This is a genomic window from Pseudomonas sp. 01L34 (genome assembly GCF_056400265.1).
Map to the genome: position 1 here is coordinate 1 of NZ_JBFTSX010000008.1, position 228,589 is coordinate 228,589.

212 protein-coding genes, 4 tRNA genes and 1 pseudogene (1 of these 217 cut by a window edge) are annotated in these 228,589 nt (G+C 59.9%); 103 read left to right on the forward strand and 114 right to left on the reverse strand.

What is annotated here, in order from left to right:
- Positions 1–457 precede the first annotated feature (457 nt).
- From msrQ to AC1DQM_RS23680, 6 genes are all read right to left on the reverse strand, one after another.
- A complete protein-coding gene (gene msrQ / locus AC1DQM_RS23655; RefSeq protein ID WP_477746939.1) occupies positions 458–1,078 on the reverse strand; it encodes a protein-methionine-sulfoxide reductase heme-binding subunit MsrQ in 621 nt (206 codons plus the stop codon).
- Positions 1,078–2,091: a protein-methionine-sulfoxide reductase catalytic subunit MsrP gene (gene msrP / locus AC1DQM_RS23660; protein WP_477746940.1), complete on the reverse strand. Its 1,014-nt coding sequence runs from the start codon at positions 2,089–2,091 to the stop codon at positions 1,078–1,080. The genes msrQ and msrP overlap by 1 nt, the downstream gene beginning before the upstream one ends.
- A 63-nt stretch (positions 2,092–2,154) precedes the next feature.
- Positions 2,155–3,012 (reverse strand): CDP-diacylglycerol--serine O-phosphatidyltransferase, encoded by an 858-nt coding sequence (gene pssA / locus AC1DQM_RS23665; protein WP_008006914.1) that lies wholly within the window; start codon positions 3,010–3,012, stop codon positions 2,155–2,157.
- A 145-nt stretch (positions 3,013–3,157) separates the two neighbouring features.
- Complete coding sequence (gene ilvC, locus AC1DQM_RS23670; RefSeq protein ID WP_003228216.1) at positions 3,158–4,174, reverse strand: ketol-acid reductoisomerase; 1,017 nt, start codon at positions 4,172–4,174, stop codon at positions 3,158–3,160.
- Positions 4,175–4,220: 46 nt separating this feature from the next.
- Positions 4,221–4,712 (reverse strand): acetolactate synthase small subunit, encoded by a 492-nt coding sequence (ilvN, locus tag AC1DQM_RS23675; protein ID WP_003205610.1) that lies wholly within the window; start codon positions 4,710–4,712, stop codon positions 4,221–4,223.
- 2 nt (positions 4,713–4,714) lie between these two features.
- A complete protein-coding gene (locus AC1DQM_RS23680) occupies positions 4,715–6,439 on the reverse strand; it encodes an acetolactate synthase 3 large subunit (RefSeq protein ID WP_026286735.1) in 1,725 nt (574 codons plus the stop codon).
- A gap of 399 nt (positions 6,440–6,838) precedes the next feature.
- Here AC1DQM_RS23680 and AC1DQM_RS23685 point away from each other — a divergent pair, with 399 nt between their 5' ends.
- Positions 6,839–7,261 carry a DUF4124 domain-containing protein gene (locus AC1DQM_RS23685; protein WP_477746941.1) on the forward strand — a complete coding sequence of 141 codons (423 nt, stop codon included), beginning with the start codon at positions 6,839–6,841 and terminating at the stop codon, positions 7,259–7,261.
- Between the two features lie 18 nt (positions 7,262–7,279).
- On the opposite strand, the gene AC1DQM_RS23690 is transcribed toward AC1DQM_RS23685, so the two are convergent.
- Genes AC1DQM_RS23690 through mrcB form a run of 3 tightly spaced genes read right to left on the reverse strand, consistent with a single transcriptional unit; the run spans position 7,280 to position 10,684 of the window.
- Positions 7,280–7,615, reverse strand: a complete 336-nt coding sequence (locus AC1DQM_RS23690) for a YqcC family protein (RefSeq protein ID WP_018930215.1) — start codon at positions 7,613–7,615, stop codon at positions 7,280–7,282.
- A complete protein-coding gene (locus AC1DQM_RS23695; protein WP_018930214.1) occupies positions 7,615–8,349 on the reverse strand; it encodes a tetratricopeptide repeat protein in 735 nt (244 codons plus the stop codon). The genes AC1DQM_RS23690 and AC1DQM_RS23695 overlap by 1 nt, the downstream gene beginning before the upstream one ends.
- Positions 8,350–8,365: 16 nt before the next feature.
- On the reverse strand, positions 8,366–10,684 hold the full coding sequence (mrcB, locus tag AC1DQM_RS23700) for a penicillin-binding protein 1B (RefSeq protein ID WP_064620347.1): 2,319 nt from the start codon (positions 10,682–10,684) through the stop codon (positions 8,366–8,368).
- Between the two features lie 119 nt (positions 10,685–10,803).
- Here mrcB and AC1DQM_RS23705 point away from each other — a divergent pair, with 119 nt between their 5' ends.
- The 3 genes from AC1DQM_RS23705 to AC1DQM_RS23715 all read left to right on the forward strand — a co-directional run bounded on the left by AC1DQM_RS23705 (position 10,804) and on the right by AC1DQM_RS23715 (position 13,309).
- Positions 10,804–12,360 (forward strand): bifunctional aminoglycoside phosphotransferase/ATP-binding protein, encoded by a 1,557-nt coding sequence (locus AC1DQM_RS23705; RefSeq protein ID WP_064620349.1) that lies wholly within the window; start codon positions 10,804–10,806, stop codon positions 12,358–12,360.
- Positions 12,361–12,451: 91 nt separating this feature from the next.
- Positions 12,452–12,796 (forward strand): pentapeptide repeat-containing protein, encoded by a 345-nt coding sequence (locus tag AC1DQM_RS23710; protein WP_018930211.1) that lies wholly within the window; start codon positions 12,452–12,454, stop codon positions 12,794–12,796.
- A gap of 240 nt (positions 12,797–13,036) precedes the next feature.
- The gene (locus tag AC1DQM_RS23715) at positions 13,037–13,309 is read left to right on the forward strand and encodes a TfoX/Sxy family protein (RefSeq protein ID WP_009050884.1); all 273 of its coding nucleotides are present in this window, start codon (positions 13,037–13,039) and stop codon (positions 13,307–13,309) included.
- A 268-nt stretch (positions 13,310–13,577) separates the two neighbouring features.
- On the opposite strand, the gene AC1DQM_RS23720 is transcribed toward AC1DQM_RS23715, so the two are convergent.
- The 3 genes from AC1DQM_RS23720 to AC1DQM_RS23730 are packed head-to-tail and all read right to left on the reverse strand — an operon-like array spanning position 13,578 to position 16,207.
- On the reverse strand, positions 13,578–14,444 hold the full coding sequence (locus AC1DQM_RS23720) for a ChaN family lipoprotein (RefSeq protein WP_111454258.1): 867 nt from the start codon (positions 14,442–14,444) through the stop codon (positions 13,578–13,580).
- A gap of 12 nt (positions 14,445–14,456) precedes the next feature.
- A complete protein-coding gene (locus AC1DQM_RS23725) occupies positions 14,457–15,224 on the reverse strand; it encodes a heme ABC transporter ATP-binding protein (RefSeq protein ID WP_477743887.1) in 768 nt (255 codons plus the stop codon).
- Entirely contained in the window at positions 15,224–16,207 is a 984-nt protein-coding gene (locus AC1DQM_RS23730; RefSeq protein ID WP_477747011.1) for a FecCD family ABC transporter permease, read from the reverse strand. Before AC1DQM_RS23730 ends, AC1DQM_RS23725 begins: the two co-directional genes overlap by 1 nt.
- A 248-nt stretch (positions 16,208–16,455) precedes the next feature.
- Between AC1DQM_RS23730 and AC1DQM_RS23735 the strand changes: the two genes are divergently transcribed.
- A complete protein-coding gene (locus tag AC1DQM_RS23735) occupies positions 16,456–16,773 on the forward strand; it encodes a Rieske (2Fe-2S) protein (protein ID WP_477746942.1) in 318 nt (105 codons plus the stop codon).
- Here AC1DQM_RS23735 and sfsA read toward each other — a convergent pair.
- Together sfsA and AC1DQM_RS23745 are read right to left on the reverse strand one after the other, a co-directional pair.
- Entirely contained in the window at positions 16,770–17,483 is a 714-nt protein-coding gene (gene sfsA, locus AC1DQM_RS23740; protein ID WP_477746943.1) for a DNA/RNA nuclease SfsA, read from the reverse strand. The two genes, AC1DQM_RS23735 and sfsA, sit on opposite strands and share 4 nt — an antisense overlap.
- A complete protein-coding gene (locus tag AC1DQM_RS23745; protein ID WP_064620364.1) occupies positions 17,483–18,655 on the reverse strand; it encodes a pyridoxal phosphate-dependent aminotransferase in 1,173 nt (390 codons plus the stop codon). The genes sfsA and AC1DQM_RS23745 overlap by 1 nt, the downstream gene beginning before the upstream one ends.
- A 333-nt stretch (positions 18,656–18,988) precedes the next feature.
- Here AC1DQM_RS23745 and dksA point away from each other — a divergent pair, with 333 nt between their 5' ends.
- From dksA to AC1DQM_RS23820, 15 genes are all read left to right on the forward strand, one after another.
- Positions 18,989–19,429, forward strand: a complete 441-nt coding sequence (dksA, locus tag AC1DQM_RS23750; protein ID WP_007902025.1) for an RNA polymerase-binding protein DksA — start codon at positions 18,989–18,991, stop codon at positions 19,427–19,429.
- A 219-nt stretch (positions 19,430–19,648) separates the two neighbouring features.
- A complete protein-coding gene (gene gluQRS / locus AC1DQM_RS23755; RefSeq protein WP_018930204.1) occupies positions 19,649–20,545 on the forward strand; it encodes a tRNA glutamyl-Q(34) synthetase GluQRS in 897 nt (298 codons plus the stop codon).
- A 77-nt stretch (positions 20,546–20,622) separates the two neighbouring features.
- The gene (locus AC1DQM_RS23760; RefSeq protein ID WP_003176118.1) at positions 20,623–20,799 is read left to right on the forward strand and encodes a hypothetical protein; all 177 of its coding nucleotides are present in this window, start codon (positions 20,623–20,625) and stop codon (positions 20,797–20,799) included.
- A complete protein-coding gene (locus tag AC1DQM_RS23765; protein ID WP_026286733.1) occupies positions 20,783–23,737 on the forward strand; it encodes a sensor histidine kinase in 2,955 nt (984 codons plus the stop codon). Before AC1DQM_RS23760 ends, AC1DQM_RS23765 begins: the two co-directional genes overlap by 17 nt.
- Before the next feature lie 22 nt (positions 23,738–23,759).
- Positions 23,760–25,199 (forward strand): sigma-54-dependent transcriptional regulator, encoded by a 1,440-nt coding sequence (locus AC1DQM_RS23770; protein WP_018930202.1) that lies wholly within the window; start codon positions 23,760–23,762, stop codon positions 25,197–25,199.
- 866 nt (positions 25,200–26,065) lie between these two features.
- Positions 26,066–27,466 carry a polynucleotide adenylyltransferase PcnB gene (locus AC1DQM_RS23775; RefSeq protein ID WP_477746944.1) on the forward strand — a complete coding sequence of 467 codons (1,401 nt, stop codon included), beginning with the start codon at positions 26,066–26,068 and terminating at the stop codon, positions 27,464–27,466.
- Positions 27,467–27,469: 3 nt separating this feature from the next.
- A complete protein-coding gene (gene folK, locus AC1DQM_RS23780; protein WP_019650997.1) occupies positions 27,470–27,955 on the forward strand; it encodes a 2-amino-4-hydroxy-6-hydroxymethyldihydropteridine diphosphokinase in 486 nt (161 codons plus the stop codon).
- Between the two features lie 272 nt (positions 27,956–28,227).
- Positions 28,228–29,028: a 3-methyl-2-oxobutanoate hydroxymethyltransferase gene (gene panB, locus AC1DQM_RS23785; protein WP_018930198.1), complete on the forward strand. Its 801-nt coding sequence runs from the start codon at positions 28,228–28,230 to the stop codon at positions 29,026–29,028.
- Positions 29,025–29,885: a pantoate--beta-alanine ligase gene (gene panC / locus AC1DQM_RS23790; protein ID WP_258612686.1), complete on the forward strand. Its 861-nt coding sequence runs from the start codon at positions 29,025–29,027 to the stop codon at positions 29,883–29,885. The genes panB and panC overlap by 4 nt, the downstream gene beginning before the upstream one ends.
- Before the next feature lie 259 nt (positions 29,886–30,144).
- Positions 30,145–30,525 (forward strand): aspartate 1-decarboxylase, encoded by a 381-nt coding sequence (gene panD, locus AC1DQM_RS23795; protein WP_008153310.1) that lies wholly within the window; start codon positions 30,145–30,147, stop codon positions 30,523–30,525.
- Positions 30,526–30,752: 227 nt separating this feature from the next.
- On the forward strand, positions 30,753–32,417 hold the full coding sequence (pgi, locus tag AC1DQM_RS23800; protein WP_064620373.1) for a glucose-6-phosphate isomerase: 1,665 nt from the start codon (positions 30,753–30,755) through the stop codon (positions 32,415–32,417).
- A gap of 230 nt (positions 32,418–32,647) precedes the next feature.
- Positions 32,648–34,585, forward strand: coding sequence for an acetate--CoA ligase (acs, locus tag AC1DQM_RS23805; RefSeq protein ID WP_477746945.1), 1,938 nt, complete (start codon positions 32,648–32,650; stop codon positions 34,583–34,585).
- Between the two features lie 196 nt (positions 34,586–34,781).
- The gene (locus AC1DQM_RS23810) at positions 34,782–35,798 is read left to right on the forward strand and encodes a class I SAM-dependent rRNA methyltransferase (RefSeq protein ID WP_064620380.1); all 1,017 of its coding nucleotides are present in this window, start codon (positions 34,782–34,784) and stop codon (positions 35,796–35,798) included.
- A gap of 61 nt (positions 35,799–35,859) precedes the next feature.
- Positions 35,860–38,865, forward strand: a complete 3,006-nt coding sequence (locus tag AC1DQM_RS23815) for a DUF748 domain-containing protein (RefSeq protein ID WP_477746946.1) — start codon at positions 35,860–35,862, stop codon at positions 38,863–38,865.
- A complete protein-coding gene (locus AC1DQM_RS23820) occupies positions 38,865–39,161 on the forward strand; it encodes a DUF2845 domain-containing protein (RefSeq protein ID WP_477743885.1) in 297 nt (98 codons plus the stop codon). The genes AC1DQM_RS23815 and AC1DQM_RS23820 overlap by 1 nt, the downstream gene beginning before the upstream one ends.
- Positions 39,162–39,334: 173 nt before the next feature.
- On the opposite strand, the gene AC1DQM_RS23825 is transcribed toward AC1DQM_RS23820, so the two are convergent.
- Together AC1DQM_RS23825 and AC1DQM_RS23830 are read right to left on the reverse strand one after the other, a co-directional pair.
- Positions 39,335–39,691, reverse strand: a complete 357-nt coding sequence (locus AC1DQM_RS23825) for a BON domain-containing protein (protein ID WP_064620389.1) — start codon at positions 39,689–39,691, stop codon at positions 39,335–39,337.
- 326 nt (positions 39,692–40,017) lie between these two features.
- Positions 40,018–40,428, reverse strand: coding sequence for a pilin (locus AC1DQM_RS23830; RefSeq protein WP_019650990.1), 411 nt, complete (start codon positions 40,426–40,428; stop codon positions 40,018–40,020).
- Between the two features lie 226 nt (positions 40,429–40,654).
- On the opposite strand from AC1DQM_RS23830, the gene pilB reads away from it, so the two are divergent.
- The 5 genes from pilB to yacG are packed head-to-tail and all read left to right on the forward strand — an operon-like array spanning position 40,655 to position 45,266.
- Complete coding sequence (gene pilB / locus AC1DQM_RS23835) at positions 40,655–42,355, forward strand: type IV-A pilus assembly ATPase PilB (protein ID WP_064620392.1); 1,701 nt, start codon at positions 40,655–40,657, stop codon at positions 42,353–42,355.
- A 2-nt stretch (positions 42,356–42,357) separates the two neighbouring features.
- Positions 42,358–43,575, forward strand: a complete 1,218-nt coding sequence (locus tag AC1DQM_RS23840; RefSeq protein ID WP_018930188.1) for a type II secretion system F family protein — start codon at positions 42,358–42,360, stop codon at positions 43,573–43,575.
- Position 43,576: 1 nt separating this feature from the next.
- On the forward strand, positions 43,577–44,449 hold the full coding sequence (locus AC1DQM_RS23845; RefSeq protein WP_477746947.1) for a prepilin peptidase: 873 nt from the start codon (positions 43,577–43,579) through the stop codon (positions 44,447–44,449).
- Positions 44,446–45,069 (forward strand): dephospho-CoA kinase, encoded by a 624-nt coding sequence (gene coaE / locus AC1DQM_RS23850; protein ID WP_026286732.1) that lies wholly within the window; start codon positions 44,446–44,448, stop codon positions 45,067–45,069. Before AC1DQM_RS23845 ends, coaE begins: the two co-directional genes overlap by 4 nt.
- On the forward strand, positions 45,066–45,266 hold the full coding sequence (gene yacG, locus AC1DQM_RS23855) for a DNA gyrase inhibitor YacG (RefSeq protein WP_018930185.1): 201 nt from the start codon (positions 45,066–45,068) through the stop codon (positions 45,264–45,266). Before coaE ends, yacG begins: the two co-directional genes overlap by 4 nt.
- Positions 45,267–45,275: 9 nt before the next feature.
- On the opposite strand, the gene AC1DQM_RS23860 is transcribed toward yacG, so the two are convergent.
- Positions 45,276–45,491: a hypothetical protein gene (locus tag AC1DQM_RS23860; RefSeq protein WP_007938959.1), complete on the reverse strand. Its 216-nt coding sequence runs from the start codon at positions 45,489–45,491 to the stop codon at positions 45,276–45,278.
- Between the two features lie 63 nt (positions 45,492–45,554).
- A complete protein-coding gene (locus AC1DQM_RS23865) occupies positions 45,555–46,244 on the reverse strand; it encodes an energy-coupling factor ABC transporter permease (RefSeq protein WP_138866321.1) in 690 nt (229 codons plus the stop codon).
- An 878-nt stretch (positions 46,245–47,122) separates the two neighbouring features.
- On the opposite strand from AC1DQM_RS23865, the gene AC1DQM_RS23870 reads away from it, so the two are divergent.
- Positions 47,123–47,365: a DUF2790 domain-containing protein gene (locus AC1DQM_RS23870; protein ID WP_477746948.1), complete on the forward strand. Its 243-nt coding sequence runs from the start codon at positions 47,123–47,125 to the stop codon at positions 47,363–47,365.
- Between the two features lie 9 nt (positions 47,366–47,374).
- Here AC1DQM_RS23870 and AC1DQM_RS23875 read toward each other — a convergent pair whose 3' ends face one another.
- From AC1DQM_RS23875 to AC1DQM_RS23885, 3 genes are read right to left on the reverse strand one after another with little or no spacing between them, the layout of a single operon-like run.
- Positions 47,375–48,643, reverse strand: a complete 1,269-nt coding sequence (locus tag AC1DQM_RS23875; RefSeq protein WP_477746949.1) for an OprD family porin — start codon at positions 48,641–48,643, stop codon at positions 47,375–47,377.
- A 17-nt stretch (positions 48,644–48,660) separates the two neighbouring features.
- Complete coding sequence (locus AC1DQM_RS23880; protein WP_477746950.1) at positions 48,661–49,881, reverse strand: benzoate/H(+) symporter BenE family transporter; 1,221 nt, start codon at positions 49,879–49,881, stop codon at positions 48,661–48,663.
- Positions 49,878–51,245 (reverse strand): aromatic acid/H+ symport family MFS transporter, encoded by a 1,368-nt coding sequence (locus tag AC1DQM_RS23885; protein ID WP_477746951.1) that lies wholly within the window; start codon positions 51,243–51,245, stop codon positions 49,878–49,880. Before AC1DQM_RS23885 ends, AC1DQM_RS23880 begins: the two co-directional genes overlap by 4 nt.
- A gap of 248 nt (positions 51,246–51,493) precedes the next feature.
- On the opposite strand from AC1DQM_RS23885, the gene AC1DQM_RS23890 reads away from it, so the two are divergent.
- The 6 genes from AC1DQM_RS23890 to AC1DQM_RS23915 all read left to right on the forward strand — a co-directional run bounded on the left by AC1DQM_RS23890 (position 51,494) and on the right by AC1DQM_RS23915 (position 56,242).
- Positions 51,494–52,597 carry an AI-2E family transporter gene (locus tag AC1DQM_RS23890; protein ID WP_138866323.1) on the forward strand — a complete coding sequence of 368 codons (1,104 nt, stop codon included), beginning with the start codon at positions 51,494–51,496 and terminating at the stop codon, positions 52,595–52,597.
- A gap of 22 nt (positions 52,598–52,619) precedes the next feature.
- The gene (locus AC1DQM_RS23895) at positions 52,620–53,069 is read left to right on the forward strand and encodes a potassium channel family protein (RefSeq protein ID WP_018930176.1); all 450 of its coding nucleotides are present in this window, start codon (positions 52,620–52,622) and stop codon (positions 53,067–53,069) included.
- Positions 53,070–53,179: 110 nt separating this feature from the next.
- On the forward strand, positions 53,180–53,806 hold the full coding sequence (locus AC1DQM_RS23900; RefSeq protein ID WP_007938395.1) for a DUF1780 domain-containing protein: 627 nt from the start codon (positions 53,180–53,182) through the stop codon (positions 53,804–53,806).
- Between the two features lie 162 nt (positions 53,807–53,968).
- Positions 53,969–54,142 (forward strand): DUF3094 domain-containing protein, encoded by a 174-nt coding sequence (locus AC1DQM_RS23905; protein ID WP_032830895.1) that lies wholly within the window; start codon positions 53,969–53,971, stop codon positions 54,140–54,142.
- Between the two features lie 60 nt (positions 54,143–54,202).
- Positions 54,203–55,501, forward strand: a complete 1,299-nt coding sequence (locus AC1DQM_RS23910; RefSeq protein WP_477746952.1) for an NAD(P)/FAD-dependent oxidoreductase — start codon at positions 54,203–54,205, stop codon at positions 55,499–55,501.
- 339 nt (positions 55,502–55,840) lie between these two features.
- Positions 55,841–56,242 carry an HvfA family oxazolone/thioamide-modified RiPP metallophore gene (locus AC1DQM_RS23915; RefSeq protein WP_138866324.1) on the forward strand — a complete coding sequence of 134 codons (402 nt, stop codon included), beginning with the start codon at positions 55,841–55,843 and terminating at the stop codon, positions 56,240–56,242.
- Between the two features lie 62 nt (positions 56,243–56,304).
- Here AC1DQM_RS23915 and AC1DQM_RS23920 read toward each other — a convergent pair whose 3' ends face one another.
- From AC1DQM_RS23920 to rluD, 9 genes and pseudogenes are all read right to left on the reverse strand, one after another.
- A complete protein-coding gene (locus AC1DQM_RS23920; RefSeq protein ID WP_477747012.1) occupies positions 56,305–57,168 on the reverse strand; it encodes a methyl-accepting chemotaxis protein in 864 nt (287 codons plus the stop codon).
- Positions 57,160–57,930, reverse strand: a pseudogene (locus AC1DQM_RS23925) (MCP four helix bundle domain-containing protein); the annotation flags it as partial. The pseudogene AC1DQM_RS23925 and the gene AC1DQM_RS23920, both read right to left, overlap by 9 nt.
- A gap of 150 nt (positions 57,931–58,080) precedes the next feature.
- Positions 58,081–58,157 (reverse strand) — tRNA-Pro (locus AC1DQM_RS23930).
- A 95-nt stretch (positions 58,158–58,252) separates the two neighbouring features.
- Positions 58,253–58,328: transfer RNA gene (locus tag AC1DQM_RS23935), tRNA-Lys, on the reverse strand.
- Positions 58,329–58,333: 5 nt separating this feature from the next.
- Positions 58,334–58,410, reverse strand: a tRNA-Pro gene (locus AC1DQM_RS23940).
- Positions 58,411–58,419: 9 nt separating this feature from the next.
- Positions 58,420–58,495 (reverse strand) — tRNA-Asn (locus AC1DQM_RS23945).
- A 299-nt stretch (positions 58,496–58,794) separates the two neighbouring features.
- Entirely contained in the window at positions 58,795–61,359 is a 2,565-nt protein-coding gene (gene clpB, locus AC1DQM_RS23950) for an ATP-dependent chaperone ClpB (RefSeq protein ID WP_018925901.1), read from the reverse strand.
- 130 nt (positions 61,360–61,489) lie between these two features.
- Positions 61,490–62,212 carry a peptidoglycan editing factor PgeF gene (gene pgeF, locus AC1DQM_RS23955; RefSeq protein WP_477746953.1) on the reverse strand — a complete coding sequence of 241 codons (723 nt, stop codon included), beginning with the start codon at positions 62,210–62,212 and terminating at the stop codon, positions 61,490–61,492.
- The gene (gene rluD, locus AC1DQM_RS23960; protein WP_007901932.1) at positions 62,209–63,171 is read right to left on the reverse strand and encodes a 23S rRNA pseudouridine(1911/1915/1917) synthase RluD; all 963 of its coding nucleotides are present in this window, start codon (positions 63,169–63,171) and stop codon (positions 62,209–62,211) included. The genes pgeF and rluD overlap by 4 nt, the downstream gene beginning before the upstream one ends.
- Before the next feature lie 151 nt (positions 63,172–63,322).
- Between rluD and AC1DQM_RS23965 the strand changes: the two genes are divergently transcribed.
- The 4 genes from AC1DQM_RS23965 (at position 63,323) to AC1DQM_RS23980 (ending at position 67,631) form a co-directional block, all read left to right on the forward strand.
- Entirely contained in the window at positions 63,323–64,339 is a 1,017-nt protein-coding gene (locus tag AC1DQM_RS23965; protein ID WP_064620430.1) for an outer membrane protein assembly factor BamD, read from the forward strand.
- Between the two features lie 136 nt (positions 64,340–64,475).
- The gene (locus AC1DQM_RS23970) at positions 64,476–64,709 is read left to right on the forward strand and encodes a PP0621 family protein (protein WP_007938406.1); all 234 of its coding nucleotides are present in this window, start codon (positions 64,476–64,478) and stop codon (positions 64,707–64,709) included.
- Complete coding sequence (locus tag AC1DQM_RS23975; protein WP_477746954.1) at positions 64,699–66,288, forward strand: sensor histidine kinase; 1,590 nt, start codon at positions 64,699–64,701, stop codon at positions 66,286–66,288. Before AC1DQM_RS23970 ends, AC1DQM_RS23975 begins: the two co-directional genes overlap by 11 nt.
- Entirely contained in the window at positions 66,285–67,631 is a 1,347-nt protein-coding gene (locus AC1DQM_RS23980; RefSeq protein ID WP_477746955.1) for a sigma-54-dependent transcriptional regulator, read from the forward strand. Before AC1DQM_RS23975 ends, AC1DQM_RS23980 begins: the two co-directional genes overlap by 4 nt.
- A 19-nt stretch (positions 67,632–67,650) precedes the next feature.
- On the opposite strand, the gene thiO is transcribed toward AC1DQM_RS23980, so the two are convergent.
- Genes thiO through AC1DQM_RS24015 form a run of 7 tightly spaced genes read right to left on the reverse strand, consistent with a single transcriptional unit; the run spans position 67,651 to position 74,452 of the window.
- Positions 67,651–68,751 carry a glycine oxidase ThiO gene (gene thiO / locus AC1DQM_RS23985; protein ID WP_477746956.1) on the reverse strand — a complete coding sequence of 367 codons (1,101 nt, stop codon included), beginning with the start codon at positions 68,749–68,751 and terminating at the stop codon, positions 67,651–67,653.
- A gap of 56 nt (positions 68,752–68,807) precedes the next feature.
- Positions 68,808–69,209, reverse strand: a complete 402-nt coding sequence (locus tag AC1DQM_RS23990; RefSeq protein WP_018925895.1) for a type IV pilin protein — start codon at positions 69,207–69,209, stop codon at positions 68,808–68,810.
- A 13-nt stretch (positions 69,210–69,222) separates the two neighbouring features.
- Complete coding sequence (locus tag AC1DQM_RS23995; protein ID WP_477746957.1) at positions 69,223–72,345, reverse strand: pilus assembly protein; 3,123 nt, start codon at positions 72,343–72,345, stop codon at positions 69,223–69,225.
- The gene (locus tag AC1DQM_RS24000) at positions 72,332–72,811 is read right to left on the reverse strand and encodes a pilus assembly PilX family protein (RefSeq protein WP_138866327.1); all 480 of its coding nucleotides are present in this window, start codon (positions 72,809–72,811) and stop codon (positions 72,332–72,334) included. The genes AC1DQM_RS23995 and AC1DQM_RS24000 overlap by 14 nt, the downstream gene beginning before the upstream one ends.
- A gap of 11 nt (positions 72,812–72,822) precedes the next feature.
- Positions 72,823–73,536 carry a PilW family protein gene (locus tag AC1DQM_RS24005; RefSeq protein WP_019650968.1) on the reverse strand — a complete coding sequence of 238 codons (714 nt, stop codon included), beginning with the start codon at positions 73,534–73,536 and terminating at the stop codon, positions 72,823–72,825.
- A complete protein-coding gene (gene pilV, locus AC1DQM_RS24010; protein WP_086945906.1) occupies positions 73,533–73,982 on the reverse strand; it encodes a type IV pilus modification protein PilV in 450 nt (149 codons plus the stop codon). Before pilV ends, AC1DQM_RS24005 begins: the two co-directional genes overlap by 4 nt.
- Positions 73,979–74,452, reverse strand: a complete 474-nt coding sequence (locus AC1DQM_RS24015) for a GspH/FimT family pseudopilin (RefSeq protein WP_064620450.1) — start codon at positions 74,450–74,452, stop codon at positions 73,979–73,981. Before AC1DQM_RS24015 ends, pilV begins: the two co-directional genes overlap by 4 nt.
- A gap of 131 nt (positions 74,453–74,583) precedes the next feature.
- Between AC1DQM_RS24015 and AC1DQM_RS24020 the strand changes: the two genes are divergently transcribed.
- Positions 74,584–75,141 carry a GspH/FimT family pseudopilin gene (locus tag AC1DQM_RS24020; protein ID WP_064620453.1) on the forward strand — a complete coding sequence of 186 codons (558 nt, stop codon included), beginning with the start codon at positions 74,584–74,586 and terminating at the stop codon, positions 75,139–75,141.
- Here the strand turns inward: AC1DQM_RS24020 and ispH are convergent.
- The 6 genes from ispH to murJ form a co-directional block, all read right to left on the reverse strand.
- On the reverse strand, positions 75,110–76,057 hold the full coding sequence (gene ispH, locus AC1DQM_RS24025; RefSeq protein WP_018925888.1) for a 4-hydroxy-3-methylbut-2-enyl diphosphate reductase: 948 nt from the start codon (positions 76,055–76,057) through the stop codon (positions 75,110–75,112). The two genes, AC1DQM_RS24020 and ispH, sit on opposite strands and share 32 nt — an antisense overlap.
- A 235-nt stretch (positions 76,058–76,292) precedes the next feature.
- On the reverse strand, positions 76,293–76,730 hold the full coding sequence (gene fkpB, locus AC1DQM_RS24030; RefSeq protein WP_477747013.1) for an FKBP-type peptidyl-prolyl cis-trans isomerase: 438 nt from the start codon (positions 76,728–76,730) through the stop codon (positions 76,293–76,295).
- A gap of 7 nt (positions 76,731–76,737) precedes the next feature.
- On the reverse strand, positions 76,738–77,250 hold the full coding sequence (gene lspA, locus AC1DQM_RS24035) for a signal peptidase II (protein ID WP_019581266.1): 513 nt from the start codon (positions 77,248–77,250) through the stop codon (positions 76,738–76,740).
- Positions 77,243–80,074, reverse strand: a complete 2,832-nt coding sequence (gene ileS, locus AC1DQM_RS24040; protein WP_064620459.1) for an isoleucine--tRNA ligase — start codon at positions 80,072–80,074, stop codon at positions 77,243–77,245. The genes lspA and ileS overlap by 8 nt, the downstream gene beginning before the upstream one ends.
- The gene (gene ribF, locus AC1DQM_RS24045; RefSeq protein ID WP_018925885.1) at positions 80,075–81,025 is read right to left on the reverse strand and encodes a bifunctional riboflavin kinase/FAD synthetase; all 951 of its coding nucleotides are present in this window, start codon (positions 81,023–81,025) and stop codon (positions 80,075–80,077) included.
- A gap of 129 nt (positions 81,026–81,154) precedes the next feature.
- Positions 81,155–82,693: a murein biosynthesis integral membrane protein MurJ gene (gene murJ / locus AC1DQM_RS24050; RefSeq protein WP_026286392.1), complete on the reverse strand. Its 1,539-nt coding sequence runs from the start codon at positions 82,691–82,693 to the stop codon at positions 81,155–81,157.
- A gap of 387 nt (positions 82,694–83,080) precedes the next feature.
- On the opposite strand from murJ, the gene rpsT reads away from it, so the two are divergent.
- Positions 83,081–83,359 (forward strand): 30S ribosomal protein S20, encoded by a 279-nt coding sequence (rpsT, locus tag AC1DQM_RS24055; RefSeq protein ID WP_007901883.1) that lies wholly within the window; start codon positions 83,081–83,083, stop codon positions 83,357–83,359.
- 123 nt (positions 83,360–83,482) lie between these two features.
- Here rpsT and AC1DQM_RS24060 read toward each other — a convergent pair whose 3' ends face one another.
- From AC1DQM_RS24060 to rplU, 5 genes are all read right to left on the reverse strand, one after another.
- On the reverse strand, positions 83,483–83,947 hold the full coding sequence (locus AC1DQM_RS24060; protein ID WP_018925883.1) for a CreA family protein: 465 nt from the start codon (positions 83,945–83,947) through the stop codon (positions 83,483–83,485).
- Between the two features lie 12 nt (positions 83,948–83,959).
- A complete protein-coding gene (gene proB / locus AC1DQM_RS24065) occupies positions 83,960–85,078 on the reverse strand; it encodes a glutamate 5-kinase (protein WP_007938428.1) in 1,119 nt (372 codons plus the stop codon).
- A 137-nt stretch (positions 85,079–85,215) separates the two neighbouring features.
- Positions 85,216–86,439 carry an Obg family GTPase CgtA gene (cgtA, locus tag AC1DQM_RS24070; RefSeq protein ID WP_018925882.1) on the reverse strand — a complete coding sequence of 408 codons (1,224 nt, stop codon included), beginning with the start codon at positions 86,437–86,439 and terminating at the stop codon, positions 85,216–85,218.
- A 195-nt stretch (positions 86,440–86,634) separates the two neighbouring features.
- Positions 86,635–86,892 carry a 50S ribosomal protein L27 gene (gene rpmA / locus AC1DQM_RS24075; RefSeq protein WP_003228360.1) on the reverse strand — a complete coding sequence of 86 codons (258 nt, stop codon included), beginning with the start codon at positions 86,890–86,892 and terminating at the stop codon, positions 86,635–86,637.
- Positions 86,893–86,925: 33 nt separating this feature from the next.
- A complete protein-coding gene (rplU, locus tag AC1DQM_RS24080; RefSeq protein WP_007901869.1) occupies positions 86,926–87,240 on the reverse strand; it encodes a 50S ribosomal protein L21 in 315 nt (104 codons plus the stop codon).
- A gap of 240 nt (positions 87,241–87,480) precedes the next feature.
- Between rplU and AC1DQM_RS24085 the strand changes: the two genes are divergently transcribed.
- From AC1DQM_RS24085 to AC1DQM_RS24095, 3 genes are all read left to right on the forward strand, one after another.
- Entirely contained in the window at positions 87,481–88,449 is a 969-nt protein-coding gene (locus tag AC1DQM_RS24085; RefSeq protein WP_018925881.1) for a polyprenyl synthetase family protein, read from the forward strand.
- Between the two features lie 157 nt (positions 88,450–88,606).
- A complete protein-coding gene (locus tag AC1DQM_RS24090) occupies positions 88,607–88,948 on the forward strand; it encodes a zinc ribbon domain-containing protein YjdM (RefSeq protein WP_018925880.1) in 342 nt (113 codons plus the stop codon).
- Positions 88,949–89,152: 204 nt separating this feature from the next.
- Entirely contained in the window at positions 89,153–89,410 is a 258-nt protein-coding gene (locus tag AC1DQM_RS24095; RefSeq protein ID WP_018925879.1) for a PA4570 family protein, read from the forward strand.
- Positions 89,411–89,471: 61 nt separating this feature from the next.
- Here AC1DQM_RS24095 and AC1DQM_RS24100 read toward each other — a convergent pair whose 3' ends face one another.
- The 3 genes from AC1DQM_RS24100 to AC1DQM_RS24110 form a co-directional block, all read right to left on the reverse strand.
- The gene (locus AC1DQM_RS24100) at positions 89,472–90,089 is read right to left on the reverse strand and encodes an FKBP-type peptidyl-prolyl cis-trans isomerase (protein WP_007938433.1); all 618 of its coding nucleotides are present in this window, start codon (positions 90,087–90,089) and stop codon (positions 89,472–89,474) included.
- Positions 90,090–90,219: 130 nt separating this feature from the next.
- On the reverse strand, positions 90,220–90,513 hold the full coding sequence (locus tag AC1DQM_RS24105) for a DUF6482 family protein (RefSeq protein ID WP_096479525.1): 294 nt from the start codon (positions 90,511–90,513) through the stop codon (positions 90,220–90,222).
- A 134-nt stretch (positions 90,514–90,647) separates the two neighbouring features.
- Positions 90,648–91,136, reverse strand: a complete 489-nt coding sequence (locus AC1DQM_RS24110) for a TIGR00645 family protein (RefSeq protein WP_007938436.1) — start codon at positions 91,134–91,136, stop codon at positions 90,648–90,650.
- Positions 91,137–91,296: 160 nt separating this feature from the next.
- Here AC1DQM_RS24110 and AC1DQM_RS24115 point away from each other — a divergent pair, with 160 nt between their 5' ends.
- Positions 91,297–93,126 (forward strand): hypothetical protein, encoded by a 1,830-nt coding sequence (locus AC1DQM_RS24115; protein ID WP_477746958.1) that lies wholly within the window; start codon positions 91,297–91,299, stop codon positions 93,124–93,126.
- A 6-nt stretch (positions 93,127–93,132) separates the two neighbouring features.
- On the opposite strand, the gene AC1DQM_RS24120 is transcribed toward AC1DQM_RS24115, so the two are convergent.
- Together AC1DQM_RS24120 and AC1DQM_RS24125 are read right to left on the reverse strand one after the other, a co-directional pair.
- On the reverse strand, positions 93,133–93,474 hold the full coding sequence (locus AC1DQM_RS24120; RefSeq protein WP_019581273.1) for a PA4575 family protein: 342 nt from the start codon (positions 93,472–93,474) through the stop codon (positions 93,133–93,135).
- Positions 93,475–93,802: 328 nt separating this feature from the next.
- Positions 93,803–96,241, reverse strand: a complete 2,439-nt coding sequence (locus AC1DQM_RS24125) for a Lon protease family protein (protein WP_018925874.1) — start codon at positions 96,239–96,241, stop codon at positions 93,803–93,805.
- Between the two features lie 275 nt (positions 96,242–96,516).
- Here AC1DQM_RS24125 and AC1DQM_RS24130 point away from each other — a divergent pair, with 275 nt between their 5' ends.
- From AC1DQM_RS24130 to AC1DQM_RS24145, 4 genes are all read left to right on the forward strand, one after another.
- Positions 96,517–97,005: a DUF3015 domain-containing protein gene (locus AC1DQM_RS24130; RefSeq protein ID WP_018925873.1), complete on the forward strand. Its 489-nt coding sequence runs from the start codon at positions 96,517–96,519 to the stop codon at positions 97,003–97,005.
- A 107-nt stretch (positions 97,006–97,112) separates the two neighbouring features.
- The gene (locus tag AC1DQM_RS24135; protein WP_258612700.1) at positions 97,113–98,966 is read left to right on the forward strand and encodes an Lnb N-terminal periplasmic domain-containing protein; all 1,854 of its coding nucleotides are present in this window, start codon (positions 97,113–97,115) and stop codon (positions 98,964–98,966) included.
- Positions 98,967–99,050: 84 nt separating this feature from the next.
- The gene (locus tag AC1DQM_RS24140; RefSeq protein WP_064620471.1) at positions 99,051–99,407 is read left to right on the forward strand and encodes a hypothetical protein; all 357 of its coding nucleotides are present in this window, start codon (positions 99,051–99,053) and stop codon (positions 99,405–99,407) included.
- A gap of 70 nt (positions 99,408–99,477) precedes the next feature.
- The gene (locus tag AC1DQM_RS24145; RefSeq protein ID WP_258671202.1) at positions 99,478–99,972 is read left to right on the forward strand and encodes a GreA/GreB family elongation factor; all 495 of its coding nucleotides are present in this window, start codon (positions 99,478–99,480) and stop codon (positions 99,970–99,972) included.
- A 96-nt stretch (positions 99,973–100,068) separates the two neighbouring features.
- Here AC1DQM_RS24145 and ettA read toward each other — a convergent pair whose 3' ends face one another.
- The gene (ettA, locus tag AC1DQM_RS24150) at positions 100,069–101,733 is read right to left on the reverse strand and encodes an energy-dependent translational throttle protein EttA (protein ID WP_018925869.1); all 1,665 of its coding nucleotides are present in this window, start codon (positions 101,731–101,733) and stop codon (positions 100,069–100,071) included.
- A gap of 286 nt (positions 101,734–102,019) precedes the next feature.
- Between ettA and AC1DQM_RS24155 the strand changes: the two genes are divergently transcribed.
- The 5 genes from AC1DQM_RS24155 to AC1DQM_RS24175 all read left to right on the forward strand — a co-directional run bounded on the left by AC1DQM_RS24155 (position 102,020) and on the right by AC1DQM_RS24175 (position 110,431).
- Positions 102,020–105,868, forward strand: a complete 3,849-nt coding sequence (locus tag AC1DQM_RS24155) for a sensor domain-containing protein (protein ID WP_477746959.1) — start codon at positions 102,020–102,022, stop codon at positions 105,866–105,868.
- A 266-nt stretch (positions 105,869–106,134) separates the two neighbouring features.
- A complete protein-coding gene (gene glyA, locus AC1DQM_RS24160; protein WP_018925867.1) occupies positions 106,135–107,388 on the forward strand; it encodes a serine hydroxymethyltransferase in 1,254 nt (417 codons plus the stop codon).
- A gap of 255 nt (positions 107,389–107,643) precedes the next feature.
- The gene (locus AC1DQM_RS24165) at positions 107,644–108,957 is read left to right on the forward strand and encodes a C4-dicarboxylate transporter DctA (protein WP_018925865.1); all 1,314 of its coding nucleotides are present in this window, start codon (positions 107,644–107,646) and stop codon (positions 108,955–108,957) included.
- Between the two features lie 53 nt (positions 108,958–109,010).
- Entirely contained in the window at positions 109,011–109,715 is a 705-nt protein-coding gene (locus AC1DQM_RS24170) for a FadR/GntR family transcriptional regulator (protein ID WP_018925864.1), read from the forward strand.
- Between the two features lie 26 nt (positions 109,716–109,741).
- Entirely contained in the window at positions 109,742–110,431 is a 690-nt protein-coding gene (locus AC1DQM_RS24175) for a GntR family transcriptional regulator (RefSeq protein ID WP_018925863.1), read from the forward strand.
- A 118-nt stretch (positions 110,432–110,549) separates the two neighbouring features.
- Here the strand turns inward: AC1DQM_RS24175 and yjiA are convergent, their stop codons facing one another.
- The 3 genes from yjiA to AC1DQM_RS24190 form a co-directional block, all read right to left on the reverse strand.
- On the reverse strand, positions 110,550–111,521 hold the full coding sequence (gene yjiA / locus AC1DQM_RS24180) for a GTPase (RefSeq protein ID WP_026286390.1): 972 nt from the start codon (positions 111,519–111,521) through the stop codon (positions 110,550–110,552).
- Between the two features lie 121 nt (positions 111,522–111,642).
- The gene (locus tag AC1DQM_RS24185) at positions 111,643–111,840 is read right to left on the reverse strand and encodes a YbdD/YjiX family protein (protein ID WP_007937254.1); all 198 of its coding nucleotides are present in this window, start codon (positions 111,838–111,840) and stop codon (positions 111,643–111,645) included.
- Between the two features lie 15 nt (positions 111,841–111,855).
- Positions 111,856–113,922, reverse strand: coding sequence for a carbon starvation CstA family protein (locus AC1DQM_RS24190; protein WP_064620488.1), 2,067 nt, complete (start codon positions 113,920–113,922; stop codon positions 111,856–111,858).
- Positions 113,923–114,082: 160 nt separating this feature from the next.
- Between AC1DQM_RS24190 and AC1DQM_RS24195 the strand changes: the two genes are divergently transcribed.
- Entirely contained in the window at positions 114,083–114,451 is a 369-nt protein-coding gene (locus tag AC1DQM_RS24195) for a PilZ domain-containing protein (RefSeq protein ID WP_018925823.1), read from the forward strand.
- Between the two features lie 67 nt (positions 114,452–114,518).
- Here AC1DQM_RS24195 and radA read toward each other — a convergent pair whose 3' ends face one another.
- Genes radA through katB form a run of 3 tightly spaced genes read right to left on the reverse strand, consistent with a single transcriptional unit; the run spans position 114,519 to position 118,085 of the window.
- Complete coding sequence (radA, locus tag AC1DQM_RS24200; protein WP_019581287.1) at positions 114,519–115,886, reverse strand: DNA repair protein RadA; 1,368 nt, start codon at positions 115,884–115,886, stop codon at positions 114,519–114,521.
- A 45-nt stretch (positions 115,887–115,931) separates the two neighbouring features.
- On the reverse strand, positions 115,932–116,486 hold the full coding sequence (locus AC1DQM_RS24205) for an ankyrin repeat domain-containing protein (RefSeq protein WP_018925821.1): 555 nt from the start codon (positions 116,484–116,486) through the stop codon (positions 115,932–115,934).
- A gap of 57 nt (positions 116,487–116,543) precedes the next feature.
- Entirely contained in the window at positions 116,544–118,085 is a 1,542-nt protein-coding gene (katB, locus tag AC1DQM_RS24210; RefSeq protein WP_064620499.1) for a catalase KatB, read from the reverse strand.
- A gap of 285 nt (positions 118,086–118,370) precedes the next feature.
- On the opposite strand from katB, the gene mscL reads away from it, so the two are divergent.
- Positions 118,371–118,784 (forward strand): large-conductance mechanosensitive channel protein MscL, encoded by a 414-nt coding sequence (gene mscL / locus AC1DQM_RS24215; protein WP_111454232.1) that lies wholly within the window; start codon positions 118,371–118,373, stop codon positions 118,782–118,784.
- Positions 118,785–118,828: 44 nt separating this feature from the next.
- Here mscL and AC1DQM_RS24220 read toward each other — a convergent pair whose 3' ends face one another.
- Positions 118,829–119,605, reverse strand: coding sequence for a ferredoxin--NADP reductase (locus tag AC1DQM_RS24220; protein ID WP_064620502.1), 777 nt, complete (start codon positions 119,603–119,605; stop codon positions 118,829–118,831).
- A gap of 291 nt (positions 119,606–119,896) precedes the next feature.
- On the opposite strand from AC1DQM_RS24220, the gene AC1DQM_RS24225 reads away from it, so the two are divergent.
- Together AC1DQM_RS24225 and AC1DQM_RS24230 are read left to right on the forward strand one after the other, a co-directional pair.
- Positions 119,897–120,607 carry an autoinducer binding domain-containing protein gene (locus AC1DQM_RS24225; protein ID WP_018925817.1) on the forward strand — a complete coding sequence of 237 codons (711 nt, stop codon included), beginning with the start codon at positions 119,897–119,899 and terminating at the stop codon, positions 120,605–120,607.
- Between the two features lie 184 nt (positions 120,608–120,791).
- Positions 120,792–121,916, forward strand: coding sequence for a methyltransferase (locus AC1DQM_RS24230; RefSeq protein ID WP_018925816.1), 1,125 nt, complete (start codon positions 120,792–120,794; stop codon positions 121,914–121,916).
- A gap of 71 nt (positions 121,917–121,987) precedes the next feature.
- On the opposite strand, the gene AC1DQM_RS24235 is transcribed toward AC1DQM_RS24230, so the two are convergent.
- From AC1DQM_RS24235 to AC1DQM_RS24245, 3 genes are read right to left on the reverse strand one after another with little or no spacing between them, the layout of a single operon-like run.
- Positions 121,988–122,155: a DUF2474 domain-containing protein gene (locus AC1DQM_RS24235; protein WP_081625770.1), complete on the reverse strand. Its 168-nt coding sequence runs from the start codon at positions 122,153–122,155 to the stop codon at positions 121,988–121,990.
- Positions 122,156–122,212: 57 nt separating this feature from the next.
- The gene (gene cydB / locus AC1DQM_RS24240) at positions 122,213–123,220 is read right to left on the reverse strand and encodes a cytochrome d ubiquinol oxidase subunit II (RefSeq protein ID WP_018925814.1); all 1,008 of its coding nucleotides are present in this window, start codon (positions 123,218–123,220) and stop codon (positions 122,213–122,215) included.
- A 3-nt stretch (positions 123,221–123,223) separates the two neighbouring features.
- Positions 123,224–124,663, reverse strand: a complete 1,440-nt coding sequence (locus AC1DQM_RS24245) for a cytochrome ubiquinol oxidase subunit I (protein WP_477746960.1) — start codon at positions 124,661–124,663, stop codon at positions 123,224–123,226.
- 526 nt (positions 124,664–125,189) lie between these two features.
- Between AC1DQM_RS24245 and AC1DQM_RS24250 the strand changes: the two genes are divergently transcribed.
- Positions 125,190–126,428 carry an MFS transporter gene (locus tag AC1DQM_RS24250; protein WP_019650936.1) on the forward strand — a complete coding sequence of 413 codons (1,239 nt, stop codon included), beginning with the start codon at positions 125,190–125,192 and terminating at the stop codon, positions 126,426–126,428.
- A 9-nt stretch (positions 126,429–126,437) separates the two neighbouring features.
- Here the strand turns inward: AC1DQM_RS24250 and AC1DQM_RS24255 are convergent, their stop codons facing one another.
- Together AC1DQM_RS24255 and AC1DQM_RS24260 are read right to left on the reverse strand one after the other, a co-directional pair.
- Entirely contained in the window at positions 126,438–126,989 is a 552-nt protein-coding gene (locus AC1DQM_RS24255; protein ID WP_477746961.1) for a DJ-1 family glyoxalase III, read from the reverse strand.
- A 67-nt stretch (positions 126,990–127,056) separates the two neighbouring features.
- Positions 127,057–127,503 (reverse strand): DUF4879 domain-containing protein, encoded by a 447-nt coding sequence (locus tag AC1DQM_RS24260; protein ID WP_167331177.1) that lies wholly within the window; start codon positions 127,501–127,503, stop codon positions 127,057–127,059.
- Positions 127,504–127,738: 235 nt separating this feature from the next.
- On the opposite strand from AC1DQM_RS24260, the gene AC1DQM_RS24265 reads away from it, so the two are divergent.
- Entirely contained in the window at positions 127,739–129,034 is a 1,296-nt protein-coding gene (locus AC1DQM_RS24265; RefSeq protein ID WP_018925809.1) for an NCS2 family permease, read from the forward strand.
- Complete coding sequence (gene trmA, locus AC1DQM_RS24270; protein ID WP_064620515.1) at positions 129,031–130,110, forward strand: tRNA (uridine(54)-C5)-methyltransferase TrmA; 1,080 nt, start codon at positions 129,031–129,033, stop codon at positions 130,108–130,110. Before AC1DQM_RS24265 ends, trmA begins: the two co-directional genes overlap by 4 nt.
- 52 nt (positions 130,111–130,162) lie before the next feature.
- On the opposite strand, the gene AC1DQM_RS24275 is transcribed toward trmA, so the two are convergent.
- The gene (locus AC1DQM_RS24275; protein WP_018925807.1) at positions 130,163–130,609 is read right to left on the reverse strand and encodes a DUF2442 domain-containing protein; all 447 of its coding nucleotides are present in this window, start codon (positions 130,607–130,609) and stop codon (positions 130,163–130,165) included.
- A complete protein-coding gene (locus AC1DQM_RS24280; RefSeq protein ID WP_026346000.1) occupies positions 130,606–131,034 on the reverse strand; it encodes a hypothetical protein in 429 nt (142 codons plus the stop codon). Before AC1DQM_RS24280 ends, AC1DQM_RS24275 begins: the two co-directional genes overlap by 4 nt.
- A 285-nt stretch (positions 131,035–131,319) precedes the next feature.
- Between AC1DQM_RS24280 and AC1DQM_RS24285 the strand changes: the two genes are divergently transcribed.
- The 3 genes from AC1DQM_RS24285 (at position 131,320) to AC1DQM_RS24295 (ending at position 133,662) form a co-directional block, all read left to right on the forward strand.
- Positions 131,320–132,231, forward strand: coding sequence for a LysR family transcriptional regulator (locus AC1DQM_RS24285; RefSeq protein WP_477746962.1), 912 nt, complete (start codon positions 131,320–131,322; stop codon positions 132,229–132,231).
- 130 nt (positions 132,232–132,361) lie between these two features.
- Positions 132,362–132,802 carry a type II 3-dehydroquinate dehydratase gene (gene aroQ, locus AC1DQM_RS24290; RefSeq protein WP_007937291.1) on the forward strand — a complete coding sequence of 147 codons (441 nt, stop codon included), beginning with the start codon at positions 132,362–132,364 and terminating at the stop codon, positions 132,800–132,802.
- A gap of 5 nt (positions 132,803–132,807) precedes the next feature.
- Complete coding sequence (locus AC1DQM_RS24295) at positions 132,808–133,662, forward strand: shikimate dehydrogenase (RefSeq protein WP_019581304.1); 855 nt, start codon at positions 132,808–132,810, stop codon at positions 133,660–133,662.
- A gap of 109 nt (positions 133,663–133,771) precedes the next feature.
- Here the strand turns inward: AC1DQM_RS24295 and AC1DQM_RS24300 are convergent, their stop codons facing one another.
- Positions 133,772–134,449 (reverse strand): TetR/AcrR family transcriptional regulator, encoded by a 678-nt coding sequence (locus AC1DQM_RS24300; RefSeq protein ID WP_018925803.1) that lies wholly within the window; start codon positions 134,447–134,449, stop codon positions 133,772–133,774.
- Between the two features lie 103 nt (positions 134,450–134,552).
- Positions 134,553–136,454 carry a 3-dehydroshikimate dehydratase QuiC gene (quiC, locus tag AC1DQM_RS24305; RefSeq protein ID WP_477746963.1) on the reverse strand — a complete coding sequence of 634 codons (1,902 nt, stop codon included), beginning with the start codon at positions 136,452–136,454 and terminating at the stop codon, positions 134,553–134,555.
- 490 nt (positions 136,455–136,944) lie between these two features.
- Here quiC and AC1DQM_RS24310 point away from each other — a divergent pair, with 490 nt between their 5' ends.
- Positions 136,945–138,282 (forward strand): MFS transporter, encoded by a 1,338-nt coding sequence (locus AC1DQM_RS24310; RefSeq protein WP_477746964.1) that lies wholly within the window; start codon positions 136,945–136,947, stop codon positions 138,280–138,282.
- A 95-nt stretch (positions 138,283–138,377) separates the two neighbouring features.
- Positions 138,378–140,000, forward strand: coding sequence for a methyl-accepting chemotaxis protein (locus AC1DQM_RS24315; RefSeq protein ID WP_477746965.1), 1,623 nt, complete (start codon positions 138,378–138,380; stop codon positions 139,998–140,000).
- A 6-nt stretch (positions 140,001–140,006) separates the two neighbouring features.
- Here AC1DQM_RS24315 and AC1DQM_RS24320 read toward each other — a convergent pair whose 3' ends face one another.
- The 4 genes from AC1DQM_RS24320 to AC1DQM_RS24335 all read right to left on the reverse strand — a co-directional run bounded on the left by AC1DQM_RS24320 (position 140,007) and on the right by AC1DQM_RS24335 (position 143,799).
- Complete coding sequence (locus AC1DQM_RS24320; RefSeq protein WP_018925799.1) at positions 140,007–140,885, reverse strand: DMT family transporter; 879 nt, start codon at positions 140,883–140,885, stop codon at positions 140,007–140,009.
- Positions 140,886–141,003: 118 nt separating this feature from the next.
- Positions 141,004–141,819 (reverse strand): sugar phosphate isomerase/epimerase family protein, encoded by an 816-nt coding sequence (locus AC1DQM_RS24325; protein WP_477746966.1) that lies wholly within the window; start codon positions 141,817–141,819, stop codon positions 141,004–141,006.
- Positions 141,820–141,821: 2 nt separating this feature from the next.
- Complete coding sequence (locus tag AC1DQM_RS24330) at positions 141,822–142,877, reverse strand: Gfo/Idh/MocA family protein (protein ID WP_064620539.1); 1,056 nt, start codon at positions 142,875–142,877, stop codon at positions 141,822–141,824.
- 145 nt (positions 142,878–143,022) lie between these two features.
- The gene (locus AC1DQM_RS24335; protein WP_018925796.1) at positions 143,023–143,799 is read right to left on the reverse strand and encodes an IclR family transcriptional regulator; all 777 of its coding nucleotides are present in this window, start codon (positions 143,797–143,799) and stop codon (positions 143,023–143,025) included.
- A gap of 172 nt (positions 143,800–143,971) precedes the next feature.
- Here AC1DQM_RS24335 and AC1DQM_RS24340 point away from each other — a divergent pair, with 172 nt between their 5' ends.
- The 3 genes from AC1DQM_RS24340 (at position 143,972) to AC1DQM_RS24350 (ending at position 147,735) form a co-directional block, all read left to right on the forward strand.
- On the forward strand, positions 143,972–145,684 hold the full coding sequence (locus AC1DQM_RS24340) for an FAD-dependent oxidoreductase (protein WP_477746967.1): 1,713 nt from the start codon (positions 143,972–143,974) through the stop codon (positions 145,682–145,684).
- A 195-nt stretch (positions 145,685–145,879) separates the two neighbouring features.
- Entirely contained in the window at positions 145,880–146,773 is an 894-nt protein-coding gene (gene ypfJ, locus AC1DQM_RS24345; protein WP_477746968.1) for a KPN_02809 family neutral zinc metallopeptidase, read from the forward strand.
- Positions 146,773–147,735 (forward strand): alpha/beta fold hydrolase, encoded by a 963-nt coding sequence (locus AC1DQM_RS24350; protein WP_018925793.1) that lies wholly within the window; start codon positions 146,773–146,775, stop codon positions 147,733–147,735. The genes ypfJ and AC1DQM_RS24350 overlap by 1 nt, the downstream gene beginning before the upstream one ends.
- A 32-nt stretch (positions 147,736–147,767) precedes the next feature.
- Here the strand turns inward: AC1DQM_RS24350 and AC1DQM_RS24355 are convergent, their stop codons facing one another.
- From AC1DQM_RS24355 to AC1DQM_RS24365, 3 genes are all read right to left on the reverse strand, one after another.
- Entirely contained in the window at positions 147,768–148,361 is a 594-nt protein-coding gene (locus tag AC1DQM_RS24355) for an HAD family hydrolase (RefSeq protein WP_019650914.1), read from the reverse strand.
- Complete coding sequence (tesB, locus tag AC1DQM_RS24360; protein WP_019581316.1) at positions 148,358–149,227, reverse strand: acyl-CoA thioesterase II; 870 nt, start codon at positions 149,225–149,227, stop codon at positions 148,358–148,360. Before tesB ends, AC1DQM_RS24355 begins: the two co-directional genes overlap by 4 nt.
- A gap of 106 nt (positions 149,228–149,333) precedes the next feature.
- On the reverse strand, positions 149,334–149,903 hold the full coding sequence (locus AC1DQM_RS24365) for a GNAT family N-acetyltransferase (protein WP_477746969.1): 570 nt from the start codon (positions 149,901–149,903) through the stop codon (positions 149,334–149,336).
- A gap of 90 nt (positions 149,904–149,993) precedes the next feature.
- Here AC1DQM_RS24365 and AC1DQM_RS24370 point away from each other — a divergent pair, with 90 nt between their 5' ends.
- Together AC1DQM_RS24370 and AC1DQM_RS24375 are read left to right on the forward strand one after the other, a co-directional pair.
- A complete protein-coding gene (locus tag AC1DQM_RS24370) occupies positions 149,994–150,914 on the forward strand; it encodes a histone deacetylase family protein (protein ID WP_305410228.1) in 921 nt (306 codons plus the stop codon).
- A gap of 185 nt (positions 150,915–151,099) precedes the next feature.
- Positions 151,100–152,341 carry a TIGR03862 family flavoprotein gene (locus AC1DQM_RS24375; protein WP_477747014.1) on the forward strand — a complete coding sequence of 414 codons (1,242 nt, stop codon included), beginning with the start codon at positions 151,100–151,102 and terminating at the stop codon, positions 152,339–152,341.
- Between the two features lie 36 nt (positions 152,342–152,377).
- On the opposite strand, the gene AC1DQM_RS24380 is transcribed toward AC1DQM_RS24375, so the two are convergent.
- Both AC1DQM_RS24380 and yedA read right to left on the reverse strand, forming a co-directional pair.
- Entirely contained in the window at positions 152,378–153,712 is a 1,335-nt protein-coding gene (locus AC1DQM_RS24380; protein WP_086945927.1) for an RNA helicase RhlE1, read from the reverse strand.
- A 65-nt stretch (positions 153,713–153,777) separates the two neighbouring features.
- Positions 153,778–154,710, reverse strand: coding sequence for a drug/metabolite exporter YedA (gene yedA, locus AC1DQM_RS24385; RefSeq protein ID WP_018925786.1), 933 nt, complete (start codon positions 154,708–154,710; stop codon positions 153,778–153,780).
- Between the two features lie 164 nt (positions 154,711–154,874).
- Here yedA and AC1DQM_RS24390 point away from each other — a divergent pair, with 164 nt between their 5' ends.
- The gene (locus tag AC1DQM_RS24390) at positions 154,875–155,327 is read left to right on the forward strand and encodes an Lrp/AsnC family transcriptional regulator (protein WP_096479505.1); all 453 of its coding nucleotides are present in this window, start codon (positions 154,875–154,877) and stop codon (positions 155,325–155,327) included.
- A gap of 19 nt (positions 155,328–155,346) precedes the next feature.
- Here the strand turns inward: AC1DQM_RS24390 and AC1DQM_RS24395 are convergent, their stop codons facing one another.
- From AC1DQM_RS24395 to AC1DQM_RS24405, 3 genes are all read right to left on the reverse strand, one after another.
- Positions 155,347–155,958: a 3'-5' exonuclease gene (locus AC1DQM_RS24395; RefSeq protein ID WP_018925784.1), complete on the reverse strand. Its 612-nt coding sequence runs from the start codon at positions 155,956–155,958 to the stop codon at positions 155,347–155,349.
- A gap of 22 nt (positions 155,959–155,980) precedes the next feature.
- Positions 155,981–156,460 (reverse strand): LabA-like NYN domain-containing protein, encoded by a 480-nt coding sequence (locus tag AC1DQM_RS24400; RefSeq protein WP_018925783.1) that lies wholly within the window; start codon positions 156,458–156,460, stop codon positions 155,981–155,983.
- A gap of 159 nt (positions 156,461–156,619) precedes the next feature.
- Positions 156,620–157,396, reverse strand: coding sequence for a DUF2076 domain-containing protein (locus AC1DQM_RS24405; protein WP_477746970.1), 777 nt, complete (start codon positions 157,394–157,396; stop codon positions 156,620–156,622).
- A gap of 177 nt (positions 157,397–157,573) precedes the next feature.
- On the opposite strand from AC1DQM_RS24405, the gene AC1DQM_RS24410 reads away from it, so the two are divergent.
- A complete protein-coding gene (locus AC1DQM_RS24410; RefSeq protein WP_428635865.1) occupies positions 157,574–158,248 on the forward strand; it encodes a YciC family protein in 675 nt (224 codons plus the stop codon).
- 74 nt (positions 158,249–158,322) lie between these two features.
- Positions 158,323–159,402: an endonuclease/exonuclease/phosphatase family protein gene (locus tag AC1DQM_RS24415; protein ID WP_477746971.1), complete on the forward strand. Its 1,080-nt coding sequence runs from the start codon at positions 158,323–158,325 to the stop codon at positions 159,400–159,402.
- Positions 159,403–159,551: 149 nt separating this feature from the next.
- Here AC1DQM_RS24415 and hrpB read toward each other — a convergent pair whose 3' ends face one another.
- On the reverse strand, positions 159,552–162,068 hold the full coding sequence (gene hrpB, locus AC1DQM_RS24420; protein WP_477746972.1) for an ATP-dependent helicase HrpB: 2,517 nt from the start codon (positions 162,066–162,068) through the stop codon (positions 159,552–159,554).
- Between the two features lie 97 nt (positions 162,069–162,165).
- Here hrpB and AC1DQM_RS24425 point away from each other — a divergent pair, with 97 nt between their 5' ends.
- Entirely contained in the window at positions 162,166–162,585 is a 420-nt protein-coding gene (locus AC1DQM_RS24425; protein ID WP_018925778.1) for a hypothetical protein, read from the forward strand.
- 29 nt (positions 162,586–162,614) lie between these two features.
- Positions 162,615–163,511 carry a cation diffusion facilitator family transporter gene (locus tag AC1DQM_RS24430; protein ID WP_477746973.1) on the forward strand — a complete coding sequence of 299 codons (897 nt, stop codon included), beginning with the start codon at positions 162,615–162,617 and terminating at the stop codon, positions 163,509–163,511.
- Here the strand turns inward: AC1DQM_RS24430 and AC1DQM_RS24435 are convergent.
- Positions 163,505–164,602 carry a DUF6515 family protein gene (locus AC1DQM_RS24435; protein WP_138866352.1) on the reverse strand — a complete coding sequence of 366 codons (1,098 nt, stop codon included), beginning with the start codon at positions 164,600–164,602 and terminating at the stop codon, positions 163,505–163,507. The two genes, AC1DQM_RS24430 and AC1DQM_RS24435, sit on opposite strands and share 7 nt — an antisense overlap.
- Positions 164,603–165,050: 448 nt before the next feature.
- Between AC1DQM_RS24435 and AC1DQM_RS24440 the strand changes: the two genes are divergently transcribed.
- Positions 165,051–165,530 (forward strand): Lrp/AsnC family transcriptional regulator, encoded by a 480-nt coding sequence (locus AC1DQM_RS24440; protein ID WP_007937367.1) that lies wholly within the window; start codon positions 165,051–165,053, stop codon positions 165,528–165,530.
- A 234-nt stretch (positions 165,531–165,764) separates the two neighbouring features.
- Complete coding sequence (locus tag AC1DQM_RS24445; protein WP_007937369.1) at positions 165,765–165,974, forward strand: DUF2788 domain-containing protein; 210 nt, start codon at positions 165,765–165,767, stop codon at positions 165,972–165,974.
- Here AC1DQM_RS24445 and AC1DQM_RS24450 read toward each other — a convergent pair.
- The 4 genes from AC1DQM_RS24450 to AC1DQM_RS24465 all read right to left on the reverse strand — a co-directional run bounded on the left by AC1DQM_RS24450 (position 165,969) and on the right by AC1DQM_RS24465 (position 172,404).
- On the reverse strand, positions 165,969–166,535 hold the full coding sequence (locus AC1DQM_RS24450) for a pseudouridine synthase (protein WP_167331180.1): 567 nt from the start codon (positions 166,533–166,535) through the stop codon (positions 165,969–165,971). The genes AC1DQM_RS24445 and AC1DQM_RS24450 overlap by 6 nt on opposite strands.
- 146 nt (positions 166,536–166,681) lie before the next feature.
- Positions 166,682–168,181: an AMP nucleosidase gene (gene amn, locus AC1DQM_RS24455; RefSeq protein WP_477746974.1), complete on the reverse strand. Its 1,500-nt coding sequence runs from the start codon at positions 168,179–168,181 to the stop codon at positions 166,682–166,684.
- A 118-nt stretch (positions 168,182–168,299) separates the two neighbouring features.
- Complete coding sequence (locus tag AC1DQM_RS24460; protein WP_477746975.1) at positions 168,300–169,949, reverse strand: acyl-CoA dehydrogenase family protein; 1,650 nt, start codon at positions 169,947–169,949, stop codon at positions 168,300–168,302.
- A 73-nt stretch (positions 169,950–170,022) separates the two neighbouring features.
- Entirely contained in the window at positions 170,023–172,404 is a 2,382-nt protein-coding gene (locus tag AC1DQM_RS24465; protein WP_477746976.1) for a hybrid sensor histidine kinase/response regulator, read from the reverse strand.
- Between the two features lie 427 nt (positions 172,405–172,831).
- Here AC1DQM_RS24465 and AC1DQM_RS24470 point away from each other — a divergent pair, with 427 nt between their 5' ends.
- From AC1DQM_RS24470 to AC1DQM_RS24485, 4 genes are all read left to right on the forward strand, one after another.
- Positions 172,832–173,629, forward strand: a complete 798-nt coding sequence (locus tag AC1DQM_RS24470; RefSeq protein WP_019581334.1) for a hydroxymethylpyrimidine/phosphomethylpyrimidine kinase — start codon at positions 172,832–172,834, stop codon at positions 173,627–173,629.
- 32 nt (positions 173,630–173,661) lie between these two features.
- Entirely contained in the window at positions 173,662–174,285 is a 624-nt protein-coding gene (gene thiE, locus AC1DQM_RS24475) for a thiamine phosphate synthase (RefSeq protein ID WP_018925770.1), read from the forward strand.
- Positions 174,286–174,301: 16 nt separating this feature from the next.
- The gene (gene hemL / locus AC1DQM_RS24480; RefSeq protein WP_018925769.1) at positions 174,302–175,585 is read left to right on the forward strand and encodes a glutamate-1-semialdehyde 2,1-aminomutase; all 1,284 of its coding nucleotides are present in this window, start codon (positions 174,302–174,304) and stop codon (positions 175,583–175,585) included.
- A gap of 224 nt (positions 175,586–175,809) precedes the next feature.
- Positions 175,810–176,364: a tetratricopeptide repeat protein gene (locus AC1DQM_RS24485; RefSeq protein WP_018925768.1), complete on the forward strand. Its 555-nt coding sequence runs from the start codon at positions 175,810–175,812 to the stop codon at positions 176,362–176,364.
- Positions 176,365–176,543: 179 nt separating this feature from the next.
- Here AC1DQM_RS24485 and AC1DQM_RS24490 read toward each other — a convergent pair whose 3' ends face one another.
- On the reverse strand, positions 176,544–176,873 hold the full coding sequence (locus AC1DQM_RS24490) for a DUF1820 family protein (RefSeq protein ID WP_003185742.1): 330 nt from the start codon (positions 176,871–176,873) through the stop codon (positions 176,544–176,546).
- Positions 176,874–177,007: 134 nt separating this feature from the next.
- On the opposite strand from AC1DQM_RS24490, the gene miaB reads away from it, so the two are divergent.
- The 5 genes from miaB to lnt all read left to right on the forward strand — a co-directional run bounded on the left by miaB (position 177,008) and on the right by lnt (position 182,439).
- On the forward strand, positions 177,008–178,336 hold the full coding sequence (gene miaB / locus AC1DQM_RS24495; RefSeq protein WP_477746977.1) for a tRNA (N6-isopentenyl adenosine(37)-C2)-methylthiotransferase MiaB: 1,329 nt from the start codon (positions 177,008–177,010) through the stop codon (positions 178,334–178,336).
- Between the two features lie 228 nt (positions 178,337–178,564).
- Positions 178,565–179,569, forward strand: a complete 1,005-nt coding sequence (locus AC1DQM_RS24500) for a PhoH family protein (RefSeq protein ID WP_019020889.1) — start codon at positions 178,565–178,567, stop codon at positions 179,567–179,569.
- Complete coding sequence (gene ybeY / locus AC1DQM_RS24505) at positions 179,562–180,056, forward strand: rRNA maturation RNase YbeY (RefSeq protein WP_018925765.1); 495 nt, start codon at positions 179,562–179,564, stop codon at positions 180,054–180,056. The genes AC1DQM_RS24500 and ybeY overlap by 8 nt, the downstream gene beginning before the upstream one ends.
- Positions 180,057–180,061: 5 nt before the next feature.
- Positions 180,062–180,901, forward strand: a complete 840-nt coding sequence (locus AC1DQM_RS24510) for an HlyC/CorC family transporter (protein ID WP_007909641.1) — start codon at positions 180,062–180,064, stop codon at positions 180,899–180,901.
- A gap of 14 nt (positions 180,902–180,915) precedes the next feature.
- Positions 180,916–182,439 (forward strand): apolipoprotein N-acyltransferase, encoded by a 1,524-nt coding sequence (gene lnt / locus AC1DQM_RS24515; RefSeq protein WP_477746978.1) that lies wholly within the window; start codon positions 180,916–180,918, stop codon positions 182,437–182,439.
- Positions 182,440–182,477: 38 nt separating this feature from the next.
- On the opposite strand, the gene AC1DQM_RS24520 is transcribed toward lnt, so the two are convergent.
- Together AC1DQM_RS24520 and AC1DQM_RS24525 are read right to left on the reverse strand one after the other, a co-directional pair.
- On the reverse strand, positions 182,478–183,257 hold the full coding sequence (locus AC1DQM_RS24520; protein ID WP_019581338.1) for a YdcF family protein: 780 nt from the start codon (positions 183,255–183,257) through the stop codon (positions 182,478–182,480).
- A 106-nt stretch (positions 183,258–183,363) separates the two neighbouring features.
- A complete protein-coding gene (locus tag AC1DQM_RS24525; RefSeq protein ID WP_019650894.1) occupies positions 183,364–183,684 on the reverse strand; it encodes a hypothetical protein in 321 nt (106 codons plus the stop codon).
- Between the two features lie 280 nt (positions 183,685–183,964).
- On the opposite strand from AC1DQM_RS24525, the gene leuS reads away from it, so the two are divergent.
- The 5 genes from leuS (at position 183,965) to AC1DQM_RS24550 (ending at position 190,112) form a co-directional block, all read left to right on the forward strand.
- Positions 183,965–186,571, forward strand: a complete 2,607-nt coding sequence (gene leuS / locus AC1DQM_RS24530) for a leucine--tRNA ligase (RefSeq protein WP_019581340.1) — start codon at positions 183,965–183,967, stop codon at positions 186,569–186,571.
- A 90-nt stretch (positions 186,572–186,661) separates the two neighbouring features.
- On the forward strand, positions 186,662–187,267 hold the full coding sequence (locus tag AC1DQM_RS24535) for an LPS-assembly lipoprotein LptE (protein WP_477746979.1): 606 nt from the start codon (positions 186,662–186,664) through the stop codon (positions 187,265–187,267).
- Between the two features lie 39 nt (positions 187,268–187,306).
- A complete protein-coding gene (holA, locus tag AC1DQM_RS24540; RefSeq protein ID WP_477746980.1) occupies positions 187,307–188,344 on the forward strand; it encodes a DNA polymerase III subunit delta in 1,038 nt (345 codons plus the stop codon).
- A gap of 218 nt (positions 188,345–188,562) precedes the next feature.
- Positions 188,563–188,727 (forward strand): alternative ribosome rescue factor ArfA, encoded by a 165-nt coding sequence (gene arfA / locus AC1DQM_RS24545; RefSeq protein WP_477746981.1) that lies wholly within the window; start codon positions 188,563–188,565, stop codon positions 188,725–188,727.
- A 62-nt stretch (positions 188,728–188,789) separates the two neighbouring features.
- Complete coding sequence (locus tag AC1DQM_RS24550; protein ID WP_258612714.1) at positions 188,790–190,112, forward strand: lytic murein transglycosylase; 1,323 nt, start codon at positions 188,790–188,792, stop codon at positions 190,110–190,112.
- Positions 190,113–190,205: 93 nt separating this feature from the next.
- Here the strand turns inward: AC1DQM_RS24550 and AC1DQM_RS24555 are convergent, their stop codons facing one another.
- The 13 genes from AC1DQM_RS24555 to AC1DQM_RS24615 all read right to left on the reverse strand — a co-directional run bounded on the left by AC1DQM_RS24555 (position 190,206) and on the right by AC1DQM_RS24615 (position 202,783).
- Positions 190,206–191,153, reverse strand: coding sequence for a S66 peptidase family protein (locus tag AC1DQM_RS24555; protein WP_477746982.1), 948 nt, complete (start codon positions 191,151–191,153; stop codon positions 190,206–190,208).
- A 174-nt stretch (positions 191,154–191,327) separates the two neighbouring features.
- The gene (lipA, locus tag AC1DQM_RS24560; protein ID WP_007946663.1) at positions 191,328–192,350 is read right to left on the reverse strand and encodes a lipoyl synthase; all 1,023 of its coding nucleotides are present in this window, start codon (positions 192,348–192,350) and stop codon (positions 191,328–191,330) included.
- A 1-nt stretch (position 192,351) separates the two neighbouring features.
- Entirely contained in the window at positions 192,352–192,999 is a 648-nt protein-coding gene (lipB, locus tag AC1DQM_RS24565) for a lipoyl(octanoyl) transferase LipB (RefSeq protein ID WP_007937425.1), read from the reverse strand.
- Positions 192,999–193,274 carry a DUF493 domain-containing protein gene (locus tag AC1DQM_RS24570; protein WP_003215438.1) on the reverse strand — a complete coding sequence of 92 codons (276 nt, stop codon included), beginning with the start codon at positions 193,272–193,274 and terminating at the stop codon, positions 192,999–193,001. The genes lipB and AC1DQM_RS24570 overlap by 1 nt, the downstream gene beginning before the upstream one ends.
- Positions 193,275–193,357: 83 nt before the next feature.
- A complete protein-coding gene (locus AC1DQM_RS24575) occupies positions 193,358–194,515 on the reverse strand; it encodes a D-alanyl-D-alanine carboxypeptidase family protein (protein WP_018925757.1) in 1,158 nt (385 codons plus the stop codon).
- A gap of 182 nt (positions 194,516–194,697) precedes the next feature.
- Positions 194,698–195,708, reverse strand: a complete 1,011-nt coding sequence (locus tag AC1DQM_RS24580; protein WP_064620605.1) for a septal ring lytic transglycosylase RlpA family protein — start codon at positions 195,706–195,708, stop codon at positions 194,698–194,700.
- Positions 195,708–196,718, reverse strand: a complete 1,011-nt coding sequence (gene mltB / locus AC1DQM_RS24585; protein ID WP_086945938.1) for a lytic murein transglycosylase B — start codon at positions 196,716–196,718, stop codon at positions 195,708–195,710. Before mltB ends, AC1DQM_RS24580 begins: the two co-directional genes overlap by 1 nt.
- Positions 196,719–196,735: 17 nt before the next feature.
- Complete coding sequence (rodA, locus tag AC1DQM_RS24590) at positions 196,736–197,839, reverse strand: rod shape-determining protein RodA (protein WP_019650887.1); 1,104 nt, start codon at positions 197,837–197,839, stop codon at positions 196,736–196,738.
- A gap of 31 nt (positions 197,840–197,870) precedes the next feature.
- Complete coding sequence (mrdA, locus tag AC1DQM_RS24595; RefSeq protein WP_111454207.1) at positions 197,871–199,766, reverse strand: penicillin-binding protein 2; 1,896 nt, start codon at positions 199,764–199,766, stop codon at positions 197,871–197,873.
- Positions 199,767–199,776: 10 nt separating this feature from the next.
- On the reverse strand, positions 199,777–200,244 hold the full coding sequence (gene rlmH / locus AC1DQM_RS24600; RefSeq protein ID WP_007937439.1) for a 23S rRNA (pseudouridine(1915)-N(3))-methyltransferase RlmH: 468 nt from the start codon (positions 200,242–200,244) through the stop codon (positions 199,777–199,779).
- A 9-nt stretch (positions 200,245–200,253) separates the two neighbouring features.
- On the reverse strand, positions 200,254–200,748 hold the full coding sequence (rsfS, locus tag AC1DQM_RS24605; protein WP_019581345.1) for a ribosome silencing factor: 495 nt from the start codon (positions 200,746–200,748) through the stop codon (positions 200,254–200,256).
- Between the two features lie 72 nt (positions 200,749–200,820).
- Entirely contained in the window at positions 200,821–201,510 is a 690-nt protein-coding gene (gene nadD / locus AC1DQM_RS24610) for a nicotinate-nucleotide adenylyltransferase (RefSeq protein ID WP_018925751.1), read from the reverse strand.
- Between the two features lies 1 nt (position 201,511).
- Positions 201,512–202,783: a glutamate-5-semialdehyde dehydrogenase gene (locus tag AC1DQM_RS24615; protein WP_477746983.1), complete on the reverse strand. Its 1,272-nt coding sequence runs from the start codon at positions 202,781–202,783 to the stop codon at positions 201,512–201,514.
- A 177-nt stretch (positions 202,784–202,960) separates the two neighbouring features.
- On the opposite strand from AC1DQM_RS24615, the gene AC1DQM_RS24620 reads away from it, so the two are divergent.
- Positions 202,961–203,659 (forward strand): DNA-3-methyladenine glycosylase, encoded by a 699-nt coding sequence (locus tag AC1DQM_RS24620; protein ID WP_064620614.1) that lies wholly within the window; start codon positions 202,961–202,963, stop codon positions 203,657–203,659.
- A 100-nt stretch (positions 203,660–203,759) separates the two neighbouring features.
- Positions 203,760–205,076, forward strand: coding sequence for a bifunctional DedA family/phosphatase PAP2 family protein (locus AC1DQM_RS24625; RefSeq protein WP_477746984.1), 1,317 nt, complete (start codon positions 203,760–203,762; stop codon positions 205,074–205,076).
- A gap of 46 nt (positions 205,077–205,122) precedes the next feature.
- Here AC1DQM_RS24625 and AC1DQM_RS24630 read toward each other — a convergent pair whose 3' ends face one another.
- From AC1DQM_RS24630 to AC1DQM_RS24640, 3 genes are read right to left on the reverse strand one after another with little or no spacing between them, the layout of a single operon-like run.
- Positions 205,123–205,713, reverse strand: a complete 591-nt coding sequence (locus AC1DQM_RS24630; RefSeq protein WP_477746985.1) for an LON peptidase substrate-binding domain-containing protein — start codon at positions 205,711–205,713, stop codon at positions 205,123–205,125.
- Positions 205,714–205,723: 10 nt separating this feature from the next.
- Positions 205,724–206,440, reverse strand: coding sequence for an LrgB family protein (locus tag AC1DQM_RS24635; RefSeq protein ID WP_018925746.1), 717 nt, complete (start codon positions 206,438–206,440; stop codon positions 205,724–205,726).
- Positions 206,437–206,799, reverse strand: coding sequence for a CidA/LrgA family protein (locus AC1DQM_RS24640; RefSeq protein WP_477746986.1), 363 nt, complete (start codon positions 206,797–206,799; stop codon positions 206,437–206,439). Before AC1DQM_RS24640 ends, AC1DQM_RS24635 begins: the two co-directional genes overlap by 4 nt.
- Positions 206,800–206,987: 188 nt before the next feature.
- Between AC1DQM_RS24640 and AC1DQM_RS24645 the strand changes: the two genes are divergently transcribed.
- The 3 genes from AC1DQM_RS24645 (at position 206,988) to AC1DQM_RS24655 (ending at position 209,943) form a co-directional block, all read left to right on the forward strand.
- Positions 206,988–207,443, forward strand: coding sequence for a MaoC family dehydratase (locus tag AC1DQM_RS24645; RefSeq protein ID WP_018925744.1), 456 nt, complete (start codon positions 206,988–206,990; stop codon positions 207,441–207,443).
- A gap of 115 nt (positions 207,444–207,558) precedes the next feature.
- Entirely contained in the window at positions 207,559–209,274 is a 1,716-nt protein-coding gene (locus tag AC1DQM_RS24650; protein WP_477746987.1) for a C13 family peptidase, read from the forward strand.
- Positions 209,275–209,301: 27 nt separating this feature from the next.
- Entirely contained in the window at positions 209,302–209,943 is a 642-nt protein-coding gene (locus tag AC1DQM_RS24655; protein ID WP_019650883.1) for an oxidoreductase, read from the forward strand.
- 156 nt (positions 209,944–210,099) lie between these two features.
- Here the strand turns inward: AC1DQM_RS24655 and AC1DQM_RS24660 are convergent, their stop codons facing one another.
- The 4 genes from AC1DQM_RS24660 to AC1DQM_RS24675 all read right to left on the reverse strand — a co-directional run bounded on the left by AC1DQM_RS24660 (position 210,100) and on the right by AC1DQM_RS24675 (position 214,441).
- Entirely contained in the window at positions 210,100–210,384 is a 285-nt protein-coding gene (locus AC1DQM_RS24660; protein ID WP_007937468.1) for a YceK/YidQ family lipoprotein, read from the reverse strand.
- On the reverse strand, positions 210,377–211,009 hold the full coding sequence (gene ubiX / locus AC1DQM_RS24665; protein ID WP_477746988.1) for a flavin prenyltransferase UbiX: 633 nt from the start codon (positions 211,007–211,009) through the stop codon (positions 210,377–210,379). The genes AC1DQM_RS24660 and ubiX overlap by 8 nt, the downstream gene beginning before the upstream one ends.
- A complete protein-coding gene (gene mpl, locus AC1DQM_RS24670) occupies positions 211,006–212,355 on the reverse strand; it encodes a UDP-N-acetylmuramate:L-alanyl-gamma-D-glutamyl-meso-diaminopimelate ligase (RefSeq protein WP_086945943.1) in 1,350 nt (449 codons plus the stop codon). Before mpl ends, ubiX begins: the two co-directional genes overlap by 4 nt.
- A 172-nt stretch (positions 212,356–212,527) precedes the next feature.
- On the reverse strand, positions 212,528–214,441 hold the full coding sequence (locus AC1DQM_RS24675; protein ID WP_477746989.1) for a sigma-54-dependent Fis family transcriptional regulator: 1,914 nt from the start codon (positions 214,439–214,441) through the stop codon (positions 212,528–212,530).
- 480 nt (positions 214,442–214,921) lie between these two features.
- On the opposite strand from AC1DQM_RS24675, the gene exaC reads away from it, so the two are divergent.
- From exaC to AC1DQM_RS24720, 9 genes are all read left to right on the forward strand, one after another.
- Positions 214,922–216,442 (forward strand): acetaldehyde dehydrogenase ExaC, encoded by a 1,521-nt coding sequence (gene exaC, locus AC1DQM_RS24680; RefSeq protein ID WP_018925737.1) that lies wholly within the window; start codon positions 214,922–214,924, stop codon positions 216,440–216,442.
- Between the two features lie 191 nt (positions 216,443–216,633).
- On the forward strand, positions 216,634–218,004 hold the full coding sequence (gene eat / locus AC1DQM_RS24685; RefSeq protein WP_019650879.1) for an ethanolamine permease: 1,371 nt from the start codon (positions 216,634–216,636) through the stop codon (positions 218,002–218,004).
- A gap of 119 nt (positions 218,005–218,123) precedes the next feature.
- Positions 218,124–219,518: an ethanolamine ammonia-lyase subunit EutB gene (locus tag AC1DQM_RS24690; protein ID WP_018925735.1), complete on the forward strand. Its 1,395-nt coding sequence runs from the start codon at positions 218,124–218,126 to the stop codon at positions 219,516–219,518.
- 8 nt (positions 219,519–219,526) lie between these two features.
- On the forward strand, positions 219,527–220,351 hold the full coding sequence (gene eutC / locus AC1DQM_RS24695) for an ethanolamine ammonia-lyase subunit EutC (protein ID WP_477746990.1): 825 nt from the start codon (positions 219,527–219,529) through the stop codon (positions 220,349–220,351).
- Positions 220,352–220,464: 113 nt separating this feature from the next.
- Entirely contained in the window at positions 220,465–220,926 is a 462-nt protein-coding gene (locus AC1DQM_RS24700; protein ID WP_018925733.1) for a GNAT family N-acetyltransferase, read from the forward strand.
- A gap of 268 nt (positions 220,927–221,194) precedes the next feature.
- Positions 221,195–221,851, forward strand: a complete 657-nt coding sequence (locus AC1DQM_RS24705) for a DedA family protein (protein WP_019650877.1) — start codon at positions 221,195–221,197, stop codon at positions 221,849–221,851.
- A 6-nt stretch (positions 221,852–221,857) separates the two neighbouring features.
- Positions 221,858–222,670, forward strand: coding sequence for a M90 family metallopeptidase (locus tag AC1DQM_RS24710; protein ID WP_477746991.1), 813 nt, complete (start codon positions 221,858–221,860; stop codon positions 222,668–222,670).
- 113 nt (positions 222,671–222,783) lie between these two features.
- The gene (gene ppa, locus AC1DQM_RS24715) at positions 222,784–223,311 is read left to right on the forward strand and encodes an inorganic diphosphatase (RefSeq protein ID WP_007933577.1); all 528 of its coding nucleotides are present in this window, start codon (positions 222,784–222,786) and stop codon (positions 223,309–223,311) included.
- A gap of 228 nt (positions 223,312–223,539) precedes the next feature.
- Complete coding sequence (locus AC1DQM_RS24720; RefSeq protein ID WP_019581363.1) at positions 223,540–224,286, forward strand: S24 family peptidase; 747 nt, start codon at positions 223,540–223,542, stop codon at positions 224,284–224,286.
- A 690-nt stretch (positions 224,287–224,976) separates the two neighbouring features.
- Here AC1DQM_RS24720 and AC1DQM_RS24725 read toward each other — a convergent pair.
- The 3 genes in view from AC1DQM_RS24725 to AC1DQM_RS24735 are tightly spaced (at most 3 nt apart) and all read right to left on the reverse strand, a layout consistent with a single transcriptional unit that may run on beyond the window.
- Entirely contained in the window at positions 224,977–225,783 is an 807-nt protein-coding gene (locus AC1DQM_RS24725; RefSeq protein ID WP_477746992.1) for a YfaP family protein, read from the reverse strand.
- A 3-nt stretch (positions 225,784–225,786) separates the two neighbouring features.
- On the reverse strand, positions 225,787–227,406 hold the full coding sequence (locus tag AC1DQM_RS24730) for a DUF2300 domain-containing protein (protein ID WP_477746993.1): 1,620 nt from the start codon (positions 227,404–227,406) through the stop codon (positions 225,787–225,789).
- A gap of 1 nt (position 227,407) precedes the next feature.
- On the reverse strand, positions 227,408–228,589 hold the final stretch of the coding sequence (locus AC1DQM_RS24735; protein WP_477746994.1) for an alpha-2-macroglobulin family protein. 3,378 nt of this gene lie beyond the right edge of the window; 1,182 of the gene's 4,560 nt are visible here — the last part of the coding sequence; the start codon falls outside the window, past its right edge; its stop codon occupies positions 227,408–227,410.

A 228,589-nucleotide genomic window follows, 5' to 3' on the forward strand; every position in this document is an offset into this window, starting at 1 on the left:
GCTGATAATCTTGTTGACTATCAGTCTGACTCCACAAGCACCCACACGAATTGCTTGATTCAGTTGTTAAAGAGCGGTTGGTTAAGATCTTTCGTCTCAACCGAGGCGCGCATTCTACAGCAGCCTCTGTTGCTGTCAAGCGGTTATTTCAGAAGTTTTCAAAGTTTCCTTTGCAACTTCAACCACTTGCGCTTCCGATCTCTCGTTAGCGGGAGGCGAATTCTACAGCGTTAGCCGCTGCTGTCAACACCTCTTTTTCTCCGCTTTCGACCGAGAAGATCGAACCGTCAATAAGGCGATAATACCCTGCCTTACCAACTCCTTCTGGCTTCGATGAACTGAAGCGCAACCACTCTCGAAAACTGCGTAACTCGTTGTTTGTCAAGGAGTTTTCAGTTTCGACTGCGCCGAAAGTGGGGCGAATTATAGACGTCCAGAATCTGCCGTCAACCTCTAATTACGCCTTTCTTGCAGAAGGTGCCTTTTTAACGATTAAACGTGGAATTCGGCGGGTTACAGGCGGCAATCTCAATACTAATAACAACGCACCTATAGAAGCGTAGATCGCCCACTCCCTCAGATCGGCGCGAACGATCCACAACATATGCAGTAACCCAAGCCCGAGAATCACATAGACCAACCGATGCAATCTTTTCCAGCGAACGCCCAAACGCCGCTGACTGTAACGATTGGAGGTAACCGCCAGCGCCAACAAACCGAGAAACCCCAGCACCCCGACGATAATGTACGGCCGCTTGCGCAACTCGATACCCAGTTGTGACCAATCAAAGCCGAGGATGAACGCCGTATAACCGCTCAAATGCAAAACCACATAGGCGAAACACCACAACCCCAACTGCCGTCGGACAGCTATCCACCCCGACCAACCGGTGAGCCTCTGCAATGGCGTCATGCTTAACGTAATGAGCAGCAGGACAAGCGTCCCCAACCCTAGACGATCAACCAGCACCTTTCCTGGATCAGGTCCCAGCACATCCGCCCAGGCTTGATACAACCAAAGCAGCGGCCAAATCGCCGCGGCGATAAAGACACCAATACGCCAGAACAGATATCGCATCAGTAATTCTTCCGCAGATCGAGCCCTGCATATAAAGAAGCGACTTCATCCGAGTAGCCGTTGAACATTTGCGTGTCCCGCACATTGGGCTTGAACAGACCGCTCGGCAAACGCCTTTCCCGTGCCTGCGTCCAACGCGGGTGGTCGACTGTCGGGTTCACGTTCGCATAAAAGCCATACTCATTCGAGGCAATGCTCTGCCAGGTGGTTTTCGGCTGCTCACTGACCAGGCTGATTCGCACGATGGACTTGATGCTCTTGAAGCCGTATTTCCACGGCACCACCAGACGTAGCGGCGCACCGTTCTGATTGGGCAACTCACGTCCATACATGCCTACAGCGAGAATCGCCAACGGATTCATCGCCTCATCCAGGCGCAGCCCTTCTACATATGGCCAGTCGATCAAGGCGAAGCCAGAACGCTGTCCAGGCATATTCTTGGGATCTTGCAGGGTTTCAAAACGAATGAATTTGGCCTTGGACGTCGGCTCTACTTCCTTCAGCAAAGCCGAAATTGGAAAACCAATCCACGGAATGACCATCGACCAGGCCTCCACACAGCGAAGACGATAAATACGCTCTTCCAGCTGATAAGGCTTCATGAAGTCTTCCAGCGCATACCGCCCCGGCTTACCCACCTCCCCGTCTACCACCACGCTCCACGGTTCGGTTTTTAGCGCACCGGCGTTGGCCGCAGGATCGCCTTTGTCGGTACCGAACTCATAGAAGTTGTTGTAGTGGGTCGCATCCTTGAAAGGCGTGATTGCTTCATCCTTGACGTTGACCGCCCCCCATTTAGTGGAAGGCAGTTTTTCGGCAAACCAGGACGGCGCCTTGCCAGGCTCGACATCGGCATAACGCGCAGCATCGTCGGCACTCGCCCAGCGCGGCAGAGTACTCACAGCCAAACCGGCAACGGCCGCGCCTAATACATTGCGACGAGAAAGGTAGAGAGATTCAGGCGTGACGTCCGACTCATGACAGTCAGACGCTTTGGGGACTTTGATCAGCATGACAACTCCGCAGCATTGGAGGACAGATGCACCCATAGACTGCGGAGTATGAGGGAAATTACATCACTCGGCTTTTTTGTGCCGACGAAGACGCAGCAGGTACTGCACCGGCCCGGAAGCCGCATAGGCAAGGAACACCAGCAACAGGATGCGCGGCGGATCACTGAATACAACGGCAAATACCAGCACCACTGCCAGGATCGCGACAAAGGGAACGCGCCCCTTCAAGTCCAGCTCCTTGAAGCTGTTGTACTTGATGTTACTGACCATCAGCATGCCCGCGGCGGCAACCATCAGTGCAACCAGGAACGACATTTTGGAACCCTGAATGCCGTAATCGCTGAACGCCCAGACAATTCCTGCGACCACACCGGCCGCGGCCGGGCTGGCCAGACCGATGAAGTAGCGCTTGTCGGCGGTGCCGACCTGAGTGTTGAAGCGTGCCAGGCGCAACGCCGCACCCGCCACATAGATGAAGGCGACCATCCAGCCGACTTTGCCCATATCGCCCAAGGCCCAGCCGAATGCCAGCAAAGCCGGCGCGACGCCAAAGGCAACCATGTCCGACAGCGAGTCGTACTCCGCACCGAAGGCGCTTTGGGTGTTAGTCATGCGAGCGACGCGACCGTCGAGGCCGTCGAGCACCATGGCGACGAAAATCGCGATCGCGGCAAACGCAAAATACTTGCTCGCGCCGATTGCATCACCGGCACTCAAGGCGCTCTGGGCGCTCATCGAGTTGATGATGGAATAGAACCCTGCGAAGAGGTTCGCAGTGGTGAACAGATTCGGCAGAAGATAGATACCACGATGCCGGACTTTACGGCCTTCAGCGTCATGCCCTTCTTCGATGTGCTCATCGATGGGCAGAAGGCTTTCGGCGTCAGAAGCCTGCTTTGGCTCTTCGGGACGTTCGCTCATGGACATTACCTTGCAACGGGGTGGAAAGTTTCGACAGGTGTCTGGGACGACGGTTCGACCGCAAACGATGCAGCTTTATACCAGAACCGGCGGATCCAAACGAAAAAACGCGGCCTAGGCCGCGTTTTCCGTACAAGCTCGTGACTTAGTTCTTGGCTTTGTCGACGATCTTGTTGGCACCGATCCACGGCATCATGGAGCGCAGTTGCTCACCGATGATTTCGATACCGTGAGCGGCGTTGTTACGACGCTTGGCGGTCATCGAAGGATAGCCGGTGGCGCCTTCGCTGATGAACATCTTGGCGTATTCGCCGTCCTGAATACGTTTCAGGGCGTTGCGCATGGCCTGACGGGATTCGGCGTTGATTACTTCCGGACCTGTCACGTACTCGCCGTACTCAGCGTTGTTGGAGATCGAGTAGTTCATGTTGGCGATACCGCCTTCGTACATGAGGTCAACGATCAGCTTCAGTTCGTGCAGGCATTCGAAGTAGGCCATTTCCGGCGCGTAGCCAGCTTCAACCAGGGTTTCGAAACCGGCTTTTACCAGCTCAACGGTACCGCCGCACAGAACGGCTTGTTCGCCGAACAGGTCGGTTTCGGTCTCGTCCTTGAAGGTGGTTTCGATGATGCCGGTACGACCGCCACCAACGCCGGCAGCGTAGGACAGTGCAACGTTTTTGGCGTTGCCCGAAGCATCCTGGTAGATAGCGATCAGGTCAGGGATACCGCCGCCTTTGACGAACTCGGAACGCACGGTGTGGCCCGGAGCTTTCGGCGCGATCATGATCACGTCGAGGTCAGCGCGCGGAACAACCTGGTTGTAGTGGATCGCGAAACCGTGGGAGAAGGCCAGGGTGGCGCCTTTCTTGATGTTCGGCTCGATTTCATTCTTGTACAGCGAGGACTGGAACTCGTCCGGGGTCAGGATCATGACCAGGTCGGCAGCTGCTACGGCGGAAGCAACGTCAGTCACTTTCAGGCCGTGGGCTTCAGCTTTGGCAACGGTGGCCGAACCTTTACGCAGGCCAACGGTAACGTCAACGCCGGAGTCTTTCAGGTTGCACGCTTGAGCGTGGCCTTGGGAGCCGTAACCAATGATGGCAACTTTCTTGCCCTGGATGATCGACAGGTCGCAGTCTTTATCGTAGAAAACTTTCATGAATTTCCCCTTTATATCTGGCCCTCAGGCCATTCGCTAATTTGGTTTAGATGCTCAGTACTTTGTCGCCGCGGGCAATCCCGGTGACGCCACTGCGTACGGTTTCCAGAATCGAGGCAGTGCCGATCGATTGAATGAAGCTGTCGAGCTTGTCGCTGGTACCGGTCAATTGAACGGTATACACGCTGGCGCTGACATCAACGATCTGCCCACGATAAATATCGGTGGTGCGCTTGATCTCGGCGCGCTGTGCGCCGGTGGCCTTGACCTTGACCAGCATCAGTTCGCGCTCGATGTGAGCACTCTCCGACAAGTCGACCAGTTTGACCACTTCGATCAGCTTGTTCAGGTTCTTGGTGATCTGCTCGATGATTTCATCATGGCCGACAGTGGTCAGCGTCAGACGCGACAAAGTCGGGTCTTCGGTTGGCGCCACGGTCAGGCTTTCGATGTTGTAGTTGCGCTGCGAAAACAGGCCGACTACACGAGACAGAGCGCCCGGTTCGTTTTCCAGAAGCAGGGAAATAATGTGCCGCATGATTAAGTACGCTCCGTCTTGCTCAACCACATATCACGCATGGAGCCGTCTTTGATCTGCATCGGGTAGACGTGCTCGCTGGTGTCAACCGAGATATCGATAACCACCAGGCGATCTTTCATGGCGAACGCCTCCTCCATCTTCGACTTCAAATCTTTCGAGTCGGTGATGCGCACGCCGACGTGACCATAGGCCTCTGCCAGTTTGACGAAGTCAGGCAGCGATTCCATGTAGGAGTGCGAGTGACGGCTGCCATAACTCATGTCCTGCCACTGGCGAACCATACCCAGCACGCCATTGTTCAGGATGACGATTTTTACCGGCAAACCGTATTGCAGGCAGGTCGACAGTTCCTGAATGTTCATCTGGATGCTGCCCTCGCCTGTTACGCAGGCGACATCGTCATCCGGGAAGCTCAGCTTGATGCCCATGGCCGCCGGAAAACCGAAGCCCATGGTGCCCAGGCCACCGGAGTTGATCCAACGGTTCGGCTTGTTGAACTTGTAGTACTGCGCCGCGAACATCTGATGCTGACCCACGTCGGAGGTCACAAAGGCGTCGCCCTTGGTCACTTCGCACAGGGTTTCGATCACGGTCTGCGGCTTGATCACGCTGCCGTCGCCCTTGTCGTAAGGGAACAGACCGCGGTCACCGCGCCACTCATCAACTTGCTTCCACCAGCTGGCAACGGACTCCTTGTTCGGGGTCTCGCCGATTTCCTTGAGGATCGCGACCATTTCGGTCAGGACGCTCTCGACCGGGCCAACAATAGGCACGTCTGCCTTGATGGTCTTGGAAATCGAAGCCGGGTCGATGTCGATGTGAATGATCTTGGCATTCGGGCAGAACTTGGCCGGGCCGTTGATCACGCGGTCATCGAAACGCGCGCCGACTGCAAGGATCACATCGGCATGGTGCATCGCCAGGTTGGCGGTGTAGCTGCCGTGCATGCCGAGCATGCCGATGAACTGACGGTCGGTGCCAGGGTAGGCACCCAGGCCCATCAGGGTATTGGTCACTGGCAGGTTGAGCATCTTCGCCAGCTCGGTCAGCGGCGCAGAGCCACCACCGAGGATCACGCCGCCGCCCGAATACAACACAGGGCGCTTGGCCGCCAGAAGCATTTCGGCTGCCTTGCGGATTTGCCCGGAGTGACCGCGAACGGCCGGGCTGTAGGAACGCAGTTTGGCTTTTTTCGGGAAGATGTATTCGAACTTTTCGGCCGGGTTGGTCATGTCTTTCGGGATATCGACAACGACCGGACCAGGACGACCGGATTGCGCCAGGTAGAACGCCTTCTTCATGACTTCAGGGATTTCCGAGGCGTGCTTGATCATGAAGCTGTGCTTCACGATCGGCCGGGAGATACCGATCATGTCGGTTTCCTGGAACGCATCGGTGCCTACCATGGTGCTAGGCACCTGGCCGGAAATGACCACCATCGGAATGGAGTCCATGTAGGCCGTGGCAATACCGGTGATGGCGTTGGTTGCGCCCGGGCCGGAGGTCACCAGTACCACGCCGGCTTTACCGGTGGCACGGGCATAGCCGTCAGCCATATGGGTCGCAGCCTGCTCGTGACGAACCAGGATGTGGGTCACTTCCGGTTCTTTGAACAGGGCATCATAGACATGAAGAAGAGCACCACCCGGGTACCCGTAGATATATTTGACGCCTTCGTCACGCAAGAAGCGGACGAGCATCTCACCGCCAGATAAAAGCTCCACGTTGTTCACCTCTAAAACGCCAGAATACCGCCCACATACAAGAGGACGGGTCTTAATAGGTTTACTTCTCGGCAGAGCATGAGCGACGGTGGTCGCCGACTACGTCAGCACTGACTGAGCAAGTATTGGGATCGTCCCAAGTGTTGCGGGCCTTTCCCACCCAGCGCGAGGTAACGCGTTGCGGGTGTAACAGGTCGGCGCGGATGTGCGCCTCATGATCTGCCGAGTGGGTCTGCTTCTGGCAGTCCCTCTACAGCGGACTTTGGATTCTTCTGTTTCGCCCATCGCAAGTCAAGCCGTCAATGTGCTTTATTGAACTAAGCGCATGAGAACGCAAGAAAAAACCTTTAAACCGCAACTGTGTTAGCTTCAATTGCGCACCCCTGACAAGGAAATGGCATGAGAACACTCATCTTCACCGCCAGCTTGCTGATCAGCCTGAGCCCTTTGTGCATGGCGGGTCAGATCTATAAATGGGTCGATGCCCAGGGCGTCACCCATTTCGATGCGCAGCCGCCCCAAGGCCGGGAGGCCACCGTCATGGTCACGCCCTCCCCGCCCGTCGGCAAGCCGGGCGCGCTAACGCGCGGCAACGTCATCGGCGATCAAAAGGCCATCGATCACAAAGTGAAAAAGCAGGTCGCCGAGCAGCAGGCCCAGCTAAGAGTGTTCTGTGAACAGGCTCGGACGAACCTGGCTCAACTGCAGAACAATCCGCGATTGCGGGAGGAAGTCGACGGCGAGACGCGCCGCCTGACCGACCAACAACGTCAGGAGCGCCTCACCGAAGCACAGAAACAGATTGCGAAAAACTGCCAGTAAGCACTGGCAGTTTCCGATTCAGCGGGAGACGGTGATCAACGCGTCGAACTCTTTGAGCAAGACCTGAAGCTGCCGATCCTTGCCCTGGACATTGCGGGAGGCGAAGACCATTTCGGCCATCTCCTGAATCCCTGATGCATTGGGCAATGGCAGATCCTGCTCGAGGATCGACTTCATCCTTGGCAAGAAGACCCATTGCAGCCATTGCTCGAAATCCAGCGTATCCACCGAAAACGGCTCAACGCTGGAGAGCGCCTCAGCGGACGGCGGTACTTCATCCCACCAGCCCTGAACGCGCAGCTCGCGCTCGATCAACAGCAACTGTTCGGCAATCTTCGGAAAGCGCATATCCATCACAGCGAAACCTTGGCCTTCTGACGAGCCAACGCAGCACCGGCCGGGTCACCCTGCTTCTCTCGGGCCTGGGCGATCAATTCCCACAGGCTGGCCTGAAGATCCGGACGCCCATTGGCGAACGTCAGGCCACGGCGGGCAAACTGCTCGGCCTGAGCCGCATCACCTTGAGCCATACGCACCTGGGCCAAGCGATAAAGTACTTGCGGCTCGCGCGGTGCAACACGCTGGGCACGCTCGAGACTGGAAGATGCACCATTAAGGTCGCCACTGGCCTGTTGCTGCTGGGCGGTGGTCAGCAGTGCCAGGACCGGACCGTCCAGTTGCTCATCGGCGGACAGACCGCCGGAGTTCGCCGAAGGAATCCCGCTGGGCGTCGACGGCATGCTGTAGCTACCCTGATTGATCGGCGCCGACTGAACCGGCGAGGTATCAATCGGCCCCGGAGTAATCGGGCCTGGGGTAATCGGCGAAGTGCTGATCGGTGCCGAGGAGACGGCGCCACCACCCGGGACCATCACCACGACCCCGGTGTCACCTTGCGGGATCGCCTGAGTCTGAGCTTGTACAGGACGTTTCACCGTCGACTGACGGAAACCGCCATTCGCCGAAATCCGCTCGCTGTTGGAGACGGCAGTGCCGGCATCCTCAACCGGGATCGAACCACGCTGCACAGTGGAGCAGCCGCTGAGCAAAGCCACGGCAGTCACCGCTGGAATCAACCACTTGTTCACTTCAAATCCTCTTTGCTTAATTCATCCAGCCCTTGACCCAATCCATCACCGATTCTGCAGGGCTTTCACCACCGCAAGCAGCACCGGGAGGCGGTTCACTGCCGCGAATATACGGCATCTGCACCGCACCTGGGCAGTTGGCTTCGGAACCTTGACCGGTGCGCGAATCGACCCAGGCCTGAACAATGTTGTCCGGTTGCGGCATATCCAGCGGCAGCGGATCGGCCTTGCGCATGAAACTGGTCCAGACCTGCAACGCGCCGGTGGCACCGGTGAACGGTGTCTTGCCATTATCATCGCGCCCCAGCCAGACAACGGCCAGCAGATCCTGACTGAAACCGGCGAACCAGCTGTCCCGCGAATCGTTACTGGTACCGGTCTTACCGGCCAGGGTCAGGGTTTTCGGCAACACGTTATAAACCGAACTACCGGTACCTTCGCGCATGACGCGCTGCATGGCGTTCTGGATCAGGTAAATGGACGCCGGATCAAATTGCTGCTGAATCTGGAACGGATAACGCTTGAGCGGCTCGCCCTCGGCAGTCAGTACGCTGCGAATCCCGCGCATCGGCGTATTGAACCCGCCATTGGCCAGCGTCTGGTACATGGTCGCCACTTCGATCGGGGTCATACCGCCGGCACCGAGCAACATCGACGGGAACGCCGGGAATTCGCGGCTTACGCCCAGGCGTGCCAGGGTCTTCAAGACATTCGGCACGCCCACCGCCAACCCGAGACGCGCGGTCGACAGGTTGTAGGAATGCGCCAACCCTTGGTACAGGAACACCGTGCCGTGGGAACGGCGATCATAGTTCTGTGGTTTCCAGATCTGACCGTCCGCGCCTTTGACCGAGAAGTAGTCGTCCGATAGCCAACTGGTCAGCGTGTACTGGCTCGGCTTTTCAAGAGCGGTCAGATAAACCGCCGGCTTGATCAAAGAGCCGATCGGTCGCACCGCGTCCAACGCACGGTTAAAACCGGCAAAACTCGCCTGACGGCTGCCGATCATGGCCTGGACCTCACCGGTTTCCGGGTTGGTCACGACCATCGCGGCTTCCACGTCATCGGAACCCTTGCGCCCGGCCAGGCGCTTGAACGTGTCGTTGACCGAGGCTTCGGCTTTCATCTGCAGGATCGGGTCGAAACTGGTGAAGATTCGCAGCCCTTCTTCGGTCAAGTCTTCGTCGCGGTAGTCTTCGCGCAACTGACGTTTAACCAGATCAAGGAAGCCCGGGAACGAGCTGTCGGCCAACTTGCCGCGAGTGGTCACACCCAGTGGCATTTTCTTCGCCGCCTCAACCTGTTCGGCGCTGGCAACGCCTTGCTCCTTCAGAACATCGAGCACCAGATTGCGCCGCTCCAGAGCCCGCTCAGGGTTGCGGCGCGGGTTGTAATAGGACGGCCCCTTGACCATGCCCACCAACAAAGCGACTTGATGCAGTTTCAGCTCGGACAATGGCTGCCCGAAGAAAAACTGGCTGGCCAGGCCGAAGCCGTGCACCGCGCGCTGACCATCCTGGCCGACGAATACTTCATTGAGGTAAGCCTCAAGAATTTCGCTCTTGTCGTAATGCAGCTCAAGCAACATCGCCATCATGGCTTCGGTGAGCTTACGGGTCAGGCTGCGTTCACTGGTGAGGTAGAAGTTCTTGACCAACTGTTGCGTCAGCGTACTACCGCCCTGGGTCATCTTGCCGCCCGAGGTGTTGACGTAGATAGCTCGGGCAATCGACTTCGGCGACACGCCCCAGTGGCTGTAGAAATCCCGGTCTTCTACGGCAACCAGGGTTTCGAGCAGATACGGCGGAACCTGATCGATCTTGATCAGGATGCGGTCTTCAAGGTTTTTCGGGTAAATCCCGCCGATCAGCAGCGGCTCCAGTCGCACCACGGAAAGCTTCGAACCGTTGGTCGCCGAGAGCTCGGCCACGTAATCGCCGGAGAACCGCACGCGCACGGGCTGCGCCTGCTCCATGCCTTCATAGAACTGGAAGCCTCGGGTATTCAAGTCGACGGTATTGCCATTGACCGCTGCCGCGCCGGGGCCGTTGCTGACCGCTTCGCGTCGGTAGCCCAAGGCATCGAGTTCGGTGAGGAAGTCGTCCTTGCTGAGCTTTTGTCCGACGAACAGCTCGAGCGGGCGCGCGTACACCTTGGCCGGGATGGTCCAGCGCTTGCCGGAGAACTTCTCCTGAACCACGGCGTCGAGGTAAACCGCGAACCCGGCGAGCACCACAAGGCCGACCAGGCTGAGTTTAAGGGCCCAGCCCAGCCAGGGGCGCATGCCCTTGGAAGGTGGTTTTTTAGGGGTGCGGGGGGATCGAGATCGAGTCATGGCGGCGGATTATACGCACTTTATTCATACTCAACAGGAGCCCTCTGAGGTTTGCGTCGGACGGACTTGCAGCCATAATGACGGCCTTGAATTTCCCCCCAGACTCTGAAGGATCACCTGTGAGCCAGTCCCTGATCGCTGCCCTGCAAAACCCGGCCCTCTACCCGCATCCCGTAGAAGGGTTCCAGGTCATCGAGACCCATATTTCCTGGGTGATACTCACCGGTCCCTATGCTTATAAAGTGAAGAAGCCGGTGAATTTCGGCTTCCTCGATTTCACCAGTCTCGAAGCTCGCAAGCATTTCTGCGGCGAAGAGCTGCGCCTGAACCAGCGCCTGACCCATGACTTGTATCTTGAAGTGCTACCGATCACCGGCAGCGCCGAGGCGCCACAACTGGGCGGCGATGGTCCGGTTGTCGATTACGCCCTGAAAATGCGTCAGTTCCCACAAAGCCAACTGCTCAGCACCCTGCAAGCCAACGGCGAATTGACCACCACGCACATCGACGCGATGGCCGCGCAGATCGCTCAATTCCACCTCAGTGCGCCGAAAGTGCCTGCCGAACACGAAGCCGGCACGCCGGACAGCGTCATGGCGCCGGTACGGCAGAACTTCGAACAGATCCTTCCGTTCCTCAGCGACAAGGCCGATCTGTTGCAACTCGAGGCACTGCAAGCCTGGGCCGAAAGCAGCTTCGAGCGCCTCAAGCCACTGTTCGCCCAGCGCAAGGCCGACGGCTTCATTCGTGAATGCCATGGTGACATTCACCTGGGCAACGCTACCGTGATCGACGGCAAAGTGGTGATCTTCGACTGCATCGAGTTCAACGAACCGTTCCGCTTCACCGACGTTTACGCCGACACCGGCTTCCTGGCAATGGACCTGGAAGACCGCGGCCTGAAGAGCCTGGCGCGCCGTTTCATCAGCCAATACCTGGAACTGACCGGCGACTACCAGGGTCTTGAGCTGCTGAACTTCTATAAAGCCTACCGCGCCCTGGTTCGCGCCAAGGTCAGCCTGTTCAGCATGCCGGCCGAGGCCGACCCGGTGCAGCGCGCTACCACTCTGCGTCAGTACCGCAACTACGCCAACCTGGCGGAAAGCTACAGCACCATTCCTTCGCGTTTCCTGGCGATCACCCACGGTGTTTCCGCCGTCGGCAAAAGCCATGTGGCCATGCGCCTGGTGGAAGCATTGGGTGCCATTCGCCTGCGTTCGGATGTCGAGCGCAAGCGCATGTTCGGCGAACAGACCGTACCGAACGACCCGCAGGCCGGCATCTATAGCGCCGACGCCAGCGTCGCCACCTATGCCCGCCTGCATGAGGTTGCCAATGTAATTCTGCGTGCCGGCTTCCCGGTGGTGATCGATGCCACTTATCTCAAGCGCGACCAACGCGACAGCGCGGCAAAAATCGCCGAGGCCACCGGCGCGCCGTTCCTGATCCTCGATTGCGACGCTCCACAAGCGGTGATCGAGAGCTGGTTGAAGCAACGCCAGGCGGACAACAACGATCCGTCCGACGCCAACCTGGCTGTTATCGCCGCCCAGCAAGCCAGCCGCGAGGCACTGACGCCAGCAGAAATCCTCTGCAGCAAGCGCGTCCAGACCAATGAAAGTGGCACCCTCGATACGGTCGTTGCGCAGATTCGCCAGCGCCTGCCTGGTCTGTAAGAAACTATTTCAACCGTGAAGCCCTCACCGGCTTCACGGCTGCCAAATAGTGGCACTATACTGGCGTCATAAAACCATCAGGTGATGTGACATGAGCCAGCCAAAACTTCTCGACACCCCGCTTTATGCCTTGCTGCACAAAGACGACATCACAAGCTTCAACAATGAACGCCCGAAAGATGGACCTATCGACATGGTCGGTGGTGACTTCCGCGGGCTCGATCTGCGTGAACTGAACGCCGACGGCATCGACTTCACCGATGCCTACTTTCGCTCTGCCGACTTGCGCGGCGTCGACTTTCGCAACTCATCCCTGGAAGGCGCGAGCCTGGCCCACGCGCAGATCTCCGGCGCCTACTTCCCGCCGGAGCTGAGTGCCGATGAGATCCTGATGTCGATGAATTTCGGTACACGCCTGCGTTATCGCACCCGCTAAAAGCGACGTCTCACCCAGTCCAGCGCCCCCGCCTTGCGCTGGACGTTGTACTTTTTTTGCTCGAAAACTCAATTTCCCACACGCCCTCGGACTACATGCTCCGCCTTTTCACGCCGCTTCTTGAGTTTCCTCTTAGAAGCTTTTGCGTCGAAACCGACCAAACAATCACGCTTTTCCTACTGATGGCTACACTGCTGAGAGGCTCGCCCACGCACCATTCGGCTGTCGCAAGGAGGCTTGATGAATGATGAACTGCAACACCTGAAGAATCTTGGCAAGACGTCGGCGCAATGGCTGCATGCCGTGGGCATCCACAGTGCCTCGGACTTGCGTCGGCTGGGAGCTGTGGACGCTTATCGGGCCGTGCGCACTCGCGGTTTTCGGGCGTCCAAGGTGTTGTTGTATGCGATTGAAGGCGCGTTGATGGATGTCCACTGGAACGACATTCCCGCCGAGCGCAAGGAAGCCTTGAACAAACAGCTGGATGCTATTTCGTCTCGCCACAAGAATTGAACGGATAATTTCACTCGAACGCACAGCCTGAAACCCAATGATTACGAGGCTTTCCAGCGAAGGAATGACGTGTTTCACGAATACGAGAAATCAGCGGTTGACTTGGTAATGAGAATCGCTATTATTATCACAACTGGTCGCGAGACTGGTCGATATTCTGAAAAGCCCTTGGTTCGGACTCTCAGATTATCTCCTCATCAGGCTAATCACGGTTATTTGACCCGGCTCTTGCCGGGTCTTTTTTTGCCTGTGGAAAACTCGCCTGATTTTATTGGCCTGACGGCTTGCCGAACTGCTTGCGCATTTGCGCGCAGTAATCCTGCGGCGGCGTGGTGGGCGTATACCAGACGTAATCGGCCATGGCCGACGTGATCTCAGCGCCCTGCTCCGCCAGCATCAATACCGTTGGTGCCTTGGGCTCCCCCAGGTCCAGCACATGGATCGGCACCCCGACATCCTTGCGGGCGTGGAACGCGCCGGTAAACAACAGTGAAGGCATCGGTGCCGCCCGTAATCGCTCGGCTATCCGCCGGTCACGCTGCTGCTGCACGGCCAGCATCGCGGGCATCTGTGATTCAGGCAGCAAGCCGCAGTGGGAATCGCTGATCTGTGCCAGCAACTCGTTCCTGACCGTCGGAGCGTTGGAACGCGCACCGCTCAATGTTGGCGGTTTGGCATAGACAGTACGGACTTCAGGCGTGTCCAGATTGGCCGCCAGTAACGGGTACGGCTGAGTCAGGGCAAAACGAACGATCGGCCCGTAAAGATTCCAGTCCCATCCCGGCTGCCAGGCCAATGCCCCGGACAAATCGGTCGGCAGCGGTGAGGTATGCCGAACGTCATCGACGCGCTGTTGCTGAGCCGGCGTCAACATTTCCAGCAGCAGACTGCCTTGAGGCCGTCGCTCACCCAGTGCCTGCAATAACCACAATTGCAGTTGATGGTGATCACGATTGTCATGCTGCTCGCCGACGATCAACCGCGAAGGTTCCGCCAACCGTGCAAGCAGTTCTTGCGCGGTCAGGGTCTGACCGCTGCGCAAATCCCGGATTTCGCCGCTGACCGGCGGCACCGCTACATGCTGGCAAGCACTCAGTAACAGCGCGGCCAGAAAAACCATCACGCGTGTTTTCATCCCTAAAACACCTCAGCGGGCGATGATCAGCGGATGCCCACGCTCCGGGTGCGGTTGCACCAATACTTCCAGCCCGAACACTGCCTTGAGCGGTTCCGGGCGCAATACCTGTTCCGGCGTGTCCAGCATCACAGGACACCCACCTTCAAGCAGTAACAGGCGATCACAATAACGCGCCGCCAGATTCAAATCATGCAGGATCACCAGCACCGCCGCACCGCGATCGGCGAATTCACGCACCGCTTGCAGAGTAGTGTGCTGATGCAGCGGGTCGAGCATCGACGTCGGCTCATCGAGCAACAACGTCTGCCCCGCCTCGCCCGGCCAAAGCTGCGCCAACACCCGCGCCAAATGCACCCGCTGACGTTCGCCACCGGACAACGCCAGGTAACTGCGACCGCTCAAGTGCCCCGCATCGGCCGCCTGCAACGCGGCGGCGACAATCTCCTCATCCCGGACCCGACCGCTTTGATAAGGCAGACGGCCCATGCCGACCACTTCTTCGACGCGAAAGGCAAAGTCCAGGGTCGACACTTGCGGCAATACTGCCAAACGCCGGGCTCGCTGCGCTCCGCTCCAATGACTCAACTCACGCTCATCGAGCCAGACGCTGCCATGGTCCGCCGGCAATTCTCCGCACAGGGCGCCGAGCAACGTGCTTTTGCCGGCGCCATTAGGCCCCAACACGCCGAGCACTTCGCCCGGTTTAAGCTCAAGGGTGATGTCCGTCAGGACAACTTTTCGACCGCGGCGGATTTGCAGGTTCTGCGCTCGCAACATCAGGCACGCCCTCTGAGCAATAAATACAGAAAGAACGGCGCGCCAATGAGGGCCGTGACAATCCCGATCGGCAACTCAGCCGGCGCCAGCGCCAGCCGCGCCACCAGATCAGCAAACAACAGGAGACTGGCCCCCGCCAACACCGACGCCGGCAACAACACCCGATGATCGGGGCCGACCAGCAGCCGCACCAGATGCGGCACCACCAGGCCGACAAACCCGATCATCCCCGCCGCAGCTACCGCCGCGCCCACACCCAACGCCGTGCAGAACACCAATTCGCGCTTGAGCCCTTCGACGTCGATACCCAGGTGGCCGGCCTCCGACTCCCCCAGCAACAATGCGTTCAAGGCCTTGGCCCGACGCGGCAACCACAGTGCCACGCCGGTGCTCACCAGCAATAACGGCCAGAGTCGTGCATAACTGGCGCCGTTAAGGCTGCCCAGGTTCCAGAACGTCAGGGTGCGCAGGGTCGCATCATCCGCCAGATAGGTGAAGAGCCCGACCGCCGAACCAGCCAGGGCAGTCAATGCAATACCGGCCAGCAGCATGGTCGCGACGTTGGTCTGGCCATTGCGTCGCCCCAGTCGATAGACCAGCGCCGTCACCCCCAACCCGCCGAGAAACGCGCACACCGACAACAGATATGGCCCGAAGGATTCAGGCAGTCCACCGAATACCGAGCCGCCGACAATCGCGATAGCCGCGCCCAATGCCGCGCCGCTCGACACCCCTATCAGGCCCGGATCGGCCAGAGGATTGCGAAACAACCCCTGCATTGCCACACCAGACAGCGCCAGAACCCCGCCCACCGTCAAACCGAGCAAGGTTCGCGGCAGGCGGATTTGCCCGAGGATCAGTTCGGCCTGCTCCAACCCGTCGGCGGCAATCGGCAGGCCGACCAAGCGCAGCGCCGCGCGCAAGGTGTCGAACAACGGCAAACTCACCGGCCCCAACGCCAGCGACAGCCAGATCGCCAGCAAACACAACAGGCTCAAGCCAATGAACAACGCACGAGGTTTAATCAGAAGGGTCATTGGCCAGTCGTACCGGGATCGAACAGGTGCATAAACAGCCTCCTTCAAAGGTTTCCCGGGCATAGTCATGACAGGCCAAGTATTCTCGGCATCCGGTAATCGCCCTGCGGGCGAGCCGTCATTTGATAATTGCTTGCATTTGAACGTCAAGCTCGGACGTACCAGGTCGCGAGCCGCAGGACTTGAGGATAGACATGAAGCTTCTTTGCACAGGCGCCGAATTGGCTGACGCCAGCAGTCGCGGTTTCGACGTCAACGGCCAGAAGCTCCTGGCCGTACGCCGGGGCGGTCGGGTGTATGTGTATGAAAATCGCTGCCCGCACCGGGGCGTCGGGCTGGAATGGCAGCCCGACCAGTTTCTCGACCCCAGCAACAGCTTGATCCAGTGCGCGACCCACGGCGCACTGTTTCTGATCGAGGACGGTGAATGCGTCGCCGGCCCCTGCGCCGGACAATCCCTGACCAGCATCCCCTGCCGCGAAGATGAACAAGGAATCTGGGTCACGCTCTAGCCGTTCAACAGCACATCCAGTCGCCGATCGACCACCATCTCTTCGTGAGTCAAGCGCACGCCATACGCCAGCACTTCGACTCCACACGCCACCGCCTCACGCAACGCAGCTGCGTAGGCCGAATCGATTTCTTCGGCAGGACGCACCGCGTCGATCCCTGTCAGGTTCACGCAATACAACTGCACTGCCCGAATCCCGTCCCTGGCCAAATGCGCCAGTTCGCGCAAATGCTTGGCCCCACGCTGGGTCACCGCGTCAGGAAATGCCGCCACCGCCGAGTCATCAAAGCCCAGGGTGACGCTTTTGACTTCCACATAAGCCGGCCCGCCCGGGTAATCGAGACGAAAATCGATACGGCTGCTTTCCTGACCATAGGCCACTTCGCGCTTCAGTTCGGTAAAGCCGTTCAACTCGGTGATGACGCCGGCCTGCAACGCCTCCTCGATCAAGCCGTTGGCGCGCCCGGTGTTCACACAGAACAGCCGTCCCTGTGGGGTTTCGCCAACTTCCCAAGTGCCGGGCAACTTGCGCTTGGGGTCGGTGGAGCGGCTGAACCAGACTTGCCCGCCCTCGACCTGGCAATTAAGCATCGAGCCAGTGTTCGGGCAGTGAATGGTCAGCAACTCGCCGCCAACGGTTTCGATATCGGCAAGAAAACGCTTGTAACGACGAATCAAGCGCCCCTCTTCAAGGGGAGGATAAAAACGCATCAGCCTTGCCAGCTCTTCAAACCGCGGGCGATCCGCTCGACTGCTTCTTGCAAGCGCGGAAGGCTTTGGGTGTACGCAAACCGCACATGATGCCCGGCCTGATGACGACCGAAGTCCAGGCCCGGAGTAATTGCAACATGCTCGGTTTCGAGGAAGTGCCGGCAGAACGCGAAGGCATCGCCGCCGAACTTGCTGATATCGGCGTACAAATAGAACGCGCCTTCCGGCTCTACGGCGATACCGAAACCCAATTCCCGCAGGGCTGGCAGGAGGAAGTCGCGACGTCGACCGAACTCGGCGCGGCGCTCTTCGAAAATGCTGATGGTGGCGGGCTCGAAGCAGGCCAATGCCGCGTGCTGGGCCATGCTCGGTGCGCTGATGTAGAGGTTCTGGGCGAGCTTCTCCAGTTCACCGACCGCTGCTTCAGGTGCGACCAGCCAACCAAGGCGCCAGCCGGTCATGCCGAAATACTTGGAAAAGCTATTGAGGACGAAAGCGCCGTCATCGACTTCCAGCACGCTGGCCGCGTCCGTGCCGTAAGTCAGGCCGTGGTAAATCTCGTCGACCACCAAATGACCGTGGCGGGCCTTGATCGCCGCGGATAGCCCGGCCAGTTCATCACGGGTCAGGATGGTCCCGGTGGGGTTGGCCGGCGATGCGACCAGGGCACCGACGCTGTCGTGATCCCAGTGACGCGCGACCAGGTCCGGGGTCAGTTGATAACGCACGTCCGGGCCGACCGGCACCAGTTGCGCCGCACCTTCCACCAGGCGCAGGAAGTGCCGGTTGCACGGATAACCCGGGTCGGCCAGCAGCCAGTGCTTGCCTGGGTCCACCAGCAAGGCACTGGCCAACAGCAATGCGCCTGAACCGCCAGGCGTGATCAGGATGCGTTGCGGATCGATGTTCAGCCCGTAACGCTGCTGATAAAAACCCGAAATGGCCTCACGCAGCTCAGGAATGCCGCGAGCGGCGGTGTAACGGGTCTTCCCCGCCGTCAGCGCGGCCTGGCCGGCCTGGATGATCGGTTCGGCGGTGGTGAAGTCCGGCTCGCCGATTTCCAGGTGAATCACGTCGTGGCCAGCCGCTTGCAGCTCGTTGGCCCGCGCCAGCAGGGCCATAACGTGGAACGGTTCGATAGCGCGACTACGCGCACTGTAGGACAGAGCCATTAGCCTTCCTTACAACGGGGAAAAGAATTGATTCTACCCAAGCGCAGGAACGAGCGAGAGCCTAAAGCGGTCAGAGCCATATAATGCTGGTCTCAATCGATTCAAGCGTATGTCTCAGGTTTGGCTAAAATCAATAATTGATCAGGTCTCCCTAGCCACCAGACGAAGCTTTGCAATCTTTTGCAAGCACCACGGGCCGCGGGCTCGACATCCGGGAGTAGCGCGGTCCGATTTGATCTGGTAAGTTCGCCCGCTTGCAGCCGCAGGGCCGGCAGGTGTCGGTGATGGAGCAATCCTGCGCAATGGATTACAAGAGTAGAGGCGGTCCATTTCATGCCCACCCAAGCAAAGCAGCAAAATCAGTCGATCAGCGGCTTCGAACCCTACAAAGAAGTGAAGGGCGAAGAGTACATGGGTAAACCCATGCGTGCTCACTTCACCAAGATCCTGAACAAGTGGAAACAGGACTTGATGCAGGAAGTCGACCGTACCGTTGATCACATGAAAGACGAAGCGGCCAACTTCCCTGACCCGGCAGACCGTGCCAGCCAGGAAGAGGAATTCAGCCTCGAATTGCGCGCCCGCGACCGTGAGCGCAAGCTGATCAAGAAAATCGACAAGACCCTGCAACTGATCGAAGACGAAGAATACGGTTGGTGCGAGTCCTGCGGCGTCGAAATCGGCGTCAAGCGACTGGAAGCCCGTCCTACCGCCGACATGTGCGTTGACTGCAAGACCCTGGCGGAAATCAAGGAAAAGCAAGTCGGCAAGTAATCTCGACTTGAACGAAAGACGGAGCGTGCGAACGCTCCGTTTTTGTTTCTGATATTTGCTGATATTTGTTGCGACTTCGAAATCGCCTTCGTCGGATCGCCGCCCGGAACAATCTTCGCTCCTACAAAAGCTGGCGCAATCTCCTGTAGGAGCTGAGCTTGCTCGTGAAGGCGGCTTCAAGCCGTGCTCAATACGATTGGACAGCCTGACATCGCCCTTATGACCGCCATCGCCTCTTCCGCCTACATCGGGCGCTTCGCCCCCACGCCCAGCGGGCATCTGCACTTCGGTTCGCTGGTTGCAGCGCTGGCCTCGTACCTCGACGCCCGTTCGGTCGGCGGGCGCTGGCTGGTGCGAATGGAGGATCTCGATCCGCCACGCGAGGAGCCCGGTGCTCAGGCGGCGATTCTCAAGGCGCTGGAAAGCTATGGTTTCGAATGGGATGGCGAGATGGTCCGACAGAGTGACCGGCACGCGGCCTACGCCGAAGTCCTCAATCGCCTGTTCAGCCAGGGCCTGGCCTACGCATGCACCTGCTCGCGCAAGCAACTGGAGCCGTATCACGGCATCTATCCCGGGTTCTGCCGCAACGCTGGGCACGGCACTGAGAATGCGGCGATCCGCGTGCGTGTACCGGAGCTGGAATACCACTTCATCGACCGGGTGCAGGGCGAATTCCGTCAACACCTGGGCCGCGAGGTGGGTGACTTCGTGATTCGTCGCCGTGACGGGCTCTACGCCTATCAATTGGCGGTGGTGCTAGACGATGCCTGGCAAGGCATCACTGATATCGTGCGCGGCGCCGACCTGCTGGACTCCACGCCACGCCAGCTCTATCTGCAAGAACTGCTCGGCCTGCCGCAACCGCGCTACTTGCACATCCCGCTGATTACCCAGCCGGACGGCCACAAACTCGGCAAATCCTATCGCTCGCCGCCGTTGACTGAAGATCAGGCCACGCCGCTGTTGCTGCGCGCATTACGGGCGCTGGGGCACACTCCCGTTATCGAACTCAATGACGCCACGCCACGGGAAGTGCTGAATTGGGGCATTGCCCACTGGGATGCGTCGCTGATCCCGCGCACACTGACGTTGCCTGAAGCGCAACTGCAGTGATGCCACTTGCAGTGGCGCACCCATCCGTTACCATCGCCGCACGTTTTCGGGCACGCGCATAAAAGAGAGAGGCCGGGATGTACATCTATCGCTTGGTCCTGCTCCTGGTAGTGGGGATTTATCTGTTCTCCCCGGCCATCATGGATTGGTGGATCGACGCCACTGGCGCCTGGTATCGCCCTTATTTGCTCTGGCTGATTCTGATCGTCGTGACCTTCATCCTGCAGAGCCAAAAAGATGCCGATGAGCTTTAGCCTGACCCAGATGATCCTGATCAGCGCCGCGTACCTGGCGGTGCTGTTCGGTGTGGCCTGGATCAGTGAACGGGGCATGATCCCCCGGGCGATCATTCGCCATCCGCTGACCTACACCCTGTCGCTGGGCGTTTATGCCAGTGCCTGGGCGTTTTACGGCACGGTGGGCCTGGCTTATCAGTACGGCTACGGTTTTCTGTCCAGCTACCTCGGGGTTTCCGGGGCGTTTCTGCTGGCGCCGGTGCTTTTGTACCCGATCCTGAAAATCACCCGCACTTACCAACTCTCATCGCTGGCCGACCTGTTCGCGTTCCGTTTCCGCAGCACCTGGGCCGGTGCGCTGACGACGATTTTCATGCTGGTCGGCGTGCTGCCGTTGCTGGCGTTGCAGATTCAGGCAGTGGCCGACTCCATCGGCATCCTCACCCGCGAGCCGGTGCAGCATCGCGTGGCCCTGAGTTTCTGCGCGCTGATTACGCTGTTCACGATTTTCTTCGGCTCGCGCCACATCGCCACCCGTGAGAAACATGAAGGCCTGGTGTTCGCAATCGCCTTCGAGTCAGTGATCAAGCTGATCGCGATTGGTGGCGTCGGCCTGTATGCGCTGTATGGCGTGTTCGACGGCCCGCAACAGCTGGAACTGTGGCTACTGCAAAACCAGACCGCCCTCGCCGCCCTGCACACGCCTCTGCAGGAAGGCCCATGGCGCACGCTGCTGCTGGTGTTCTTCGCCTCGGCGATCGTCATGCCGCACATGTACCACATGACCTTTACCGAAAACCTCAACCCGCGTTCGCTGGTCAGCGCGAGCTGGGGCTTGCCGCTGTTCCTGCTACTGATGAGCCTGGCAGTGCCGTTGATTCTCTGGGCCGGGTTGAAACTCGGTGCCACCACCAATCCGGAATATTTCACCCTGGGCATCGGCATCGCCGCCAATAGCAAAGCCCTGGCACTGTTGGCGTATGTCGGTGGATTGTCGGCAGCCAGCGGGCTGATCATCGTTACTACGCTGGCGCTGTCCGGGATGGCACTGAACCACTTGGTGCTGCCGCTCTATCAGCCGCCGGCCGAGGGCAATATCTACCGCTGGCTGAAATGGACCCGCCGGGCACTGATCGTCGCGATCATCATGGCCGGCTACGGTTTCTACCTGATGCTGGGCGCGGAACAGGACCTGGCCAACCTCGGCATCGTCGCCTTCGTCGCCACGTTGCAGTTCCTGCCGGGCGTGTTGTCGGTGCTGTACTGGCCGACCGCCAACCGTCGAGGCTTCATCGCCGGCCTCCTGGCGGGGATTCTGGTGTGGCTGGTGACCATGCTGTTGCCGCTGGTCGGCAATCTGCAAGGCTTCTACATTCCGTTGCTGAACATGATTTACGTGCTGGACGACACCAGCTGGCACATGGCGGCAATTGCCTCGCTGGCCGCCAACGTGCTGATGTTCACCCTGATCTCACTGTTCACCAACGCCAGCCCCGAAGAGGCCAGCGCCGCCGAAGCCTGCGCGGTGGACAACGTTCGCCGCCCGCAACGCCGCGAACTGCATGCCGCCTCGCCTCAGGAATTCGCCACGCAACTGGCCAAACCGCTGGGTGCCAAGGCGGCGCAGAAAGAAGTCGAACAAGCGCTGCGTGACCTTTATCTGCCGTTCGACGAACGCCGGCCTTACGCCTTGCGTCGTTTGCGTGACCGTATCGAAGCCAACCTCTCCGGTCTGATGGGCCCGAGCGTGGCGCAGGACATGGTCGAAACCTTCCTGCCCTATAAGGCCGGCGGCGAAAACTACGTCACCGAAGACATCCACTTCATCGAAAGTCGCCTCGAGGATTACCACTCGCGCCTCACCGGCCTTGCCGCCGAACTCGATGCCCTGCGTCGCTACCACCGCCAAACCCTGCAGGAATTGCCGATGGGCGTGTGCTCGCTGGCCAAGGATCAGGAAATCCTCATGTGGAACAAAGCCATGGAGGAGCTGACCGGGATTGCCGCGCAGCGTGTGGTCGGTTCGCGCCTGAGCACCATTGCCGATCCATGGAAAGAGCTGCTGCAAGGTTTCATCAATCTGCCGGACGAACACTTGCACAAGCAGCACCTGGCCCTCGATGGCCAGACCCGCTGGCTGAACCTGCACAAAGCGGCGATCGACGAACCGCTGGCACCGGGTAACAGCGGCCTGGTGCTGCTGGTGGAAGACCTGACCGAAACCCAGATGCTCGAAGACAAACTGGTGCACTCCGAGCGCCTGGCCAGCATTGGCCGACTGGCGGCCGGCGTGGCCCATGAAATCGGCAACCCGATCACCGGCATTGCCTGTCTCGCGCAGAACCTGCGCGAAGAACGTGAAGAAGACGCCGAACTCACGGAAATCAGCGGGCAGATCCTCGAGCAGACCAAACGCGTGTCACGCATCGTTCAGTCGCTGATGAGCTTCGCCCACGCGGGCGCTCATCAGCACAGCGACGAGCCCGTTTGTCTGGCGGAAGTGGCCCAGGATGCCATCGGCCTGCTGGCCTTGAACCGGCGCAATTTCGAAGTACAGTTCTACAACCTGTGCGACCCCGATCACTGGGTCGAAGGCGACCCGCAGCGGCTCGCCCAGGTATTGATCAATCTGCTCTCAAACGCCCGTGACGCCTCGCCTCCGGGCAGTGCAGTGCGCGTCAAGAGCGAAGCCGGCGAACACACGGTCGATCTGATCGTCGAAGACGAAGGCAGCGGTATTCCCTCGAGCATCATGGACCGACTGTTCGAACCCTTCTTCACCACCAAGGATCCTGGCGAAGGCACCGGTCTGGGCCTTGCACTGGTCTATTCCATCGTTGAAGAGCATTATGGACAAATCACCATCGACAGCCCGGCTGATGTTCAAAGCCAACGCGGCACCCGTATCCGGGTGACCTTACCGCGTCATGTCGAAGCGACGTCCGCTGTGAACTGAGACCGTCGAGAGTATCGAATCAATGCCGCACATTTTGATCGTCGAAGACGAAACAATTATCCGCTCCGCCTTGCGCCGTCTGCTGGAACGTAACCAGTACCAGGTCAGCGAAGCCGGATCCGTGCAGGAAGCACAAGAGCGTTTCAGCATTCCCACGTTTGACCTGATCGTCAGTGACCTGCGCCTGCCGGGCGCGCCGGGTACCGAGTTGATCAAACTCGGCCTGGGCACTCCGGTGCTGATCATGACCAGTTACGCCAGCCTGCGTTCGGCCGTCGACTCCATGAAAATGGGCGCGGTGGACTACATCGCCAAGCCTTTCGATCACGACGAGATGCTCCAGGCCGTCGCGCGAATCCTGCGTGACCGGCAATCGGCGCAAGCCAGCGGTGAGCCGGTTGTCGGCAAAGCGTCCAATGGCGCCGCAGCAAAAAGTGGTGTCGACAACAGCAACGGCGAAATCGGCATCATCGGCTCTTGCCCGCCGATGCAGGACCTGTACAGCAAAATCCGTAAAGTCGCGCCGACCGATTCCAATGTCCTGATCCAGGGCGAGTCCGGTACCGGTAAAGAACTGGTAGCACGTGCCCTGCACAACCTGTCCAAACGCGCCAAGGCGCCGATGATTTCGGTGAACTGCGCAGCCATCCCGGAAAGCCTGATCGAGTCCGAACTGTTCGGCCACGAGAAAGGCGCGTTTACCGGCGCCAGCGCCGGGCGTGCCGGGTTGGTGGAAGCGGCTGACGGCGGCACCTTGTTCCTCGATGAAATCGGTGAACTGCCACTGGAAGCCCAGGCCCGCCTGTTACGCGTATTGCAGGAAGGTGAAATCCGCCGGGTTGGCTCGGTCCAGTCGCAGAAGGTCGATGTACGCCTGATCGCCGCGACCCACCGGGATCTCAAGAGCCTGGCGAAGATCGGCCAGTTCCGTGAAGACTTGTATTACCGCCTCCACGTGATCGCCCTGAAACTGCCGGCCCTGCGCGAGCGCGGTGCGGACGTCAATGAAATTGCCAATGCCTTCCTGGCGCGGCAGAGCGCGCGGGTCAACCGCACCGATCTGAAATTCGCCCTGGATGCCGAGCAAGCAATTCGGCATTACTCCTGGCCGGGTAACGTTCGCGAACTGGAAAACGCGGTCGAGCGCGCGGTGATTCTGTGCGAGAGCCCGGAGATTTCCGCCGAGCTGCTGGGCATCGACATCGAACTCAGCGATCTGGAAGACGACGATTTCATCGGCCTCGCGCCCCAGCAGGGCAACAGCGCCGGTAACACCAGCCACGAACCGACCGAAGATCTGTCCCTGGAAGACTACTTCCAGCACTTCGTGCTCGAGCATCAGGACCACATGACCGAAACCGAACTGGCCCGCAAGCTCGGGGTCAGTCGCAAATGCTTGTGGGAACGCCGTCAGCGTCTGGGCATCCCGCGGCGCAAGACCGGGGTGGCCAGCGAGAGCTGAACCGCGCCTGTCAGATGCGCGGGTAACACGTGACATTGTGGAAAAACTGTTACCTCAGCTTTTTCACGTAACAGAAGCCGGGGCTTACGGTAACGAAGCCCCGGTTTTTTTTGGCCTCGGAAAACCCCATTAGCCCGCCTAACCCCTTGTTTTATTGGCCTTCACAAAAGTTGGCACGCACCCTGCTATATGTTCAGTACAAGAACAATAACAAGTAATGCACAAGACAATAAAAATAAGACGAATCGACTCACGCACAATAAAAACAAGACGGCGAGAGGCGTAGCTAACTGATTCTTTTGGAGAGGCGTTGCATTTGGGGCTTGCCCCGCAACCAGGCCGAGAATAATAAAAAACTGTCCCGAGACAGTGCCTGAACTGGTTGGATCACACGATCATAGCAACACAGCGACCAAAGCAATCCGTTTGCTCTTGGCTCCCGATTGGGAGGGTCATGAAGGAAAACTTCATGGCGAGGGCGCTCAACAAAAACAAGAAGCCCGAAACCAATAATAAAAATAGAGCACGCAACTACTTCTGGGGGAGCTTCGGCTCCCCTTGTGGTTTCTGGCGTTTGGCATTCTCTGCCTTGTAGCAGCTGCCGAGCAGTGCGAGGCTGCGTTCGACTGCGCAGCAGTCGCTAATACGGGCAACCGGTTCCTACTGACACACCGCAATTTCTGGTTTTACGACGGCTTCGCCGCCGAACGCAGGCTCGGCAGCTGCTACAAAACCGCCCCTCAAGACATCTCCCTTCAAGCGCTTGCGCAGCTTCCTACACCATCCCCCGACTAAATGCTAGAATCCCGGCCCATCATGCGGTCATTCTTCGTTATGGCCGAACATTCCTTCAAACAGTGCATCCCATGCTGAAGAAGCTGTTCCAGTCATTCCGTTCTCCCCTGCGTCGTACGCAACACATCCGCAGCACGCCTGAAGTGCTCAATAGCGGCCAACATTCGCTGCAAAAGGCGCAATTCAGCCGTTACGCGGTCAACATCGTCGAACGCTTGCAGAACGCCGGTTACCAGGCTTACCTGGTCGGCGGCTGTGTGCGTGACATGCTGCTCGGCATCACGCCGAAAGATTTCGACGTCGCCACCAGTGCCACCCCTGAACAGGTACGGGCCGAATTCCGCAACGCGCGGATCATCGGTCGTCGCTTCAAACTGGTGCATATCCACTTTGGCCGCGAAATCATCGAAGTCGCGACCTTCCGCGCCAATCACCCGCAAAACGACGAGGACGAAGACAGCAACCAGTCTTCCCGCAACGAAAGCGGGCGCATCCTGCGCGATAACGTCTACGGCACCCTGGAAGAAGACGCGCAACGCCGCGACTTCACCATCAACGCCTTGTATTACGATCCGGTCAGCGAGCGCATTCTCGACTACGCCAATGGCGTACACGACATCCGCAATCACCTGATCCGCCTGATCGGCGATCCGAAGCAGCGCTACCAGGAAGACCCGGTGCGGATGCTGCGGGCCGTGCGTTTCGCCGCCAAGCTGAATTTCGGTATCGAGAAGCACAGCGCCCTGCCGATCCGCGATCTGGCACCGATGCTGCGCGAGATTCCATCAGCCCGTCTGTTCGAAGAAGTGCTCAAGCTGTTCCTCTCCGGCCACGCCGTGGACACCTTCGAGATGCTGGTCGACCTGCAGTTGTTCGATCCGCTGTTCCCGGCCAGTGCCGAGGCGCTGGAATACAACCCGACGTACACCCACACGCTGATCAGTGAAGCACTGATCAACACGGACTTGCGGATCAAGCAGAACAAACCGGTCACCCCGGCGTTCCTGTTCGCCGCCCTGCTCTGGCCTGCCCTGCCGGCCCGCGTGCTGCGCTTGCAAGAACGTGGCATGCCGCCGATTCCGGCGATGCAGGAAGCGGCGCACGAGTTGATTGCCGAACAGTGCCAGCGTATTGCGATTCCGAAACGCTTCACCATGCCGATCCGCGAGATCTGGGACATGCAGGAGCGTCTGCCGCGCCGCAGCGGCAAGCGGGCCGACCTGTTGCTGGACAACCCGCGGTTCCGTGCCGGTTACGACTTCCTGCTGCTGCGCGAAAGCGCTGGCGAACAGACCGATGGCCTGGGCGAATGGTGGACCGACTATCAGGACGCCAACGACAGCGAACGTCGGGACATGATCCGCGAACTCAGCGGCAAGGACGACGGCAGCGGTGCTCCGCGCAAACGTCGCCGCAGTGGCGGCGCCAAACGCAAACGCGCTGCCGGCGCTTCGAGCACGACAGGCGAATAGGCCATGGAACGCATCTACATCGGCATGGGCAGCAATCTGGCTGACCCTGCCGAACAGTTGCGCAGCGCTGTCGAGGCCTTGGCACGCTTGCCGCAGACCGAACTGGTCGGTGTTTCCGGGTTTTATCAAAGCGACTCGCTGCTGCCCGGCCAACCGCGTTATACCAACGCGGTCGCCGCTCTCGACAGCCGCCTCGCGCCGCTGGAGCTGCTCGATGCCCTGCAAGCCATCGAGAACGGACAAGGCCGCCAGCGTCTTGAACGCTGGGGCCCACGCACGCTGGATCTGGACATCGTGTTGTTCGGCGATCGACTGATCGACGAACCGCGCCTCAAAGTCCCTCACTATCACCTGCAGGAACGAGCCTTTGTGCTCTATCCGTTGGCCGAACTGGCACCGGCGGACTTGCGCCTGGCTGACGGCCGCACCCTCGCAGAATTACTCGCCGCCTGCCCGTTCGTCGGCCTGGAACGCCTCCCGGCAGCCTGAGTTGCCGCTTTTGACGATACAAGCCCATCGCAAATCTGCTGAATCGCATCAGTAACGTCGGTAACACCCCCCACGTAACAATGCGGTAACACATGCAATTGACTTCCCGGGTTCTCCTCACGACTATAGGCGTCCCGCTGCCGCCAACGCGGCGCTAAAGGGCGCAGTCCAGGCCTTACAAGCACCACGAAAGAGGGTGCGCCTGTATAAATGACGAATCACGCGCGTTACTCGCAGTAGTTTTCATAGCGCCTGTAATGAGGATTTTTTTCATGCCAGCCATCACCCTGACCACGCTCCAGAGCCTCAAGCAGACAGGTGAAAAGATCACCATGCTGACCTGCTATGACGCGACCTTCGCCCACGCCTGCAATGAGGCCGGGGTTGAAGTGCTGCTGGTGGGCGACTCCCTCGGCATGGTCTTGCAAGGTCACGACAGCACCCTGCCGGTGACCACTGCTGAAATGGCCTACCACGTGGCAGCCGTCAAACGCGGCAACACCGATGCCCTGATCCTCGCCGACCTGCCCTTCATGGCCTACGCCACCATTGAACAAACCATGACCAACAGCGCCCTGTTGATGCAGGCCGGTGCGCACATGGTCAAGGTTGAAGGGGCATTGTGGCTCGCGGACTCGATCCGTCTGCTGGCCGAACGCGGCATCCCGGTGTGCGCGCACATGGGGCTGACACCGCAATCGGTCAACATCCTCGGCGGCTATAAAGTCCAGGGCCGCAACGAGAACCAGGCGCGGCAGATGCGTGCCGACGCAATTTCCCTGGAACAGGCCGGCGCGGCCATGCTGCTGCTCGAATGCGTGCCGAGCGAATTGGCCGAAGAAATCAGCCAGGCGGTGAAGATCCCGGTGATTGGCATCGGCGCCGGCAGTGGCACCGACGGTCAGGTACTGGTTCTGCACGACATGCTGGGCTTGTCCATGACCGGCCGCGTGCCAAAGTTCGTGAAGAACTTCATGACCGACCAAACCAGCATTCAAGCAGCCTTGAGCGCTTACGTCACTGAAGTCAAAGCGGCGACTTTCCCTGGCATCGAACACGGATTCTCTGCATGAACACCGTAAAAACCGTACGCGAACTGCGGGCCGCGGTGGCCCGCGCCCGTAGCGAAGGCAAGCGCATCGGCTTTGTGCCGACCATGGGCAACCTGCACAGCGGGCATATCGCGCTGATTACCAAAGCCACCCAACGGGTGGATTTCGTGGTCGCGAGCATTTTCGTCAACCCGCTGCAATTCGGCGCCGGCGAAGACCTCGACAAATACCCGCGGACCCTGGCCGCCGATCAGGAGAAACTGCTCCAGGCCGGTTGCCATCTGCTGTTTGCCCCAACCGTCGAAGAAATGTACCCCGACGGCATGGCCGGCCAGACCCGCGTCAGCGTTCCACAACTGTCTGAAGGCCTGTGCGGCGCCAGCCGTCCTGGGCATTTCGAAGGGGTGGCGACGGTAGTCAGCAAACTGTTCAACATGGTCCAGCCGGACCTGGCGATCTTTGGCCAGAAAGACTTCCAGCAACTGGCGGTGATTCGCGCCCTGGTGCACGACCTGAACATGCCGATCCAGATCATCGGCGAACCGACCGTACGGGCCGCCGACGGTCTGGCGTTGTCGTCACGCAATGGTTTCCTCAGCGAAGAACAGAGGGCCATCGCACCGGAGGTCTATCGCACCCTGACCCGGATCAGCGACGCGATCAAACAGGGCGAGCGCGATTACCCGACGCTGATCAACGAGCAGATCAAGCAACTGGAAGCCGCTGGCCTGCGTCCGGATTACCTGGAAATTCGCCATGCGCTGACCTTGCGTCCGGCGACAGCGCAAGATCGGGATCTGGTGATTCTGGTGGCGGCGTTCCTCGGCACGACGCGGTTGATCGACAACCTGCATCTGAACCTCGACACACCCGCATAAACACTGCAAAACCCTGTGGGAGCGAACCTGTGGCGAGGGGGCTTGCCCCCGTTTGAGTGCATAGCACTCACAAGATCTTTGGTACATCAGAGATTTTGGGGCTGCTTCGCAGCCCAACGGGGCGGTGCGGCGTTCCGACAAGCCCCCTCGCCACAGGCCCGCTCCCACATTAGATCTGCGTCGTTTCCAGACTGTATTGCCGCCCACAAAGCCTTCGGGCAAACTGCCCCCCGTTCGATTCCGACCCGGGGAAACACTCATGCACGCCATCATGCTCAAGGCCAAGCTGCATCGCGCCGAAGTCACCCATGCTGTACTCGATTACGAAGGCTCTTGCGCCATCGACGGCGAATGGCTGGACCTGTCCGGCATCCGTGAGTACGAACAGATCCAGATCTACAACATCGACAACGGCGAACGCTTCACCACCTACGCGATTCGTGGCGAAGAAGGTTCGCGCATGATCTCGGTCAACGGTGCCGCGGCCCACAAGGCCAAGGTCGGCGACCGCGTGATCATCTGCGCTTACGCCCACTACAGCGAAGCCGAACTGCTCAACTTCAAGCCGCGCATGCTCTACATGGCGCCGGGCAACGAACTGAGCCACACCAGCAATGCAATTCCGGTTCAGGTCGCCTGACCGGACCGCCCCCCTGCCAGCTTTCCGTTTGTCGGACCGCTCCTGGTTAAATGTTAAAAAAGTACCGGGAGCAGGTCAGACAAAGTCAAGACAGATTGCAGCGCGAGGTTTACTGTATTCGCCCTGCGCCAGAAATCGTGTCGACGCAGTTGACCGGACGCCCACCCACAGCGCTCCGGGATTTTTAGTGTTCAAAAGGCCGTTCAAGTAAAAGGAAAACCGCAGCGATGGCGTATTACCGCACTCCTCACGACGTTACCGCTCTGCCCGCTTGGCAAGCGCTGAATGACCACCGCCAAGCCATGCAGGATTTCAGCATGCGCGAAGCCTTTAATGCCGATCCGCAGCGTTTTAATCAATTCACCCTCAGCAGCTGCGGCCTGTTTCTCGACTACTCGAAGAACCTGATCAACGCCGAGACCCGCAATCTGCTGGTGGGCCTGGCCAACGAAGTCGACCTCAAGGGCGCGATCAAAGCGCTGTTCTCGGGCGAAATCGTCAACGCTTCCGAAGGACGCCCGGCCCTGCACACCGCACTGCGCCGTCCGGTGGGCGACAAGCTGTCGGTCAACGGCGTCAACGTGATGCCCGACGTGCACAAAGTGCTGAACCAGATCACCGATCTCGTGGGCCGTATCCACGACGGTCTGTGGCGCGGTTACACCGAGAAGCCGATCACCGACGTTGTGAACATTGGCATCGGTGGCTCGTTCCTCGGCCCCGAGCTGGTGTCCGAAGCGCTGCTGTCCTACGCCCAGAAAGGCGTGCGTTGCCATTACCTGGCGAACATCGACGGCAGTGAATTCCACGAACTGACCATGAAGCTGCGCGCCGAGACCACGCTGTTCATCGTCTCGTCGAAATCCTTCAACACCCTCGAAACCCTGAAAAACGCCCAGGCCGCCCGCGCCTGGTACCTGGCTCAGGGCGGTTCGGAAGCCGAGCTGTACCGTCACTTCATCGCCGTCTCCAGCAACAACGCGGCGGCCGTGGCGTTCGGTATTCGTGAAGAGAACATCTTCCCGATGTGGGACTGGGTCGGCGGCCGTTACTCGCTGTGGTCGGCCATCGGTTTGCCAATTGCCCTGGCCATCGGCATGTCGAACTTCAAGGAACTGCTGTCCGGTGCATACACCATGGACCAGCATTTCCAGAGCGCGCCATTCGAACAGAACATGCCGGTACTGTTGGCATTGCTCGGCATCTGGTATGGCAACTTCTGGGGCGCGCAGAGCCACGCGATCCTGCCGTACGACCACTACCTGCGCAACATCACCAAGCACTTGCAACAGCTGGACATGGAATCCAACGGCAAGAGCGTGCGCCAGGACGGCACGCCAGTGTCCACCGATACCGGCCCGGTAATCTGGGGCGGCGTTGGCTGCAACGGTCAGCATGCTTACCACCAGTTGCTGCACCAGGGCACCCAACTGATCCCGGCCGACTTCATCGTGCCGATCGTCAGTTTCAACCCGGTGTCCGACCACCACCAGTGGCTGTACGCCAACTGCCTGTCGCAAAGCCAGGCATTGATGCTCGGCAAGACCCGCACCGAGGCTGAAGCCGAGCTGCGTGACAAGGGTATGGCCGAGGATGAAGTGCAAAAACTGGCCGCACACAAGGTGATCCCGGGCAACCGTCCGAGCAACACCCTGGTGCTCGAACGCATCAGCCCGCGTCGTCTTGGCGCACTGGTAGCGCTGTACGAACACAAAGTCTTCGTGCAAAGCGTGGTCTGGGGCATCAATGCCTTCGACCAGTGGGGCGTGGAGTTGGGTAAAGAGCTGGGCAAAGGCGTCTACAACCGCCTGGTCGGCAGCGAAGAAACCCCGGCCGACGATGCTTCCACCCAAGGCCTGATCAACTACTTCCGCGGTCGTCACCGCGGGTGATAGGCTGAAGGGGCGGTTTACCCGCCCCTTCAACTTGCAGCACCGACAGTTCCACGGCACCGGGTTTACTGCAAAATCGGTGGCGTGCGCTATCACTGTAGGAGCGGCCGAAGGCTGCGATCTTTTGATCCTGGTTGTAAAAGACAAGATCAAAAGATCGCAGCCTTCGGCAGCTCCTACGAGGGTCGCGCAGCTCCCCTCTTGTCGCAAAACAAGAATAAGGAACCGTCATGTTCGATATCAGCACGTTCCCCAAAGCCGATGCCGTCCGCCGGGCTGCACAGTTGAGTCAGGACGACTACAAGCGCCTGTACCGTGAATCCATTGAACACCCCAGCACCTTCTGGGCCGAACAGGCCACACGGTTCCTCGACTGGAGCACGCCGTGGCAGACCGTTCAGCGGTACGACCTGAAAACCGGTGACGCAAGCTGGTTTGCCGGCGGAAAGTTAAACGTCAGCTACAACTGCATCGATCGTCATCTGGAAAAGCGTGGCGATCAAACCGCGATCATCTGGGAAGGCGATGACCCCGCCGAATCCATCCAGATCACCTACAAAAAACTCCATCACAACGTCAGTCGACTGGCCAACGTGCTCAAAAGCCGTGGCGTGAAGAAAGGCGACCGCGTGTGCATCTACATGCCGATGATCCCCGAAGCCGCCTACGCCATGCTCGCCTGTGCGCGGATCGGCGCGATTCATTCGGTGGTGTTCGGCGGATTCTCCCCGGACTCACTGCGTGACCGGATCCTCGACGCCGACTGCCGCACCGTAATCACCGCCGATGAAGGCGTGCGCGGCGGTAAATTCGTGCCGCTCAAACAGAACGTCGACAAGGCCCTGCAAAGTTGCCCGCACGTCAGCAGTGTGATCGTGGTCGAGCACACCCAAAACCAGGTGAATTGGGTTGAAGACCGCGACCTCTGGTATCACCAGGCCCTGCGCGATGTCGGTGACGATTGCCCGCCAGAGCCGATGGACGCCGAAGACCCGCTGTTTATCCTCTACACCTCCGGCAGCACCGGCAAACCCAAAGGCGTGCTGCACACCACCGGCGGCTACCTGCTGCAAGCGGCAATGACCTTCAAATACGTGCTCGACTATCGCGACGGTGAAGTCTTCTGGTGCACCGCCGATGTCGGCTGGGTCACCGGCCACAGCTACATTGTCTATGGGCCGCTGGCCAATGGCGCGACCACGCTGATCTTCGAAGGCGTACCGAGCTACCCCAGCACCTCGCGCTTCTGGCAGGTGATCGACAAGCACCACGTCAACATCTTCTACACCGCCCCGACCGCCCTGCGCGCGTTGATGCGTGAAGGTCCCGGGCCGTTGAAGGAAACATCCCGCGAGAGCCTGCGCTTACTCGGTACTGTCGGTGAGCCGATTAACCCGGAAGCCTGGGAGTGGTACTTCAATACAGTCGGCGAGCAACGCTGCCCGATTGTCGATACCTGGTGGCAGACCGAAACCGGCGGCATCATGCTCAGCCCGCTGGTCAGCACCCAACGGGTCAAACCCGGTTGCGCCACCCAACCGATGTTCGGTGTGCAACCGGTGTTGCTCGATGAGCACGGCAAAGAAATCAAAGGCGCCGGCAGCGGCGTGCTGGCCATCAAGTCCAGCTGGCCGGCGCAGATCCGCAGCGTATACGGCGATCCGAAACGGATGGTCGAAACCTACTTCAAGCCCTACCCCGGCTACTACTTCACCGGCGATGGCGCACGCCGCGACGAGGACGGCGATTACTGGATCACCGGGCGCATCGACGACGTGATTAACGTCTCCGGGCACCGCATCGGCACCGCCGAAGTGGAGAGCGCGCTGGTGCTGCACGACAGCATTGCCGAGGCCGCCGTGGTCGGTTACCCCCATGACATCAAAGGCCAGGGCATCTACGCCTTCGTCACACCCATGAACGGCGTCGACCCCAACGACGATCTGAAGAAAGAACTGCTGGCCCATGTCAGCCAGGAAATCGGCAGCTTCGCCAAACCGGACTTGATCCAGTGGGCCCCGGCCCTGCCGAAAACCCGTTCGGGCAAGATCATGCGACGGATCCTGCGCAAGATCGCCTGCAACGAACTGGACAGCCTCGGCGACACCTCGACCCTCGCCGACCCGAGCGTGGTGCAAGGGCTGATTGATCAACGCCTGAACCAATAATGTTGCGCGCGGCCACCGGCCGCGCTGTGAGGCTTATTGTGGCGAGGGGGCTTGCCCCCGTTGGGCAGCGAAGCGGCCCAAAAAGCTTGGCGCTCCCTCGAATTTTTGCCAGTGCTGCGCACTGGAACGGGGGCAAGCCCCCTCGCCACAGTGTTAAACTCCCGCGCCCTCAATTCCCTCCAGCAAGGCGCCCAGCATGTCTTCCTTGAATCAGGCGCTGTGCGCCGCCCTTGATCGTCGCCAGGACCTGCTCGCCGAGCTGCATCAGCAAGGCACCGATTGCTATCGCCTGTTCCACGGCAGCCAGGAAGGTGCCGGCGGCTTGACCATCGACCGCTATGGCCCGCAACTGCTGGTGCAAAGCTTTCATCAGTCACTGGAGCGTGACGCCCTGCTGCAATTGCACGAAATCGTCAATCAACAGCTGGGCCTCGATAGCCTGCTGGTCTACAACGACCGCTCCCGCGGCAACTCGCGCATCGACCGCGAAGACACCGTCTACCGCGCCGACGAGGCCGCCCTGCAAGACTTGATCGGCCACGAATGGGGGCTGAACTACCGGGTTCGCGGGCGCCATGCCGGCCAGGATCCGTTGCTGTTTCTCGACCTGCGCAACGCCCGCGGCTGGGTCAAGGCGCACAGCAAAAACAAAAGTGTGCTGAACCTGTTTGCCTACACCTGTGGCGTCGGTCTCTGCGCTGCGGCCGGTGGTGCCAGCGAGGTGTGCAACCTGGACTTTGCCGAAGGCAACCTGGCGGTCGGCCGCGAAAACGGTCTGCTCAACCCGCAATTGCCGACCATGGAGTTCATCCAGTCCGATTACTTCCCGGCGATTCGTCAATTGGCCGGCCTGCCGATCAGCCAGCGTCGCGGGCAAAAACTGCCGAGCTATCAGCGCCTGGAGCCGCGTCAATATGATCTGGTACTGCTCGATCCACCGGCCTGGGCCAAGAGTGCTTTCGGCACGGTCGATCTGTTGCGCGATTACCAGAGCCTGCTCAAACCGGCGCTGCTGACCACTGCCGACAATGGCGTGTTGATCTGCTGCAACAACCTGGCGAAGGTCAGCATGGACGATTGGCGCGAACAGGTGCTGCGCTGCGCAGAGAAGGCCGGACGCCCGGTGCGTGAGTGGACAGCGCTGACACCGGGCAGCGACTTTCCGTCGACGGACCAACAACCGCCGCTGAAAACGCTGATCCTGCAGCTCTGAAAATCCACACCCATTATCAGACAACGCCTATAAAGCGTGATTGCTTCGGAACCGCAAACGCATGCCATACTCCAAGGCACTCCGATTCCGACAGATGAAGCCACACATGCCCAAAGGATTGATCCGCGCTATCGGCGCCTTGTTAACAGCCCTGGCCCTTTACAGCCTGCTGGGGTTTCTGATTTTGCCGGGCATCGCGTTGCGGGTTGCCAACCAGCAATTGGCCAACTACGCCATGACGCCCGCGACAATTTCGCGGATCGAACTCAACCCGTTCAGCCTTGAAGTAACCCTTTGGGGCCTGATCATCGGCGAGCCGGGCAAGGAGCAAGTGGGCTTCGAACGCCTGTACGCCAACTTGCAGATCGACAGCCTGTGGACCAAGGCGCTGCACCTGTCCGATATCGAACTGGACAAACCCAAGACCGAAATACGCTTCGGCAAGGACGGCCAGCTCAATCTTCTCGGGCTGTTCAAAATCCCCGCCAGCGAACCGACCCCGGTCGACCCGAACGCCAAACCCTTCCCGCTGCGCGTGGAGCGGATCAAACTGGCCGGCGGCTACGTGCATTTCGAAGATGCCCGGCCCAGCGAGCCCATCGAATTCCTCTACGACAAACTCGATTTCGAGCTGAAGAACCTCAGTACCCTGCCCGACGACAACGCCGACATGACCCTGGTCGCGGTCGGCCCCGCCGGCGGGCAGATCGACTGGACCGGCAATTTCAGCCTGAGCCCGATCGCCTCTGAAGGTAAGCTGAAAATCACCGATGGCAAGATGAAGTCCTTCTGGCCCTATGTGCGCGATGCTGTGCCACTGGTCCTGGAAAACGGCGTCCTGAACCTGAGCACCGACTACAAACTCAATCTGAACAAAGGCACCGAACTGCTGCTGGACAACGTCGTCGTCAGCGTCGCGCCTTTCGCCATCAAGGCGCCGGACGGCCGACCTCTGGTGAAGCTCGAACGACTGGACATCAGCGACACCACCGTGGATCTGGCCAAGCAGCAAGTGGTGGTCGGCAAGATCCACAGCCAGAAACTGGAAACCTGGGCAGCCCTCGAAGCCGATGGGCAACTCGATTGGCAAAAACTGTTCGCCAGCCAGCCGTCCAAACAGGCGGCCAAAGCCAACGCCGAACCCACCAGCACACCCGCGGCAGCCGATTCACCGAAGCCCGAACCGACCGCGCCGAGCAAGCCCTGGCAGGTGCTGCTCAAAGACGTGCAACTGCGTAATTATCAGGTGCACCTGGCCGACCGCAAGGCACAACCCGCCGTAGCGCTGGAGCTCGGCCCGCTGAACCTGGACCTGCAGAATTTCGACAGCCTCAACGGCTCCCCTTTCAACCTCAAGCTCGACACGGGCGTGGGCAAGCAAGGCAAGATCATGGCGGACGGCACGGTCAATCTGGCCCCGATCAGCGCCAAACTGAACGTGCAGACCAGGGATATCGACCTGCGCGTCGCCCAGTCCTACATCAATCCGTTCATTCGCCTCGAACTGCGTAGCGGCATGCTGGGCAGTGATCTGGCGGTCGACTTGAAAAGCACCGAGCCGCTGGCGTTCAGTGTTACAGGTAAAGCCCAGATCGATCAGTTGCATACCCTCGACACTCTGAAAACCCGTGACTTCCTCAAGTGGCAACAGTTGGCGCTCGAAGGCCTGAACTATCAGCACGGCGACAGCCTGTCGATCGACAAGGTCAATCTGTTCCAGCCCTATGCCCGCTTCATGATCAACGATGACCGCACCACCAACATCGATGACCTGCTGATCCCGCAACCGGCCGACTCCGGCGCCACAACGACCACAACGACCACAACTGCCGCAGCCAAACCGGCAGCCGGAAACGAAAAACCACTGGGCATCCACATTGGCAGCATCGCCATCAATGACGGTTCGGCAAACTTCGCCGACTTCAGCCTGACACCGAACTTCGCCACGGCCGTCCAACAACTGAACGGGCAGATCGGCACCATCGACAGCCGCCACGTAAAACCGGCCAACGTCGACGTCAAAGGCAAGGTCGACCGCTATGCACCGGTGACCATCAAGGGCTCGGTCAACCCGTTCGACCCAATGGCCAGTCTGGACATCGCTACCAGTTTCAGACGGGTGGAACTGACGACCCTGACGCCTTATTCCGGCAAGTTCGCCGGTTACCGCATCCGCAAGGGCCGGCTCAATCTGGATCTGCATTACAAGATCACCAACGGTCAGCTCCTGGCCGAAAACAAAGTGGTGGTCGAGCAGCTGCAACTGGGTGAAAAGGTCGACAGTCCGGATGCAGTGAGCCTGCCGCTGAAACTGGCGATTGCCTTGCTCAAGGATGTCGACGGCAAGATTTCCATCGAACTGCCGGTGAGCGGCGACCTGAACAACCCGCAGTTCAGCATCATGCCGATCATCTGGCAGACCCTGCGCAATCTGATCGTGAAGGCGGCCGCGGCGCCGTTCAAAATGATTGGCGGGCTGGTCAGCGGCGGCGGTTCAGAGGAGCTGGGCACCGTGGCGTTTGCACCAGGTTCGAGCGACTTGAGCAAGGAAGCCGAAGCGACACTGATCAAACTGTCCCAGGCGCTCAAGGAGCGTCCGGCCCTGCGCCTGGAAATCGAAGGCACTGCCGCCAAGAGCAGCGACGGCCCACTGCTCGCCGAGCAACGCCTGGAACGGGAATACCAGTACAACTACTACAAAATGCTCCAGCGCCGCGGTGACAAAGTGCCGGCCCAGGCCTCCATGCTGGAAGTGCCGGACAGCGAGAAAGGCCCGCTGCTCGAAGGAATCTACCGCACACGCCTCAAGATCCAGCCGCCCGCGGAATGGAAGGATCTGGGCAAGGAAGAACGCAGCAAAAAAATGCGCGAAAGCGTGATCGGCTTCTGGAGCTCCAGCGAGGTTCTGTTGCGTCAGCTGGGCCAGGAACGGGCCAGCAGCATCAAGGACTACCTGGTGGACAAAGGGCAGTTGGCCGATGACCGCGTGTACTTCATCGACGCCAACCTCGGTGAGGCCGAAAGCGATGGCCGCGTGGTGACGGCCTTGCATCTGGATGCCGAGTGATGGGCGTGCAATGGCTTATGAGCCTGGCCCTGGTATTGGCTGCCGGCCAAGCTGCGGCGGCCGATACCCTGCGCTGCGGCAGTCAATTGATCAGCGTCGGGGACAGGTCCAGCGAAGTGCTGCAAAAATGCGGAGAGCCCGTCGCCCGCGACCTGCTTGGCTACAAGCGCAGCGCCAATCGACGGGAAGAGTTTCAGGTCGAGGAATGGACCTACGGGCCCAACGGCGGGATGTACCAGTACCTGCGCTTTGAAGGAAACCGGTTGGTTCAAATCACCAGCAAGCGCGGTAACTGAACTCGCCCCCACAGTTTTTTGCGTTGCTCCCAATAGAACAGGCCCCGACACGAATGTCGGGGCCTGTAACGGCCACGTCCATATGGCCTTTCGCATGAACTCTCAAAAAGCGACAGACGTATGACCTGGCCCGCCTGCCGCATCTTCTCCCGGTCCAGGCGAGAAGCCTTGCCTTACTCGGCTTTCAGGCCGTCAGCGGACACCGCTTTGACGCCTTTGATTTTCTTGGCAATGGCCACGGCGGTGGCTTTCTGAGCTTCAGTCACCGCAACAGTGGACGACAGCGACACGACGCCTTTGTTGGTTTCGACTTTGATGTCGGTGCCAGGGATGCCTTTTTCAGTCACCAGGTCTGCTTTGACTTTGGTCGTGATCCAGGTATCGGAAGTAGCTTCCTTGGCTTTGGTCACTTCACCGGCAGCCAGCGTCATGGGAGCCTGGGTGGTATGGCTGGTCTGGGCGAATGCAGCGTTGGCCATCGTCAGGGTCAGCGCGGTAGCAGTAGCGGCAGCGATAGCGAACTTTTTCATACGAGTAACTCCTGTTCTTCTGGAAAGTCTGCTGCGTGTCGTCTTGTCAGCAGGGTTACCAGAGAGAGTGCGAACGCTGTGCCAACTAGCAACCAAAAAATAAATACCTATAAATCAACAACTTAATAAAAATTACAACTTTCGAAATCATGCAAAATGCATGAGTGCGACATTATCTACATGCAAGTTGCGGGTTTTAACGCAGGCCTAAGGGCATGAATTGTCGGGGGTTTTCGTGATCATCCGAATCGCCCCCCGCCCAAATGACCAACAAAAATGCCCCGCGTCGTGAGAAGCGGGGCATTGTTTATGCCGGGTGATATGGATCAGGTACCGGTGCAGCCTTTAGGTGCGTACTCTTGTAGAGCCGTGGTGGCGCATGTCCAGCCACCGGCGAGGGTACGCGAAAGCGTAATGGTCTTGCTGAGCACAGGCCCTGGAGCATTGAGGATCGTGCAGGCAATAGTGCCCACACCGGTAGCGGTGGTACCCGATGCCGTAATCGTGCAGTTACCTGTAGTCGCCGTACCGCCGATCAAAGCGAGGGTAGGATCTGTACCCTGATTCATAATGTCTTCAAAAGGCACCTTCAGTGCCGAGATTTCTGCAAGCGCAGCGGTAACTTTCGCCCGTGATTGGTACTTCGAATACTGCGGCAACGCAAACGTCGCCAGAATCCCGATGATCGCCACCACGATCAGCAGTTCGATCAGGGTAAAACCATTTTGATTTTTCATAGACAGGCTCCATGCATGAGTCGAAATCTCATGATCTGTAGAGGGTGCAGCACAGGTCATGCCAAGTCGTATGCGCCCCTGCAGACTGGGCTCGGGATCACGACAAAGACCTTTCGTACCCCCAGGATCCGCACTTTCTGACATTTTTTGTCACCTCACCTCGGCTGGTTTGGTTCCACTGTTTGACTAGGCTATAAGTCATTAACCGCCTGCGTCCGGAATCCCAATGAATGACATTGCCCTTAGCGGTCTGGCCAAGCAATTGGTGCTGGCCGAGCTGATCACTGATCAAAGTGCGCAACAGGCGTATCAGCAAGCCCAACGCGATCGAGTCTCACTGGTCAGTTATCTGGTGCAAAACAAACTGCTGAAAAGCTGGCAGGTCGCCGAGGTGGCTTCGGAGCATTTCGGCATGGCCCTGCTGGACCTCAACTGCCTGGAAAAAGACACCCAACCCAAGGGGCTGGTCAGCGAAAAACTGATCCGCCAGCACCACGCCCTCCCCCTCTGGCGACGCGGTAACAAACTGTTCGTGGGGGTTTCCGATCCGAGTAATCAACAGGTCATCAACGACATCCAGTTCAGTACCGGGCTGAACACCGAAGCCATCCTGGTCGAAGAGGACAAGCTTAGCGACGCCATCGAAAGATTCTTCGACAGCCACGCCACCGACCTGCAAGAGATGGCCGATGTCGACCTCGACGGTCTGGACATCGAGTCGGTCGACGACCAGAAACAGGACGCCATCGGCGGACAGGACACCGATGACGCGCCCGTGGTGCGCTTCGTCCACAAGATGTTGCTCGATGCGATCAAGAGCGGGTCTTCCGACCTGCATTTCGAACCCTACGAAAAAACCTACCGCGTGCGGATGCGCACCGATGGCATCCTGCATGAAGTTGCCAAGCCACCAACGCAACTGGCCAACCGCATTGCTTCCCGGCTCAAAGTCATGGCCAGTCTCGACATCTCCGAGCGGCGCAAACCCCAGGACGGGCGAATCAAGATGCGCCTGTCCAAGAGCAAGTCCATCGACTTCCGGGTCAACACCCTGCCGACCCTGTGGGGCGAAAAAGTGGTGATCCGGATCCTCGATCCGTCCAGCGCGCAAATGGGCATCGATGCCCTCGGCTATGAGCCGGAGCAGAAAGACCTGTACATGGCCGCCCTCAAGCAACCACAGGGGATGATCCTGGTGACCGGGCCCACCGGTTCAGGCAAGACCGTGTCGCTCTATACCGGGCTGAACATCCTCAACACCGTCAACATCAACATCTCCACTGCCGAAGACCCGGTGGAAATCAACATGGAGGGCGTCAACCAGGTCAACGTCAATCCCAGGCAGGGAATGGATTTCGCCCAGGCGTTGCGCTCGTTTCTGCGCCAGGACCCGGACGTGATCATGGTCGGCGAAATCCGCGACCTCGAAACTGCCGAAATTGCCATCAAGGCCGCCCAGACCGGGCACATGGTGCTTTCCACCCTGCACACCAACAGCGCTGCGCAAACCCTGACCCGCCTGCACAACATGGGGATTCAGGGCTTCAACATTGCGACCTCGGTCAGCCTGATCATTGCCCAGCGCCTGGCGCGCAAGTTGTGCAGCCATTGCAAGAAACCCATCGAGATTCCCCGCGAGACGCTGCTCAAGGAAGGCTTCCCCGAGGAACGCATCGGCTCATTCACGATCTATGAACCGGTCGGTTGCAATCAATGCAATGCTGGCTACAAAGGGCGAGTGGGGATTTATGAAGTGGTGAAGAACACTCCTGATCTGCAACGGCTGATCATGGCCGAAGGCAATTCACTGGAGATCGACCTCCAGATGCGCAAGGACGGCTTCAACGACCTGCGCACGTCGGGCTTGCTCAAGGCCATGCAAGGCATCACCAGCCTTGAAGAAATCAACCGGGTCACGAAGGACTGAATATGGCGGTCAAAGCAGCGAAAATCAGCGTGTATGCCTGGGAAGGCACGGATCGCAAAGGTGCGAAAATGACCGGCGAGTTGACCGGACAAAATCCAGCGCTGATCAAGGCCCAGTTGCGCAAGCAGGGCATCAATCCGGGCAAGGTGCGGAAAAAGTACGCGTCCATTTTCAGTGCCGGCAAGCGCATCAAACCCTTGGACATCGCCCTGTTTACCCGGCAGATGGCGACCATGATGAAAGCCGGCGTACCGCTCCTGCAATCGTTCGAGATCATCGGCGAAGGCTTCGATAACCCGAACATGCGCAAGCTGGTGGACGAGGTGAAACAGGAAGTCGCGGCCGGTAACAGCTTCGCCGCGGCCCTGCGCAAAAAGCCCCAGTATTTCGACGAGCTGTACTGCAACCTGGTGGACGCCGGCGAGCAGGCCGGTGCCCTGGATACCCTGCTGGAACGGGTGGCGACCTACAAGGAAAAGAGCGAAAGCCTCAAGGCCAAGATCAAGAAAGCCATGACCTACCCGCTGGCCGTGGTGTTCGTCGCAATCATTGTGACCGGCATTCTGCTGGTCAAGGTTGTGCCGCAATTCCAGTCGGTATTCTCGGGGTTCGGCGCCGAACTGCCGGCGTTCACCGTGATGGTCATCGGCTTGTCGGAGTTCATGCAGGACTGGTGGTGGATGATACTCGGCGTGTTGGCTGGGGGGATCTTCGGCCTGCGCCATGCCTTCAAGAATTCCCCGGGCTTTCGCGACCGGACGGACACCTGGCTGCTGAAACTGCCGTTGGTTGGCGCGCTCATGTACAAGTCCGCCGTGGCCCGTTACGCCCGCACCCTGTCGACGACGTTTGCCGCCGGCGTGCCACTGGTCGAAGCCCTTGAGTCAGTGGCGGGCGCGACCGGCAATATCGTGTTCAAGCGAGCGGTGTTGCGCATCAAGCAGGACGTTTCGACCGGCATGCAGCTGAATTTTTCCATGCGTACCTCCGGCATCTTTCCGACCATGGCGATCCAGATGACGGCCATTGGCGAAGAGTCCGGCGCGCTGGACGACATGCTCGACAAGGTCGCGGGTTTCTATGAGGCCGAGGTGGACAACATGGTCGATAACCTGACCAGCCTGATGGAGCCGTTCATCATGGTGGTGCTGGGTGTTATCGTCGGCGGGCTGGTGGTTGCAATGTACCTGCCCATCTTCCAACTCGGCTCAGCGGTCTGATATGTCCTTGAACGAATTTCTGAGCCTCAACCCGCTGGCCTTCGTGATGACCGCAGGGCTGATCGGCCTGCTGATCGGCAGTTTTCTCAACGTGGTGGTCTGGCGCCTGCCGAAAATGCTCGAGCGTGAATGGCGCCTGCAGGCCCATGACGTACTGGACTTGCCAGCCGAAGCCCCCGGCCCGACCTACAACCTGTTATTGCCCCACTCCGAGTGTCCTCACTGCGGCCATCGGATTCGAGTGTGGGAGAACATTCCAATACTCAGTTATCTGTTTTTACGTGGGCGATGCTCGAGCTGCGCAGCGCCGATCAGTAAACGTTACCCGCTGACCGAACTGGCCTGCGGCCTGCTGTCGGCGTTCGTCGCCTGGCATTTCGGTTTCGGCTGGCAGGCCTGCATGGTGCTGGTCCTGAGTTGGGGCCTGCTGGCGATGAGCCTGATCGATGCCGAACATCAACTGTTGCCGGACGTACTGGTGATGCCATTGATGTGGCTGGGACTGGTCCTCAACAGCTTCGGGCTCTTCGTATCACTGCATGACGCGTTCTGGGGCGCGGTGGCCGGCTACATGGCGCTGTGGACGGTGTTCTGGCTGTTCAAGCTGGTCACCGGCAAGGACGGCATCGGTTACGGTGACTTCAAGCTCCTGGCGATGCTCGGCGCCTGGGGCGGCTGGCAGATCCTGCCCATGACCATTCTGCTGTCATCGCTGGTAGGGGCCATTCTCGGGGTGATTTTGCTGCGCCTGCGGGATGCGAAAACCTCGACGCCGCTACCCTTTGGACCCTATCTGGCCATTGCCGGCTGGATTGCCTTGCTCTGGGGTGGTCAAATAACCGGCTTCTATTGGCAGTTTGTCGGTTTGAAATGAATACCCCTGTGGAAAAACCCTGGATTCTCGGCCTGACCGGCGGCATCGGCAGCGGCAAAAGCGCGGCTGCGCAGCACTTCATCGACCTCGGCGTGCACGTGGTCGACGCCGATCATGCGGCTCGCTGGGTGGTCGAACCCGGTCGCCCGGCACTGGCAAAAATCGCCGAGCACTTTGGCCCCGGCGTGTTGCAAGCCGATGGCCAGCTGGATCGTGCAGCCCTGCGCAAGCTGATCTTCGAGGTGCCGGAAGAACGCCGCTGGCTCGAAGCGCTACTGCATCCGTTGATCGCCGAGGAAATCGCCCATCATCTGGCCAAGGCACAATCGCCTTACGCGATTCTGGTTTCGCCGCTGCTGATCGAGTCCGGGCAGTACGCCATGACCCAACGGGTCCTGGTGATCGATGCCCCGGAACAGTTACAGATCGAACGCACCCTGCAGCGTGACCAGACCAGCGAGCAGCAAGTCCAGGCGATCCTCAAGGCTCAGTCCAGCCGACAGGACCGCTTGAGCCATGCCGACGATGTGGTGGTCAACGACCGCGACCTCGCCTGGCTGCACAGCGAGGTCGAACGCCTGCATCACTTTTACCTTACTTTGCGTGGAGGCCAGTCATGAGCCAAACCCCGACCGTCGAATGCCCAACCTGTGGCGCCCCTGTCGAATGGAGCCCCGAGAGCAAGTTCCGGCCGTTCTGTTCGGACCGTTGCAAACTGATCGACTTGGGCGCCTGGGCGTCGGAAGAACACAAGATCCCGGTGCCCCCTGATGCCGAGGACGAGATGTTCAGCGGCGACTTCGACCCGCGTCACTGATCCCGGCCATCAGGGCCGCATAAAGCCATAGTCCTGGCCCTCGTCGAGGTTCTCGGCGAGAAACCGCAACTCATCGGCCAGGTCTTCGATATTGCGCACTGCCTTGCTCTGCTGCACCACCGCACTGAGCAAGGCGCGCAGGCTCAACCCCGGATCGAAGCCCACCTCTTGCGCCACATCCAGACTCTGACGCAACTCCTGCCTGGCCCACTCGTAGACACTCATTTCGATGCTCCTGAAGGTTTTCCGAAGCATGGATTCGTCAACGTTTTTTGGATTTGATGTGGATCAAGATTTGGGATCGTCATCTTTCCAGGGCGCCGATAGATAGCGCGTGCGATTGAACGTCTCCAGCCATTCGGGGCAGAACACCACCAACGCGCTGACCACCATGCCGTTGATGAACGCTTCCGGAAAAATCAGCAACCACAGGTAACCGACAAAGTCTTCCAGCCAGTACGGCATGACAAATCGCTCGTCGTACCACAGCAGCGTGAGCGTCAGGATCAGGCACAACAAGGCCGACAGCGCAGCGGCAAAAAAACCGGAGCAGAAGATGTACACGAAGGGATTACGTGGCTGCGCGCGCTCCACCAGGATGGCGCAGCACTCGGTGACCAGCACCGGCAGCAGGATCAGCAGAGCGCCATTGACCCCGACAGCGGCCAGGTCCTGACGCCCGAGCAACACCAAGCCCACCTGCGCGACCAACCCGCCGACAATCGCCAACGGCCAATCCAGTAGTAAGGTCACGGCGGTCATGCCGATGAAGTGATAGGACACACCGGTATCGAAGTCCCGTCGCACCAGCCACAGCATGAACAGCGCAAACACCGTACCGAACAACAGATGCTGGCGGCGGCTGTCGCTGAACAGTTCGACCCATGGCGCTCGTGCAATTGCCCAGATCAGCGCCGGTATATAGATCAGCCACCCCATCGTCAGGGTTTGGGATGACAGTAACTCGGCACCGATCATGGCTGGGCACACTCCCTTGTCTTACCAGAAGAGAACAGGTCATCAGTCTACACCGGCCTTTACTCCCTTCGACTTCGGGTTGGTATACACATTTGTACCGGCCCCGGGGGTGCTCCACGATTGGGTACATATCCATTTCTGCGGTAACGGCCACCTAGGGTTCCGCCCTTACGGCGGGTCACTTTCGAAAAGCGCGAAAGTAACCAAAGCGCTTTTGCCCCTCCATTCGGTGCCTCGCCTAGGCTCGGCATGCCCTCACTCCGGCATTGCTCCGGGGGCCCGCCGCCATCGGCCATCCATGGCCGGGGGCGGCTACCGCGGCATCCCTGCCGCGGTGCCCCCTGCGCAATACCTGCGTTCGGCCTCTGGGAAAGGGGCGGATAGATCAAGATCAAAAACCAAAGCAACGGCAAGATCAAAAGATCGCAGCCTTCGGCAGCTCCTACAGGGGAATGCGTTCACTTGAAGTCAGGCCGGCCGGTAGGCCGCCTCGCTTTTGCTTTGGCGGTGCACGCCCCCTCGAGAGGCCGAGTGGAGGTTCTGCGCAGTGGGCAACCCGGCATGGATGCCGGGTTAGCCGCCCCCGGCCATGGATGGCCGATGGCGGCGGGCCCACGGAGCAGGACCGGAGCGAGGGCACCCTGAGCCTAGGCGAAGGGCCGAACGAAAGGGGCAAGAGCCTTTGGTTACTTTGGGCTTTTCAAAGTGACTCGCTGTAAGAGCGAAACCGCCAGCCGGCACTACCGCAGAAACGGATATGCACACAATCAACAGCGATTGTTACATCTCCTGCAAGACTGAATCAGACCCAGCCCCCTTTATCGCCCACAGGCAAAGACTAAAATTCAGACACTGGAACCCACACAGAGCACAGAAAAATGAAAACCCTGACCAGCCTGTTCCTGACCCTCGCCGCCACCTCGGCCCTGGCCGCCAACGAGCCAGCCGCTGCCACCCCGTACAACCCGGCACAACCACTGGACATCGCCAAGGTCGTTTCAGTGACAGACACCGCAACCGCCTGCGGAGTCGTGCCAGCGACCATGGAATATATCGACCATCAGGGCCAGACCCATCGCGTGACGTACGAAGTCATAGGCAACTGCACCACCGATCTGTGATCGCTCCGGTCATAACAACTTCCATGTGTAGCTGAGAATCAGGCGGTTCTCGTCAATATCACTGCGGTAGTTGGAGCGCGCCATGGCGTTGCGCACGCGGATCCCGAGGCCTTTGAGGCTGCCGCTTTGCAACACATAGCCGATGTCCAGATCGCGCTCGCGGTCCTTACCTTCAAACCCCTTGCCGGTGTCGACGTTATTGCCGGTGATGTAGCGCACGGTGCTGGTCAGCCCCGGCACACCGAGGGCAGCGAAGTCGTAGTCGTAACGCGCCTGCCAGGAACGCTCATCGGTGTAGGCAAACTCGTAGGTCGGCACCTCATTGCCCAGCGGTGAGATGTTGGCAAACACTCGCGGGAAGGCGCTGTCGCCGAACATGCCCTGGTAGCCGACATAAAACGTGTGACCGCCGCGCTTGGCCGACAGCAAAGAGAAGAACGCCTGGTTGTCGATATTGCCCAGTAATTTTTTGCCGTCCTCACGCGAATCGTAATAGCCAAGGTTGGCGCCCAGGGTCCAGTCACCCAACGGCTCGCTGTGCTTGAAGCCGAGAAAACGCTGGTTGTAGATATCCTCCAATTGCCCGAACCAGGCACTGACCGAGCTGCGTTTATCATTGAACGCGTAGTCGGCGCCGGCAAAGTTGAAACCATCGCTGCTGACCTGACGCTGGGGTACATGACCGAGCATGGCTTGCATCTTTTCATCGCCAGCCTCGTTGCGCAGGCTGGTCGAACTCAAATGACCGCCCTGTAAGGTCAGGCCTTCGATCTCATTGGAGCTGATGCTTGCACCCTGATAACTGGGCGGCAGCAGACGGATATCGCTGAAGGCCAGCACCGGCAGGTTGGGTTGCAGCTCCCCCACCTTCAATTCGGTCTTGGAGTAACGCACCTTCAGCGCGCCCCCCAGACGACTGTATTCATTCGCCGCGCGTCCATCATTGCGCACCGGCAACAAACCGGTATTGACCCGGTCCGGGCTGCTGTCGAGTTTGAGGCCGAGCAGGCCAATGACATCCACACCAAAACCGACGGGACCCTGGGTATAACCGGATTTGACGTTGAGAATGAAGCCCTGTGCCCACTCTTCGGCCTTCGACTGTTTATTGGCCCCTACGATGTCGGAGAAGTCCCGGCTGAAGTAGTAATTGCGCGCTTGCAAGGTGGCGGTGCTGTCTTCGATGAAGCCGCCCTCGGCGGCCACCGCACCGGTGGAGAAACTCGAGACGACAGCGATGGACAACACTGACCCGGTTGTTGGAAAAATCTGTTTCATCGTTTTTTCTCTTATTTTTATTGATCGACAGGTTGAAGTGCTTCAGTCGCAGCATTTGCGCTGCGAGCGATGGGACGCCGGGCGTTTAACAACCAGTGGGTGACCATGCCGAAAATCAGTCCCCAGAAAGCGGCAGACAACCCAAACAGCGACATGCCCGAGGCGGTGGTGAGAAAGGTCACCAATGCGGCTTCACGATCACTCGGCACCGCCATTGCGCCAGCCAGCGCCCCGGCTATCGCAGCGAACAACGCCAGCCCGGCCAGGGCCGCGATCAACTCCTTGGGAAACGCCGAAAACAACGAAACCAGCGTGGTGCCGAAGATCCCCAGCACCAAATAACAGAGACCGCCCACCACCCCGGCCACATAGCGTTTGCCCGGGTTTTCATGGGCCTCGCGACCGGTACAGATGGCGGCGGTAATCGCCGCCAGATTCAGCCCGTGACAACCGAACGGCGCCAACAGCGCAGTGCCCAACGCACTGCTGGCGATGATCGGGCCGGCGGGCGTTGAGTAGCCGCTGGCGCGCAGCACCGCCATGCCGGGGACAAACTGGCCGGTCAGCGCCACCATCACCAGCGGCAAGGCGATATTCAGCGTCGCGCTCAAACTGAACGCAGGCGTGATCCACACTGGCGTGGCCAAACCGATCACCAGCGCTTCGCGGTGCAAATCACCGGCGAGAAACGCGATGGAACAGCCCACCAGCAGCACCATCAACACCGCATAACGCGGCATCACCCGTTTGCAGATCAGGTACGTGGCAAACATCGCCAGCACCAGCTGCGGCTTGCCTTGCAACGAGACGAACAACCCGGTGCCGAAACTGAACAGAATCCCTGCCAGCATCGCCGCCGCAATCGCCGCGGGCAGTTTGCCGATGATCCGGTCAAATGCCCCCGACACCCCGACCAGAAAGATAATCAGGCTGCTGACCAGGTACGCGCCCACCGCTTCGGGCATGGATATTCCCGGCAACAGCGCCACCAGCAACGCCGAGCCCGGCGCCGACCACGCGATGATCACCGGCACCCGGTAACGCAAGCTCAAACCGATGCCGAGCACGGCGCTGCCGATGGAAATCGCCCAGACCCACGACGACAGCACTTCTCGCGAGAGGTGCGCGGTTTCGGCGGCTTGAAAGATGATCACCAAGGGGCCCGCGTAGGAAATCACCGTCGCGATAAATCCGGCGACGGCAGCCGACAAGGAAAAATCCCGGAATAACGCTTTCATGAAACGTCGCCGACAGACCCGTCAGGCGAACCATGACGCAGGCCCGACAGCGCATGTTTGGTGCTGCGCTGACTGCTGATCGCGAACACGGTCATGGCAATGGCGGCCACCGCACCGGGCAAGGCAAACGCCATGAAGTTCAATTGCAGCGGCAGGCTGATCCCCAGCAAGGCACCGCCCAGCAGCGGGCCGACGATGGCGCCGTTGCGGCCGATGCCCGACGCCCAGCCCAAACCGGTGGAGCGAATGGCCATGGAGTAGAACTGCGCGGCGCAGGCGTACAGCAGAATCTGCGAGCCGATGGTGGTGGCGCCAGCGATGGCGATCAGCAGGTACAACACCGGCATCGGGCTGTTGAAGCCAAGCAAGGTGATCGATACGGCTGCAACGGAGAAGAACACCGCCAACACGCGCGGCAGGTTGAGTTTGTCACCCAGCACACCGCCGCCGACCGCGCCGAAAATGGCGCCGAAGTTGAGCACCAGCAGGAACGACAGGCTCGAGCCCAGGCTGTAACCGGCGTTTGCCATCAGTTTCGGCAGCCAGGAACTCAAGGCGTAGACCATCAGCAAGCAGCAGAAAAACGCCAGCCACAGCATCAGCGTGCGCAACGCCCGCCCCTCACGAAACAACTGCAACACCGGGGTGCCGCTGCCCTTCACTTCGCTCATGTGCAGCTGATCGCCGGTTTGCGCGATGTACGCCGGATCGACTCGCTGGAGAATGTTGCGCGCCTCTTCATTGCGCCCCTGACGCAGCATGAAGCCCACCGATTCAGGCAGGAAGTACATGATCAACGGCAACAGCAGCAACGGCAGCACCGCCACGTAAAACACCGACTGCCAGCCGAAACTTGGGATCAGCACGATGCCGAGCCCCGCCGAGAGCATGCCGCCCACCGAGTAGCCGCTGAACATGATCGCCACCAGCGTGCTGCGGATTTTCTTCGGCGCGTACTCATTCATCAGCGCCACGACGTTGGGCATCACCCCGCCAATGCCCAGCCCGGCAATGAACCGACAGAGGCCAAACTCGGTGGGGTTACTGGCAAAACCGTTGAGCACGGTAAAACCGCTGAACAGCATCACGCACAGGGTGATGGCTTTTTTACGACCGATCTTGTCTGACAGCGGGCCGAAAAACAGCGCGCCGAACATCATTCCAAACAGTGCATAACTTCCCAGTGCGCCGGCTTGCAGAGGACTGAGCCCCCACTCTTTCATCAGCATCGGCAACACCACGCCGTAGATCACCAAATCGTAACCGTCGAAAATGATGATCAGGGCGCACCAGAACAGCACCATCCAGTGAAAGCGGTTGAATCGTGCCTTGTCGATAACCTCATGTACGTCAATCTTGCGCATGGCATCTATCTCTTGTTGTTGTTTTTTTAAGAGTCGGTAACGCGGCTAACGTCCGTACAGCCGAGGGTAAAGTCGCCAGGCACGGGGCAATATCCGCTTTGCGCAGATCGCTATCCGTTTTGTGCACCGCCCGGAACCGGGCGTTGGGCGGGGAAAGAGGGTCTTGAATCAGAGAAACCTGTGGCGAGGAGCACGTCTATGCTGGATTTACCCGGCTCATGCCTTTGCTCCTATAGGAGGAAAAATCGATGGTTCCCACGCCCATTTCCGAAAAGGCTTTTTCCCGAGGTCTGCTCGATGTACTGATTCGTGCCGGGTTGATCGCCGTTCTGGTGGTTTTCTGCTTCCAGATATTTAGTCCATTCCTCGATCTGATGCTGTGGTCGATAATCCTGGCAATCACCCTCTACCCGTCACAAGTCAGGTTCAAAGGCGCGCTGGGAAACAAGGATGGGCTCAGCGCGACGCTGATTGTGCTGATCGCCATCTGCATCCTTATGGTGCCTGCCTATTTGTTGGGAACCTCGATTGCAGACTCCGTGGAACGGGCGATAAGCATGGTCAAAAGTGACAGTTTCCATATCCCCCCTCCGTCCGACGCGGTGGCCGGCTGGCCACTCGTGGGCAAACCCCTTCATGGCTTATGGACACAAGCTGTCACCAACCTGCCCGACCTGCTACAGAAGTTCATACCGCAAATCAAAGGTGTCAGCCTCTCCCTGCTGAGCAAGCTGGCGGGGGCCGGCATGGGGCTCCTTTTATTTATCTTTGCCCTGATTATTGCCGGTATTTTTTTAGCCTATGGTGAAAGTGGCCACCGCAGCGCAGTGCAAATCGCTTCGCGCTTCTGCGGCCCGGTCAAGGGACCGAAAATCACCGAGCTGTGCACCGCGACCATCCGGGCAGTGGCGTTGGGCGTGGTCGGCATCGCCTTCATCCAGATGCTGTTGATCGGCATCGGCTTTGTGTCCATGGGCATCCCCGGCGCAGGTCTTCTCGCCTTGGCGGTGCTGCTTATTGGCATCATGCAATTACCGGCCACCCTGATTACCCTTCCGGTCATCGTCTACGTCTTCGCGAACGAAGGTGCCAGTACGGCGACCATTGTGTTTGCCATCTATGTCTTCGTTGCGGGCCTGGTCGATAACGTCCTCAAGCCGTTGCTGTTAGGCCGAGGTGTCGATGTGCCAATGCCGGTGGTGCTGATCGGTGCCTTGGGCGGCATGGTCACGAGCGGTATCCTCGGCCTGTTTATCGGCCCTGTGATATTGGCGGTTGGTTATCGGCTGTTCTGGCAATGGGTGGACGATAAAGCGCAAGAACCCGGGACAGACCGCCAGGGACCGATCTGACACGTCTGCCGAGGATATCGCCATGCTGTTGAATCTACTCGCCGGTCTCCCCGTGATGCTGTTCTGCCTGCTGATGCAAGCCGTTTTCATAACTATCTGTTTGCGCCATTACGTGCATTTCAGGCATACCCATCCAAATCGTGAATCGCAATGGCTGAATATCCTGTTGCTGTCGATGGTCATGGTGCTGATGTTGCTCGGCAATTTCGTGCAGATCGCCATCTGGGCCACCCTGTTCATGTTGCTCGACGAATTCGACGAATTCGCCACTGCGCTCTATCACTCGGCAGTCAACTTCGCCACGCTGGGCTATGGCGATATCATCATGTCCCCACGCTGGCGTCTGCTTGGCCCACTGGAAGCAGCCAACGGCATCCTGATGTTTGGTGTCTCTACCTCAGTCATGACCGCTGCGGTGATGGATGTCATCAAACACAGCATGGAAAGGCTACAACAGCGCGAACACCTATAGGTACGTCAGAAAAAGCAGGTAAGGTTCTATCTGAAGAAATCGCGACAGCCTTTTTTCTTTTGCGACAGACTTTATTATTCAGATCACATTTGAACGCTAAGCTTGGGCCTATGGATGACTCAGATTATTTACGCCTGCTGACCATTGCGGCCGAGCAAGCCAACACGTTCCTTTCCAATGCCCGCAAATGGGAGCGTGAGCGTTGGGTTTGCCAGCGCCTGCTGCAAGGTCTGAACATTCCCTATCGCGCCGACGAGTTTGCCCCCGCCGGAGAGCCGCCGGACGTGCTGTTTCGCGACGCGAATTTCGAGGTGTTCTTCGTGCTCGACGAGGGCCGGCGCCTCAATGATGAATGGCGTGATGAGCTGCAACGTCGGCGCAGCGCGTTCTCCCTGAGCCAGCTGGTGCGCCGCGAGGCCAAGCCCCGGCGGATCCCGGCTAATGAATTTCTGCTGAGACTGGCGCCAACCTTGCGCAAAAAAGCCCACAACTACAAAGAGCGCGGCATGGACCTGGGGGATCTGGACATCATCGCCTTCGCCAGCCTCAAGCGCGAAGTGCTGGACCTCAACAGCCACTTCCCGCCGCCCACCGAATACCTGCGCCAGGGCTGGCGCTCGTTGTCGCTGGTCGGTCCGACCTTCGCCCGCGTACTCTTCGCCCACCCGGATGCCCCGGATTTCCTGCGCAGCAACCTGGGGCGCAGCATCGTCTTCGATGTCGGGATCAGCTTGTGAGTCCCCCGCCACAGATACCGGCAACCCTGCACGGATGGCGCAATCGCTGGCCGAATGTTACAAAGCGCAATCGTTCACCCGAACCACATGCACCGTTCAACGCTTGCAGACAATCTGCTGTAACGTCTGCACATTCAGCAACGTCTACCCGACGAGGCCTTTATGACCAGCCGCCTGAACCCCGACGACCAGAAGCATGTCGAAGAGTACCTGCACCTGTCCCAGCACCGAGTCGAGCGCCGGCCTTTCCGGCCGTGGATGCTCCTGGTGGTGGTGTTGGCAGTGACCATTGGCCTAGGCCTGTTGAGCCGCTTGATCAGTTACCTGACGCTATGAGCTGCCTGGCGCTCGCTCGGGTAATTGCACCGATTTCTTTTAGCCTTGCGAGATATCCCCATGACTCATCGTATTGTCATCGTTGGCGGCGGCGCCGGCGGTCTGGAGTTGGCTACCCGTCTGGGTAAGACTCTGGGCAAGCGCGGCACGGCCAGTGTGATGCTGGTCGACGCGAACCTGACCCACATCTGGAAACCGCTGTTGCACGAAGTGGCCGCTGGATCGCTCAACTCTTCCGAAGACGAACTCAACTATGTTGCCCAGGCAAAATGGAACCATTTCGAGTTCCAGCTGGGGCGCATGAGCGGGCTCGATCGCACACAGAAGAAAATCCAGCTGGCCGCCACCTACGACGACGCTGGCCTTGAACTGGTACCCGCGCGCGAAGTGCCTTACGACTCGCTGGTGATCGCGGTCGGTAGCACCACCAACGACTTCGGCACTCAAGGCGCGGCGCAACACTGCCTGTTCCTCGACACCCGCAAACAGGCCGAGCGCTTCCATCAGCAACTGCTCAATCACTACCTGCGCGCGCACGCCGGACAGACCGACACCGTGCAACAGATCAGCGTGGCCATCGTCGGCGCCGGTGCCACCGGGGTCGAACTGGCAGCGGAACTGCACAACGCCGCCCATGAACTGGCCGCTTATGGCCTGGACCGGATCAAGCCGGAAAACATGCACATCACCCTGATCGAAGCCGGGCCACGGGTTCTCCCGGCGCTGCCGGAGCGGATCGGCGGACCTGTGCATAAAACCCTGGAGAAACTCGGGGTCAACGTCATGACCAATGCCGCGGTCAGCGAAGTGACCGCCGACAGCCTGATTACCGCCGACGGCCAGGTAATCAACGCCAGCCTCAAAGTCTGGGCCGCCGGGATTCGTGCGCCGGGTTTCCTCAAGGACATCGATGGCCTGGAAACCAACCGCATCAACCAGCTGCAAGTACTGCCGACCCTGCAAACCAGCCGCGACGAGAACATCTTCGCCTTCGGTGACTGCGCGGCCTGCCCGCAACCGGGCAGCGAACGCAATGTGCCGCCGCGCGCCCAGGCGGCCCACCAACAGGCTTCGTTACTGGCCAAATCGCTGAAACTACGGATCGAAGGCAAGGCCCTGCCGGAATACAAATACACCGACTATGGCTCGCTGATTTCGCTGTCGCGTTTTTCGGCTGTGGGTAACTTGATGGGCAACCTGACCGGCAGCGTGATGCTCGAGGGCTGGCTGGCGCGGATGTTTTACGTGTCGCTGTACCGCATGCACCAGATGGCGCTGTATGGCGCGTTCCGTACGGCGATGTTGATGCTGGGTAGCAAGATTGGGCGTGGGACCGAGCCGCGGCTCAAGTTGCACTAAATTTTCGGCGTCTGTCAGGGCCTCATCGCGGGCAAGCCACGCTCCCACAGGATCTGCGTCGTACGCAAATATGCGGCCAACAAAGATTAACTGTGGGAGCGTGGCTTGCCCGCGATGCAGGCGCCTCGGTCTACCCCGTGAACACTTCTGTGTCTCACTGTATCTCCCCCACGATTTCACCCCTTCGCTTACAAACTCCCTCCTTGCACGACACAGTAGCGATACACCGCGCCCGCTAAATGGCCACACCCGAGCAAGGCACCGCCTGCTTCGGTCATCGCCGCACTTGCGTGGCGTCCTTTATCGAACGGTTGTGTCGTGCAACCCAGGAGATTTGTAATGTCCCGTACCACTACTCTCAGCAAAAACACCGTTGGCCTGCTCGGAGCCGTCCTGGCCGGCGGCCTGATGTTGTCCGGTTCCGTATTCGCCGCGCAGCCACTGACCCAGGGCTACATGGTCGCCTCCGCCGAAACTTCGGTAAAAACCCCAGAAGGCAAATGTGGCGAAGGCAAGTGCGGCGATGCCTCGATGGCCAAGACCGACACCGATGGCGATGGTCAGGTGTCCCGTGCGGAGTTCCTGAAAGTGGCGCCCAAGGGCGACTTCGACAAGATCGACACCAACCACGATGGTCAAATCTCGGAACAGGAGGCTTTCGACAATGTGAAAGCCAGCTACGAAGCCAATGGCAAACAAATGCCAAAAGGCTTGTTCGAGCACCTGAAAGACAACAGCTAAGCCAATGAAGACCAGGCCCTGCTTCTCCATCGAGGAGCGGGGCTTTTTTTCATCCGGCGGATTTACAACTGAAACCGCTGCACCATGGTCCGTAACGAATTGGCCAACTGCGACAGCTCATGGCTGGAGGCGCTAGTCTGATCGGCGCCAGCAGCGGAGCGTACCGACAAATCGCGAATGTTCACCAGGTTGCGATCAACTTCACGCGCCACTTGCGCCTGCTCCTCGGCGGCGCTGGCGATCACCAGGTTGCGTTCGTGGATCTGGTGAACCGAAGCGGTGATGGTCTGCAGCGCTTCGCCCGCATGCTCCGCCAATGCCAGGGTGCTGGCGGCCCGCGAGGAGCTGGCTTGCATGGAGTCCAGCGCCTGGGTTGAGCCAGTACGCATGCCCTGAACCATTTGTTCGATTTCCTGAGTCGACTGTTGCGTGCGGTACGCCAGGGCACGCACTTCGTCGGCAACCACCGCGAAACCTCGACCACTTTCGCCCGCACGCGCCGCTTCGATGGCCGCGTTGAGGGCGAGCAAATTGGTCTGTTCGGCAATGGCACGAATCACATCCAGCACCTTGCCGATGTCCTGAGACTGGCTGGCCAGCGACTGCACCAAGCCGCCCGTCGTCTGCACGTCGCTGGCAAGGGCGCTGATGGCACTCACGGTTTCGCTCACTCGCTGATGGCCAACGTGTGCCGACTCACTGGATTGGCGCGTGGCGTCAGAGGTAGAAACCGCGTTGCGTGCGACCTCCTCCACCGCGGCGGTCATTTCGGTGACGGCTGTCGCCGCTTGTTCAATCTCGTTGTTCTGCTGTTGCAGATTCTGGGTGCTGTCGAGGGTGACCGCGTTCAATTCATCGGCTGCCGTCGCCAATTGCGCCGCCGAACCGCTGATGCCCTGCAAGGTGTCACGCAGGTTGTGTTGCATGGTCGCCAGCGCCTTGAGCAAGCGGCTCACTTCGTCGTTGCCATGGGTCTCGATGGGGCGGGTCAGATCGCCTCGTGCCACGTTTTCCGCAGCGTTCAACGCCTCTGCCAAGGGTTTGACGATGCTACGGGTCAACAGCATCGCAAGGCCGACCGTGGCCAGCGCCGCGAGGGCAATAAACAGGCTGACGATCATCCGGGAGGTGGCATAGTGCTCTTGGGATTTCCGGCTCTCGGCGGCCACTAGCCGGGTGAACAGTTCCGCCAGATCGTTGAGCTGTTTGCCCGAACCGTCGACAACAGTCTTCATGTCGACCAGAAGTAGTTTGGTCAGCTCGTCACGCCTCCCTTGCTCAGCGAGGGTGAAGGATTGGGCGATGCCGCTGCCGTAGGCGGCGAAGGTTTTTTTGAACTGGTCATACAACTCCTGGCCCTCAGGGGTGGTGACCAATTTGTCATAAGCGGCAATTTTCTCGCTCAATTCCTTGTCGCGCGTGTCCATTTGGCTGCGGTAAGTGGCGATGTTCTTCGGATCTTGATCCAAGGCCATGCGCAGGGAAATGGTACGGATGCGCAACATGAGCTCGCGGATCTCGTCACCGCCGCGAATGCTCGGCAACCATTGGGCCTCCACCGCCACCTCGCTGTCGCGAATGCTCGACATCTGCCCCAGTGCAAATACCCCGAGCAATGCCACCAGTACCGCGATCAAGGCAAAACCCAGCGCGGCGCGAGGGGCAATATTCAGCTGACGAAGAAACATAACGAGCGCCTTTGTTTTTATTGGCTGGAGTCGAGGCCCTGTCCGTGCCCCGTTAGCTCGTTATCGGCAAGTTGTACGATGACTTGAAGCGATCTGCTTTTTCGCAGACAAAAAAAATCCCCGTATCTTTCGATACGAGGATTTTTAATATGGTCGGGGTAAGGGGATTCGAACTCCTGACATCCTGCTCCCAAAGCAGGCGCGCTACCGGACTGCGCTATACCCCGGTAAAAAAAAGGCACCTTTGAAAGGCGCCTTCTGCGAACAGAGCTTTTGGCGTCTGATCTTAAGATTCGATCCCAGCGTTAACTGGTTTCAAAAATGGTGGGTCGTGTGGGATTCGAACCTACGACCAATTGGTTAAAAGCCAACTGCTCTACCAACTGAGCTAACGACCCAAAAATGGTCGGGGTAAGGGGATTCGAACTCCTGACATCCTGCTCCCAAAGCAGGCGCGCTACCGGACTGCGCTATACCCCGGTTTGAAATTGGCTCCGTGACCAGGACTCGAACCTGGGACCCAATGATTAACAGTCATTTGCTCTACCGACTGAGCTATCACGGAACTACATATTTCAATTTACAACTGTGAAGCTTGCTTCACCTCTTCGACCCGTTCGCATCGCTGCGTTCGTGTGTCTGAGGCGCGCTATTCTACAATCTTAAGCACCTCTGTCAACCCCCTAAATTGCTTTCAAGTTAATGATTTGCAACTTATTTCAGATTCCTGCTTGGGGAGCAGAAACCCTCTCGGGGTGACTTACTGCGGGGCGCACTTTACAAGCATTTTCCTTTGAGTTCAACAGCCTATCGAAAAAAAGGCCTCGCAATGCGAGGCCTCTTTCATTTTGTTGCCACTGGGGATCAGACAAAGACGATTTCGTCGTGCTCCACCACACCTTTGGCGGTCTCTCCGGGCATGAAACGACCCGATAGAATCAGCTGTGCCAGCGGGTTCTCGATCCAGCGCTGGATCGCCCGTTTGAGCGGCCGTGCGCCATAGACCGGGTCGTAACCGACGGCGATCAGCTTATCCATCGCTTCCGGACTCAGCTCAAGCTTCAGCTCGCGCTCGGTCAGACGGCTACGCAGGCGACCCAACTGGATCTCGGTAATGCCCGCGATCTGATCCCGAGCCAGTGGCTCGAAGATCACCACTTCGTCGACCCGGTTGATGAACTCCGGCCGGAAGTGCGTGGAAATCGCATCCATCACCGCTGCACGCTGCGCTTCGCGATCCCCTATCAGTTCCTGGATCTGTACCGAGCCCAGGTTGGAGGTCATGACGATCACGGTATTTTTGAAATCCACCGTGCGGCCATGGCTGTCAGTCAAACGGCCATCTTCGAGCACTTGCAGCAAGATGTTGAACACATCCGGGTGGGCCTTCTCGACCTCATCCAGCAGGATCACCGAGTAAGGCTTGCGACGCACCGCCTCGGTCAGGTAACCGCCCTCCTCATAGCCCACGTAGCCCGGTGGCGCGCCGATCAGACGAGCCACGGAATGCTTCTCCATGAACTCGGACATGTCGATCCGTACCATCGCCTCTTCAGTATCAAAGAGGAACTCGGCCAGCGCCTTGCACAACTCGGTTTTACCGACACCGGTCGGGCCGAGGAACATGAACGAACCGCTCGGGCGATTCGGATCGGACAACCCGGCACGGGAACGCCGCACTGCGTTGGAGACGGCGATCACTGCTTCGTCCTGACCGATCACACGTTGGTGCAACAGGCTTTCCATCTTCATCAGTTTTTCGCGCTCGCCCTCGAGCATTTTCGCCACGGGGATGCCGGTCCATTTCGACACGACTTCAGCGATCTCTTCTTCAGTCACCTTGCTGCGCAACAACTGGTTTTCGCTTTTGCCGTGCTGGTCGACCATTTGCAGGCTGCGCTCCAGGTCCGGGATCACCCCGTATTGCAGCTCGGCCATGCGGTTCAGATCGCCTTTACGGCGCGCGGCTTCCAGTTCCTGACGGGACTGTTCGATTTTCTGCTGGATCTGTGCCGAACCCTGGACCTCGGCTTTTTCCGAGTTCCAGATCTCTTCGAGATCCGAATACTCACGCTCGTGACGGGCGATTTCTTCCTGCAATTTTTCCAGACGTTTCTTCGCCGCGTCGTCGCTTTCTTTCTTCAGCGCCTGGGATTCCACCTTCAGCTGAATCAGGCGACGCTCCAGACGGTCCAGCACTTCCGGCTTGGAATCGATTTCCATGCGGATGCGGCTGGCGGCTTCGTCGATCAGGTCGATGGCCTTGTCCGGTAACTGGCGGTCCGTGATGTAGCGATGGCTGAGCTTGGCCGCGGCGATGATTGCACCGTCGGTGATTGCCACCTTGTGGTGAACTTCGTAGCGCTCTTTCAGACCACGCAGGATGGCGATGGTGTCTTCTTCGCTCGGCTCGTCCACCAAGACCTTCTGGAAGCGCCGCTCGAGGGCCGCATCCTTCTCTATATATTGACGGTACTCGTTGAGCGTGGTCGCGCCGACGCAATGCAGCTCACCGCGAGCCAATGCCGGTTTGAGCATGTTGCCCGCGTCCATCGAGCCTTCGCCCTTGCCCGCACCGACCATGGTGTGCAACTCGTCGATGAACAGAATGATCTGCCCTTCCTGCTTCGACAGTTCATTGAGCAGGGACTTGAGGCGCTCTTCGAACTCGCCGCGGTATTTGGCACCGGCAATCAATGCCCCCATGTCCAGGGACAAAAGGCGCCTGCCTTTGAGACCGTCCGGCACTTCACCGTTGATGATGCGCTGAGCCAGGCCTTCGGCGATGGCGGTTTTACCCACGCCAGGTTCACCGATCAGCACCGGGTTGTTCTTGGTGCGGCGTTGCAGTACCTGAATGGTGCGGCGAATTTCATCGTCACGGCCGATCACCGGATCGAGCTTGCCCTCTTCGGCGCGCTTGGTCAGGTCGATGGTGTATTTATCCAGCGCCTGCCGAGACTCTTCCTGGTTGGCGTCATTAACCGCCTCACCGCCGCGCAGATTGTTGATCGCGTTTTCCAGCGCCTTTTTGCTCACGCCCTGGCCGAGCAGCAATTTGCCGAGCTTGCTGTTCTCGTCCATCGCGGCGAGCAGCACCAGTTCGCTGGAGATGAATTGGTCACCCTTCTGCTGGGCCAGGCGATCGGCCTGGTTGAGCAGGCGTGCCAGATCCTGCGACATGTTCACGTCGCCGGTCGGGTTCTGGATTTTCGGCAGCTGATCGAGCGCTTTTGTCAGTTCTTTACGCAGGCTGTTGACGTCGAAACCTACCTGCATCAGCAGGGGTTTGATCGAACCACCCTGCTGTTCAAGCATGGCCTGCATCAAATGCGCCGGTTCAATGGCCGGATGATCGAGGCCGACAGCCAGGGACTGGGCGTCGGACAGGGCTAACTGCAGCTTGCTGGTTAAACGGTCTATACGCATGGGTTCACCTTCCTTTTGAGCAGGCCGGACCTATAAACATCCCGAATAAAGAAACCTGCCAGATACCGCTATAGATGTGGTCGATTCTGGGAGATTCAAGCGTCGTGCAGTTGATGTAGATCAGAGAAGTCTAGCGTTCGAGCCAGATCAGAGAGGCAAACCGGCCGGTGCGAGGACTGCGGCGGTAAGAAAAGAAACGTGGATCGGTCACTGTGCAGAAACCACCGCCATAAACAGCGGTGACACCGCGAGCGGCCAGACGCAAACGCGCCAGTTCATAGATGTCGGCCATGAACTTGCCGGCATTCTGGCTCGGCACGAAGGCTTTGGCGGCTTCAGGCAATTGCTGGACGAAGGTTTCGCGCACTTCCGGGCCGACTTCAAAGGCTTGAGGGCCAATGGCCGGGCCGAGCCAGACCAGTACGTCTTCGGGCGATACAGCCAGACTGTCGAGGGTCGCTTCCAGCACACCCGCCGCCAGCCCGCGCCAACCGGCATGGGCGGCAGCGACGCGGGTGCCGGCACGGTCGCAAAACAGCGCAGGAAGGCAGTCGGCGGTCATCGCTGTGCAAGCGATACCGGGTGTTGCCGTCCAGCTGGCGTCGGCAGTGGCTACCAGGTTTGGGTCCGCTTGGGTCACGACAATGCCGTGAACCTGTTGCAGCCAGGCCGGCTGAATCGAGAAACGATCGGTGAGACGACGGCGGTTTTCGGCGACGGATTCAGGGCTGTCGTCAACGTGATCGCCGAGGTTGAGGCTGTCGAACGGCGCCAGACTGACGCCGCCCTCACGGGTGGTAACGCAGGCTTTGACGCTGGCCGGCGCGGGCCAGTCAGGCGTCAGCCAGGTCATCCGATGAACGCCTCGCGGTCTTGCTTGAGCAGCGACAGCAACCAGACGAAGTCATCCGGCAGTGGCGATTCCCAGCTCATGCGTTTACCGGTGGTCGGATGATCCAGCTCCAGGAACCGCGCATGCAGCGCCTGACGCGGGAAATTCTTCAGGGATTCGACCATGGTCACGCTGGCGGCCGGTGGAATACGGAAACGACCGCCGTAGGCAGGATCTCCGACCAACGGGTAGTTGATGTGCGCCATGTGCACGCGAATCTGGTGCGTACGACCGGTTTCCAGCTTCACTCGCACATGAGTGTGGGAGCGGAAACGCTCGAGCACGCGGTAGTGACTGACGGCTTGCTTGCCACCTTCCATCACCGCCATGCGCTGGCGCTGCTGGCCGTGACGACCGATCGGTGCGTTGATCTTGCCGCCGGCCGTCACTACACCGATTACGATGCACTCATAGATCCGGCTGACACTGCGGCTCTGCAATTGAGTGACCAGCTGTGTCTGCGCCTGAATGGTCTTGGCCACCACCATCAGACCGGTGGTGTCCTTGTCCAGACGATGCACGATACCGGCGCGGGGCACATTGATGATGTCCGGCACGTGGTGCAGCAAGGCGTTGAGCAAGGTGCCGTCGGCGTGACCTGCGGCCGGATGCACCACCAGGCCCGCAGGCTTGTTGATCACCAGGATGTCGTCGTCTTCATAGACGATGTCCAGCTCGATGTCTTGAGCGATCCATTCGCCCTGAGCTTCCTGCTCGGCAGTCAGTTCAAGAATGGCGCCACCGTGAACGATGTCTCGCGGGCGGATAACCGCCCCATCCACAGTCAGGCGGCCGTCTTTGATCCAGGCGGAAAGGCGCGAGCGCGAGTGCTCAGCGAATAATTGTGCGGCGACTTGATCGAGGCGTTGGCCGCCCAATTCGGACGGCACCTCTGCGCGAAGTTCAATTTTATCGGACATGCTCAGACTAGGCGTCGGCACAGCCTTTGGTTTCGGCTGCGCGCTTGTGGTTAAATACGGCGTCTTTTGCCCCGAGGCTTTTCAACGGGGCACTCATCATAACAGGACGGCCCCGCCCAAGACAGCGGCCGTCATAGGGACGCAAGCCGCCATGCAAGTGAAACACCTGCTGCTGATCGCCATCCTCGCATTGACCGCTGCTTGCTCATCGAAGGAAGTCGTAGACGAAAACCTGAGCGAAGTCGAGCTGTACCAGCAGGCTCAGCACGATCTGGACAACAATAGCTACACCGCCGCCACAGCAAAGCTGAAGGCCCTGGAGTCGCGTTATCCGTTCGGTCGCTATGCCGATCAGGCTCAACTCGAGCTCATCTACGCCAACTACAAGAACTCCGAGCCTGAGGCTGCGAAGTCCGCCGCCGAGCGATTCATTCGTCTGCACCCGCAGCACCCGAACGTCGATTACGCCTACTACCTCAAGGGTCTGACCTCTTTTGACCAGGACGTCGGCATGCTGGCGCGCTTCCTGCCACTGGACATGACCAAGCGTGACCCGGGCGCTGCCCGCGACTCCTACAACGAGTTCGCCCAGCTGACCAGCCGCTACCCGAACAGCCGCTACGCGCCGGACGCCAAGCAGCGCATGATTTACCTGCGCAACCTGCTGGCGGCCTATGAAATCCACGTTGCCGACTACTACCTGACCCGTCAGGCCTACGTTGCCGCCGCCAACCGTGGCCGTTATGTAGTGGAAAACTTCCAGGAAACCCCATCGGTCGGTGACGGCCTGGCGGTGATGACCGAAGCCTACCAGCGCCTGCACCTGGACGAACTGGCTGCGACCAGCCTCGAAACCCTGAAACTCAACTACCCGAACCACCCGAGCCTGGTGGACGGTCAGTTCGTGCCATCGGTAGCCGAAGCCGACAACCGTTCGTGGCTGAGCAAGGCCACCCTGGGCCTGATCGAATCCCGTCCGCCACTGCCGCCGGGCGAAACCCGCGCCAACCAGGACGTGCAGAAGCAGTTCCAGGATGCCAAGGACGCGATTCCCAACGAGCTCAAGCCTAAAGATGAAAACGGCGATGTGATCGAAGAACCAGAACCCGAGTCCAGCAACACCGACCGTTCCTGGTTCAGCCACATGACCTTCGGCCTGTTCGACTGACATAGGGATGTTGTACCGGGAAGGCGCCTTTCGAGGCGCCTTTTTTATTGCCGGATTTTTAGGTGAATGTATTGCACTGTGCGCTTGACCCGTCCTTGGCTAAACTGCCAACTCATTAATCAAAAAGCAGCTCACCATGCTTCGTCTATTGTTCTGGATCGCCCTGATTGCCGCTGCCGTATGGTTCTGGCGCAAGTTCAAGGGCCCGACGTCGGTCGCCAATATGCCGCGCGAGCAAGATGCTCCGCCCATGGTTCGCTGTGCTCATTGCGGCGTACACCTGCCCCGCGACCGCGCGTTGAAACTCGAACAACAGTGGTATTGCAGCCAGGCTCACCTTGAGCAAGGCCCGGGCTCAAGTGATCGCTGAGACGCCCAGCCCAGGCAACAAACAGGCCCAGCGACTGCTGCGCCTCTATCACCTCTACCGCTTAAGCGTCGGCATCACCCTGGTGCTGTTGATCTCCAGCAACATGGACAACCAGTTGCTGAAGTTCGCCAATGACGACCTGCTGCGCAACGGCAGCTGGTTGTACCTGGTACTGAATATCCTGCTGGTGGTCTTTTTGGGGAACACCCGGCGCCCCGCGCAGCTGTTCGGCCTGGCGCTGGTCGATGTCCTGCTGCTGTGCGGCCTGTTCTATGCCGCAGGCGGCATGGCCAGTGCCATCGGCAATTTGCTGATCGTCTCAGTAGCCATCAGCAATACCTTGCTGCGCGGGCGTGTCGGTCTGCTTATCGCAGCGGTCGGTGCCCTTGGCATCGTGGGTTTGAGCTTCATCCTGAGCTTCAACCACCCCGCCAGCCCCAGTGATTACCTGCAAATCGGCACCCTCGGCGCCCTGTGTTTTGCCGCGGCGCTGCTGGTGCAGGGATTGACCCGACGATTGGAGGTCAGCGAAACCCTGGCCGAACAGCGGGCCAGTGAAGTGCTCGGTCTCGAAGCCCTCAACGCACTGATCCTGCAACGCATGCGCACGGGCATTCTGGTGCTCGACAACCAGCGGCGGGTGCAACTGGCCAATCACAGCGCCTTGACCTTGCTGGGGCAGGAAAAACTGGACGGCCAGTTGATCGACGATTACTCGATACCGTTGGTCGAGCGGCTCCAACTGTGGCTCAACAATCCAACGTTGCGCCCGCAAAGCCTGCAGATCGCCAGCAACGGCCTCGAGCTGCAACCAAGCTTCATTGCCCTGGACCAAAGCCCGCACCACCAGACGCTGGTTTTTCTCGAAGACCTCGCCCAAATCGCCCAACAGGCCCAACAACTGAAACTCGCCGCCCTCGGTCGCCTGACCGCCGGGATTGCCCATGAGATCCGCAATCCACTGGGCGCCATTAGTCATGCCGCGCAGTTACTGCAGGAATCCGAGGAACTGAACGGTGCGGACCGGCGTCTGACCCAGATTATTCAAGACCAATCTCAGCGCATGAATCGGGTAATCGAAAACGTCCTGCAATTGTCCCGTCGCCAGCAAACCGTGCCGCAACGGCTCGATTTGAAGCCGTGGCTGGAGCATTTCGTCGCCGAAACCCGCGAAGGCTCGAAAGAACATCAGCAGATTAACCTGCGCATCGGCTTGGGAGACTTCAAAACCCTGATGGATCCGGATCAGCTGACCCAGATTCTCGATAACCTGTTGCGCAATGCCTGGCGCCATAGCGCCCTCAAGCATGATCGAGCGCAGGCCTGGCTTGAGTTGTTTATCGACCCGGACAGCCAGTTGCCGACCCTGGAAGTCCTGGACGATGGCCCTGGCGTTGCACCGGACCAACGTACTCACTTGTTCGAACCGTTCTTCACCACCAGCAGCCAGGGTACTGGCCTGGGGCTTTATCTGTCCCGTGAGCTGTGCGAAAGCAATCAAGCCCGCCTAGACTTCAAATCACGCCAAGGCGGCGGCTGCTTTCGCATCACCTTTGCTCACGGACGGAAACAAAGTTGAACACGAGCCCACGGCAAAAAATCCTCATCGTCGACGACGAGCCGGATATCCGCGAACTCCTGGAAATCACCCTGGGACGGATGAAACTCGACACCTCCAGCGCACGCAACCTCGCAGAAGCGCAGGCGCTACTGGCACGGGATACGTTCGACCTGTGCCTGACCGACATGCGCCTGCCTGACGGCACTGGTCTGGCGTTGGTGCAGCATATCCAGCAGCGCTATGCGCAAGTGCCGGTGGCGATGATCACCGCCTACGGCAGCCTGGAGACAGCAATAAATGCCCTCAAGGCCGGCGCCTTCGACTTCCTGACCAAACCCGTCGACCTCACCCGCCTGCGCGAACTGGTCATCAGCGCCCTGAGTTTGCCAGCGCCAGGCGGCGCCAGCAGCGGCATCGACCGTCGGCTGCTGGGCGACTCGCTGCCAATGCGCAACCTGCGCAAACAAATCGACAAACTGGCCCGCAGCCAAGCCCCGGTCTACATCAGTGGCGAGTCCGGCAGCGGCAAGGAACTGGTCGCTCGACTGATCCACGACCAAGGCCCGCGCGCCAGCCGACCGTTCGTCCCGGTGAACTGTGGGGCAATCCCGTCAGAACTGATGGAAAGCGAGTTTTTCGGCCATCGCAAAGGCAGTTTCAGCGGCGCCATCGAAGACAAGCCCGGGCTGTTCCAGGCAGCCCACGGCGGTACTTTGTTCCTCGACGAAGTGGCTGACCTACCGCTGGCAATGCAGGTCAAACTGCTGCGGGCCATACAGGAGAAAGCCGTTCGCAGCATCGGTGGCCAGCAGGAAACCGTGGTCGATGTGCGCATCCTCTGCGCCACTCACAAAGACCTCGATGCCGAAGTCGCCGCCGAACGCTTTCGCCAGGACTTGTACTACCGCCTGAACGTGATCGAGCTGCGAGTACCGTCCTTGCGCGAACGCCGCGACGACATTGAGCTTCTGGCCAACAATATGCTCAAGCGACTGGCGGCCAGCACTGGCCAGCCCCCCGCAAAACTCCACCCACAAGCCCTCGAAGCGCTGAAAAACTATCGCTTTCCTGGAAACGTTCGGGAATTGGAGAACATGCTCGAACGGGCTCACACCTTGTGCGAGAACAAACAGATCGAAGCCAGCGACCTGCGTCTGGCGGAAGGCAACTGCAACCCGGACGGCGGCGTGCCAGACCTGACACAGATCGATAATCTGGAAGCCTATCTGGAAAACGTCGAACGCAAACTCATCCTCCAGGCCCTGGAAGAAACCCGCTGGAACCGCACGGCGGCGGCCCAGCGATTGAATCTGTCATTTCGGTCGATGCGTTACAGGCTGAAGAAATTGGGGCTGGATTGAACCGTTAACAGCTCCTCTGTCAGATTCGTCCGGCTGGCGCATACGGCGCAGGGTCGATAATCGGCGCCCGCCCCAGCATCACATCGGCAAACAACTGACATGACGCCGGCGCCAGCACCAGCCCGTTACGGTAATGCCCGCAGTTGAGCCAGAGCCCGTCATATCCCGGCACCCGACCGATATAGGGGATTCCTTCAGGCGACCCGGGCCGCAACCCCGCCCAATGCCCCACCACCTCGGCATCCGCCAATGCCGGAATCAATTCCACCGCCGATGCCTTCAGGCTTTCCAGCGCCGTGTCGGTTGGCGTCTTGTCGAAGCCCTCATGCTCCAGCGTACTGCCGATCAGGATGTGCCCGTCGCGCCGGGGAATGGCATAACGCCCCTTGGCCAGGACCATGCTCGGCAGGAAATCCGCCGCGCACTTGTAGAGAATCATCTGCCCCTTGACCGGTTCGACCGGCAGCTCCAGGCCCAGCTTTTTCAGCAAGTCACCGCTCCAGGCCCCCGCTGTCAAAACCACCTCATCACCCCGAATGGCCCCCATCGAGGTCTGTACCCCGACCACCGCAGCGCCTTCACGGATAAACCCACCGACCTCGCATTGCTCATGAATCGTCACGTTCGGCAGCGCCAGCAAGGCGGCCTTGAGGGATTTCACCAGCCGTGGATTACGCACATTGGCCACATCAGCCATGTAGATCGCCCGCGAAAAACCGGCGCCCAATACCGGCACTGCATCGTGGGCCGCAGAGATATCCACAGCCCGCAGCGGACGGTTCTCCCGTTTGGCCCAGGCGAGTGCTTCGGCCTCGTCATCCAGGTCCAGCCAATACAACCCGGTGGTGTGCACTTCAGGATCGACACCGGTGGCAGCGAACAAACGCTGGGCCAGTTGTGGATAAAAATCCTGGGACCAATGAGCCAGTGCAGTGACCGCCGGGCTGTAGCGCCATGGGTAGAGCGGCGAAACGATCCCGCCACCGGCCCAGGAAGACTCCTGACCGACGTTCGAGCGGTCCAGCAGCACCACGCTCTGCACTTCGGACGCGAGATTGAACGCCGTCAGCAGGCCAATCACCCCGCCACCGACAATCACCACTTGCTGTTGACTGCTCATGTTCTGATCCAACCGTTCAATAGACAGAGGGCGCAAAAGGCGCCCGAAAAAGGAACTCAGCGCCCCCAGCAATCCTTGGTGGCCAGGCCGGACGCGGCATTGACCATACTCCTGACACCGGTATTGGTGAGAGTGAAATCACCGCACTTGTCGCTGGCCATGGTCGAACCGGCCTTGCGTGTTGCCGTCAGCAGGAAAGTCTGATCGGTCAGGGTCGGGGTGATGGTGTAGAAATCATTGCCGGCGCTGAGGCCGGTGGCATTGGTGTAGACATTATTCTTCGAATAGAAACGCTCGAGGATCTGCGCCTGCTCGGAAAGCAACCCGGCGACTTCAGTACGGCGGCCCTTTTTTATGTACTCGGTGAGGCTCGGATAGCCAATGGTGATGACGATCCCGATGATCGCAATCACGATCATGATTTCGATCAGGGTAAAACCTCGGTTGGATCTGCGCATGCCTCACTCTCACTTACTGTATTTGTCGCCACATGATGCGACGGCCGCTGCCGCCACCGGATTTTTCCACCAGAGTGGTCACGCCACCACCGGAGTCGTTCACAATCTTGCGGGTTGCGTCATTGACGACCGCGTTCAGGGTCGGGATACCACCGGTGAAGATCACCCCGCTGGAAATCGTGTCGTTGCCATCGACCACCCCGTCGGCATTGGTGTCGAGTACCGCGTAATTGAGCATCTTACCGCTGAACGCATCGAGTTCGACCAGTTTGCCGGTACCGAAGCTGGCACAGGGGTCCACGGTATCCACGCTGAGCGTGGTAAATACAATTCGCCCTGATACCAGACTGGCCTGATAGATCACCCGCTCCCCCGTCAGCACGTTGTTGTACACCAGGGGCAAGTACCAGCCTTTCTTGGCCGGGTAGGTCACCTCGTTCTGGCTGGTGGTGATGAATTGCCCGGTGCTGCCCGAAAACACGCCGGTCACCGCCTGCGCCTGCAAACTGGAAACGGTGATTTGCCCCGCGCCCCCCTCGGCATCCCATACCGCGTAGAACGCCTGCAGATCCTTGTTGGTCTTGTCGGCAACCTCATTGAATTTGCCGGTGCCGAAAAACACCTCCTTGCCGCCCAACACGTGATCCGCCAGCAACGGTTGCGCGGTAATCGGCTGGGTCGCGCCACCTGCAGTGGTGAACAACGGCTTGCCGGAAAACGCCACGCCCCAGGTGTCAGGGGTGGTGCCACTCAAATCGAACTTCCACAACCGCCCTTTCAGATCGCCCCCATAGGCAGCCTGCACCACATTCTGCGAGTTGACCCTGAGCTTCACCGACGACAGGCCGTTGGTGGTTTCGGTACTGTCGACCACGATTTTCTTGATCAGCGAGCCGTCGCGAATATCCACCACATACAACGCTGCCACCCCGGAGTTGCTGCCATAGCCGTTGGAGATAAACGCGGCCCAGCGACCATCGGCCAAGCGTGCCACTTCGGGGCGCGCATAGGCATAACCCAGATCATTGAAAACGTTCGCTGTATTGGCCGTGGCCGGCGCACTGACTTCCCACAGTGCTTTAGTTTCATTACCAGCCGATGCGTCGAACAATTGCAGCGCATAGAAGGTTTTGCCGCCCGCCCCCGTTCCGCCAATCGCCAGGGTTTTCCAGGCGCTGTTGAGCTGGGCATCGAACACGCCGACCTGGCCATCGACCAGAAACTTGTGGCTCACACCGTTAATGTAAGTGGGATCAGCGATGTCGTTCAGCGATGGCAGCACGCTGGAGGGCATGTAGGCATAACGCCTGACACCGTTGGCCGAGTTGATGATGTTTACAAAACCGTCGTTGGCATTCACCACCAGGCTGGCATTCATGTTGGCGGCTTTGGTGGTCAGGTAAGTGCTGTAGCTGGTGTCTGCCACCAGATCGGACGCGGTTTTGTCCATGGGTGAGGCCAGCACGAGTGGCGAATTGATGATGTCGCCGAGCAATACACTGCGAACTTTCAGCCCGGTTTTGTTGATGCCCTTGCTCCACTCCACCAGATCGTTGCCGTTGATGCCAGTAGGCAGCCCCTGGTTGAGGGTGGTCTGCTGCGCCGTAGAGAAATTGCTGTAAGCCAGGGTGACCGCCGCGTTGGTTTGCGTGTTCCAGGACTGGTAGGTCGGCGCGGTGGCGCCGGGCACGATGGTGGTGTCGGTCGTCCACAGCACGGCGGCGGTGTTAACCGCGCCCGCCGACGTGAAGCCGAAGGACTTGATCGTACCCCGCCAGTCCTTGGGATCGTAACTGGTCTGGAAATATCTCGAGTCGCTGGTCAGGGTCGTGCCGCTGGCTACGCCACTGCCACCTGAGCCGGCCTTGGAAGTGATGTCGCTCAGGGCGGCAGACAGTGCATTGTTAAGTCCCGCACTGTCGTTCGCCTGGTAATACTTGCCCTGCCCATAGGTCGCGGCATCCGCCAACATCTGGTTTGCAGCGGTGAAACCCACGGTATAGGTGTTCATGTTCTGCTTGGGAAAATCCAGGGCGTTCCAGCTTTTACCCGCGGCATCGGTTCCCGTGGAACGCATGTCGATATCGAAGGCGAACTTGGCAATGTCATCCAGGTACAGGGTGTCGCCCTCATCGTCGCCTGAAGGGTCAGCACCATCGTTACTGCTGATCCCGTCCCAGTTTGGTAACCGGCTGCCACCCAGCGGATCGTCGGTCGGAAAGGTTCGGTCGTAGGTCGGCAGACCATCGGTGATCACCACCCCGTAGTTTTTCTGGCAACGGTACTGAATCGGACTGGTATAGGTGTCGGGCGTCGAGTTGTTGTACGGCGCCATGCCACGGAAATAACGAGTGATCTCGTAATAGGCTTCCGCCAGCGGCGTATTGGCTTGCGCGCTCAGCTCGTTGATCCCGGCGATCAGTGAGGTGTAATTGGTATCGGCCTGAGCCTGGGTCACAGTGCCACTGACCGCCGACAAATCGCTGATCGAGCGGGCGATGTAACCGCCGTCATTCTTATGGTTGCCGACCGCCAGGTTGAACGTCGACAGGCCGATGCGCAGCGAACGGTTATTGGCCACCAACGTCTTGGAAACGTTGCGCGCCACGTTCATCCGGTAATCGTTGGGGATCGAGCCGTCGGTGAAGTCCCGGTCAGTGTTGTTGGCCAGGCTGATCAGGTAGGACAAATAATTCGCCGTATACCGCGTGTCCTCGCTTCCCACCGGATCGGGAAGCTTCAGGCAAAGCGAATCCAGACCGAGAAGGCTGTTTTTATAAAAACCGTACCATCCGGCCTTCGAGCATGTTCCATGATTCAAACTCGACAAGGCGATATTGTTATCGGTCATGTCCAGGTCGCGGCCTTTGTTGCACGAACCATTGGAGAGGCAAATCGTCACCGGGGTGCGTGCGACCGTCGGGTCGAAGCCGGCCGCCCAGATAATGTTGTTCATACTCCCCGAGTCATCGAGCAGCAGCATCACATTGGCAGGCACGGCGGCGGCGCTCAACAGCGGAGAATCCGAGGGCGTGAAGGCGTAGGTCGGCGCTGCCAGGTAAAGGCTCAAGACCGCGCCGCAGAGCAGCTGCAGTAACCAATGGCGCCAGCCTGTCCGGGTCTCAGTACTTCGCATAAATACTCTCCACCACACTGCGCGAGCTGCCCGCGATGCCCACGGCGGTCACCCGATAAAGGGTTGCCGATGTGTTGCTCGGCACATTCACGGCAGTCAGGGTAGTGCCGATGTTCTGCACTCCATAAAAGCCGCTACCGGAGGCGATCCAGTTCACCCCCGAGGTGGAGTTGAACCCGGCGGCGGTAATGACCGACGCCTCGGCCGGCGGTGCGCACTGGCTGGTGCCACTGCAGACCGGCAACGAGTAGGAGTTCAGTTGCACCGCGCTTTCACCGACCCGCAACGCCGCTTCCGCGCCCTGGAACGACTGGTTGCGCAGGATCACGCTGCTGGTCATTTTCTCCTGCAACGTGGCGCTCTGCATCGACGAGAGACCGATCAATGTCAGCACCAGGAGAAACACCAGGCTGACCAACAGCGCCATGCCGCGCTGGGCGTGAGATGTCATGGACGCACGACTCATCGGCCCTCCCCTCATTGCAACCGGTTGCGCAAGGCGGCAACTACGTTGAAGGTTTGATTGCGGACCCGGTTGTTCGGGTCGGTGAGGGTCAGCGTCAGCCGCACACTGCGGATTCGCGCCGGATCGGACGGATTGCTGCTATAGCTGGAGGCGGCTGTATCCGTAGCTGAGCTGGCGAGCCCGAAGCTCACGCCAAAAGCACTGACGTTATTGATGAGCACCGCCTGAGTCGGCGTGCCGGTGCCGGTGCCCATCAGCAGTTGGTTGTTGCTGAAGCTGTAGATCAGCCGCCTGATCGGAAACGCCAACTGCCCCGATGCCGGCGTGCGTAAACCGGTGTAGGCCGTCGCGGTATTTCGACAGTCGGAAACCACCGTCCAGGTCGGCACTCCGCCACTGCCGCCGACATCTGCGGTGACCAGCGTCAATTTGAGGTTGGCATTGTCCCAACTGATCGGCGTGAGCAGGCTTGCATTGAAATCCCCCGCCGAGCTGGCGTCGGTAATCGTACCCAGACAACCGAACATGCCGACCATGCGAATTTCCTGAATCATCTTGCTCAGGACGAACCGTGCATCTTCCTGCATGCCGGCGGCAGTGCTCTGGCTGACGTAGGTGTTTTTGGCCGCGATGAAAATCTGCGCCACGCCCAGGATCACGATCAGGCTCAATGCCAGGGCGATCAGCAATTCGATCAGGCCGAAACCTCTGCTGGTTCTGTTCATGGTGTCGTCGCCGGATCAACGGTGGCGCGGCTGGTGAGGACGAAACTGCGGCGCGAATCGGCGATATTGGCGGCCCGGGAGTCGTCCCAGGTAATGGTGATGGTGTATACCCGCTGGTTGCGGACGATGCTGCCGGTGGCCGTGGCGCCGCCGAAATTGACGATATTGGTGGTGAAGTCGTAGAGGTCCTGATCCCGGGCCACGCTCAAGTTGCCCGAGGTCGGCGGCGTGACGGTGTAATCGGCGCCGGAATTGGCGCGAATGCGGTCCATCATGTCGTAGGCGATAAAACTCGCCTGGCTGGTCATCCGTGAGCTGTCGGTGTACTTCAGCGCATTGAGCTGAATCGCCGCCGCGCCCAACAGACCCACAGCCAGCACCAACAACGCGACCAATACCTCGATCAGCGTCATGCCCTCCTGTGCACGCTTGCTCCAACCCCTCATCCGCAACTTCCACCCAATAGAATTCGTCCGTTCAAACACACATTCAGCGTCCTGCTTTGCGCCCCCAGCACATAACTGATCACCACCGCCGTGGACGGCGCTGCCAAGCCGCCGAGATTGTTGAAATCAATCGCGGTCACTCCTGAGGTTAGCGTCAGAGTTGCTCCGCTGCTCATCGCTGGAACAACCCGCAATACATTGGCCGGATTGCCAGTACCGTCATAAACGCTCAGCTCGCCGGTCCAGACACTGCCGCCGGCCGTCGGGCGAACCCGAGTGGTGAGGCCCCGATCAATCGCCTCAAGCCGTGCGTAATTGAGTGCCCGTTGCAAGTCGCCGACCTCGGTGTCGGCCTTGTTGCTTTGCACCGAGCGGGTGAACGCCGGAACGGCCAGTGTAATCAGGATCAGAAACACCGCGAGCGTGACCAGCAGCTCGATCAGCGTGAAACCTTTTGTACGATGATCCATCAGTGCCCTCCGTTGCCGTCGGCTATACCTGCTTCTACACGCTAGAACATTCGACCGACAGATGTACGGTTGTTTTGCCATTACTCGCGCAAGGATCGCGCGGGCCGCAGCACTCCATGGAGGGAGATGACATGCATCAGCAAGGTTTCAGCTTGATCGGACTGCTCATGGGACTGACGATTGTCGGGATTGTTCTGCACTTGGTCAGTCCGGCGTTCGCTGCACTGACGGAATCGAATCATCGGGAGCAGGCGGCCGAGTCGCTGATCAGCGGGATCCGGCAGGCCAGAACCCTGGCCATAACCCGCAACCAGAACGTGGTCATTCATGGCATCAACGGCGATTGGAGCCAGGGCTGGCGGATCATTCTGGACATCAGCGGCAAAGGGCCAGAGGACAGCAGCAATCCGCTACTGGTCGAGCGCGCAGGTGATGCGCGGACGCCGATTGTCGGCAATTGGTGGGTCAGGCGTTTCGTGCGGTTCAGCAGTCTGGGCCAACCGCTGATGCCCGGGCGGGCATTTCAGGCAGGGACGCTACATATTTGCTCGGCTCGCGAGCCGGTCAGCCAGCTCCAGGTGGTGCTGGCGGCGAGCGGTCGAGTGCGCCTGGCCAACCGTAAGGCTGAGCAGGCGCTGTGTCGAAAGGCGAAAAGTATTACAGCAGCGAACGCACGCGCAGCTCTTTAGGCATGGAGAAGGTGATGTTCTCCTCGCGACCGGCCAGTTCATCGGCACCGGTGGCACCCCAAGCCTGCAATTGCTGAATCACGCCACGTACCAGCACTTCCGGAGCGGAGGCACCGGCCGTGATGCCAATACGCTCGACACCGTCGAACCAGCTCTTTTGCAAGTCTTCGGCACCGTCGATCAGATAGGCCGGGGTGGCCATGCGTTCGGCCAGTTCACGCAGACGATTGGAGTTGGAGCTGTTCGGGCTGCCGACCACCAGCACCACGTCGCACTCGTCCGCCAGTTGCTTGACGGCGTCCTGACGGTTTTGCGTGGCGTAGCAGATGTCGTCCTTGCGCGGACCGCCGATCGCCGGGAAACGTGTACGCAGGGCGTCGATCACGCGACTGGTGTCGTCCATGGACAGGGTGGTCTGGGTAACGAAGGCCAGCTTTTCAGGGTTGTTCACCTGCAACTCGGCGACATCTTTCTCGTCTTCGACCAGATAGATCGCGCCACCATTGCTGCCATCGTACTGGCCCATGGTGCCTTCGACTTCCGGATGGCCGGCATGACCGATAAGGATGCATTCACGGCCGTCACGGCTGTAACGCGCGACTTCGATGTGCACCTTGGTCACCAGCGGGCAGGTCGCGTCGAACACCTTCAGGCCACGACCTGTGGCTTCGGTACGCACGGCCTGGGAAACGCCGTGGGCGCTGAAGATAACGATCACGTCGTCCGGCACCTGATCCAGTTCCTCGACGAAGATCGCCCCACGGGCACGCAGGTCTTCGACGACGAATTTGTTGTGGACCACTTCGTGGCGCACATAGATCGGCGGCCCGAAGACTTCCAGGGCGCGGTTGACGATTTCGATCGCCCGGTCCACGCCGGCGCAGAAGCCACGGGGGTTGGCGAGTTTGATTTGCATGCTGTGCCTCGTGTCTTGCGCGCAAGAAATAGCGAAAACAGTGAAAAACCAACTGTGGGAGCGAGCCTGCTGTGGCGAGGGGGCTTGTCGGAACGCCGCATCGCCCCGTTCGATTGCGAAGCAATCGTAAACCGGTCACCGCTTTCTCATTCAAGATAGCGGTGGCTGGTTTCAGGGGCGCTTCGCACCCCAACGGGGGCAAGCCCCCTCGCCACAAAGGCTCGCTTCCACAACGTTACAGCGCTTTGACGTTGATGATCTCGACGTCAAAGGTCAAGGTCTTACCGGCGAGCGGGTGGTTGAAGTCGATGGTCACTTGCGCGTCATCGAATTCCTTCACCACGCCTGGCAGCTCGGTATTGGCCGCATCATTGAAGATCACCAGCAATCCTGGCGACAGTTCCATGTTCTGGAACTGCGAGCGCGGGATGATCTGCACGTTTTGCGGGTTAGGTTGGCCAAAAGCGTTTTCCGGCTCGATGGACAGGCTGCGCTTGTCGCCGGCCTTGAAGCCGAACAGCGCGGCCTCGAAGCCTGGCAACAGGTTGCCGTCGCCGACCTTGAAGGTCGCCGGGGCTTTGTCGAAAGTGCTGTCGACGGTGTCGCCGTTCTCCAGGCGCAATGCAAAGTGCAAGGTGACTTCCGTGTTCTGGCCGATACGTTGTTCAGCCAATACCTGTTCAGTCATGAACGGTTTCTCCGGTCTTCTTACTTTTGAACATATCCAGCGCGAGCATTACGGCACCGACAGAAATGGCGCTGTCAGCAAAGTTGAACGCCGGGAAATACCAGCGGTTCTGCCAGTGCACCAGAATGAAATCGATCACATGGCCCAAGGCAATGCGGTCGTACAGATTGCCCAGCGCGCCACCCAACACCAGGGCCAGCGCAATCGCCAGCCAGGTGTCGTTGCGCCCCAGGCGCTTGAGCCAGATCACCAGCACCGCACTGACCACCACCGCGATCAAGGCAAACAACCAGCGCTGCCAGCCGGAGCTGTCAGCCAGGAAGCTGAACGCCGCCCCGGTGTTGTAGGCCAGGGTCCAGCTGAACAAATCGGGGATCACCACGATTTGTTGGTACATCTCGAGCTTGCCTTCGAAGTAGAACTTGCTGGCCTGGTCAATGACCAGGACCAGCAAACTCAACCAGAGCCAGCTCAGCCGTCCGAAACGGCCAGCCGCATTAGGCATAGTGACGAACCTCGCCCGCGCCGCTGATGTTGTCGACACAACGACCGCAGATTTCCGGATGTTCCGGGTTCACACCGACGTCTTCACGGCAGTGCCAGCAGCGGGCGCACTTGACGTGAGCCGACTTGACGATCTTGAGCTTCAGGCCGCTGACTTCGGTGACCACGGCATCGGCCGGTGCCTGCACCAATGGCGCAACACTGGCGGTCGAAGTGATCAGCACGAAACGCAGTTCGTTGCTCAGCTTGGCCAGGTCGGCGCTCAGCGCGTCTTCGGCGAACAGCGTCACTTCGGCTTGCAGGTTGCCACCGACGGCCTTGGCTGCACGCTGGATTTCCATTTCCTTGTTGACCGCAACCTTGACCGCCATGATCCGGTCCCAGTAAGCGCGATCCAGCTCGAAGCCTTCTGGCAGCTCGCTCAGGCCTTCGTACCAGGTGTTGAGCATCACAGACTCGTTACGCTCACCCGGCAGGTATTGCCACAGCTCGTCGGCGGTGAACGCCAGGATCGGCGCGATCCAGCGCACCAGCGCTTCGCTGATGTGGAACAGCGCGGTCTGGCACGAACGACGGGCCTTGCTGTCGGCGCCAGTGGTGTACTGGCGGTCCTTGATGATGTCCAGGTAGAAACCGCCCAACTCCTGCACGCAGAAGTTGTGGATCTTGGAGTAAACGTTCCAGAAACGGTATTCGCCGTAGTGTTCCTGCAGCTCGCGTTGCAGCAACAGCGTGCGATCCACCGCCCAACGGTCCAGGGCGAGCATTTCTTCGGCCGGCAGGAGGTCGGTGGCCGGGTTGAAACCGGTCAGGTTGGAAAGCAGGAAGCGCGCGGTGTTACGGATGCGCCGGTAGGCGTCCGCACTGCGTTGCAGGATCTGCTCGGAAACCGCCATCTCACCTGAGTAGTCGGTAGACGCTACCCACAGACGCATGATGTCGGCGCCCAGGGTGTCGTTGACCTTCTGCGGCGCGATCACGTTGCCCAGGGACTTGGACATTTTGCGACCGGATTCGTCGACGGTGAAACCGTGGGTCAGCAGTTCGCGGTATGGTGCGTGGTCGTCGATGGCGCAACCGGTCAGCAACGACGAGTGGAACCAGCCGCGGTGCTGGTCCGAACCTTCCAGGTACAGGTCGGCGCGTGGGCCGGTCTCGTGACCCATCGGGTGCGAACCGCGCAGGACGTGCCAGTGCGTGGTGCCCGAGTCGAACCAGACGTCCAGGGTGTCGCTGATCTTGTCGTACAGCGGCGCTTCGTCACCGAGCAACTCGGCGGCGTCCATCTTGAACCAGGCTTCGATGCCTTCGACTTCGACGCGCTGGGCGACGATTTCCATCAGTTCGACGGTGCGTGGGTGCAGTTCGCCGCTTTCCTTGTTCAGGAAGAACGGGATCGGCACGCCCCAGTTGCGCTGACGGGAGATGCACCAGTCCGGACGGTTGGCGATCATCGAGTGCAGGCGCGCCTGGCCCCAGGCCGGGACGAATTTGGTGTCTTCGATGGCTTTGATCGCGCGTTTGCGCAGGGTGTCGCCCGCTGCTGGCTCTTTGTCCATGCCGATGAACCACTGCGCGGTGGCGCGGTAGATCAGCGGGGTCTTGTGACGCCAGCAATGCATGTAGCTGTGTTCGATGGTGGTGGTGTGCAGCAGCGCGCCGACTTCGGTCAGTTTATCGACGATGGCCGGATTGGCCTTCCAGATGAACTGGCCGCCGAAGAACTCCAGCGATGGCACATACACGCCATTGCTTTGCACCGGATTGATGATGTCATCGTTGACCATGCCGTACTTCTTGCAGGTCACGAAGTCGTCCACGCCGTAGGCTGGCGAGGAGTGAACCACGCCGGTGCCCGCGCCCAGCTCAACGTAGTCGGCCAGGTAGACCGGCGACAGGCGATCGTAGAACGGGTGACGGAAGTTGATCAGTTCCAGCGCTTTACCGGTGGTGGTGGCGATCACCGAACCTTCCAGGCTGTAGCGGGCCAGGCAGGACTCGACCAATTCTTCAGCCAGTACCAGCAGCTTGTCGCCGACGTCGACCAGGGCGTAGTTGAACTCCGGGTGAACGTTCAGCGCCTGGTTGGCCGGGATAGTCCACGGAGTGGTGGTCCAGATCACGATCGAAGCAGGTTTGCCCAACGACGGCAGACCGAACGCGGCAGCCAGCTTGGCTTCGTCGGCGATCGGGAAGGCCACGTCGATGGTCGCGGACTTTTTGTTCTCGTACTCGACTTCCGCTTCAGCCAGGGCCGAACCGCAGTCAAAGCACCAGTTCACAGGCTTCAGGCCCTTGAACACGAAGCCACCCTTGACGATTTCCGCCAGGGCGCGGATTTCACCGGCCTCGTTTTTGAAGTCCATGGTCTTGTACGGGTTGGCGAAGTCGCCCAACACGCCCAAACGGATGAATTCGGACTTCTGGCCTTCGATCTGCTCGGTGGCGTAGGCACGGCACAGTTCGCGGGTCTTGTCGGCGCCCAGGTTCTTGCCATGGGTCACTTCGACTTTGTGCTCGATCGGCAGGCCGTGGCAGTCCCAGCCCGGAACATAAGGTGCGTCGAAACCCGACAGGGTTTTCGAGCGGATGATCATGTCCTTGAGAATCTTGTTCAGCGCATGACCGATGTGAATCGTGCCGTTGGCGTACGGAGGACCGTCGTGCAGTACGAACTTCGGACGATCCTTGCCAATCTCGCGCAACTTACCGTACAGGCCAATGCTGTCCCAGCGCTGCAGAATCTGCGGTTCGCGCTGAGGCAGGCCGGCCTTCATTGGGAAGGCGGTGTCCGGAAGGTTTAGCGTGGCTTTATAGTCGGTCATTTAAGGCTCTTCATTAGCGATTGGCGCTAGGTGCGACAGGGCACGGGCGGCGGCGATATCCGCATTGATCGCCGTCTTAAGCGCCTCCAGAGAGGCGAAACGCTGCTCTTCACGCAGCTTGTGGTGGAAAACCACCGTCAAACGCCGGTCATACAGATCGCCGGCAAAATCTAAAAGGTGCACTTCGAGGTGAGCTTTGCCATCCCCTTCGACCGTTGGCCGCACACCAATATTGGCGACGCCTGGCCAGGTCTTGCCATCGATGTCGACGCTGACCAGGTAAACCCCGCTCAACGGCACACGACGACGCTTGAGTTGCACGTTGGCCGTGGGCGTACCCAACTGGCGCGCCAGCTTCTGGCCATGCAGGACCCGACCGGCAATCCGGTACGGGCGACCGAGCAGTTGCTCGGCCAAGGCGAAATCGGCAGCGGCCAGGGCATTGCGGACCTGAGTGCTGCTGACACGAATGCCGTCCAGCTCGACGGTCTGCGCCGCTTCGACGGTAAAGCCCTGAAGGACGCCGGCCTGTTGCAAGTAGTCGAAATCCCCCAACCGGTCGCAGCCAAATCGGAAATCGTCACCGACTTCCAGATGCTGCACCCCGAGGCCGTCCACCAGAATGGTATCGACGAACTCTCTGGCGCTGAGTTTGCTCAGGCGATGGTTGAAAGCCAGGCACAACACCCGGTCGACACCCTCTTCGGCCAGCAGCTGCAGTTTGTCCCGCAAGCGGGCCAGACGGGCCGGGGCGGTGTCCGGAGCGAAGAACTCCCGCGGCTGCGGCTCGAAAATCACCACGCAGCTGGGCACGCCCAACTCGAGCGCACGCTCTCGCAGCCGGACCAGGATAGCCTGGTGGCCACGGTGAACACCGTCAAAGTTGCCAATAGTGGCGACACAGCCCCGATGCTGGGGGCGCAGGTTGTGGAGACCTCGAACCAGCTGCATAACGCGCTTCTTGCTCATAAAGTGGTCGATTATAACCACACCCGGCGGCCGACGACAGGCAACACCGTAACCCAAAGTAATCGAGCCGACAAAACTGCCGGTTCGCCCATGATTATCGAGATAACGTCTTCAGCTCAAGGCCTTGCGATTGAAGTCGCGCAAACGGAAGCCCATCAACAGCAACATGCCGAAATACGCCACGACGCCTGCGATCACCAATGCACCCAGACGCAGCAGCCGCTCAAGCATAGGCCCCTGCCCCCAGGCCGGCATAAAGTGCATCGCGCCCAGCAATACTGCAGACATCACCGCTACCGCCACCAGCAATTTGAGCCCGAACTTCGCCCAACCCGGTTGCGGCTGATACATCTGCTGCTTGCGCAATTGATAAAACAGCAAGCCGGCGTTGATGCAGGCACCCGCGCTGATGGCCAGGGCCAGGCCGGCGTGCGCCAGCGGACCGATCAGCACCAGATTGAACAGCTGAGTGACGATCAGGGTGAAAATCGCGATTTTCACCGGCGTGCGGATGTTTTGTTGCGCATAGAAGCCCGGCGCCAGCACTTTGATCACGATAATCCCCAGCAAGCCGACGGAATAAGCGATCAACGCGCGCTGAGTCATGGCCGCATCGAAAGCACTGAAATGGCCATACTGGAACAGCGAAACCGTCAGCGGTTCAGACAGAATCCCCAACGCCAGGGCGCACGGCAACACCAGCATGAAGCACAGGCGCAGCCCCCAATCGAGGATTCGCGAGTATTCGTGGCGATCCTGGCTGGCATAGGTCTTGGCCAGGGTCGGCAACAAAATCGTGCCCAGCGCCACACCCAGCACGCCGGATGGCAATTCCATCAGGCGGTCGGCGTAATACATCCAGGACACGGAGCCGGCCACCAGGAACGAGGCAAATATAGTATTGATGATCAGCGAAATCTGACTCACCGAAACGCCGATGATCGCGGGCAGCATCTGTTTCATGACCCGCCAGACACCGCTATCGCGCAGATTCAAACGCGGCAGTACCAGCATGCCGATCTTTTTCAGGTGCGGCAGTTGATAGAGCAGCTGCGCCAGCCCACCCACCAGAACGGCCCAGCCCAGCGCCATCACCGGCGGATCGAAATACGGCGTCAGGAATACTGCAAAGATGATCATGCTGACATTGAGCAGGGTCGGCACAAAAGCTGGCACCGAGAAGCGGTTCCAGGTGTTGAGGATCGCCCCGGCCAGCGACGACAGGGAGATCAGCAATATATAAGGGAAAGTGACCCGCAGCAGATCGGTTGTCAGCCGGAATTTTTCAGGAGAATCGACGAAACCCGGTGCCGTGGCCCAGATAACCCAGGGGGCGGCGAGCATGCCCAACGCAGTGACCAGCGCCAGTACCAGTGTCAGCAGGCCTGAGACGTAGGCAATGAAGGTTCGCGCCGCCTCCTCGCCCTTTTGGCTTTTGTATTCGGCAAGAATCGGCACAAAGGCCTGGGAAAATGCCCCTTCGGCGAAGATCCGCCGCAGCAGATTGGGCAGCTTGAAGGCGATAAAGAAGGCGTCAGTCGCCATTCCGGCACCAAATGCACGGGCGATTAGAGTGTCACGAACAAACCCCAACACCCGGGAAAGCATCGTGATAGAGCTGACAGCGGCCAACGATTTGAGCAGATTCATTGAAAGAGTTTGTGCCTGTCGATAAACAGCAGGCGAACAACGCGCCCACTTATGCGATACTCCGCGCCGCAACAGCACAGAGCCAAAGCTCGCGAGTTTACAGGTCGCGCGCCGGAAAGAAATATCCAGCGCACCGTCCCCTTGAAAACGTAGCGAGCAAAGGCAAGACAAGGCGAAAGCAGGCGAGAAAGCGGAGTTGACTTTAGTCAATGAGCATTTCGAGCCTGCTTTCAACGCTGTATTGCCGAGCGCAGTAGTTTTCATGGGGCCGGAACCGGCCACTTAGCGGAACGTCTCTTCCGCCCTTGACAAGACATCAACTCATCGGCATGATTCGCGGCCTATTTTGTTTGCTATTTCCTAAAAAGTCTTTCGAGGAGCTCGACGGTGGCCAACACACCTTCCGCCAAAAAACGTGCAAAACAGGCTGAGAAGCGTCGCAGCCACAACGCCAGCCTGCGTTCCATGGTTCGTACCTACATCAAGAATGTAGTTAAAGCCATCGACGCAAAAGACGCTGCTAAAGCTCAAGCTGCTTACGTTCTGGCCGTGCCAGTTATCGACCGTATGGCCGATAAAGGCATCATCCACAAGAACAAAGCTGCTCGCCATAAGAGCCGCCTGAATGGCCACGTCAAGGCCCTGAACGTTGCCGCTGCTGCCTAAGCGACGCGCTCGTTAAAAAACCGACCTCAGGGTCGGTTTTTTATTGCCTGCGATTTATTAAATACAATGCAAAAAAAATGTGGGAGCAAGCAGACTCACCCCCACACCTGGACCTTCGTTATCTTACTGAGCGTGCGTCCACGGCAGAATCGGAATTGCCGTCACTGCATTCTGCGGACTGCCCTCGATCAAGCGATCGCTGTAGACCAGATACACCAGGGTATTGCGCTTCTTGTCGAGGAATCGCACCACCTGCATAGTCTTGAATACCAGCGAGGTGCGCTCCTTGAATACCTCCTCGCCATCCTTGAGCTCACCCTTGAAGCTGATCGGCCCGACCTGGCGACATGCAATAGACGCCTCGGCGCGATCCTCGGCCAATCCCAGACCACCTTTCACGCCACCCGTCTTGGCACGCGACAGGTAACAGGTCACGCCCTCCACTTTCGGATCATCAAACGCCTCGACAACAATACGGTCGTTCGGGCCAACGAATTTGAACACCGTCGACACCTGGCCAATTTCCTCGGCCGAGGCCAGCAACGGCATCGCCAACAACAAGCCCAATAATCCTTTTGCCACACGCATTCAGGTATTCCTTCAGACCAGAATCAGGTTATCCCGGTGAACCAGCTCCGGCTCCGCCATGTAACCCAACAGACCGATAATCGCCTCAGACGACTGACCGATGATTTTTTGTGCTTCCAGAGCACTGTAGTTAGCCAGGCCACGAGCGATTTCACGACCGTCCGGCGCCACACAGACCACCATTTCGCCGCGACGGAAGCTGCCCTGGACCAGCTTTACACCTACCGGCAGCAAACTTTTGTTGCCCTGAGACAGCGCAGTCACCGCCCCCGCGTCCAGCACCAGCGTGCCGCGAGTCTGCAGATGCCCGGCCAGCCACTGTTTGCGGGCCGCCAGCATGCCGCGCTCAGGCGACAGCAAAGTGCCGATGCGCTCGCCAGCCTTGAGGCGATCCAGCACTCGCTCAATACGCCCACCAACGATGATGGTGTGCGCACCAGAGCGCGCCGCCAGACGCGCAGCGCGCAGCTTGGTCTGCATGCCGCCACGCCCCAGCGCACCACCAGTGCCACCGGCTACCGCATCGAGCGCCGGATCGTCGGCCCGCGCCTCATAAATCAGCTTGGCATCGGGATTGTTGCGTGGATCAGCATCGAACATGCCATCGCGATCAGTGAGGATCACCAGCAAATCGGCTTCGACCAGATTCGCCACCAGCGCCGCCAACGTATCGTTGTCGCCGAAACGGATTTCGTCAGTGACCACAGTGTCGTTTTCGTTGATCACCGGGATCACCTTCAACTCAACCAGCGCACGCAAAGTGCTACGAGCATTCAGGTAGCGCTTGCGGTCGGACAAATCGTCGTGAGTCAGGAGAATCTGCGCGGTATGCCGACCATGTTCGGCGAAGCTCGACTCCCAGGCCTGCACCAGCCCCATCTGACCGATGGCGGCAGCCGCCTGCAACTCATGCATCGCACTGGGTCGCGAGGTCCAGCCCAGACGGCTCATGCCCGCCGCCACTGCCCCGGAGGACACCAGCACCAGTTCAACGCCCGCCTCATGCAGGGCAACCATCTGCTCGACCCAGACACCCATTGCTGCGCGATCCAGGCCTTTGCCGTCCGCCGTCAGCAAAGCGCTGCCGATCTTCACGACCCAACGCTGCGCACCTGTCACCTTGCTCCGCATCATCTTCAACCTTAGCTTGAGGGCAGCGCGACCTGGCACTGCCCGTGACGTTATTCGTGGTTCTTCGTGACCAACAGTCGATTTCCAGATACTAAAACGCCGCTCCAGTGAGCGGCGCTTAAGTTTATCGCAACGAATCAGTCACGCACGTAAATGATTTCCGGACCGTCTTCGTCATCCACATCTTCTTCGTCCCAATCGTCGTCACCGATGTCATGGACCGACTTCACGCCGCTGCGGCGCAGAGCACGCTGATCGTCCAGCGCCTGCAACTGGGCGCGCGCTTCATCTTCGATGCGCTGATCGAGCTCAGCCAGCTCTTCCTTGTAGGCCGGGTCGTTAGCCAGGCGATCGGCGCGATCTTCCAGGTAACGCATGATGTCGTGGCACAGACGCTCGGTGCCTTGCTTGGCGATCGCCGAGATCACATAGACCGGACCGGTCCACTCCAGACGATCAACGATCTCCTTGACGCGAGCATCGTGCTCTTCTTCAAGGATCTGGTCGCACTTGTTCAGTACCAGCCAGCGATCACGCTCGGCCAGGGACGGGCTGAACTTGGTCAGCTCGCTGACGATCACTTCAGCGGCATCCGGCGCACTGGTGTCATCCAGCGGCGCCATGTCGACGAGATGCAGCAGCAGACGCGTACGCGACAAGTGCTTGAGGAAGCGAATCCCCAGGCCCGCGCCGTCGGAAGCACCTTCGATCAAGCCCGGAATATCCGCGACCACGAAGCTCTTCCAGCGATCGACACTGACCACACCCAGGTTCGGCACCAATGTGGTGAACGGGTAGTCGGCGACTTTCGGCTTGGCAGCCGACACCGAGCGAATGAAGGTACTTTTGCCGGCGTTCGGCAAACCGAGCAGACCGACGTCCGCCAACACCTTCATTTCCAGTTTCAGGTCGCGCTGCTCACCCGGCTTGCCCGGCGTAGTCTGGCGCGGCGCACGGTTGGTACTGGATTTGAAACGAGTGTTACCCAGACCGTGCCAGCCGCCCTGAACCACCATCAGCTTCTGGCCGGCCTTGGTCAGGTCGCCAATGACTTCCTGGGTGGCAGAGTCGATCACTGTGGTACCTACCGGCACCCGCAGGATCAGATCCTCACCTTTTTTGCCGGTGCAGTCGGTACTACCACCGTTGGAACCGCGCTCGGCATCGAAGTGGCGAGTGTAACGGTAGTCGACCAGGGTGTTCAGGTTTTCGTCGGCCATCATGTAGATGGAACCACCATCACCACCATCGCCGCCGTTCGGGCCGCCGTTTTCGATGAATTTTTCTCGACGGAAACTCATGCAACCGTTGCCACCGTCGCCGGCCTTTACTCGAATCGATACTTCATCAACAAACTTCATAACAAAACGCCTCTCGCCATACGGACGAGCCGAAAAACAACCAAGACATAAGACTCTTGCAAAAATGAGCGCAGCGACCTCAATCAACGACCGCCAATACAGCGCTGGAGCCCATCACAAACAGCTTTGCAAGAGACTCACCCCACAAACGAAAAAGCCCCGTCGCAAGACAGGGCTTTTCCAGCGATCGCGCAATTAAGCTGCGACGACGCTCACGTAACGACGACCGAAGGCGCCTTTTACTTCAAACTTGATCACGCCTTCGATTTTCGCGAAGAGGGTGTGATCTTTACCCATACCAACGCCGTAGCCAGCGTGGAATTGGGTGCCGCGCTGACGCACGATGATGTTACCGGCCTTGATGACCTGGCCGCCATACATCTTCACGCCAAGGCGTTTGGCTTCTGAGTCGCGACCGTTACGGGTACTACCACCAGCTTTTTTGTGTGCCATGAGTTCAATTCTCCTAGTGAGGAATTAGGCTGATTAAGCCTGAATACCGGTGATTTTGATCTCGGTGTACCACTGGCGGTGGCCCATACGCTTCATGTGGTGCTTACGGCGACGGAACTTGATGATGCGGACTTTATCGTGACGACCTTGGGAGATCACTTCAGCCACAACGGTAGCGCCAGGAACAACTGGAGCGCCGATATTCACGTCGTCGCCATTGGCAACCAACAGAACGCGATCAAAAGTTACGGATTCGCCGGTAGCGATTTCCAGTTTTTCGATCTTCAGGTATTCACCTGGAGCAACTTTGTACTGCTTGCCACCAGTAACGATTACTGCATAAGACATGGTATTTCTCCGATAATCCTGCTCACCCAGCTCTTTATAAGAAGAGGTATTGGCTGGCATGGCTGCATAAGGCTGGAAGGCCTGTTTGCAATTGCGTAAGGCAGGTGCTGCCCAGGAAGTTCAGGGTGCGCGATTGTACGCAAGCTACTCTGGCGTTGCAAGTGGCCGTCCATCGCGCCTTGACAGGCCCGGACGTGGGTCCTAGCATGCCGCGCAACCCTTCTGGAGCAACTGTCGCTGATGCAACCCCAAGCTTTCTACCGCGCGGTGGCGGACGATTTTAGCGCCGTCGACGGCATCATCAAGAAGCAGCTGACTTCCCGAGTGCCGCTGGTATCGAAAATCGGCGACTACATTACCTCGGCTGGCGGCAAACGCCTGCGTCCCTTGCTCGTGCTGCTGTGCGGCAAGGCACTGGGCCGCGAGGGCGATGACCTGCGCCTGCTGGCCGCGACCATCGAGTTTCTGCACACCGCCACCCTGCTGCACGACGACGTCGTCGACATGTCCGGCATGCGCCGTGGCCGTTCGACCGCCAATGCCATGTGGGGCAACGCGCCGAGCGTGCTGGTGGGCGACTTCCTGTATTCGCGTTCTTTCGAAATGATGGTCGAACTGGGCTCCATGCCGGTAATGAAGATCCTTTCGCAAGCCACGCGCATCATCGCTGAAGGCGAGGTGCTACAGCTGTCGAAGGTCCGCGACGCCAGCACCACCGAAGAAACCTACATGGAAGTCATTCGCGGCAAAACCGCGATGCTCTTCGAGGCTTCGACCCACAGTGCCGCGGCCCTGGCCGGCGCCTCGCTGGAACAGAGCGAAGCGCTACGCACCTTCGGCGATCACCTGGGCGTGGCCTTCCAACTGGTCGATGACCTGCTGGACTACCGTGGCGATGCCGAGACTCTGGGCAAGAACGTCGGTGACGATCTGGCCGAGGGCAAGCCGACGCTGCCGCTGATCTACACCATGCGCGAAGGCACTCCGGAGCAGGCCGCACTGGTTCGTCAGGCGATCCAGAAAGGTGGCATCGAAGACCTGGAAAGCATTCGCGAAGCGGTCGAAGCTTCCGGCTCGCTGGATTACACCGCGCAACTGGCCCGCGACTACGTGGCCCGTGCGATTAAGTGCCTCGGCGCCCTGCCCGCCAGCGAATACCGCGATGCGCTGGTGGAATTGAGTGAATTTGCGGTCGCTCGCACGCACTGATATTCATAGCAAATTCAAAAGATCGCAGCCCTCGGCAGCTCCACATGGGTACACCAAGGAGCTGCCGAAGGCTGCGATCTTTTGCTGTTCGCTCCCTCCTGCGATAAATCCCTATATAATGTGCGCTTTTTAGCCATCCTGAATCCAAGGAGCTTTAGTGAGCACGTTGCCACCCTGCCCGAAATGCAATTCCGAATACACCTACGAAGACGGCGCACAGCTGATCTGCCCGGAGTGCGCCCATGAGTGGTCCGCCACTGGCGAAGCCGAAGTAGCGTCCGACGATACCGTGAAAAAGGACTCGGTCGGCAATGTGCTGCAGGACGGCGATACCATCACCGTGATCAAGGACCTCAAGGTCAAAGGCACTTCCCTGGTGGTCAAGGTCGGCACCAAGGTCAAGAACATCCGCCTGTGCGATGGCGACCACGACATCGACTGCAAGATCGACGGCATCGGCCCGATGAAACTTAAATCCGAGTTCGTCAGAAAAGTCTGAGCCCGCTGTATTCCATCCCGCGCCCTGCGTGGGATGGTGCTTTGCCCTTCCCGCCTCACCCAGCACTCCTCGCAATAGCCAAACGCCAGCCGTTTTGACCTTACGCAATCCTTACCCGATAAAAAACGCAAACCGCCAATAGGCCCTTGCTATTTAATGAATAGGAATTATTCTCATTGAACCCAATCAATGGAGATGAGACCCATGACTTATTTGATCGATGCCTGGCTGGACCGCCCACATCCCTACCTCAGAATCCTGCATCGGGAAACCGGGGAAGTCTGTGCGGTGCTTGAAGAAGAAGCCTTGAACGAGCTGCAGGATCAGGGTGATCTGGACGTCAACGGCCTGAGTTCCAGCGAGCCGGTGGTGCTCAAGGAACTGGTGCGCAATCTGTTTCTGTTTTGCTATGCCCGGGCGTTGCGCCCGAGTCATGATCTGAATACCAAGTTCGAGGTATGAAGATCATTTGTAAAAATGCCGGAGCTGGCCCTGCAGGAGCGGGCCAGCTCCAACACCGGGATTACAGAACGTCGAGCAGTTCGACGTCGAATACCAGTACGCTGTGCGGCGGAATGCTGCCAACGCCTTGAGCGCCGTAAGCCAGTTCGCTCGGCACGTACAGACGCCATTTGCTGCCCGCGTTCATCAGTTGCAGGGCTTCGGTCCAGCCAGCGATAACGCCGCCTACCGGGAATTCTGCAGGCTGGCCGCGCTCGTAGGAGCTGTCGAACACAGTGCCGTCGATCAGAGTGCCGTGGTAGTGAGTGCGCACTTGATCTTCACGGGTTGGCTTGGCGCCTTCACCTTGAGTCAGCACTTCAAATTGCAGGCCCGAAGCCAGAGTAGTGATGCCTTCACGCTTGGCGTTTTCAGCCAGGAAAGCCAGACCTTCGCCAGCAGCAGCTTCAGCCTTGGCAGCCGCTTCAGCTTGCATGATCTCGCGGATCACTTTGAAGCTGGCGGACATTTCTTCCTGACCCACACGGCTTGGCTTGCCGGCGAACGCGTCGGTCAGACCCGCCAGGATTGCGTCCAGGCTCACGCCCGGTGGCGGATTGTCACGCAGCTGGTCGCCCAACTGACGGCCAATGCCGTAGCTGACGCGGGTTTCATCGGTGGACAGATTTACTTCGGACATGACACTGCTCCGCTGTGCGGACGGCCCTGGAACTTGCCGTGCGTGCACAGCGCATCCCGGAGCGCCCGGAATCAAAAGGGCGAGCAGACTAGCACAGATGCCGCCACGTTGATGAGCGGCGTCAGCCCTGTTACGCAGAACGGAAGGTGCTCGGTAATTTCGGACTTTCCTCGGCGCTGGTACCGCACATTTCATCATGGGCCGAGGTATATACAACGTTGAATGGCTTGGGACAGGCGTGAAGCACTTCACGCGCATGCTCGACCGAGCGCAGCTGCAATGTCTCGCCATGAGCATCGAGCACTGGATGCGCCGCACCATGCATCCGAGCCTCCAGCACGTAGAACACGCCTTCCATCGAGATCAGATTCAACTCATCGATCTTTCCGGCGATGGCATACGCATTCAACTCTTGCAGGTTCATGAGCGCACCTCACGCAGTGGAGAGCCAGGGTTCTTACAGGGATATGCCTCGACGCGCCAAAGTACAAGCCACAAACGACACCGCCCGTCTGTTTCGCAACAGACGGGCGGTGCGGTGGACCGAGTAAGGACGGATCAGTGCTTGGTCAGCTTGTCCAGATAACCCATGGCAAACGCCGACACCACGAAGGTCATGTGGATAATCACGTACCACTGCAAATGCTCAGGATCGACGTTCTTGGCGTCCATGAAAATCCGCAGCAAGTGGATCGACGAAATTGCCACGATGGAAGCCGCGACCTTCATCTTCAACGAAGACGAATCCATGGTGCCCAACCAGTTGAGCTTCTCCTTGCTGTCGTCGATATCCAGTTCGGAAACGAAGTTCTCGTAACCGGAGATCATCACCATCACCAGCAAGCCGCCTACCAGCGCCATGTCGATCAGCGACAACAACACCAGAATCAGATCCGACTCGGCCATCGAGAACACGTTAGGGATGACGTGGATGACTTCCTGGAAGAATTTCAGTGCCAACGCCAGCAAGCCCAGCGACAAACCGAAATAGATCGGCGCCAGCAACCAGCGGGAGGCGTACATTGTATTTTCGATAAAGCGTTCCATTGAATCTCACACAAGGGGCTGGAAATGGCGGCGAGTATAACAGCCGCCTGTTACACCCAGAAACCGCCGGAAAATCCGCAACCTGCGTGTGTGTGACAAAGTTTTTCTGCTAGTGTCCAGATCAATGACAGGTCAGCGACATCGGACAGGAAAACTGGAAATGGATGTGCGATTGCCCTTAACGAGTGCAGGACTTTGCCTCGCATTGCTGCTCGGTGGTTGTTCACCCAGCGATGAGAAACGCCAGGTCAGCCTCGAAGAAAAGACCGCGCAGTTCGAAAAGTCTCTGGAGGCGATCAAGGATCCGAAACTCAAGGACGTCGTGACCGAACTCGGCGGTTCACTGCTGCTGCTCGAGCGTGCGCAACTCAAGCTCGACAGTAAACCGGTGGTCACCGAATACGGCGAAGATGCCCTCGCCGTATTCAAGCACTACCCCACGCCCCAGGCGCTGGTCGACACTTACATAAACGGGCTGTTCGTGCTGCACAAGGAGTCCAGCTCGGATTACCTGACCGATCTGCAACCAGTATTCCCCCTCCACTTCAACGCCCCTGGCGCATTCCTTTTCCCTCATGACCTGGAATGGCAATCGGTGACCCTCAGCAACAAGCGCGTCATCGCGTTTCAGCCGGAATGGTCGGAAACCGATCCCGGCATTCAGCTGAGCCCGTCGAGCTCCAACCTGACCAACCCCGATGACTTGACGGTGACCTACCCCTTCATCGAAGGCCTGGGTGTGGACAAAAAGCACCTGCCACAACCAGTGAGCCTGCAAGGCAAGGTGGAGGTCATCGCCCCACGCCGAATCTACAGCTTCGACCTGACAAAAAAGGACGTCGGCCAGACGCGCACCAATGACAACCTCAGTGTCACGCTGCTGAAACTTGAAAAAAACCATGCCGAAATCGAATTCAGTAACAGCGCACCACCGGCCCCCGAGGTTCGCGATACACCGCCCAACTCGCTGATCGTTCAGGCCAGGGACAGCACCGGGCAATTCCTCTCGCGCTCGGGCGCGATCAATGAAACCGCCACGCAAATTGCGTTCTATCAAAAACAACTGGCGCAAATGCAACAGCAGAAAGCCTGGAGCGAAGCGTTCGAAAAACAGCTCGAGGACGACCAGCGTGCCTTTGAAAAACAACAAACCCGACAGTATGCCAAGGTGTACTTCAATGGACCGATCGACACGCTCGAAGTCAGCCTGCTGGATTTCTCGGCGGTCACGGTGACCCGCAAGAACCTGGACCTGCCAGTACGCCGCTTCGACCCGCACACGACGGAAAAAACCATCCAGCCACTGGCTTTGCCCGTGGTGGTATACGACGACCAGGCTGCGACCTGGCTCAAGGGTGCGACGCTGGACGAGAACCAACTGAAAAAAAGCATCAGTATCAGCCAGTCGATCGATGACCCGAGCGCCGCGCGCATCGATTTCGATCACCCCAGAAGTTTCAATGATGAACTGCTCGGCACCTCGTTCAATCCCGGCGAAAGTCCCGTGACGTTCTTTACCCAAGACAGCAATGGCCGGCGCGATGGGCCGATCGAGCTGCCACCGGAGGCGTATCAGGTCGACCCGCTACGCGGCAGCATCACCTACGATCTGAATCTGTTTGCAGAAACTCCGGCCTACGCGGTGGGCTCCATGCCGCTGTTCCTGGCGACTGTCGACAAGCAAACCTACGACGCCCCCCAACTGCCCAAGGGCCTGACGCTCAAAGGGAATGAGTTGGTGGTTGATCTGAAGCTGTTCCCCGACCAGGATTGGCGCTTTTTCGCCAAGGACGACAGTGGCAACTATCTGAAGGAGATTCTTTCGGTCAGTCACGACGCGAACGCGCAAGGTCCGGGGTTATTCGCAGTGCATTACTTCTACGGCCAGCCCACACGTCTGGAAACTTATCAGCGAACCAACCTCACCACCGTGCAATACGGTTTCGAGGTCAAACTCGACAAGACCGAGCCCGGTAACCTGGATCAATAGCCTGGATCAGCCTTCAGGTCGAAACCCGGGACCGGCAAGGTTGTGGAAACGGCCACCGTTGATCTCTCGCAACTGGGCTTGCAGGTGCAGGCACCAGATTTGCGGGTCATCGGCCAGCTCGTAGCCATGCAGGGTCAGACTTTCGACGATGGTGTCGAGGATCGATTCAGCCACGACCGGCCCACGGAACGGGCCTTGAGCCTTGATGGCTGAAGGTTGCTCGCCGGCCATTCCGGCGGCAAAAAGCAAGGTCCACATGCCCGTATCTCCCGCCAGCGGGCGGATAGCACATTCGATACGGGTCACAAGGCCCAGGCATTGACGGGTGAGGCAGAGGTTGCGCGACATGGCGGCGACCCTCGGTAGATCCGGTATTCAGCCTCCACGGGAAGGCTGTCTCGATCCAGTGATAACTGTCGATATCCTTGAGCAGAGAATAGAAGAAAAGTTCAGCTCGCACGCGGCCCGCAGCCAGAAGGCGCCGAGTGGTCGCCGTGCAAATATTGACGCCAGAGATGTGACGAGGGGGCTTGCCCCGTTGGGCTGCGAAGCAGCCCCGAAATTTATCAGACAGACCTCATCGCCGATTTGACGACTGCTACGCAGCCGAACGGGGCGGTGCGGCGGTCCGACAAGCTCCCTCGCCACAGGGAGCCTCCTCAGTTCCGAGATTGACTCAGGCCGGTTTGACTTCCAGCAAGGCTTCCTGCGCCAACTCTTTTTCGGCCTCCTTGAGGTCTTCGTCGCTGACCATTTCCGCGATCACCCGCAAGCGTTCCACCACCCGCGCGTTGACGCTGCCCTCGGGAAAGTCGCCATTCTCATCCGGCGTACCGGCCGGCTCGCCGACCAGCAGGCTCAGGGCTTCGTCGGCCTGGCGCACCGCGTAGACATGGAACTGCCCCGCGCGCACCGCCGCCAGCACCTTCTCGTCGAGCATCAGCGTGGCGACGTTAGCCTGAGGAATGATCGCTCCCTGCTCGCCCGTCAGGCCGCGAGCCTCGCAGAGCCGGAAGAAGCCTTCGATCTTCTCGTTGACCCCGCCTACCGCCTGCACCTCACCGAACTGGTTGATCGAACCGGTAATCGCAAAGCACTGCTTGAGTGGAGTTTTCGACAAGGCCGAGATCAGCGTGCAGGCCTCGCCCAACGATGCGCTGTCGCCGTCAACGTAACCGTAGGACTGCTCCAGGGCGATGCTTGCGGAAATCGCCAACGGGAACTCCTGGGCATAGCGGCTGCCCAGGTACCCGGTGAGGATCATCACGCCTTTGGAGTGAATCGGCTGGCCGAGGTTGACCTCGCGCTCGATGTCGACGATGCCGCTGCCGCCCGGATACACCGTGGCGGAAATCCGCGCCGGTATCCCGAAGGCCGAATCGCCGACTTCCAGTACCGTCAGCCCGTTGCACTTGCCGACCGCCGCGCCATCGGTGTCGATCAGAATGATCCCGGCCAGCATGTCATCGAGAATCCGCGCCGAAACTCGTCCGGTACGGGTAGCCTTGGCCTTGAGCGCACGCTCGATGTGCCCGGCGTCAGTCATCTCGTCACCCGCCAGGTCACGAATGAAATCTGCCTCGCTGACCAGTTGGAACAGATCGCCGATCCGTGCCGACAAACGTCCCTGGTGCTCGGCCAGACGTGCGCTGTAAGTCGCCAGACGCGCCACCGCATCGGCGGTCAGCGGCGCCATGCCTTCTTCCGAGGTACGGGTTTTGAGCAACTGGGCGAACTGCTCCAGGCTTTCGTCGACCATCGGAATGTCTTCGTCGAAATCCACCAGGACGCGGAACATCTCCTGGAAGTCCGGATCGAGGTCTTGCAGCGTGTAGTAGAGCTGCCGGGCGCCGATGATCACGACTTTGACCTGCAACGGAATGTGTTGCGGCGTCAGCGTCACGGTGGCCAGACGGCCCAGCTCACCCAGCGGGGATTCCATTTTCAGCTTGCGCGATTGCAAGGCACGCTTGAGCGCATCCCACACGAATGGCTCGCTGAGCATTTTTTCCGCTTCGAGGATCAGGAAACCGCCGTTGGCCCGGTGCAATGCACCCGGTCGCAACTGCCGATAGGTGGTGTAGAGCGCGCCCTGATCGGTGCTGTATTCGATGCGGCCGAACAGGTTGTCGTAGGTCGGGTGCGGCTCGAACACCACCGGCGCACCGCCGCTGTGCGGATGCCCGACCACCAGGCTCGGGGCGTATTGCTCTTCAAGCAATTTGCGGGCGATGGCGTCGGTCTTGCTGTCATCCACCAGTTGCTCGACCACCGTTTTGAGCAGGTACACCTGCATCGCTTGCAAGTAACCACAAACCCCTGCGTTTTCCGCATACTTTTCCGACAGCGGCGCCAGCAAGGGCTGCAAGGCCAGGGTGATGGTTTCTTCGTTGAGCTGGCGCAGCTGATTGCTCGATTCGCGCTTCCATTGCGGCAGGCTGGCGAGCTCTTCGTTCAACCGCTCTTCGAGCCCGGAAATGTCATCGTGAAAGCGCTCGCGCTCGGCTTCCGGCAACTGGGCGAATTCCGCCTCATCCAGGGCCTTGCCTTCGCTCATCGGGGTGAAGGCAATGTTGCTGCTGTCGCGGTAGAGCGCGACGTCTTTCTCCAGCGCCAGACGCTCGATCACATCCAGCGCACGGTCATAACGCTGGTTGAACGCACGGTCGATGGCGCTTTTCTTCTGCTGGTAGGACGGGTGCTCGAATACTGCCGGAAAGGTCGCCAGCAGGTTGTCGATCAAGCCGTTGATGTCACCGATAAAAGCCCCGGCGGTGCCCGACGGCAATTCCAGGGCGCGAGGCTCGCGAGGCTCATCGAAATTATTGACGTAGACCCAGTCGGCCGGGGTCTGCAGGCGTTTGCCTTCGGCCTTGAGGTAGCGTTTGACGAACGAAAACCGGCCGGTGCCGGGCTCGCCCATGACGAACACGTTGTAACCGGGGCGCGGCATGGCCACACCGAACTGCAAGGCTTCGACCGCACGTTCCTGGCCAAGCACACCGCGGAAGGGCTCCAGATCATTGGTGGTAGAGAAGCTGAACTGTTCAGCGGAAAACGGACGGGTCAGCGCTTCAGGCGCTAGACGCAAGCTGGCAGCAACAGGATCAGGCATCGGGCTTCCTTACATCAGGCGGGGCAGATAACGGCATTCTGGCGCTGCCCGTACCCACTGGCAAGGCGCACCTCAAGCCAAAGCTTAGACAAGCCCCCATCCTCGGGCCGCGCGGGTCAAAATCAAGGTTTTCAGGGAATGTTTCGCAAAAAATCACGGAACCCCTGGAACCTGCCTAAACTCCAAACTGCGCGGCTGGAACGAATAACCGGCCCACTGGCACCATTAGGGGCCAGCACCCTGTCCATTGGTATGCACACAAAGAGAACATAGCTATGAAACGGATTCTTCTTGGTACTCTCTTCACCGTTGTATCCATCAACGCCATGGCTCAGGCGCCAGGCGGTCCGGACTGCGGTTGGGGCAACATGCTGTTCGAAGGTCAGCGTGGCACCCCGGCACACTTCCTGGCATCCACCACCAACGGCACCTCCGGTAATGCAACTTTCGGCATGACCTCCGGCACCAACGGTTGCTCGACCAATGCGGCGCTGACCTATGGCGGCAAATCCTGGATTGCCATGAATGGCATGATGAACGAGCTGTCCGAAGACATGGCTAAAGGTCAGGGCGAAGCGCTGACCACTTACGCCGTGGTACTGGGCGTGGCGCCGGAAGACCGTGCGCACTTCGCCGCCGTGACTCATCAACACTTCCAGCAAATTTTCAGCAAGGCTGACGTGACCGCTGAAGACGTGCATACCAATACCCTGGCCGTATTGAAGAACGATCCTCGTCTGGCCAAGTACGCCACTCAAGCTTAAGCTCGACCCGTCCCGCTCTCTTTGGGGAGCGGGTTTTATTTTTTTGACCCCGGCCCTTTTGGCCTGCCTCTTTGGGTCTTTGTTTCTTTCGACTTAAGTTGCTCACTATGCTCAAACGCCTTGCCTGGCTGGCGCTCTGTGTCTGCGCCCCGCTGTCCGCCGCGCCCCACATCGACAATCAACGTTTGCAGCAACTGGCCAACGACCCCTTCTGGATTTCCCTGGGTCATTACGAAACCGCCAAGCTCGGTGGCTGGCGCAGCTATGTCAGCGACAAGAAATTCTTTCTCGCCTCCGATGGCAACGAACACCCCGACCGCGAACTGGCGGCGACCGTACAGGCGCTGTATGCCCCGGCCAGTGCCGGCGAGCAGCATGCGCAATGCGTCTATCCGGCCCGTACTCGCTGGCTCAAGGCGCAACTTGACCTGACGGATCTGCCGTCGCTGGACTGTGCTGAATTCAAGCAATGGTTCAAGGACGTTTCGCCCCACAGTGCGGTGATGATTTTCCCGGCCGCCTACCTGAACAGCCCGTCGTCGATGTTCGGCCATACCTTGCTGCGCATCGATCAGGCCGATGTGCAGCGCGACAAGACCTCGCTGCTCAGTTACGCGATCAACTTCGGCGCCTACATCGAAGGGTCGGACAACAGCATTTTGTACGCGTGGAAAGGCCTGATGGGTGGTTATCCCGGGCTGTTTGCACTGGTGCCCTATCAGGAAAAACTCTCGGAGTACCGTAGCCTCGAAAACCGCGACCTGTGGGAATACCGCCTGAACCTGACCCAGCAGGAAACCGAGCGCATGGTCGAGCATGTCTGGGAGCTCAAGCAGATCCAGTTCGACTACTTCTTCTTCGATGAAAACTGCTCCTATCGCCTGCTAGAGCTGCTGCAGGTGGCGCGGCCGGGCCTGAAGCTGACCGATCAGTTCCCGTTGACCGCCATTCCCACCGACACCGTCAAAGCGGTGAAACAGGCCGGGCTGGTGGAGTCGATCGAATATCGCCCGTCCCGCGAGCGTGAACTGCTGAGCCGCGCGCAGCCGTTGACCGATGAAGAGCAGCAGTGGGTGCTGAAAATCAGCGCCGATCAGAAGCAATTGCAGGAACCGGCGTTCAAGGCGCAACCGCGCGAGCGTCAGGCGTTGATCATCGACGCGGCCTATCGTCTGGAGCGTTATCGCGCCAACGGCCAGGAACGTGACCCGCAACGGGCTCAGCGCAGTTTCGAATTGCTGCGCGCGATCAATCAGAACCCGCCTCCTGAACTGGACATTGCGCGACCTGGCTTGCCCGAGGATGGCCACGAGTCCCGCACCTGGCAGGCCGGCATCGGCACCCGGGGTGACCAAGCCTTCGGCGAATATGGCCTGCGCATGGCCTACCACGACCTCAACGACAACGCCGAAAGCTTCCCCCTTGGCGCGCAGATCGAAATCCTGCAGATGAAGCTGCGCCAATACGAAGGCAATCACTGGCAGCTGCAGCAACTGGACCTGGCGACCATCCGCTCCCTGACCCCGCGCAACGCGCTGTTGCAGCCGCTGTCGTGGCAAGTCACCGGCGGCCTGGAGCGTGTGCCGGGCAAGCATGATGACGAAACCCTGGTCAGTCATGTCAACGGTGGTGGTGGCGGGACCTGGCAACTGAGCGACGACATGCTCGGGTTCGCCTTGGGCACCGTGCGCGTGGAGCACAACAACGACTTCGCGGGCTTCATTGCCCCGGCAGCGGGCTTCAACAGCGGTCTGCTGTGGAAAAACCCGCTGGGGAATTTCAGCCTGGAAGCCAAGGGCGATTACTTCACCAACGGCGAAGTGCGCCGGAGCATGAGCCTGAATCAGCAGTGGGAGTTGTCGCGCAACCTCGGGCTGCGCCTGAGTGCCCAACGCGAATTCAGCCACCTGGCATCACCTGAAAACGAAGTGATGCTTGAAGTGAAGTGGTATCACTATTGATCTTTTGACCCTTCTTTCACTCCCATCCGACAAATCCGCTTCTAGACTTCCCCTATAGGCCGTTGAACGGCCCTGGAGTCCGAGATGTGGCGTTGCGTGGGTGTGTTGGGGTTGTTGCTATTGATTACAGGGTGCCAGTCGACTCACGAGGATCTGATCGCCAAAGGGTATCCGCCGGCGTTCGCCGATGGCTTCGATGACGGTTGCAGCAGTGGCCGGCAAGCCGCCGGGGCAATCACCGGTGAATTTCGCAAAAACGTCCCACGCTACCTCAAGGACAAGCAATACGCAGAAGGCTGGACCGATGGCTTGCGTCAATGCCAGGCCATGCGGGAAAGCGAGGATCGCAACGAGTACAGGGAACGCCATTGGGATGAGCGCGAAAGGGCCTGGCAACGAGAGAAAGACCGGGACGCCGCGCGAGCCTATCGCTCGCAATAAGTCGTTTACAGACATTCGTCGAAACTTAAAGCACGCGACCATGGCCCAAACCCTATAACGGGAGAACAACATGAGTCGCGCCTTCGTCAATGAAGATAACGCTGCCGCGCAAGCCGACCTGCCAGTCGAACGACAGGTCAGCGCGCAGCCCAATTACGTCACACCCGCCGGGCTCATGCAGCTCCAGGCGAAAGTCGCCGCGCTGCAAAGCCTGCTCGACGAGGAAAGCGCCAAAGGTGACCTGGCCGACAAGCAGCGCCAGGCTGACCTCGATCGCGACTGGCGCTACTTCAAGCAGCGCCTGCAAAGCGCACAGGTGGTCGCACAAGCCTCCTCGACCGATAAAGTGCAGATTGGCAATTGGGTGACCTTTGCCGACGAGCACGATCATGAACAGCGCGTGCAATTGGTCGGAGAAGACCAGGCGGATGCTGCCCATGGGCTGATCAATTGGAGTTCACCGCTGGGACGGGCGTTGCTGGGCGCGCACAAGGGCGATGAAGTGCTGTGGAAGCGGCCGGCGGGGGATTTGGTGATTGAGGTGCTGGCTATAGAGATCGGGTGAGTTCGATGACGCCTTTGCCGGCAAGCCTCGGTCTTACTGAGCGCAAAAAAAACGGAGCCCCGAAGGCTCCGTTTTTTTTATGCAGCCAACCTGAAATCAGGCCAGTTTCTTGTGCCGTACCCGGTGTGGCTGGGAGGCCGCTTCTCCGAGGCGCTTCTTGCGATCGGCTTCGTACTCGGTGTAGTTGCCTTCGAAGAACACCGCTTGCGAGTCGTCTTCGTACGCCAGGATGTGAGTCGCGACGCGGTCAAGGAACCACCGATCGTGAGAGATCACAATGGCGGCGCCCGGGAAGTCCAGCAAGGCTTCTTCCAGGGAACGCAGGGTTTCAACGTCGAGGTCGTTGGACGGTTCGTCGAGCAGCAGGACGTTGCCGCCCTCTTTCAGGGTCAGGGCCAGGTGCAAGCGACCACGCTCACCACCGGACAGGTCCTTGACGAACTTCTGCTGATCGCCACCCTTGAAGTTGAAACGACCGACGTAGGTACGCGACGGGATCTCGTAGTTGCCGATGCGAATCTGGTCGGAACCGTCGGAGATCTGCTGGAACACAGTCTTACTGCCATCCAGGTCTTCACGGCTCTGGTCGACGCACGCCAGTTGCACGGTTTCGCCGACTTCGATGCTGCCCGAATCCGGCGTTTCCTTGCCCATCAGCATGCGGAACAGGGTCGATTTACCGGCACCGTTACCACCGATCACGCCAACGATGGCGCCTTTAGGCATGGAGAACGACAGGTTGTCGATCAGCACGCGATCGCCGTAGCCCTTGGTGACGTTCTTGAACTCGATGACCTTGTCGCCCAGGCGTGGACCGGCCGGGATGTAGATCTCGTTGGTTTCGCTGCGCTTCTGGAATTCCTGCGATTGCATTTCTTCGAAGCGTTGCAGACGAGCCTTGGACTTGGACTGGCGGGCCTTGGCGCCTTTGCGCACCCACTCCAGCTCTTCCTTCATGGCCTTTTCGTGAGCCGATTGCTGCTTGGATTCGGCAGCCAGACGATCGGACTTGGCTTCGAGCCAACCCGAATAGTTGCCCTCGTACGGGATACCGGCGCCGCGGTCGAGTTCGAGGATCCAGCCGGCAACGTTGTCCAGGAAGTAACGGTCGTGCGTGATCGCAACCACGGTGCCCGGGAAATCGTGCAGGAAGTGCTCCAGCCAGGCGACGGAGTCGGCGTCCAGGTGGTTGGTTGGTTCGTCGAGCAGCAGCATGTCCGGGGCGGACAGCAGCAGGCGGCACAGGGCCACACGACGCTTTTCACCACCGGAAAGATGTTCAACCCTGGCATCCCAGGCCGGCAGACGCAGCGCATCGGCAGCGACTTCCAGTTGGCGATCCAGGTTGTGGCCATCGCTGGCCTGCAGGATGGCTTCAAGTTTGGCTTGCTCTGCAGCCAGCTTGTCGAAGTCGGCATCCGGATCGGCGTAGGCCGCGTAGACCTCGTCCAGACGCGCCTGGGCGTCCTTGATCACGCTGACCGCTTCCTCGACCACTTCACGCACGGTCTTGGTCGGGTCCAGGATCGGTTCTTGCGGCAGGTAGCCGATGTTCAGGTCCGGCATCGGACGGGCTTCACCGTCGAACTCGGTGTCGACGCCTGCCATGATTTTCAGCAGCGTGGACTTACCCGAACCGTTGAGACCGAGGACGCCGATTTTGGCCCCGGGGAAGAACGACAGCGAAATGTTTTTCAGGATTTCCCGCTTCGGCGGAACAACTTTGCCCAGCCGATGCATGGTGAAGACGTATTGAGCCATGGAGAACCTAGGGTCAGTGACTGATGAATGATTGGAGCGCAGGCGATGCCCGGCCAGGCCATGCGCGTCGTTCGTTTGATGGGTATCAAGGCGTGCGCGCTGAAAAAAACCTGAGTCTAGGAGCTGGAACGCTCCCGCGTAACCGGCAAAGCTACCTCATTGACAGAAGGCAGTCCAGCCGAGCGGGGCTGGCACTTCGCCACAACTCAAGGCATGCTAGCCGCCCTTCGGGCGTCCGGCTTATAGTGCACGCCGCGCCAGTCCAGCCAAACCGCAGGATTACAGTTTGTCCAATGTCACTCCGCCACCGTCCGCGAGCGTGCTCACCCCTGGGCTCGGCTCGCCCCTGCGCGGAAGCTTGAAGGGCGCGCTGGCGACTCTCGTGCTGTTGCTGCTCGCACTGCTGTTCTGGCAGTTGCTGGATCAACTGCGCGAAACCCAGAAAAACCAGCGCCAGTACACCATCAACTACACCGCCGACCTGGCTTCGCAAGTCAGCCTCAACATGGCGCTCAACGCCCAGATCGCCCTTAATCTGCTACCGATCGTCGAACAACCGCAAAGCGCCGACGAACAGCAGGCATTGCTGCGCAAACTGCAACAGTCGCTGCCCGACCTGCGCAGCCTGGCGCTGCTCAGCCCCTCCGGGAAAGTCCTGAGCGACAGCGCCGTCGACAGCCAGGACGCCAACTACCTGAGCGAACTGGTCCAGCGCAGTCGCGCCCAGGCCCACTATTTCAGCAATGCCGATGACGGCTCGGTGGTGCACCTGCTCCTGCATCAGGCCAGCGGCAGCACTCGCGGCTACTGGGCCCTGCGCCTGACACCGACATTTTTCTCTTCATTGATCAAACAGGGCGACGCCGGCATTCGCCCCCTGTGGCTGGTGGAAAACCGCATCAATCATCAGATCATCAGCCGCGATGACGCCCTGCCTTCAGCCAACCCCGCGGTGCTGACACCCGACGAACTGACCAACAGCGTGTTGACCGTCCCCCTGAGCAGCAGCGACTGGCAACTGCGCGGGCTGTTCGACCGGCAACGGGTGATCGAACAACTGCTGCCGGCATTCATCGGCAAATGCCTGCTGGGCCTGGCCTTCTCACTGTTACCGTTCATCGCTTTGCTGAATATTCGTCGCCGCCAACGCCAACTGCATGAAGGCCGCCGACGCTATCAGGACATCTTCGAAGGCACCGGCGTTGCCCTGTGCGTGCTGGACCTGTCCGGGCTCAAAAGCTTTTTCGACAAGGCGCAACTCACCAGCAGCGAGCAGCTGAGAACCTGGCTCGGGATACCGGAGCAACGCCAGCAACTGTTGCAGGAACTGCGCATCACCGAGGTCAACCAGGTCGCCCTGCAACTGCTCAACGTCAATTCCTGCGATCAGGCCTGGAAACTACTGATCAACGGCTGCCCACTGGACTGCACGGCCATCGGCAATCAAGTGCTCGAAGCGGTGCTCCACCAGCAGAAACAGCTTGAGCTGGAAATCAAGCTTCAGGACGCCAATGGCCGCGACCAGCACTTGTGGCTCGTGCTGCGCCTGCCGGAAGATCAGCCCGACCATAGAGCGGTGATCCTGAGCATCAGCGACATCACCAGCCGCAAACTCATTGAGCTTTCGCTGCTGGAGCGCGAAGGATTCTGGTCCGATGTGGTGCGTACCGTGCCGGATCACCTGTATGTGCAAGACGTGATCAGCCAGCGGATGATCTTCAGCAACCATCACTTGGGGCAGACGCTGGGTTACAACCGCACCGAGCTGCACCAGATGGGCGAGTACTTCTGGGAAATCCTCTTGCACCCGGAAGATGCCGACTACTACCACCGCTCTCGCCAGTCCCAGCGTCAGGCGGGTTACACCCAATTGCTGCAGTGCCAGCTGCGCTTCCGTCATCGCGATGGCAAATGGCGGCGTTTCGATATTCGCGAACAGGCCCTGGCGCGGGACAAGCACGATCAGGTCACGCGCATCATCGGTGTGGCCAAGGACATCACCGAGCAGATCGAAGCCAGTGAATCCCTGCGCGACAGCGAGCAGCGCTACCGGATGCTCGCCGAAAGTATCAGCGACGTGATTTTCTCCACTGACAGCAAGATGGCGCTCAATTACGTCAGCCCTTCGGTGCAAGCGGTGCTGGGCTTCGACGCCGACTGGATATTCCAGAACGGCTGGCAATCGACCATCGCCAACCCGCAACAACTGAGCGGCATCTACAGCCTGATGGACCGGGTCAGCAAAGCGCTGGATAAACCCGATCAACTGACACTGCTGCGCAGTCAGGTGCAGACCCAACTGTTTTTGTTCGACTGCCTGCGGGCCGACGGACGCAAGATCCCTATCGAGTTGCGTCTGGTGTTGGTCTGGGACGAACACGGCGCCTTCGAAGGTGTGCTCGGGGTCGGTCGCGACATCAGCCAGCAACGCCGGGCCGAGAAGGACCTGCGCATGGCGGCCACGGTATTCGAGCACTCCACCTCGGCGATTCTGATCACTGACCCGGCCGGCTATATCGTCCAGGCCAACGAGGCCTTCAGTCGCGTCAGCGGCTATGCGGTGTCCCAGGTGCTCGATCAGTTGCCGAACATGCTCACCGTCGACGAGCAGCAGGAAACTCATCTGCGCTACGTGCTCAAGCAATTGCATCAGCACAGCACCTGGGAAGGCGAAGTCTGGCTCAAGCGTCGCAACGGCGAGCACTATCCGGCCTGGGTCGGGATTACGGCGGTGCTCGACGACGAAGGCGATCTGGCCAGTTATGTGTGTTTCTTCAGCGACATCAGCGAACGCAAGGCCAGTGAGCAACGGATTCACCGCCTCGCCTATTACGACGCCCTGACCCACCTGCCCAACCGCACGCTGTTCCAGGATCGCCTGCACACCGCGCTGCAATCGGCCGAACGGCAGAAGTCCTGGGTGGTGCTGATGTTCCTCGACCTGGACCGCTTCAAGCCGATCAACGACTCCCTGGGTCATGCCGCCGGCGACCGCATGCTCAAGGAAATGGCCACGCGCCTGCTCGGCTGCGTCGACGATGACGACACCGTGGCGCGTATGGGCGGTGATGAGTTCACATTGCTGCTGCAACCCCGGGTCAACCGCGAGATCGCGCTGAACCGAGCCATTCACGTGGCCGAACAGATCCTCGCCAGCCTGGTGAAGCCGTTCGTGCTCGAAGGCCGCGAGTTCTTCGTCACCGCCAGTATCGGCATCGCCCTGAGTCCTCAGGACGGTAGCGAACTCAGTCAGCTGATGAAGAACGCCGACACCGCGATGTACCACGCCAAGGAACGCGGCAAGAACAACTTCCAGTTCTATCAGGCCGACATGAACGCCAGCGCCCTGGAGCGTCTGGAGCTGGAAAGCGACTTGCGCCACGCCCTGGAACAAAACGAATTCGTGCTGTACTACCAGCCGCAGTTCAGCGGCGACGGCAAACGCCTGACCGGCGCCGAAGCCCTGCTGCGCTGGCGCCATCCGCGCCGCGGCCTGGTGCCGCCAGGGGACTTCATTCCGGTGCTCGAAGAGCTCGGGCTGGTGGTGGATGTCGGCGACTGGGTGATCGGTGAGGCCTGTCGTCAACTCAAGACCTGGCACCAGGCCAAGGTGCGGGTGCCGAAGGTCTCGGTGAATATTTCGGCCCGGCAGTTCTCCGACGGGCAGCTCGGCACGCGGATCGCCACCATCCTCAGGGAAACCGGCCTGCCGCCGGCGTGCCTGGAGCTGGAGCTGACCGAAAGTATCCTGATGCGTGAAGTCAGCGAGGCGATGCAGATCCTCGCCGGACTGAAAAACCTCGGCCTGAGCATTGCGGTCGACGACTTCGGCACCGGTTATTCATCGCTCAACTACCTCAAGCAATTCCCGATCGATGTGCTGAAAATCGACCGCACCTTCGTTGATGGCCTGCCGTCGGGCGAGCAGGATGCGCAAATTGCCCGGGCGATCATCGCCATGGCCCACAGCCTCAATCTGGCGGTGATCGCCGAGGGCGTGGAAACCCACGAACAGCTCGACTTCCTGCGCGAGCATGGCTGCGATGAGGTTCAGGGCTACCTGTTCGGCCGCCCGATGCCGGCCGGCCGGTTCGAAGCGCAGTTCAGCAATGATGCGTTGTTCATGTTCGACTGAAGAGGAACTTCTGTGGCGCGGGGGCTTGCCCCCCGTTGGGTCGCAAAGCGGCCCCAAAACCCGCGATGACATTTCTTCAGACAAACCGTGTTCGCGCAAATTACGACTGCTTCGCAGCCGAACGGGGGGCAAGCCCCCTCGCCACAGACGCTACAAATCCTGCGCATGAACACCACTTGTCTGCGACATGATGTCCTTTCATATGCCATCTAAAAGCGGTTGGGTTAGAATGCCTCCCTTTTCTGCCCCGATCCTTGAGGACCGCCATGTTCAGCCGTGATTTGACTATTGCCAAGTTCGACGCCGATCTTTTTGCCGCCATGGAGCAAGAAGCTCAGCGCCAGGAAGAACACATTGAGCTGATCGCTTCGGAAAACTACACCAGCCCTGCGGTGATGGAAGCTCAAGGCTCGGTACTGACCAACAAGTACGCCGAAGGCTACCCGGGCAAGCGCTACTACGGTGGTTGCGAGTTCGTCGATATCGTCGAACAACTGGCCATCGACCGCGCCAAAGAGCTGTTCGGCGCCGATTACGCCAACGTTCAGCCGCACGCCGGTTCGCAAGCCAACAGCGCCGTTTACCTGGCGCTGCTGCAAGCGGGCGACACCATTCTGGGCATGAGCCTGGCTCACGGTGGTCACCTGACCCACGGTGCCAGCGTTTCTTCCTCCGGCAAGCTGTACAACGCCGTTCAGTACGGCATCGATGCCAATGGCCTGATCGACTACGACGAAGTCGAGCGTCTGGCCGTTGAGCACAAGCCGAAAATGATCGTGGCCGGTTTCTCTGCCTACTCGCAGGTTCTGGACTTCCCACGCTTCCGCGCTATCGCTGACAAGGTTGGTGCTTACCTGTTCGTCGACATGGCCCACGTGGCCGGTCTGGTCGCCGCTGGCGTCTACCCGAACCCGGTGCCTTTCGCTGACGTGGTGACCACCACCACCCACAAAACCCTGCGCGGTCCACGTGGCGGCCTGATCCTGGCTCGCGCCAACGCCGACATCGAGAAGAAGCTGAACTCCGCAGTATTCCCGGGCGCCCAGGGCGGCCCGCTGGAGCACGTGATCGCTGCCAAGGCGATCTGCTTCAAGGAAGCGCTGCAGCCTGAGTTCAAGGCCTACCAGCAACAAGTAGTGAAAAACGCCCAGGCCATGGCCGGCGTGTTCATCGAGCGCGGTTTCGACGTGGTGTCGGGCGGTACTCAGAACCACCTGTTCCTGCTGTCGCTGATCAAGCAGGAAATCTCCGGTAAAGACGCCGACGCTGCACTGGGCAAAGCGTTCATCACCGTGAACAAGAACTCGGTACCGAACGATCCACGCTCCCCGTTCGTCACCTCCGGCCTGCGTTTCGGTACCCCGGCTGTGACCACTCGCGGCTTCAAGGAAGCCGAGTGCAAAGAGCTGGCCGGCTGGATCTGCGACATCCTGGCTGACCTGAATAACGAAGCGGTGATCGACGCCGTTCGTGAGAAGGTCAAGGCCATCTGCAAGAAACTGCCGGTGTACGGCGCTTAATTGCCCCGCTAAACCGCAGCAATGAAAAAACCGGCCAGTGATGGCCGGTTTTTTTTCGTCCGCCATAAAGATCAATTGGGGTCGGCACCACTGGTCAGACCGGTCATGCCAATTTTGCTGAGTCCCCTTGTAATCCTGAAAAAATCCAGCGTAGACTGCGCCTGCACTGGACATACCGGTAAGACCACAATAATTAAGTCCTGAATCTGATGCGCTTGGCGCACGGCAGCCAGGACACCGACCAGGATTCCTCCCATGCTCAGATGGTGCTCGCGTTCAATCTTCCTTCAAGTGGTTCTCGGACTGGTGCTCGGCATCGTCTGCGGGCTGACCCTTCCCGAATACTCCGCCCAACTCAAACCCCTTGGCGACGGCTTCATCAAACTGATCAAGATGCTTATTGGCCTGATCGTGTTTTGCGTGGTGGTTAGCGGCATCAGCGGTGCCGGTGACCTGAAGAAGGTCGGACGCATCGGCCTCAAATCGGTCATCTACTTCGAAATACTGACCACCATCGCCCTGGTGATCGGCCTGGTGTTCGCCTTCACGACCGGCATCGGCAGCGGCGCGAACATTCATCTGGAGCAGCTCTCCGCCGCCGACATGGGTGACATCGCCCAGCGCGGTCAGCACATGCACACCACCACGCAGTTCCTGATGGACCTGATTCCGACCTCGGTGATCGGCGCCTTCGCCGACAACAACATCCTGCAAGTCCTGCTGTTTTCGGTGCTGTTCGGCAGCGCGCTGAATCTGGTGGGTGAAGCGGCGTCGGGTATTTCCCGGCTGATCAACGAGCTGAGCCATGTGATCTTCCGCATCATGGGCATGATCGTGCGCCTGGCGCCGATCGGCGTCTTCGGCGCCATCGCCTTCACCACCAGCAAATATGGCCTGGACTCGCTGCAACACCTGGGCAGCCTGGTCGGCCTGTTTTACCTGACCTGCGCGGCATTCGTGGCGCTGATTCTCGGCCTGGTGATGCGCCTCTCGGGCCTGCGGATGTGGCCACTGCTCAAGTACCTGCGTGAAGAACTGCTGATCGTCATGGGCACCGCCTCTTCCGACGCCGTGCTGCCACAAATCATGCGCAAGCTTGAGCATCTGGGCATCGGCAGCTCCACGGTCGGCCTGGTGATTCCGACCGGGTACTCATTCAACCTTGACGGTTTTTCGATCTACCTGACCCTGGCCATCGTGTTCATCGCCAATGCCACCGGCACGCCGCTGGCCATGACTGACCTGCTGACGATTCTGCTGGTGTCGCTGATCACCTCCAAAGGCGCCCACGGGATTCCCGGCTCGGCGCTGGTGATTCTCGCCGCCACCCTGACGGCGATCCCGGCAATTCCGGTGGTGGGCCTGGTGCTGGTGCTGGCGGTGGACTGGTTCATGGGCATCGGCCGGGCGCTGACCAATCTGATTGGTAACTGCGTCGCCACGGTGGCCATTGCTCGCTGGGAAAAGGACATCGATATCCAACGGGCAAACAAAGTGCTGTCCGGCCAGGTGGGTTATACCTTCCAGCCGAGAAAACCGGTGGTCCCGGCACATCAGCAGGAATTTTAAACAACGTGTGCCTGCCCACGGGCAGGCACATTTATCGCGATTTGGAGCGAACAGTGATTACCTCGTCAACCGTCGTAAATTCAGTGGTAGAAAAACTTCGGGCCGCGCTGGCCCGCGGTCAGTGGCGTTCCGGCGACATGCTGCCGGGCCAGCGTGAACTGGCCGAACAACTGGGCATCAGCCGCCCAAGCCTGCGCGAAGCGGTGATCGTGCTGGAAACCCTCGGGCTGGTGCGCTCGATGCCGGGCAAAGGCGTGGTGGTGCTGGAGGCCAATCTCAGCGACAGCCAAAGCCACGACAGCGCAGTCGCCGGGGCCAGCCTGGAAGACGTGCTGCAACTGCGCTACACCCTCGAACCGTTCATCGTCGGCCTGGTGGCGCAGTCCATCAGCAGCAAGGAAGTCGGGCAACTGCGCCTGACCCTGATGGACATGCGCGAAGCCCTGGAAGCCAATGACAGCGAGGCCGGTGTGAACGCCTACATCGCGTTCCACGAAGAGTTGTTCACCCTGACCTCGAACCCGATTTTCCAGAGCGTGGTGCAGCAGACCAGCAATGCCCTCAAGCAAAGCGCCGACGTGCTGCGCAATTCTCCGGAGCACTTGGCTGAGCGCCTTGAAGAAAGCGAAGCCATGGTACGAGCGATACGCAGCAAAAACAGCGCCCAGGCCAGCGCCGAAATGCGTCGGCACATCCTTCGGGAAGGTCAACGGATGGGCATCGAATTGAATATCCCGGACGACCACCTCGGCAGTTGACCCCCTCTTCGAACTGGAGACAGGCCATGAACAGCTTCGCCTCACCACAAACTCTTGTTGCCCTGCCCTTTCGCCCGCCGGTGGATGATCTCTATTCGCGAATCTTCGACGCCATTCTCGAACAGCGCATCAATGCGGCCAGTCGCTTTACCGAAGAAAGCCTGGCGCAGATGTTCGGTGCCAGGCGCAGTGACATTCGTGGAGTACTGACGCAGCTGTCCCATCAGCAGATCATCATCCTGCGGACCAATCATCGCCCCCGGGTCGCCGATCCCGATGCCGAACAGACCCGTCAGACGCTTCATGCTCGCCGTCTGACCGAAGTCACGCTAGTGAAACTTGCCTGCCAGCAACCTCGTGCGCAAAACCTGAAGCGCCTGCGAGCCTTGATCGAAAGCGAACGCCAATGCAAGGAGCGTGGTCCAGCGATCCGGTTATCGGGGGAGTTTCACTTACAACTGGCCGAAATGGCGGGAAATGCACCGCTGGCGCATTTTCTTGGCAGTCTGGTGCCGCTGACTTCATTGGCGATTGCGCAGTATGACGCTCAGACCGGTGATTATTGCGGATGGCAGGAGCACATGGGGATTGTCGATGCGGTGGAACGTGGGAATGTGGTGATGGCCGAAATGTTGATGCACCGGCATCTGGATCATCTTGAGGAGGTACTGCTGCACTCCGGATCAGTACTCAGCCAGAATCGTGTTGCCGGGTAGATTGCCATCGCGAGCAGGATCGATCCCACACTGGAAATGCATCCCCTTGTGGGAGCGACGGTGCGACGATTCGACCTGCTTGCGACGACGGCATCGGGCCCGCTGAAAATGTCGGGGCTTACTGCGCCGCAACCCGCGCAAACCCCTCGCGAATCTTCTCCTCCGGCAACTCATCGGCAATAAACACGATCACGCTTTCGCGCGTGTCATCGTCCGCCCACTCGGTATCCCAATCGAAGCCGTACAGTTTCAGCACGCCCTGGAACACCATGCGCCGCGGCTCACCAAGAATGTTCAAAACGCCTTTGTAGCGCAGCAATTGCTTGCCATGGTCTTCCAGCAGTTCGTTCATGAACTCGCTGAGCTTGTCGATATCCAGCGGTTTGTCGGTACGCAGCACCAGGCTGGAAATGCGATCGATGGAGGGCGCCTTGCTCACCGGGCGCAAACTCACGCCACCACCGAGGTCGGCATTGAGGTTGAAGCCACGCACATCGAGCAATTCGGCCAGATCAATCTTGCCGTGGTCGACCACACGAATCGGCGCGCGACGGTTGATCCGGGTCAGGCGTTCGCTGAGGGCAGTGAAGGTCGGCTCATCCACCAGATCGCGCTTGCTCACCAGCAAGCGGTCGGCAAAACCGATCTGCGCCTGGGCAATGGTCTGGGTCAGGTGCAGTTCGGCATGAGCCGCGTCCACCAGGGTGATGATGCCGTCGAGGATGTAGCGCTCGCGCAGCTCTTCATCGATAAAAAAGGTTTGTGCCACCGGGGCCGGGTCGGCCAGACCGGTGCATTCGATCACCAGGCGGTCAAAGGCGATTTCGCCACTGTCCAGGCGCTCCAGTAGCAGGTACAGCGCTTTGGTCAAATCGGTGTGGATGGTGCAGCAGACGCAGCCGTTGGACAGCGTCATCACTTGCACTGGCTCGTCGCCCAACAGTTGGGTGTCGATGCCGGCGTCACTGAACTCGTTTTCGATCACGGCGATTTTCAGGCCGTGCTCGGCTTTGAGCAGGTGGCGCAACAAGGTGGTTTTGCCAGCGCCGAGAAAGCCGCTGAGGATCGTGACAGGGATTGGCGCTAACAAAATAAGATCTCCCGGACGCAAAAAAACTGTAGGAGCCAGGTTTGCCGGCGAAAGCATCTTGAAGATCGCCTTCGCCGACAAGCCCTGCTCCTACAGTGGTGTGTTACCTAAACCGCGTACATCAACAGCACTTCGGTCCACCCTTGCCGCCGTAACGAGCCTCTTGGCGCTCCCGAAAGAACGCCTCGTAACTCATCACCGGTTTGTCCGGGTGTTTGGTTTGCATATGCTCGACGTAGTTGTCGTAGTCGGGCATCCCGACCATCAGGCGCGCGGCCTGACCGAGGTATTTACCGAGGCGACTCAGGTCATTGAACATGCTGCAATCCTCAGGTTACGCATCCGGCAGAGCCTGGAATGGCGATTCTTTATCCGTACGCTCTTTGGTGCCCCAGGCGGCAATACCGACCTTGAGCGCATAGAACAGGATGCTGAACACCACGAACAGGAACAGCGCGGTCAGCGTTGCGTTGGTGTAGGCGTTGTAAATCACGTGCTGCATCTGCTCGATGCTCTTGGCCGGAGCGAGGATCTGACCGCTGGCCAGGGCATCACTGTACTTCTTGGCCAGCGACAGGAAGCCGATCGCCGGGTTGGCGTCGAACAGCTTGATGAAGCCTGCAGTGGTGGTGCAGATCAGCAACCAAACGGCTGGCAGCATGGTGACCCAGATATAGCGTTGGCGTTTCATTTTGATCAGCACAACGGTTGCCAGCATCAGCGCGATACCGGCCAGCATCTGGTTGGAGATACCGAACAGCGGCCACAAGGTGTTGATGCCGCCCAATGGATCGATCACGCCTTGGTACAGCAGATAGCCCCACATCGCCACGCAACCGGCCGTGGCAATCAGGTTGGCGGTCCAGGACTCGGTGCGTCTCAGCGCCGGTACAAAGGAGCCGAGCAAGTCCTGCAGCATGAAACGTCCGGCACGGGTACCGGCGTCGACCGCAGTGAGGATGAACAGCGCTTCGAACAGAATCGCGAAGTGGTACCAGAACGCCATGGTGTTTTCACCCGGCAGTACGCTGTGCAGGATCTGCGCGATACCCACCGCCAGGGTCGGCGCACCGCCGGCACGGGCCAGGACGGTGGTTTCACCGATGTCCTTGGCTACCGCTTGCAACGCTTCCGGCGTGATGGCAAAGCCCCAGTTGCTGACCGCTGTCGCTACCGCCACCACATCACCGCCGACAACCGCGGCCGGGCTGTTCATGGCGAAGTACACGCCCGGTTCGATCACCGAAGCGGCCACCATCGCCATGATCGCCACGAAGGATTCCATCAACATGCCGCCGTAACCGATGTAGCGAGCGTTGACTTCGTTATCCAGCAGCTTCGGCGTGGTGCCGGAAGCAATCAGCGCATGGAAACCCGACACTGCGCCACAGGCAATGGTGATGAACAGGAACGGGAACAGCCCGCCCTTCCACACCGGCCCGGTGCCGTCAATGAACTGGGTCAATGCCGGCATTTTCAGCACGGGCATGGTGATCAGGATGCCGATCGCCAGCGCAACGATGGTGCCGATCTTGAGGAACGTGGACAGGTAATCACGCGGCGCCAGAATCAGCCACACCGGCAACACGGCTGCCACGAAACCGTAGCCGATCAGCATCCAGGTGATCTGGACCCCGGTAAAGCTGAACGCCTTGGCCCACACCGGGTCAGCGGCGATCTGCCCGCCCAGCCAGATCGAACCCAGCAGCAACGCCACGCCGATCACCGAGATTTCACCGATACGGCCAGGACGGATGTAGCGCATGTAGACGCCCATGAACATCGCGATCGGGATGGTCGCCATCACGGTAAAGATGCCCCACGGGCTTTCGGCCAGGGCCTTGACCACGATCAGCGCCAGCACCGCGAGGATGATGATCATGATCAGGAAGCAGCCAAACAGCGCGATGGTCCCGGGGATGCGGCCCATTTCTTCACGAACCATGTCGCCCAGGGAGCGACCGTTGCGGCGGGTGGACATGAACAGGACCATGAAGTCCTGAACCGCACCGGCCAGCACCACGCCGGCAATCAGCCACAGCGTACCGGGCAGGTAGCCCATCTGCGCCGCCAACACCGGACCGACCAGCGGCCCCGCGCCGGCGATGGCCGCGAAGTGGTGGCCGAAAAGAATGTGTTTGTTGGTCGGCACATAGTCCAGACCGTCATTGTTGATTACGGCAGGTGTAGCCCGACGCGAATCGAGTTGCATCACATTGTTAGCGATGAACAGGCTGTAGTAGCGGTATGCGACAAGATAGATAGCGACGGCTGCGACAACGATCCACAAGGCGTTGATCGCCTCGCCTCGACGCAATGCCACTACGCCCAGGGCGCACGCTCCTACGACTGCCAGCAGCAGCCAGGGTAAGTGGCGTAGCGGGCTATTATTATTTTTCATTTTATGATTCCAGCCAGAGTGGACAAGAAAGACAGCCATCTCGAGTTTAGCGCTACTGGCGGCAAAGACCATAGTTCGACATCAGTCTAGAGCCATCACTGTGCTGGCAGCCTCCGGCAATGCAGGTCTATAGTCAGCGAACCTTTACGAGGATTGCGCCATGAGCGAACAACCTGCCGATCGCCGCCGCTTCAGACGTATTGCGTTCGATGCCCGAACCGAGCTGAGCCAAGGGGAATTCACCTGGCCGGTGCGGCTGATTGACCTGTCGCTCAAGGGACTGCTGGTCGAGAAGCCCGAGCCATGGCTGGGTAATCGGGAATGGCATTTCCTGGTCGATATTCATCTCAACGATGACCTCGCTATCAAGATGGATGTGCAACTGACCCATGATGACCATGACCAGCTCGGGTTCGTCTGCAAACACATCAGCCTGGAATCCATCGAGCGCCTGCGGCGGTTGATTGAGTTCAACCTGGGCGATCCCCGGGAACTAGAGCGCGAATTGGGTGCCCTGATCGAAGCCTGAAGGCCTCCCCCTTCCATTGCGGGAGCGAGCCTGATCGCTCCCACAGGGTTTGTGTCCCGTTTACGGTTTATTCGAACAGTGCGTCGAGGGCCTGTTCCAGGCGCGTCACGGCGATAATCTGCAACCCCGGCGGCGGCTCTTTCGGCGCGTTGCCCTTGGGTACGATGGCGCGTTTGAAGCCGTGCTTGGCCGCCTCTTTCAAGCGCTCCTGGCCACTCGGTACCGGGCGTACTTCACCCGACAACCCGACTTCGCCAAACACCAGCAGATCGTGCGGCAGCGGCCGGTTGCGCAAACTGGACATGACCGCCGCCATCAGCGCCAGATCAGAAGCGGTTTCCAGGACCTTCACACCACCGACCACGTTGAGGAACACGTCCTGATCGTGGGTCGGGATGCCGCCGTGGCGGTGCAAAACCGCCAACAACATGGCCAGGCGATTCTGATCCAGACCGAGCGTCACCCGGCGCGGGTTGGCCAGGTGGCTGTCATCTACCAGCGCCTGGACTTCCACCAGCATCGGCCGGGTGCCTTCCCAGGTGGCCATGACCACACTGCCCGGGACTTCTTCCTGAGCGCGTGTCAGGAAAATCGCCGAAGGGTTGGAGACTTCTTTCAGTCCTTTGTCGGTCATGCCGAACACGCCCAGTTCATTCACCGCGCCGAACCGGTTTTTCACCGCCCGCAGCAAACGCAGGCGCCCATCGGATTCGCCTTCGAAATACAGAACGGTGTCGACCATGTGCTCCAGCACTCGGGGGCCGGCCAGCGCACCTTCTTTAGTTACATGGCCCACGAGGAAAATCGCCGTGCCGCTTTGCTTGGCGTAACGCACCAGCAATGCCGCACTTTCGCGCACCTGGGAGACGCCCCCCGGTGCCGACTGCAGTTGCTCGGTGAAGATCGTCTGAATCGAGTCGATCACCATCACCTTGGGCTTTTCCTGCCGGGCGGTGGCAATGATGGTTTCAATACAGGTTTCAGTCATCACCCGCAGTTGATCCTGAGGCAAGCCCAGCCGCCGGGCACGCATGGCCACTTGTTGCTGGGACTCTTCGCCGGTGACATACAGCGCCGGCATGCTCTTGGCGAGGTTGCACAAGGTTTGCAACAGAATCGTCGACTTGCCGATGCCGGGGTCACCACCGATCAACACCACCGAGCCATCCACCAGGCCGCCACCCAAAACACGATCGAGCTCACTGGACGCCGTGGAAAAACGCGGAATTTCTTCGACGCTGACTTCGGCCAGGGTCTTGATCTGTGCCTGCTGGCCGGTCCAACCGGTGCGACCGCTGGGGGCCGCGGCGCCGCCACTCTCCACCATGGTTTCGGTCAGCGTGTTCCAGGCTCCGCATTCGCCGCACTGGCCGGCCCACTTGGGGAAGGTTGAGCCACACTCGGTGCAGCCGTACATGCGCTTGGCCTTGGCCATCTGAACTCCCGGCAAAAACCGCGATGATAGCTCAGCTGACGCGGATCAGCGCGGCGCCGCCGTGCGGATTTCACCGCTGGCCAGACGCGCGGCACTGTTGCCCAACGGATCCTCGGCGTTCAGGTCCGCCCCTTTGGCCTTGAGTGCGTCGAGCAACTCGACGCGCTTGAACAACCCGGCATACATTGCGGCAGTCTGCCCGGCGCCGTTGCGTTGGTCGGGGCTGCAATTGGCGGCCAGCAGGGTTCGAGCGATCTGCACTTCGCCTTTGAAAATCGCGCCCATCAGCGCGGTATTGCCGCGTTGGTCCTGAGCGCAGGCGTCCGCCCCGGCCGCCAACAAGCGCTCCACGGCAGCCCCCTGACCGTGATAGGCGGCCAGTATCAACGCGGTGTAACCCTTGCTGTCGCGGGTGTCGAGGGAATAGCCGGCCTCGATGAAAGTCTCGAGCATCGGCACATCCCCCCTTCGGGCGGCATCGAAATAGTAATCCTGTAATTGCGCTTTCAGCGCCTCGGGGTCCTTCGAGACTTGCGCGTCAGGACCGGCGAATACACCGAACGACACGCACGCCAGAAACACAGACAGATAAACACGCATGGCGGGACTCCTTGGTCAGACGGGACCCCGTACGAGGCCCCGCTTCAGGCAGATAGATCAGTCGACCAGTTTGGCCGCCAACGCCTTGACCCGGGCCAGATCACCCTTGGCCACTTTGGTTACGCCTGTCCCGTATTCCGGGTCGGCCTTGTACAGGAAGGACAGAATGATGTGCTTGCTCTCGTCATCGGTGGTGGCCAGGGAGCCGCCGAAGCTGTCGATCAGGTCCTGACGTTCCTTCTGGTTGAACGAGCGATACAGATCACCGGCCTGCTTGAAGTTCTGCTCACGTTGAATCTTCGCCTGCTGCGTGCTGCCCGACAGGGTCGACTGGCTGTAACGCGCAGTTTGCGGCTCCTCACGGGGCAGCAGACGGCTCGGCTGGTAATTCACCCCCGTGCTGCTGGCGCCGATGTTCATCGCACCATCCTGATTACCGTTGTTCACGGCGACTTTCGGTGCGTTGATCGGCAACTGCAGAGCATTGGCCCCCAGGCGATACAGTTGGGTATCGGCATACGAGAACACTCGCCCCTGCAATAAGCGATCTTCCGAAGGCTCGATACCCGGAACCAAGTTGGCCGGTGCCATCGCCACTTGTTCGGTTTCCTGGAATACATTCGCCGGATTACGGTTCAATACCATCTGTCCAACTTTTCGCTCAGGAACACCGGGCCAAATCTTGGTGGCGTCCAATGGATCGAAATCAAACTTGGACAAATCTTGAGGATTTAGAACCTGGACGTACAAGTCCCACTTCGGAAAGTCCCCCTTGTTAATATGAGCAACCAAGTCGTTGGTCATATGACTGTAATCTTGACCTTGAACATTGGCGACTTCTTTAGGCGTGAGATTTTTTATTCCCTGCAAACTTTTCCAGTGAAACTTTACATAGTGAACTTCGCCCTGGGCGTTAACCAACTTGTAGGCATGTACACTATTGCCGTCCATCTCCCGATAACTGGCCGGGGTGCCGGAGTTGGAATACAACTCGGTCAAGGTGCGAGTGGCTTCCGGAACATGAGAGAAGAAATCGAAACGACGGGAGTCATCGTCAAGATTGGTGCGCGGGTCCGGCTTGAAGGCATGGACCATGTCCGGAAACTTGATGGCGTCCCGAATGAAGAAGGTCGGGAAATTGTTGCCGACCAGGTCCCAGTTACCGTCGGCGGTGTAGAACTTGGTGGCGAACCCCCGCGGGTCACGCAGGGTTTCCGGGGAGTGGTTGCCATGGACCACTGCGGAGAAACGCACAAATACTGGCGTGCTCTGGCCGCCGGCGAATACCTTGGCCTTGGTCAAGTCACTGAGGTCGTCAGTCACGGTGAACGTGCCATGGGCGCCGGTGCCACGGGCATGCACCACACGCTCAGGAATGCGTTCACGGTCGAAACGCTGGAGCTTCTGAATCAACTGTACGTCTTGCAACAGCACCGGCCCGGTCGCGCCGGCGGTTTGCGAGTTCTGGTTGTCGCCGACAGCGGCACCATTATCACGGGTCAACGTCGCAGCGTTGATGGAGAAGGACAGCAGGCTGACGCTCAGAACGCCGAAGGTACGACGAAGGGGAAAAGCCCCGAGGCCAAGGGGAGTTGTCATGGAAGTTTCCTCTGGTTTTATTAAGCGCATCCTGGTGCGCACCACAGAGGCTAGTGACCCAAAGGCCAAAACATAAATAGAAATCCCGTACCGGGCCGATAGCGAAAAGGTTCTGGAAAGCCCGGTCTAGAGCGGGTAGACGCGCGCGAAGAGTGGCATTTTGTAAACTAATTGCCGGAAGATGTGTCGATAGACACGAGCATTGTAAGAAGGCGTTTCAAGCAAGGGATGCTTTGCTGATTTACACTGCGCTCACCAACCTCATCTGTAACAAGGAAATAACCTATGGGCGTGATAAGTGAGTTCAAGGCCTTCGCGGTCAAAGGTAATGTGGTCGACATGGCCGTCGGTATTATCATCGGCGCCGCCTTCGGCAAAATCGTTACGTCATTTGTCGGCGACGTGGTGATGCCACCCATCGGACTGCTGATCGGTGGGGTGGACTTCAGTGACCTGGCCATTACGCTCAAGGCTGCCAACGGTGATGTCCCGGCGGTGATGCTGGCCTACGGCAAGTTCATCCAGAGCATGATCGACTTCATCATTGTCGCCTTCGCGATCTTCATGGGCGTCAAGGCCATTAACCGTCTGAAACGCGAAGAGGCCGTTGCGCCAACCCTGCCGCCGGTTCCGACCAAGGAAGAAGAATTGCTGAGCGAGATCCGCGATCTGCTCAAGGCTCAGAACAATCGGCCCTGATCGCTGATTGCCCAGAGAAACGGCGCCTCCGGGGCGCCGTTTGTTTACCAGTAGGTTTCCACCGCCACTTGGCCAGGTCGGCGACTGAGGCTCAAGTGCATGTCCCGTTGTTTCAGCAGCTTACGCGTCTCATCGATCATCTGTGGGTTACCGCAGAGCATCACCCGCGAATGCTCGGCTGTCAGCGCTACACCGGCCGTCTGTTCCAGTTCGCCATTCTCGATGAGGCTGGTGATCCGCCCGTTCAAGGCACCCGGATGCTGTTCGCGGGTGACGGTGGGAATGAATTGCAGTTTGTGCGCGTACTCGGCCAGGTAGTCACGCTGCGCTAGCTCCGCAATCAATGCCTGGTACGCCAGCTCCCGCGCTTCGCGCACGCTGTAGACCAGGATGATTCGTTCGAATTTCTCCCAAACTTCGAAGTCCTGCAGGATCGACAGAAACGGCGCCACGCCCGTGCCTGTGGATAACAACCAGAGATCACGGCCATCGACGAAGCGATCCAGCGTCAGATAACCGAAGGCCTGACGGTCGACCAGCAGCGTATCGCCAGCTTCCAGCCGACTCAGCTCACTGGTGAATTCCCCTCCCGGCACAACAATAGAGAAGAACTCAAGGAACTCGTCATAGGGCGAAGAGACCATGGAATAAGCCCGCCATACCGTGCTGCCGTCTGTCTTGGTGACACCCAGCCGGGCGAACTGCCCCGCTCGGAAACGAAAGCCCGCATCCCTGGTGGTACGCAGGGTGAACAGGTTCGGAGTCAACGGCTGGACCTCAAGCAAGGTCTGACGAGTGAATTTTTCAACACTGGCAGTCATGGGCCGCTCCGATCAACAGATGACACCAGTGTCCCCCAAAGCAGACGACGTAAACACCGATGGTTTGTAGTGTTATTCGTGCAGAGACTTGGGCAGTGCAATAAAGAACTAGTACCGGAGTGTTGATTTTGTATAACCCTAAAACAACGCTAAGAACTAGTTATGCAGCTACAGGATTTTTCAAGAGCAAAATAGTTCAGCATGCTTGTAAGAATTCTCCTACACTCTGGGACGTGCCGGATCTTGGATCCAATCGGCACCCCCCCAAGAAATTCCGCATGGAGTTACCAAATGAAAGTGTGGAAGGAGTCACAGCTAACACAGCTTTCTTGCGCTCAAAAAATAGAGACCGCGTACGAGATATCGCTTAACCTCGTTAAAAATATGGGCTTTAATTTTTGTGCATTTTCAATAACATCCCCAACAACAGGAACACACCGCCATAAGATAATCCTGAATAATTACCCTAGCGAATGGAACACGAAATATCAAAACGAGCATTACGATACGGTTGATCCAATACTAGCCCACTGCTGCGGCTCCGAAGTACCGATTCTCTGGCAAGAAGAGTGCTATTCAAAAACACCACGGCTGTGGCAAGCGCAAAAAAACCAGGGGTTGCACTACGGTTGGTCCCAATCCGTTCATGATAAGAACGGGCTTTGCAGCATCCTGAGCGTGGCCAGAACCCATTGCCCGATTACCGCGTATGAACTGTACAAAAATCTGGGCTACGCGATGTTTATCAACCGTCACCTGCACGGGATTATCGCGAAAGACCTGCCGGCCTCCTCGCTGAAGCCGCCCACAACGAGTTTGTCATGCAGAGAAATCGAGGTGCTGAAATACTCAGCCGTCGGCAAGACGGCCTGCGAGATCGCAATCATCCTCTGCGTGAGCGAAAGCACTGTGCGTTTCCATGTAAAGAACGCCATCCACAAACTTGGCGTCAATAACAAGATCGCGGCGGTGATCAGGGCAGCGAAAGCTGGCGTCATCTGAAACTGTTCGAATCAGGTAATCCCTGCAAGTAATCCAGACCAAAAAAACGTACCATCTGCGCTCCATCCCGAGTGATGTCGTGTGAAGCGTCCACGACGCAGTCCGCTCGGATGGCTCCGCCCGCTACAACGTCCGGCGGCCACTCGTTGATTATCTCCGCTGACTACCCAGAGCCCTCCGCCTCATGCCTCTGCTCGAAACTTCTTTCGCCCAACTCGACCTGATCCGCCAGCCAGAACAGCAGAACGAACCGCTGCAAGCGTTTGATGCCGCAGACGAATACCTGCTCAATCATCTGGCCGGGCAACAACCGACGGCAGATACTCGCGTACTGGTGCTCAACGACAGCTTCGGCGCATTGGCCGTTAGCCTTGCGGGCAAGGTCCGAGTGACCAGCAGCGGCGATTCATTTCTGGCCTTTCAGGGGCTCGAAAAAAACCTCATGCGCAATGGCCAGGCGTTTGATGCGGTGCCGAGCGTACCAGCCAGCGAAGCGTTCGTCGGGCCGTTTGACCGAGTATTGATCCGGGTACCGAAAACCCTGGCCTTGCTGGAAGAGCAACTGATCCGGCTACAGGGTCAATTGGCTCCCGGTGCTCAAGTGATTGCCGCCGCGATGGTCAAGCACCTGCCACGTGCCGCGGGCGATCTGCTGGAGCGCTACATCGGCCCGGTGCAAGCCTCGCTGGCCGTGAAGAAGGCTCGGCTGCTGATCGCCACGCCCGAAGCCAAAGCCCCCGCTGTCTCTCCATACCCGACGCGCTATCGACTCGACACGCCTGCAATCGAACTGCTCAATCACGCCAACGTGTTCTGTCGCGAAGGGCTGGATATCGGCACACGAGCCTTTCTGCCGCACTTGCCGAACAACCTCGGCACAGCGCGGGTCGCCGATCTGGGGTGTGGCAACGGCGTGCTGGCGATCGCCAGCGCCCTGCAAAACCCCGAGGCCCATTACACATTGGTGGACGAGTCATTCATGGCCGTGCAATCGGCCGCTGAAAACTGGCGCGCGGCGCTGGGTGACCGTGACGTGATCGTGCGTGCCGGCGATGGGTTGGCGGGGCAAGAACCCCAATCCCTCGACGTGGTGCTGTGCAATCCGCCATTCCACCAACAACAAGTGGTCGGCGATTTCCTGGCCTGGCGGATGTTCCAGCAGGCGCGCGAAGCGCTGGTGGTGGGCGGCGCGCTGTACATCGTCGGCAACCGTCATCTGGGCTATCACAGCAAGCTTGCGCGGCTGTTCCGCGGCGTCGAACAAGTGGCCGCTACTCCCAAGTTCGTGATTCTCAAGGCACGCAAATAAAAGCAGGCAAAAAAAACCCTCCGTCGCAGGAGGGTTAAAAATCCGTGCCGCAAGGCAACGGGATGGGAATTTCAGTGGGTGCTCAGGCCCGCGGCATTCATGAACATGCGCATCAGCGTGGCCACGATGAACAGTGCCCCAACGCTGCCGGCCCAGATCAACGCCAGCCAGCCGAGTCGTTGCCAAAGCGGCTTTTTCTCTGCGGCTTCGATTTCCTGCAAATCAGGTTTGCCAGCCATCATCGCGTTCTCCTCTGCAACGGCGCAGGTATCAACCTTGCGCCGTATTCGTATGGGCTAGTGGTAACCGTCTTCATGGGTGACCTTGCCGCGGAACACGTAGTAGCTCCAGAAGGTGTAACCCAGGATGAACGGGATGATGAACAGCGTGCCCACCAGCATGAAGCCCTGGCTCTGCGGCGGTGCGGCAGCGTCCCAGATCGAGATCGACGGCGGCACGATGTTCGGCCACAGACTGATTCCCAAACCGCTGTAGCCTAAGAAGATCAGCACCAGGGTCAGCAGGAATGGCGTGTAATGCGCATTGCGAGCCACCGCGCGAATCAGACCGTACAGGGTTACCAGCACCAGAATCGGCACCGGCAGGAACCAGAACAGATTAGGCAGGGTGAACCAGCGTGCGGCGATCTCGGCGTGGGCCAACGGCGTCCAGACGCTGACGATGCCAATCACCGCCAGCAACACGAAGGCCAATGGTCGCGCCAGGTCATGCATCTGCTCCTGCAGCTTGCCTTCGGTCTTCATGATCAGCCAGGTGCAACCGAGCAGCGCATAAGCCACGACCAGCGCCGCGCCACAGAACATCGTGAACGGCGTCAGCCAGTCGAGTGAACCACCGGCAAACTGACGATTGACCACCGGCAGCCCATCGATGAACGCACCCAATGCCACGCCCTGGAAGAAGGTCGCGGCGATCGAACCACCGATGAATGCCTTGTCCCACAAGTGGCGCTTGGCGTCCTTGGCCTTGAAGCGAAACTCGAAGGCCACGCCACGGAAAATCAGCCCGATCAGCATGAAAATCAGCGGCAGGTACAACGCCGAGAGCACCACCGAATAGGCCAGCGGGAAGGCGCCGAACAATGCCGCGCCGCCCAATACCAACCAGGTTTCGTTGCCGTCCCAGACCGGGGCGACGGTGTTCATCATCACATCACGGTCGGTCTTGCCCTTGATGAACGGAAAAAGAATCCCGATCCCCAAGTCGAAGCCGTCCATGACCACGTACATCATGATGCCGAAGATGATGATCACGGCCCAGATCAGCGGAAGATCAATACCCATGATTCAAATCTCCTTGGTCAGGCTGTGGTTGTGATCGCCGTCACCGTTGTCGTCGGCGGCGGACAGCGGACGGGCCGGCGTGCGCTTCTGGCCAGGACCGCCTTCGTTGGTTTCCTTGCCTTCGTCGATCTTCGGCCCTTTGCGCACCAGGCGCATCATGTAGCCAAGACCGGCACCGAACAGCGCGAAATACACCACGACGAACATGATCAGGGTAATGCTCACCTGCACGAAGCTGTGCCCGGAGGACGCATCCGCCGTGCGCATCAAGCCGTAGACCACCCACGGCTGACGGCCGATTTCAGTGGTGAACCAGCCAGCGAGAATCGCGATCAGGCCGGATGGGCCCATCCACAGTGCCAGATACAGGAACGGACGCGAGGTATACAGCGTGTCGCGCTTGCGCAGCCACAGGCTCCACAAACCGGTGAAGATCATCAGGAAACCCAGGCCGACCATGACCCGGAACGACCAGAACACGATGGTCGAATTCGGCCGGTCTTCAGGCGGGAACTCCTTGAGCGCCGGCACCTGTTTGTCCAGGGTGTGGGTCAGGATCAAGCTGCCCAGGTACGGAATCTCGACCGCGAATTTGGTCTTTTCGGCTTTCATGTCCGGCCAGCCGAACAGGATCAACGGGGTCGGCTCATCGCCGACATTTTCCCAGTGACCTTCAATCGCAGCGATTTTCGCCGGCTGGTGCTCGAGGGTATTGAGGCCGTGGAAGTCACCGATGACGGCTTGAATCGGCGCCACGATCAGTGCCATCCACATGGCCATCGAGAGCATGGTGCGGATGGCCGGGTTGTCCTTGCCGCGCAGCAAATGCCAGGCCGCCGACGAACCGACGAAGAAGGCGGTAGCGACGAACGCCGCCGTGGCCATGTGCATCAGGCGGTAAGGGAACGACGGGTTGAAAATGATCGCCAGCCAGTCCACTGGAATGACTTGGCCGTTGACGATTTCGTAGCCCTGCGGGGTCTGCATCCAGCTGTTGGAGGCGAGAATCCAGAAGGTCGAGATCAGGGTACCGATGGCGACCATGACGGTGGCGAAGAAGTGCAGCTTGCGCCCGACCCTGTTCCAGCCGAACAGCATGACGCCGAGGAAGCCGGCTTCGAGGAAGAACGCAGTGAGTACTTCGTAGGTCAGCAACGGCCCGGTCACGGAACCGGCGAAATCCGAGAAGCGGCTCCAGTTGGTGCCGAACTGATAGGCCATGACCAGGCCGGACACCACGCCCATGCCGAAGTTGACGGCAAAGATCTTCGACCAGAAATGGTACAGATCGCGGTAGGTGTCGTTGTGCGTCTTCAGCCACAGGCCTTCGAGTACCGCCAGGTAACTCGCCAGGCCAATGGTGATGGCCGGGAACAGGATGTGGAACGAAATGGTGAACGCGAACTGAATCCGGGCGAGATCAAGTGCCTCCAAACCGAACATAAGTCTTCCTCTGTCAGGTAATACTGGCTGAAGGCTTGCGGCCTGCACCCACTGCCCCCACGGTTATGGAGTGTGGCGAATTTGAACTCGTTCTTTTTCTACCATCATCACAACGTAGGGAATCTGGCCATCTGGCCACCGGATCATTTCCACGAAGGGTCTTGATCTGGATCAAGCAACGTTGAAAGAGTAGTCGCATTTTTGCCGATGGACGGTGTGGTCTATTGCCGCGTGACAGGTTGCCTCACGGGTTTGGTCATGCGTTGCAATGAATTCCCTGTGGCGAGGGAGCTTGCTCCCGCTCGGCTGCGCAGCAGTCGTAAAACCGGGTAACGCGATGTGCCTGTGGTATGGGGTAGCAGGTTCGGGGCTGCTTCGCATCCCAGCGGGAGCAAGCTCCCTCGCCACAGGGTATTTGTATGTTCTGTGGGATCGGTGTCTAGCTAACTAAATTTTCCGTGCTCGCAACTCCTGGTTACAGGTTGGTGATAATCTCGCCCTTCCCCTCACCCAGACTTGCCTTCAGATGCCCAGCCAAGCGCCCCTGCTGTTACGTCATCACCGCCCTTTTATTGCGTTCTGGCTGGCTCGGGTATTTACCGCCAGCGGTTTTCAAATGCTGACCGTGGCCATCGGCTGGAATCTGTATCAACTGACCGGCAATGTGCTCGATCTGGGTCTGGTGGGTCTGGTGGAATTTGCCCCGCGGGTGTTGTTCATGCTGCACACCGGGCATGTGGCGGATCGCTATGACCGGCGCAAGGTCGCGGCGATCTGTCAGTCCGTGCAAGCGCTGATCGCCCTGTCGCTGGCCATCGGCAGCGCGACGGACCATGTCACCCGGGAGATGATCTTCATCCTCGCATTCCTGCTCGGCGCCGCCCGCTCCTTCGAGATGCCAACCACCCAGGCCTTGCTGCCGAGCATCGTGCCCAGTGCTTTATTCCCGCGCGCGGTTGCTGCGGCGCAATCTGCGCAGCAATCGGCCACCATCGTTGCCCCGGCGTTGGGCGGTTTGCTTTACGCCTTCGGCAGCGTCTGGGTGTATGGCCCGACGGTGATCCTCTACCTCATCGCCTGTGCGCTGATGCTTAACCTACCGGCTCGGCAGACACCGTTGAACAAGGGCAAGGCAACCCTGGATTCGCTGCTGGCAGGCATCCGCTTCATTCGCAGCCGCCCGGACATTCTCGGGGCGATTTCCCTGGATCTGTTTGCCGTCTTGCTGGGTGGCGCGACTGCGCTGCTGCCGGTGTTCGCCAAAGATATTCTGCTGACCGGCCCTTGGGGTCTGGGCCTGCTACGTTCGGCCCCGGCGGTGGGCGCACTGCTGATGTCGCTGTTTCTGGCGCGATTTGCCGTGGAACGCAACGTCGGACGGGTGATGTTTACCGCCGTGGGTGTATTCGGCGTGGCAACCATCGCTTTCGGCCTGTCGACTTCGTTCTGGTTCTCTCTCGCTGTGTTGGTGGTTTTAGGCGCGGCAGACATGATCAGCATGGTGATCCGCGCCTCGTTCGTGCAGCTGGAAACTCCGGACGAGATGCGCGGCCGGGTCAGTGCCGTGAATGGCTTGTTCATCGGTGCTTCGAATCAGCTCGGCGAATTCGAGTCTGGCTTGACGGCCCACTGGTTCGGCACCGTACCGGCCGTGGTGATGGGCGGCATCGGCACACTGATGGTCACCGGGGTCTGGGTCAAACTGTTCCCGACCCTGGCCAACCGCGACCGCATGCATGTGCCGGTGGAAGAGGTCAGGGCCTGAAGCCGTCTTCTACGCCAGCAATTCCCCCGCCACCGCCGACCGCGTGGCTTTGCCGCAGAGTTGCTCCACCAGCGTCAGCGCAAACTCCAGCGCGGCGCCCGAACCCTGGGCGGTGATGCAGTTGCCATCGACCACCACCGGTTGATCGACGAAGTTGCAGCCCGACAATTGATGGCTGACGGAAGGCAGGCACGTCATGCGCCGCTGACGCAGCACGCCAAAAGTCTGCAGCGCCAGCGCCGGCGCTTCGGCAATGCCGGCGAACAAGCGCCCGGCGGCGACCTGGTCCTTGATCAATTGTTGCAGGGGTTGGTGGGCCGCCAAATGCTGCGCCCCCACGGCGCCGCCGGGCAAAACGATCAAGTCGAAGGGTTGGGCCAGCAAATCGACCAGCATCGCATCAGCGGTCAGGCGGGTGCCGCGAGCGCAGGTCAGCATGCGCCGCGACTCGATACTGGCCACCACCACTTCAACCTTGGCGCGGCGCAGAACATCGATCAGGGTCACGGTTTGCAGATCGTCGATGCCCTCGGCGAGGGTAATCAGGGCTCTAAAGGTCATGGGCGCGGTCCAGAGAATGATCTTTAAAGCGTAGTCAGCTTTCCTGCCCCTTGTTCGAGCCTGGCCGTTACTTGATGTAAAGCTGCGTCGACATCGTGTTGCCCGGCGCGTTGATGGAGGTGTTGCTGAATGTGAAGATGCCGTCCTGCTTGCCTGCCAGGTTAAAGATGTACAGATAGCCGACAGTTTTTTTCCCGGCTGAGCACTCGGTCAGGTTGCCGGTATCAAAAGCACAGACAGGGGTCCGGGTGCCATCCACTTCGAAACCGTCCAGGGCAACATGGGCTTCGCGACCGTAACCGACTTCCAGCACGTACACCTTGATGTTCGGCCCCTGGTGATCGCAACGGGTCTGCTCCTGCTTGTCCGCAATATCTTCAAAGCCACAGTTGGGCGACTCGACCTTGAGCACCTTGACCTGACTCAGTGGTGGAGCCGACGCTGCCGAGGCGGTTTGGGCACCCAGGAACAACGCGATCAACATCGTGAATACGGCAACCACGCGCGTGCTCATGTACTTCATATTCCGCCCTTCCCTGCCCTAAAAAAACAGCGCGCAGTATGGCGCAGTTCCCTTTTTGGCAAAACATCGACGACGATCGCAGCCATAAGCAGCCATGGCTCCACGCTGCTGGTATGATGCGCGGCTTTTTCCGACCCACAGAAAATTCCCAGGCGCCTACGGCGGTCTGTGCTTTGCTGTTGAGGTCGATACATTCACGGCGCCGGGCGCGCCACGGGGAGCAGACATGCTGGAAAGGCTGTTTCAACTCAAGGCACACAACACCAACGTGCGGACCGAGATTCTGGCGGGCGTCACGACCTTTTTGGCCATGGCCTACATTCTGTTCGTCAACCCGAGCATCCTCGGCGAGACCGGCATGGACAAAGGCGCGGTGTTTGTCGCCACCTGTCTGGCAGCCGCCATCGGCTCGACGACCATGGGCCTGATCGCCAACTACCCGATCGCCCTGGCACCGGGCATGGGCCTGAACGCCTTCTTCACCTACACCGTGGTCCTGCACATGGGCCACACCTGGCAAGTGGCGCTGGGTGCGGTGTTCCTCTCGGCGGTGATGTTTTTCCTGCTGTCGATCTTCCGCATCCGTGAATGGATCATCAACAGCATCCCGTTGGCGCTACGTTCGGCGATTGCCGCCGGCATCGGCCTGTTCCTGGCACTGATCGCCCTGCACAACGCCGGCATCGTCGTCAGCAACCCGGCGACCATGGTCGGCCTCGGCGACCTGAAGCAACCGGCGCCGATCCTCGCAACCCTGGGCTTTGCCCTGATCGTTGCCCTGGAGGCCCTGAAAGTGCGCGGTGCGGTGCTGATCGGCATTCTGTCGGTGACCATCGTTTCCATCCTGCTGGGCTTCAGCCCGTTCGGCGGCGTGATGTCGATGCCACCGTCGCTGGCACCGACCTTCCTGCAACTGGACATCAAAGGCGCACTGGACATCGGTCTGGTCAGCGTGATCTTCGCGTTCCTCTTTGTCGATCTGTTCGACAACTCCGGCACCCTGATCGGCGTCGCCAAGCGCGCCGGCCTGATGGGCAAGGACGGCCACATGCCGAAAATGGGTCGTGCCCTGATCGCCGACAGCACCGCGGCCATGGCCGGCTCGTTGCTGGGCACCTCGACTACCACCAGCTATATCGAATCCGCAGCCGGCGTGAGTGCCGGTGGCCGCACCGGCCTGACCGCCGTCGTGGTGGCGATTCTGTTCCTGCTGGCGCTGTTCTTCGCACCACTGGCCGCCAGCGTACCGGCCTTCGCCACCGCACCTGCCTTGCTGTTCGTCGCCGTATTGATGACCTCGGGGCTGGCGGAAATAGACTGGGACGACATCACCGTTGCCGCGCCAGTGGTAGTCACCGCGCTGGCTATGCCATTCACTTACTCCATCGCCAACGGCATCGCGTTCGGATTCATTTCCTGGACCGCCATCAAGTTGCTGTCCGGCCGTGGCCGTGAGCTGAACTCGGCGTTGGTGGTTCTGTCGATTCTGTTCGTGATCAAGTTAGGTTGGTTCAACGCATGACTTTTGATTCCCAGGCCTACGCCGTTCAGCTCGAAGAAAAGGTCACGCGCCTGCGTGATCTGCTGGCCCCGTTCGGTGCGCCCGAGCCTGCGGTGTTCGATTCGCCGCTGAAAAACTTCCGCCTGCGTGCCGAATTCCGCCTGTGGCGTGAAGCCGGCGAGCGCCACTACGCAATGTTTTCCCAGGAAGACAAACGCACGCCGATCCTGATCGAAGAGTTCCCGATCGCAAGCCTGCGCATCAACCAGTTGATGCCGCAGCTCAAGGCGGCGTGGCAAGCGAGTGCAGCCCTGAGCCACAAACTGTTCCAAGTGGAGTTCCTGACCACGCTGGCCGGCGATGCGATGATCACCCTGTGCTACCACCGCCCGCTGGACGAGCACTGGCACGCGGCGGCGTCGAAGCTGGCAGCCGACCTGAACGTCAGCATCATCGGTCGCTCCAAGGGCAAACGCGAAGTGATCGGTCACGATTACGTGGTCGAGCAACTTGAAGTCGGCGGCCGCACCTTCAGCTATCGCCAGCCGGAAGGCGCGTTCACCCAACCCAACGGCACGGTGAACCAGAAGATGCTCAACTGGGCGTATGACGCCCTTGGCGATCGTTCCGACGACTTGCTGGAGCTGTATTGCGGCAACGGCAACTTCACTTTGCCGCTCGCTACGCGCGTGCGCAAAGTGCTGGCCACCGAAATCAGCAAGACCTCGGTCAACGCAGCGCTCAGCAACCTGAGCGAAAACGCGGTGGATAACGTCACGCTGGTGCGTTTGTCTGCCGAAGAATTGACCGAAGCCCTGAACGAAGTTCGCCCGTTCCGTCGCCTGCACGGCATCGACCTCAAGAGCTACGAGTTCGGTAGCGTGTTCGTCGATCCGCCCCGCGCCGGCATGGACCCGGATACTTGCGAACTGACCCGGCGCTTCGACAACATCCTCTACATCTCCTGCAACCCGGAAACCCTCGCGGCCAACATCGCCCAACTAAACGACACTCACCGCATTACTCAATGCGCGATGTTCGACCAGTTCCCGTGGACCCATCACATGGAATCCGGAGTGTTGTTGACCCGTCGTTGATTGCAACCGTTACACAGATCAGCCGTCCTCGGGACGGCTTTTTTGTGGGCGATCAAAGAGCCGCATCGACCTTGCGTGGGCGACCGCCCTTCTTGCCGTTGGCCCGAGCTGCCTCGGCTTTGGCGGTGCTGCTCTGACGGCCATTGCGCGAGGCGACCACCGAGGCCGCCATATCCATCAGCGGTTTGCTCGCCGAAATCAACCCGGCGATGGAGACCTGCAGATCCTTGTCTTCATGAAAAAGCGCGGCTCCGGCGAAACCGATTTTCAAACCGGCGAAATCCTCGGTCTCAAAACCATCGAACTCTGGATAGTTTTTTACTGGCAACAACACACCGCTGCCATCCTCGAAACCGACGGCGAGACATGGATCGAGAAAGATCACCGTCGTTGCATTCAATCCACTGCGACGGCGTAACTCGCCACTCTCTATCGCTTCGTCCAAAACGCCTTCGGTCACAGGGTGATCTACCTGCATTTTTGCACTTATCGTTTTCATAATTCGATCTCCACGCCCTCCGGTGCTCCCATCAGCGTCAATAAGGTCTTGTTTCCTTCAGGCTCATAGCGAGCCGAACCAATCATGTATGTCGTGCTGGCAACCCTCTTCATCACGACCACTTCATTGCCCTGCCAATCCCATAACTGATTGTCGAGGCAGGCCGTCTGCAATTTGCTCCACCAGATGCCACGGGCTCGCCGCAAATGGGCAGGTTGCCTGAGCGCCTGGCGTAACCCCTCCAGCATGGCCAGAGGAGGTCGATGCGAATGAGGAATGACATCCCAGAGCTCTACGCCGTTGTGCCAGAAGCTGAACCGAAAGCGTGCGCTCCATGTGCCTCCATCGACGTGAACATGTGGCGGGCAATGCTCATCACGCAACATGACTACCAGTGACAATCCCTTGTAGCGGCATACATTCATGCTAACCCATCCGTTAGGTTATAGAATCCGAAGATTCGCCATTCCTTGAAAAATCCGATAACTGGCGCTAACCGTTCGATCAGCTGACCACGTTTGAGCCTAGCGTTTCAGGTCGACCGTCCCCTGCCAATCAGGGCAAAAAAGAGTAAGCAATCCTTTCACTGCCAATATCTGGCCGGTGATGAACTCAACGACGCTGGTGGTTGAAACGAATCCTGTATTTGTACGCCTGCATTTGATAAATACCACCTCAGGCATCCCATTTGATTCTTGGTGTAATCAATCATGCAGCGACATTTCGACGATCTTCAGCTCGGCAGCATCGAACTGTTTTGCCTGGCCGCCGAAGCGGGCAGCTTTACCGCCGCGGCCCTGGTGGCGGGTGTGACCCCGGCCGCGGTCAGCCGCTCGGTGTCGCGGATGGAAGAACGTCTGGGTGTGCGGCTGTTCGCGCGTACCACCCGCAGCGTCAAGCTGACCGACAGTGGCCGGCGCTATTTTGAGGAGTGTCGCCTGGCCCTTGCGCAACTGGTCGAGGCTCAGCGCGAAGTCATGGGTCAACAGCAGGAACCCTCCGGCACCTTGCGTATCAGCATTCCCACCACCTATGCTCACCACCGCATCCTGCCGCTGCTGCCGGCGTTTCGGGCGAGTTTTCCCGCCGTGAAAGTCGAGGTGCACATCAGCAATCGCAACATCGATTTCGTCGGCGAAGGCTATGACATGGCCATCCGTGTGCGGGCGATTCCCGACTCCGGGCTGATTGCCCGGCCACTGGAAGACGCCGCGCTGGTGATGATCGCCAGCCCTGACTATCTGAAGCGTGCCGGCATGCCACAAACCCTGGACGACCTGGCGCACCACGAATGCATCCAGTTCGAGCTACCCAGCAGCGGGCGGCGGATTGCCTGGCTGTTCAACGATAACGGCGTGCCGCTGGAGATTTTGGCCGAAGGTAATTACTGCTGTTCCGATGATGTATTGGGCGGCGTGACGCTGGCGAAACACGGCGCCGGGCTGTTTCAAACCTATCGCTTCATCGTCGAAAACGAACTGGCGGATGGCTCGCTGGTGGAAGTGCTCAAGCCCTATGGCGGGCGCTCCCGCCCCTTCACGTTGCTGTATCCGCAAAGCCGCCATGTGCCGTTGCGGCTCAGGGCGTTTATCGATTTTCTGGTTGAGCATCTTCCGCGCTGAATGTTCGATCACCGCACAGATAATCCAGGGCCGGCGCCTCTTCAATTGACCTTATTAACCAGTTAGTACAATTTATCTCCACAGGCTGAGACCCTCGGCCAATGCCAACAATAATAAGTGGAGAGACCCGATGTCCCCTATCGTTCTGGTGCTCAACGGCCCGAACCTGAACCTGCTCGGTACCCGTGAACCGGCGACTTATGGCCACGAAACCCTGGCGGATATTTCAGCGCTGTGCGGTCGCGCCGCCGAGGAGTTCGGCCTGAAGGTGGAGTTTCGCCAGACCAACCATGAAGGCGAACTGCTCGACTGGATTCATGCCGCCCGTGGCCGCTGCGCCGGGATCGTCATCAATCCGGCTGCCTGGACCCACACCTCGGTCGCCATTCGCGATGCGCTGGTCGCCAGCGAACTGCCCGTGATCGAAGTGCACCTGTCCAACGTCCATGCCCGCGAACCCTTCCGGCATCACTCCTTTGTCTCGTCCATCGCCACGGCGGTGATGTGCGGTTTCGGCAGCCACGGCTATCGTTTGGCGCTGGAGCATTTCAGCCAACGTTTGAAAGGTTAAGCGTGATGACACAGAACACCGTGGTATTGGCCGGGCTGATCGGCGCCGGCATTCAGGCTTCCCGCACTCCGGCGCTGCACGAGCACGAAGGCGATGCGCAGGGTCTGCGCTACCTGTATCGACTGATCGACCTGGATCAGCTGAAACTCGACAGCGGCGCCCTGCCCGACCTGCTGATGGCCGCCGAGCGGATGAATTTCACCGGGCTGAACATCACCTTCCCGTGCAAGCAGACAATCATCCCGTTGCTCGACGAATTGTCTCCGGAAGCCCGCGGCATTGGCGCGGTGAACACGGTGGTGTTGAAGGACGGGAAACGCATCGGCCACAACACCGATTGCCTGGGCTTCGCCGAAGGGTTTCGTCGCGGCCTGCAGGACGTTGCCCGTGAACGAGTGGTGCAAATGGGCGCCGGTGGCGCAGGCGCAGCGGTGGCCCACGCGTTATTGAGCGAAGGCGTACAACTGCTGAGCATTTTCGATGTGGATCACAGCCGGGCTCAGTCTTTGGCGGACAACCTCAATCAGCATTTCGGTTTTGGCCGCGCCGTGGCCGGTCATGACTTGCCGGGGACGCTGGGTCAGGCTGATGGACTGGTGAATACCACGCCCATGGGCATGAAAAAGCTGCCTGGCATGCCGGTGCCGGTAGAACTGCTTCGGCCGCAGTTGTGGGTGGCGGAGATCGTTTACTTCCCGCTGGAAACGGAACTGCTACGCAATGCTCGCGCGCTGGGTTGCCGAACCCTGGACGGCGGCAACATGGCGGTGTTTCAGGCGGTGAAGGCGTTTGAATTATTCAGCGGCGTGGTGCCGGATGCCCAGCGGATGCTGGCGCATTTTCAAAGCATGAATGGTTGAAATGCAAAAGATCGCAGCCTCGTTTCACTCGACAGCTCCTACAGGGGTATGGGTACTTGTAGGAGCTGTCGAGTGAAACGAGGCTGCGATCTTTTAAGGACCCTGCAAATCAGGCCTGCAGATACCGCAACACCGACTCACAGATCATCTCCCGATGACGCTGCTTGATACTTTCGTCCGGCAAGTCGATCTGAAAGATCTCACCGAAGGTATGACGGTTCGACACGCGATAGAAGCAAAACGAACTGATCAGCAGGTGCACATCCAGCGGATCGAGGCCGGCGCGGAATACTCCCTCTGCGGCCCCGCGACGCAAAATCTCGCCCAGTGAATCGAGGATGGTGTTGTTCATCGCCTTGATCGCATCGGAGCGCTTCACATACTCGGCGTTGTGAATGTTCTCGATGCAGACGATACGCACGAAATCAACGTTGCGATCATGGTGGTCGAAGGTGAATTCCACCAAGCGCCGAATCGCCTCCACCGGCGCCAGCTCGGCCAGGTGCAAGCGACTTTCGGTGCTGCGGATATCTCCGTAGAGTTTTTCCAGCACCTCGACATAGAGCTGTTCCTTACTGCCGAAGTAGTAATAGATCATGCGTTTGGAGGTGTGGATGCGCTCGGCAATCGCATCGACGCGCGCACCGGAAAGCCCCTGCTGGACGAACTCGACAATAGCCTCTTGAAGGATGTTCTCGCGGGTTTTTTCCGGGTTGTTCTTGCGACTCTTGCGAGGCTCGGCAATTGGCTTTTCGGGCGCTACGGAGAGTTTTGAAATTATTGTCATTGCGGGCTCACGGCCATCACTGCACAAGTAGGCGATTATGGGCCGCTGCGCACAGTGAAGGAAGCCACGCGGCAGCGGTTTTGTACCCGTGTTTACGATTTTCCTACAACTTTGTCTGACGTACGCCACCACTTCGGGATTTGGCCATGGCCGCCAGTCGCACGGCTACGTTGGCCGCGCCGTACCCCGCATAGCCGTTTTTGCGCTGGATGATTTCAAAGAAAAACCGCCCTTCGAACGGCTCGGTGTACACGTGAAACAGCTCGCCACCCTGGGCATCACGGTCGTAGAGGACGTTGAAATACGCTAGCTCGCTGAGGAATTCATCGTCGAAATCGAAGCGTGCGGCGAGGTCATCGTAGTAGTTGAGCGGGATATCCAGCAGCGGCACGCCCGCCTCCTTGGCACGGCTGACTTCGGCAAAGATGTCGTCGCAATCGAAAGCGATGTGATGCACGCCGGAACCGCGATAACTCGACAACGCGTGTGAGATCGCGGTGTTGCGATTCTCGGAAATGTTCAGCGGCAGGCGGATCGAACTGCAACGGCTGCGCAAGGCACGGCTCTTCACCAGACCATACGGGTCGGGCAGCACCACTTCATCGTCGGCTTCGAAATCCAGCAGGCTTTTATAGAACAACACCCAGCTGTCGAGGCTGTCGGCGGGCAGTGCCATGGCCATGTGGTCGATGCGCTTGAGGCCACCGCTGGCCACGGCCGCCGGTTGCAGATTGAAGTCGGTGCCATAGACGTCGGCGTCCTGGTCTACCAGGTAAATCAGACTGCCGTCCGGCGCACGCACGGCGGCGAGTTCCAGCTCATTGGGGCCTACCAGCCCGCGATACGGCTGGCCTTTGTAAGCCACGGCTCGGGCCAACGCACTGGCGCTGTCCTTGACCCGCACGGCGGTGGCGCACAGCGATGGCCCATGGGCCTCGAAAAAACTGTGGGCGAAGGAATAAGGTTCGGAGTTGAGGATCAGGTTGATATCGCCCTGACGCAACAGGCTGACACTCTTGGAACGGTGTTGCCCGGCCTTGACGAAACCCAGCCGCTCCAGCCAATGGGACAACTTCGCGCCGAGGCTTTCATCCACGGCGAACTCAAGAAACTCGATGCCGTTGTATTCGCTGGCGCCTGGGGTATCGAACAGAATGTCGCGATTGGCCACAGGCGTGGCTTCCTGCTCCAGACGCTGGCGGGTTTTCTCTTCCAGGTACAGCAACGAACGCAAGCCGTCGGCGGCGTTGGCCCGGGGTGGCGCGGCGCGGAAACCGTCGTTGAAGATCTCCAGCGACAGCGGGCCTGTATAGCCGCTCTTGATGATCGGCGCGAGGAACCCCGGCAGATCGAACTCGCCCTGGCCGGGGAAACAACGGAAATGCCGGCTCCACTCCAGCACGTCCATGGCCAGGATCGGTGCATCGGCCATTTGCACGAAGAAGATCTTGTCACCGGGAATCTCGGCGATCGCCGTCGGGTCGCCCTTGAGCGACAGCGTATGGAAACTGTCCAGCAACACGCCGAGGTTCGGATGATCGGCCTGGCGAACGATGTTCCACACCTGTTGGTACGTGTTCACGTGGCGGCCCCAGGCCAGCGCTTCGTAACCGATCCGCAAACCACGAGCGCCGGCCCGTTCGGCGAGCAGGCGCAAGTCGTCGACCAGGATCTGCTGATCGCCGATGGAGTCGGCCGAGGCGTTGCTGCATACCAGCACCAGGTCGGTGCCCAGCTCTTGCATCAAATCGAACTTGCGCTCGGCCCGCTCCAGATTGCGCGGCAGGCGATCGCGGCGGCAACCTTCGAAATCCCGAAAGGGTTGGAACAGTGTGATCGCGATCCCGAGATCAGCGCACATCTGCCTGATTTCCCGTGGGCTGCCGTCGTAGTAGAGAAGGTCGTTCTCGAAAATTTCCACCCCGTCAAATCCGGCGGCGGCGATGGCTTCTAGTTTTTCCGGCAGGGTACCGCTCAAGGAAACGGTGGCAATGGAACGCTGCATGTGTCGACTCCCGGTGGTGGGGACATTCTTGTTGGGCAAATTATTGGCTTGACGAATCCGCACAGCAATTCAAAGTGTACTACCCGGTTAGTTTTGCGGGCGATTATCGAACACAATGGCGGTTGGCGAATTGACGATTTTTCGTCCACTGCGCACCATCGACACCACATTGAGTCCGGTCACGACCCCATGGACTCGGTTACCAAAGACCCTGAACACCACATAAAAATTTCAAAAAACGGGTACACGCTCATGCGCTCATTCAACGCCTTGTTTGCTTGCTCCACCGATCTCACGCCAGACCTGGTGTCCATCCGAACCTTGCGCCCACTCGGCCGAACTGCGCCGCTCGCTGAATAAAACGTTGTCGTCGCCTGACGAAAACACCTCAGCCGATCAATCTCACCCGCGCCCGTCGCCATCGATTGATCACGCGCCCTTGAAGTCCCGACAAGCCTCGCTTGTCAGTCATTGAACGGATGGCACACACATGTTTCCTTCTCAAAGCTCTCGCGTGGCTTCGGCCCAAAGCGTCGCCACTGGCGGCATCGGCGACAAAATCCGCAGCGCCATGGCCGTCGGCAAAACCCGCTGGGGAATGCTGGCGCTGGTATTTTTCGCCACCACCCTGAACTACATCGACCGCGCCGCCCTGGGCGTCATGCAGCCGATCCTGGCCAAGGAACTGAGCTGGACGGCGATGGACTACGCCAACATCAACTTCTGGTTTCAGGTCGGCTATGCCGTCGGTTTCGTGCTGCAAGGCCGGTTGATCGACCGGGTCGGCGTGAAGCGCGTGTTCTTCTTCGCGGTACTGCTCTGGAGCCTGGCCACCGGCGCTCATGGCCTGGCCACTTCGGCGGCGGGCTTCATGGTCTGCCGGTTCATTCTCGGCCTGACTGAAGCCGCCAACTACCCGGCCTGCGTGAAAACCACCCGATTGTGGTTCCCAGCTGGCGAGCGCGCCGTGGCCACCGGTATTTTCAACGCCGGGACCAACGTCGGTGCGATGTTCACACCGATGCTGCTGCCACTGATTCTTCACGCCTGGGGCTGGCAAGCCGCGTTCCTGTGCATGGCGGCGCTGGGCGGCATCTGGTTGCTGTTCTGGGGCCTGAAGTACTTCAACCCGGAAGATCACCCGAGCGTTAAACAATCGGAACTGGACTACATCCAGAAGGAAGTCGAACCGGAACAATCCCGCGTACCGTTCTCGCGAATCCTGCGCATGCGTGGCACCTGGGCCTTCGCCCTCGCCTACTCGATCACCGCGCCGGTGTTCTGGTTCTACCTGTACTGGCTGCCGCCGTTCCTCAATCAGCAATACAACCTGGGGATCAACGTGACCCAGATGGGTATTCCGCTGATCATCATCTACCTCACGGCTGACTTCGGCAGCGTCGGCGGCGGGATCCTGTCTTCGTTCCTGATCGGTCGCGGGATCAACCCGATCAAGGCCCGACTGATGTCCATGTTCCTGTTCGCCTGCTGCATCATCGGCGTGGTCATGGCCGCCGGTTCGAGCAGCCTGTGGCTCGCGGTGTTCGCCATCTCCCTGGCCATCGGCGCGCACCAGGCCTGGACCGCGAACATCTGGAGCCTGGTGATGGACTACACGCCTAAACACATGATGAGTACGGTGTTCGGCTTCGGCGGCATGTGCGCGGCGATCGGCGGGATGTTCATGACCCAGTTGGTCGGCCACATTCTGACCATCACCAACAACAACTACACCGTGTTGTTCACCATCATTCCGGCGATGTACTTCATCGCGCTGACCTGGATGTACTTCATGGCACCGCGCAAGATTCCGACCGTAAAAGATTGATACACCGCAAACGCAGGCCTGATCCCGGGCCTGCGTTTTTTTATGGCCGCGATTTATCCATTTCACCTTTTTTCTCACAGCCACAGAGGCACACCATGTCGCCAGGTAACTTGAGCATCGCCAAACGTGCCGTGATCAGCTTCGGCGTCATCGCCCTGCTGGTCCTGTTGCAGGGGCTGTTCGCCCTTAAACAGGTCGCGCAGGTTCGCGCCACCGGCCAGCACACTGAAAACGTCTCCCTGCCCAGCATTCGCCACCTGGGTGAAATCCGCGACTACATCCTGAGTATTCGCGTGCTCAGCCTGCGCATGGCGCTCAACCGCGATCCAAAGGTGCTCGATGCCACCGTCACACGCCTGCACCAAGTGCAGGGCTGGCTTGCAGAGACGCTGGAAAAATTCACTCCGCTGGTCGGTGATTACAACCGGGGGCCGTACGAAAAGTTCGTCACCACCGTCACCAGTTACCGCCAGGCGCTGGCGCAATACGAAGCGCTGTCGCGGGAGAACCGCAGCGAAGAAATGACCGCGTTGCTCAATGGCAAAATCCAGGACTACTCGACCCAGACCGGTGACCAGTTCGCCGAATTGATGGCGCTTTCCGCCAACGAAGTCAGCCTCTCGGCGAACCAGGCCGACTCGCTCTACAACCAGGTAAAAATCACCGTGATCGGTGCGCTGATCGCGGTTGCGCTCCTGACCCTATGCCTGGCCTGGCTGTTGATTCGCAGCATCGTCATGCCGATCCGTCAGGCGGTCGAAGTGGCCGAGCAAGTGGCCGCCGGTGACCTGAGCCAACCGATCCGCAGCCACGGCGCCGATGAAACCGCACGCTTGCTCAAGGCCCTGTCGGCCATGCAGACCAGCCTGCGGGAAACCCTGCAACTGATCAGCGGCACGTCGACCCAACTGGCGGCCGCCGCCCAGCAGATGAATCAGAGCACTCAGCAGGATTCCAGTCGGCTGCAACAGCAGCACAATGAAATCGAACAGGCCGCCACGGCCGTCAACGAAATGACCGTCGCGGTGGAAGAAGTGGCACGCAACGCGGTGTCGACTTCCGACAGCACCAGACAGTCCACACAGCAAGCCAATCAGGGCCAGGCACGGGTGATTGAAACACTGGATTCGATTCAGGCGATGAGCAGCAATGCGGGCACCGCACTGCAACAGGTTCAGACCCTGGCCGAGCAGTCCCGGGAAATCGGCAAGGTGCTGGATGTGATCCGCGCCATCGCCGAACAGACCAACCTGCTCGCGCTCAATGCCGCCATCGAGGCTGCGCGAGCCGGGGAAGCCGGGCGTGGTTTCGCGGTGGTGGCCGATGAAGTTCGGGCGCTGGCGCATCGCACTCAGCAATCAACCCGGGAGATCGAACAGATCATCGGCCGAGTTCAGGGCGATACCAACGGTGTGGTGATGTCGATGCACGACAACAGTCAGCGTGTCGCCGAAACCTTGTCGATTGCTGAACAGGCCGGGCTGGCACTGGCAGAAATCACCCGGGCGATGGAGCAGATCCATGAACGTAACCTGGTGATCGCCAGCGCCTCGGAAGAACAGGCGCAGGTGGCCCGTGAGGTGGATCGTAATCTGCTGAACATCCGCGACCTGTCGCTGGAAAGCGCCGACGCCGCAACCCGGACCAGCGCCACCAGCCAGGAGTTGTCGCGACTGGCGGCGGGCCTGCAAAACCTGGTGGTGCGTTTCAAATTTTGACCGGGTTCAGCGGCGGCTTTGTTGCCACGCCGCCGCCAACCCGCTGCAGCAAATCACCGCGATCCCGACCACCGTGGTCAGGGTCGGCGTGTGAGAAAACAGCAACCAGCCCAGCAAACCGGCAAAGACAATCTGGCAATAGCCGAACGGTGCCAGCAGCGCGGGGGCGGCATGGCGGAACGCCTGGGTCAGAAACAGGTGCGCCGTCATCCCGCAGGCGCCCAGTGCAACCATCATCAATCCATGCCCAAGGCTTGGCACTTTCCAGAAAAACGGCACCAATGCGCTCATCACCAGGGTGTTGCACAGGCCGGCGAAGAAGTTACTGGTGGTCGGGCTGTCGACTTCACTGAGCTTGCGGGTGAGCAATTGATAGAAGCAGAAAAACAGCGCCGAGCAGAGTGGCAGCAAGACTGCTGGCGTGAACAGATCCCCGCCGGGATGGACGATGATCAATACGCCGACAAATCCGCAAATCACCGCGATCCATTGGCCACGGGTGACCCGTTCACGCAGCAGTGGCACCGACAACGCGGTGACCAGAACCGGAGCGAGAAAGTTGACCGCCGTGGCTTCGGCCAACGGGATGTACTGCAAACCGGTGGTGAAAAACAAACTGGTGCCCAACAGGCACAACGCCCTGAACAACTGCAGCAACGGACGTTTGGTGCGCAGGACGCGCAACCCCGATTGCGGCAGGAAAATCCCGGCCATCAGCAAGGTGTGAACCACATAGCGGGCCCAGACCACCATGACGATCGGATAAAACCCCGATAGATACTTCGACAAGGCGTCGTGACTGGAAAACAGAAAGGTCGCGACAACGATCAGCAGAATCCCTTTGAAGGGTTGGTTTACACCGGAGAGCGGGGTGCTGATGGTCATTAGCGATCCTTTTTTTTTGCATCAAAAATCAAAAGCTTCGCGGGCAAGCCTCGTTCCTGCATGAACACTGGATAACCTGTGAGAGCGTGGCTTGCCCGCGATAGGTGCGCAGCACCGCTTACCGCCGCGCCAACAATTCCCGAGTCTTATCCAACGCCATCTGCGCCCGCTGCAACCCGCTCACGCCCTGCTCCAGCAACTTCACGGTGGGAATCTCCAGGCTTAACGGGATATCGGCCGGCAAACACTGCAACAACCCCGCCAGATCACAATCACCATCGCCCGGAAAACGCCGCTCGTTACGCGCCTGACGCAAAATCTCCGCCATGTCCGTTGGCCGTGGCCCCGCAACATCGCATAACTGCGTGTACCGTAACCGTGACGGGGCAACTTTGGCCAGATCTTCCAACCGCGAACCCGAACGGTCGAAATGGAACGCGTCCACCAACACCGCGCCGTTTTCACGGTCAGCGTTTTCGACGACGCGCACCGCTTGTTTGAGATTGCGTGCATCGGTCCATGGCATGAACTCCAGATGCGGATGCAGCCCGTAAGGTGCCGCCAGATCACACAGCCGGGCGAAGTTCTCGGTGAGTCGTTGTTCGTCGGGATCGTTACCGGCCACCAGCAATTCACTGGCACCCAATTGCGCCCCGACCGCCAGAATCTTCTCGAAGTCGGCGACGATGGTTTGCGGCTTAAGACGCAGGATTTCAACATCCAGCACACGAATGCCGGTGTCGTGCAGCCGCGCCAGCGTCTCACGCCGTAAACCGACATCCGCTACCAGCGCAAAGTGATGTTCTTCGGCTGTCGCCGGTTCAAGGCGTAGTCCGACATGGCTGTATCCGGCCCGTGCTGCGACTTCGACCATCTCCGGCGGAGACAGCTCCAACACCGTCAGGCTGGCCAGGGAAAAGATCCGCTCACTCATGCTCATCCCTCGATTGACATCGGGGTGCAGGCACGACCGGTTTCGGCGGCCTCGCGAATCGCCTCAACCAGCGCCAGGGTGCGCGCAGCATCGGCCGCGCTCACCAAGGGTTCGACTTCCCGACGCGCCACGCGCACGAAGTGTTGCAACTGCAAACGCAATGCTTCATCGACGCTGAAGCGTTCCTGTTCCGCCAGCAACGGTTGATGCCATCCGCCATCGACGTCGGCGTAGTGCCAGCGCTTGAGCTGCGGAATGCTCAATGCACCGCCCGTCCCGGCCAGCAAGTAACAGGGCTGATCGGCCTGGCGCGGATAGGCCGGATTCTCCCCGGAACCCAGCTCCCAACTCCAGGGCGCCGCCACCGCGTCGGAACCGGTCAGGCTGCCCAGTGCGCCGTTGTCGAATTGCAGCAGCACCGCCGCGCAATCTTCGTTGGCAAATCCGCGCACCGCATTGCTGGTGATTGCCTGCACCTGGCGCACTTCGCCGCACAGATGCCGCAGCAGGTCGAGGTCGTGAATCAGGTTGGTCAACAACATCCCCGCACCGGGCTCGCGGCGCCACGACGTTTCGAAATAGCTGTCGGGTTTGCGCAACTGCCAGAGCGCCGTCACCGTCGTCAGCTGCCCCAAAGCGCCACCCTGCACCAGTTCATGGGCGCGGACGATCAACGGATTGTGCCGGCGATGGTGGCCGACCAGCACGGGAACTCCGGTGGCTTTTGACGCGGCCACCAGTTCGCGCGCTTCATCCAGGTGCACACCCACCGGTTTTTCCAGTAGCACCGGCACGCCGGCGGCGAGGCAATCGAGCGCCGTGCTGACGTGGAGCGTGTTCGGGTTGGCGACGATCACCGCGTCTGGCTTCGCCTGCTCCAGCATCTGACGGTGATCCGCGAAATACCCCACGCCCCATTCGCCTGCGAGGCCTGCCGCTTGTGGGCCGGGATCGGCCACCGCACACAACGTCGCTTGTGTCAGGGTTTGCAGATGCCGGTAATGCTGCTGGCCCATGTTGCCGGCACCGATCAGGGCGATGCGAAGGGGCGAAGTCATGCTGCGGTCCTCTTGTGATTATTGTCGGAGGGATGAATTCCAATAATTTAGAACCTGGTTCCAGATTCTTACAGGAGTAACGGCAACTTGTGTTCGAACAACGCACAGATTCGCATAGCCCACATATGGGTTTGTGCGGGCAGAATTAGACGAACAACTCCGAAGCCAGGCTTGCGGCAGACAGCTCCTCAGTGAACTTCAACAACAGCGGCGCCAGTTCATGCAACCGTGCCCCCGGCATCCGCGCGCTTGGCCCGGCAATGCTCAGCACACCGATCACTCGACCGTCGCCTGGGTGGCGCACCACCGCCGCAATCGCCGAGGTGCCCACTGCCGAACTCTCTTCGACCCAGGCGTAGCCCTGCTCTCGCGCCAGACGCAGGCGCTCCAGTAACTCAATGTTGGAACGCGGCGCGTTCGGCCCCAGGTCTTTCGGCCGTTCGCTCCCCTGACGCTCCACCAGCGACAACGCTTCGGCATCGCTCATGCACGCCAGCCATGCATGGCCCGACGCGGTGTAGAACAAGGGCGCATCACGGCCCATGTCCGGGTCGTAGCGCAGGCCCGAGCGGGCACCCTGAGACTTGGCGATCCAGACCTGGCGCTCGCCTTCAATAACGCCAAGGCGCACCAGCTCACCGGTTTCCTCGGCCAGGCGATCGAGCACCGGCTGCACGATATCGGCGCCGCTGCTCGACAGGTAACGGAAACCCATCGCCACCAGTTTGGTCGACAGGTGATAGCGCAGGTTCTCCGGATTCTGTCGCACGTAACCCAGCCGAATCAGCTCGGTGAGCAGACGGTGGGTCGCGCTTTTGGGGATGTCCAGTTGCTCCGCCAACGTCTGCATCGGCAGGCCGCGAGGGTCACTGGTGAGGCTTTCCAGCACGCTGAAAACACGTTCGATCTGACTGCCGGCCATGGGGGGTTCCACTCGAAATTTTGCCGATTCTAAAAGACAAACCACGTAATGCGAAATCTGGAACCCGCTGTCCGATAACCGCCCTCTTTACGCAGTGAATGGTTGCCGGGATCAATCAAGCCTTTATATTTTCTGGAATCAAATTCCAAAAACAACCTGGAGCTTTTAAACGATGCCTGCCGACTCTCCCCTCCTTGCGGACATCGAATGCGATGTGCTGATCGTCGGCTCCGGTGCGGCCGGATTGTCCGCAGCTGTAACCGCAGCCTGGCATGGCTTGAAAGTGATCGTGGTCGAGAAAGACCCGGTGTTCGGCGGCGCCACGGCGTGGTCCGGCGGATGGGCCTGGGTGCCGTGCAATCCCCTGGCGCGTCGTGCCGGCATCGTTGAAGACGTCGAGCAACCGCGCACTTACCTGAAGCACGAATTGGGTGAGCGTTACGATCCGGCGATGATCGACGCGTTCCTTGAGGCTGGCCCGCGAATGGTCGCGTTCTTCGAGCAACACACTGCCCTGCAATTCGCCGATGGCAACGCCATCGCCGACATTCATGGCGACACGCCGGGAGCCGGCACCGGTGGACGGTCGGTGATCGCTGCACCTTATGACGGGCGAAAAGTCGGCAAGCTACTCAAGCGCCTTCGCAAAACCATGCGGGAAACTTCGTTCATGGGCATGCCGATCATGGCGGGGGCGGACCTGAGCGCATTTCTCAACCTGACGCGCTCTTTGCCCGCTGCATGGCACGTGACCCGGCGCTTCACCCGGCACTTGTTCGACCTCATTGTTCATGGCCGGGCGATGCAACTGGTCAACGGCGTGGCGCTGGTTGCGCGGTTGGCAAAGTCCGCCGAAGACCTGGGCGTCTTGCTCTGGGAATCGGCACCGGTGACCGAGTTGCTTCGCGAAGGCGATCAGGTGCAAGGCGCAATCGTCAGTACCGCCAAAGGCAAAATCCGCATCCATGCACGCAAGGCCGTGGTGCTCGCGACCGGAGGTTTCGCCAATGATATCGAGCGACGCAAGGCATTGTTCCCCCGCACACCAACCGGCAACGAACACCTGGCGCTGCCGCCTCTCGGCGTCGCCGGTGATGGTTTGCGATTGGGCGAAAGCGCCGGTGCACGGGTCAACACCGACATGGCATCGCCCGTGGCCTGGGCGCCGGTTTCGCAAGTGCCGCACAGTGACGGCAGCATCGGCCACTTCCCGCACATCATCGAACGCGGCAAACCGGGGATCATCGGTGTGCTGAGCAACGGCCGGCGCTTCGTCAACGAAGCCGACGGCTACTACGACTACGTGACGGCCATGGTCGCCGCCGCACCGCTGGGCGAAGAAGTCGCCTCCTGGCTGATCTGCACTCATGGTTTTCAACGGCGTTATGGCCTGGGAATTTCTCGGCCGTTTCCGGTGCCGCTGTCATCCTTTATCCGCAGCGGTTATCTGAAAACCGGCAACACTGTCGAGGAATTGGCCCTGGCCTGCGGCATCGACCCAAACGGATTGCGCAGCACGGTGGATGAATACAACCGGTGTGCGCGCAACGGCGAAGATCCGTTGTTCGGTCGTGGCTCGACGCCCTACAACCGCAAACAGGGCGATGCGTTGCAGCAACCCAACCCGTGCGTCGCGCCGATTGAACAAGGCCCGTTCTACGCCGTGAAGGTTCAGCCTGGCTGCTTTGGCACCTTCGCCGGGCTCAAGGTCAATGAACATGCCCAGGTTCTTGGCGAGTCGGGGCAGGCCATCGCCGGGTTGTATGCAGCGGGCGGCGACATGGCCAGCATCATGGGCGGGCACTATCCCACCGGCGGTATCAATCTCGGCCCGGCGCTGACCTTCGGCTACATCGCTGCCCGGCATATCGCCGATATAGAGTGAGTTTGATCAGTGATTCTCGAGACAAGCATTCGCCCACTCGGTAAAAACCTGTCGCCCTGAAGGAATTCGCTGGGCTATCCGTGTTCAATACAAGTCTGAAATGTTCCGTGCGCAGTAAAAGACAGACGACCGGACTGGCGCCGCTCTCACTGACCAGCAACACTCATCACCATATTCAAACGAGGACTCACCCCCATGCTATGGAAAAAAGGCCGACGCAGCGACAACGTGGTCGATGCCCGTGGCGATGATGTCGGCGGTGGGGGTGGCGGGATGCGCTTCGGCGGGGGCAAGGGCCTGAGCCTGACGGCGATCCTGTTGATCGTCGGGATCGGCTGGATCACCGGCCAGGACCCGATGCAGATCCTCGGTCAATTGACCGGACAAATGAGCGAGCAATCGGCTCCGGCCACCACCCACACCCGCAAGGCACCGCCGGCCAATGATGAAAACGCCGAATTCGTGCGCTCGATCCTCGGCGACACCGAAGACACCTGGAGCCAGATTTTCCAGCAGGCCGGTCGGCAATATAAAGACCCGACCCTGGTGCTGTTCAGCAATCAGGTGAACTCGGCGTGCGGATTGGCGACATCGGCGACTGGTCCGTTCTATTGCCCGGCAGACCAGAAGGTCTACCTGGACATGGGTTTCTTCCAGGAAATGTCCCAGCGTTTTTCCGCCGCAGGTGATTTCGCCCAGGCCTACGTGATCGCTCACGAAGTCGGACACCACGTGCAGACTTTGCTCGGCGTTTCGGCGAAGATTCAGACCGCCCGGCAGCAGGGCCGGCAAATGGAGGGCGACGGTGGTTTGCTGGTGCGTCAGGAACTGCAGGCTGATTGCCTGGCCGGGGTCTGGGCCAACATTGCGCAGAAGCGCCTGAACTGGCTGGAACCCGGTGACATCGAAGAAGCCTTGAACGCCGCCAACGCCATCGGCGATGACCGCTTGCAGCAGCAAGGTCAGGGCCGCGTGGTACCGGACTCGTTCACTCATGGTACGTCAGCGCAAAGGGTGCGCTGGTTCAAAGCCGGATTTGCACAAGGCCAGGTTGGCCAGTGCGATACCTTTGCCGCGAAGAATCTGTAATGCACAAGTGGTTGTTAGCTCTGTTGATCACCTGCACAAGCGCCCAGGCTGCCGAGCAGGGGGTCAAGGAGATCAGTTCCGGGCGCCTGCTGTTGAGCGCCGGCGAAATCGCGGTGGGCATCGGCCCGACACCGGCGAAGAATATCGAACGAGTGCTGATCATCATTCATGGTCGTTTGCGCAACGCTGAAACCTACCGCCAGAGCGCCGAGCACGCGGCCCAGCAAGCCGGGCAAAGCGATAACACCCTGGTGCTCGCCCCACAGTTTCTCAATGAAACCGACATCGCGAGCCACCCGGTGCCTGACAGCGTTTTACGCTGGCACGGCAATGACTGGATGGCCGGCGGGTTATCCACCGCGCCGTTTACGCTGAGCTCCTACGCGGCGCTCGACGAAATCATCGCTCGCCTGGGTGATCGGCGACAGTTTCCGGACGTGAAGCAAATCGTCATTGCCGGTCACTCGGGCGGCGCTCAGGTAGTTCAGCGTTACGCCATGTTGAGCCACCCTCAGCCAGCCCTCGACACAGCGGGGGTGAAGGTGCGTTATGTGATCGCCAATCCTTCGTCGTATGCCTATTTCAATGAGCAACGGCCAGTGGCGTTCAGTCACGCGGGGTGTCCGAACTTCAATCGCTGGAAGTATGGGCTGGCGGACTTGCCCGCCTATGCCAATGGGCAAACGCCTGCGCAGCTGGAAGAAAACTACGTCAAACGCGACATCGTTTATTTGCTCGGGCAGCAGGACATCGACCCGAATCACCCGGCACTGGATAAAAGTTGCGAAGCCAAAGCCCAGGGCGCTTCTCGTTTGATTCGCGGGCGCAATTATTTCAATTATCTGAAACGGCGCCATCCTCAAGGGCTGAGTCAGCAGCTGATCGAAGTGCCCGGCGTCGGGCACAATGGGGACGGGATGTTTACCTCGCCCGAGGGGCAGAAGGCGTTGTTCGGGCAGTGAGTTTTGGGGCGTCTGATCGGACGCCCAATCTCTCAAGCCGAAAGCAGCTGCCGCAATTCCACGCAATCGCGCGCATGCCAATCAGTCAATTCCGGCCACGGATTATCCGGCAGGTTCACCAACACCGTCCGCGTCCCCGCCGCCCGGCCGCAATCCAGATCGAAGCGGTAATCACCGACCATCACCATTTCACTCGCCGGCACCTTCCAGGCCTCGGCCAGTTTCAGTAAACCACCGGGGTGCGGTTTGGGCGGTGCCTCATCGCGCCCCAGTACATCCTCCACCGCAAAGCAATCGGCCAGGCCAATCGCCTCCAGCGTGACATGCGCCAGCTCGCGAGCATTGCGCGTGAGAATGCCCAGGCGATAACCGCGCCCCGCCAACTCACGCACCAGTTCCACCGCGCCCGGCGCCGGTTTCGAACCCCGTGCCAGATCCCGTTCATGCTCCAGCAGCCACGCATGTTTGGCCGCCGCTTCTTCGGCCGGCAGCCCAGCGAGGTGAGTGAGGATGTCGTGTTCTGCAGGAATCGCCAACGCCACGCGGATCGCCGCGAAGTCATGTACGGCCACGGTCAGGGTGCCGTCCATGTCGAACACCCAGTGCCGCACTTCGGCCAGGCTCATGCCCAATCCTTGCGATGACGAATCAGGCCTTCCTGAGTGACCGAGGCCACCAGTTGCCCGGCACGGTTGAACACGCTGCCACGGGAGAACCCACGCGAGTTGCCGGCCCACGGGCTGTCCATGGCGTACAGCAACCAGTCATCGGCGCGCAGGTCGGCGTGGAACCACAACGCGTGATCAAGGCTGGCGACCTGCATGTCTTTCTGCCAGACCGATTTGCCATGGGGCAGCATTGAGGTGGTCAGCAAACCGAAGTCCGACGCGTAGGCCAGCAGGTATTTGTGCAGCGCAGGAGTATCGGCCAAGGCACCGTCGGCGCGGAACCAGACGTATTTGACTGGATCGGCAGGCTGCGGGTTGTAGGGGTCTTTTTCGGTCACCGGACGGAATTCGATCGGTTTCGGGCACAGCAGTTTTTCGCGCATGTGCTCCGGAATCAGGTGTGCGCGCTGCTGAGTGAGTTCCAGCTCCGACGGCAGGTTCTCCGGGCCGACCACTTGCGGCATTTCGCTCTGGTGCTGGAAGCCTTCTTCGTCGTACTGGAACGAGGCGCTGCAGGTGAAAATCGGGTTGCCCTTCTGGATCGCCGTCACCCGGCGCGTGCTGAAACTGCCGCCATCGCGCACCCGATCGACCTGATACACCACCGGCAACTTCGCATCGCCCGGACGCAGGAAGTAACCGTGCATCGAGTGCACATGGCGGGTCTCTTCGACTGTCTGACTGGCCGCCGACAGGGACTGGCCGAGCACCTGGCCGCCGAACAACTGACGGAAACCCAAGTCCTGGCTGCGGCCACGAAACAGGTTTTCTTCAATCGGTTCCAGGGTCAGCAGGTCTACCAGATCTTCCAACACTTGGCTCATTCAGACTCTCCTCACACAAAGCAATGCCGCGCAGTCTTGGCTGCGGCGGTCGATTCAGTTTATGGCCCGGTTCAACATGAGGGCCATTGTAAACGTCCGTGCCTGCTTATCCATGCAAGGTTTGCAGCCATTGCTCACGGGTGATGCGGTACAACACGTGCGGGCGCAGCGGATGATCGGCGGCAAGCCTGGGGTGCTCGAAGTCATCAACGGGGTCATGCTGCATGCCGATCGCCTGCATGACTTTTTGCGAAGGCAGATTGGTTTCGGTGGTGAACGCCACGACCTCTTGCAGCGCCAAGCGATCAAACCCACAGCGCAGAGCGGTCCACGCCGCCTCGCTGGCATAACCCAGGCCCCAGTGCTCGCGCGCCAGGCGCCAGCCGATTTCGATGGCTGGCGTGAACGGTGCGTCAAAGCCGACCACACTCAGCCCGGTAAACCCGATGAACGCCCCGGTGTCCTTGCGCTCCAGTGCCCAGAGGCCGAAACCATACTCGGCAAAATGCCCGCGAACCCGCCCGATCAGCGAGGCACTTTCCAGCCGACTCAAGGGCGCCGGAAAATACCGCATCACTTGTGGATCGGCGCACATCGCCGCAAACGCCGGCAAATCCTCATCGCGCCACTGCCGTAACGACAGTCGTGCGCTTTCGAGTTCCAGTATCGGCTCCATCGTGCCCCTCCCCTCTGTTTCCATGCCGCAAGTCTACATCGCTGGTAGGATCGTTCACTCATTCCTACATGCTTCCCCGATAAATCAGCCATGCCCCTGCCCCTGATCTACCACGAAGACTACAGTCCCGAGTTCCCGGCGGATCACCGCTTCCCCATGGACAAGTTTCGCCTGCTGCGCGATCACCTGGTGGACAGTGGCCTGACCCGTGACATCGACCTGCTGCGCCCGGAGCTGTGCCCGGCGGATATTCTCGCCCTCGCCCATGACCCTGCGTACATCGAGCGCTACATGGGTGGCGAGTTGTCCCGCGAAGACCAGCGGCGCCTCGGCCTGCCCTGGAGCGAAGCACTGGCCCGGCGCACAGTGCGGGCGGTCGGCGGTTCGCTGCTGGCGGCCGAACAGGCGCTGGAACATGGCTTGGCTTGTCACCTGGCCGGAGGTACACACCACGCGCATTACGATCACCCTGCCGGGTTCTGCATCTTCAACGACCTGGCGGTGATCAGCCATTACCTGCTGGAAAGTGGCCGGGTGAATCGGGTGTTGATCTTCGATTGCGATGTGCATCAGGGCGACGGGACTGCACGAATCCTGCACAACACCCCGGAAGCGGTGACCGTTTCCCTACACTGCGAAAAGAATTTTCCTGCACGCAAAGCCGAAAGCGACTGGGACATCCCGTTGCCGATGGGCATGGGCGACGCCGATTACCTGAAGGTGGTGGACGATGCGCTCAACTATTTGCTGCCGCTCTATCAACCGGATCTGGTGCTGTACGACGCCGGTGTCGATGTGCACAAGGACGACGCCCTGGGTTATCTGAAGCTGACCGACGAAGGCGTCGCCGCTCGTGATGAAAGCGTGATGCGCCATTGCCTGGGCCGGGATATTCCGGTGGTCGGCGTGATCGGCGGCGGCTACAGCAAGGACCGCAAGGCTCTGGCGCGCCGTCATGGCATCCTCCATCACAGCGCCCAACGGGTGTGGCAGTCATCAGGTTGTCATTGATGTGTGAGTCTTTACCCACAATGCCTGTGGAACCGCCTGTGGATAACCTGAGTGAAAGGGCCGGCAGCCCATGCGGGGTATAGGTTACAGAGCGGTGGTTGTTTTTTAACCAGCCCTCGAATCCTCCCACAGGGAGCAGGGCTGGTAGAATGCGCGGCTTATTCCGCCACGCCGCAGCTCTCGCCATGACCCAGCCCTCCACTTCCCTCCCCCCTCACGTCGCCATCATCGGCGGCGGCCCCGCCGGCTTGATGGCGGCTGAAGTGTTGAGCCAGGCCGGGATCAAGGTCGATCTGTACGACGGCATGCCTTCAGTGGGGCGAAAATTCCTGCTCGCCGGGGTCGGCGGCATGAACATCACCCACTCCGAGGCCTACCCGGCATTTCTCTCACGCTATGCCGAACGGGCGCCGCAGATCGCCCCGCTGTTACGCTCGTTCGGCGCCGAAGCCTTGTGCCAATGGATTCATGACCTGGGCATCGAAACTTTTGTCGGCAGCTCCGGCCGGGTGTTTCCCACCGACATGAAAGCCGCGCCCCTGTTGCGTGCCTGGCTCAAACGCCTGCGCGATGCCGGCGTAGTTATCCACACCCGCCATCGCTGGCTCGGTTGGGATAACAACGGTGATTTGCTAATCGACAGCCCCGAAGGCGAAAAAACCGTTCACGCGGATGCGAGCCTGCTGGCACTCGGCGGCGGAAGCTGGTCGCGTCTCGGCTCGGACGGTGCCTGGATGCTGCCGCTGGAACAGCGCGGTGTAGGGCTGGCGCCATTGCAACCGAGCAATTGCGGCTTCGAGGTGCAGGCCTGGAGCGAATTGATGGTCAGAAAATTCGCCGGCAGCCCGCTGAAAAACATCGCCATCGGCCTCAATGACGACGTGCCGCGACTCGGCGAGTGTGTGATCACTGCCACGGGAATTGAGGGCAGTTTGATCTACGCCCTGTCGGCAGCGATCCGCGAAGCGATCAATCAACATTGCTCGGCAACCGTTCACCTCGATCTGTTGCCGGGCAAGCCTGTGGATAAAATCCAGGCGGCGCTGAGCAAACCGCGCGGCTCACGCTCCATGGCCAAACACCTGCACAGTCAGCTTGGGCTAGATGGCGTGAAAGCAGCATTGTTGCGGGAATTGACACCGGCTGACTGTTTTGCCGATCCGGCCCTGCTGGCCAAAGCAATCAAGGCATTGCCGCTGACGCTGGTGAAAACCCGGCCATTGGACGAAGCCATCAGCAGTGCCGGTGGCGTGATGTTCGAGGCGATGGATGAACGTTTGATGCTCAAGCAACTACCCGGCGTGTTCTGCGCAGGGGAAATGCTCGATTGGGAAGCGCCGACCGGCGGCTATCTACTGACCGCGTGTTTCGCCAGTGGGCGAGCGGCGGGGTTGGGGATGGTGGAGTGGTTGAAGCACCGACACTGATCGTTCCCACACTGCGTGGGAACGATCTTCAGAGGATCAAGGCTTACGCTTACGCGGCCCGGTATTGAACACCGGCACTTTACGCACCGGCTTGATCGAAGGCTCCGGCGCCGACGCCTCACCGCTCTCGACCCATTTACCCAGGTTGCGCTTGCCGCCACCGGAGGTTTTGGGCTTCTTCGGTTTTTTCGGCTTCTTGATCACCTGACCGCTGGCATCGGTATCCGGCACGCGGTGTTCAGGTTCGAAGTCCGGCTCCATCTGGCGAGTCAACGTCTGACGGGTCAACATCTCGATGGCCGACAGTTGATTCACTTCATCAGCGCAGACCAGCGAAATAGCCTGCCCGGTTGCGCCCGCACGGCCGGTACGACCGATGCGGTGGATGTAGTCCTCGGCCACGATCGGCAGGTCGAAGTTGACCACCAATGGCAAATCTTCGATATCCAGGCCTCGGGCAGCCACGTCGGTGGCCACGAGGATCTGCACTTCGCTGGCCTTGAAGCGATCCAGCGCCCGCTGGCGAGTTGCCTGGGGTTTGTCGCCGTGGATGCCGTCGGCATTGACGCCCAGGCCCTGGAGTTTTTCCACCAACGCGTCTACGCCGTTACGGGTCTTGGCGAACACCAGCACCTGCTTCCACTTGCCCTTGCGCATCAAGTGAATGAACAGCTCCGGCTTGCGCTTTTTATCCACCGTCACCACCCATTGCTTGACGGTGTTGGCGGCCACGTTACGCGGGCTGACTTCGATGCTCAGCGGGTCGTTGAGCATTTGCCCGGCCAGCATGCGGATCGCATCGGAGAAGGTCGCGGAGAACAGCAGCGTCTGACGTCTCGAAGGTAGGGCTTTATAGATATTCCCCAGCTCCTCGGAAAAGCCCAGATCGAGCATGCGATCGGCTTCGTCCAGCACCAGGGTTTGCAGCTGGTTGAACTTGAGCGCGTTCTGACGGAACAGGTCGAGCAAACGGCCCGGGGTCGCCACCAACAGGTCGACACCTTTGCGCAGTTTCATCATTTGCGGGTTGATGCTGACGCCGCCGTACACCGCGTAGGTGCTCAACGGCAGGTTCTCGGCATACTGGCGCACGGCTTCGTGAACCTGTTCGGCCAGTTCGCGGGTCGGCACCAGAATCAGCGCGCGCACGGAGTTGGCGCTGACTTTCGGCCCTTCCATGGCCAGCAATTGCAGCAGCGGCAAGGCGAAACCTGCGGTTTTGCCGGTGCCGGTCTGGGCCGCGGCCATCAGGTCGCGACCGGCCAGCACCGCCGGAATCGCTTGCGCCTGAACCGGCGTCGGGGTCTGGTAGCCGAGCGTCTCGAGGGCGCGCAGCAAGGGTTCGATCAGGCCAAGGGTGGCGAAAGTCATGGGAGTACCGTAGGAAAAATCAGCGCGATTGTGCGAAACAAGTGTGCAATGGCGCGCAGTTTACCCTAATTCGCGCGGGATTCTGTCGGCACCGCTACGGCAGGGGCAGGCCGATCTGTGCCACGACGCCACTGTGGCAACCCGATCAACACCACCGCACTGATGATCACCGCCATCGCCAGCGTTTCTTCGATACCGATGGTCTCGCCGACAAACACGATCCCCAGCAACACCGCCACCGCCGGGTTGACGTAGGCATAGCTGGTGGCCGCTGCCGGCCGCACGTGTTTCAACAGGTACATGTAGGCGTTGAAGGCGATGATCGAACCGAAGAGGGTCAGGTACGCCAGCGCCGCCCAACCTTCGATCGGCGGCAGACTTTCCAGACGCTCGCCACTCACCGCACTGCCGATCAGCAACACCACGCCACCCACCAGCATCTCCACAGCACTGGCCATCGCGCCCTGAGGCAACGGCAAGTGTTTGCTCCACACCGAACCAAAGGCCCAGGACGCCGCCGCGAACACCAGCAACGCCGCGCCCAACGGGCTCGATTGCAGGTTGGAGCCGAGGTTGAGCATGGCAATACCGATCAGCCCAAGCACAATCCCGGCCCATTCGAGACGGGTATTACGCGCGCCCCAGAAATATCCGCACAACAAGGTAAACAGCGGCACCGTCGCCACCGCCAACGCGGCCACGCCAGAGGCCACGCCCGTGTGTTCGGCGACGCTCACCGCACCGTTACCGCATGTCAGCAGCAAAATCCCGATGATCCCCGCCGCTTTCCACTGCGCCCAGGTCGGCGCCGGCGCCCCGCGCCAGCGCAGGTACGCGTACATCAACGTCCCGGCGAGCACGAAGCGGATACCGGCGAGCAGCAACGGCGGCCAGTACTGCACGCCGATGCGAATCACCAGATAAGTCGACCCCCAAATCACGTACAACGCGAAAAAAGCAGCGATCAGCGGTAAGGAAAAACGGCGTAGACCAGACATGGGCAGCTCGAGGAACAAGACAAGGAGAGCCGCTATTCTAGAAAGGCCAACAGCGGAAAATAAGCTACAAAACCTGTTTATAGCGCCGGTACACTTTTCAAAACACGGAGTTCGACGCTATAAACCGTGCTTTCGAAAGTCAGTCATTTTTCAGGTAGGCCACGATGGACAAATACGACCGCATGCTCCTCAGCGCCCTGCTGGAAAACGGTCGTGCGTCCTACGCCGATCTGGCGCGAAAGGTGAACCTGTCCGCTCCGGCGGTGGCCGAACGCGTTGCCAAACTTGAAGCCTGCGGAGTGATCACTGGTTACCAGGCGAAAGTCGACCTGTCCAAAATCGGCCTGCCGATCCAGTGCGTCATCGAACTGCGCCTGAACCAGCACGGTAATCAGAAAACCTACGACGAACTGATCAAAATCCCACAGCTCACCGAATGCCATCGCGTCACCGGCGACCCCTGCGTGATCATGCAAGCGGCGGTGGGCTCGATGCCGGAGCTGGAAGAGTTGATCAACCGGATCGCCACGTTCGGGTTCAGCAAGACCTCGATTGTGTTATCGAGCGCCATCGAAAAACGCGTGCCGTTGGGGCAGCTGGAGGGGAATGGCAAATAGTTCTCCAGGGGTGCTTCTGTCAGAACCCGCGATACCGCTTCAAATGCTCATTGATCTTCGCCGCCGGCACTTTCTGCAAGCTGCACAGCAGATCATGGGACAACTCGCGCAATCCATGCTTTTGCCGCAGCTCTTGCGCCAGATGCGCCGTCAGGTTGGCGGCCATTTCCGCATCGGCCATGGCCCGGTGAGCCTTGCCGGTATTGGGCAGGCTGGCGAAGGTGGTGAGGGTGCCGAGTTTGTGGTTCGGCGCAGCGGGCATCAGGCGGCGGGCGAGTAACAGCGAGCAGGCAAAGTTCTGCAGACGTGTACGTTTGATTCGCCCGAGCTCGTAGTCCCAGAACTTCTGGTCGAACGCAGCGTTGTGCGCCAGCAGCGGCGTAATGCCGACAAATTCGTTGACCTCGTTCATCACCTGCTCGGCCGAGGGCGCAGTGCGCAGCATGGCGTTGCTGATGCCGGTCAGTTGTTCGATGAACGCCGGCACCCGCACGCCGGCATTCATCAGGCTTTGGTAACGCTCGACGATGCGCCCCTGTTCAAGAATCACCACGGCAATTTCCGTGGCCCGGCAGCTGCTGCTCGGGGAGATCCCGGTGGTTTCAAAGTCGATGACTGCTATGCGTTCCAAACCTGTTTCAACTCCGTAAAAATCAATTCTTGAGCAGCAACGCGCCTTCGATCGGTACGTAACGACTGGCGGCGCGGATCAGCGAGTTGGCCGTCAGACCCGGCACGCCGTAGGCCACCGCCTGCACGCCGTGCTTGGCGATGATGCGCTCCAACAGCATGTCGAAATCGCCGTCGCCAGAGGCCAACACCACTTCGTCGACATGGTCGGCGGCGTCCATGATGTCGAGGGTGATGCCCACGTCCCAGTCGCCTTTGGCCGAACCGTCGCTGCGCTGGATGTAGGGCTTGAGCTTCACGACGAAGCCGAGGTTGCGCAGGATCTGCTGGAACTGCTGCTGTTTGCTGTCGCCACGATCGATCGCATAGGCGTAGGCCTCGACGATCTGCCCCTGCTTGCTGACGTCAGCCCACAAAGCGGCGTAGTTGAAATGGCAACCATAGGCCTGACGCACGGTGTAGTAGAGGTTCTGGACATCGGCGAACACTGCGATTTTTTTCACCGTACATCCTCTCAGCGCGTTGGCGCGCGGGGTCGTGGCGCACAGGCGCGCGGGCTGGATCAGGCTCCAGGCCCGAAAAGTCGCCCAGTATGCCAGCCCGAAGGATTGTTCCGCGAATAATCGGCCCGGAGCGCCATGGCGCTCCGGACGAATGGCAGGTCAGATGAAGGAGTCGTCGTCATCGCCGCCGAAGAACGATGAACTGTCATCATCGTAATCCGCGTCGGTGAAACCGCCCTGATCGCTGGAGTTGTCAGCTACGCGCTGATCATTGCCCCAACCGCTGCTATCGCTCTGATCGTTGACCTTGGCCGGTTCTTCCTTGATGACTTCAACCACTTCCGGCTGCTGATTGTGATGGAACAGGCTGCTGATGCCTTGCGCCAGCATCACGCCACCGGCCACACCTGCTGCCGTTTTCAACGCACCGCCGAGGAAACCGCTGCCGACAGGCTGTTGCGGTGCGTAATTCTGCTGAGGTGGCGCTCCGAAATTCTGCTGAGCAGGCGGTGCACCGAAGTTTTGCTGCGGCTGCGAGTTGAACGACGGCCGTCCTGGTTCACGCCAGCCGCCATTCGAGGGGGCTGTGCTTTGAGTCGGCGCAGGCTGCGGATCACGGGAAGCGCCGCCGAAAATGCTCGACAAAAAGCCGCCGCTGCTCGGTGCCGGTGCCGCTGTCTGGGCCTTGGCCTGTTGCAGTTCGGCCTGCAATTGCTGGACTTGCTGGGTAAGTTGCTTGTTCTGTTCGTCGAGGCTCTTGATGGCTGCCTCTTGCACCAGAATCGCCTGGGTCATGAAATAGCCCGCCGCTGGTTGGCGAGTCAGGTGTTCCTTGATCCGCGTCTCGGCCTGGGCGTCGCGCGGGGCTGAGTCCGTTTCGGCCTGTTGCAGCCGGGAAAACAGTCCATCGATCAGGGTTTGTTCTTCGCTGTTCATGGCGACCTCGTAGATTGCCGGGAATATCAGTGCCCTCACCCACAGTGGATAAGGTGCTCACCAGTAATGGGGCTGATACAGGATGTTTCAATGACCTTTACCGAACGTTTACGTTTGTGCCCCGAAGGGGTTGATCGGTTAAAGTGAGGCACTGCTTTCAACCTGCGATACCGACTGATGAATTCGTTCGATGTACTGCGTGACTCTCTGTATTTTTTCAAGCGCAATCTGGGCCAGATCGTGCAGCTATGCCTGCCGCTGGTGATTGTCGAGGCGCTGCTGCAACAAGTGGTCGACCGCTCCACCGGGCCGGACAGTTTCGCCGGCATCAGTGTAATTGTCGGCTTGCTGGTGTATCCGCTGTACACCGCCGCGCTGATCCTGTTTCTCGATGCCCGCAGCCGAGGAGAATCGCCGCGTACCCGCGACCTGTTGGCAGCCGCGGCGACCCTGTGGCCGCGCTTCGCCGTGCTGACCGCCCTTAATACCCTGCTGATCCTGATCGGCCTGTCGCTGTATTTCCTGCCGGGCATCTGGCTGATGGTGACGCTGGCGTTCGGCGAGTACCTGTTGGTGCTGCGCGGCCTGGCACCGCTGGCGGCGATGAAGGAAAGCCTGCGCCTGACCCGCGGGCATTTCATACGCATCCTGGTGTGCATTCTGTGCGTGATGGGCCCGCTGTGGGTGCTCAAGGGCGCGACGCTGGCGGTTTACCCTGACCCGCAAAACCCGGTGATCTCGCTGCTGATCGACAGCGCCCACAGCTTCCTGCAGTTGTTCACCAGCGTGGTGCTGTTCCGTTTGTTCATGCTGATCGCCGATGCACCCGAGAAATCTGATGAGCGGCTCTGACCGCTCTACCCTTGGGCTTTGGCGCTGCTCTCGGTTATGCTCGGGGTCAATCTTGTAACGCGATAAGCCGAGCTATGCCCCGTCTACTGCGCTACACCCTGCTGGGCCTGCTGATCGCCATCAGCCTGATTGCAATGCTGATCTACAGCCTGACCTGGCGCCCCGACGCCAAGGAAGCGCTGCCGGTCAGTTGCAACGCCCAGGCGCCGACGCTGGTGCCCGGTCAGGCGTTGAAGGTGATGACCTGGAACGTCCAGTATCTGGCCGGCAAGCGCTACGTGTTCTGGAACGACCTGGCCGCAGGAGACGACGAATCCCCTACACCTGAAGACATGGCCTTCAGCCTCGACGAAGTGGCGCGGGTGATTCGCGACGAGCAACCGGACATCGTGCTGTTGCAGGAACTCGATGACGGCGCCAAGGCCAGCGACTACCAGAACCAGTTCAAATTACTTCAGGATCGGGTCACCGACCTGTATCCGTGCACCACTCAGGCCTTCGACTGGAAAGCCGACTTCGTACCTGAACCGCATATTTTCGGCAGCGTTGGCCGGCAATTGGCGACCCTGAGCCGCTACCGGATCGAACACGCCGAACGCCTGCAATTGCCGGTCGCGCCGGCCAATGTCATCAGCCGTCAGTTCAAGCCGAAAGACGCCTTGCTGGTCACGTACCTGGCATTGAACGACGGTGGCCAGATGGCCGTGCTCAACACCCATCTGGACCGCACCAGCCAGCTCGACGATACCTTGCAATCCCAGGTGACCGCCGTGGCCAAGGTGCTCGACAAGTTCGAAAGCCAAGGCACGCCGTGGTTGATCGGTGGAGATTTCAACCTGTTGCCGCTGGGCCAGTATCAACGCCTGCCCGCCGAGCAACGCACGCCCTACTCTGCCGACAGCGCGCTGCATGTGCTGTGGGACAAATACCCGATGATCCCCACCAACAACGAAGCCAGCGGTATCGACCGGGCACAATGGTTGACCCATTACCCGAATGATCCCGGCTTGAACGGGCCGGACCGGACCGTCGATTACCTGTTTTACAGCCCGCGCATCAAACGGGTCGAAGCGCGGGTGCGGCAGGACGATACGTTGCGCATTTCCGATCATTTGCCGGTGATTGCGCGGTTTCTGTTGCCGGCCGCGCCATAAAACACCTGTGGCGAGGGAGCTTGCTCCCGCTCGACTGCGCAGCAGTCGTAAACCGATTGACGCCACGCACCTGAAAAATGATGTGACAGAATTTGGGGCTGCTTTGCAGCCCAACGGGAGCAAGCTCCCTCGCCACAAAAATCCGTGCCCTACTTACGAGGCTTAACCCGCGCCGTCGCCTCGGCCACCAGCGGATCATCCGGCCAGTAGTGCTTCGGATACCGCCCCTTCAAATCCTTCTTCACCTCGGCATAGGTGCTGCGCCAGAAGTTCGCCAGGTCCTGCGTCACCTGCACTGGCCGCCGCGCCGGGGACAACAGATGCAGTTTCACCACTTGCCGGCCGCCGGCAATCCGCGGAGTCTCGGCCAAGCCGAACAACTCCTGCAACCGCACCGCCAGAATCGGTGGCTGTTCACTGTAATCCAGACGAATCGATGAGCCCGACGGCACGCTCAAATGATGCGGCGCCAGCTCATCCAGCCGTTGCGGCAACGGCCACGGCAGCAAGTTGTGAACGATGCTCGACAGGTCCAGATTGGCGAAGTGACTGAGCCGCGAGACTTTCCCCAGATAGGGCATCAGCCAGTGTTCGAGGCTTTTGAGCAATGTTGCGTCGCTGACATCCGGCCATTCGCTCTCGCCTTTACCCGCGAGATCCAACTGCCGCAACAACGCCACCCGCGCCTGCCACTGACGCAGCTCCGGGGTCCAGGGCAACAGCTCCAGACCTTTGCGCCGCACCAGATTCACCAACGCCTGACTGCGCGCACTTTCATCGAGCCCGGTCAGCGGTTCGCGGCTGAGGATCAACTCGCCGACCTTGCGCTGACGCTCGGCCCGCAGCACACCTTCGCGCTCATCCCAATCCAATTGATCGACACACCGCACCTGTTCGGCCAGCACCGAATCAAACAGCGCCGGATCAAAATCCGTCGCCAGATAAATCCGTTCTTCACGCTGGCCCTGACGACTGCCCAGATCGGCGATCACCAGCCACGGTTGCTTCATCAGGCTGTCCGCCTCGGCAAATAGCGCCGCACGACCGTTGGCCAGGCGATACTCCGCGCCACCGGCCCGCCGCTGTTGGGCGACCCGATCGGGATAAGCCAATGCCAGCAGCGCACCGAGCCAACGCGGATGTTCGGGATCGTTGACCGGCTCCGACGCTTTGCCGCGCAAATAACCACGATACTGTCGCGCCAGCTGCCGAGCTCGTTGAACACCGCCCTGCGCACCGCGAGCGGCCCGCTCTTCACCGGATAACAGCACCAGTCGGCTGTGCAGGTCCGCGCCAGCACCACGCAAGATATCGCGCTCACCAAGCAGTGCCGCGACATCACAGGCCATGTCGGCCAGACCGAGCGCCTGGCCACGCAACAGCAAATGGGCGATCCGTGGATGGGCCGGCAGTTCGGCCATGGCCTGACCATGACGGGTCAGCGCTTCGCCCTCCAGCGCACCCAAACGCTCAAGCAGATCCTGGGCCTGTGCATAAGCCGCTGCCGGAGGCACATCGAGCCAAACCAACTGCCCCGGCGTCACGCCCCAACGACCGAGTTGCAAGGCCAGCCCGGCAAGGTCCGCCGAGAGTATTTCCGCACTGGCGTAAGCCGCCAGTTGCTCGTGCTGATCCTGCGACCACAAGCGATAACACACACCGGGCTCCAAACGCCCGGCCCGGCCTGCACGCTGCGTTGCACTGGCTTTGGAGATCCGTTGGGTATCCAGGCGAGTCATGCCGCTGCCGGGGTCGAAACGCGGCACGCGCGCCAACCCGGCATCGATCACCACGCGCACGCCATTGATGGTCAGGCTGGTTTCGGCGATGTTGGTGGCCAGCACCACTTTGCGCTTGCCCGCAGGCGCCGGGTCAATCGCCGCCCGCTGCGCCGCCAGGTCCAGTTCGCCGTGCAGCGGGCACAGCAACACCGGCGTGCCCTCGCCCAAGGCATCGGCCAATTGTTGATGCACCCGCCGAATTTCCGCCTGCCCCGGCAGGAACACCAGCAGGCTGCCGGTTTCATCGTTCAGCGCGTCGAGGATGGTCTGCACCACCTTTGGCTCGATGAACTCACCGGGCTGAAACGGCCGGCCCCAGCGCATCGCCACCGGGTACATGCGACCTTCGCTGCGCAGGATTGGCGCGTCATCCAGCAATCCGGCCAGGCGTTCGCCTTCCAGGGTTGCCGACATCAAGAGGATTTTCAGCGGTTGATCGTCGCGGAACAGCTCCCGGCCATTCAGGCTCAGGGCCAGTGCCAGGTCGGCATCGAGGCTGCGCTCGTGGAATTCATCGAAAATCAGCAACCCCACGCCTTCCAGCGCCGGGTCATCCTGCAGGCGCCGGGTGAGGATGCCTTCGGTGACCACTTCGATGCGGGTATTGGGGCCGACCTTGCTGTCAAGACGAATGCGATAACCCACGGTTTCGCCGACCTTCTCGCCCAATTCACTGGCCAAGCGCTCCGCCGCCGCCCGCGCTGCTAACCGGCGCGGTTCGAGCATTAGAATGGTCTGCCCGGCCAGCCACGGCTCATCGAGCAAGGCCAACGGCACCCGGGTGGTTTTACCGGCACCGGGCGGTGCTTCGAGCACGGCTTCGTGGCGTGTAGTGAGGGCTTCACGCAGGGCGGGTAAAACTTCATCAATTGGCAAAGAAATCATGCTGGCTCCCAAACAGAGGGCCGAGTATAACGGCGTTCAGCGCGGTCCTAATTCATATCGACGATGCTTCGTTTCCAGATAACCCAGGAGATTTCAAATGCGTGCTCCCTTTCGCTTGATCGGCGGTGTATTGATCGCGTCCTTGCTGACCCAAATGACCGCCTGCGGTTCGATTTTCTACCCCGATCGCCGCGGCCAGATCGACGGCAAGATTGACCCGGCCATTGCCGCGCTGGATGCAGTGGGCCTGCTGTTCTATATCATCCCCGGCCTGATCGCCTTTGCAGTGGACTTCACCACGGGTGCCATTTACTTCGAGCCCGGCCGGACCGCCCAGGTGGCGCCGGAAAAACTCAAGGAAGCCATCGGCGCCGACGGCAAGGTCGATAACCACAAGTTGCAGACTATTCTCGAAAGTGAACTGGGCCGCAGCTTCCCGCTGGACGATCCGCGTCTGATCCAGCACAAGGGCAGCGCCCAGCAACTGGCTATGTTCGGCCTGCAACCGGCTGCATAATTCGTGCATTTGAAGGAACCACAGCACTGATGACGACCCCTACTGACCACGCCCGCCTGCTGCGGCTGGCGACGCGCGCCTCGGTGGCGGTCGCGTGCATATTGATCATCGCCAAAGCCATCGCCTGGTGGCTGAGCGGCTCGGTGAGCATGCTCGCCGGGTTAACCGACTCGGCACTCGACGGCATTAGCTCGCTGCTCAACCTGATGGCCGTGCATTACGCCTTGCGCCCGGCCGACGATGATCATCGATATGGGCACGGCAAGGCCGAATCACTGGCGGGCATGGCTCAGGCGCTGTTCATTGGTGGCAGTGCCGTGCTGATTTCCCTGCAGGCGATCGAACGGTTGAAACATCCGGAACCGATAGGCGCAGCGTGGCTCAGTATCGGGGTGATTGTGTTCTCCCTCGTCCTGACCGTAGCCCTGCTGATGTTGCAGCACCGGGTAATCAAGGCTACCGGCTCCAACGCGGTGAGCGCCGACTCCTTGCATTACCGTTCGGACCTGCTGCTCAACGGCGGCATTCTCGTAGCGCTGGTGCTGGCAGGGTTTGGCTGGCAGCAAGTCGACCCGTGGTTCGGCCTGGGGATCGCTGCTTACATCCTCTGGAGCGCGATCCAGATCGCCCGGGAAAGTTTTGCAGTGCTGATGGATGAAGAATTGCCGACCGATGTCAGCCAGCACATGCTCGAACTGGCCTGCAGCGTACCGGGGGTTCTGGGTGCCCACGACTTGCGCACGCGGATTTCCGGCAACCAGTGGTTCGTGCAATTGCATCTGGAATTGCCGGGGGACTTGACCCTGTCAGTCGCCCACGGCATCAGCGATCAAGCCGCCGATGCGATTCATGCCGTCTACCCGCGAGCCGAAGTGCTGGTGCACGCCGACCCGCAGGAAGTGGTAAAGACCGCCAAGGCTCAGTAACTCACCTGATAACCGCGACTGCTCAGGCAGTTGCCCTGGGCCTGTCGGTAAACTTGCACCACCGACGGATCCGGTCGGTAGGTGGCAGTACGTGGATCGAAACCGCTCTGTTGCACGGCCCAGCGATAACATTCATAAGCGTCCCGGCTGACTTCCTCCGGCGACTGGCCGTTGGCCGGATACGCCACCACGTCATAACCATTGCTCACCGGTGGCGGCTGCACAGGAGGGTCGACCACGACGTAATCCTGAGTGCTCTCCTGATAGGCGTAATATGCGCCGGCCGCCAGGAACAACAGCGTGCCGCCGATCCACACTTCACGGGCGTAATCGGGCAAGTAGCTGACGCGAATCCCGCGAGGCGGCTGAACCACCACATAACGCGGGCCTTGCGGGCGATACCAGTAGCCACCGGAATAGAAATAATCCTGGCCACGATACGGCACGCGGAAGTGACGCTCCTCCGGGAAGCGGTCGATCACGTACCCAGGACGATACTGCGGGCCGGGGCCCCAGCCTGTGCCGTGCCCCTCCGGACGACCGGGCCAGCGACGGTCATCGTGACGCGGCTCCCGCCCCCCGGTCTGCCATGGCTGGTTGTGATTGTTACGCCACGGTTCGTCCTGATAGTAGCCACGCCGCGGTTCCTGGGTCTGGCGCACGGTATCGGGCCGACTCTGGATTGGCAGATTATTACTCGGTTGTTGCGGCGCTCGCTCCTGAACGTTTGGATCGTGTAGCGGACGGTTCTGCCACTGGCCACCCTGAACGCTGGAGTCGTGCGGCGTACGGTTCTGCCACTGGCCGCCCTGATTGTTGGACTCGTGCGGCGCCCGGTTCTGCCACTGGCCACCCTGATTCTGGTCGTGGCGCTCAAATTGGCGGCTGTTGTCGCCACGAATGATTTCGGTGTTCTGCGGGTGTGGCTGATTGCTGCCGCCACGGCCCTGGCCCTGTTCATTGCCCCGATGATCAGGCCCACGCTGCCCGCCATCGGGGCCGCGGTTCTGTGGTTCATCGGCAAGCGATTGTGCAGTGACACTTACACACAGCAAACCAACACCGGCCAAACGCCAGATGCGCGATTTCATGCTTTTCCTCACGGCGGGTTAGGGCCTGTACGTAAGACTGGGAAAGCGCAGGCCGGTTCTGCAACAGGTTATCAGTCACGTAACTTTTTTATTGAGCGGCTTTTTATTAAGGGCATGCCAAATTGCGGGCAAGAAAAAAGGGAGACCCGTCGGCCTCCCTTTGAGAACTTCGTCCGTGCTCGACGCTTATGACGTCGGCTCACCTCACGCCGTCTTCTGGACAGTGTGTAGCTCGGGGGCCGACGCATCCCCGGTGGGGGTGGCGACCGCAGCTGGCCTGATTGGGCGAGCCGCACTGGACTGTTTGTCCGAGCAGTGATTCTGGTGATAAGAATAGGCCCGGAGCACCGACAGAGGATTGCGAAGATTGCTCAAATAAACATCACTTGCGCAATTTTTAACTCAGGATAGATAATCTGCCGCAATAGTTATGACAAAGGCCTGATTGATGAGCAAACTCGACCGATACGACCTGAGTATTTTGGCGGAATTACAGCGCGACGCGCGCATCTCCAATCAGGAGCTGGCCGAACGCATCGGCCTGTCGCCTTCGCCTTGCTCGCGGCGGGTCAAGCAACTGGAAGACGACGGCTACATCTCCCGCCAGGTCGCCTTGCTGGACCGCAAGATGCTCGGCCTGAGCCTGACCGCCTACGTGCTGATCGGCATGGACCGCCATACACCCGAGCGTTTCGAGAACTTCGAAGCCGCCATTCGCACATTACCGCAAGTGCTGGAATGCAGCCTGGTGACCGGGATGGACGCGGATTATCAGCTCAAGGTGGTGGTGCCGGACATGGATCACTATCAGAAGCTGCTGCTGGGGCATCTGACCCGGATTGAAGGGGTGACGAGTGTACGGTCGAGTTTTGTGTTGAACCAGGTGCTTAACAGCACTGAACTGCCTCTAACCCACCTGCGCAGCTGATTGTGGCGAGGGGGCTTGTCGGAACGCCGCACCGCCCCGTTCGGCCGCGCAGCGGTCGTAAAATCAAAGAACGCGGTGTGTCAGGTAAAACTCATGGGCTGGCTTTGGGGCTGCTTCGCAACCCAACGGGGGCAAGCCCCCTCGCCACAATCCGACGCAGGTCAATACCCCGCCAATCCCCCTTGGCGTATACTCCTCCCGCCTTTTTAGCCCCGCCCGCGCTGGAGATGTTCAATGGATCCTGCAGTTTTCGAAGAGTGGATGATGACTGGCCTGGTCAGCATCCTGATCATTTTCATGGGTTTCATCGTCTGGGATCTGGCAAAAAAATCCAAAGCCGGACGCTTCGGCTCGTTCATTCTGTTCTTTGTGCTGGGGTTGGGTGTGGCCGCATTCGTGATCAAAAGCGTGGTCATCGGCCTGATCGAATCCGGCACGCTATAAACGCGCCGGCACTTCCTTCCACTGTCCCTGATCGAGCCCTTCGATCGACCAGTCACCGATTTTGACCCGCACCAGGCGCAACGTCGGCAAGCCGACCGCCGCGGTCATGCGCCGCACCTGACGGTTGCGCCCCTCGCGAATCACCAACTCCAGCCAACTGGTGGGCACGCTTTTGCGAAAACGCACAGGCGGGTTGCGCGGCCACAGCTCAGGCTCATCAAGCTGCCGCGCCTCGGCGGGCAAGGTCATACCATCGTTCAGCTCGACGCCCTCGCGCAAACGCTGCAACTGCTCAGCGGTTGGCTCGCCTTCCACTTGCACCCAGTAAGTCTTGGCCAGTTTGTGTTTCGGGTCGGCAATCCGCGCCTGCAGCTGGCCGTCGTTGGTCAGCAGCAACAAGCCTTCGCTGTCGCGGTCCAGCCGTCCTGCCGGGTAAATCCCCGGAATCTCGATAAAGTCCTTGAGCGTCGCCCGCCCTTCGCCGTCGCTGAATTGCGTCAGCACATCGAAAGGTTTGTTGAACAGAATCAGCTTCGGCTCGGCCGGGGGCGCTTTGGCGATACGGCGCGGGGCGGAAGAAGATGACACAGGCTTCACGCCAGGGCGGCGGGAAACGGGACGTTGAGGACGGGACATGGCGAGAAGAACATCTAACGGTCAGGGCTGCTAATGCTAGTGCCCCAACCGTCAAATGACCATGAGAACAATCAGCGGAACGGCGGCTCGTCGAAGCTGCGCAGTTTGCGTGAGTGCAGCGAGTTGAGCTCGGTGCGCAACAGATCCACCGCCTCGATGCCGATCTTCAAGTGCTGGCTGACCGCGCGCTCATAGAACGCGTTGGCCGACCCCGGCAGTTTGATTTCGCTGTGCAGCGGTTTATCCGACACACAGAGCAACGTGCCATAGGGCACCCGCAAGCGATATCCCTGGGCCGCAATCGTGCCGCTTTCCATGTCCACCGCCACGGCGCGGGACAGGTTGATCAGCGGACGCTCCTGCGCCCAGCGCAGCTCCCAGTTACGGTCGTCGTAGGTCAACACGGTGCCGGTACGCAGGCGTTTCTTCAGTTCGTCGCCCTTCTCACCGGTGATGTTGGCCGCCGCTTGCTGCAACGCCAACTGCACTTCGGCCAAGGCCGGAATCGGAATGTTCGGTGGCACCACCCGGTCGAGAATCCCGTCGCGACGCATGTAAGCGTGTGCCAGCACGTAATCGCCAATGGTCTGCGACTGACGCAAGCCGCCGCAGTGGCCGATCATCAGCCAGCAATGCGGACGCAGCACGGCCAAATGGTCGGTGATGTTCTTGGCGTTGGACGGGCCGACGCCGATGTTCACCAGGGTCACGCCATGGCCGTCGCTGGCGATCAGGTGATAGGCCGGCATCTGGTAACGATGCCAGACCACGCCAGCGGCAATCGCCGAGGCTTCGCTGTGGTCCATGCCCTTTTCGATGATCACGTTGCCCGGCAACACCATGCGTACAAAACGCGGGTCTTTGCGCAGTTGTTCCAGGCCATGAACGATGAACTGGTCGACGTAACGGTGGTAGTTGGTCAGCAGAATCCACGGCTGCACATGCCGCCAGTCGCTGCCGGTGTAGTGCACCAGTCGGCGCAGGGAGAAGTCCACCCGCGCGGCATCGAACAGGGCCAATGGCAGCGGGTCGGTGTTTTCCCAATCGTACAAGCCGTCGGCGATGCCATCGGTGGCGGCCGACAGATCCGTACTCGGGAACACCCGCGCCAGTACCGCCGCCGTAACGCCAGAGCCGGCCAGTTCATCGCCCTGCTCGACCACATACGGATAAGGAATGTTTTGCTGGCTGACACCGACTTCCACGGTCACGGTGAAGTCGTGCATCAACGGAACGAGTTGCTCCAGCAGGTATTTGCGAAAGGCTGCCGGATGAGTGACGGTGACGCTGTAGGTCCCCGGCAATTGAACCTTGGCATAGGCGCGAGTGGTCTGTGGGACTTCGCCCTGGCAGAGGTAGGTCAGACGCAACTCGGGATAACGAAACAGGGCACGCTGTTCAGCGTCCGGCTCGACGCGATCCTTGAGATAACGCTTGAGCGCTTGATTCAGCGCTGTGGTTGCACGCTCGTGCAAGACAGCAAGCCGATCAACGGCTTGCTCGGCGGTTTGAACGACAATAAACGCTTCGGTCACGATCAGCTTCCTGTGTTCTGACTTGCAGACCTTCATCTTGCCTGCATCATCGCTTCACGGGAACAGTGAAAAAAGATCGTAGCCTTCGGCAACTCCTACAGAGGGTCGTCGTACACCTGTAAGAGGCTGCCGAAGGCTGCGATCTTTTCGCCCTTCAGAAGCCCTGCGGGGTCGAGCGAGCCACAATCGCTTCCACATCCACCCCCCGCGGCAACGTTCCATACACTCGACCGGCCGAACCGAGGCGGCTGGCGATGAACGCATCACTGACCGCCGCATTGCCCGCCTCCAGCAACAGCCTGGCCTGAAGCCCCAAGGCGATATCTTCGGTGAGCTGGCGGGCGCGATATTGAATGTCGTCAGTGTCCTTGAACGCCTTCTGCAACTGGCCGATGTGTGTGGCCAGGCGTTTGTCGCCATGGCCATCGCCCAACTCGTTGAACAGCACATCGAGCACGCCCGGTTCTTTCGACAACGCGCGCAACACGTCGAGACATTGCACGTTGCCGGAACCTTCCCACGTCGAGTTGACCGGTGCCTCACGGTACAGTCGCGGCAAGATGCTTTCTTCGACGTAACCGGCGCCGCCCATGCATTCGGCCGCTTCGTTGATCATCGCGGGCGCGCGTTTGCAGATCCAGTACTTGCCCACTGCCGTCACCAATCGAGCGAATTTCGCTTCGTGGTCGTCATCCAGATGATCCAGCGCTCGCCCCATGCGCAGGCTCAACGCCAGGGCGGCTTCGCTTTCCAGGGCCAGGTCGGCCAGCACGTTTTGCATCAAGGGTTGTTCGCTGAGCAACTTGCCACCGACCTTGCGGTGGGCGCAGTGATGGCTGGCCTGGGTCAGGGCCTGGCGCATCAGCGCGCTGGAGCCGACCATGCAATCGAAACGGGTCATGGCGACCATTTCGATAATGGTCGGAACGCCCCGGCCCTCTTCGCCGACCATCCAGGCCAGGGCGCCACGGAACTCCACCTCGCTGGAGGCGTTGGACCAGTTGCCGAGTTTGTTTTTCAGCCGCTGTATGTAGAACTGATTGCGCGTGTCATCCGGACGATGACGCGGCAGCAGGAAACAGGTCAGCCCTTTGTCGGTCTGGGCCAGGGTCAGGAAGGCGTCACACATTGGCGCCGAGCAGAACCACTTGTGGCCCACCAGTTCATACGCCTGGCCCGGCCCACCGCCCCCCACCGGAAACGCCTTGGTGGTGTTGGCCCGCACATCGGTGCCGCCCTGTTTCTCGGTCATCGCCATGCCGATGGTGACTCCGGCCTTATGGGCCATGCCGACATTGCGCGGGTCGTACTCGGTGGCGAGGATTTTCGGCAGCCATTGCCGGGCCAGATCCGGTTGCAGGCGCATCGCCGGGACGCTGGCGAAAGTCATGGTCAACGGGCAACCGCTACCGGCCTCTGCCTGACTGTGCAAATACGTCATGGACGCGCGAGCCACATGAGCGCCCGGTTGCGGATCGGTCCAGGGCAACCCTGTCAGGCCATGCTCCACCGCCGTGTGCATCAACTGGTGATAAGCCGGGTGAAACTCCACCAGGTCGATGCGATGGCCGTAACGGTCATGGCTGACGAACACGGGTTTGTTTTGATTGGCCGCAAACCCGGCCTCCATCAGCGGCCCGCCGGCCAATGCGCCGTAAGCGTCGATCCGCGACTCGGCCCAACCGGCATCGAACCGTCGCGACCATTCCTGCAAAGGCAGGTCGATGCGATAGAGGTTGATGCCGTCCAGCGACGGTGGCTGGTTGGTGACTTCGTGGGTTTCGGCGAACTGATGCAGGTTCATGACGGGGCTCCTTTGGTCAGCCAAGGGCTTCAGTTAAGCACCGCCCCGAGGCTGAACAAAGTGGCATATCTGCCTAAATGTCGGCGCTTTCGCCTTGTCCGGAACAGAGCACCCGTCGATAGAGCGCGGCCTGCAAGTCCTCGAATTTCACCGGTTTGTTCAGGTAGTCGACCACGGTGTCGCTCGGGCAGTGCACTCGGTCCGCACTCAGGGCAATCACGAACACGGGTAATTCGGCGCAACCCGGCAACGCACGGATCCGGCGGCAGATGGAGGCGCTGTCCGCTGGCGGCAACTGGCAATCGAGCACTACCGCGTCAACGACTTCACACTGCAATTGATCGAGCGCAGCAAGGCCATTGTCAGCGGTGCGTACCCGGAACCCGAGCTTGAGCAACATGCCGCGCATCACCAATTGATTGATGCTGTTGTCATCGACCAGCAATACCGTGCACTCCAGGGGCAAGCGCAGGCCGGTGGTCTGCCGGGTGATCGAGGGAGCAGGCTCCACCAACGACAGCTCGAACTCGACGTCGAGCTGGAAGCGGCTTCCACGGCCTGGTTCGGAACGGTGGCTCAGGCGCCCCCCGAGCAATTCGACCAACTGCCGACAGATCGCCAGGCCAACGCCAAGACCGCCATATTCACGGGTCATCGAGCCGTCGAGCTGGAAGAAGCGCTGGTACAGCGTCGCCTCCCCCAGATCGGTAAAACCGATGCCGGTGTCGATCACCGCAAAAGACAGCGCCAGCCGACCGGGCTCCGCCGCCGGTTTACCCGTCACCCGCAGCGCCAGACCACCGACTCGGGTGAATTTGATTGCGTTGTCCAGCAAGCATTCCAGGCATTGCGCCAGCTTGCCGCTGTCGCCGAACAAACGATCCGGCAACCCGGGTGCTACCTCGACCTTGAAGTCCAGCGACTTGCTCGACGCATTGCCATCGAACTGCCCGCGCAAAGACTCGACCATACTGCGCAAGCTGAACGTGTCCGGATAGACCTTGAGCTTGCCGGCCTGCAATTCGGTCAGGGTGAGGATGCCGTTGACCATGCGCATCATGTCCCGCGCCGAACCTGCCGCCGTTTGCTGATACTGCTCCAGCTCTGGGTTCATCTCGACGGTCTGCATCAGCTCCAGCGAACCGATCACACCGTTCATGGGCGTGCGCAGTTCGTGGGTCAACGTGGCGAGGAATTCGTCCTTGAGCCTATTGCTGTGAGCCAGTTGCTGGTTCAGCACCTCAAGCTTCTGGCCGGCGTCGAACAACGTCTGTGCCTGATGCTCGCGCATGGCGTTGATACGATCAGCCAGGGCCAGGGACAGCAACGCCACTTCAAGCGCCGAGCCGATCTGGCTGGCGTACATGGTGAGGAACACGTTGGGCAAATACCCCAACACCATCATCGTGTTGACGACGCCACCGAGCAAAAATGCCGACCAGGCAATGATGAAGTAGCGCGCCACCCTCAAGCCACGCCACCAGGCGAAAACCCCGGCAGCGAAAATCGCTACGGTAAAGACCAGTGCCAACGCCGTCGCCAGACGCAGGGCCAGGGCGTAACTGGTCATCAGAGATAACCCGACCACCAGCGTACTGAACGCGATCAGCGCCAATAGCACACGGTCCAGCCAGCGGCTGTGGGTGGCCGTCCGCAGGAAGCTGCGGGCGAACTGGCTGCCGAACAACCCTGAACAGCCGATGAAGAACGGCGTCGCGGCATTGGCCCACCACGGATTGTTCGGCCAGAAATACTCCACGGCCGCACCGTTCACCGACAGCTGATACAAGCCGAACGAGGCGATGTAGACGATGTAATAGAGGTAACTGGTATCGCGCACACTGAGGAAGATGAACAGGTTGTAGACCAGCATCCCCAGCAACACGCCGTAAATCAGCCCCAGCACATAAAGCCGCACCGGCTGCTCTTCAAGGTAAGCAGTGCTCGACCACAAGGTGACGGGCGCCTGGATCGAGCCTTCGCTTTGCAGACGCAGGTACACGGTTTGCGCCTGCCCGGGCGCAAAGCTCAGACCGAACAGATAGTTGTTCTGACGAATTTCGCGAGTGGCGAACGGCAACGCATCGCCCGTCTGTCGGACCAATTGATAGTCGCCGCCAGCATCGGGCAAGTACAAATCAAGGTGATCGAGGGGTGGATAGGCCAATTCCAGCAGCCAGGTCCGTTGCGCCGACGGATTGGTCGGACGGTATTGCAGGTCGATTTTCAGCCAGAACGCCGAACGCGAATAGCCGGCGTTGAGGGTGGCTTTATCGTGGGGTTTGAAGTGCCCGGCCGCGGCTTGCGCACGGACATCGGCAATGGTCGCTTGACCGCCCGGGTCTTCATAAACCTGCATCGTTCGGCCCAGGGGAAGGCTCTGGGTGAACTCGTCGAACTCGACGGCGCTCGCCAGGAGGGGCAAGCACAACAGCAACATCAGCAAATAGCGCATTTAAGCCCCAGCGTGGCCTGTCCGGTTCTGTCAGGAAGCCCCCCATTCCTTTTGAGTAGACGTAAAACCGGTATTACCTGTTATTGGTTTGGATCCACTCTAGCATAGCCGTTAGTGGCCATTGAACACCATTGAATTTTTTCCTAAAAAGGCTCTAGCACGGGCGTTCCAGCGCTATGTATTGAGCTAGAGCTGTTGGCTTGATCAGGATGTGACAATGTCCCGGCGAGTGATGAACACCTGTGGCGAGGGGGCTTGCCCCCGTTCGGCTGCGAAGCAGTCGTAAATCTGCCGACGCGGTGTTCCAGACAGAAGGCAAAGGGGGCGCTTCGCACCCCAACGGGGGCAAGCCCCCTCGCCACAATGTATCGGCCGGACTGGACGTCGCAACACCCGAAAAACATGTTTGGTGGTAAGCTCGCGCACCATGAATATCTACAGCTCTCGCCCCGTTGTCCTCTGTCTCTCCGGCCACGACCCTAGTGGTGGCGCCGGCTTGCAGGCAGATATCGAAGCCCTGCTTGCCCAGGGTTGCCATGCGGCTCCGGCCGTCACCGCCCTGACCGTGCAAGACACAGTCAACGTCACTGACTTCCGCGTGCTCGATCGCGAGTGGGTACTGGCCCAGGCCAATGCCGTGCTCAACGACTCCGAAGTCGCCGCCGTCAAACTGGGCATGCTCGGTTCCCTGGAAATGGTCGACACCGTGGTCGAACTGCTTTCAGCGCACCCGCATTTGCCAGTGGTCTGCGACCCGGTGTTGCGTGCCGGCGGTGGCGGACGACTGGGCAAGGACGAAGTCGGCTACGCCATGCGCGAACGCTTGCTGCCGTTGTCGATCATCGCCACCCCTAACCTTCCTGAAGCCCGCATCCTCGCCGAACTGCCCGAAGGCACCGCCGACGAGTGCGCGGAAAAACTCCTGCCATTCGTCAAACACCTGCTGATCACCGGCGGCCATGGCGACGAACACGAAATCCACAACCGCCTGTACAGCCGCGACGGTCGCCGCGAAACCTTTACCTGCCAGCGCCTGCCCGGCAGTTATCACGGTTCCGGTTGCACGCTGGCCAGCGCCCTCGCCGGTCGCCTGGCCCAGGGTGAACACCTCGCCAGTGCCGTACAGAGCGCGCTTGACTACACTTGGCGCACCCTGCGAGATGCGGAACAGCTGGGCAAAGGCCAGTTCGTGCCCCGCCGCCTGCCGCTGGATTTCTGTTCGTAACTTTCGATGCGTAAAGCGCAGAGGCTTGTCCGATGAAACTACGTGGCCTGTACGCCATTACCGACAGCCAGCTACTGGCCGGTAAATTTCTTTCGTACGTGGAGGCGGCGCTCGAAGGCGGCGTCACCCTGCTGCAATACCGCGACAAAAGCAGCGACGAGGCCCGCCGCCTGCGCGAGGCCGAAGCCCTGCGCGATCTGTGCGATCGCTACAAGACCCAGCTGATCATCAACGACGACGCCGAACTGGCCGCGCGACTGAATGTCGGCGTGCACCTGGGCCAGACTGATGGCCCACTGATGCCGGTGCGAGCACTGCTCGGGCGTCAGGCGATCATCGGCTCGACCTGCCACGCGCAACTCGAACTCGCCGAACAAGCCGCCAAGGAAGGCGCCAGTTACGTCGCCTTCGGCCGCTTCTTCAATTCCAACACCAAGCCTGGCGCCCCGACATGCAGCCTCGACTTGCTTGATCAGGCCCGCAGCAAACTGCACCTGCCGATCTGTGCGATCGGCGGCATCACCCTGGACAACGCCGCCCCGCTGGTGGCCCACGGGGTCGATCTGCTGGCGGTGGTGCATGGCCTGTTCGGCGCCGAGAGCACGGCTGAAGTGACGCGTCGCGCCCGCGCCTTTAACGAATTGTTCAAATCCTGATTTTGAGAGCCAAATAATGTCTCGTTCCGAAACCCTGTTTGCCAATGCCCAGAAACACATCCCCGGAGGCGTGAACTCGCCTGTTCGTGCGTTCAAGAGCGTTGGCGGCACGCCGTTGTTCTTCAAACACGCCGAAGGCGCCTACGTCACCGACGAAGACGACAAGCGCTATGTGGATTACGTCGGTTCCTGGGGCCCGATGATTCTCGGCCACAGCCACCCGGACGTGCTGGATGCGGTGCGCAAACAGCTTGAGCACGGCTTGTCCTACGGCGCCCCGACCGCGATGGAAACCGAGATGGCCGACCTGGTCTGCTCGATCGTGCCATCGATGGAAATGGTGCGCATGGTCAGCTCCGGCACCGAAGCGACCATGAGTGCGATCCGTCTGGCCCGTGGTTTCACCGGTCGCGACAGCATCATCAAATTCGAAGGCTGCTACCATGGTCACTCCGACAGCCTGCTGGTCAAGGCCGGTTCCGGCGCCCTGACCCAAGGCGTACCGAGCTCGGCCGGTGTACCGGCGGCGTTCGCCAAACACACCCTGACCCTGCCGTTCAACGACATCGACGCAGTAGAAGCCATGCTCGCCGAAGTCGGCCAGGACGTGGCCTGCATCATCGTCGAACCGGTGGCCGGCAACATGAACTGCGTACCGCCGGCACCGGGTTTCCTCGAAGGCCTGCGGACCCTGTGCGACAAGCATGGCGTGGTGCTGATTTTCGACGAAGTGATGACCGGTTTCCGTGTCGCCCTCGGCGGTGCCCAAGCCTATTACGGCGTAACACCGGACCTGAGCACCTTCGGCAAGATCATCGGTGGCGGCATGCCCGTGGGCTGCTTCGGCGGCAAACGCAAAATCATGGAACACATCGCGCCACTGGGCCCGGTCTACCAGGCCGGTACGTTGTCGGGTAACCCGCTGGCGATGGCGGCTGGCCTGACCACGCTGCGTCTGATCAGTCGTCCGGGTTTCCACGCCGAACTGAGCGACTACACCAGCCGCCTGCTCGATGGCCTGCAACAGCGCGCCGATGCCGCTGGCATTCCGTTCGTGACCACTCAGGCCGGCGGCATGTTCGGTCTGTACTTCAGCGGCGCCGACGACATCGTCACCTTCGATGACGTGATGGCCAGCGATGCGAACCTGTTCGGGCGCTTCTTCCATCTGATGCTCGAAGGCGGCGTGTACCTGGCGCCGAGCGCCTTCGAAGCCGGCTTCACCTCGATCGCCCACGGCGAAACCGAGTTGAAACTGACGCTGGATGCCGCCGAACGTGCCTTCGCCGCACTGAAGTAAATCTGCGACGCTGACGTTGGCGATTGCCAGCGTCAGCTTTCACCTACATCCGCTCCCTTTTTCCTGCTCAGCTGCCAATAATCCCCCGCAAAGTGGGTGATATAGTCCCCGCGCAGCAGAAAAACGAGTAAAGACTTTGTAAGGTTGGCCCTGCTTATTTCATAATGCGCGCTTATTGGATCCCTCGACGGGTCCGCGCGCCCCTCAGAGGTAAGTCGATTCCCATGAACCGCACCGGCCGCACCCTTGCATTGGGCTGCCTGTTGCTCCTTCAGCCCCTGCTCGCGCTCGCACAAGCAGGCGGCAACTCGTTGTTGATCCCGGCGATGGGTCGCTGCACCCTCAATACTCAGCCGCAAGACCTGACGCAAGCGCTCGCCGCCTGCCAGAAAGCGTCGGATGAAGGGGATGCGCAAGCGCAATACGAGTTGGGTGAGTTCTACTACGAAGGCAAGAACGTGCCGCGCGACCTCAATAAAGCCCTGAGCTACTTCGAAAAGGCCTCGCTGCAAGGTCATGCCCAGGCGCAATTCAAACTCGGCACCATGTTCTTCCATGGCGAAGGTGTACCGGCCAATAACATTCAGGCGTATATCGTGCTGAAAATGGCTGCGGTCAACGGCGCCGAAGACGCGCTGGACACCGCCGACGAAGTCGCCGAAAAAATGCCCCGCGAAGACCTGGAAGTTGCTACCCAGGTGCTGGGGCAAATTTTCCGTAAATACCTGATGGAATTGCAGAGCGCCGACGGGCGTACGCCGTTTTCACCACTTCCCTGAATTGAACACGCCCCCCTGTGGCGAGGGGGCTTGCCCCCGTTCGGCTGCGAAGCAGTCGTAAAGTCAGCACACGCGGCTTGCCTGGAAGATAGAGGTGGCTGATCTCAGGGCCGCTTCGCAGCCCAACGGGGGCAAGCCCCCTCGCCACAACAAGCTCCTTCAGCCAATCAACCTGCTGCTTACTTCTCAGGCATCGGCATCGGAAACGGCATGACATTACCGACCGCGCCGCGGGCTTCGCTGATTTTCGGCGTGCCGAGGCGCTCGACCTCGTCGATGCGCACGATCGAATGCATCGGCACAAAACTGCGCACAACGCCTTCGAACTGAGCCTTGAGCTTTTCTTCGCTCGGATCGACGACCACTTGCGTGCGCTCGCCAAAGACGAACTCTTCCACTTCCAGGAAGCCCCACAGATCACTTTGATAGATCTGCTTGGCGTACATTTCGAACACCTGGCCCTGATTAAGGAAAATCACCTTGTAGATTGGAGCTTCACGTTTGGTCATGGTGGGCGGGTAACACATCGGGGATAAAAATGAGGGCGCGAACTATAGCATAGCCACCGGACGCGCAGCGGTAGGAACCTTGGGACATGTTCCCTATAATGCGCGGTTCTTTGAATCACGTGATGAATCTTTCCATGGCCAAGAAGCTTTACATCGAAACCCACGGTTGCCAGATGAACGAGTACGACAGCTCGCGCATGGTCGATCTGTTGGGTGAACATCAGGCCCTGGAAGTCACCGCCCGCGCTGAAGACGCCGACGTGATCCTGCTCAATACCTGCTCGATCCGTGAACGCGCCCAGGACCGGGTGTATTCCCAGCTCGGCCGCTGGCGCGAACTGAAACTGGCCAATCCGGAAATGGTCATCGCCGTCGGCGGTTGCGTGGCCAGCCAGGAAGGCGCGGCCATCCGTGATCGCGCTCCGTATGTCGACGTGGTGTTCGGCCCGCAGACCCTGCACCGCCTGCCGGAAATGATCGACGCCGCGCGCGCTACCAAACTGCCGCAAGTCGACGTCTCGTTCCCGGAAATCGAAAAATTCGACCACTTGCCCGAACCGCGCATCGATGGGCCGAGCGCTTACGTGTCGGTCATGGAAGGCTGCAGCAAGTACTGCACCTTCTGCGTGGTGCCTTATACCCGCGGTGAAGAAGTCAGCCGGCCGTTCGACGATGTGATTGCCGAGATCATCCACCTGGCCGAAAACGGCGTGCGCGAAGTGACTCTGTTGGGGCAAAACGTCAACGGCTATCGCGGGACCACTCACGACGGTCGCCTGGCCGACCTGGCGGAATTGATCCGGGTGGTCGCCGCCGTCGATGGCATCGACCGGATTCGCTACACCACTTCGCACCCGCTGGAGTTCTCCGACAGCCTGATCCAGGCCCACGCCGACGTACCGGAACTGGTAAAACACCTGCACTTGCCGGTGCAATCGGGCTCCGACCGAATCCTCGCGACGATGAAGCGCAACCACACCGCGCTGGAGTACAAGTCCAAACTGCGCAAACTGCGGGCCGCCGTGCCGGGGATCTGCATCAGTTCGGACTTTATCGTCGGCTTCCCGGGCGAGACCGAAAAAGACTTCGAACAGACCATGAAGCTGATCGAAGACGTCGGTTTCGACTTCTCCTACTCGTTCGTCTACAGCCAACGCCCGGGCACCCCGGCCGCCGACCTGGCCGACGAAACGCCGGAAGAACTGAAAAAAGAACGCCTGAATGCCCTGCAACATCGCCTGAACCAGCAAGGGTTTGAGATCAGCCGACAAATGGTGGGCTCCATTCAGCGGATTCTGGTTACCGATTATTCGAAAAAAGACCCTGGCGAACTGCAGGGGCGCACCGAGAATAACCGTATCGTCAACTTCCGCTGCGACAATCCGACCCTGATCGGCCAGTTCGCCGACGTGCACATCGACGCCGCGCAACCACACTCGCTGCGGGGTTCGCTGATCCAATAACACCTCGCCTCCTGCGGGAGCCGGGCTTTTGTGGCGAGGGGGCTTGCCCCCGTTGGATCGCGAAGCGGTCCCCAATACTTTGCGACTGCTTCGCAGCCGAACGGGGGCAAGCCCCCTCGCCACAGTTCAGGTGTCAGATTCCGGCATCTTATTTAAGAGCTTTCGCACCCAGGCGACTGGCGTTATCCTTTATTTATCAATATTGCCCCAGGGCGGCTAAATACGACCTTGAACGCACCCATAGAACCACATCGTTTCATCCTCGAGCCTTTTGAAGCTCGCCGCTTCGCCAATTTGTGCGGGCAATTCGATGAGCATCTGCGCTTGATCGAACAGCGCCTGACCATCGAGATCCGCAACCGCGGAAACCAGTTCGAACTGATCGGCGAGCCCAAGCACACCACCTCCGCGGAAAACCTCCTGCGTCGCTTGTACCGGGAAACCAAGGGTACCGAGCTGTCGCCGGACATGGTTCACCTGTTCCTGCAGGAATCGGCCGTCGAGGAACTGGACAACCACTCCCCCGCCGAACCGTCCGTCGCCTTGCGCACCAAAAAAGGCATGATTCGCCCTCGCGGCTTGAATCAACTGCGCTACGTGAAAGAAATCCTCGGTAACGACATCAATTTCGGCATCGGCCCGGCCGGTACCGGCAAGACCTATCTGGCTGTTGCCTGCGCGGTAGACGCACTGGAACGCGAGCAGATTCGTCGCATCCTGTTGGTGCGTCCGGCAGTTGAAGCGGGTGAAAAACTCGGCTTCCTGCCCGGCGACCTGTCGCAAAAAATCGACCCGTACCTGCGCCCGCTCTACGACGCGCTCTACGAAATGCTCGGCTTCGAATATGTCGCCAAGCTAATCGAGCGTCAGGTGATTGAAGTCGCGCCACTGGCCTACATGCGCGGCCGCACGCTGAACAACAGCTTCATCATCCTCGACGAAAGCCAGAACACCACCGTCGAACAGATGAAGATGTTCCTGACCCGGATCGGCTTTGGCTCCACGGCGGTCATCACCGGTGACATCACCCAGGTCGACCTGCCACGCGGCACCAAGTCCGGGCTGCATCATGTGATCGAAGTGCTCAAGGACGTTCCGGGCATCAGCTTCACCCACTTCCAGCCCAAGGACGTGGTGCGCCATCCGCTGGTGCAACGCATCGTCGAGGCGTACGAGCGCTTCGAAAATCGCGCTGCCGATGCCGCGCCAAAGGACACCCCGCACGATGCTTGAGCTTGATCTGCAACTGGCCAGCGACGCACCTGCCCCGAGTGAAGCCGAGTTCCGGAAATGGTGCGAACTGGCCTTGCGCCAGCGCACCGCCGACTCCGAGCTGACCATTCGTCTGGTCGACGAAGAAGAAGGCCGCGAACTGAATCACACCTGGCGGCAGAAGGATTACGCCACCAACGTGCTGTCATTTCCTGCCGATGTGCCGGACGAGTTGCTGGATATCCCGTTACTGGGCGATCTGGTGATCTGCGTGGCCGTGGTCGAGCGCGAAGCCGCCGAACAAGGCAAGGCACTCAACGCCCATTGGGCGCATCTGGTCATTCACGGCTGCTTGCATCTGCTTGGTTACGACCATATAGATGACGACGAAGCCGAAGAAATGGAAGCACTGGAACGAACGTTGCTTGCAGAACTGGGTCATCCGGACCCTTATGCGGACGACGAAACAGACACATCCCCTATCGTTACAACAAAGGATTCAGAGTAATCGCTATGAGCGAAGATCGATCGAGCAACGGGCAGAAGTCTTGGCTGGGTAAGCTCACCCAGGCTTTTGCCCACGAGCCGAAAAACCGCCAGGAGCTGCTGGAGCTGCTGCGCGATGCACACCAAAACAAGTTGCTGGACAGCGAAGCGCTGGCCATCGTCGAAGGCGCCATCCAGGTTGCAGACCTGCAAGTACGGGACATCATGGTCCCGCGCTCGCAGATGATCAGCATCAAGGCGACCCAGACACCTCGCGAGTTCCTGCCCGCCGTGGTCGACTCGGCCCACTCCCGCTACCCGGTGATCGGCGAAAGCCATGATGACGTGATGGGCGTGTTGCTGGCCAAGGACTTGCTGCCGTTGATCCTCAAGGAGAACGGTGACAGCTTCAACATCAAGGACCTGCTACGCCCGGCCACCTTCGTGCCCGAGTCCAAGCGCCTGAATGTGCTGCTGCGCGAATTCCGCGCCAACCATAACCACATGGCCATCGTCATTGACGAATACGGCGGCGTGGCCGGTCTGGTGACCATCGAAGACGTGCTCGAACAGATCGTCGGTGACATCGAAGACGAGCATGACGTCGAAGAAGACAGCTACATCAAGCCGCTGCCCAGCGGTGACTTCCTGATCAAGGCCCTGACGCCGATCGAGAACTTCAATGAGTTCTTTGACAGCGAATTCTCCGACGACGAATTCGACACCGTCGGCGGACTGGTGATGAGCGCGTTCGGGCACTTGCCAAAACGCAACGAAATCACCGAAATCGGCGCCTATCGCTTCCGCATCCTGAACGCCGACAGCCGTCGGATTCATTTGCTGCGTCTGACACCTATAGCTCGGTAACTCTAAGGATTGAAATGCGCTGGATGACCCGCCCCGGCTGGCCCGGTAACCTGCTGGCCGTGGCGGCCGGTGCACTCACCACCCTGGCCTTGGCGCCATTCGATATCTGGCCGCTGGCATTGCTGGCGGTCGGTTTCTTTTACGCCGGCTTGCGCGAGCTGAGCCCCCGTCAGGCCCTGGGCCGTGGCTGGTGTTTCGGTTTCGGCCTGTTTGCCGGCGGAACCAGCTGGATCTACTACAGCATTCACAACTTCGGCGGCGCATCTGTACTGCTGGCCGGGTTCTTGATGCTGCTCTTCACCGCAGCGATTGCCTGGTTCTTCGCCTTGCCCGCCTGGATTTGGGCGCGCTGGCTGCGCCGTAACGAAGCGCCGCTGGCCGATGCCCTGGCGTTTGCGGCGCTGTGGGTGGGTCAGGAAGCCTTTCGCGGCTGGTTCCTCACCGGTTTCCCATGGCTCTATTCCGGTTACAGCCAGCTCGACGGCCCATTGGCCGGTCTCGCACCGGTCGGCGGAATGTGGCTGATTTCATTCGCACTGGCCCTGACCGCCGCGCTGATCTACAACGCACCGCGCCTGATTCGCACCGCTCGCAAGGGCTTTATTGCCGCTGGCGTGTTGCTGCTGGCCGGCCCGTGGGTGATCGGCCTGGCGCTCAAGGAACACGCCTGGACCAGCCCTTCGGGTGCGCCGTTGAGCGTCGCGGCGATTCAGGGCAACATCGAACAAAGCATGAAATGGGACCCGTCGCAGATCAACGCGCAGCTGGCGCTGTACCGCGACATGAGTTTCAGCTCCAAACCCGTCGACTTGCTGATCTGGCCGGAAACGGCGGTCCCGGTACTCAAGGAGTCCGTCGAGGGCTATCTGGACATGATGGGCAGCTTCGCTGCAGAGCGTAAGTCCGCGCTGATTACCGGTGTACCGATTCGACAGGAAGTCCATCACGAAAAGCGCTACTTCAACGGCATTACCGTTGTCGGTGAAGGCGATGGCACTTACCTGAAGCAGAAACTGGTGCCATTCGGCGAATACGTTCCGTTGCAGGAAGTCTTGCGCGGCCTGATCGCGTTCTTCGACCTGCCGATGTCCGACTTTGCCCGTGGACCGGCCGATCAACCGCTGCTACAGGCCAAGGGCTACCAGATTGCGCCGTACATCTGCTACGAAGTGGTCTACCCGGAATTCGCCGCCGGCCTCGCCGCCCGCAGCGATTTGCTGCTGACCATCAGCAACGACACCTGGTTCGGCACCTCGATCGGCCCATTGCAACACTTGCAGATGGCGCAGATGCGGGCCCTTGAGGCCGGCCGCTGGATGATCCGCGCCACCAACAACGGTGTGACCGGCCTGATCAACCCGTTTGGTCAGATCACTGCCCGGATCCCGCAGTTCGAACGCGGTATTCTGTACGGCGAAGTAGTGCCAATGCATAACCTGACGCCGTATCTGCAATGGCGCTCGTGGCCGTTGATCATCATTTGCTTGCTGTTGTTTGGCTGGGCGTTGATGGCCAACCGGATGGCGAAGACCGTTTAACCCGGCAGGATCATTCCCATGCACTGGCGTGGGAATGATCACTCCTCAACAGGCTCGCCTCGATAGAACATCCAATACCCGACCTGCCCCACGAGCTCATTCATCAACTGCCCCGATTGCCAGATCGATTTGAATTCCGGCATCCAGCCACCCAGCGGCCGCGCATTGTCCACGCCTAAAAACCCCACCGGCGCCGGCACCACCTCAAATCCGGCCTGCTCAAAGCTCCAGACCGCCCGCGGCATATGCCACGCCTGAGTCACGACCACCACCCGTTTGATCCCCTGCGGCAACAATACCTGGGCGCTGAACTGCGCGTTTTCCCAGGTTGTGCGGCTGCGCCCTTCCTGCCAGCGTACCGTCACGCCAAAATCATCGAGCAACGAATCCGCCATCAGCTGCGCTTCAGTCGGCGGTGTCCCGTAATGCAGGCCGCCGCTGGCCAGAATCGGCAAGCCGGAGGCCTTGGCCAGACGCGCGGCATAACGCTCGCGCCCAAGTCCTACGCCGGTGGGCTGGTCGACACCCCAGGCCAGGTCGCCACGCTCACGCCCGGAACCCAGCACCACGATCGCGTCGGCGCGCTGGCCCAGGGTGGCCCATTCCTCGCGCACGAGCGGCGGCTCGCGCTCCAGAACCCTGGCAGTCCACTCCACCATGACTGGCAGGCTCATCAACCAGAAGCCGCCCACCCCCATAACGAAGCACGCTCCCGCCAGCCTCGGCCTTGAGCGGCGCCACCACCAGGCGAGTACCAGTAACAGCAAAAGAACGCCGGGCGGCAATAGAAGTTGTTTAATGAAATAACGAAAAGGCATCGGGCATCTCCATAGATGCCCGAAGCCTAAGTGGGTTAACGCAATGCGACAACAAATGCGGAAGGACTTTATTTCAAAAAACCATATGCGATGGTTTCAAGTGTCCTTACTTGAACTGCAGAGACCGGACCTTTACCGCGCCTCCGCCGGGTGTCTTATCCTTGAGCCAGAGGATCTTGGCCGTACGTGGTGCCTCGAGTTGCTTCATTGCTGCTGACAAGCATCCGTGCGTTTCACGTTCACTGCGGTCCAGATAGGCCTTGACCAGCTCAAACTCTGCGGGGGTCAAACCACGCAGTTCCAGCTCCAGGGGACGCTCGTCGCGAAGCCGTCCAGCGGTTTTGGCCGCGTCCAGGGCCATTGCGAGACGGTCGATCAGTCTTTCGTACAACTCCGGTTTTGTAGCTTTTTGCTGTGAATCAACCATCCATCACCTCATTGAAGATAAGACTCACTCCCCTTTTAGAGCTTAGCTTCGCTGAAAAAACCGGCTGAGCGCCGCGACCAACGGCCCTTGGGGCGGGAATTGACCGCGCCCTTGCGTGTAATCAGGGTTTCCCTCGGTAGAGTGCCGTCATGTATGCTACGGCGCTTCCTGTAACTCCACTTCCAGCTCGGCTGGGCAGCGAAACGCCGATTTGGCGTCATCACCGTCCAGCGTTGCATTGAAGAGGATTAGGCCACCCCTATTCAGTTCAAAAGTAGCCATGCACGAACAATATCAGCCCCGTGAAATCGAAGCCGCCGCCCAGTCGTTCTGGGACGAGCAAAAGTCCTTTGAAGTCAGTGAACAGCCAGGCAAGGAGACTTTCTACTGCCTGTCGATGTTCCCTTACCCCAGCGGCAAGCTACACATGGGGCACGTGCGCAACTACACCATCGGCGACGTGATCTCCCGCTACCAGCGCATGCAAGGCAAGAACGTCCTGCAACCCATGGGTTGGGACGCCTTCGGCATGCCGGCGGAAAACGCCGCGATGAAGAACAACGTAGCGCCCGCCAAGTGGACCTACGAAAACATCGCTTACATGAAAAGCCAACTGCGCAGCCTGGGCCTGGCGGTGGACTGGTCGCGCGAAGTGACCACCTGCAAGCCCGATTACTACCGCTGGGAACAATGGCTGTTCACTCGCCTGTTCGAAAAAGGCGTGATTTACAAAAAAAGCGGCACTGTGAACTGGGACCCGGTCGACCAGACTGTTCTGGCCAACGAGCAAGTGATCGACGGTCGCGGCTGGCGTTCCGGCGCACTGATTGAAAAGCGCGAAATCCCGATGTACTACTTCAAGATCACCGCTTACGCGGATGAGCTGCTGGAGAGCCTCGACGAACTGACTGGCTGGCCTGAACAGGTCAAGACCATGCAGCGCAACTGGATCGGCAAATCCCGCGGCATGGAAGTGCAGTTCCCGTACGACGTCGCTTCCATCGGTGAAGCCGGCGCGTTGAAAGTCTTCACCACCCGTCCGGATACCCTGATGGGCGCGACCTACGTTGCCGTGGCCGCCGAACACCCTCTGGCTGCCCTGGCGGCGCAGAACAACCCTGAACTGCAAGCGTTCATCGCTGAATGCAAGGGCGGCAGCGTTGCTGAAGCCGACGTCGCCACTCAAGAGAAAAAAGGCCTGCCGACCTCGCTGTTCGTCGAGCACCCGCTGACCGGTGAGAAACTCCCGGTATGGGTCGCCAACTACGTGCTGATGCACTACGGCGATGGCGCGGTCATGGCAGTTCCGGCGCACGACGAGCGTGATTTCGAGTTCGCCCACAAGTACAACCTGCCGATCAAATCGGTGGTGCGCACAAGTGCCGGTGACACCAATCCTGCCCCGTGGCAGGACGCTTACGGCGAGTACGGCACGCTGATCAATTCCGGCGAGTTCGATGGCCTCGACTTCGCAGGCGCTTTCGACGCTATCGAAGTCGCACTGATCAAGAAAAACCTCGGCGCCTCGCGCACCCAGTTCCGCCTGCGCGACTGGGGCATCAGCCGTCAACGCTACTGGGGCTGCCCGATCCCGATCATCCACTGCGATACTTGCGGTGATGTACCGGTCCCGGAAGATCAACTGCCCGTGGTGTTGCCGGAAGACGTGGTACCGGACGGCGCTGGTTCGCCGCTGGCACGCATGCCCGAGTTCTACGAGTGCGCTTGCCCGAAATGCGGTGCACCGGCCAAGCGTGAAACCGACACCATGGACACCTTCGTCGAGTCCTCGTGGTACTACGCCCGTTACGCCTCGCCGCACTTTGAAGGTGGCCTGGTAGAAAAATCGGCGGCCGACCACTGGTTGCCGGTGGATCAGTACATCGGCGGTATCGAACACGCGATTCTTCACCTGCTCTACGCGCGCTTCTTCCACAAGCTGATGCGCGATGAAGGCCTGGTGAGCTCCAACGAGCCGTTCAAGAACCTGCTGACCCAGGGCATGGTGATCGCCGAGACTTACTACCGTCGTGAAGCCAACGGTGCCTACACCTGGTTCAACCCGGCGGACGTCGAACTCGAACGCGACAGCAAGGCCAAGGTCATTAGCGCCAAGCTGATCGCCGACGGTCTGCCGGTGGAAATCGGCGGCACCGAGAAGATGGCCAAGTCGAAGAACAACGGCGTCGACCCACAGTCGATGATTGACCAGTTCGGCGCAGACACCTGCCGCCTGTTCATGATGTTCGCCTCGCCACCTGACATGAGCGCGGAATGGTCCGACTCCGGAGTTGAAGGTTCGCACCGCTTCCTCAAGCGCGTTTGGCGCCTGGCTCAAGCGCACGTCACTCAGGGCCTGCCGGGCAAACTGGACGTCGCCAGCCTGAACGACGAGCAGAAAGCCATTCGCCGTTCGATCCACCAGGCCATCAAGCAGGCCAGCCACGACGTCGGCCAGAATCACAAATTCAACACCGCCATCGCCCAGGTGATGACGCTGATGAACGTGCTGGAAAAAGCCCCGCAAGGCACCGAACAGGATCGCGCGCTGATTCACGAAGGCCTGGAAACCGTGACTCTGCTGCTGGCCCCGATCACCCCGCACATCAGCCATGAGCTGTGGCATCGCCTGGGCCACGCCGACCCGGTGATCGACGCCGGTTGGCCGGTGCTGGACGAAAGCGCGCTGGTACAGGACAGCCTGCAACTGGTCATTCAAGTGAATGGCAAGCTGCGCGGCCACATCGAAATGCCAGCCAGCGCCAGCCGCGAAGAAGTCGAAGCCGCCGCACGGGCCAACGAAAACGTCCTGCGCTTCGTCGATGGCCTGACTATTCGCAAAGTGATCGTAGTGCCCGGGAAACTGGTCAATATCGTCGCCAGCTAAAAATTGGATCGGGCGCCAGGTGAGCCTGGCGCCGAGTAAAACCTTTCGGGCCGCTTGACCGGCCCACATGGTTTCAAGGGGAGCAACAAGATGATCAAACGCAATTTGCTGGTGATGGGCCTTGCAGTCCTGCTGAGCGCCTGCGGTTTCCACCTGCGTGGCACCGACACCACCGAACTGGCGATCAAGGAACTCGACCTGAGTGCCCGCAATGCCTACGGCGAAACCGTGACACAATTGCGTCAGGTACTGGAAAGCAGCGGCGTCCGGGTCTACAGCGGCGCACCTTACAAACTGGTGCTGACCGATGAGCAGGAAAGCCAGCGCATCCTCAGCTATGCCGGTGCCGGCCGTACTGGCGAGTACCAGGTGAACACCGTGCTCAATTACGACATCCGTAGTCAAGGTGGCCTGCCACTGCTGAGCGACAAGCTTGAAGTGCAGAAGGTGTTCATCCACGATGGCAACAACCTGGTAGGTTCCGACCAGGAAGCCAACGATGCCCGCCGCGAGACTCGTCGTGAACTGGTTCAACGCATGATGCTGCGTCTGCAACAGCTCACTCCGACTCAGTTGGAGCAGCTGCAACAGACCGCCGACGCCCGGGCCAAGGCTGAAGCCGCCGCGCTGGAAGCAGCGCAGAAGGCTGAAGCGGAGACTCCGCGTCAGTCGCCTGTCGAACTGCCGCAGCAATAAGACTTACGGGGCGCTCAGGCGCCCCGTTCGCCTCCTCTTATGAAACTCGCCCCCGCCCAACTCGGTAAACACCTGCAAGGCGCTCTTGCGCCGGTCTACATCATCAGTGGCGATGACCCACTGCTGTGCCAGGAAGCCGCCGACGTCATTCGCGCCGCTGCTCGCCAACAAGGTTTCGATGAACGCCAGGTCTTCGCCGCCGACGCCAGTTTCGACTGGGGTACGCTGCTGCAGGCTGGTGCAAGCATGTCGCTGTTCGCCGAAAAACGTCTTCTGGAACTGCGCCTGCCCTCCGGCAAACCTGGTGACAAAGGCGCCGCCGCGCTCATCGAGTACTGCTCGCACCCGGCAGAAGACACGCTACTGCTGATCAGCCTGCCCAAGCTTGATGGCAGTGCGCAGAAAACCAAGTGGGGCAAGGCGCTGGTCGAAGGTCCGCAGACCCAGTTCGTGCAAATCTGGCCCGTGGACACCAACCAGTTGCCGAGCTGGATTCGTCAACGACTGTCCCAGGCCGGGCTTTCCGCCAGCCAGGACGCCGTCGAACTGATCGCCGCTCGGGTCGAAGGCAACTTGCTGGCTGCCGCCCAGGAAATCGAAAAGCTCAAGCTGATGGCCGAAGGTGGTCAGATCACCGTCGAAACCGTGCAAGCGGCGGTGGCCGACAGCGCGCGCTTCGACGTCTTCGGCTTGACCGACGCGATCCTCAACGGCGAAGCCGCTCATGCCCTGCGCATGCTCGAAGGGCTGCGCGGCGAAGGCGTCGAACCGCCGGTGATTCTCTGGGCGCTGGCCCGTGAACTGCGCCTGCTGGCCAACCTGTCGCTGCAATACAGCCAGGGCGTGCCGCTGGACAAAGCCTTCAGCCAGGCCCGACCGCCGGTCTGGGACAAGCGCAAACCACTGATTAGCAAGGCACTGCAACGCTACTCGGCACAACGCTGGGCGCAATTGCTGCTTGAAGCACAGCGCATCGACGCGCAGATCAAAGGCCAGGCAGCGGGTTCACCCTGGATGAGTTTGAGCCGGTTGACGTTGTTGATGGCTGGGCAGAGATTGTCGTTGCCTGCCGAATAACCTGTTTTCCAGCCTGCACCAACCTCTGTGGCGAGGGAGCTTGCTCCCGCTGGGTTGCGAAGCGACCCCGAAACGGTTTTACGACTGCTCCGCAGCCGAACGGGAGCAAGCTCCCTCGCCACAGGTCATCATTTCCTACACATCCTGGGGACTAGACAGAACCCCAACTTCGGCCGATGATTTGTCCCGCAAAATCCACTCACTTGCGAGAAATCATCATGAGTAAAAAGCCATCCAAGCATGGCCCCAACAAGGCCAAATCCATCATCGCCCAGCCACTGTTCCGCAGCCGTCAGGAACGAGCCGGCAAGGGCAAAGGCAGCTACCGCCGCGAAGCCTTCCAGTCTAATAGCTGGGAGACTTCTTACTTTCTGGCAGCCTGAAAGGCAAGCCATCGCTCAACATGTTAAGGTCTGCACCTGATTCGTATCCTCTGGACCTGTGCATGCCCCTTTGTCTTTCCCGTCGTTGGCACCTTCGCCAATTGATAGCTGCCTCCAGCCTCGTTCTGCTTGTCGCCTGCGCGGAAAAACCCACCGCCGCCGACGCCCAGCCGCTTCAAACCCAAGCCGTTGCCACGGCCCCCGCGGTCGTTCCGCCGGTGGTTCCGACCGGTGAGGATCTCGACATCCAGCCCACCCAGACCTTTGCCGAATGGCAGTCGGGTTTTCGCAAAGACGCCCTCGCCGCCGGCATTCGCGCCGACCTGTTCGACCGTGCCTTTGCCAATGTCAGCTTGGACGCCAGCGTGATCCGTGCCGACCGCAGCCAGCCGGAATTTACTCGTCCGGTGTGGGAATACCTCGATGGCGCGCTGTCGCCGCTACGGGTACGCAAAGGTCAGGCACTGGTCAGCCAGTACGCCGATATCCTGCAAAGCATCGAACAGCGCTATGGCGTCGACCGTCAGGCACTGGTCGCGGTGTGGGGCATGGAGAGTAATTTCGGTCAGTTCCAGGGCAACAAGTCTGTGATCAACTCCCTGGCAACCCTGGCCTATGAAGGTCGACGCCCAGGCTTTGCTCATGCGCAGCTGATCGCTGCCCTGCAAATCCTGCAACAGGGTGATATTGAACCCGAGAAAATGCTCGGCTCCTGGGCGGGCGCCATGGGCCAGACCCAGTTCATCCCGACCACCTACAACACCCACGCCGTAGACTTCGACGGCGATGGCCGCCGTGACATCTGGAACAGCGCCGCTGATGCACTGGCCTCGACCGCGCACTACCTGCAAAGCTCCGGCTGGCAGAAAGGCCAGCCGTGGGGCTTCGAAGTCCAACTGCCGAGCAGCTTCAATTACGTCCTGGCCGATGGCGCGATTCGCAAAAGCGTCGCCGAGTGGCAGCAACTGGGGGTCACCCTGCCCAATGGTGCCCAGGTTCCGGCCGGTTCCGAACACCTGTCGGCCGCCCTGCTCCTGCCGGCAGGCTATCGCGGCCCGGCATTCCTGATCTTCGATAACTTCCGCGCAATCCTCAAGTACAACAACTCGTCGTCCTACGCCTTGGGCGTGAGCCTGTTGTCTGAGCGTTTCAATGGCGGTGGCCTGATCAACGGTCTATGGCCAAAAGATGACTTGCCGCTGAGCCGTACCGAGCGAATCGAGCTGCAAACCCTGCTGAGCGCCCGGAACTATGACGCCGGCACCCCCGACGGCATCATCGGCGCCAATACCCGTAAAGCAATCCGCAGCGCGCAGCAGTCGTTTGGCTGGCCGGCGGATGGGTACCCTACGCACAAGTTGCTCGAAGGTTTGCGTAACCGCTAAAAGCAAAAGATCGCAGCCTTCGACAGCTCCTACAGGGTTTTGTGTACACCTGCAGGAACTGCCGAAGGCTGCGATCTTTTTTGCGATGTGTTGTTACTTGATCACCACATCCTGCTCCAACACCAACGTCTTGCTCCCCGCATCCAGCCTGACCAGTGCCCCCATCGGCAACGTCAGGTTCGGATCGCAATGCCCGCTGCGCCACCCCGCCAGCACGGGTATGCGCAACGACGCGAAGGTCTGCTTGAGCAAGCCCTCCAGCGCGATTGTGTCCACGCCCGCCACATCCCCCACCAGAACCCCGCGCAACTTGTGCAGCGTGCCGGCCAGACGCAAGTGGGTCAGCAGCCGATCAATGCGATAAAGCGGCTCGTTGATGTCTTCGATGAACAGGATGGCGCCCTCGGCGTCGATCTCGTAAGGCGTGCCCATGGTCGCGGCGATCATCGACAGATTGCCCCCCAGCAAACGCCCGTGAGCAATGCCTGGCGAGACGGTCGTCAACGGGTAGGCCACAGGGTGCGCCAGCACGCTGTCCGCCGTCACTTGCCCGCGCAACATGTTGAAAAACGAGGACTCGGTGGGTTTCTGCTTGTCACCCAGCAGGTCAGCATTGAGCATCGGGCCGTGAAACGTCACGAACCCCGCATAACGGCTGATTGCCAGATGCAGTGCAGTGATATCGCTATAGCCGATGAACGGTTTGGCATTGTTGCGCAGTAACTCGAAATCGATCCGATCGAGCAAACGCGGCGTACCGTAACCGCCACGCAAACAGATGATGGCGTCGACCTCGCTGTCGGTAAATGCCGCGTGCAAGTCATTGAGCCGCACATCGTCGCTGCCGGCCAGGTAGCCGTCTTTCTCGTAAACACCGGGGAACACTCGCAGCGAATAGCCGCGAGCGCGCATCCAGGCAATCGCTTTACCGGTGTCCAGGGCAGCGGGGCCGGCAGGCGCAATGACGCCGATCAGCCCTGCAGGCGGCAAGGCCGGAACAGGGACGTGAGGACAAAGGGTGTGGGTCGGTCGAGCAGTCATCCATGATTCTCCCTGTGTGAATGCTTCAGCACACAGTAGTCAGGAACGGGAATAAACAAAAGAGGGTCAGTCGCACCACGGCTTGCAGGAAAAGCCTGCAGAGGATGTGGGCACCGCCAATGAAAACGCCCGCAAGGACTAACCTTGCGGGCGTGCTCTTTTCTCAGCGCGGAATCAGGACGACATCAATTCGGCCTTGACCAGCTTCGCCTGCTCGTCGGCGTGGTACGAGGAGCGTACCAGCGGGCCGGAAGCGACGTTCTTGAAGCCCATCTTGTAGCCTTCCTCGGCAAACCAGGCGAAGGTGTCCGGGTGCACGAAGCGCTGGACCGGCAAGTGGCTGCGGGACGGTTGCAGGTACTGGCCCAGGGTCAGCATGTCGATGTCGTGTTCGCGCATGCGTTTCATGACTTCGATGACTTCTTCGTCGGTTTCGCCCAGACCCAGCATCAGGCCGGACTTGGTCGGAATGTGCGGCATCATCTGCTTGAAGCGTTGCAGCAGGGTCAGCGACCACTGGTAATCCGACCCCGGACGCGCAGCCTTGTACAGGCGCGGCACGGTTTCCAGGTTGTGGTTGAACACATCTGGCGGCTCGGCGGCGGTGATTTCCAGTGCGACGTCCATGCGGCCACGGTAGTCCGGGACCAGGGTTTCGAGCTGTACGTTCGGCGACAGTTTGCGGATTTCGCGGATGCAGTCGGCAAAGTGCTGGGCACCACCGTCACGCAGGTCGTCACGGTCTACCGAGGTGATGACCACGTATTTCAGTTTCAGGTCGGCGATGGCAATGGCCAGGCTTTCCGGCTCGTTCACGTCCAGTGGCTTCGGACGACCATGGCCAACGTCGCAGAACGGGCAACGACGGGTGCAGATATCGCCCATGATCATGAAGGTCGCGGTGCCGCCGGAGAAGCACTCGCCCAGGTTCGGGCAGGATGCTTCTTCGCAAACGCTGTGCAGCTTGTGTTTGCGCAGCAAGGCCTTGATGCGGTCGACTTCCGGGGAAACCGGGATGCGCACGCGAATCCAGTCTGGTTTCTTCGGCAGTTCGGTGGTCGGGATGATCTTCACCGGGATGCGTGCAACCTTCTCGGCGCCGCGCAGCTTGACGCCGGCTTCAACCTTGGCACGCGGGGCCGGACGCTCGGTGACATCGAGCGTCGGGATCATGGTTTGCACTGCATCAGTAGTCATATCAATCGATTCCGCCCGTTAGGGTCGTCTGCTCAGCATAGTCGAGGTGTTTGACGAGCTGCGCGCGCAGCCGGGCACTTACCTCGGCAAATTCAATCGGTCCTGCGTGATCGCGCAGCTGGGTCATCGCCAGCCCGGCATAGCCGCAGGGATTAATCCGTCGAAACGGTTCCAGGTTCATATCCACGTTCAGGGCCAGGCCATGAAAGGAACAACCGTGGCGGATCCGCAGACCCAAGGACGCGATTTTCGCGCCATCGACATAGACACCCGGTGCATCCGGCTTGGCGGATGCGGTCACGCCGTAACTGGCCAGCAACTCGATCAGGCACTGCTCCATGCGGCTGACCAGGTCACGCACGCCGAACCCCAGCTTGCGCACATCCAGCAACAGGTAGGCCACCAACTGGCCCGGACCGTGGTAGGTCACCTGCCCACCGCGGTCGACCTGCACCACCGGAATATCACCTGGCAGCAACAGATGCTCAGCCTTGCCGGCCTGGCCCTGGGTGAACACCGGTGGGTGCTCGACCAGCCAGATCTCGTCAGCGGCATCACTGCCGCGTTCGTTGGTGAAGCGCTGCATGGCATGCCAGACCGGCTCGTAAGCCATCTGGCCGAGTTCGCGAAAGCCCAGCGTGCCAGGCATCACAGCACCATGTGCACGAAGCCGGTAGCCCGCAGTTCGCTGTTGATGTTGTACAGCTGGTCCTGGTCGGTGGCGACGATGTGCAACTGAATCGTGGTGTACTTGCCGTTGGTGCTTTGGCGCTCATCAACGCGGTCATGGTTGATCGTCGCGTGTTTCTTGACGATCTCGATGATCTTGTCTTTGTTGCCCACACCCGTATCGCTGATCACCTTAACCGGGTAATCAACGTTGGGGAATTCGATCTTAGGCGCCTTTACTTCGGTATCGGTCATGGCGTAACGGCCTCGTAAGCGTAAGCCGTGGCGACAGCAAGGCCCCACGCCGGATCAGCGTGGGGCCTTGCAGGTGCACACTATCAGTTGAACAAGCCGTAGAAGAATAGACGGATGCTATCCCACATGCGGCGGAAGATACCACCCTCGTCGACTGCGTCCAGAGCGATCAGGTCGGCGCTGTGCACCACTTTGTCGTCCAGTTTCACTTCGACTTTACCGATCACGTCGCCCTTGGCGATGGGTGCAACCAGTTGCGGGTTCATGGTCATGCTGGCAGCAAGCTTCTTCAGCTGGCCTTTTGGCAAGGTCATGGTCAGGTCTTCAGCCAGGCCGGCCTTGACTTGATTGGTGGTGCCTTTCCAGACAGGTGCCTGAGCCAGCTCGGCGCCTTTCTGATAGAAGGTCTGGGTTTCAAAGAAGCGGAAACCGTAAGTCAGCAGCTTCTGGGTTTCGGCAGCACGAGCCACTTCGCTGTTGGTGCCGAACACCACGGCGATCAGGCGCATGCCATCACGTACGGCCGAAGACACCATGCAGTAGCCGGCTTCGTCAGTGTGACCGGTTTTCAGACCGTCGACAGTCTTGTCGCGCCACAGCAGCAGGTTGCGGTTAGGCTGCTTGATACCGTTCCAGAAGAACTCTTTCTGCGAGTAGATCGCGTAGTGAGCCGGGTCTTCGTGGATGATCGCGCGAGCCAGCACGGCCATGTCGTGAGCCGACGAGTAGTGCTCCGGGTTCGGCAGACCGGTCGGGTTCATGAAGTGGGTGTTGGTCATGCCCAGATCAGCAACGGTTTTGTTCATCAGGTCGGCGAATGCGTCTTCGCTGCCGGCGATGTGCTCGGAGAGCGCAACACTGGCGTCGTTGCCCGATTGAATGATGATGCCGTGCAGCAGGTCGCTGACGGTAACTTGCGAGCCGACCTTGATGAACATCCGCGAACCACCGGTACGCCAGGCGTTCTCGCTGACGGTCACCGGATCGTTTTCGCCGATCTGGCCACGACGGATTTCCAGGGTCGCGATGTACGCGGTCATCAGCTTGGTCAGGCTGGCCGGCGGCAGACGCTGGTCACCGTTGTTCTCTACCAGCACGTTGCCGCTGCTGGCATCCATGAGTACGTAGGCTTTGGCGGCCAATTGCGGTGGCGACGGCATCATCTCGACCGCGAAAGCCGCGGGAGAGAGAAGCAGCGGGACTAGCAGGCACAGGCGTTTGGCAAAGGTGGTGATGTTCATCCGTCTCTCGAAATCGCTAATGGAAACTGCCCTAGGGCAAAACTAATCAGACAACTTTTGAAAAAGCTGTCACGTGTTCAGTTGCTCACTCTGTAACCCTTGCCGGGCTTTTGTTCTTCAACGAGCCAACAACCCGGTTCGCCCCCAAAACTGCAAGCGAACCGTCAATCAAGTACTACGTGTTACTCGGCGCTGACCAGGCTCGGTGAACCGAGATTGGCCAGCCGCACGCTGTTCTGCACCTGCTGGATTTCACCCGCAGAGCCGATCGGCCCCATGCGCACCCGATGCAGTGTCTGCTGGTTACGCACGATCGAGCTGATGAACACCGGAGCGCTCACCATCCCGCTGAGCTTCGATCTCAGGAGCTCTGCAGCGTCCGGGTTGGCGAACGCGCCCACCTGCAGATACTGGCCAGAGGCTGGTACAGAAGCGTTTTTTTTTGCATCGATCTGCACGGGCACAACGGCCGCGGCGTGTTGCTGCGGCGGTGGCGTCCATTGCTCGACGGTGCCAGTGGAAGCGGTCATGGTCGGCGCGGCATTTTGCGCCACTTGCGGCTCGTTGAGCATCAACGGCGCCGGACGACCTCTCTGCGCCCACCATTCCTGCGGGTCGATGCCTTCGACCTTGACCCGCGCCGTGCCGATTTCAGCGTAGCCAAGCTTCTTGGCGGCCGCGTAGGACAAGTCGATGATCCGGTCTGAATAGAACGGCCCACGGTCATTGACCCGCAGAATCACCGTCTTGTTGTTGTCCAGGTTGGTCACCCGAACGTAACTTGGCAGTGGCAAGGTCTTGTGGGCGGCGCTCATGCCATACAGGTCATACACCTCGCCGTTGGCGGTGTTCTGGCCGTGAAACTTGGTGCCATACCAGGACGCCGTGCCCGACGCGACGTAGGTCTTGGATTCCTGCAGCGGGAAGTAGGTCTTGCCCAGCACGGTGTACGGGTTGGCTTTATAAGGACCGCTGTGCAGGGTCGGCGTGGCATCCGGGATGCGCGATACGTCGACGTCCCACCAGGGTGCGCCATCCTTGTGCGCCCGGTTGATGTCCAGGCCGGGGGCCGAACGAACGGCGGTGGAAGACTTCTGAGTCGGTGAGCGGCTGGTCGAACAACTGGCGACCAGCACCGCCAACGCGGCGAATGCCATGAGCTTCAGGGGTTTATTCATAGGCAATGCCCGCATTACTTGACGCCCCGTGCTTGGACCAGCTGTTCAGACAGTTGATGTACGGCCATGGCGTACATCACGCTGCGGTTATAACGCGTGATCGCGTAAAAATTCGTCAGGCCCATCCAGTATTCAGGGCCATTGTCACCTTCCAGGCGGAAAGCCGTGACCGGCATATCATCGCGCAGCGCATCATGACTCGACCAGCCCAGCGCCCGCAACTCCCCGACGGTTTTCGTCGGTTCGATGCCGTCGGTCAGCCCCTCGTCCACCTGATCGCCGCGCACATCGGCACGGCTGACCACAGGTTCGCCGGCGACCCAGCCGTGTTGCTTGAAATAACTGGCGACGCTGCCGATGGCATCATCGGGGTTGTTCCAGATATTAATGTGGCCGTCACCGTCGAAATCCACCGCATAGGCGCGAAAGCTGCTCGGCATGAATTGCGGCAAGCCCATGGCCCCGGCATAGGAGCCTTTGAGGGTCAACGGGTCGACCTGCTCTTCACGGGCCAGCAGCAGGAATTCACGCAACTCCTTGCGGAAGAAATCAGCACGGGGAGGATAGTCGAAACCCAGGGTCGACAAGGCGTCGATCACCCGATAATTACCGGTATTGCGACCAAAAAAGGTCTCGACGCCGATGATCGAGACGATCACCTGCGCCGGCACACCGTATTCCTGCTCGGCGCGAGCCAGCACCGCCTCGTGCTGACGCCAGAAGTCCACGCCACGGGCGATGCGCGCGTCGGTGATGAACATCGGGCGATATTCTTTCCACTGCTTGACGCGTTCGGCGGGTTTGGAGATCGCGTCCAGAATCGACTGTTTGCGCTCGGCTTCGCGGAACACGCCCATCAGCTGTTCACCGGCAAAGCCGTAGTCACGGGTCATTTCACCAACGAACTCGGCCACCTGGGGTGAGCCTTCGTAATCGCCGGCCAATGCTTCCTGCACGGAACCAAGGATGCTCACCAGGCCGACCCACGGTGCGTATCGAGTCGCCCAGCCACGCATTACTTGCATTGAAATCTTCACCTTATTCAAACCTGCGCGATCCACTTGCGATGGGTATGGATCGACATCAAAACCCCAAACGCTGACAGTAGCGTCACCAGCGAAGTTCCTCCGTAGCTAATGAAGGGCAACGGCACCCCCACCACCGGCAACAGGCCACTGACCATACCGATGTTGACGAAAACGTAAACAAAAAACGTCATGGTCAGGCTGCCCGCAAGCAATTTGCCAAACAACGTCTGGGCCTGGGCGGTAATCACCAGCCCGCGACCGATCAACAGCAGGTAAATCAGCAACAGCGCGCAGATACCGACCAGGCCGAACTCTTCACCCAGGACCGCAATAATGAAGTCGGTGTGGCTTTCTGGCAGGAAGTCCAGGTGCGACTGGGTACCGAGTAACCAGCCCTTGCCAAACACGCCACCGGAACCGATGGCCGCTTTCGACTGAATGATGTTCCAACCCGTGCCCAGCGGATCGCTCTCGGGGTCGAGGAAGGTCAGGATTCGCTGCTTTTGATAGTCGTGCATGATGAAGAACCACATCGCCACGGCCACCGGCACGGCGGCGGCGATCACGCTGAGGATCCAGCGCCAGCGCAGGCCACCCATGAACAGCACGAATGCGCCACCGGCGAGGATCAGCAACGAAGTGCCGAGGTCGGGCTGACGCACGATCAGAATGAACGGGACACCGATCAGCACCAGACTGATCCCCACGTGCTTGAGCTGGGGTGGCAAGGAACGCTTGGCCAAATACCAGGCGATGGTCGCCGGCATCAGGATCTTCATGAATTCCGAGGGCTGGAAGCGGATCACCCCGGGGATATTGATCCAGCGGGTGGCCCCCATGGCGTTATGGCCCATGACGTCCACCACCACCAGCAAGATCACGCCGACCACATAGCCGAGCGGCACCCAGCGGGCCATGAAGCGCGGTTCGAACTGGGCGATGACGATCATCGATATCAGGCCGATGCCGAAGGAAGTGGCTTGCTTGGCCAGCAGATCCCAGCTCTTGCCGCTGGCCGAATACAGCACGAACAGGCTGCCGGCAGCGAGGGTCAGCAGCAGGATCAGCAGCGGGCCGTCGATGTGCAGGCGTTGCAACAGCGTCGCACGGCGACGCATCACATCCTCGCTGGAGAGCATGCGATCGAAATTATTCTTCACGGGCCGTAGCCTCCGCACTGATAGGGCTGGCGTATTCGGCTTTCAGTCGTCCGTCCTGGTCGAGGAGCCAGGCGTCCATCACTTGACGCACCACCGGCGCGGCGACGCCGGAGCCGGACTCGCCGTTCTCGACCATCACCGACACCACGATTTGCGGGTTGTCGGCCGGCGCGAAGCCGACGAACAAGGCGTGGTCGCGGTGGCGCTCCTGCACCTTGGAGCGGTCGTACTTCTCGCCCTGCTTGATCGCAACCACCTGGGCCGTACCACTTTTGCCGGCTATCCGGTATTGCGCGCCGATCGATGCCTTGCGCGCCGTACCCCGGGCACCGTGCATTACCTGCTGCATGCCGTGATTGACCTTGGTCCAGTCCGACGGGTCGCGCAGGATAATGTCCGGCATCGGATGTTCATCCTTCGGCTTCTCGCCCTCGATGGTCTTGGCCAGGTGCGGACGATTCCAGACACCCTTGTTGGCCACCAGTGCCGTGGCCTGCGCCAGTTGCAACGGAGTGGACTGCATGTAGCCCTGACCGATCCCCAGAATCAGCGTCTCGCCCGGGAACCAGGCCTGACGACGGGTCACGCGCTTCCATTCCCGTGTTGGCATCAGCCCCGGCGACTCTTCGAACATATCCAGGGAGACCTTCTGGCCAATGCCGAATTTGCTCAGGTAGGACGACAACCGATCAATCCCCAGCTTGTGCGCCAGGTCATAGAAGTAGGTGTCGTTGGAACGCATGATCGCCGTGTCGAGATCGACGAAGCCGTCACCGGTACGGTTCCAGTTGCGGTACTTGTGATCGTAGTTGGGCAGCATGTAGTAACCCGGGTCGAACACCCGGGTCGACGCCGTGACCACGCCCGCATCCAGGCCGGCAATCGCCACCGCTGGCTTGATGGTCGAACCGGGCGGGTACAGACCGCGCAGCACGCGGTTGAACAGTGGCCGGTCGATGGAGTCACGCAGCTCGGAGTAGGCCTTGAAACTGATGCCGGTGACGAACAGGTTCGGATCGAAACTCGGCTGGCTGACCATCGCCAGCACCTCACCGGTTTTCGGGTCCAGCGCTACCACCGCGCCACGGCGACCGCCAAGCGCGGCTTCGGCAGCTTCCTGCAATTTGATGTCCAGGCTCAGGACGATGTCCTTGCCGGAAATCGGCTCGGTACGTTTGAGTACCCGCAGCACACGGCCACGGGCGTTGGTCTCGACTTCTTCGTAACCGACCTGACCGTGCAATTCGGGCTCGTAGAAGCGCTCGATGCCGGTTTTGCCAATTTGATGGGTGCCGCTGTAACTCACCGGGTCCAGAGACTTGAGCTCTTTCTCGTTGATCCGCCCCATATATCCCACCGAGTGCGCAAAGTGCGCGCCCTGCGGATAGTGACGAACCAGCTGCGCGACCACTTCCACACCGGGTAGACGGAACTGGTTCACCGCGATGCGGGCGATCTGCTCTTCGGTCAACTCGAACAGGATCGGCACCGGCTCGAACGGCCGACGCCCCTGACGCATACGCTTCTCGAAGATCACCCGGTCCTCGGGCGTCAGCTCCAGCACTTCGACGATCACGTCGAGCACTTGCTGCCAGTCGCCGGAGCGTTCACGGGTCATGCTCAGGCTGAAGCTGGGCCGGTTGTCGGCCACCACCACGCCATTGCGGTCGTAGATCAGCCCGCGAGTCGGCGGAATCGGCTGCACATGGACGCGGTTGTTTTCCGACAGGGTCGAGTGGTACTCGTACTGGATCACCTGAAGGAAATACAGCCGCGCGATCAGCACGCCGATCAGCGTCACCACCGTAATAGCCCCGAACACGACGCGGCCACGCACCAGACGGGCGTCTTTTTCGTGGTCCTTGATGCGGATCGGCTGGGACATGAGGGCAGAACTACTTGTGGTAAGGGTGGCCGGACAGCACTGTCCAGGCACGATACAGCTGTTCACCGATCAGAATCCGCACCAACGGGTGCGGCAACGTCAACGGCGACAACGACCAGCGTTGATCCGCCCGGGCACAGACTTCCGGCGCCAGCCCCTCGGGGCCGCCGACCATGAAATTCACCGTGCGCGAGTCCAGCCGCCAGCGATCGAGTTCGACCGCCAGTTGCTCGGTGCTCCAGGGCTTGCCGTGGACTTCGAGGGTGACAACGCGCTCGTTCGGCCCGACCTTGGCCAGCATGGCTTCGCCTTCCTGACGGATAAAGCGCGCCACGTCGGCGTTCTTGCCGCGGGTGTTGAGCGGAATTTCCACCAGTTCCAGCGCCAGCTCGGAAGGAAGACGCTTGGCATATTCATGCCAGCCTTCTTCCACCCACTTGGGCATGCGTGAACCGACGGCGATCAGTCGCAGTCGCACAGCGTTCCCTTATTGCTGGTCTTTGTTGAGCTTGGTGAAATGCTCATGGGTGTTCTCAGGGCTGTGGTGTGCAGCGCTGGCAGAACGGCTTTGCTCGGCGCCGGCCCACAGGCGTTCCAGGTCATAGAACTGGCGCGCCGAGGCAGTCATCATGTGCACGATGACGTCGTCCATATCCAGCAGCACCCAGTCGCTGTCGCCCTTGCCTTCTTCACCCAGCGGCTTGACGCCTTGGGCTTTGACGGCTTCGCGGACCTTGTCCAGCATCGCGCCGATCTGGCGGTTGGACGTACCGGTGGCGATGATCATGTAGTCAGTGATGCTCTGCTTTTCACGAACGTCGATCACCTGGATGTCCTGGGCCTTGACGTCTTCCAGGGCCGCTACGGCAACCTTGACCAGCTCTTCGCCGGCCAGTGGCGCGCCAGTTGGTGCTTCTACTGGCAGCGGTGCGCTCTTGAATGTGCCCTTGCGCTTTACTTTGTTTACGTCTTTGTCAGTCATATAAAACTCGTTTTGCTCGTATGTTCGGGCGCTTCGATACACGCATTCACGTGCCTTGAAGCGCGCCCTTTTTCAGTTCGACGCACGGTAAAGTCCGTGCGCATCGATGTAGGCCAGGACCGCGTCGGGCACCAGGAAACGTACCGACTTACCGCTGGCCAGCAGTTGACGGATCTGGGTGGCGGATACCGCGAGCGGTGTCTGCCAGACGAATGCAATCTGTCCGCTCGGCCCTTTGAGGGCCAGCGGGTCGCTCACCGAACGTGCTGCCAGCAGGTTGCGCAAGGCATCCGGCGGTTCGCTGTCGGCATCCGGGCGTTGCAGCACCAGGATGTGGCAATGCTGGAGCAACTCTTCCCAGCGGTGCCAAGTGGGCAGGCCGCAAAATGCGTCCCAGCCCAAAAGTAGAAAAACCTGGTCTGAAGCGGCAAGTTCGGCGCGCATCAGTTCCAGGGTGTCGATGGTGTAGGACGGCTTGTCCCGCTGCAATTCGCGGGCATCCACCACCAACGGTGCCACACCGGCCACCGCGCACTTGACCATCGCCAGACGGTCCTTCGCCGATACCTGCGGCTTGTCCCGATGGGGCGGCCTGGCACTGGGTGTCAGACGCAACTCATCGAGAGCCAGCGATTCGGCGACTTCCAGCGCACCGCGCAAATGGCCGATGTGCACCGGGTCGAAGGTCCCGCCCAGTACGCCAATGCGTCGAGGCCGGGGCTCGCTGGCGGTCACTGGGGCTGACGGGTCGAGGTCGCCCAAGTCAGAGCGACTCCTGGCCGCGCAGCTGACCGTCACCGACCACGATGTACTTCTCGCAGGTCAGACCTTCGAGGCCCACCGGGCCGCGGGCGTGCAGCTTATCAGTAGAAATGCCAATCTCGGCACCCAATCCGTATTCGAAGCCATCGGCGAAGCAGGTCGGGGTGTTGATCATCACTGAGGACGAATCGACTTCAGCCACGAAACGCCGGGTGTCAGCCAGGTTTTCGCTGACGATCGAGTCGGTGTGATGGGAGCCGTACTGGTTGATGTGCTCGATGGCCTGGTCCAGCCCGTCGACCACGCGGATCGAGAGGATCGGCGCCAGGTATTCGGTAGTCCAGTCTTCTTCAGTGGCCGCGACGGCCTCGATGATCGCCCGGGTGCGCTCACAACCGCGCAGCTCGACGCCTTTTTCGCGGAATTGGGCAGCCATCGCCGGCAAAAACTCTTTGGCAACTGCCTGATCGACCAACAGGGTTTCCATCGCGCCGCAGATGCCGTAACGGTAAGTCTTGGCGTTAAATGCGATGCGCTGGGCTTTCGGCAGATCGGCGTGGGCACTGACGTAGACGTGACAGATGCCGTCCAGGTGCTTGATGACGGGCACGCGGGCATCGCGGCTGACCCGTTCGATCAGGCCACGGCCGCCGCGGGGCACGATGACGTCGACGTATTCGGGCATGCTGATCAGCGCGCCGACGGCGGCACGGTCGGTGGTTTCGACCACTTGCACCACCGCGGCCGGCAGATCGGCCTCGGCCAGGCCGCGCTGGATGCAGGCGGCAATGGCGCGGTTGGAGTGAATCGCTTCGGAGCCGCCACGCAGGATGGTCGCGTTGCCGGACTTCAGGCACAGGCTGGCAGCATCGATGGTCACGTTAGGCCGGGATTCGTAGATGATCCCGATCACGCCCAACGGCACGCGCATCTTGCCGACCTGAATGCCCGACGGCCGGTAACTCATGTCGCGGATCGCGCCGACCGGGTCCGGCAAGGCCGCGACCTGACGCAAACCGACGATCATGCCGTCGATGCGCGCCGGGGTCAGCGCCAGGCGTTCCAGCAGGGCCGGCTCAAGACCATTGGTGCGGCCAGCGGCCAAATCCAGTTCATTGGCTGCGGTCAGCTCGGCGCGCGCAGCATCCAGCGCATTGGCGGCCGCCTGCAAGGCGCGGTTTTTCTGCGCGGTGCTGGCACGGCCGATCACGCGGGAAGCTTCGCGGGCGGCGCGACCCAAACGGGTCATGTAGTCAAGAACGGACTCAGTCATGGTCTGCTGTGGTCTTGGTAAAGAGGAAAGCGGCAGATTATAGCTGTCGCGTCTCGGGACTAACAGCGGTGACGGGCGGATGGTCGAAATGGAAGGCAATTTGCCGACGTTCAGCCGTGATTAAGTTGCATATTGTTATCATCACGACTCAATCAGCCCTGATAAACGCTGTTCATCATGACTAACCTGACTGTTCGTGCGTCCGAAACGCGCCCGCCCAAGGCTCTGCCGGATGCATTTTTCGACCGCGACGCCCAAACGCTGGCCCGGGATCTGCTGGGCAAAATCATCCGCCACCGGGTCGACGACCTGTGGCTCAGCGCCCGGATCATCGAGACCGAAGCCTATTACTGCGAAGAAAAGGGTAGCCACGCCTCCCTGGGCTACACAGAAAAGCGTAAGGCTTTGTTTCTGGATGGCGGCCACATCTATATGTATTACGCCCGCGGCGGCGATTCCCTGAACTTCAGTGCCCAAGGTCCGGGCAATGCGGTGCTGATCAAATCCGCCTATCCATGGGTCGATGAACTGAGCGGGCCAGCCAGCCTGGCGCAGATGCTGCTGAACAATCCCGACGCCCAGGGCCGCCCTCGCCCCTCGCAAAAGCTGTGCGCCGGGCAGACGTTGCTGTGCAAGGCGCTGGGGCTGAAGGTGCCGGTCTGGGACGCCAAGCGTTTTGACCATGAAGTGCTGCTGGTGGAAGACATCGGGCCTGCGCCCGGCCATATCATCCAGACCACACGCCTGGGCATCCCCCAGGGGCGCGACGAACATTTAATGTACCGTTTCGTCGATGCGGCTTACGCGCCGTACTGCACTCGCAATCCGATGCGTCGGGGTCAGGTCGAAGGGCGTGATTATTTTTTGCTGACTTGAAACGTGCCCGGGCAAACGGGAATCCCAGTGGGAGCGGTCGTTCAGCATTTGGGAGATTCATCCCTTTGGGGCCAAGTGAACATTCGATGGAGTTGTTTTTATGGGCCCATGGCTCGATAGCGTGATCGGTTGGCTGACGGTCAATCCGCAGTGGCTGGCCATGGCAGTGTTCGTAGTGGCGTGTGTGGAGTGCCTGGCGATTGCCGGGCTGATCGTACCCGGTACGGTGTTGTTGTTTGCCGCGGCAGTACTGGCCGGCAGTGGCGCACTGTCGCTGGGTGAAACATTGCTGCTGGGTTTCCTCGGCGGCGTGCTGGGCGACATCGTTTCGTATTTCCTGGGACGACATTTCCACCAGAACATCCGGCGCCTGCCGGGGTTGCGCCATCATCCGGAATGGATCGCCAGGGCCGAAGCGTATTTTCAGCGTTATGGCATCGCCAGCCTGTTAGTCGGACGCTTTATCGGCCCGTTGCGACCAATGCTGCCGATGGTCGCAGGTATGTTCGATATGCCCTTCCCCCGCTTCGCCGCCGTCAGCCTGTTGGCCGCCGCGGGCTGGAGCGTTGCCTATCTGCTGCCCGGCTGGGCCACCGGCGCGGCGATTCGCTTGCCATTGCCCGAAGGGTTCTGGCCCGAGGCCGGGATCGTTGCCGGCAGCATCGCCGTCATGGCGGGTTTGAGCATTACCAGCAGCATGCGCCGCCATCGCAAGGCGACGATGCTGATCACCGGCATGAGTTTTCTAATTCTGGCGGGACTGTTCATCGGCTATCCGCACCTGACCGCCCTCGACCAAGGGTTGATGACCCTGGTGCAGGAACACCGCAGCCCGATGCTCGATGAAGTAGCCGTGGTGTTCACGCTGATTGGCGAGTTCCGCAACATGTTTATGATCAGCGCCCTGTTGACGGCCCTGCTGTTGCTGACGCGACAATGGCGGCACGCGATCTTCGCCGGCAGCACGTTGCTTTTCACCGCGCTGGGCAACACGGCAACCAAGCACTTTTTCGCCCGCATTCGCCCGGAAGTGCTGAGCGATCCACTGACCAGCTACAGCATGCCCAGCGGCCACGCCTCGGGCTCGTTCGCGCTGTTTCTGACGCTAGCGGTGCTGGCTGGCCGCGGACAACCGCCGCGAATGCGCCTGACCTGGTTGTTGCTGGGTTGTTTGCCGGCGCTGGCGATTACCCTGTCGCGGGTTTACCTGGGGGCGCACTGGCCTACCGATGTACTGGCCGGCGCGATGCTGGCGGCATGCGTGTGTGCGGCGAGCCTGTGGCTGACGCAACGCCAGGCGCCGCTCAACGCCATGCCACCCAAAGTCTGGTGGCTGGTGTTGCCGTCGTTGCTGGCGTTGTTCGGCTTCTTTGTGTTGCGGCATTTGCCGCAAGCTTTGTTGCGGTATGCATATTGAGGATTGACAGATCGCACCTGTAGCGGCTGCGATCTTTCAGTGGACATCAGGCAAACAACTCACCCTGCAGTTCATCCAGCAACGCCTGAATCGCATCCAGCCGTTGCTGCGGATCATCGAGTTGCAGCAAGTCGATCTTGTCCACCTCGGAAAACGGCAACAGATACGCCAACTGATTGGCCAGCGACTGTTGCCCCGTCGCTTCGGAGCCCATGCTCAGTGCTTCGACCATCGGGTGTTCCGCCAAGGCCTTGAGCAGCGCCACCAGATCGGCGTCTTCATCCTGTAGCGGTTGCTCGGGCTCATCTTTGAGCCACTCGACGTCGGCGACGATCAACTGGTCGCGCTGCACCTCGGTGCGCACCACGTGAAAACGCCGCCCGCCCTTTACCCGAATGCCCAGCAGGCCGTTGTCCTGCTGATGGAAATCGGTGATCAGCGCCTCGCACCCCACCCGCGCGTAGCCTTCAGGAGCGATGCCGACTTCTTCGCCCTCGAGAATGCACACCACGCCGAAGCCGCTGCCCTGTTTCATGCAACGGCCGATCATGTCCAGGTAGCGTGCTTCGAAAATCTGCAAGTCGAGGATGCAGTCCGGAAACAGCACCGTGTTCAGCGGAAAAAGCGGCAGACTCATAGACATTTCCTTACACCACCATCGACACCGCCAACGGCAGGAATACCGCCGTGGCCACGCCCATCAGACTCATCGCCAGCGCCGCGAAGGCGCCGCACTCCTCACTTTCCTGCATGGCCACCGCCGTGCCGACCGCATGGGCGGTCATGCCCAGAGCCATACCGCGGGCCTCCGGGCTGTGGACACCGAGACGAGTCAAAAGACTCGGCCCGAAGATCGCTCCGATCACCCCGGTAATCAACACGAACACCGCCGCCAGCGCCGCGACGCCACCAATCTGCTCCGCCACCAGCATGGCAATCGGCGAGGTCACCGACTTGGGGGCCATGGTCATCAGGATCATGTGTTCGGCGCCGAACCACCAACCCAGCAGCACTCCCATGCCCGTGGCGACTACGCCACCTATCACCAGCGTAGTAAATATCGGCCAGAACAACTGTCGAATCCGCCGCAGGTTGAGGTACAGCGGCACCGCCAGCGCAACGGTGGCCGGCCCGAGCAAGATACTGAGGATCTCGGTGCTCTTGCGGTACTCAACGTAACTCAGACCGCAACTGACCAGCACGCCGATGACCAGCAGCATGGAGACCAGCACCGGTTGCAGAAAAATCCAGCGGGTTTTCTCGAACGCCGCCAGCACCAATTGATACGCGCCCAGCGTAATACCGATGCCGAACAGCGGATGATGAATCACCGACGCCCAGGCGCCGTGCCAATCGAACATCATTGGCTGTCCTCGGAATGGGCGTGACGCTTGACCATGCGCTGCATCAGCATCCCGGCGAAGGCCATCGACAGCACCAACGACAACACCAGCGCACCGGTGATCGCCCAGAAATCCGCGGCAATGTCAGTGGCGTAGACCATCACGCCCACGGCCGGCGGCACCAGCAGCAACGGCAAATAACGCAACAGGCTGCTGGCCGCAAGGTTCAGCGGTTCGCCGACTTGACCGCGGCTGATCAGATACCCCAGCAGCAACAGCAGGCCAATGATCGGCCCCGGCAGCACCGGCAAAAACAGATGATTGAGGGCTGTGCCGAGCAATTGAAACAGCACCAGCCAGGTCAGGCCACGTAACAACATCCATCCTCTCCCGCGCTCTCCCCCACCAAGAAGGGGCCCGACATTATAAGCACGCTATGAGTCGGCATTCGCCAAAAGCATGGTCAGTTGACCGGAGCAATTTGTCATGTTGATCTAAAGTGGTTCGCAGGGAGGTCAAGTCCCCCACTCGAAAAACTATAAATCCGATGAACCCAAGGAGAGTCTCAATGCCCTATGTTCCAGTTGCAGAGCTCAAAGATTATGTCGGCAAGGAACTCGGATGTTCCCAATGGCTCACCATCGACCAGGAACGCATTAACCTGTTCGCAGAAGCCACAGGCGATTATCAGTTCATCCATGTCGACCCGGTCAAAGCCGCGCAAACGCCTTTTGGCAGCACCATCGCCCATGGTTTCCTGTCGTTGTCGCTGATCCCCAAACTGATGGAAGACATCCTCATCCTGCCCGAAGGCGCGAAGATGGTGGTCAACTATGGCCTGGACAGCGTGCGTTTCATCCAGCCTGTGAAGGTTAATTCCAGGGTTCGACTCAAGGTCGACATGAACGACGTCACCGAGAAGAAACCCGGCCAATGGCTGCTCAAGGCCACCGCTACGCTTGAAATCGAAGGATCGGACAAACCGGCCTATATCGCCGAGCCATTGTCCCTCTGCTTCGTCTGACACATGCCTGATTGCGAAGCAGCTCATGCTGTTTCGCGCTGTGTCTGTGCCGTGTCTCTATAAATGCGACACATAGCTGCGGCATACTCCGTCGCCTAATTGCCCGGATCCCGCTATGCGCTCACTTGCACTCCTTGCCCTGACCCTGATGCTCACCGCTTGCGGCGATGGCGAATCGCTGTTGCCCCCCGACGCCCGCCTGCCGGACGGCGGACGCTATCGTGGTGATCTGGTCAACGGCTTGCTGCAAGGCGAGGGTCGCATCGATTACCCGAACGGCAGTTGGTACGCCGGTCACTTCGACAAAGGCCAATGGCATGGCCAGGGCGAATGGCACGGCAGCAACGGCGAGGTCTATCGCGGGCAGTTCCAGCAGGGGCTGTTCGACGGTCAGGGCACGCTGACCACCACCGGCAGCAGCTACACCGGCGGTTTCAAGGCCGGTCGACGGGATGGTGAAGGCACCCTCAAAGAAAACGCCATGACCTATCGTGGCGAATTCAAGGCCGACCAATATTCAGGGCTCGGTCGTCTGGAACTCGAAGACGGCAGCCAGTACCAGGGTCAGTTCGCCCACGGCAAACCCAACGGCGAAGGCCAGCGCAGCGATGCCAGCGGCAATCAGTTCACCGGGCATTTCGTCGACGGCCAACTGGAAGGCAACGGTACTTTCAACAGCGCCGATGGCGATATCTACGTCGGTGGGTTCAAGAACAATCAACTGCATGGCAAGGGCCGCTACGAAAACGCCGATGGCGATGTCTGGATCGGTCAGTTCAAGGAAGGCGTGCTGAACGGCAAGGGCGAGTTGATCGGCGCCGATGGCAGTCACTACATCGGTCAGTTCAGCGACTGGCGCTTCACCGGCCAGGGCCGCTTGAACCTGGCCGATGGCAGTTTCTATATCGGTCAGTTCGACGGCGACAACTATCAGGGCAAAGGCACGCTGGTGCTGACCGATGGCACGGTGCTGAGCGGCACCTGGATCAACAGCCAGCGCGTGCGCGACGCCGACGGCAAGCTGCTGCCCGACACCCTGGAACTCGGCTTGCTGGCCCAGGGCCGCTTGCTCGACGAAGCCCTGGCCAATGTGCCGGCCTCGACTCCGGCGGTCGAACTGTACACCTTGACCCTGGGCGGTGACGGCAAGCAGAGCGTGTTCCTGCGCGAATCCGACTACGTCGCCAACATGCTCGCCAGCCGATTCGGCGCTTTCGGCCAGATTCGCCTGGTCAACCATCGCGAGCACCTCGGCGACCGGCCGATGGCCACCCGGGAAAACCTGCGCCGCGCCGCCCAGACCCTGGCCGAGCGCAGTGGCCCGGAAGACTTGCTGTTCATTTACCTGACCAGCCATGGCTCCAGTGAACACGAACTGGTACTCGACCAGCCACGCATGGAACTGGCCGACCTGCCGGCCGACGAACTCGCCGCCGTCCTCGCGCCCCTGAAGAAGCGCGACAAGATTATCGTGATTTCGTCCTGTTATTCCGGCGGCTTCATCCCTGCCCTCAAGGATGAACACACCCTGATCATGACCGCCTCGCGAGCCGACCGGGTGTCCTTCGGGTGTTCGGAAGAAGCCAACTTCACTTATTTCGGCGATGCCTTGTTTGCCCAGGCGCTGAACCAGACCGACGATCTGGAGCAAGCCTTCAAACGGGCCAGCGCCACCGTGGCCGAGCGTGAGCTGGCCGACAGCTTCGAAGCTTCCGAACCACAGATCTGGGCGCCGAAAGCCGTGCTTGCCCATTGGCAATTGTTACGCAAGCAGCAGGCACGAAAGGCATTGCAAAGTGTCTCTATCAGCAAGGATGAAAAGAGCAACTAAGCTGAACAGTATCAAGGGGGAATAACTATGTACTTGACGCCTCAGCATGTATTGCTTGCCGGAGCTACCGGGTTAACCGGTGAACATTTGCTTGACCGTCTGCTCAACGAGCCAACGATCGCACGCGTATTGGCCCCCTCACGCCGGCCACTGGCCGAACATCCTCACCTGGAAAACCCGGTCGGTGACCCGACTGTGTTTCTGCCGCAATTGAACGGTCGCGTCGACGTCGCCTACTGCTGCCTTGGCACCACGATCAAGCAAGCCGGCTCCGAGGAAGCGTTTCGCGCGGTGGACCTGGACATGGTCGTGGCCTTCGCCAAACGTGCCCGGGAAATGGGCGCACGGCACCTGATCGTGATCAGTGCCTTGGGGGCCGACCGCAGATCGCCGATTTTCTATAACCGGGTTAAAGGTGAGATGGAACACGCATTGCGCGCGCAGAATTGGCCGCAGCTGACCATCTGCCGGCCTTCGCTGTTGCTGGGCGATCGCGCCGAGCCGCGACTGGCCGAACGGGTTGCCGGTCCGTTGTCGAAATTGATTCCGGGCAAATACCACGGCATCGAAGCCTGCCAACTGGCCCGCGCCATGTGGCGCCTGGCGCTGGAAGAGCAGGATGGCGTACGGATTGTCGAGTCGGATGAGTTGCGTAAGTTAGGCAAGTAATTTCAGGTCGACATCGGACCTGTGGCGAGGGGGCTTGCCCCCGTTCGGCTGCGAAGCAGTCGTAAATCCAGGCGATTTGGTGCAACTGAAGAAACGGAGGGCCGCTACGCGACCCAACGGGGGCAAGCCCCCTCGCCACAGGGAGCGCAGCTACCCTTACAACCCTCCGGTCGCCTGAAACCCAACACCTAAAACCGTCAACAACGACAACGGCAACAGCAATGTGTCGAGCAAAGCACTGGCCGGCAGATCAACACCGGGATAACTCGGCGCTTCTGCGCCAAATCTGTCCATGGCGCAGCACCCGCCGTTCATTGCATACAAATCCAGACGCGTCCCCGAATACACCACCGGTGCCCCGGGTTTGGCGGCATCGAGGGTGCGCGCCGTGGCGCAGCCCGCCAGTTGCACCGCCAGCAGGATGATCAGCAGCTTATTCATCACTGCTCAAATGATTCTCGCCCCAACGCGGCAGCATGTCTTGCGGAATGTTCAGCAGATTGAGAATTCGCGCCACGACGAAGTCGATCAAGTCATCAATGGTTTGCGGCTGATGATAGAAGCCTGGCGATGCCGGCAGAATCGTCACGCCCATGTTCGACAGCTTGAGCATGTGCTCCAGATGAATGCTCGAATACGGCGCCTCGCGCGGTACCAGAATCAGCTGGCGGCGCTCCTTCAACGTCACGTCGGCCGCCCGCTCGATCAAGTTGTTGCAGGCACCGGTCGCGATCGCCGACAAGGTCCCGGTGGAACACGGCACCACCACCATCGCCGCTGGCGAGCCGGAGCCCGAAGCCACCGGCGACATCCAGTCTTCCTTGCCGTACACCCGAATCTGCCCGGCGGCGGCACCGGTGTATTCAGTGAGGAAGGCTTGCATCATCTGCGGCTTGGAGGGCAGCGAGACATCGGTCTCGGTGGCCATCACCAGTTGCGCGGCCTTGGAAATCAGGAAGTGCACCTCGCGGTCTTCACGCACCAGGCAGTCGAGCAGGCGCAAGCCGTACTGGGCGCCCGAAGCGCCGGTCATCGCCAGCGTGATGCGTTCCGGACCATTGTTCATTGCAGCGCCTCGGCCAGTTTGCCGTGCAGGCCGCCGAAGCCGCCGTTGCTCATGATTACCACGTGAGTGCCGGGCTGGGCCTGGCTCTTCACGCGCTCGATGATTCCTTCCAGCGAATCGCTGACAATCGACGGCACGGTGCACAACGCCGCCGTGGCGCCCAGGTCCCAACCGAGGTTGGCCGGCGAATACCAGATCACCTGATCGGCATCGACCACGCTTTCCGGCAAACCATCACGGTGAGCACCGAGCTTCATGGAGTTGGAGCGCGGCTCGATGATCGCGATCAGCGGCGCATCGCCGATGCGCTTGCGCAAACCGTCGAGGGTGGTGGCGATGGCGGTCGGGTGGTGGGCGAAGTCGTCGTAAATGGTGATGCCACGGACTTCCGCAACTTTTTCCATCCGGCGCTTCACGCTTTTGAACGCGCTCAGTGCCGCGATGCCCATCGACGGCACGACGCCGACGTGACGCGCGGCGGCCAAGGTGGCCAAGGCGTTGGCGACGTTGTGCTGACCGGTCATGTCCCACTCGACCACGCCTTGAGCGACGCCTTCGAACATCACTTCGAACTTCGAGCCATCTTCACTGAGCAGTTTGACCTGCCATTGACCGCCGGCGCCGGTGGTTTGCACCGGAGTCCAGCAGCCCATCTCGATCACGCGCTGCAAGGCCGGCTCTGTAGTCGGATGGATCACCAGGCCTTCGCTCGGAATGGTCCGCACCAAATGGTGGAACTGTCGCTCGATGGCCGCCAGATCAGGGAAGATGTCCGCGTGATCGAACTCCAGATTGTTCAGGATCGCCGTGCGCGGACGGTAGTGAACGAATTTGGAACGCTTGTCGAAAAATGCGCTGTCGTATTCGTCGGCTTCAATCACGAAGAACGGCGTATCGCCCAGACGCGCCGACACCGAGAAATTCTGCGGCACTCCGCCGATCAGGAAACCCGGGCTCATGCCGGCGTGTTCCAGGACCCAGGCGAGCATGCTGCTGGTAGTGGTTTTGCCATGCGTGCCGGCAACCGCCAGCACCCAGCGGCCTTGCAGCACGTGATCGGCCAGCCATTGCGGGCCGGAGACGTACGGCAGGCCTTTGTTCAACACGTACTCGACCGCAGGGTTGCCGCGGGACATGGCATTGCCGATCACCACCAGGTCCGGGGCCGGATCGAGCTGCGCCGGGTCGTAACCTTGCGTCAACTCAATGCCCTGGGCTTGCAGCTGAGTGCTCATCGGCGGATAGACGTTGGCATCGGAGCCGGTCACATGATGGCCTAGCTCTTTGGCCAGAACCGCCATCGAACCCATGAAAGTGCCGCAAATACCAAGAATATGAATGTGCATAGTCGACCTCGTAAAACATGGCCGCAGGTTAGCGTAGGGAGGGGAAAATCGCACTCTTTAGCTGTAACGCTCTACGTGGGAATGCAGCAAGGGACGCTCTGCGTCCCAAAAGCGGACGCAGAGCGTCCGGGGAGGCATTCCCACGCAGAGCGTGGGAACGATCAGTCACAACCTAACGGGCGATACCGTGTTTGCGCAGCTTTCTATAGAGGGTATTGCGGCTGACGCCCAGCTGTTCAGCCGTGTGGGTCATGTGCCAGCGCTGCTGTTCCAGTGCGTTGAGCAACGCCAGTCGCTCGGCATCGTCCAGCGGATACTCGGACGGCGCTTCAATCGTCGCCACCGTCACCGGCCGGGCCTGACGAATCATCGCCGGCAAATCTTCCAGCCCGATCCGACCGCCATCACACAACGCCGCCAGGGTCCGCAGCACATTACGCAACTGCCGCACGTTCCCCGGCCAGGCAAAATCCAGCAAGGCCTGCCGCGCCGCTGCATCAATCAATACTGTCTCCCCGCCCGCCTCTTCGGCCAACAGAAAGTCGAGCAACTGTGATTTATCCGTGCGCTCGCGCAACGCTGGCAATGCGACTTCCAGCCCATTGAGCCGGTAATACAAATCCTCGCGGAAACTGCCGTCCTGCACCCTTTCGAGCAGGTTACGGTGAGTGGCGCTGATGATCCGCACATTGACCGATTCCGGCTCGCCGCCAATCGGCACCACCTGACGGTCTTCCAGCACCCTTAATAGCCGGGTCTGCATGCTCAGCGGCATGTCACCGATTTCATCCAGAAATAATGTCCCGCCATCGGCCTGCTGCAACTTGCCACGCATGCCTTCCTTGCGGGCACCGGTGAAGCTGCCGCCGCGATAGCCGAACAACTCGCTTTCGATCAGGCTTTCGGGGATCGCCGCGCAATTGAGGGCGACGAACGATTTTTCCGCCCGTTGACTGGCCTGATGCACGGCCTTGGCGAAAGCCTCCTTGCCTGAGCCGGTTTCGCCGTTGATCAGCAACGGCACGTCCCGTTCGAACACCCGCAAGGCCTTGCGGAAGTCTTCCTGCAACGCGGCATCGCCCAGGCAAATACCCGACAGCCGTGGACGCTCGGCCACTGCCGGGCTTTGTACCACCGGTGCAGGAATGCTGCGCGGCTGCCCACGCAATACAGCAAACAGCCGCCGCCCGTCGCGGGTGCGCAACGGCCAACTGGCGCTGGCATTGGCGCTCGCGCGGCCGAGCAACTCGTCCAGCGAGCAATCGAAGAACGCCTCCACCGGCTGGCCCAACAGCCCGCCGCGAATATGCCCCAGCAAATTCAGCGCACTCTGATTGACCGCACAGATCCGCCCTTCCCCGTCGAACGCCAGCAGCCCTTCGCTGAACAGTCCGACGGATTCGGCCTGCAAGTGAAAACGCAGTAGCCATTGATTGTCGAAGTAACGCAGGAAATAACAACTCTCGATCATCTTCGCCGACAGATTGACCAGGGCCATGGTGTGAAACTGGCTCTGCCGCGAAACCTCGTGACGCGCCGAAGACACGTCAAGCACCGCCAACAGTTCACCATGAGGGTCGAACACCGGGCTTGCCGAGCAGGTCAAGCCGGTGTGGCGGCCACGAAAGTGTTCGTCCTGGTGGATGGTCAGGGACTGGCGCTCCACCAGGCAGGTGCCGATGCCGTTGGTGCCTTCGCAGGCTTCGCTCCAGTCGGCGCCAAGCCAAAGGCCGGCACGTTCGAAAATCTTCCGTTCGGCGGGCGCGGTGACGCAGTTGAGGATCACCCCGCGAGCGTCGGTCAGCAACACTGCGTGGCCGGCGCCGGAGAGTTGCTGGTGGAGGCTGGTCATTTCGTTGCCGGCGATCTGCAACACTTGCTGCAAGCGTTCGCGGCTTTCCAGGATGCGGGCATGCTCCAGCACCGTCGGCGCCATGGTCAGGGCCGGGTCGAGGTGATAGTCCTCAAGGCAACGCAGCCAGGAGCGGGCAATGGACGGATCACTGCCGGGACCGTGCAGGTGGGACTTACCCTGGGTCACGGTCAACACTTGCTGGGCATGGCGACTCAAATGGTTGTCGTGCATTTCTTATTATTCTCCCCGATAGGTGAGTGCCTACCTATAACCACTTCCTGTGGCGAGGGGGCTTGCCCCCGTTCGGCTGCGCAGCAGTCGTAAATCCTGAGCATGCGGTGTATCTGGTAAATCGAGGTGAATGGTTTGGGGGCTGCTTCGCTGCCCAACGGGGGCAAGCCCCCTCGCCACGCAAGCTCCCTCGCCACAGAGGATTACCTGTGTGGCAATTTGAGGCCCAGCATCCTCCAGCCATCGACGCATTGCAATGCTGGCAAGACCCATCGGTCACAGGTTGTGCCACAAGCGGTACAAAGTGTCACACGGGTTGTACCGCAAGCGTCACAAGCACCGCCCAGCCGTCCGACAAAAAACACACAAGTCCTTGATTTAACTGACCTGCAAGGCGGTGGCCCAACCTTTGCTCTACGCTTGTTACCGCGCTCTGGCGCGTCCTCCCTTATAAGCACAAAAGCCAAGGAGAAACCCATCATGCGTTACGCTCACCCCGGTACTGAAGGCGCTATCGTTTCGTTCAAGAGCAAATACGGTAACTACATCGGCGGCGAGTTCGTCGCGCCTGTCAAAGGTCAGTACTTCACCAATACTTCGCCGGTCAACGGCCAACCGATTGCCGAATTCCCGCGCTCCACTGCCGAAGACATCGAAAAAGCCCTGGACGCCGCCCATGCCGCCGCCGATGCCTGGGGCGCCACGTCCGCCCAGGCACGCTCGCTGGTGCTGCTGAAAATCGCCGATCGCATCGAACAGAACCTGGAACTGCTGGCGATCACCGAATCCTGGGACAACGGCAAGGCCGTGCGTGAAACCCTCAACGCCGACATCCCGCTGGCCGCCGACCATTTCCGCTATTTCGCCGGTTGCATCCGCGCCCAGGAAGGCAGCGCCGCCGAGATTGACGGCAATACTGTGGCCTATCACATCCATGAGCCGCTGGGCGTGGTCGGGCAGATCATCCCGTGGAACTTCCCGATTCTGATGGCCGCCTGGAAACTCGCTCCGGCCCTGGCCGCCGGTAACTGCATTGTCCTCAAACCTGCCGAGCAAACCCCGCTGGGCATTACTGTGCTGATGGAGCTGATCGGCGACCTGCTGCCACCTGGCGTGCTCAACGTGGTGCAAGGCTTCGGCAAAGAAGCCGGTGAAGCCCTGGCCACCAGCAAACGCATCGCCAAAATCGCCTTCACCGGTTCGACTCCAGTCGGCTCGCACATCATGAAATGCGCCGCCGAAAACATCATTCCATCCACCGTGGAGCTGGGAGGCAAGTCGCCGAATATCTTCTTCGAAGACGTCATGCAGGCCGAACCGTCCTTCATCGAGAAAGCCGCCGAAGGTCTGGTGCTGGCATTCTTCAACCAGGGCGAAGTTTGCACCTGCCCGTCCCGCGCCCTGGTACAGGAGTCGATCTACGACGAGTTCATGGAAGTTGTCATGAAAAAAGTCCTGCAGATCAAGCGTGGCGACCCGCTGGACACCGACACCATGGTCGGCGCCCAGGCGTCCGAGCAACAATTCGACAAAATCCTTTCGTACCTGGACATCGCCAAGGGCGAAGGCGCCGAGCTGTTGACCGGTGGCAAGGTGGAAAAACTCGAGGGCAGCCTGGCGACCGGGTATTACATCCAGCCGACCCTGCTCAAGGGCACCAACAAAATGCGCGTGTTCCAGGAAGAAATCTTTGGCCCGGTGGTGAGCATCACCACCTTCAAGGACGAAGCCGAGGCCCTGGCCATCGCCAACGACACCGAGTTCGGCCTGGGTGCCGGCCTCTGGACCCGCGACATCAACCGCGCCTACCGCGTGGGCCGCGCCATCAAGGCCGGTCGCGTGTGGACCAACTGCTACCACCTGTACCCGGCACACGCCGCGTTCGGTGGTTACAAAAAGTCCGGCGTCGGCCGTGAAACCCACAAAATGATGCTCGATCACTATCAGCAGACCAAAAACCTGCTGGTGAGCTACGACATCAACCCGTTGGGCTTCTTCTAAAAACCGGGGGCGATACAGGTATTTCTGTGTCGCCCTTCAGAAGGCCGTCGCGGGCAAGCCCGCGATGGCGTCCTTAAACGCCTCCTTCATCGCCCTGCCGGCCTGGCATGGGCTTTGCGTGCCCGCTCTACACCTGAACGCCACACCCGAAAGTCCAACAGATCAAACAATAAAAAAGACAGAGAGGACTTATGACTTCTACTACACAGCTCAAACCCACACTCGGCACCCTGCATCTATGGGGCATTGCCGTCGGCCTGGTGATTTCCGGCGAGTATTTCGGCTGGAGTTACGGCTGGGGCACCGCAGGTACCCTGGGTTTTCTCGTCACCGCATTGATGGTGGCGACGATGTACACCTGCTTCATCTTCAGTTTCACCGAATTGACCACCGCCATTCCCCACGCTGGCGGGCCGTTTGCCTACAGCCGTCGGGCCTTCGGCGAGCGAGGCGGACTGATCGCCGGCATCGCCACCCTGATCGAATTCGTCTTTGCGCCACCGGCAATTGCCATGGCCATCGGCGCCTACCTCAATGTGCAATACCCGGAACTGGACCCGAAGGTCGCCGCGGTTGGCGCCTATTTCGTGTTCATGACCCTGAACATCCTCGGCGTCAGCATCGCGGCCACCTTCGAACTGGTGGTCACTGTGCTCGCCGTCGCCGAATTGCTGGTGTTCATGGGTGTGGTCGCACCGGGCTTCAGCTTCAGTAACTTCGTGCTCAACGGCTGGTCGGGCGCCAATGAATTCAGCATGGCCTCGATTCCCGGCATCTTTGCGGCCATCCCGTTCGCGATCTGGTTTTTCCTCGCCATTGAAGGCGCAGCCATGGCCGCCGAAGAAGCCAAGGACCCGAAACGCACGATTCCCAAGGCGTACGTCAGCGGCATTTTGACCCTGGTGTTCCTCGCCATCGGCGTGATGGTCATGGCCGGCGGTGTCGGCGACTGGCGCCAACTGTCGAACATCAACGACCCGCTGCCTCAGGCGATGAAAGCCGTGGTCGGCAACAACTCGAGCTGGATGCACATGTTGGTGTGGATCGGTCTGTTCGGCCTGGTGGCGAGCTTCCACGGGATCATTCTGGGTTATTCGCGGCAGTTCTTCGCCCTGGCTCGCGCCGGTTACCTGCCGGCCTCCCTGGCCAAACTGTCGCGTTTCCAGACCCCGCACCGGGCGATCCTGGCGGGCGGCGTGATTGGCATCGCGGCGATCTACAGCGACGGCCTGGTCAACCTGCAAGGCATGACGCTGACGGCTGCAATGATCACCATGTCGGTATTCGGCGCCATCGTGATGTACATCATCAGTATGCTGAGCCTGTTCAAACTGCGTAAAACCGAACCCAACCTGGAGCGCACCTTCCGCGCGCCGGGCTACCCGATCGTACCGGGGATCGCACTGTTCCTGGCGGTGGTGTGCCTGGTGGCGATGGCCTGGTTCAACGCGCTGATCGGCTGTGTGTTCCTCGGTTTCATGGTGGCCGGTTACCTGTATTTCCAACTGACCGCCAAGCAACGCGCCGATGCGCCGGCGGATGCGATGCTCGAAGGTGTCTGAATTGCACCGGCGCCGGGCTGATTCCCGGCGCCTGCCCTATTGAAGTGCACCAGAACCCGCTCCCACAGGGGTTTAGTGGTGCATTTGAGATATTTATTGAATCAGGAGGACACCGTCCCATGGCCGTATTTGCCCATACCGTCGGCGCCCAAACCTACCGCTTCGACAGCCTCAAGGAGGTCATGGCCAAAGCCAGCCCGGCGCGCTCCGGGGACTTTCTGGCCGGCGTTGCCGCCCTCAACGATGGCGAGCGGGTGGCCGCGCAGATGGCCCTGGCCGACACCCCGCTGGCCCACTTCCTGGAGGAAGTGCTGATTCCTTACGAGGCCGATGAGGTCACCCGACTGATCATCGACACTCACGACAAACAGGCTTTTAAAGCGGTCAGCCACCTCACCGTCGGCGGTTTCCGCGACTGGCTGCTCAGCGAAGCCGCCGATGAACAAAGCCTGCGCGCCCTCGCCCCCGGCCTGACCCCGGAAATGGTCGCCGCCGTGTCGAAGATCATGCGCGTGCAGGATCTGGTGCTGGTGGCGCAGAAAATCCGCGTGGTCACCAAGTTCCGCGGCACCCTGGGCCTGCGCGGCCGGCTCTCGACACGCCTGCAACCCAATCACCCCACCGACGAACCGGCCGGCATCGCCGCCAGCATTCTCGACGGCCTGCTGTACGGCAACGGCGACGCGATGATCGGCATCAACCCGGCCACCGACAGCATCGCTTCGATCTGCGCCATTCTGGAAATGCTCGACGCGATCATCCAGCGCTACGATATTCCGACACAAGCCTGCGTGCTGACCCACGTCACCACCTCCATCGAGGCAGTCAATCGCGGGGTTCCGCTGGACCTGGTGTTCCAGTCAATTGCCGGCACCGAAGCGGCCAACGCCAGTTTCGGCATCAACCTCAACGTTTTACAGGAAGGCTACGACGCGGGCTTGAGCCTGAATCGCGGCACATTGGGCCAAAACCTGATGTATTTCGAGACCGGCCAAGGCAGTGCCTTGTCGGCCAACGCCCACCACGGCATCGATCAACAGACCTGTGAAACCCGCGCGTACGCCGTGGCACGGCATTTCAAACCGTTTCTGGTGAACACCGTCGTAGGCTTCATCGGCCCGGAATACCTCTATAACGGTAAACAGATCATCCGCGCCGGCCTCGAAGACCACTTCTGCGGCAAGCTGCTGGGCGTCCCCATGGGCTGCGATATCTGTTACACCAACCATGCCGAAGCCGACCAGGACGACATGGACACTCTGCTGACCTTACTGGGCGTAGCCGGGATTAACTTCATCATGGGCATCCCCGGCTCCGACGACATCATGCTCAATTACCAGACCACCTCGTTCCACGACGCCCTCTACGCCCGGCAAACCCTGGGCCTGAAACCGGCGCCGGAGTTTGAACAGTGGCTGGCGAACATGGGCATCTTCACCCAGGCGGACGGCAAAATTCACTTCGGCAACAGCCTGCCACCGGCGTTCCGCCAGGCATTGGCGCAACTGGGATGAGTGTTTATATGGATAAGCCCCCCGTCGATCCGCAAAATCCGTTGCTGGAACTGCGTCGCCTGACCCCGGCGCGCATTGCACTGGGCCGCACCGGCACCAGTATGCCGACCCGCGCGCAACTGGATTTCCAGTACGCCCATGCCCAGGCCCGGGATGCGGTGCACCTGCCTTTCGATCACACGGCGCTCAGTTCGCAACTGACCGAGCGTGGGCGTGAGAGTTTGCTGCTGCACAGCGCGGCCACGGACCGGAACAGCTATTTGCAGCGCCCCGATTTGGGGCGCAAGTTGAGTGACGAGTCGGCGCAGACACTGCGTAATTACGCACGAGCCAATCCTGGCGGGGTGGATCTGGCTGTAGTGGTGGCCGATGGTCTCTCGGCACTGGCCGTTCATCGCCACACCTTGCCGTTTCTGGCGCGCATGGAAGAACAGACAGCTATCGAAGGCTGGTCCCTGTCACCGGTGATTCTGGTGGAACAAGGCCGGGTTGCGGTGGCTGACGAGATTGGCGAGCTGCTGGGTGCAAAAATGGTGGTCATTCTGATCGGCGAACGCCCTGGATTAAGCTCTCCAGACAGCCTGGGGCTGTATTTCACCTATAATCCCAAGGTCGGACTGACGGATGCCTACCGCAACTGCATCTCGAATGTCCGGCTCGAAGGCTTGAGTTACGGCATGGCGGCACACCGTTTGCTGTATTTGATGCGCGAAGCCTGTCGGCGGCAGTTATCGGGGGTCAATCTGAAGGACGAAGCCCAGATTCAGACGCTGGAGTCGGACACAGGAGCAGGTTTGAAAGGTAATTTCCTACTCAGTCCGTCGGATGCCTGAACCGTTTCCGCATTGCGTTTCTATTCTGGTTTAAGGCAGGATCGATGCACGGCCGCCAAGGGTTTCCTGTCGCCGTCACCACGTAAGACAGCCACTTGAAGACGAGACCTACCATGCGGATTATTCAAGCGACCCTCGAACACCTGGACCTGCTGACCCCGTTGTTCGTCAAATATCGCGAGTTTTACGGTTCCCTGCCGTATCCGGACTCGTCCCGAGCGTTCCTCGAAAAGCGCCTGCGGCGCAAAGAGTCGGTGATCTACCTGGCCCTGGCCGATGACGACAACAACAAACTGTTGGGTTTCTGTCAGTTGTACCCGAGCTTCTCATCTCTTTCGCTCAAACGCGTGTGGATCCTCAACGACATCTACGTCGCCGAAGACGCCCGCCGCCAGTTAGTGGCAGACAACCTGATCCGCACCGCGAAGAAAATGGCCAAGGAAACCAATGCCGTGCGCATGCGCGTTTCCACCAGCAGCAACAACGAAGTCGCGCAGAAAACCTACGAATCCATCGGGTTCAGGGAAGACACCGAGTTCAAGAATTACGTATTGCCGATCAGTGACGAACTTTAAGCTCACCAAGAAGATCGCAGCCTTCGGCAGCGCCTGCATCGACCGAGGCAACCTCGAAGCTGTAGGTGCTACCGAAGGCTGCGACCTTTTCCGACAAACCCTGAAACACATCGACATTCCTCGCTACAAACTCGACGCGTTTTTCACTTTTCACCCCGTATAATGCCCACACCTCACGGCTCGTAAGAAAAATCACACCCCGCTGTAGTCTTACGCGAAGCTATCCGCACAGGCCTGCTGAGTCGGGCCATCACCACAGGTGCTTTCCATGGATTTCAACCCGATCGACGTTATTCTGCATCTCGATGTTTACCTCGAGATGCTGGTGAACAACTACGGAGCATGGATCTACGCCATCCTGTTCATGGTGATCTTCTGCGAAACCGGACTGGTGGTGATGCCGTTCCTGCCGGGCGATTCCCTGTTGTTCATCGCAGGCGCCGTGGCGGCCGGTGGCGGCATGGATCCGGTACTGCTGGGCGGCCTGCTGATGCTGGCGGCGATCCTCGGCGACAGCACCAACTACGTGATCGGCCGCACCGTCGGCGAACGGCTGTTCAGTAACCCGAACTCGAAAATCTTCCGCCGCGATTACCTGCAACAAACCCACGATTTCTACGACAAACATGGCGGCAAAACCGTGACCCTGGCGCGCTTCATGCCAATCATCCGTACCTTTGCCCCGTTCGTCGCCGGCGTTGGCAAAATGCCTTACCCGCGTTTCTTTGCCTTCAGCGTTTTCGGCACCATCCTCTGGGTGGGTGGCCTGGTAACCCTCGGTTACTTCTTCGGCAACGTACCGTTCATCAAGAAAAACCTGTCGCTGCTGGTGGTGGGTATCATCCTGGTGTCGCTGCTACCGATGATCATTGGCGTGATCCGCAGCCGTCTCGCTAATGCTGCATCCAAAGCCGAACCCCGCTGACTGACGATGTGGTCCCTTAGCGCCTGGCGACGCCGGCGCACCCTGGCCAGGCATCCGATTGCCGACGACATGTGGCAACGGGTGCGCCATCACCTGAGCTTCCTCGATGGCATCAGCGCGGCTGAAGACCAGTGGCTGCGCGAAGCCAGCGTGCTGTTCCTGCAAGACAAACACCTGACCGCCCTGCCCGGCGTCGAACTCCACCAGGAGCAGCGCCTACTGCTCGCCGCCCAGGCCCAATTACCGCTCATGCATTTGGGTGATCTGAACTGGTATCAGGGCTTTCACGAAGTCATCCTCTACCCCGACGACTTCCTCAGCCCCCAGCGCCATCGCGATGCCAGCGGCGTCGAACACGAATGGGATGGTGAACACAGCGGCGAAGCCTGGCAGCAAGGCCCGATCATCCTCGCCTGGCCCGGCGTAATGGCCAGCGGTGGCTGGGAAGGCTACAACCTGGTGATCCACGAACTCGCACACAAACTCGACATGCTCAACGGCAACGCCAATGGCCTGCCACCGCTGCACGCCGACATGCGCGTCAGCGACTGGGCCAAGGTCATGCAGGAAGCCTATGACGACCTCGACCGGCAACTGGAGCGCAACCCGGACGCTGAAACCGCCATCGACCCGTACGCCGCGGAAAACCCCGCCGAGTTCTTCGCGGTCACCAGCGAATACTTCTTCAGCGCCCCGGATCTGCTTTACGAGGCTTATCCACAGGTCTACGAGCAGTTGAGGCTGTTTTACCGGCAGGATCCCTTGGCAAGGCTTAGGCAACTTCAGGCCAATGATCCGGTCTATCAGGCTCACGACTAAGGTCTACACGACCTCTGGCACATAGCAACGGTGGCGGAATATGCCTATAATCGCCGCCACTTTTTGGTCAATCCGGCCAAGTGTTTTTGGTCAACTAACGGGGGCACCGCCCAATGAGCTACAGCAAGATTCCGGCTGGCAAAGACCTGCCGAACGACATCTACGTCGCGATCGAGATCCCGGCCAACCACGCGCCGATCAAATACGAAATCGACAAAGACAGCGATTGCCTGTTCGTTGACCGTTTCATGGCCACCCCAATGTTCTACCCGGCCAACTACGGTTACATCCCGAACACCCTGGCTGACGACGGTGATCCCCTCGACGTGCTGGTCGTGACTCCTTACCCGGTTGCTCCAGGTTCGGTGATCCGCGCGCGTCCAGTCGGCATCCTGAACATGACCGACGACGGCGGCGGCGATGCTAAAGTCATCGCAGTCCCACACGACAAGCTGTCCCAGCTGTACGTGGACGTGAAGGAATACACCGACCTGCCAGCCCTGCTGATCCAGCAGATCGAGCACTTCTTCGCGAACTACAAAGACCTCGAAAAAGGCAAATGGGTGAAAATCGAAGGCTGGGACGGCGCAGACGCCGCCCGCGCCGCGATCACCAAGTCGGTCGCTGCCTACAAAGGCTGAGAAGCAACGGTTAGTTTCTAGCCTCACGCTTCAAGAAAAACCCCGGTTGATCCGGGGTTTTTTGTGCCTGCCTGGAACGCTTTTAACAACGAGTTTTGAGCATTTCGGCCTGGGTGTTTGCCTGTTTATTTTTTACGAAAAGCGTCTTACATCCGGTCTTAAATTTCCCTCGAAATTTGAACGGGTCGTTTATTCAAACCCCCATCCTGCGCCCGTAGACTCGTGTTTATGAAAAAGAACACTAGCGGCCCACGGTTCAGAGCGCTCCTCGAAGCAGCCAACATCACAACGACAGGATTTGCCGCTTTCTTCGACACGGAAGCGCAAAATATCCATAACTGGTACACCCGTGGTGTGCCCGCTTATCGCATGGAGGAAGTCTCCCGACTTCTGTCTGTCAACAGTGACTGGCTGAAAACCGGCGAAGGCCCTAAAGAGTCCTCACGCCTGCGTGTGCTCGACGAGTCCGGCAACACCTTCGACGCCCAAGCCATCCGGGGCATCTACACGGTGATCGAACCCATCGACGTCGAACTGCCCTTCTTCAAAGAGACCGCCACCGCCCCAGGCTCCAACAAAACCCACGTCGTCGAGGACCCCGGCCAATCCATCCGCCTGCCCCACAGCTACCTCGACTCCCTGGAAATCAAACATGCCAATGCCATCTGCACCCATATGATCGGCAACAGCATGGCCGAAAAGATTGAAGACGGTTCTACCCTCGCCATTGATCGCGGGCTTACGCAGATTATCGATGGCGAAATCTATGCGATCGAACATGACGGGATGTTGCGGATCAAGTACCTGCACCGGATGCCGGGAAATGCGCTGCGACTGCGCAGCCACAACCGTGCTGAGTATCCGGATGAGATCTTCAATGCCGAACAGATCGACAAGCAGAACATCAGGGTATTGGGATGGGTGTTCTGGTGGTCCACGCTCAACAAACGCAGACCGTCCGTACCGTTCCTGTAAATACAAAGCCCTGCGATCCAATGTGGCGAGGGGGCTTGTCGGAACGCCGCACCGCCCCGTTCGACTGCACAGCAGTCGCAAAACCTGAACATGCGGTGCTTCGGGATTACCCACTTCAGGGACGCTCCGCGCCCCAACGGGGGCAAGCCCCCTCGCCACAGGGTCAAAGCGGCCACACAAAATCATTCCCGCAAAGCTCTACCCCGCACGCCAAGCTGGGAATTCCTCAAAAAAATCAGTATGCTGCGCCCCACATTTGCGCATCGACCCTTTCCAAGGCTCAGATCGCACCGACAAGGCAGATCACTTTCTCGCCAAGTCCCACAGCCGGACGCAAGATCCGGGTGTACGTTTTGAAGGCTGGCGCGGCTTACCAAAAATAAACCAAGCCAGTCCCCGAGAAGCCGGCCACAAGCCGGCTTTTTAATGCCCGGAATAATCCCGCGCCCTCCTCCTCGAACCAACCTCAGCCGCCTCATCAAGCGCCGCACTCCTTGTAGCAGCTGGCGAAGCCTGCGTCCGGCTGCGAAGCAGTCGTAAAATCAGGCAACCGGTTCTTTCAGGAAGACCGTGTACAGCGGATATGCGAGGACTTCGGTCGAGCGCGACCCCGGTTCGAACGCAGCCTCGCAGGCTCGGCAGCTGATACGGATGGGATAAAGGTCTCAGCACTGCCGAGACGATCTCCCCTCACGGATAACTAAACCCCTTAACCAACGTCAACTCCCCCACCGCCCGCATCGGCACCAGGAACGTCTCCATTTTTTCATCAGGCGTCCCCTCCTCCGTAATCACCGTCACTTGTGCAGTGGTCAGCGGCTGAACCGCATCCTCCTGCCCTTCGTCATCACTGCGATACCCACCACCGTAGTAGTTCACGTACACCAGGTATTGCCCCTTGATCGGCGCGGGCATGGCGAAGATTTCCGGGCCGTAGCCGGTGGTCACGTCGACATCCAGCGCTGCGCCGTTGGGTGCAACTCGATCGCCGTACCAGATGTGCGCGCCGTCGGGCGTAATCAGGTGCAAGTCCAGATCCGTGTTGTCGCTGTCCCAGGACAGCAGCACCCGCAACTTGGCCGGGGTTGCGCCGCCGCTGGCGTTAAGAAACTGTGTGCGGTGGCGTTGTTGGCCATCGGGGCTGCGGACTTCAACGCTGTTGCTGCCTTTGGGGAATGAGAACGGGCGGTCGAAGTGACCGGCGGGATCGATCTTCAGTGGCATGCTGACGCCGTTGACGATCAGCTTGCCGGGCTCATTGCTCTTGGGGGTGGATTGGATCTGGCCGGTAATGCGCGCCGTGTTGGCCTGGCCCACCGGGGTGTTGACCGACGAGGCCGGGTAATTGACCGTCTGACGAAAGTTTTCGCCTTCGCCTTCAGGGGCGCCGGTACGCCAGCCGCCAATGGGCGTATCAAGTTTGACGGCGGCAAATGTCGCTGGCAGTACGCAAAAAGCGCAAAACAACAGCAAGACCTGTGGATAACGGAGTTTCATGGCCTATTCCAGCAAGAGGTGACGGGCGAGCCCTTCGATGTAGGTTTCATCCTGGCCGTTAGGGTGTGCTTCGAAGGCCAGGTGCAGGTATTCGTGGGTCAGGTCGAGGCGGTCTTGCAACGACTGCACGCCGCGTACGTAGATGCGCTGGCGTTCGCGGTCGACAAACGGACGACCAAAGGCCAGGCGGCAGACGGCGAAAGTGCTGACTTCGTTGTAGCCAACTTCGCTTTCGAGTCGTTGGCGCCAGCCGCGGCGCTGGTTTTGCAGCCAGTCTTGCGCGGCGGGCAGCGCTTCGCAGGAGGCGACCGGGTTGTCCCAGCGACTGAGGCTGGCGCGCGGGTAGGCATGCAGCAGGATGGCGTCGTAGCGTTGGCCGGCATTGGCTTGTTCGACGGCTTGCTGCCAGGAGAGTTTGTCCGGCCCCGGTTGGTCGGAGTGATAGGTGACGTTGCTGCCTGCGAGAACCAGATCGCTGGTCCACGCGGCGATGTTGCGCGATTCAGTGGCGGCCGGACGTGGCGCGACGCGCTGTCGACTGCTGCTGTCGTCGATACTCAAGCAGTCGCCGTTGCGGGTGGCGTTTTGCAGCAGGTAGGTGCGGATCGCGACCGCCAGGGCTTTGGCTGCTTCGACGGGTTCAGGCCTGGCTTCACGCTGCAGGACGCGGGCGACGTATTCTTCACGATCGAGGCGGGCGACGAGTTTGTCTTTGAGCAAGAACAACTCGCCGTCGCTGTGGATATCGAGTTGATTGCCGTTGGCGAACTCGACGCGGTAGTCGCCTTGCAAAGGGCCGGGCGCTATAACGCGATCCCCCGACAACACGCGTTTCAGTGGATAACGCGCGAACAGACCGACCTCAACACACTTCCCTGCCTCGGCTGGCCACGACGAGGGCAGCACCGTCGCCAGCGCCTGACCATAATGGCGCAACACCATTTGGCTGGTGCCGCGCCCACCGGCCCAGATCGGCGTGCCGTCTACCGTCCAGCCCGCGAATCCGCCTTGGCGCGACGAAGGATCCTGATCCCCCAGCCAGCTCCAGGTTTTCACCCGCAACCGACCACCGAGTTCACCCACGACATTGCCATCCGCGGCATTGAGCACCACATCGAGCAACACCCTTCGCGCCTGATCCTGCGCCGGCATCACGGCCAACACCTTCAACAACTCCGCCACCGAAACCCGGGTCTGCGGTTGCAACGACGGCAAATCCAGCAACCATTTCGGCGCTTGTCTGGCCTGCCAATACTCGCGCCACTGTGCGCCGGCAATGCCCAGGCGCGCAGGCTCAAAGTACAAGCCGCAAGACTTCACCAACGCCTGATCACGCCCGATCGTGCCGCCCGCCGTGCAGCAATAAACTTCTTCCTTCGATTGTCCGCGACATTCATAAGCGGGCTCGCGCGCGCCGGTGTCCACCAGCCAGCCGTAGACAAACAGCTTCCACAAGCTGCCCAACGGCGTCTGCAAGTCATCAGGCAATGGCTCACGCGAGATCACCTGAGTCTGGCTCAACGCAAGCAGCTCACCCTTGAAGCCCAGGCGCAGCGGCTCGTCCTGCGCTGTCGCCAGCGCAGGAATCAAACACAGCAACCACCAGACCAGACACCGGGTCATGTCAGTTGACCGTGACCTGACCGAGTGCCGGTTTCTGTTCCTGAGCCTGATGCTGCGGCGCGTAGACCTGCGTGAAACGCACCGGCGGCAGATTGAACTGGCCTTTTTGCGAAAAGCGCACCAGATGACGCAGGCGCAACTCACCGCTCAGCGCATCCACTGGCACCGCATAGGCCATTTGCCCCGGCTCGAAACGGGCCTTCTCCAGCGCGGTCGGCTCGGTGCCGGCCTTGCCCATCAGCTTGATGCCCCACGTGGTGCGCTCGACGTCCGCACCCGGTGGCAGCGGCACTTCGAGCATGCCGTAGCGCAGCGGTTTCGCGGCTTTGCTGGTGATGATCACTTCGTCCAGGTACAGGCTGTCGCTGGACAACGGCTTGGTGCCGACCGCTTCGAGTTTGAATTCGAACGCTTCATCACCCGGCACCAGACGCGACAGGCGACGGGTGATGGTCACAGCCATCGGATCGATTGCCGGTTGTTTGGTCTGGAAGCTCAACATGGCCCGTAGCGGGCGCTCTTGCGTTCCGGTCAGCGACAATGCCGCCGGCACTGGCGAAGAGCCCTGCCACGTCCAATACATCTCACCGGTATCACTGTAACGTTTCTTCCAGCCCTCACCCGGTGCCAATGCGATGGTCGGAGAAGCCTGCTCGATGCTGCGTTGCAACCAGGTCAGCGCCAACGCGCGCTCCAGGGTCGATTGCTGTGGCAACAGGCGTTGCAACAACGCTTGCGCATGAGCCTGATCGAAAGCTTGCAGTGACAGGTTCAGGGCTTCGACAAACGGTTGAGCGCTGGCGGCCACTTGCTGTTGCGCAGCATCCACTTGACGACTGAACGCCGGCGGCAGATTGACCTTGGCCTGACGCGCCAAAGACGCGGTCAACACCCGAGCACTGGCCAGCCCCAAGGCCGAATCTGGATCGTTCATGACCAGGCTCTCTGCGCCATCGTCCATCACGCTCGCGGCATTGCCTTCGCCGGCTTTCACCAGGTCGTCGATCAAACCGCTGAGCAGCGTGTTCACCGGCAATTGCATCTGTTTGGCAAACGACAGAATCAACGCCCGCTGCAACAGTGGTGTGTTCTGTGCCTGTTTTGCATACACCTCAAGCACCCGCTGCCAGTGCTCCGGCGGCAGGCTCAGTTCCAGCACTTTGCTGGCGTGCCAGTCGGCGTA

Coding starts and splice junctions, on each gene's coding strand:
- msrQ (WP_477746939.1), bottom strand. CDS start 1,078: ATGCGATATCTGTTCTGGCGTATTGGTGTCTTTATCGCCGCGGCGATT.
- msrP (WP_477746940.1), bottom strand. CDS start 2,091: ATGCTGATCAAAGTCCCCAAAGCGTCTGACTGTCATGAGTCGGACGTC.
- pssA (WP_008006914.1), bottom strand. CDS start 3,012: ATGAGCGAACGTCCCGAAGAGCCAAAGCAGGCTTCTGACGCCGAAAGC.
- ilvC (WP_003228216.1), bottom strand. CDS start 4,174: ATGAAAGTTTTCTACGATAAAGACTGCGACCTGTCGATCATCCAGGGC.
- ilvN (WP_003205610.1), bottom strand. CDS start 4,712: ATGCGGCACATTATTTCCCTGCTTCTGGAAAACGAACCGGGCGCTCTG.
- AC1DQM_RS23685 (WP_477746941.1), top strand. CDS start 6,839: ATGAGAACACTCATCTTCACCGCCAGCTTGCTGATCAGCCTGAGCCCT.
- AC1DQM_RS23690 (WP_018930215.1), bottom strand. CDS start 7,615: ATGGATATGCGCTTTCCGAAGATTGCCGAACAGTTGCTGTTGATCGAG.
- mrcB (WP_064620347.1), bottom strand. CDS start 10,684: ATGACTCGATCTCGATCCCCCCGCACCCCTAAAAAACCACCTTCCAAG.
- AC1DQM_RS23710 (WP_018930211.1), top strand. CDS start 12,452: ATGAGCCAGCCAAAACTTCTCGACACCCCGCTTTATGCCTTGCTGCAC.
- AC1DQM_RS23715 (WP_009050884.1), top strand. CDS start 13,037: ATGAATGATGAACTGCAACACCTGAAGAATCTTGGCAAGACGTCGGCG.
- AC1DQM_RS23720 (WP_111454258.1), bottom strand. CDS start 14,444: ATGAAAACACGCGTGATGGTTTTTCTGGCCGCGCTGTTACTGAGTGCT.
- AC1DQM_RS23725 (WP_477743887.1), bottom strand. CDS start 15,224: ATGTTGCGAGCGCAGAACCTGCAAATCCGCCGCGGTCGAAAAGTTGTC.
- AC1DQM_RS23735 (WP_477746942.1), top strand. CDS start 16,456: ATGAAGCTTCTTTGCACAGGCGCCGAATTGGCTGACGCCAGCAGTCGC.
- sfsA (WP_477746943.1), bottom strand. CDS start 17,483: ATGCGTTTTTATCCTCCCCTTGAAGAGGGGCGCTTGATTCGTCGTTAC.
- AC1DQM_RS23745 (WP_064620364.1), bottom strand. CDS start 18,655: ATGGCTCTGTCCTACAGTGCGCGTAGTCGCGCTATCGAACCGTTCCAC.
- dksA (WP_007902025.1), top strand. CDS start 18,989: ATGCCCACCCAAGCAAAGCAGCAAAATCAGTCGATCAGCGGCTTCGAA.
- gluQRS (WP_018930204.1), top strand. CDS start 19,649: ATGACCGCCATCGCCTCTTCCGCCTACATCGGGCGCTTCGCCCCCACG.
- AC1DQM_RS23760 (WP_003176118.1), top strand. CDS start 20,623: ATGTACATCTATCGCTTGGTCCTGCTCCTGGTAGTGGGGATTTATCTG.
- AC1DQM_RS23765 (WP_026286733.1), top strand. CDS start 20,783: ATGCCGATGAGCTTTAGCCTGACCCAGATGATCCTGATCAGCGCCGCG.
- AC1DQM_RS23770 (WP_018930202.1), top strand. CDS start 23,760: ATGCCGCACATTTTGATCGTCGAAGACGAAACAATTATCCGCTCCGCC.
- AC1DQM_RS23775 (WP_477746944.1), top strand. CDS start 26,066: ATGCTGAAGAAGCTGTTCCAGTCATTCCGTTCTCCCCTGCGTCGTACG.
- folK (WP_019650997.1), top strand. CDS start 27,470: ATGGAACGCATCTACATCGGCATGGGCAGCAATCTGGCTGACCCTGCC.
- panB (WP_018930198.1), top strand. CDS start 28,228: ATGCCAGCCATCACCCTGACCACGCTCCAGAGCCTCAAGCAGACAGGT.
- panC (WP_258612686.1), top strand. CDS start 29,025: ATGAACACCGTAAAAACCGTACGCGAACTGCGGGCCGCGGTGGCCCGC.
- panD (WP_008153310.1), top strand. CDS start 30,145: ATGCACGCCATCATGCTCAAGGCCAAGCTGCATCGCGCCGAAGTCACC.
- pgi (WP_064620373.1), top strand. CDS start 30,753: ATGGCGTATTACCGCACTCCTCACGACGTTACCGCTCTGCCCGCTTGG.
- acs (WP_477746945.1), top strand. CDS start 32,648: ATGTTCGATATCAGCACGTTCCCCAAAGCCGATGCCGTCCGCCGGGCT.
- AC1DQM_RS23810 (WP_064620380.1), top strand. CDS start 34,782: ATGTCTTCCTTGAATCAGGCGCTGTGCGCCGCCCTTGATCGTCGCCAG.
- AC1DQM_RS23815 (WP_477746946.1), top strand. CDS start 35,860: ATGCCATACTCCAAGGCACTCCGATTCCGACAGATGAAGCCACACATG.
- AC1DQM_RS23820 (WP_477743885.1), top strand. CDS start 38,865: ATGGGCGTGCAATGGCTTATGAGCCTGGCCCTGGTATTGGCTGCCGGC.
- AC1DQM_RS23825 (WP_064620389.1), bottom strand. CDS start 39,691: ATGAAAAAGTTCGCTATCGCTGCCGCTACTGCTACCGCGCTGACCCTG.
- AC1DQM_RS23830 (WP_019650990.1), bottom strand. CDS start 40,428: ATGAAAAATCAAAATGGTTTTACCCTGATCGAACTGCTGATCGTGGTG.
- pilB (WP_064620392.1), top strand. CDS start 40,655: ATGAATGACATTGCCCTTAGCGGTCTGGCCAAGCAATTGGTGCTGGCC.
- AC1DQM_RS23840 (WP_018930188.1), top strand. CDS start 42,358: ATGGCGGTCAAAGCAGCGAAAATCAGCGTGTATGCCTGGGAAGGCACG.
- AC1DQM_RS23845 (WP_477746947.1), top strand. CDS start 43,577: ATGTCCTTGAACGAATTTCTGAGCCTCAACCCGCTGGCCTTCGTGATG.
- coaE (WP_026286732.1), top strand. CDS start 44,446: ATGAATACCCCTGTGGAAAAACCCTGGATTCTCGGCCTGACCGGCGGC.
- yacG (WP_018930185.1), top strand. CDS start 45,066: ATGAGCCAAACCCCGACCGTCGAATGCCCAACCTGTGGCGCCCCTGTC.
- AC1DQM_RS23860 (WP_007938959.1), bottom strand. CDS start 45,491: ATGAGTGTCTACGAGTGGGCCAGGCAGGAGTTGCGTCAGAGTCTGGAT.
- AC1DQM_RS23865 (WP_138866321.1), bottom strand. CDS start 46,244: ATGATCGGTGCCGAGTTACTGTCATCCCAAACCCTGACGATGGGGTGG.
- AC1DQM_RS23870 (WP_477746948.1), top strand. CDS start 47,123: ATGAAAACCCTGACCAGCCTGTTCCTGACCCTCGCCGCCACCTCGGCC.
- AC1DQM_RS23875 (WP_477746949.1), bottom strand. CDS start 48,643: ATGAAACAGATTTTTCCAACAACCGGGTCAGTGTTGTCCATCGCTGTC.
- AC1DQM_RS23880 (WP_477746950.1), bottom strand. CDS start 49,881: ATGAAAGCGTTATTCCGGGATTTTTCCTTGTCGGCTGCCGTCGCCGGA.
- AC1DQM_RS23885 (WP_477746951.1), bottom strand. CDS start 51,245: ATGCGCAAGATTGACGTACATGAGGTTATCGACAAGGCACGATTCAAC.
- AC1DQM_RS23890 (WP_138866323.1), top strand. CDS start 51,494: ATGGTTCCCACGCCCATTTCCGAAAAGGCTTTTTCCCGAGGTCTGCTC.
- AC1DQM_RS23895 (WP_018930176.1), top strand. CDS start 52,620: ATGCTGTTGAATCTACTCGCCGGTCTCCCCGTGATGCTGTTCTGCCTG.
- AC1DQM_RS23900 (WP_007938395.1), top strand. CDS start 53,180: ATGGATGACTCAGATTATTTACGCCTGCTGACCATTGCGGCCGAGCAA.
- AC1DQM_RS23905 (WP_032830895.1), top strand. CDS start 53,969: ATGACCAGCCGCCTGAACCCCGACGACCAGAAGCATGTCGAAGAGTAC.
- AC1DQM_RS23910 (WP_477746952.1), top strand. CDS start 54,203: ATGACTCATCGTATTGTCATCGTTGGCGGCGGCGCCGGCGGTCTGGAG.
- AC1DQM_RS23915 (WP_138866324.1), top strand. CDS start 55,841: ATGTCCCGTACCACTACTCTCAGCAAAAACACCGTTGGCCTGCTCGGA.
- AC1DQM_RS23920 (WP_477747012.1), bottom strand. CDS start 57,168: ATGCAACACAACCTGCGTGACACCTTGCAGGGCATCAGCGGTTCGGCG.
- clpB (WP_018925901.1), bottom strand. CDS start 61,359: ATGCGTATAGACCGTTTAACCAGCAAGCTGCAGTTAGCCCTGTCCGAC.
- pgeF (WP_477746953.1), bottom strand. CDS start 62,212: ATGACCTGGCTGACGCCTGACTGGCCCGCGCCGGCCAGCGTCAAAGCC.
- rluD (WP_007901932.1), bottom strand. CDS start 63,171: ATGTCCGATAAAATTGAACTTCGCGCAGAGGTGCCGTCCGAATTGGGC.
- AC1DQM_RS23965 (WP_064620430.1), top strand. CDS start 63,323: ATGCAAGTGAAACACCTGCTGCTGATCGCCATCCTCGCATTGACCGCT.
- AC1DQM_RS23970 (WP_007938406.1), top strand. CDS start 64,476: ATGCTTCGTCTATTGTTCTGGATCGCCCTGATTGCCGCTGCCGTATGG.
- thiO (WP_477746956.1), bottom strand. CDS start 68,751: ATGAGCAGTCAACAGCAAGTGGTGATTGTCGGTGGCGGGGTGATTGGC.
- AC1DQM_RS23990 (WP_018925895.1), bottom strand. CDS start 69,209: ATGCGCAGATCCAACCGAGGTTTTACCCTGATCGAAATCATGATCGTG.
- AC1DQM_RS23995 (WP_477746957.1), bottom strand. CDS start 72,345: ATGCGAAGTACTGAGACCCGGACAGGCTGGCGCCATTGGTTACTGCAG.
- AC1DQM_RS24000 (WP_138866327.1), bottom strand. CDS start 72,811: ATGAGTCGTGCGTCCATGACATCTCACGCCCAGCGCGGCATGGCGCTG.
- AC1DQM_RS24005 (WP_019650968.1), bottom strand. CDS start 73,536: ATGAACAGAACCAGCAGAGGTTTCGGCCTGATCGAATTGCTGATCGCC.
- pilV (WP_086945906.1), bottom strand. CDS start 73,982: ATGAGGGGTTGGAGCAAGCGTGCACAGGAGGGCATGACGCTGATCGAG.
- AC1DQM_RS24015 (WP_064620450.1), bottom strand. CDS start 74,452: ATGGATCATCGTACAAAAGGTTTCACGCTGATCGAGCTGCTGGTCACG.
- AC1DQM_RS24020 (WP_064620453.1), top strand. CDS start 74,584: ATGCATCAGCAAGGTTTCAGCTTGATCGGACTGCTCATGGGACTGACG.
- ispH (WP_018925888.1), bottom strand. CDS start 76,057: ATGCAAATCAAACTCGCCAACCCCCGTGGCTTCTGCGCCGGCGTGGAC.
- lspA (WP_019581266.1), bottom strand. CDS start 77,250: ATGCCTAATGCGGCTGGCCGTTTCGGACGGCTGAGCTGGCTCTGGTTG.
- ileS (WP_064620459.1), bottom strand. CDS start 80,074: ATGACCGACTATAAAGCCACGCTAAACCTTCCGGACACCGCCTTCCCA.
- ribF (WP_018925885.1), bottom strand. CDS start 81,025: ATGCAGCTGGTTCGAGGTCTCCACAACCTGCGCCCCCAGCATCGGGGC.
- murJ (WP_026286392.1), bottom strand. CDS start 82,693: ATGAATCTGCTCAAATCGTTGGCCGCTGTCAGCTCTATCACGATGCTT.
- AC1DQM_RS24060 (WP_018925883.1), bottom strand. CDS start 83,947: ATGCGTGTGGCAAAAGGATTATTGGGCTTGTTGTTGGCGATGCCGTTG.
- proB (WP_007938428.1), bottom strand. CDS start 85,078: ATGCGGAGCAAGGTGACAGGTGCGCAGCGTTGGGTCGTGAAGATCGGC.
- cgtA (WP_018925882.1), bottom strand. CDS start 86,439: ATGAAGTTTGTTGATGAAGTATCGATTCGAGTAAAGGCCGGCGACGGT.
- rpmA (WP_003228360.1), bottom strand. CDS start 86,892: ATGGCACACAAAAAAGCTGGTGGTAGTACCCGTAACGGTCGCGACTCA.
- rplU (WP_007901869.1), bottom strand. CDS start 87,240: ATGTCTTATGCAGTAATCGTTACTGGTGGCAAGCAGTACAAAGTTGCT.
- AC1DQM_RS24085 (WP_018925881.1), top strand. CDS start 87,481: ATGCAACCCCAAGCTTTCTACCGCGCGGTGGCGGACGATTTTAGCGCC.
- AC1DQM_RS24095 (WP_018925879.1), top strand. CDS start 89,153: ATGACTTATTTGATCGATGCCTGGCTGGACCGCCCACATCCCTACCTC.
- AC1DQM_RS24100 (WP_007938433.1), bottom strand. CDS start 90,089: ATGTCCGAAGTAAATCTGTCCACCGATGAAACCCGCGTCAGCTACGGC.
- AC1DQM_RS24105 (WP_096479525.1), bottom strand. CDS start 90,513: ATGAACCTGCAAGAGTTGAATGCGTATGCCATCGCCGGAAAGATCGAT.
- AC1DQM_RS24110 (WP_007938436.1), bottom strand. CDS start 91,136: ATGGAACGCTTTATCGAAAATACAATGTACGCCTCCCGCTGGTTGCTG.
- AC1DQM_RS24115 (WP_477746958.1), top strand. CDS start 91,297: ATGGATGTGCGATTGCCCTTAACGAGTGCAGGACTTTGCCTCGCATTG.
- AC1DQM_RS24120 (WP_019581273.1), bottom strand. CDS start 93,474: ATGTCGCGCAACCTCTGCCTCACCCGTCAATGCCTGGGCCTTGTGACC.
- AC1DQM_RS24125 (WP_018925874.1), bottom strand. CDS start 96,241: ATGCCTGATCCTGTTGCTGCCAGCTTGCGTCTAGCGCCTGAAGCGCTG.
- AC1DQM_RS24130 (WP_018925873.1), top strand. CDS start 96,517: ATGAAACGGATTCTTCTTGGTACTCTCTTCACCGTTGTATCCATCAAC.
- AC1DQM_RS24135 (WP_258612700.1), top strand. CDS start 97,113: ATGCTCAAACGCCTTGCCTGGCTGGCGCTCTGTGTCTGCGCCCCGCTG.
- AC1DQM_RS24140 (WP_064620471.1), top strand. CDS start 99,051: ATGTGGCGTTGCGTGGGTGTGTTGGGGTTGTTGCTATTGATTACAGGG.
- AC1DQM_RS24145 (WP_258671202.1), top strand. CDS start 99,478: ATGAGTCGCGCCTTCGTCAATGAAGATAACGCTGCCGCGCAAGCCGAC.
- ettA (WP_018925869.1), bottom strand. CDS start 101,733: ATGGCTCAATACGTCTTCACCATGCATCGGCTGGGCAAAGTTGTTCCG.
- glyA (WP_018925867.1), top strand. CDS start 106,135: ATGTTCAGCCGTGATTTGACTATTGCCAAGTTCGACGCCGATCTTTTT.
- AC1DQM_RS24165 (WP_018925865.1), top strand. CDS start 107,644: ATGCTCAGATGGTGCTCGCGTTCAATCTTCCTTCAAGTGGTTCTCGGA.
- AC1DQM_RS24175 (WP_018925863.1), top strand. CDS start 109,742: ATGAACAGCTTCGCCTCACCACAAACTCTTGTTGCCCTGCCCTTTCGC.
- AC1DQM_RS24185 (WP_007937254.1), bottom strand. CDS start 111,840: ATGTTCAATGACCTGAGTCGCCTCGGTAAATACCTCGGTCAGGCCGCG.
- AC1DQM_RS24190 (WP_064620488.1), bottom strand. CDS start 113,922: ATGAAAAATAATAATAGCCCGCTACGCCACTTACCCTGGCTGCTGCTG.
- AC1DQM_RS24195 (WP_018925823.1), top strand. CDS start 114,083: ATGAGCGAACAACCTGCCGATCGCCGCCGCTTCAGACGTATTGCGTTC.
- radA (WP_019581287.1), bottom strand. CDS start 115,886: ATGGCCAAGGCCAAGCGCATGTACGGCTGCACCGAGTGTGGCTCAACC.
- AC1DQM_RS24205 (WP_018925821.1), bottom strand. CDS start 116,486: ATGCGTGTTTATCTGTCTGTGTTTCTGGCGTGCGTGTCGTTCGGTGTA.
- katB (WP_064620499.1), bottom strand. CDS start 118,085: ATGACAACTCCCCTTGGCCTCGGGGCTTTTCCCCTTCGTCGTACCTTC.
- mscL (WP_111454232.1), top strand. CDS start 118,371: ATGGGCGTGATAAGTGAGTTCAAGGCCTTCGCGGTCAAAGGTAATGTG.
- AC1DQM_RS24220 (WP_064620502.1), bottom strand. CDS start 119,605: ATGACTGCCAGTGTTGAAAAATTCACTCGTCAGACCTTGCTTGAGGTC.
- AC1DQM_RS24225 (WP_018925817.1), top strand. CDS start 119,897: ATGAAAGTGTGGAAGGAGTCACAGCTAACACAGCTTTCTTGCGCTCAA.
- AC1DQM_RS24230 (WP_018925816.1), top strand. CDS start 120,792: ATGCCTCTGCTCGAAACTTCTTTCGCCCAACTCGACCTGATCCGCCAG.
- AC1DQM_RS24235 (WP_081625770.1), bottom strand. CDS start 122,155: ATGGCTGGCAAACCTGATTTGCAGGAAATCGAAGCCGCAGAGAAAAAG.
- cydB (WP_018925814.1), bottom strand. CDS start 123,220: ATGGGTATTGATCTTCCGCTGATCTGGGCCGTGATCATCATCTTCGGC.
- AC1DQM_RS24245 (WP_477746960.1), bottom strand. CDS start 124,663: ATGTTCGGTTTGGAGGCACTTGATCTCGCCCGGATTCAGTTCGCGTTC.
- AC1DQM_RS24250 (WP_019650936.1), top strand. CDS start 125,190: ATGCCCAGCCAAGCGCCCCTGCTGTTACGTCATCACCGCCCTTTTATT.
- AC1DQM_RS24255 (WP_477746961.1), bottom strand. CDS start 126,989: ATGACCTTTAGAGCCCTGATTACCCTCGCCGAGGGCATCGACGATCTG.
- AC1DQM_RS24260 (WP_167331177.1), bottom strand. CDS start 127,503: ATGAGCACGCGCGTGGTTGCCGTATTCACGATGTTGATCGCGTTGTTC.
- AC1DQM_RS24265 (WP_018925809.1), top strand. CDS start 127,739: ATGCTGGAAAGGCTGTTTCAACTCAAGGCACACAACACCAACGTGCGG.
- trmA (WP_064620515.1), top strand. CDS start 129,031: ATGACTTTTGATTCCCAGGCCTACGCCGTTCAGCTCGAAGAAAAGGTC.
- AC1DQM_RS24275 (WP_018925807.1), bottom strand. CDS start 130,609: ATGAAAACGATAAGTGCAAAAATGCAGGTAGATCACCCTGTGACCGAA.
- AC1DQM_RS24280 (WP_026346000.1), bottom strand. CDS start 131,034: ATGAATGTATGCCGCTACAAGGGATTGTCACTGGTAGTCATGTTGCGT.
- AC1DQM_RS24285 (WP_477746962.1), top strand. CDS start 131,320: ATGCAGCGACATTTCGACGATCTTCAGCTCGGCAGCATCGAACTGTTT.
- aroQ (WP_007937291.1), top strand. CDS start 132,362: ATGTCCCCTATCGTTCTGGTGCTCAACGGCCCGAACCTGAACCTGCTC.
- AC1DQM_RS24295 (WP_019581304.1), top strand. CDS start 132,808: ATGACACAGAACACCGTGGTATTGGCCGGGCTGATCGGCGCCGGCATT.
- AC1DQM_RS24300 (WP_018925803.1), bottom strand. CDS start 134,449: ATGACAATAATTTCAAAACTCTCCGTAGCGCCCGAAAAGCCAATTGCC.
- quiC (WP_477746963.1), bottom strand. CDS start 136,454: ATGCAGCGTTCCATTGCCACCGTTTCCTTGAGCGGTACCCTGCCGGAA.
- AC1DQM_RS24310 (WP_477746964.1), top strand. CDS start 136,945: ATGTTTCCTTCTCAAAGCTCTCGCGTGGCTTCGGCCCAAAGCGTCGCC.
- AC1DQM_RS24315 (WP_477746965.1), top strand. CDS start 138,378: ATGTCGCCAGGTAACTTGAGCATCGCCAAACGTGCCGTGATCAGCTTC.
- AC1DQM_RS24320 (WP_018925799.1), bottom strand. CDS start 140,885: ATGACCATCAGCACCCCGCTCTCCGGTGTAAACCAACCCTTCAAAGGG.
- AC1DQM_RS24325 (WP_477746966.1), bottom strand. CDS start 141,819: ATGAGTGAGCGGATCTTTTCCCTGGCCAGCCTGACGGTGTTGGAGCTG.
- AC1DQM_RS24330 (WP_064620539.1), bottom strand. CDS start 142,877: ATGACTTCGCCCCTTCGCATCGCCCTGATCGGTGCCGGCAACATGGGC.
- AC1DQM_RS24335 (WP_018925796.1), bottom strand. CDS start 143,799: ATGGCCGGCAGTCAGATCGAACGTGTTTTCAGCGTGCTGGAAAGCCTC.
- AC1DQM_RS24340 (WP_477746967.1), top strand. CDS start 143,972: ATGCCTGCCGACTCTCCCCTCCTTGCGGACATCGAATGCGATGTGCTG.
- ypfJ (WP_477746968.1), top strand. CDS start 145,880: ATGCTATGGAAAAAAGGCCGACGCAGCGACAACGTGGTCGATGCCCGT.
- AC1DQM_RS24350 (WP_018925793.1), top strand. CDS start 146,773: ATGCACAAGTGGTTGTTAGCTCTGTTGATCACCTGCACAAGCGCCCAG.
- AC1DQM_RS24355 (WP_019650914.1), bottom strand. CDS start 148,361: ATGAGCCTGGCCGAAGTGCGGCACTGGGTGTTCGACATGGACGGCACC.
- tesB (WP_019581316.1), bottom strand. CDS start 149,227: ATGAGCCAAGTGTTGGAAGATCTGGTAGACCTGCTGACCCTGGAACCG.
- AC1DQM_RS24365 (WP_477746969.1), bottom strand. CDS start 149,903: ATGGAGCCGATACTGGAACTCGAAAGCGCACGACTGTCGTTACGGCAG.
- AC1DQM_RS24370 (WP_305410228.1), top strand. CDS start 149,994: ATGCCCCTGCCCCTGATCTACCACGAAGACTACAGTCCCGAGTTCCCG.
- AC1DQM_RS24375 (WP_477747014.1), top strand. CDS start 151,100: ATGACCCAGCCCTCCACTTCCCTCCCCCCTCACGTCGCCATCATCGGC.
- AC1DQM_RS24380 (WP_086945927.1), bottom strand. CDS start 153,712: ATGACTTTCGCCACCCTTGGCCTGATCGAACCCTTGCTGCGCGCCCTC.
- yedA (WP_018925786.1), bottom strand. CDS start 154,710: ATGTCTGGTCTACGCCGTTTTTCCTTACCGCTGATCGCTGCTTTTTTC.
- AC1DQM_RS24390 (WP_096479505.1), top strand. CDS start 154,875: ATGGACAAATACGACCGCATGCTCCTCAGCGCCCTGCTGGAAAACGGT.
- AC1DQM_RS24405 (WP_477746970.1), bottom strand. CDS start 157,396: ATGAACAGCGAAGAACAAACCCTGATCGATGGACTGTTTTCCCGGCTG.
- AC1DQM_RS24410 (WP_428635865.1), top strand. CDS start 157,574: ATGAATTCGTTCGATGTACTGCGTGACTCTCTGTATTTTTTCAAGCGC.
- AC1DQM_RS24415 (WP_477746971.1), top strand. CDS start 158,323: ATGCCCCGTCTACTGCGCTACACCCTGCTGGGCCTGCTGATCGCCATC.
- hrpB (WP_477746972.1), bottom strand. CDS start 162,068: ATGATTTCTTTGCCAATTGATGAAGTTTTACCCGCCCTGCGTGAAGCC.
- AC1DQM_RS24425 (WP_018925778.1), top strand. CDS start 162,166: ATGCGTGCTCCCTTTCGCTTGATCGGCGGTGTATTGATCGCGTCCTTG.
- AC1DQM_RS24430 (WP_477746973.1), top strand. CDS start 162,615: ATGACGACCCCTACTGACCACGCCCGCCTGCTGCGGCTGGCGACGCGC.
- AC1DQM_RS24435 (WP_138866352.1), bottom strand. CDS start 164,602: ATGAAATCGCGCATCTGGCGTTTGGCCGGTGTTGGTTTGCTGTGTGTA.
- AC1DQM_RS24440 (WP_007937367.1), top strand. CDS start 165,051: ATGAGCAAACTCGACCGATACGACCTGAGTATTTTGGCGGAATTACAG.
- AC1DQM_RS24445 (WP_007937369.1), top strand. CDS start 165,765: ATGGATCCTGCAGTTTTCGAAGAGTGGATGATGACTGGCCTGGTCAGC.
- amn (WP_477746974.1), bottom strand. CDS start 168,181: ATGAAGGTCTGCAAGTCAGAACACAGGAAGCTGATCGTGACCGAAGCG.
- AC1DQM_RS24460 (WP_477746975.1), bottom strand. CDS start 169,949: ATGAACCTGCATCAGTTCGCCGAAACCCACGAAGTCACCAACCAGCCA.
- AC1DQM_RS24465 (WP_477746976.1), bottom strand. CDS start 172,404: ATGCGCTATTTGCTGATGTTGCTGTTGTGCTTGCCCCTCCTGGCGAGC.
- AC1DQM_RS24470 (WP_019581334.1), top strand. CDS start 172,832: ATGAATATCTACAGCTCTCGCCCCGTTGTCCTCTGTCTCTCCGGCCAC.
- thiE (WP_018925770.1), top strand. CDS start 173,662: ATGAAACTACGTGGCCTGTACGCCATTACCGACAGCCAGCTACTGGCC.
- hemL (WP_018925769.1), top strand. CDS start 174,302: ATGTCTCGTTCCGAAACCCTGTTTGCCAATGCCCAGAAACACATCCCC.
- AC1DQM_RS24485 (WP_018925768.1), top strand. CDS start 175,810: ATGAACCGCACCGGCCGCACCCTTGCATTGGGCTGCCTGTTGCTCCTT.
- AC1DQM_RS24490 (WP_003185742.1), bottom strand. CDS start 176,873: ATGACCAAACGTGAAGCTCCAATCTACAAGGTGATTTTCCTTAATCAG.
- miaB (WP_477746977.1), top strand. CDS start 177,008: ATGGCCAAGAAGCTTTACATCGAAACCCACGGTTGCCAGATGAACGAG.
- ybeY (WP_018925765.1), top strand. CDS start 179,562: ATGCTTGAGCTTGATCTGCAACTGGCCAGCGACGCACCTGCCCCGAGT.
- AC1DQM_RS24510 (WP_007909641.1), top strand. CDS start 180,062: ATGAGCGAAGATCGATCGAGCAACGGGCAGAAGTCTTGGCTGGGTAAG.
- lnt (WP_477746978.1), top strand. CDS start 180,916: ATGCGCTGGATGACCCGCCCCGGCTGGCCCGGTAACCTGCTGGCCGTG.
- AC1DQM_RS24520 (WP_019581338.1), bottom strand. CDS start 183,257: ATGCCTTTTCGTTATTTCATTAAACAACTTCTATTGCCGCCCGGCGTT.
- AC1DQM_RS24525 (WP_019650894.1), bottom strand. CDS start 183,684: ATGGTTGATTCACAGCAAAAAGCTACAAAACCGGAGTTGTACGAAAGA.
- leuS (WP_019581340.1), top strand. CDS start 183,965: ATGCACGAACAATATCAGCCCCGTGAAATCGAAGCCGCCGCCCAGTCG.
- AC1DQM_RS24535 (WP_477746979.1), top strand. CDS start 186,662: ATGATCAAACGCAATTTGCTGGTGATGGGCCTTGCAGTCCTGCTGAGC.
- holA (WP_477746980.1), top strand. CDS start 187,307: ATGAAACTCGCCCCCGCCCAACTCGGTAAACACCTGCAAGGCGCTCTT.
- arfA (WP_477746981.1), top strand. CDS start 188,563: ATGAGTAAAAAGCCATCCAAGCATGGCCCCAACAAGGCCAAATCCATC.
- AC1DQM_RS24550 (WP_258612714.1), top strand. CDS start 188,790: ATGCCCCTTTGTCTTTCCCGTCGTTGGCACCTTCGCCAATTGATAGCT.
- AC1DQM_RS24555 (WP_477746982.1), bottom strand. CDS start 191,153: ATGACTGCTCGACCGACCCACACCCTTTGTCCTCACGTCCCTGTTCCG.
- lipA (WP_007946663.1), bottom strand. CDS start 192,350: ATGACTACTGATGCAGTGCAAACCATGATCCCGACGCTCGATGTCACC.
- lipB (WP_007937425.1), bottom strand. CDS start 192,999: ATGCCTGGCACGCTGGGCTTTCGCGAACTCGGCCAGATGGCTTACGAG.
- AC1DQM_RS24570 (WP_003215438.1), bottom strand. CDS start 193,274: ATGACCGATACCGAAGTAAAGGCGCCTAAGATCGAATTCCCCAACGTT.
- AC1DQM_RS24575 (WP_018925757.1), bottom strand. CDS start 194,515: ATGAACATCACCACCTTTGCCAAACGCCTGTGCCTGCTAGTCCCGCTG.
- AC1DQM_RS24580 (WP_064620605.1), bottom strand. CDS start 195,708: ATGCGGGCATTGCCTATGAATAAACCCCTGAAGCTCATGGCATTCGCC.
- mltB (WP_086945938.1), bottom strand. CDS start 196,718: ATGCAAGTAATGCGTGGCTGGGCGACTCGATACGCACCGTGGGTCGGC.
- rodA (WP_019650887.1), bottom strand. CDS start 197,839: ATGCGTCGCCGTGCGACGCTGTTGCAACGCCTGCACATCGACGGCCCG.
- mrdA (WP_111454207.1), bottom strand. CDS start 199,766: ATGTCCCAGCCGATCCGCATCAAGGACCACGAAAAAGACGCCCGTCTG.
- rsfS (WP_019581345.1), bottom strand. CDS start 200,748: ATGACTGACAAAGACGTAAACAAAGTAAAGCGCAAGGGCACATTCAAG.
- AC1DQM_RS24615 (WP_477746983.1), bottom strand. CDS start 202,783: ATGACTGAGTCCGTTCTTGACTACATGACCCGTTTGGGTCGCGCCGCC.
- AC1DQM_RS24620 (WP_064620614.1), top strand. CDS start 202,961: ATGACTAACCTGACTGTTCGTGCGTCCGAAACGCGCCCGCCCAAGGCT.
- AC1DQM_RS24625 (WP_477746984.1), top strand. CDS start 203,760: ATGGGCCCATGGCTCGATAGCGTGATCGGTTGGCTGACGGTCAATCCG.
- AC1DQM_RS24630 (WP_477746985.1), bottom strand. CDS start 205,713: ATGAGTCTGCCGCTTTTTCCGCTGAACACGGTGCTGTTTCCGGACTGC.
- AC1DQM_RS24635 (WP_018925746.1), bottom strand. CDS start 206,440: ATGATGTTCGATTGGCACGGCGCCTGGGCGTCGGTGATTCATCATCCG.
- AC1DQM_RS24640 (WP_477746986.1), bottom strand. CDS start 206,799: ATGTTGTTACGTGGCCTGACCTGGCTGGTGCTGTTTCAATTGCTCGGC.
- AC1DQM_RS24645 (WP_018925744.1), top strand. CDS start 206,988: ATGCCCTATGTTCCAGTTGCAGAGCTCAAAGATTATGTCGGCAAGGAA.
- AC1DQM_RS24650 (WP_477746987.1), top strand. CDS start 207,559: ATGCGCTCACTTGCACTCCTTGCCCTGACCCTGATGCTCACCGCTTGC.
- AC1DQM_RS24655 (WP_019650883.1), top strand. CDS start 209,302: ATGTACTTGACGCCTCAGCATGTATTGCTTGCCGGAGCTACCGGGTTA.
- AC1DQM_RS24660 (WP_007937468.1), bottom strand. CDS start 210,384: ATGAATAAGCTGCTGATCATCCTGCTGGCGGTGCAACTGGCGGGCTGC.
- ubiX (WP_477746988.1), bottom strand. CDS start 211,009: ATGAACAATGGTCCGGAACGCATCACGCTGGCGATGACCGGCGCTTCG.
- mpl (WP_086945943.1), bottom strand. CDS start 212,355: ATGCACATTCATATTCTTGGTATTTGCGGCACTTTCATGGGTTCGATG.
- AC1DQM_RS24675 (WP_477746989.1), bottom strand. CDS start 214,441: ATGCACGACAACCATTTGAGTCGCCATGCCCAGCAAGTGTTGACCGTG.
- exaC (WP_018925737.1), top strand. CDS start 214,922: ATGCGTTACGCTCACCCCGGTACTGAAGGCGCTATCGTTTCGTTCAAG.
- eat (WP_019650879.1), top strand. CDS start 216,634: ATGACTTCTACTACACAGCTCAAACCCACACTCGGCACCCTGCATCTA.
- AC1DQM_RS24690 (WP_018925735.1), top strand. CDS start 218,124: ATGGCCGTATTTGCCCATACCGTCGGCGCCCAAACCTACCGCTTCGAC.
- eutC (WP_477746990.1), top strand. CDS start 219,527: ATGGATAAGCCCCCCGTCGATCCGCAAAATCCGTTGCTGGAACTGCGT.
- AC1DQM_RS24700 (WP_018925733.1), top strand. CDS start 220,465: ATGCGGATTATTCAAGCGACCCTCGAACACCTGGACCTGCTGACCCCG.
- AC1DQM_RS24705 (WP_019650877.1), top strand. CDS start 221,195: ATGGATTTCAACCCGATCGACGTTATTCTGCATCTCGATGTTTACCTC.
- AC1DQM_RS24710 (WP_477746991.1), top strand. CDS start 221,858: ATGTGGTCCCTTAGCGCCTGGCGACGCCGGCGCACCCTGGCCAGGCAT.
- ppa (WP_007933577.1), top strand. CDS start 222,784: ATGAGCTACAGCAAGATTCCGGCTGGCAAAGACCTGCCGAACGACATC.
- AC1DQM_RS24720 (WP_019581363.1), top strand. CDS start 223,540: ATGAAAAAGAACACTAGCGGCCCACGGTTCAGAGCGCTCCTCGAAGCA.
- AC1DQM_RS24725 (WP_477746992.1), bottom strand. CDS start 225,783: ATGAAACTCCGTTATCCACAGGTCTTGCTGTTGTTTTGCGCTTTTTGC.
- AC1DQM_RS24730 (WP_477746993.1), bottom strand. CDS start 227,406: ATGACCCGGTGTCTGGTCTGGTGGTTGCTGTGTTTGATTCCTGCGCTG.